Origin of the sequence: Enterococcus songbeiensis (genome assembly GCF_005405265.1) — a bacterium.
Taxonomy (GTDB): Bacteria; Bacillota; Bacilli; order Lactobacillales; family Enterococcaceae; genus Enterococcus_C; species Enterococcus_C songbeiensis.
Genome location: NZ_BJDS01000002.1, coordinates 1 through 230,686 on the forward strand (window position 1 = coordinate 1; position 230,686 = coordinate 230,686).

Below are 230,686 nucleotides of genomic sequence, written 5' to 3' on the forward strand. Positions count from 1 at the left end.
ATCTGTGATTGTTACTTGCTTATCTGGATCAATGACCTTATCTCCATCGGTTTTATCTGTTGCTGTCGTTCCGATTTTTGGATTAGGTACTTTCACCGTTTGACCTTCATCATTAATATCCGCATGAACCGCTACTTCTTTTTCACCTTGATAGGCTGTTTCAAATACTACGATCGTCTTGCCTTTCAATGCACTTGCATTGAAAGTAAAGTCTACATTCACTGTTCCGTCTGCTTTGCTTGGAGTGAACGTGGTGCTGCCGGTAACTTCTTTTCCTTCTACTTCTAAAGCTTTGCCGGTTGATTTATCCATCAATATACCTTTTACCGTGTATTCTTTGCCCGGTGTTAAACCAGTATAGTTTACTGCATCTGTGATTGTTACTTGCTTATCTGGATCAATGACCTTATCTCCATCGGTTTTATCTGTTGCTGTCGTTCCGATTTCTGGGATTTCCGGCACTTCAGTTTCCCATTGCATATCGTTTTTTGCAACCTCATTGTTGCTAATGTATTCATCTCCGATAACTAATGATTGTTGTTGACCATCAGCTGGACGGCCATACTTCATAAATGTAAAAGAAGTGGTTCCCCCTGTTGCTATCACAGTTATTGTATCAGTCGGTGTTGTATTTGGTACAGTAATCGTAAATGTTTCTCCAACATTTACAGTTTGTCCTTTTGTGGAACTTATATCGAATGTTCCTGAAGTTGTACTGATTTTTGCATCTTCAATATCCTTACTTAATGTTATTACAGCATTCCCGGCTAGTTCATATGGTGCAGTCAACGTATATTGTTGATTATATGTTCCTGCTTGTTCCGTTGTTTCGCCATTTTTTTCCAATTTAATTGATAAATCTTCCCTGATCCATGCGCGCAAGTTAGCTACGCCAGCAGCTAATTGAGGATTCGTAATCGTAAATTGGCTCATATCAACACCTTCTGTTGGGACAATTTCGTGAACCATCCATTGAGTAGTCACGAAGGCATCAATATTACTTAAAGTAGTGACTCCTTTTCCTTTATAGATTTCTCCATTGCGTTCTACATAACCCAGTTTCAGCAGATTATTTAATAAATATTTTTGTTCTGATGTTAATTCATCCACTTCACCCACAGGATTGGAAGAACCATTAGGAGTTGCCTGATCAAAATTTAAACAGTAGGCAAGAATATTATCCGTTATATTTTTAAATTTTTGCCCGTTCCATTGTGCACCACTTTTATCTGTTGCAAACCCGGTAATGATTCCATCACTATCTATTGCTAAATAAGATCCCCCTAATGGAACACCATCATTCCAAGAGCCATTATTACTACCCACAGGTGCGAATGTCTTTACACCACTTGGCGCAGCTGATGCAGCAAATCCCGAAATCGGGGCAATAAAAACTTGGACCAGTAAGATAAAAAGACCTATCATATTTCTTATTTTTTTCATTTTACATCTTCCTTTCAAATTATTTGTTCATGTGTACACTCACACACAACTCACTGCTTCAACTATTACTATATTTCTACCCATACACCCCTATCTATTAAATTAATTGTTGATCACTATTGATTTCGCTATAATTGTACCAGTTATTTTTTTCTCGAAAACGTCAATTTTTAACGCTTCCAGACGAATTTATGACTATTTTTTATTTTTCTTATCTTTTTTGACCAAAAAAACATCAATTGATGTTTCACTTGAAAAAAATTTATAAATTCAATCATTTAAAACTCATTTTTTTGGCAAAATTAATTAGTTTCAGCTTGTTTTTTCTGTACTTCAAGCAAAATTAGTTTTATGAAGAATCACTTTTTAGGATTTCGATAAAAAAACTCTCTAATGGTGTTCCCATTAGAGAGTTTCAGTTCTTGCTATTCAGTTTAATATCGCACCTGATACTGTTTTTTACTCATGAACTTTAATTTCTAAATGAACTGTCTATTATCAGAAATAGTCACTAGGTTCATTTTTACTTAGAATCAACAACTGATGAATAATGGTGTGCTTGCCATAATTGGTATTCATAATGTAATCTCGCCAATAAAATTTCTTTTCGTGTTCCATGTAATCACTAAAAGGTACCTTGATCCCGGACGCCAGTTCACGTACTAAAAAAGCCATCCGCGCATCTAAATACATGACTTCTTTAATATATTCCAACTTATTCTCTGCTTCCAAGTCTAACATTTTACGCATTCTTTCCTGTAAAAAACTGAAATATTCATAGTATTCTTTCGGAATTTCCTCCCGTTCATCTTCCGCTAAAAATTCCTCGCCTGACCATCGTTCTCCAGCATCAATGATTTTTTCATCCAATGTGCCTTCCCATAAATAATCCCATTTCATTACAGATTCCTCCAATAGTTGAATGTCGAATATAGATACCTTTTTAATAAAAGAGCCTCATTCATGCGTAAAAAATTTTCAAAACAATAAAAAATCAGGTGCTTTTCTTGTTTCTTTATTATTCCCACTCATTTACCTACGATTACTATTGGAATAACTTTTCTTACCAATTATATATTCAGTATAGGGTGGTTTTCTTTGATTATAGTAAACAACTGATTTTTATTCAAGTGATGGAAAATAAAAGAAATTTTTAGCTGACGGATAGCTGGTGGCATTGCTTGTACTCTAGGGCCTTTCGTTGCTATAATCTCACTACTTTTACTTCTAAAAACAAGGTCAATGATGTTCGTCATTGACCTTAAACTATTAGAGAAGATTTACACTTTGACGCTCCAAATACCACGTTCCTTGTTTCCTGGTTCTGCGGAAAAAGACAAGATGAGCAGCCACGATAAATAGTAGAACCGACAGTAGTTGTGAAACCCGCAGATTTCCGGTCAAATACAAACTGTCCATTCGCAAACCTTCGATAAAAAAGCGACCCATTGAGTACCACATGATATAGGTCAAAAAGATCTCTCCATTTTTAAACAAATTTTTCCGATGACGTAGTACTAAAATCAAAATAACGCCCGCAAGACTCCAAAGTGATTCATATAAAAACGTCGGTTGGTGATAAGCACCAGCAATAAACATATTTTTTATGATAAAGTCAGGTAAATGCAACGATTGCAGAAAAGACAACGTTGTTTTAGGCCCGTAAGCTTCCTGATTCATAAAATTTCCCCAACGGCCAATTGCTTGTGCCAGTAATACACCGGGAGCCAAAATATCTAAAAATGTCCAAGAGGAATACCAATGCAGACGATTATAAATCAAAAGTGTTAACCCACCCGCAATTAAACCACCATAAATCGCTAGACCACCATTCCAAATTTGAAGGATTTCTCCAAGATGGGCACTGTAATAGGACCATCGAAACAGAACATAGTACAGCCGTGCACCTAAAATACCGATTGGCAATAACCAAATGACAATCGATGAAAAATAGTCTGCTGGAATCCCTCGTCTTTTTCCTTCTCTCTCACTGAGAATATACGCCATAATCACGCCAAAACCAATAATAATCCCATACCAGTGAATATGAATTGGTCCTAGCTGCAACGCAATTGATTCGATTGCAAGTAGCAAAATTTCCACCCCATTTAAATTTTGTTGCTCGTTAAACAACTTAGCGTCAGTTTACACAAAAAAACTCTCAGAAAAATTGATAAGTATCAACTTTCTAAGAGTTTCGGAATTTTTTACCGTCTTTTATCTATACAACTGTCAGTCTAGTCGAATTGGTTGTAGTGCCGCTCGCAACGAAACGGTTGATATAGGTTTTTTTACCTCGATAATGACACTTTGAGAAGGTACATCCAAACTTACCTTTCCGACATCCTCCAGTGAGATCAATTTGAAAAAGACCTCTTTTGCTTTACAGGTACAAATCATCTGCTTGATTTTCACCGTTTGTTTCATATCCATCCTCCTTTCCTTTGTGAAATCATAACCTACTGCAAGCAATGGTGAATTGATTTGTATCAAGTAATTTTATAATGTGGAAATTCATTGAAAAACACTACTTTTAGATCCAATCGAACGAATCGTCGGTTTGAAAAACAGCTAACTTACAATTGAAATTTGTTGTCGGAAGAATTAAACGCCAAAATAACTAATCAGTTTCTTACGGATAACTTGCGGCTCAAGTTTAATAGCATTCAAACAGTCAATTTTTACCATCTTTTTTGCACCCAATAAATAAAATAGAGTTGATTTCTCGACCATATAAAATAACGAGTTCCCGTAAGATTATTCTCCGTTTCTAAAAATGTATACTATGAAAAATATGAACTTACATTAGCCAACCAAAAACAGCGTAAAGAAAGGATATTTAGGAAGCTTATAATAACAATCTTAGACTTGCATTAAGCCAAATTAATTTTAGAAAAAATGACTGATACTCACTTATACTAGTTGTAAACATAGATTTTCAAAGCTCATTTTCAAAGTAATCATTATCTATACGAAACTGCTTATAGACTTTGGCTACTTCTATTCCTACACCATATTGCATCATCAGTTCAGTTAACTTGATTCCATCAATTAACACAATTCCCTGATTTTTAGCAAATTCCTGTGCACCACCAGAAAAACCGGATGTAGTAATAAACACACCACGATCAGCATTCACACCTGCCAAAGCACCATAAAAAGACTGAATAGCAGGGCGACCAATTGTATTTCCTTCCATGTATCGTTTCGCCTGGATATAAACTGTACTTGTTCCCAACGGATCTTGGTTGATGATTCCATCAATTCCGCCATCATTTATCCGATTTGTTACTTTGGCATCCCCATTTTTGCCGCTGTATCCCATTGCTACAAGCAAATCAACAACCAGCTTTTCGAAGAAAGAAGGCTCTACCTGCCGTACTCTATCTAAAAGTTCAATAGCTATCTCATTATTCTGATTCGTAATCAAGCTTTCCACTTCTACTTTTACATCTTCCTGATTAGTTTCAGGAATAGGTGCTGTATTACCAGTACGTTCATTTCTAATGGCCAACTCCTGTTTATAATTCTTGAATGCCGGAAGCTCCTCCAGGACTTTCTTAGTAAGCGTGTCTCCGTATTTATTTAGTATCGATATACCATCATCGGTGATTTTGTATACACCACGTCTTGGACGTTCGACTAAGTCTGCAATGTATAAGCTACTGATTGCCCAACCAATTCTATCAATAAAGATACTCATACTATTATGTTGGTTAGGATAGTTTATCTCAAGTATATGCGGAGGGATTTGAAGATAGTTAGTTACACTTTCTTGGATTACATTCTTTGTCACTTCTTCTCCGTCCTGAATTACTTCAAGTATATACGGAATTAATGCATCATGAGTTGGAATACCATTTGCTGATTGTTTTAACTTTTGCCAATCTCGGTTCATTATGTGCCTCCTATTATTTTTACTCTTTTCATGTTTATACTAAAAAATAAATCTGATAAGACATGATCAAGTACCCTTTCATTTTAGTTTTCACATATTATTTTTCAGTAACAACTGATATATTCTCTTACTCTAAAATCTCTAATAATTTATAATTTTTTTCTCCCTACTTATGATACGGTTCCGCGTATCACAAGTGAATGATATTCAGAGAATACGATTATACCAAACATTTATCTAACTCTTATTGCAGATTTTTACCATTCGTTTACAATCCTTTATTATAAGAAAAGGAATTCATCAATTACCTGAATTCCCTTCTCATAGATTATAATTTTTCATAATACTCTTTTATTTTCAATGACATCATTAAAGCACGTTCTTTTAAGAACAATAAATAGTTATTGCTATTCCCATTTTTAACTAATTCTGGTACAGCATTATCCTCAAGATTCATCTTCAGTTCTTCCATCCCTTTCATTTCATTACCATAGACTCCAGTATATTTCATGATTTCAGTCATATAAACCTCCGGGGCATAATCATTCACTTTATTATTCACTTGATCATGAAGGTATACATAATTGGCTAACTTGTTATACATATTTTTGCTTGAAAAACCATTGTTGCGTAAATAAGATTTTGGATAAATATGGTGAACTTGAGCAGTTTTCATATCTCGAACTAAAGTGGTTGTTAGAAAACTTTGATTTCCTAAATACTTTTGTGACAATGTATAGAGAGTCCAAAACGAGCTATTAACATTAGCATTATCAAATCTACTTGGTGCTGTATCGTTCCAAAACACATAAGTAAGATTTTGTCTTTCTAATGTTGTTACAAATTCTTCCAAAGAATTGACATCTACCATTTTTTGAAAATCTGCTGTCCATTGACTTTCAAAACTACCACTATGTCTTGAAGTTAATAGACTAATAATTAATAAACGTCTAATTAAACTTTTTAATTTTGAATCTTCGACACCTAGATTTTTGTTACGCAAATACATAGCATACGCGTAGTTTATTGCATTTTGGGAAATAATTAGCCCTGATTCTTTAAATCCAAGATTCCATAAAATATCTTGGACAAAGTGTTCAAAATTAGTTTTTTTAGTATACTGTTCAATACCTTTTTCCAACTTATCAAATGAGTCATCAGCAATTTTCTGTTTGTAATCTTTTTCTTTAAAATCACGCCCTGAAAGCAATGAAACTAAATCTCCTAGCTTTCCTCGATTAAATTCAACAAGTGAAATCACACGTAATACATCATTATATGTGGGAATGTACACCTCATTTTCGTCTTTAACCACCCATTTTATTCTCTCCCAATATTTTGATTCTACAAAATTTGAATCATTGATTTCAACTTGAGAATAATTTTCAGGAGAAGCTGCTAACTCACAAAAATAATCAATATATTTACGTAAATACATTCCGTATTCATCACCACTATTTTTTTCATAAATAGCAATTTTACTCATAGTGAAATCTGCCTGAGAAAGCTTCACTCCTGCATCGTTAATTCGTATGAATATTTCTGTTACAATATCAATTGGAAGACTGGCATTCAAGGTGATATTTCCAACATCCGAATTTCTTATTTGTTTTAGCTTTTCAATTCGATCACTAATTCGATCACATTCATCATCATTATCAATAATTTCATTTAACTCTAAATAGGTATTAATATATTTTCTACCAGCATCCATTGCATCTGCAATATCAGTTATCCATTCTTTCCCTTTTTCTGTTCCCCTATCTCGAACCTTGAATTCTTCGGTCAGAGGATTAAATGAAATGACAATTCTTTCTTTTTTATACTTATCATTTACAACTTCAATTTTATTCAAGGCAGTAGACAGTGCTGTAATTCTTTGCTGCCCATCAATCAAAATTAAGCGTCCATTTGATGTTTGTCCATCTTTTATTTTGATGTCTGGGGATTTCCAAGTAATAATATAGCCAACCGGATAATTTTTATATAACGAATCAATCAAATCCCTCACTTTAGATCTCTTCCAAACAAAAGGTCTTTGGATTTCAGGAATTGCAATATTACCCACTTGAGCATCACTCAATAAATTTCCTACTTTAATATTAGTTACAGTATATTTATCCAACAACAGCAACTCACTTTCTAAAATGATATTCATTTTACCACACTATTGACATGATTAATTATTTAATACTAATTTGACAACTAAAATAGTATTAAACAATAAAAAGTTTAGGAACTTCCCAAAAATTTCTTATGGTTTTCTTTCAAAAATATATTCTTCAATCTTACCTAACATGCGGGGATCAATTACGTCCCCGTATCATAAGCAAAATATATTTTCAGGTAAAATGATATATGTACCTTATCATCTTTTCCAAAATTCCCAGAATATCTTAAGTAAATCCAGTCTTCTTATTACAACCAGTATAACTATCATGCCACAAAAAAAACGCCACAAAGATCGTCATCACTTAATGTTAAATATATCGTCAATCTTAGTACTAGCGACTATTCTAATTATGACACTAGTCCGCGTATCATAAGTGAATGCTATTTCTACAATTTCTAGTCCATATTAAGGAAGCAACTTTTTAATCAAAAAAAGTATATCTAGCGAACAAAATTTTTATAAAGCACTATATAGGAGGGTTTAAGAAGAAAGAGTACCAAGTGCAATCTTACTCTTTTTATTTTATCTCAAAAAAGCCAGTGAAATGAACCATTTCTGGTCACTTCACTGGCTTTTTTGTATACTTATATCCTAGCCACAGGTTCTTCAACACAGGACTTTTCGAATTTTGTGTGATTTAATGATTTTTGATAATTTTTTTGAATCTACATATTTTTAAATTCGGTTATTTCTCATCAGTTTGCCGTGTTCATTCCTGGTAATCTACATACCTAGATTTATTCGCGCTTGCTAAAAATTCTTTAAACCAGGTATAACTTTTTTTTTGATAGCGTTTCATATCTTTAAGATCGTGATTCTCACGATTTACATATATTAATCCATACCGTTTTTCCATATCGCCTTTAGAACTTAAAATGTCAATCATTCCCCATCCAAGGTAACCCAGAATCTCCACTCCATCATATTTAATAGCATCAAACATTGTTTTTAAGTGTCTTTTATGGTAATCAATTCTATAATCATCTTCAACTGAAAAATTATTATCTAATAATTCCCTGGCTCCAATTCCATTTTCTACGGGAAAAACTGGTATTTGATAGCGTTGATAAATTTTGTTTAAAACATCCCGAAATCCCTCAGGATCTATCTGCCATCCCCACTCATTGGCTGTTAGATAGGAATTATCCTTCTTTCCATATTCTAAATAGCGATTAGGAATTATATTTTCAGGAACTAAAGAAGAATCAATAGTAGTAGATGCATAGTAGCTAAAAGCAATGTAATCATTTCTTTGTTTTTTTATTTCTTCCATTTCTCCTGAACAAACACAAATATCTATTTTATTTGTCTTTAATAAATTTTTCATGAATACAGAGAAATCACCATGAGCATAGCAATCGAGCAAAGTATAATTCATTATCTCATCAATTTCTCTTGCGTATCGAATATCTATAGGATTAGAGGTTGCTGGATAGACTTCTTGATAGGCTAACATTCCTCCAATTTTTGCATCTGGAAAATGATTATGAAGGTAGTTGCAAAGTGTAGCATGACCAACCATTATATTATGAGCAATTTGATATAATTCTTGATCAGTTTGCCCTCCTTCTAGGTAGCCACTTATATTGAAAGTTTCTTCACTATGAAAATGGTTCTGTTCATTAAAGGTAAGCCAATACTTAACCTTATGAGCAAATCGATCAATAATTATTTTACCAAATCGAATGAATGCCGCTAGTACATCTTTGTGAATAAATCCATTATATTCTGCTGCAAGATGCCATGGCATATCAAAATGATAAAGACATATCATAGGTTCAATATTATGGGAAATTAGGTCATCGATAAATTTATCATAATAAGAAATTGCAGCCTCATTTATTTCCCCAGAGCCATCTTTGATACATCTGCTCCACGAAATTTGAAAACGATACATATTCATTCCCAAATCTTGCATAAGATTAAAATCTTCAACATAGTTATTGTAGTTATCATTGGCTACTTTCCAATCACTAAGATCTGGGTCAGCTTTGATTACATCATAGACTGATAAAGATTTTCCATCTTGGTTCCACCCTCCTTCAGTTTGCATACTTGAAACACTATTTCCCCAATAAAATTTTCCCATAAAATTATCCTCTCTTTTACCAGATCACTGAACTTTTGTATCAAGGAAACCTCCGGTTTGAACTATCCTATCTTGTAATTCACTAATATTAACACTGTGTACATCTCCTGTGTTCAATGCCAAATTGGCAGCTAGACCCGCAGCTTGCCCTAACGCAGTCATTGTTGGAGTAGTTCTAATTGCTCCTTGAGCATCAAATTCTGCTGAGACACAACGACCTGTGACTAGAAGATTTTTATACCCTGGTATAGTCATAACACGATACGGAATTTGATAGTAATGCTCGAAGTCCTCGCGACTAAAAGTTTTGTTAATTTCTGCTTCTTTTATTTTTGCGTCCTTAATTTTGCTTATATCAATGCCATCTGGTGTATGAACATCTATTGGATAACCAGAGTGAGCAATGGTATCTATAAATCGAGTATTGTTGATAATATCCTTTCTGGTCAGTGTATAGTCTCCTATTATCTGTCTTGTTTGTCTAACCCCAACTCTCGGTCCGGTATATTCTAAAAGTAAATTTTGGAAACCGGGCACACTTTTTCTGAAAAAATTTATTATTTCTTGACTTTGCTTTCTACCAATTACTTCAGCTTTTGATAAGTCAGCAGCATCCGTCCCATTAACATGTATAATTCGAGTAGAATTGATAATAAATTCTCCAGATGTATTTGTTTCAAAAAACAATAGATCTTTTCTAGGTGAAGTGACTTCACCCGTTTCTCGAGCAGCTTGCATCTCGTCGTAAAATCCGATTACAGCCATTGTTTTTGCAGTTTTAAACGACTTCAAATCTCTTGCTGCTCTGGGAAACCTGTCAAGGTTATTTAAAATGTAATCTTTTAATTCTGTTACATCAACATTGGAGACCTTGATGTTCATTGTCATAGGTTGGGTAACAGAATCATTACCTCTGCCTATAGAGTAGGGTACTTCACTTATTTTGGCTAGCTCCGCATCCCCAGTAGCATCTATGAATATTTTGCTGGTTATTTTTGTGAGTCCGTCCTTGTTATGAATAACGATAGAATTAAGTTTTTTGTCAATGTTTTCTACACCGATTAACTTTGTATTAAAAAGACAGTCACAGTTTGATTCGCTCACCATCTCATCAAGTATCAGTTTTAATCCTTCAGCATCAAATGGAGTATTGTAAGAAACATAATTTGTTGCATCTCGAACATGCCCTGGGGAAAAACCTTTACTGACCAACCGATCAATAATTTCCTGTCCAATTCCTTTTATTACTTGTTTTTCTCCAGCAAAGAATGTCATCATAGGTCCAACACCCATTGATGTTAATGCACCGCCCAAAAAAGAATTCTCATCTATTAACAATGTTTTTACACCAGATCTAGCCGCTGAAACAGCAGCAGAAGTTCCAGACATGCCTCCTCCAACGACAACTAGATCATAATGCAATTCCTTTTCCACTTTTAATGATATATTAACTGACTTGTCCATTTAATTCCTCGGTCCTTTTCATTATTTTTTCGTTTAATTTTAGAAACGGCAAATATAGTAGTACATTCAAAACTAAAATTAAGAAATGAATTACAGCAGCCCGCCAATCTCCCGCCGTTGCAAGATATGCACTTACGACCGGTGGCAAATTCCATGGAACCATCACTACAGTTTTAGCCATCCAACCAATACTGGTGAAAAAATAAGCAATAGTAAGGCTGATTAATGGATTCAAATAAAATGGAATTAGCATAGGTAAATTAAATACAATTGGATATCCAAAAATCATTGGTTCATTGATATTAAACAGTCCTGGTCCAAGAGACAGCCAGGCAATTTTTCTACTCGAAACAATTTTTGAAAACAAAAGAATCGCAATAATTAAACCAATTGTATTACCCACTCCCCCAAATTGACCAAAAGTATCACGGAACGTATTTGTCAAAATATGAGGTGGTTCTTGACCAGCCGCAAAAGCATCCATATTCTCACTCATATTAACTAACATTGGCGGGTTTAAAATTGTACTATTCACAAAAGGATGTATTCCTACCCAGAAAAACAGATTTCCTATACCATAGATTAATAAGACACCAAATAAATTCGTGTTTATTTTTTGCAAAGGTTCTTGTACAAGTTTAATAATTAAACTTGTGATATCGGTTTCAAAGAAAATCAAAAGCAATGCACCAATCAAAGCGATAGCACTGATTGAAATAGTAAATGGAATTAAAGAGTTAAATGATTTCGCAACAAAAGGTGGTACCGAATCTCCCATATGAATTTGTAACTTTTTTATGTTACTTAATTTGATAAAAATTTCAACGGAAATTAATCCAATAATTATAGCAGAAAACATTCCATTTGCACCCAGATTTTTGATTACAACAACTCCAGTAATATCTACAGGATCAGTTGCTCCAGTAGGAATTATTTGGTTGATAAGTGGCATTGAAATAATAAATCCAGCTAAACTTACTATAGACGCTGCTAAAGGGTCATTAAAATCCCGATTTCTTGCTAAAATAAATCCAATAGAAACTGCTACTGCAAGTCCTCCTATATTTAGGGTACCATTCGTAACTAATTGACCCCATATCTGAAGTTTAGCTAATGTATCTCCCGATGCAAAAAACGGAAATATAACCTGATTTATCATAATCGCAATCCCTGCCACTGTAAAAATCGGCATAATTAAGACAAATGAATCTCTTAATGTTCGCATGTAGAGCTGCTGACTAAATACCTGAGCAAAATAAACCAGTTTATCTACAAATTTATCTTTGTCAAAATTAGAATTATTACCAGCTACCTTACCATCTTTTTTCATGTTTTAATCTCCTTTAATTATTCATTCATTGGCCAATGAAAGCGATAATATTATCTTCGGGAAAATCATAACACACCATTATAATATGTCAATACTTTTAATTAATTAGCATATGCTAATTAATTAATGAATTGTCTTTTTGAAAATGAAGCTATGTGTTAATATCTTATTGAGGTGAAAAAAAATGGCGAAATATTTAGAAATTGCGGGTTTAATTAAAGAGGATATTGAAAGTGGAGTGTTTAAATACGGAGAAACCCTACCCGATCAAAATACGCTGGCAAAAAAATACGAGACAAGTCGGGTAACTATCCAAAAAGCTCTCAAAATTTTAGCAACAGAAGGATTAATATTTAGTAGGCAGGGTTCTGGAACGACTGTAAAAAAGAAAGTCAAGCCATTATCTAAATATGATTTAAGTATAAACGAATATTCTGGTACAACGGCACTATTACGTGGTAGCAAAGTTACAACTCGGATCATCTCCTTTGATATCCACTTACCAAATTCTGAAGACCAAGCTAACCTGGAAATTGAAAGTAATGAACCTATATATGATTTCGTTAGACTACGGATTGTAGATGACGAACCATGGCTGTTAGAACATACACAAATGCCAGTAAAAATCATTGCCAGTTTAGACGAGGAAATTCTCAAAGGTTCTGTGTATCAGTACATTCAAGACAAATTGAAATTAGAAATAGGTAACGCTTACAAAATTATTCGAGCAGATGAGCCAAATTTAACAGATATAGAATACTTAAATATCAATAACTCTACACCGATATTAGAAGTTGAACAAACTCTTCATCTGACAGATGGACGAGCCTTTGATCATTCCACTAGTAGACGCGCCTTCACTAAAGGAGGAGTTGTCGCATATCACGCTGGAAAGCCGCTTGTGTAAGTATAACTATCATACACATACTGTCAATGGGGTTTAAAAACGTTATTTTTCGGGGGAATAAAAATACCAATTATTCGAAATACCTTTGAATGCAGGATAAATTAATCTAGTATTACGCTGTTGCTGTGTCACTATTGAACAATCCCCCCAAAACAGAGATGCGATATTAGTTGTGATAATCGTTGAATGTTGTCGTACCTTAAATTCATCAACTTTTAAAATTAATTCGCGTACTCTGAGGTGGTAGTGGGGGCATGACCAGTTTATCGATAATCAGTAAGAAAATCCTTAAAAATAGACCAATCAGTAATTCTAGTGTTCTTTTTTTTTGCATATTCAGTTAATTCAATACGCAAAAAAAAAGGCCAATGGACTCAACCATCGAACCTTATCAGCTTAATACATATGATATTCGTTATTAATAATAATATTTCTAAGACATAATTAAACCAATATCACAATTATCAACATTGATATGTCAATGATTCTCATCAGTATTATACGTTTTTCATTTTATCTTTCATAAAATACAGTAAATTAAACAGCTAGCTTTAGTATTTCTTTGAATTATGAAACTGGCTTCCTTAGATTTTTTGTGCAACAAATCTCGTTCGAACATAATGTTCAGGCGAAAAATGAATTTCTGTATACTCAAAAATTTTTCCGTCATCCAAATAAGACCAGTTTTGTGTTAATCCTACACAATTCTCCTTTTTGAGCTGCAAATGAGTCTTATCAAAATCCGTAGCTAGGATGATTCTATCAACAAGTCTAGAGCCAATAATCTTTTGATTTGGGACAGACTGAATATAACGATATATCGATTGTTCAGCAATTTCTTTAGATAGGTTAGGAACTATATCAGACAGAAAAAAACTGTCATCTATCATTCCTGGACTACCATTTATAATCCTTAATCGAATAACATGGTAACAAATAGCTCCCGCAGGAAACATCGTTCGTGAAGCAAGAGAATCATTGACTTTGACCTTTTCTAAAGATAGAACTTTTGTTTCAATTAAATCTGTTTGAATAACGGATGACCGATCCATATTTCCAGAGTCAATTAGCAAATCTTTGACAGAGACACGTTGCAACACGATATTAGCACTTCCAAGTTTACTATAAACTAATCCTTCACTATTTAATTGCCTGATAGCTTTGCGAATCGTATTACGAGAAACTTTATATTTAGCTTCTAAACTTTTTTCTACGGGTAATATTTGATATTTATCAAATTCACCCATTAGAATCCTTCGTTTAAGATCTTCATAAATATTTTTTGCCTTGTTTACTTGAACCATATCTACATATCTCCAAAAATTGAATAATCTGTTAAACTATATCCTTCCTCTCTTATCATACAAGTAGTTTTGAAATCTGTAAATAGCTTTAACTCAGTAGGTCTGCTTTCGTTTAGTGAAGACATTTGTCTAAGCACCTGTGACATGTACCCTGGATGGCAAATAACTTCAACTAGACGGCATTGGGCAGCTTCTCTCAGCTCTTCTTGTAAATACCTCAGAGAATACTTCACTCCCAATGGGTTTACGATTCTTTTTTCAGGCATTTTTATCCCGTAATCTAATAGATAATCGTTGAGCCTTTCATTAGATAACCTACGTACTGGAATATTATAAAACATGGCTAATTTAGCAATTATCTCACACATACGTTGATCGATGATTATATTCTTATGGTAAGTCAAATGTGTTAATGCTATGTCTTGAGCTATTAGAAATTCACACTGGGAAAAAAACTCTTTTTCTACCCATGTATAGAATTCAGGAGTTCCTACCTCTAAATTTTTTTTCGATAAATCTCTACCATCATAGCATGAGTATCCGATTTCCAAATTTAAATGAATTCCCATATTATTTAACTGATTTTGTTTTGCAAGTAATGCTGCTTCTTGGCAGTAAGGCGATGTAGCTATAAAATTTGTTTCCGTAATACATCCTTTAGATATCCCATAAAGGATACCTTTAGTTACACTGGGAACCAAACCAAAGTCATCAGCACTAATTATCAAAGAACGTGAACTACTATTTTTCATTTACAATCTCTTTTTTATACAGTCCATCATCTGCAGCTTTGAAAAATGGATAATAAATCACTGTATCGATTAATAAAAAGAATATTTGTAGAACCCCTAATTTCCAACTTCCTTGCAATAAACCAACAAAAAATATTGGAATTGGCATACCTAAAATCGAAGCCCCAGAAGGAGCTGGTACTAAGCCGGACTGAATAACAAAATACCCAATTACAAGATTAATCAATGGTGCAAAAATATAAGGAAGTGCGTACATTGCATTGAAAACAATCGGAATTCCAAAAATCAGAGGTTCATTAATGCCAAAGATACCTGAAGGAAGAGAAAGTTTTCCAAGTGTTTTATATTGTTCACTCTTTGATCTAAAAGCCATCAGAATATTTAATCCTAACGTTGCCCCACCGCCACCAATTGAAGTACAAAGAATCCAAAAAGCTAAACCGACAATGTTAGGTAAGGGATCGCCATTGTTAAATGCCTCTAAATTTTGTAAGTCTAATGGCATGAAAACCGTCAATAAAATGGGCATTAATACTAACATACCATGAATACCAATCATCCATAAGAGACGAGAAAGCAGCGTAATTAATAGTAAAGCCCATAAGGAATTTCCAAGATTAGTAACTGGCGTTTGAATAATCGTGAAGACCACTTGATGAATACTTCCAAAAGATGTTAGTGAGAATAAGAAACGAATAACCATTGCTAAAAAAATGATTATAGCTGAGGGAAATAATCCTGCAAATGATTGGCTAACCATAGTCGGTACAGCCTCTGGCATTTTGAGAATCCAATTATTTTTGATCATTTTCGTATATATACTTCCTACAGCAAATGCAGTAAGGATAGCAACAAAAAAGCCTGCACTTCCTAACCATTCAAAACCGATATATGAAGCATCATCTACGATAACCAATGGTGTAATAATCAAAAATGCAATTACAGAAATAATACTTGGAATAATTGAATTCACTTCATATTTATGAACATAGGTATACGTTATACTGATAACAGCTATTAGCGAAATGATACTTGTCGAAAATTGCCCACCTAAAGCAAAAATTGTCTTAATACCATGATTAGAAATAAATTCTTGATAACTTTCAATTGGAAAATTTGCAAATAGCGATGAAAAAGCACCCACAATTATGACTGGTAAAATCATCGTTAAACCTGAAGTTAAGATTTTTAATGAAGTAAAACTATCCAGTTTTGCATTGATCCTCTCTAAATTTTTTATTAATATACCATCTGATTTAAACATATACATCTCTCCTTTTTAGGTTAACCCTTTTTGTTAACGGTTTAATATTAAGTTAACCCGATATCTTTGTCAACTATTTTTAAAAAAAATTATTGAAAAGCTATACGATTTTATCATTTGCCTTATCTATGTGATAAGCGGAAAGTAAAACGAGTACATGACAAATAGGCAATCGTCGGTCTACAATCGATGTAGTGGTGGTTGCCTATTTTATTTACAAGTGAGCTAAACTTGATCTGTGCAGGTAAATATTTCTCAAGGAATGATAGATACGACAAGTCGGGAAAGTATTCAAATAGAAATTCAAAATATTTCGTGGGATTAATTCCGTTTGCTTTAGCTATGTCGATCGAACTATACACAATGCCATTCGTAGTCGCACCGCACGTGCTTGCTGAAAAGTTCTAGTTCATTCTACCAACGGTTGTTGGGCGAATACTGAGTTCCGCAAGATTATTTGAAACTGCACAATGACCCTCAAGTAAGAAATTCATCAAACCGGTTCGGTTGTTGATAGCATAGCCGACGGCTTTTCCTAACTTAGAACCGCCAAGTACGTGAAAGGAGCTGATCTATTGCCAAAATCTATCTAAAATTGATTTTGATTTCACGTTTCTAACTTGGTACTTCTCTTCTGGTGAAAGCTGCTGAATTTCTCGTTCGATGCTGAAAAGAGCATCACAGAATTTCATACCTTGCTCTGCCTTAGAAAGTTTGAGATTTGTTCCTTTTACCTCAACGAACTTTCTTCGCAAGTGTGCCCAACAGTTAACTAATGTCACATTTTCTAACGTTCCATAAGCGCTGTAGGCATCACAACGAAGAAATCCCTTAAATCCATGCAGAAATGTCAGCAATCAATGAGACTTTTACACAAAAGAAACTAAAACAACTTGCCACTAAATTCGAAACATCTAAAGAATCTGTTAAATCGCTAATCATTCATCTTGAGGTATCCAACTCAACTTCGCGTTTAGATAATGCTTTTCTAAATAAAAAAATAGAATTCATATGATATGATTGCACACATCACTTTTACAGACGATATTCCTCCAAACTTTAAAAAACCGCATCACTTATGATACGGTTCTCCCCGATTTATCCGAAATGCGCGATAAATTTGTTCCACCAAAATCAAACGCATCAATTGATGGGGATAGGTCATCTTTCCAAAAGAGATTTGAGTATCACAGCGGGTCAACACACTGTCTGCCAGACCAAGGGAGCCGCCGATGACAAAAGTTAAATGGCTTTTCCCCTGAATCCCCAGCTGATCGATTTGTTTGGCAAAGGCTTCACTGGAGGGGTTCTTGCCATTAATAGCAAGGGCATAGACATATTCAGTGTCTTTAATTTTTGCCAAAATTCGTTCCCCTTCTTTTTCTTTGACCTGCTGCATCTCTGCCTCACTGAGATTTTCCGGAGCTTTTTCGTCGGCGACTTCTACCAATTCGATTTTGGCATAGGCGCCCAAGCGTTTGACGTACTCGGCAATTCCTTGTACCAAATATTTTTCCTTCAATTTTCCAACAGAAATAATTTTTATGTTCATAATCTACTCCTTATTTTTTATCGAGCCTTGTTATTCTTTGAGATACACACAAAGTTATGCACATTAGTCACAGGTTTATCCACAGAAACAACCATAAAAAAGCCTATTATTTAAGTATTTCTAAAGCAAACGTATGTTTCGGTTAGATTTATCCCCTTTATCCACAGACCTGTGGATAAAACTAGTGAACTTATCCTCTTACTTATTTTAGCCTTTTCCACATGATTTGTGGAAAATATCTCCTCATTTTTACACTTTTTTCATCGAACCTTTTTCATAATTTTTTCAAATTCTTTCATTAGACTAAAATCAGCAATAGATACTATACTATTAATAAGAATAATTTCTTAGGAGGAATACAGATGCAAAGAAAAGAAGTAAATCCTGAATCCAAAAAAACTTCCGGCGGTTTTCTAAAACGGTTTGCCGTTGGTGTGTTAGGTGGTGTCGTCGGGTCTTTGATTATCGTTGGTGCTTTTTACCTACTTAACGGTTCGGGAAGCAATCCCACCAATAGTTCTGGGACAACAAATAATGCCGGCGAAACAGTAGTCAGCAACGTGAAGGTCAATGTGGACAGCGACATTACTTCTGCCGTGGATAAAGTACAAGATGCGGTGGTTTCCGTAATTAATCTGCAAAAACAATCCCAAAGCTCTGAATTGAGTCCATGGGGCGGAATGTTCGGACAAGAAGAAGGAACCGAAGAATCTTCTGACTCCAACTCTTCTGGAGATTTGGAAGAAACCAGTGAAGGCAGTGGAGTAATTTATAAAAAAGATGGTAAAAATGCTTATGTCGTGACGAACAATCACGTAGTAGAGGGACAAGATGGATTGGAAGTCGTTTTAAAGGATGGCACAAAAGTAACAGCTGAATTAGTCGGTACCGACGCTTACACAGACTTGGCGGTTTTAAAAATCGCTTCTGACAAAGTTGATACAGTCGCAACATTTGGTGATTCCAGCGAACTGAAGGTCGGCGAACCTGCGATTGCAATTGGCTCACCATTAGGTTCCCAATACGCAAACTCTGTGACTTCCGGTATTGTTTCGTCAATGAATCGTCAAGTAACCAACACGACCGAATCTGGACAAACAGTCAATATCAATGCCATTCAAACAGATGCGGCAATCAACCCAGGAAATTCCGGTGGTCCTCTGGTAAATGTTGAAGGACAAGTTATCGGGATCAACTCCAGTAAAATCGCCAGCACTGCCAGCTCTTCTTCTGATGTCAGTGTGGAAGGAATGGGCTTTGCGATTCCAAGTAACGATGTAGTAACAATCATCAATCAATTAGAAAAAGACGGAAAAGTAACTCGTCCCGCTCTAGGAATCACGATGCGCGACCTTTCAACGATTTCTTCTGGACAACAAGAACAAATCTTGAAAGTTCCTAATTCATTGACTAATGGTGTCGTCGTTCTCTCTGTTGTAAATGCAACACCTGCTGAAAAAGCCGGCTTGAAACAATACGATGTAATCACAGAAATTGATGGTAAAGAAGTGACTTCAACAACAGAATTGCAATCTGCACTATACAAGAAAAAAGTGGGAGATTCTGTAAAAATTACCTTCTATCGAGAATCCAAAAAACAAACCGTAGATGTCGAACTTTCCATCGATCAAACAACGTTACAAAATTCTCAGAGTGAAGGAAACAATTAATACCAAATAAAAAAGTTGCGGTTAGCCCGCAACTTTTTTTATTTGGTTACTGGAAAAACTTCACCTACAACAGCATCTTCTGGTAATTCTAAGATGCCCTTTTTTTCTGGCGCATTAGGTAAGTGCAATTCCCGTGCGGAACAGATCATTCCGTAGCTTTCAACTCCCCGTAACGTACCGGGCCAAATCAACAACCCGTCTGGCATCATTGCACCTGGCTTAGCAACTACAACTTTCAACCCCGCTTTGATATTTGGCGCACCGCAAACAATTTGTAAGGTTTTTCCGCCATCAATTTGAGTTTCTGTAATTGACAAATGGTCACTGTCTGGGTGTTTTTCACAGGTTTTCACATAACCTACAACAAATTTTGGTTCTGAATCATAAATTAAGGTTTCAGCAAAACCTGCTTCATTAATCAATTCATTCAAGCGAGCCACTTGTTCTTCTGTCAATTCGACTTGTCCCTTGCCGTCGATCGTTAAATGATTGGAAATATGAAAGAAATTCCAGCCGATGATTGTCCCATCAGTGGTTTGGATGCGGGCAACATTCAGTTTACGAGTCACTGTTTGCTCCAAGCCATGATCGTTTTCAGTGATCACCAACAAAGTATCTCCCACATGTTCTTTATTGTATGCAAAAATCACGTGTTGTTCCTCCTAAAATTTTCTCTGCTTATCATAACAAACTTTTCACTACTCGTCATGAAAATTTCCAGCAGCTTCTTAGAAAGGCATGAGTAAATTCAAATTCTTATTCAATGAAGTCTTTTTTATTCTTTTTCGTTTGTTATCACCAGCACATCGCAGGGCGCTTCACGAATGACATGGCTTGCTACACTACCTGTCATAAATCGTTCAACTGCGTTCAGTCCAGATTGCCCCATCATGACTAAATCGATTTGATATTTTTCCGGCAGCTGCTTTGCCATTGCTTCTTTTGCAGACCCATAGGCAATAATACCTTCGATATTTTTGAAATGAACCGATGCACCGTATGCCTTGTATTCTTCGATCATTTCTTTTGCTGCTTCTGTTTCTTGATCGATAATATTTTGATTGAGAGAACTATAACCCATCATCGTATAAAGCTGTTGATCGATAACGTTTGCAACATATACCTTGCCCTCGTTTCGGCGAGCCACCTCGATCGCTTTCCGAAATGCCTCTTTTGCCTGTTCCGAGCCGTCGATCCCCACTAAAATATTCTTATACGCTTGTGTTTCCATTTCAATTCCCTCCTCATTCTGATAAACATTTTTCAAGAAATACCGGTTATGCTTGAAGACTGTTCAAAAAAGTTTCGATTTCTGCTTTTGTCTTACGATCTTTATTTACTAAACGACCAACTTCTTTGCCATCTTTAATCACGACAAAACTTGGAATGCCAAAGATATTCCATTCTGCCGCTACATCGATGAATTGATCCCGATCGATTTCAATAAATTGCCAATCCGGAAAGTCTTGTTCGATTTCCGGCATATAAGGTTTAATAAAATTACAATCTCCACACCATCCAGCGGTAAAGAAAAAGACGTTTTGCCCTTTTTCTACATATCCTGCTAGTTCTTCTAAATTTTTTGGAATAATCATTTATCTGCCTACTTTCTTTACTTTCTAGTTAAATTATACACCTTTCCTTTGGTCCGATAAACTCATTGCTCTTCTGCATTTTTTAGCAATTTTTGGTAGTACTGATAACTGTCACTTGCTTCATCAAATGTAGAAAGTGTTGCTGCCTGCTCTGTCGCCTTTTGCAGGTAAGCATGAGATTCTTGAAAATTTTCCTCTAACGCGTACATGTCCGCCAGCAAAACGTAGGCTTGAAAAATCACCCAGTCGTTCTCTTCAGCCAGATTGCTTCTTTCTAATCCTCGTGTCATCATCTTAATTGCTTCTTGCGGACTTTCGTGAGAATAAGCCAAGGTATTGCTTTCTCTGTATAGTTTTTCCAGTCGCGTCATTCCATCAGCTGTTTTTTTCTCATAACTCTGGGCAAAAATAAAATAATTGCCATTAGGATCTGTCAGAGTAAAACGACGATCCGAATTAAGGTCTCGTGGCAAACTCATTTTTGGAAGACCCGAGCGGCTTAACTTTTTCCCCGTATTTTCTTTGAAATTCGCCTGCAGCGCATCGTGCAAAGCATCCACATTTTCCACCATCACTAATAATATATTCGTTGGTGTAGGAACGGGTAATTTTTTATAGGCAAACAAATGAAAGACCAATTCATGGTACTGTAAGACTGCATACCCGCCAGATCGTTTTTCTTCATACTGATTCTTAAAGCCGAGATTTCTAAAAAATTGGACTGTAGCTTTAAAATCTTTTGCGGGAAAGACAGGGAGCGTTGCCGAAATTTGAAAAGTCATCCGTTTTCTCCTTTTGTGTTAAAATTTTTTTCAAACTGATTACGCATAAATTAGCAATGTTAAAAGTTTATTGTACCATATTGGCAAGAATTGAGCAGAAAGTCGCCACAAAAAAACGCGGCTTGCTTTGCAGCAAACAGCGTTTCTTTTCATAATTTTTTGCGATTAAAAACTAGAATAGACAGGCTTAAAAACATGCCGGCAAACAAAACACTAAGTATCATGCTACCACAAAAATCGTTAAGTGTGTCCCCCTTGAGCCACGCCATATTCTCACTGATCAAAGAAATTGGATTGTAGGCTTTGAAGCGGTCAAAAAGCTGTAAGAGATACAGCAAAGCGGTAACGATAATCGTAAACAACAAGCCTTCATAGCTGGATTTTGCAAGGGTCGAACCGAATAAAATCACCGCAACAAAAAAACAACCAAAAAGCAACAACGGGAAGAAACCTGCGAAAATATGCGGGCTTTGATTATCTGGAAAATAATAGTGGGTATATCCGGCTGTAACGCTAAAACATAACAAAAGGGCACCAATCCATTGCACAAGCATCACCAGATATTTGCTAAGAATGATTTGCCAGCGATCCAATCCCTTCGTCACCAAATTCACCAAACTACCACTGGCAACCTCTCGACTGACACTGCCGCTGAAAAGAACCGCCACCAAATAAATACCCATCTGTGTAATATTTTTATAAAATTGTGTCCATGAATCCAACGAGGTAGGCTCGGGGATCGTAACTAGCGTTGAGCCAAAGGCGGATTTCATGATTTCAGGTGTGAGCTTTGCCAGCAAAGGATTCATCAAGCCGAATATCAGAAAAATAATAACAAGCAACAGAACTCGTTTAGTACGCCAGCTTTCCAATAATTCTTTTTTCGTAAAGAAATAACACTTTTTCATTTGATGACCTCCAAAAAGATTTGTTCCAATGAAGGTTCAACCTTTCGCAACATTTCTGGAGTAATTTTCTTTTCCATAAATCCACGAAATAGATGAGGCAATAATTCCTCGTAAGAGCCTTCGTAACGGACAACAACTGCTTCCTCTTTTTGAGAAAAAGATTGAATCAGGTGCTGCTGCTGTAAAGTTTGCAAAAGCTCAATCAGTTTATCCTGCTGTTTTTCTACAAGAATTTCGATTTGCCGATGCGCATGAAGTTCCTTGAGTGTAGCTAAAGGGGAACTGACCGCTAATTTTCCTTGATGCAAAATGCCGACATAATCACAGATTCGTTCGACATCACTTAAAATATGGGTAGAGAAAAGGATCGTCACTTTGCCTCTTAAGGAAGCCAACAACGCAAGAAATTCTTGGCGCCCACTGGGATCTAGTGCCGAAGTCGGCTCATCGCAAATCAATAGCCGCGGCTCATTCAATAGGGCTTGCGCGATACCCAGCCGCTGCTTCATACCACGGGAATAGCTGCGAATAAACTTTTTTTCCGCAGCCAGTCCAACCAATTCCAGCATTTCTTCCATTTTAGTAGCAAGTTTTTGTTTTGGTATTCCTGTGATTTCACCACATAACTGCAAATATTCCCGTCCCCGCATATACCCATAAAATTCCGGAACATCCGGTAAATAACCAGTATAATGATTTGTTTTTGTATGCCCAAAAATCACCGGTTCCTTATTGATGGTGATTTCACCAGTTGTTACTTCTTCTAAGCCTAAAATCAATTTCATGGTCGTTGTTTTTCCCGCACCATTTTCTCCGACAAATCCGAAAATACTGCCTTCTGGAACGGACAAATTCAAACCATCTAACACCGTTTTACCGCCAAATTTTTTCCCGACATTTTTGATTTCCAGCAGATTCATTCATTTTCTCCTTTTCCAAAAACAAAATAGACGACTGGTCCAATGATTTGTAGAAAAACCACAATCAAAATCCACATGGTTTTGTTCCCAAAACGATAGGTTGGATGCTTCAACACATGAAGCAAAGCTGTAACCATCAACCCTACTTCTAAAAGGATGACAGGAATCAACAATGGTAAATTTTCTAAAAAAAGTTTACTTCCGTTCATTTTTTCTTTCCTCCTTCACTTCTTCGATTCGTTGAAAAATTTCACGCATTTTTTCTTCTTCCCTATAAGGCAGCAATAATGGATTCGTTAAAATAAAGGCAATCACCGACTCCACGACCGTATTGGCTTCCCGTGGCGTTTGTCCAGCCAATGCCTGTGTGTTTAGCCACTCTTGAATGCGATCAAAATAATCATCCGGCATAAATTGTAATACTGGATTTATTTCTAGCAGCTGACAGACTTTTTCCAAAATCGCAAACAACGCCGCTTTGTCCCCAATTTGCGCATACCCTACTGCCCCCGACAAATAAAAATTCAGCAACGCCGCCGGATTTATTTTTTCGGCTTGAAAAAGAGCAATCAGTCCTGCTCCTCGCTGGTAGGTTTCGGTGAAACGAATTGGCTCCTTTACTAATAAAGGCAGATAATTCGTCAAGCCACTCAACAAAACAAAAAAATTCTGAAAAATACCGCTTTGGGTTGTCGCCAACGCTTGATCTGTCGCTCCTTTTAATTGAAAAGCACCGGCAATCAAGCTGTCTGACGGCAAATACGGCGGAACATACTCTCCCAAAATCGCCAGCACATCGTCTGGACGATTCAAAATCAACAGACAATAGGCCTGCATTTTCATTGCTTCATCCATCACCGCAACCTCTTTACTATTACTGCGAACCCGAATAAATAAATCTAAGGCTTTCGGAATATAGCGCTGCTGTTTTTCTAATGGATTTTCTCCAGGAAGCAGATCATAGTGATTCAGCAATAAATTGCCCATCTGCAAAAGAAACGGGTAACAGGAATAATACCGATGAATGAAGCTTTCGATTGACTGCAATACTTCTTCTGCTGATTTGGTTTGAAAAGATTTCTGTAAAGAAAGATAAATCCGTTGAATCTCCTGTTGATTCAATTCCGGTTCATAATCCAATAAAGAATCGATGGACACATCAAAATACGCAGCCAACAGCGGTAGTAACGTGATGTCCGGATACGTTTGCCCAGTTTCCCATTTTGAAACGGCCGCCTTAGATACCCCGACAAAATCTGCCAATTCCTGTTGTGTTACCTTTTTTTCTTTTCGTTTTTCTGTAATCACCGCACCTAAACTAATCTTCATTTCCCTCACCTCACGTAAATTTTACGTTGTTTTCTACGGTAGTACAATGGAGCGGTTGTTAACTTTTGATATTTTTTATCAACTAATGGGATACAAGAAACTGTTTAGTCAAAAAAACGCATAGAAACTCTCTTGAAGGGTTTCCATGCGTGAGATGAATTTTTTAATTAGTGCAAAGAAAGCTTTTCCCCTTGGGCAATTCTTTCCAGACCAGTAACTTCAATAACCTGAATTTTACCTCTAGATAATGCTAAAACACCTATTTTCTGAAAATCCCGTAAAATACGAGTTACTACCTCCCGTGCAGAACCAAGTTCAAGAGCAATCCGCTCGTGAGTTGTCTGAACGAAATTCTTTTTGTTATTATGCAGCAAATACTTGGCGATTCGTTGCGGCATGGAATCAAAAACTACTTCACTCACAGTTGTCATGAGCTCAAAGATTTTTTTCGAAAAAATCTGACTTACATATTTTTGCCATGCTTCGTCTGCCAGTAATTTCTTAAATATTTCTCGAGGCAACGAAAAGATCAGACTTCCTTCTTCAATCTCGGAAAATACCGGAAAATCCTTTTGATACATACTGCAGGCCGCACTAAAAAAACAAAATTCCCCCGGTTCAATATGAAACAAAGTAAACTCTTTGCCATCATTAGAAATCTTATACTTCCGGATATTTCCTCGAATCAAAAACGGAACGACTTGACAGGAATCTTCTTGGTAAATAACTTTCCCGCCTTTAGGAACATTGATGCAAAGAGCATTTTCCCAAACAAGTGTCAAGAACGCTTCATTGATTTCTTTTAATACTGGCAGTTTCTCACTAACTTCCTTTTGACGCACTTTCATGTCCTCCATAATGCCTCCCCCGTCTTTATAATTTTTCAAAAAAAAAACTATTCTTGGTTTAAGAATAGCTAATTTTAAAAAAACTATCGGTGATAAAATCACATTTGTATTTTAATTGTTGCTAGACCATTTTTTACAAAAAAACACAGCCAAAACTAGCTTGACTGTGTACAATTTTTTCCCATTTCTACTATTTTGCAACGTACTTTTCATGGTCCGGACTAAATTTTCACCCTTATTCAGAAACAATCCTTGCACCAAATGGCATTAACGCCAAGCGAGCCATTTTTAATGACTGACTTGCAAAGGGAATCCCGATAATTGTGATTGCCAATAAAATTGCACTCGCCACATGAGCCAAAGCTAATGGAATGCCGGATACCAACAACCAAATGATATTTAAAATAAAGGAAACGCCATTTCCTTCATAAACAACTGTTTTACCAAAAGGCGCCAAGGACATCGAAGCCAATTTAAAACATTGCTTTCCTATGGGAATCCCAATAATCGTGATCGACCATAAACATCCAGCCAAAAACCAGCTGATTGCGCCTCCCAAGCCACCAAAAATCAACCAAATAATATTTCCCAAACAACTCATTTCGTGAACCTCTTTTCTTTTGATTATGCTAAAGATACCATATCTTTAAATGAAAGACATCCTTCTTTTGACCGAGTGAAAGGAAATCTCTAATACCATTTTTTACTTGATTTTTTCTAATGCTTTTTGAGGAACCTCTTTTTCTGGTATCTCTTCATAAGTCTCCACGTGAGCACCTTTATTGATCAATTTTAAATACCGGTCCTTCTTCAATACTTGGAGCCCATTAAATTCCAACGTTCTCGTTGTGCCATCAGAAGCCGCAGCTGTTTGTTTATAAGCCGCTGTTCCATATCCATTGACCGATTCAGGATCCTGCGTTTTAACATACACTTCGCTCTCTGGTACAAGCGGATTTAATTGATCTAAAAGAGCAGCCATCTCTCCTGATGAATTTTTGGTGTAGAACAAACTTCCTCCGCATAGAAGCAAAAGAAAAATCCCGACTGATACGATTACTTTTACGATTGTTTTCATCTCTCTCTCCTTTCGAATATATAACTATATTAACAAATATGCTTCTTAACTAATCAGGCTTAAGACCTAAACTGCGGTAACAATATTGAAAGGTTTTTGTAAGGAGAAAGTGAGTTTCTGCGGGGTTTTGAAGTTAAGTAAAAAAGCTGGAGATACCGTTTCACAGGTATTTCCAGCTTGGATATAATATTATGTTAGCCTACTGACCCTTACAATGACTCTTTTGGGAATCAGAGGAAAGGAATAGGCTTTGTAGAAATATTTGATTTAACAAATTACTATAGACTGACGGTATATATCGGTAGATACTATCATCGGGAACGTAGCCAATACCGTAGCCAAAATAGCAGGTAGAGAAGTTATTTGGGGAATCAAGTTATTCTGTTTCAATCATGAAGTTAAGTTCATTGACAATCGTTGAAGATAGTTGGTATTTCAACAATTTTTGAATAGAGCTAATCGCTTTATTGATTCCAATTCATCTTGATTGGTATTCTAATCGGCTTCAAAAACGTATTCAAGCTGCGTGGCGTGCTTTTAATGAGGAAAAAATATCACCTAGCAACCCATTTCAAGGGTATTTTTACGGAAACATAATCAAAAATTAGTCCTTGTTCAGTAATACTTTTATTTAATCGAACTTGTCAAATATTATTGTAAATATTTTAGAGTTAATCCAATACCTGTAAAAATTTATCGAGTTCTATATATATATATATAATTTCTTTTGCGTATTGCTCATTATTAGACGGATTATACGTATTGGCTATCTCTTTTACCCAACATTCTTCATATTCGTAGCTTTCTATTTCGATAAACATATTTTTAAGAATATCTATTCCTTTAGCAATGCTTTCTTTATCATCTAAAGAATATTTCGATTGTACTTGCATTATTCCCGTAGAATATCTTCCCGAAGAAAATTTTGATACTACAAACTCTACTAGCCTATAGAATTTAGGGCGACTAAAATTTTCATATATGATAAAAGAATAAACCAAGAGAATAAATTTTCTCGTTATTTCTTTATCTATTTTGAATTCCTCATCAATGTTGCTTAATATATAAGAATTGTACTTATCAAAAAAATAAGAATAACTATTTCTTATGTATTTTTCTCTTCGTGAAGTAACATCTCTATCTTTAAAAACTGTAACTAAACTATTTTTGAAAATGTCGTACAAAAAAAGAATTAGCAAAAGCACTATTTCATTTTTAAAATCATCAATAGGGATTATTATTGAAATACCAGACCGAATAAATTTATCAAAGACTATATAAGTTCCTAATAAAGTTAAGGTCACTAAGGTAAATTCATATCTAAAGTTCAAAAGTGATTTTCTTTGTAAAATAAAAAAAATCACAAAATATCTGATTAATAGATATCCGATTACAACAAAATACAAATTATTTACATAGGGTTTGGCAATATTCATTTCATTTAACAAAAGAATATATATATTGGAAATAAAAATATTATAGATAATATTTATTCCTGAAGTTGTTTTGTCCTCGCTAAAAGAAAAAGTATCATATTTTTGCTTTAACAGCGCTAAATTAGAAATAGGAACTCCGAGTATTTGCATAATAACAAAGAGCACCAGACTATTCATTATGATAAAAACCATTTTCATCCACCCTTAAAAGTACATAAATTTTGAATCGCATATTATATGGTATGTAACATGAAAGTATACCCTATCGTTACATATCCCATTCATTATTATACCAGTATTTCTTCATGACACATAAGGGTGTAACATAATAATTTTAAACGAAATGACTACAAGTAGTCATTGAAGCAAATCTTCATAAGACACCTGTAGAATATCTTTGATGGCTTTCAATTGATCTAACTTAATGTGTTGGCGGCCACCTTCAATCTTAACCAACGTTTCCCTAGTTATAGCAATTTTACGAAGCTGTAGGTCTTTAATCAGCTCGGTTTGACCAATTCCTTTTTCTAATCGGATTCGTCTAATATTGCTACCGATTACATTTTCTTTATCAATAATTTTTTCCTCTTCCAAGAATAGCACACCTTTTGGACTAAAATCAGTCCTTTTTCTTATTAATCTTAAAGATTTGGTGTGCTACAATGGGACTAGTATTAGTCCATATTCAATTTTTAAGGAGGAATTTTTTTGAAGAAATTTGCAATCATTCTAACCAGCGCTCTACTAATCGGAACTATAAGCGGGTGTACCACTTCTGACACAAGCTCCACAAGTACGGAAACTAGTACAACAACCTCAGAAAAGAATTACCCAATACATTTTTTTCCGGTTCCAGATGGATTTGAAGCTTATTATCATGATAAAAAACTAGATGTTCCTTTATCAGAAACTGAATCTACTGAAAAGATTTTGCCAATTGAAATTGAAAGAAATCAAGACGATATAAAACTAAAAGCTGATCTTCCCTTACTGAACAGCACACAAATTGATAGACATGAAAATATCAAAGTTAATATTGAAAAAGGAGCGTTAGCACAACTTTATACTGAAAAAGTTGAACAATTTTTTGAGTCTGGTGCCAATAAAGACTTTTCAAAAATAAGCGATTATTCGGATAACTTTTTTAATGAGACCCAAGATGAAATCACGAACTCAACTTTTATGGCTGAAGATATGTACAATATGACGTTAAAAAAAATAAAAGCTTACGACCATCCATTAAATCTGACACTAAATAATGGATTACTCTCTTTTGTATTAGCAGGTTACGTTGACTATGAATATTCACCAGATTATTTGGAGACACCTCTTCAACACGAGAACAATGATATTAATTTTAGATTTGTCTACGAGTCAAAAAGTAAAACATGGTTAGTTGATCAATTAAGCACTATAAACACAAGCTTCCATGAATTACCTAAACCTGAAAATGAAGCTGATATGGTCATTAAAATCTTCTAAAAAAGAAGCGTTGAAGGAGAAATATTCCTTTCAACGCTCTTTTTTATATGCTTAGAAACATAAATAAATTGTATACTTTCTTTTTAGCCCCTATTACTTTTCACGAAAAATATCTTTTTTCGACACTAGCGTTTCTCTACTTATAATATTGTACACAGTTTTTGTATTATTGAAAAATTACTCATTATTTAGCATTAATCCACATCGTTTTATCAATCGACCTTCATACTAAACTACTTTAAAGTCATCTTCCTTCTCATTTTTCATTAAATCAGATACATAAGCCCATGTACCCGTTCGTTGTAAATAAAGTTCTTCTTGTAGCAGCTCCCACTTTCTCTTAGAAATCATAATGACGCCATCGTTCAATCCATTTTTAGAATCCCTAGTAATTTCTATTTCAGAATTTGAATGAACTACTTCTTGCAACACTTTACCTATATTTTTTTTGAAGTTTGTTGGAGTAATAGTATCCAAATTGAACACCTCTCTTCTCTATACCTCTATTATGAAGCGCCCATCAAATAAAGCAAGCGTTGAGGAATAATTCTTTCAACGCTTGCTTTATTAAGCTTTCATTTTGTAGTTTGACTAATACCAATAATCTGATCTCTAAACAATCGAAAAACTTCTTGTGGTTGATAATAATCTGTATCTATTTCAAATGTTTCTGAGAATAATTCATTGAATTTTTCTACTGAAATGATGATTTTACCATTCTCCTCTCGACTGTTTTCTATTATTTCTGCTTCTAATTCAAATAAATCTAGTGACGAACTAAAATCATAAATCCTGTCATATTGAATAAAAAAATCAAGAAAAAGTTGCTCAAACTCTTCCATATTTATCACTAATGTTTCAAGCGGAACAACTTTATTTTCATCAGCCATTCTTCCAATTTCCTCACTTTCATTTTCAAAAATCACAAAATTGATATTAACTTAAAAGCCACTAACAAAATAAGACTTACAAAGTAAAGGGTAATCTAACAAAATAACCATTCGCTCTACGTACTACGATTTGGTATTCCTGCCTTTCAATCGGTAATTCATAATAGTAATTTATTGTTTCTGATTTGCCACTTTCAATATACTCTGGATTATCCAATATCATAGCATACTCATAAAGTTCTTCACCATTCTTATTTTCAATCGACCATTGTTGCGGACGTATAGGATTTTCTGTATCATTTTTCATTGTATAGGTCACTTGTAATACACGATCATGCTGTGCAAATTCATTTCTTTTTTCGGTCAATTCAACCTTTTTAAAAATTAACTCAACCCCATCTGCCTGATAAGTTTCACCTATTTTTAAATCTTTTGTTACAATTTTTATCGGCTTTTCTTCTGGAAAATATCTGGCTTTAATTGTTAGATAACTTCCAAAAAGAATCAATCCTAGTAGCACTAAAAGAATTCCTTTAACGAGCTACTGAAACGGGAAGTAAACTTTAAACATCTTTTTTCTCCTCCGTTTTGTATTTGTTTTTCAGAGAATACGATAACTTTTGATCAATGGCATCCAGCTTTTCAATTACTTCATTACTTATCATTGATTCTAGTTCTGAAATTTTTTGTTCAAATTTAATGCTTTCAGGATCATTAAATTTATTATTTGATGGACTAGCTAACACTGGTAAATTTGAAACCATAACACGAAACATATTTGCCTTGGAACCAAAAACTCCTTTGTTTTGGTTGTAAAAATTGTTGAATATTTCTTTAGTTTCTTCTGAAGCCGAGACTTTAAAATATGGATAGTTCATTTTTTCCCTCTCCCTATTTACTCAAAAATCCATATCATATTGATTTTGTCGTTTTTGATAATCAATTTTTCTTGCTGTTTCTTCATACTCTTTCCGAGCTTTTTCAATCGTACCATCATCAATTGCACGATTAAATAAATAAAGAACACGTTTTGTTTCTTGAATATAACGCTTCTTAAAATTACGTTCTAAATCGGGTTCAGTATCATGAATGTTAAATTGGTCATAATCAGTTGATAAACTCTCTGCGATATCATAAACAACTTTTTTATACACCAAATCTACACATTTCTTCTTATACTTTAAAGATTCCTCTTCCACTGCAAATCCAAAGAATTGGTCTTTATTCTCACCAAAAACATCTAATAAAATTTCTATTCTGTCCTCTATTTCAAATTTATATTTGTCATAAAATTCTTCATAATCTTTTGATGATCTAAGAAATGGTATATTCTCATTATCCAATTCAAAGTGTTGCGCTCGTTCTTGCCAATTAATTCTACTATCCGCTCTACCATTTAACGATTTACCAAGATGTCGAATAGCAATTTCAGTGAGTACCTCTTCAGATTGAATTTGCTCCGCTTTTTTATTTTCTGTGAACAAATCATCAAGATAATTCATATCATAGTTTTGCCCTAAACGCTTTCCGCCAATCTTTAAGATTAACTCACCTTCAGAATCTAAGAGTTTGTACCCAATACGCTGATTTTTGGCAAATCGATAGGTCTCAATAGAATGTTTTTTCTTCAATTCCGCATGAAAGTCATCATAATTTTTCGCATACTGAGCAACTTCAGAAACAGCTAGTTTTATTTTTTCTCGATTTGAAATCTTATTTTCAGTTCTAAATTCACGTTCTTTCCAATTTTCACGATCTGCAACTAAATGATTATACTTATACATATCAAGTGGGCTAATTCCATTATCAATAAGTATATTATCATTCCAAGCCTGCAAAACTCGAATATCATTCTTTCGAATATCCATTTTCTTTCCTGTTCGCTGATCGTTTGGCGAAATACCAAAGTGATTGTGAACATGCCCTTTGTCTGTGTGTGTGACGACCAAAATTGACTGGTTAGGAAACACTTTTTCTGCCCACTTAACACCCAACTCATGTGCTTTTTCAGCGGAAATATCTTCTAGTGGATCAAAGCTTTGTGTAAAATGCCAAAGCTTTATTTTCCCTTTATCACCAAAAATTTCATTGGTTCGTTTAAATTCCTCAATAGCATTTAAATCATTCGATACGCCAATTCCTGTCACGAGTTCAGAATCTTCTTGTTTATTTAACATATATGAAATTGTATTATGAATACTCCGACTTTTTGAAGCAATTTTTATAATCGAGCCCATAACTTATTCAACTCTTTTTCCAAGCGGTTTAATGGATCACTTATTGATTTTATTTGTATCATTAAATCATTTTTTTCAGCATATAACCGCTTTAATCGCTCTTGCTTAGTTGTAAAAGATAAGTAAACACTCTGATGTTCTTCTTTTTGTATCTCGGTATCTTTTTTATTTAACTGAACACGCAAATAATTTGCTGTTTTCACTAATTGATTCAAATTTCTTCCTATTGCTAGTAAATGAAAATTAATTTCTTTATATTGTCGATCGGTATATTTTAGACTTTTCCCTGCGTTGTCTACTGCGATTTTCTTCACGTACATTGGAACAGATAAACCAAAAATGTCTGCTGTTTTTTCTAGCTCTTGGTACTGATAATCGTCTACTCGAAACTTTATCGGCCTATTTTGTCGTCGACTATCTTCATTACGTTTATATCGCTTTCGCCTTTCTTCTAATGGTAGTTTACTGACATCAATTGCCATACGCACTTCTCCTTTCCAATATTATTTTTAAGTTCAAAAGAAGCAAGCGAGGGGAAAGGGAACCCTTCCCCGCTTGTCGAGGGAGTAAACTCCCTACGAGCACCCTCATGCTCCGCATTTTATCGAGATTAGATAGCCGATAAATCAGCTACCTAACACTTTCTTCTTGCGCCTCTTCTCGATAGAAAATTCGATACGCTGTCTCTCCTTTTCTTCTCAAAAATTGTTGGAACTTCGTTTCCAACAATTGATCGCTTGCAAGAAATTCATGCACTAGGGTAAATTCGCTATTAGCGAAATTTACCGCCTTTTGCCATTTTTCTCGAGTACCTTTTTGATTAATCTCAAAAGTTTCTTCAAACTCTTTTACTGATGAAATTCCTGTTTTTTCATAGGCAAACTTTCCCAGTTCGGGATAAAGCTTTCTCTCCAACTCGGCGAGTTCTTTTTTCAAATCTGCAATTGATTTTTGTTTTTTCCTTGCCATTTTTCATGCTCCTTTTTGTATGTGAATAAGTTCATTCATAAGCTCATTTTTCATCTCTAATTCTTCTTGAATCATCAGTTCAATATAATTAGTGACCGTGATTTTTTCATTTGTTGCATTCTTTACTGATTCACATAATTCGTCAAGTTCTAAGAAATCATGCGTACTAATCTTTAGAATTAATTGCATGACAATCCCCCCTTTTATTTTTTTAATAGATTATCGAAAAGCGGATTAGGATCATTAAGTGTATCTCTGAATAACTCGTTGTCTTCATAAGTGAATCTTCGTCTTGGTTTTGATCCCTTATCATTTCCACGAATTTCACTATCAATAATCACTGTTTCATGATTTGAATCAAATTTTTTCGCTGACTTTCTGTCTTCAACAATATTGATTTTTTGTGTTTTTTCTTTCATTTCTCCACTATCTTTTTGAACGTTCTCCCGAACATCTACTGTTTTGAATCCTTGACTACTTGTAGAACTTTGTACATTTTCTCGGACATCTACTGTTTTTGGTTGACCTGCACTGCTGCCTTGAACATTCTCTCGGACATCCACTGATTTAAACCCTTGACTACTTGTAGAATTTTGTACATTTTCTCGAACATCTACTGTTTTTGGTTGACTTGTACTGCTACTTTGCAGATTTTCTCGAACATCAATTGTCTTAGTACCTTGACCATTTGAAGAACTTTGTAAATTCTCTCTTACATCAACATTCCGTCCGACATGACCATTCAATGAACCTTGAATATTTTCTCGGACATCTACTCCACCTTGACTACTTGTAGAATTTTGTAGATTTTCTTTGACCAATTTTTCTAATCCGGTATTTGAATTTTTAGCTTCTTGGATTCTTTCTTTGGTCAACGCTTCTTTTTCGTCCATATTATCGCCAGTACGCCCTTCTACACGTTTCCTCAACATTTCCTCACGATTCATTATTTCAGGCGTGTATTTTGCTTCCTGTCGCTTCTGATTAATTAATTCTTCAGCAGACTTAGATTGACCATGCATAGCATTTTTACGTTCTTCAATATCTTGTTGAACTTTTTGCTGAATTGCACTTGCAGGATTATTATTCGATTCAGCATTATTTTTCATTGCTTCACGCATACGTTCAGAACTAGACATAATTCTATCGGCATTCTCAATCTTAGCCCCATCTTTTCTATCCGAAAGACGTGTTGGCATGCTATCAGCATATTTTCCAGTTTCATCTTCTTTGTTTTTAGCTACTATAGGTTTGCTATTTTTATTAATAGCGGACACTGTACCATCATCTAAACCTTCTTTGAACTTATTCTTGGTATCATTAGCTATATCACGCATACTTTTAAATGGTTTTGTTGCTCTTTCACTAGCTATTGTAGCTCCATCTGAAGCTAAGCCTGATAATCCACGTTCACGAGCATACCCAAGCGTTTTCCCCGTTTTATTAGCTTTTTGAGAAAGTGATTGACCAAAGTTGCGTTCAGGTTTTCGTTCTTCCCCTTCCGCTTGATCGTTTCCACCACTATTTTTCCCACCTTTAGATCGGTTCATACCACCTGTTCCTTTACGAAACAGCATTGCACCCATTCCAAAAGCAGAAGCAAGTTGCCCATAGCCTTCTTTGAGTCCAATATCCACACCAAAGTAACGCATGACTGTTCCACTGCCTTTGATTAAAACAAACACAGCACAGATATAAGCAATTGTTTTTATAAAAATATTTGTTGAGATACCTTCGCCAGTATTTAAGTAATTTATGAACATTGCAAACATAGATAATCCAAACCCTTGAAATCCGACTGTCAAATAGCACTGTAAAATATCTGACAAAACTTGTTTTGATCGTTGTCCTGTTTCTAAGTCAGTAGCAAATACTAAAACTCCGAGTACACGTTTGAATGCTAGCTCGAGTATTGCTGTAATTATAATGAAAGCACTAAAAACATACGCTACCGCTAAAGCAATCAATCCAAATGAAATTCCCCACAGGTTCGCTTGATAGCGATAATATCCTGATTTGATACCATCAACAAAGGTTGACAAAAAATTATCTGAAAATTTAGTAGCAACAAATTCATTATCAGAATTTTCAACTAATTCATAACGCAGGTTATCAGCTGTTGAGTTCTCTTTTTCCATTTTATCAATTACATTATCTGTCAATACTTGCGTAAGATCCGTTTTCCAAAAATTTTCTTTTGTTAGATTATTCCGGTCATTCGTTTTGTTAATCATTGAATACTGATCTGTTTTATTGATATAAGCTAAATCAGTGACCCCTTGTTCAATCAGCGACCACGCCACGCCTTCGTCCGAATTTGTAATCGTAGTCGTATCATTATAAAATGTTTTAGAAAACTCTATTCCACTGTGAATCAAAGTCGGCATTAAAAGAATCAATGCAATCGACATAACTACGTTCATTCCAACCGATTTTAAGTCTAAAGTCCCTTTTCCAGTCACCATTTTATATCCAATAATCATTAGTGAGAGTACCATCAATCCAATAACAATTGTATTTAAAACTGACTGATAGACTTTGTTCAATCCGGTACTTTCTACAAAGCTAAACAAATCTAAAACCTCGGGAATCATATTTTGAATGCCATCGACAACAGCGAACATTGATTTTATAACAGACCAGCCTATCCACATACCGAACTGGCTGTAAAAATTTCCGTTATATTTTTTAAGATAATTCTGATAAAGTGGATTAGTTAAAAACTCAGTTTGACTCTCAGTATCATCAAACCAGTTGAAAATACTGCCTTCTGCAACGTTACTCGTAAAAATAATCATAGCTGTTAGAATAAGAAAACTAATCGACAACCAATTAATTTTACTCTTAATTACCTTCATTGTTACCTCCCTCAGCCCATTTTTTTAGGCTCTCAGAAAGCTTCTGAGCTGTTTTTCTGTCAATTATGATGTGAGTTACACATTTGTCATTTTCAGATCTTAAATCGAGAACTACAGTATTGAAGCAGATACTCTCGATTAGTTCGAGAGTATCTGTGTTTTGATCAAGACACAAAATCTGATCTATTAGACGATTTTTAATCATGTTTTTTCTCCTTCTAACCAATTATGCATAGGGATTTTAGGTAACTCTTTAATTCCGAAGGCTTTATTGAATTGATCTGTAGTTTCTATATTTTCTAGAAGCTGATTTTTATATCTAATTTGAAGTCCCTTTAGAAAAAACTTTGTGTAATCGAATAGTCCTTGATCTGTTTTTGCTTGAAAAACGCATGCTTTATGTTGTGTTATAATGCATTGAGCGTTAAGATACTGAGTATTTTCATATAAAAATTCAATGATTTTTCTGATATCTTTTATGTCTACATTAGCGTTTTTCAAATAGTGATACACTTGAAATAATTTTCGACCATCTTCGTTATTTGCTTCATAAAGAACACTAATCTTACTGTAAATCCTCTTTATATTAATATCCTCTTCTTCCATAACGGGAGTAGTTTTTGATGTGTTCTGTGAAGTAGTCTTTGTATACGTATATACGAATTTGTACATACCTCTACCTTTTTTTAAAGAGACATATCTCTTTTTTTCGATAACCCTCTGACGGATTTTCGACACATACTCCTTTTTTTCACGATCTAAAGCAGGAAAAGTAATTTCTATCAATTTATGTACATTTAAAACAATGTACATAACATTTGATAATGTAACTGCTCTTTGCTCATAATAAATATTTCTAAAAACTCTTTTGATAATTCCCTTTTTCTCTAAGTACACAATTGCATCTTTTATAGCTCTTTCTGATAGTCCTGTTTTTTTGCTTAATTGCTTATATGATTTTTGCAAAATATCTTCAATAAATTTCTTTTTATATCCAATTAACTGGCCCTCATCGTTAAAAATTTTTTGGGGTCTGTACCAGTAAGTAATTTCTGCTAAGATAACTATTGCATTCAAATAGGGCTTCTCAACGCCTTTTTTCGTTTTTTTTCTTAATTGACCGTACCACGAATGTGGAATTACATTTCCGTCAAAATTTATTTCTCTAAGTTTGTCAACTACAACATTTCCAGAAGAAAACACCTTTTCACCTTCTTTTTGATATAATAGCTATAAATAAAGTTTTCTCAGAACTTTATTGTCGAGTGCTTCCTGTGGTCGCCAAACTATCGGGAGCACTCTTTTATATATTTTTTTCAATTCTTTTCAATACTAAATTTGCTATTTCATCTTCTCTCAAAACTTTCACCTCTCTTCATTCGAGCAAACATAAACTCATTTACTGCTTTTTTTGAATAAAACTTTCTTGCACCTAATTCAACAACAGGTAATCCCTCATTTCTCACCGCATTTTTTAAAAAGTTTTCGCTCACATTTAAGTATTCTGCCATTTCTTTTTGATTGAGGTATTCCCTTGTCATACCCGCATTTTCTTGAGCCTTTTCAATTGCCTTTGTAGCAATTTGATAAAACTGTTTTAGAAACATTTCCTCCTGTTCTTCTGAAATCATTAATTTTATTGCTTCCACAAAAACCTCTCCTTTTTAATTAATTATTCTATAACTCCTCTACCTAAATAAGTACAAACAAGTACAAATTGTGTAAAAATGTATTTATTTGTATTTACGAGAATAATATATCACGCTCCCAACAAAAAGTAAATACTTTTAAATACTTTTGTTTTATAAATATGATATACTATCTATAAAAATAAAAAGGAGAAAAAAGATGAAGCCGAATCCTTCAGAAGCAGGAAAACGAATTAAACAATTACGCCTTTCATGTGGTTTTACTATGGAAGAACTTGGAAGGAAAATAGATAATTCACCACGTGCGACCATATCCAACTGGGAACGTGGGACCAATTTGCCAAATCCACAAAAGCTGAAATTATTGTCAACTATCACTAATTCAACAATTGACTGGATTAAATGGGGAACATTAGAAGAGTATATAACTTCATACCTTATCGATATAGGGTATGAGCTATATATTAAGGACTTTCCAGAGATACCTCACAAAGTCTTTAAAGACATCCAAGAAAGATATAGTGATACGTTTTCGCTAGATAAAGACTATGAGTTATTGAATCCTATAATAAAAAATATATTTTCAAAATATTACTCAAAAGATTTTGAAATTTATCTAAATGAGATACTTGCTAATGATATCAATCCTCTTATCGAAGAGTTTGCTAGTCAAAAACACTCTATCTCTAAGGAGCTATTTTTCAAAAGAGCCAACAGTAGACTTCAAGATAAGATAAGAAATGGGGATTTCAAATACGGTGAAAAAGAAATACTGATTGATTCTTCAAAACAGCTATTAAACGAAATGGACTTAGCCTATCAAGATATTTCACAGTATTCATCTGTCGAGGATTTCTTTTATAAAATTACTAAAAACCAATTTGAAACAGAAAAATTTATTTCTGATCTTAGCAAAAAATACAATTTCCCATATGAGAAAAATAGTATAATCGCAAAATTTCTAACTAATAATCACGATAAATTTAAAAGCAATTGATTCTTCAAATAACTTCTCTACCTGCAATCATGAAGTAAGGAGAGAATCAAATGGCAACATTTTTTTGTTATAAATTACAAAATGGCGAAAAATATTGGGGATTTGAAACTTATTTAGGAAAAGATCCCAAGACTGGAAAAGATATACGTACAAAGCGTAGAAGATTCAAGTCAAAAGCTGAGGCGCAAACAGCACTTAATAGACTACTTGTAGACTTTAAAGAAAAACAAGAGTTTAAAATAAATGTTACAACTTTTCAAGAGTTGTATGAATTATGGATTGATAACTACAGAACAAGAGTAAAACCGTCTTCTGTTGCCGTTGCTCAACGTTTTTGCAAGAACCATATATTACCTGCTTTTGGGGAATTACGATTGGATAAAATAAGTGTTAGTTATTGTCAAAAACAGGTGAATGAGTGGCACAAAACATTAAAACAATATGGTTTCTTGAGAAAAACAACTGCTCAAATATTTAAATTTGGAGTAGCAATGGAAGTCTGTAAGGATAATCCTATGTCTAAAACATTGCTTCCAAGAAAAATTGAAGAAGAACAACCCTTGAAGTTTTACACGAAAGATCAATTACAACTGTTTTTACAGAATACTAAAGAAAATAATTCAGTTAAACTGTACACTTTTTTCCGTTTATTAGCTTATACAGGAATGCGTAAAAGCGAAGCATTGGCGCTTCAATGGGAAGATATAGACTATTTCAATAAAACAATAACAATTGGTAAAACTATCGCTCAAGACGAGTTTAATCAAGTAGTTCTACAAGTACCTAAAACTAAAAAATCATCAAGAACGATTCAGCTTGATGATTTTACACTTAAACAACTGCGTATTTGGCAACAAGAACAAATGAAAATAATGATCTTATATGGCTATAACACGAATTCACCAAAACAGTTTCTTTTCACTACAAACACAAACAAGTTGTACTACCCCCAAGTAGTAAACGATTGGTTAGACTGGATTTACAAAAAGACACCGATGGAGCCTCAAATTACTCCACATGGATTTAGGCATACCCACTGTAGCTTATTGTTTGAAAGTGGTGCGTCGATAAAAGAAGTACAGGAACGATTAGGTCATAAAGATATTAAAACCACCATGAATATCTATGCTCATGTCACACCACAATCTGTTAAGAAAACTGGTGACCGATTTGCAAAATTTATGGGCGAATAATTCCAAACGTAGCCAAAAACGTAGCCAACCATTAAAATACAAATAAAAAAACGCTCGAAACGCTTTAATATCAACGTTTCGAGCAATGAAATAGTTATTAACCCACAGACCCTTCCATCTCATAACTAATCAATCGATTCAGTTCCACCGCATATTCCATCGGTAGTTCTTTGGTGAAGGGTTCGACAAAGCCCATGACGATCATTTCAGTGGCTTCTGATTCGGAAAGTCCACGGCTCATTAGATAAAAGAGCTGCTCTTCGGAAATTTTTGAGACTTTGGCTTCGTGTTCCAATGAAACTTGACTGTTGTGGATTTCATTGAAGGGAATCGTATCAGATTTTGACAGTTCGTCCATAATAATCGTGTCACATTCAATGTGGGACATCGAGCCGCTGCTCTTTTTGCCAAAGGTAACTTGTCCGCGATAATTAACCTCGCCGCCATCTTTAGAGATTGATTTAGAAACGATTGAGCTGGAGGTATTCGGTGCGTTGTGGATCATTTTTGCGCCGGTATCTTGGATTTGGTTGGCGCCGGCAAATGCGATTGACAGCATAGTACCCCGTGCGCCTTTGCCATCCAGATAAACGCTTGGGTATTTCATTGTCGTTTTTGCTCCCAAGTTCCCATCAATCCATTCAACGGTTGCTCCTTCATAGGCTTTCGCCCGTTTGGTTACTAGGTTGTACACGTTTGAGGACCAGTTTTGGATCGTAGTGTATCGGCAGTAAGCATCTTTGCGGGTGAAAATTTCAACAATTGCCGCATGCAAACTATTGCTGGAATATGTCGGTGCAGTACACCCCTCCACGTAATGGACGCTGGCGCCTTCATCTACAATGATTAATGTTCGTTCAAACTGCCCGGTATTTTCTCCATTGATTCGGAAATAGGTCTGCATTGGCACATCCACTTTGACACCTTTTGGCACATAAATAAAGGTTCCACCAGACCAAACCGCTGAGTTCAATGCCGCCAATTTATTATCCGTAGGCGGTACAAGTTTTGCAAAATATTCTTTAAACAATTCAGGATATTCTTTAAGTGCCGAATCGGTATCAGTAAAGACAATTCCTAATTTGGTAAATTCTTCCTTCATATTGTGGTAAACCACTTCTGATTCATACTGTGCTGAAGCGCCAGCCAAATAGGCCCGTTCTGCTTCTGGAATACCAATTCTTTCAAAAGTTTCTTTGATTTTTTCTGGTACATCTTCCCAGTCACGTGCTGGTTTCTCACTGGATTTTTGATAATATTTCAGCGCATCAAAATCAATATCGGATAAATCCGGACCCCATTTTTGCATAGGCATTTTATGAAAAGCTTCCAGTGATTTCAGCCGAAATTCCAGCATCCACTCCGGTTCTTCTTTGACTCGTGAAATCTCACGAACGACTTCCTCTGTCAAACCTGTACCTGTGCTGAAAATTGGTTCTACATCATCATGAAAGCCAAATTTATATTCTTCTAATTCAGGAACTCCCATGTTCTCACTCCTCGCTCTTTTTGGTTGAAAGTATGTTCAACCGATTTCCACTGCTAATTTGCTGCTTTTTTTCTCACGCGTGATCGCTGTCTTCTGGTTGATGGAGATGACCTGTTTCTGCCACACCATTTGATTCTACTGCTTGACCCAATGCCTTCCAAGCAAGTGTTGCACATTTGATTCGAGCTGGAAATTTTGCCACTCCGCTAAGGACGGCCGCTTCTCCCAACTCCTCTTCCTTTGGTGTTTCATTGCCTTGCACTAATTCTGAAAAAGCAGTAATCAGTTCTTCGGCTTCTGTTACACTTTTTCCAAGAACTGCATCCGTCATCATGGAAGCACTGGCGGTACTGATGGAACAGCCACTACCGTCAAAAGCGATACCCGTAATGATGCCATCTTCCACTGCAAGTTCCAAGTGAATCACATCTCCGCACGTTGGATTATTCATCTCCACCGCTTGATCTGCTTTTGCCAAAGAACCATGATGATGAGGATGGCTGGAATGATCCAAAATAACTTGTCGGTATAAATTATCTAATTTAGAGAGTGCCATGTTGGAAAAACTCCTTTGTCGCGTAGATTGCTTCAACTAATCGGTCGGCATCTTCTTTCGTATTGTAAAAATAAAAACTTGCTCGAGCTGTTGCCGGAACCTTCAAATATTGCAGTAAAGGTTGTGCACAATGATGTCCAGCCCGTACAGCAACGCCTTCCATGTCTAAGGCAGTTGCCACATCATGGGGGTGTAAGCCCTCTAGGTTAAAGGCAATGACTCCGGTATGTTTAGCAGCCTCTTGCGGTCCAAAAACAGTCAGACCTTCGATTGCCTGCAGCTTTGGCAATACATAAGCCACAAGCTCTGCTTCATACGCATGGATCTGATCCAAACCGAGGACCGAAAGATAATCAATGGCTGCTCCTAAAGCGATGCCCCCGGCGATATTTGGAGTCCCGGCTTCAAATTTCCACGGCAATTCTTTCCATGTACTGTCTTGTAGTCGGACAAAATCAATCATTTCTCCACCAAATTCTACCGGTTCCATGACTTCCAACCATTTTTTCTTTCCAAATAATACACCGATGCCGGTTGGTCCGCACATTTTATGTCCACTAAACGCATAAAAATCCGCATCCAATGCCTGCACATCTACCGGCATGTGGGGAACTGCCTGCGCACCATCCACCACCATGACCGCTCCTTTTTGATGAGCAAGTTGTGCCAACTCAGCCACCGGATTGATCACACCTAATACATTCGAAACATGGGCGATTGAAACAATCTTCGTTTTGTCAGTGATTTTTCGTTTTGCATCTTCCATATCAAGAAAGCCTGCTGGTGTAATATCGATATACACAAGCTTTGCATTCTTTCTTTTGGCAAGTTGTTGCCATGGAATAATATTGGAGTGATGTTCCATATAGGAAATGACGATTTCATCGCCTTCTTGAATGAAAAAATCACCAAAGCTTTTGGCTACCCAATTTAAGCCCGTTGTCGTTCCCCGCGTAAACAGGACTTCCGCAGTTTCTTTGGCATGGATAAATTGGCGGACTTTTTCGCGAGCCCCTTCATAGGCATGTGTTGCCCGCTCCGCTAAGGTATGGACACCTCGATGAACATTGGCATTGTCCTGATGGTAATAATCGGTTAGCGTTTGTAAAACAGCTTCCGGTTTTTGCGTTGTTGCGGCATTATCCAAATAGACCAATGGTTCGTCATTGACCTTTTGATTTAAAATAGGAAACTCTTTTCGAAGTTTTTGGGCATCGATCATGCGTTCAACTTCCCTTCGATAACGTCAATTAATTCTTCTTGGACTTTTTTGACAGGAATCGCAGTGATTACAGAACCTAAGAACCCGCGAATCACCAATCGTTCGGCATCTTCTTTTCGCAAGCCGCGGCTCATCAAGTAATACATTTCCTCTGGATCGACCCGACCGACACTGGCTGCATGCCCGGCAACAACTTCATTTTCGTCAATCAATAAAATAGGATTGGCATCCCCGCGAGCATGATCAGACAGCATCAAAACCCGACTTTCTTGTTGGGCATCAGCACCTTTTGCCCCTTTGATGATATGACCGATACCGTTAAAGGTCAGCGTGCCGTGATCCAAAATAACGCCATGTTGGAGAATATGTCCCACGGAATGAGGGGCTTTATTGGTGACCCGTGTATCAATACCTTGAGTTTGACGACCAGAAGAAATCGCAACAGCTTTAAATTCTGCATGGGAGCCGTTACCCACCAGGTCAGAATCAAAATCTGCGATTACATCCCCATCATTCATCACTCCAATGGCCCAGTCAATCGACGCATCCTGCATCAAATAGCCACGACGATTCATGTAAGTAGTGATGTTTTTTCCTAATTGATCAATTGCCGCAAATTTTACTTTTGCTCCCGGCTTTGCAATAACTTCCACAACGATATTGCCAGAAATTTTTTCTGTTTCTTCTCCCATAGTAGAAAAACGTTCCAAATAGCTGAATTCACTATGGTCTTCTGCTACGATCAAAATATGTTTGAAGAAATGCGCTGCATCACTGCCGGCATGGTAAAAGATTGCTTCAATCGGTTCTTCAATCACGACATTTTTTGGTACATATAAAAACACACCGCTGTTCATAAATGCTGCATGTGCTGCTGTTAGTTTATCTTCATCAAAAGGAACAGCCTTGGTCATATAATATTTTTGCACCAAATCAGGATATTCCTGCATTGCTGTAAATAGATCAGTAAAAATCACGCCTTTATCTGCAAGCTCTTGAGAAAGTTGTTCAAAGACTGGAACATCGTCGATCTGAATGTGCATTGGATGGTTATCTAGTTCATCAAAACTAGGAATTGCTCCCAGCGATTGGGCACTTTTTTCTCCTTGTAACGCTGCTTGACTGATAGTAAACAACGGCCAGCGGGTAAACTTCACACGTTCAATATGGGGAAAAGCCAGTTCATCGACTTGTGCCAAGGCAGCTTGTCGCAAAGCGAGCATCCAGTCTGGTTCTTCTTTCAATGCAGAAAAAACCTTGACGTCATCAAGATAGTTCTTGAATTCTTTCATTCTCTCGCCCCCTCTATGCTTCTTCTTCGCTGTATTCGATACCTAATTCGTTGCTGATTCCGGCGTAGCCTTCTGCTTCCAACCGTTTGGCAAGATCGGCATTTCCTGTTAATACCACACGACCATCCATCATGATATGAACAACATCCGGTGTGATGTAATTTAATAAACGTTGGTAATGGGTGATAATCAGAGAACCAAAATTATCTCCCCGCATTTCATTGACACCTTTTGCAACAACCTTCAAAGCATCAATATCCAAACCGGAATCGATTTCGTCTAAAATCGCAAATTTTGGTTCCAGCATCAATAATTGCAAAATTTCGTTGCGTTTTTTCTCCCCACCGGAAAATCCTTCGTTTAAATAGCGTTCTGCCATTTCTTCCGGCATATTCAACAAGTCCATTTTTTTATCTAATTTTTTTAAAAATTCCATAACCGACATTTTATGGTCATCATCCCGTTTGGCATTAATCGCTGCCCGCATAAATTCTGCGTTGGTGATTCCCGGAATTTCACTTGGGTATTGCATCGCCAGAAAAAGACCTAGGCGTGCCCGTTCGTCAACATCCATTTCCAAAATATTTTCACCGTCGAGAAGCACTTCTCCTTGGGTAACTTCGTAGTTGGGGTTGCCCATGATGGCAGCAGACAAGGTGGATTTTCCTGTGCCGTTTGGTCCCATGATGGCATGAATTTCACCAGTTTTCAGCGTTAGATTGACGCCTTTTAAGATTTCTTTATTTTCAATCGATACATGTAAATCTTTCACTTCTAAGACTGACATAATGTATTCCTCCAATAATCATTCATTCTCACTCATTTTAGACTAATTGAGAATGAAGTTCAATGATCCACTGCTAAGATCTGGCATTTTCGCGCTATTTCGTGATAAACTTTTCTTTTTTATAAGAATATTTCTAAAATAAAAAACGAAATCTCTCCGTCAGAAAGATTTCGTTCGTTTGTTAAGAATTATTTTGCGTCAGCATCAACGATTTTGACAGACCCTTGCCATTTTTCATCAACAAAATCTTTCACTTCGTCACTGTGCAATGCTTCGATTAATTTTTTGATGGAATCTTTGTTTTCATCGCCACTACGAACAGCAATCACGTTAACGTATGGAGAATTGTCGCTTTCAACTAACAAGGCATCTTTTTTCGGATTCAAACCGATGCCGTAAGCAAAGTTTGCGTTGATGGCTACCAAATCAACATCTTCGTTTTGGTAGGTTGTTGCTAGCAATTCTGGGTTGATATCGTGCTTGAATTCGATGTTTTTTGGATTTTCATCGATATCTTCAAAAGTAGCAGTTTCTGGATCAACGCCTTCTTTCAAGGTCAACAGGTCAGCATCTTGGAAAATCGTCAAGATACGGCCCCAGTCAGATTCAGAGTTGGATGTGATAACGGTCGCACCGTCTTTCAAATCTTTGATGTCTTTCAATGTTTTTGAATACAAGCCCATTGGTTCGATGTGAACGGCTCCGGCATTGACAAAGTCATAGCCGTTGTCTTTGATCTCTTTGTTCAAGTAAGGAATGTGTTGGAAATAGTTGGCATCAATGTCTTTGTTTTCCAACGCTTTATTTGGCAAGATATAGTCATCAAATTTTTTGACTTCTAATTTAATGCCTTCTTTTTCCAATAATGGTGCCGCTGCTTCTAAAATTTCCGCATGAGGAGTTGGTGAAGCGCCTACTGTTAAGGTTGTTGTCTTTTCTTCTGCTGCTGAGGAGCCGTCAGTACTGCTGCCGCCGTTTCCACATGCTGCTAATCCCGCTGTTACTAATAATACTGTTGCTAATCCAAAAATCTTTTTCATATCCTATTTCCTCCCTTTTTTTAACGCTTATCGGTTTTTTTCGTCAAGAAATCACCAATTCCTTGAACAATAAACACAATAATCAAAATAATAATCGTGGCTACCATTGTTACTGTGTAGTTTCCACGTTGAAACCCTTCCTGCCATGCCAGTGCACCAAGACCACCGGCACCGATTGCTCCGGCCATTGCCGTGTAACCGATCATCGAGATTGTTGTCACTGTGATTCCTGAGATCAGTGCCGGAACACTTTCTGGAATCAATACTTTTCGGATCACCTGCCAATAATTGGCACCCATCGCTTCGGCAGCTTCTAATACACCGGGGCTGACTTCACGAAAGGCAATCTCTACTAACCGAGCATAAAATGGTGCTGCGGATAAAACCAATGCGGGAATTGCTGCTTTAGCTCCCAACATTGTTCCAACTAAAATCATCGTAAACGGAATAATCAAGACCATCAAAATCATGAATGGCGTGGAACGGAAAATGTTGCTGATGATGGAGATCAAATTATAAAAAATTCTGGCAGAGGTTTGTTGCTTTCTTCCCAGAGAATACAGAGCCAAACCAAGCAGCAATCCGATAATCACTACTAAAATCGTTGAGATTACTGTCATGAACAAAGTGTCATAAAAGGCTTGTTTCATTGTATTCCAGTCAATCATTTCCAGATTGAAATAGGTTTCCATAAATCCTTTATCCATGATGAATCACCTCCACGCCAACTTGTTGTTCAGCAAAAAAGGTAATTGCTTGATCGACTGCCTGATCTTCTCCTGAAAGCAGGACGGTCAAGGAACCGAATGAGCCTTCTTTTGCCTGACGGATTTTCCCGTACACCACATTGATATCAATATCAAATTGTCGAATCGCTTGTGAAATTACCGGTTCATTGGCATTGTCTTCATTAAAGGTCAAGGTCACTAAACGTCCAGTTGGATTTTCAGCGATAAATTCCTCCAACAATTCTTCCGGATCTTCCCGTGGTTTGAAGTCCTGTTGCACAAATCGTTTCGTCACTTCTTGTTTCGGATGACGAAAGACATCTACGACCAATCCTTCTTCCACGACTTTTCCCAGCTCCATGACGGCTACTTTATTACAGATTTTACGAACCACATTCATTTCATGTGTAATCAATACAATCGTCAATCCTAATTTTTGGTTGATGTCTTGCAGTAGTTCCAAGACTTCTTCGGTTGTTTGGGGATCTAAGGCACTTGTTGCTTCATCACACAATAGAATCTGCGGATCGTTTGCCAACGCTCGGGCGATTCCGACCCGTTGCTTTTGCCCACCGGATAATTGCGATGGATAGGCATTGCCTCTTCCCTGCAAACCCACCAATTGCAATAAGTCTTCTGCTTTTTGTTTTCGCTCAGCTTTCCCAAGTCCTGCAAGTTCCAATGGCAATTCGATATTTTCGATGACCGTTCGTGACCACAGCAGGTTAAAGTGCTGGAAAATCATTCCGATATTTTTTCGAAATGCCCGCAATTCTTTGTTCTTCAGTGCAAGGATGTTCTGCTTATTGACGATTACTTCGCCGGCAGTTGGTAGTTCTAGTCCATTGAGCAATCGCACCAATGTACTTTTTCCTGCACCGGAATATCCTACAATGCCGTAGATATCTCCTGGTTCAACCGTTAAAGAAACATCATTGACCGCGTCGATTCGGCCATTTTTGCCTTCAAATGTTTTTTTGACATGCGTCAATTGAATCAATGACATGCTCTTCCCATCTTTCCTTTAGCGTATTTTCTAAACAAAAAAACTTCCGTCCTTGTGCATATTTCTATACAAAGGACGAAAGTTATCATCTTTCGTGTTACCACCTTGATTCGTTATTGTTTTACAACAATAACCTTATCCGGTACTTGACTGTTTCTCGCATACCGTTGTGCGTTAACGGGCACCCCCGTATCAAGCTAGTCCTTAGACTCACTTCATCCGCTCAAAGACCATCTTCCATCTCATTTTCGTTACCCGTTTGCAGCAATTCCGGGCTCTCTGTGAACGTTAGTGACATGTACTCTTCTTTTCAAAGCTTTCAATTATTGATGAAATTATAACAACGTACCTTACATGTGTCAATTATTTTCTGAAAATAATTTTAAAGTTTATCAAATTCGGCTGGATCAACGTCTTTAAAAGCGACAATCCAGGCATTCATTTCGTCTTCATCATTTAAGATATCCACGGATGCATCAACTTTTTCATTCACGGAAGAAACGACACCTGACAAAGGACTTGGAAATTCGTTGACAGCTTTTTCTGCTTCAACTTCCAGCAATGCTTCCCCTTGTTTCACTAATTTTCCTACTTTAGGTAAAGAGGCAAAGGTGATTTTTCCAAGTTCATCCTGCGCTTCCTTCGTCAATCCGACACAATATTCGCTGCCGTTAAACAGCACCCACAAATTATCTTTTTTCTTTAGACATTTCTTTTCCATGATTCTTTCGCTGCTCCTTCAAAATCAATTTCTTTAAATCCAATGGCTTGGATTTTGCCATTTTTTTCCAGAATGGGACGCTTGATCAGCATACCATCTGTTGCCAACAATTCGCAAGCTTCTCGCATGTTGAGGGTCGGCACGATAGTTTTTAATCCTAGCTGACGATAGTTTACACCACTTGTGTTAAAAAAGCGACGAATTGGCAAGCCGCTTTCCTTCATCCAGCCTTCCAGCTTCTCGGCAGTCGGCGGTTGTTGAATCATATCAATCAGTTGATACTCTATTTCATGGGCATCCAGCCAGGCTCTTGCCTTTTTGCAGGTACTGCATTTGGGGTACCAATAAAGATTCATTCTTTCACTTCCTTCGAAGTTTCTGCTTGAAACCGCATCGATAAAATCAACCCGATTCCGATCATGTTTCCTAAAATCGAAGATCCCCCTTGGCTGATAAAGGGTAAAGGTATTCCCGTCAGCGGCATCAGCCCGATGTTTGCGCCGATGTTTTCAAATACGTGAAAGAGAATCATCATAATGATCCCGCTGGCAATGTAGGCATAAAATTCGTTGTTGGTATCAAAACACACCCGAATCATGCGGTAAATCAAAATAAAATAAAGTAAAATTACAAAAGAGCCGCCGATAAAACCAAAATTTTCTCCAATAACCGTGAAAATCATATCGGATTCTCTTACCGGAACGTAGACATCACTGACGTTGAATCCTTTTCCAAACATTCCACCAGACCCAATCGCCAACAAGCCTTGTGCCGGTTGATAACTTAGTCCAGATGTGTCATGGAAAGGATTGAGCCAGGAATCGATTCGGGCAAATTGATAAGATTTAAAGCCGATATTGTACAATAATTCCCGACCGGTTTCTGTTGTTACCAGATAGATGGTCCCACCACCAATGACCACAAAGAGAGCCACAACAGGAATAATGATTCGCCAGGAAATTCCTGACATTAAAAACACACCGCCTAGAATAGCCAAAAAGACTAACATCGTTCCGAAATCTTTTTGCAACATTACTAATCCCAAGACCGGCAATGACACCAACGCCATCTTGCCAATCAAAAAACCATCCGTCGATAAATTACGATTTCGATATTTGACATTGTGGGAGGTAACCACTAACGCCAACATTAAAATAAAGGCGATTTTCATTAATTCTGCCGGCTGAAAAGTAAAGGAGCCGAACTTAAACCAGTTTTTTGAACCGGTCACATTGGCTAAATCTTTATCATAAAATCGCAACAGCGCCAACATAACGGCTAAACCCAGTCCATAGATAAACGGGGTTAATTTCCAGATCCATTTTGATTTCAAGTGCATGATAACAATAATTGCAATGGTTCCTATAACGTACCACAAACTTTGGATCGCCATTTTTTGCAGTACATTTTGCCCGGTAGGGTCTTGGCTCAAAGCCACGTATAACGAAGCAAGGCCGACTAAACATAATAGAAAGACCGGCAAAATCACGCCATAATCAATACGGCTGTCGGTCGAAGTTGATCGTTTTTTTTCCATGATTCCTCTCTTTTCCTTCAAAGATACACCTTATCATTATAGAGGTGTTGTTACAGAAAAGAAAGACATCCCGTCCTTCATTCAGAAAAAATTTAGAAATACCGTTTGCGGACTGATTGAAGTCAGACCGTATAATTTCACTAAAAAAATATCACCGAAAAAAATCGGTGATCAAGTTTAAATCTTTTTCATATGTTTATAATTGATGATTAACACACCATTGCTTTGCGTAAGTAACTGTTGATTGTCAGGAGTTTCATCCAATTCGATTACTGCAGAATTTTTCAGCTGCTTTGTAACGGTCCCTGTCTGCGGTTTGCCATAGATTGAAAATTTCACATGAGTGTCTACTAAAAACCCTTCTCCAGCTTCAGAAGGAATTACTGTTGCATCAAATTTACCAAACGTTGCCATTCACAAAACCTCCCTTTATATATATTCATTATAGCACACTTTGTGAAAATTTGCAGAAATTTTGCTAATAAACTCTTTTTTTACTACATTTCTCTTTACAAACCTCCTTTTTTTTTCTATAATTCTTGTTGTGTCACGCCGGCTTAGCTCAGTTGGTAGAGCATCGCACTCGTAACGCGGGGGTCGTAGGTTCGAATCCTATAGCCGGCATAACAAAAGAAAGTCAGCAATCTTAGCTTCTAAGATTGCTGACTCTTTTTTTATTATCGCTTATCCAAAAAAATCCTGCCGAATTCTTCGACAGGATTTTTTTCATCACTCGTTACAAAACCTATTTTGTTCCAAATAAACGGTCACCGGCATCGCCAAGTCCAGGAACGATATAGCCGTGTTCATTCAAATGATCATCCAAAGCTGCCGTGTAGATATCAATATCTGGATGAGCTTCTTGCAAGGCTTTGACGCCTTCTGGTGCAGCTACGAGACAAACAAATTTAATGTTTGAACCGCCGCGTTTTTTCAGGGCATCGATTGCCATGATTGCAGAACCACCAGTTGCCAACATCGGGTCAACAACAAATAGCTGACGGGAATCGATATCTTCTGGTAATTTTACAAAATATTCATGAGGTTCCAAAGTTTCTTCGTCCCGGTACAAGCCAATGTGTCCAACTTTAGCAGCTGGAATCAATTCCAAAATACCGTCTACCATTCCAATTCCGGCACGTAGGATCGGAACGATGGCAACTTTTTTCCCTGTTAACGTTTTTTGTGTAGTTTTGACGATTGGTGTTTCGATTACCGTATCTTCCAATGGCATATCACGAGAAACTTCATAAGCCATTAACATGGCGATTTCATTGACAACTTCACGGAAAACTTTTGTTCCGCAATTTTTTTCCCGAATAATAGTTAGTTTGTGTTGAATGAGTGGATGGTCGATTACTTGAAATTTGCCCATGATGATTCTCCTTTAGTTTTCTTCTATTTTAAAGCAAATAATGAAGAGAAACAACATTTCTTCCAAATTTGCTAAAAATTCCGCAAAAGAAGGCGGGGACCATTCATTGAATGGTGCCTCACCTTTTGTCTGCCGATTATTGATAAATCGGGTGTTTATCTGTTAAAGCCTTCACTTCTTCTTTTACTTGTGCCAGAACTTCTTGGTCTTCTTTGGCACGTAATGCCTTTACAATCAATTTTGCTACTTCAACTGCATCTTCTTCACTAAATCCACGACTAGTAATTGCCGGTGTTCCCACACGAATTCCGCTGGTTTTGAAAGGACTCAATGATTCGAATGGAATTGAGTTTTTATTAACGGTAATATTTACACTGTCCAAAATGGCTTCGGCTTCTTTTCCGTTCATTTCAAAATCACGCACATCGATCAATAGCAAATGATTGTCCGTTGCGCCAGAAACCAACCGAGCTTCTGGGGCTTGATTGAAAACTTTAGCCATTGCTTGAGCATTCGTAATGACTTGTTGCGCATACTCTTTGAATTCCGGTGCCAGTGCTTCTTTGAAGGAAACTGCTTTTCCGGCGATCACATGCTCTAGTGGACCCCCTTGAATACCAGGGAAAACAGCGCTATTGATTTTTTTCGCTAATGCTTCGTCATTAGTCAAAACCATTCCGCCCCGTGGACCGCGTAAAGTTTTATGGGTAGTGGTGGTCGTGATGTCTGCATAAGGAACGGGTGATGGGTGCAAGCCTGCTGCAACTAATCCGGCGATATGTGCCATATCTACCATTAGTTTTGCACCGATTTCATCAGCGATTTCACGGAATTTTGCAAAATCGATGGTGCGGGAATAGGCACTGGCACCTGCAACAATCAATTTAGGCTGATGTTTCCGAGCTAAAATCCGCACGACATTGTAGTCAATCACTTCCGTTGTTGGATCAACACCGTAGCTGACAAAATGATACGTTTTACCACTGAAATTAACTGGTGAACCATGAGTTAAATGTCCCCCTGCGGATAAATCCATCCCCATGATGGTGTCGCCGGGTTCCACTAAGGCTAAATAGGCTGCCGTGTTAGCTTGTGAGCCGGAATGCGGCTGCACGTTGACAAATTTGGCACCAAATAATTCTTTTGCTCGATCAATTGCTAAATTTTCAACGACATCGATGTATTCACAACCGCCATAATACCGACGACCGGGATAACCTTCAGCATATTTATTGGTCAATACACTGCCTTGTGCCGCTAATACCCCTTTTGAAACAATATTTTCCGAGGCAATCAGCTCCAAATTGTTTTGTTGTCGTGTAAATTCATTTTCGACTGCTTGCCATAATTCTGGATCAAATTCTTTATAGTCCATTGAGAACAACACCCCTCTTACCTTGTTAGTTCGAATTGTACCATAGTTTTCTCTACTGTGAAGACCTTAGGCTCTGGATAGACAAAAAAATCTGTATGCACCTCTTGATGCATACAGATTTTTTTAATCAAAGGAAGGAATCAATGTATCCTGATGTTCTTTTTCCAAAAATTCGTGAACTTCAGGGCTGGTCATGGCTTTTTTCAACGCTTTGATTTTTGCGGAATCTTGATTGTCTTCCCGTGCGACTAAAGAAATCGCAAAGCGGCTGTCGATTTTCTTTTCCAATAAAATAGCATCACTTGGTTTCAACCCAATTTTTGCGATATATGTTGGGTAATCATAGACCATTGCTACATCTTTTTCATTGTAAGCTTCCGCAAGATTTAAAAGATCCACCGACAACCACTTGAAATTGTGGGGATTTTCCACGACATCTTTAAGAGTTCCATTGAAGCCGGCATCTGCTTTCAATTCGATTAAGCCCGCATCCGCTAAAATTGCCAATGCCCGACCTTCATTGGAGATATCGTTTGGCAACGCAATCGTTGCTCCATCCGGCAAATCAGCGATATCTTGATAATTTTTTGAATAGAAACCAACTTTTGCGTCATAAATTTTTTGAATCATGACTAGATTGGCATCTTTTTCTTCATTGAATTTTTCCATGAAGGGTTCATGTTGTGCAAAGTTAGCATCTACTTCTTTATTTTTCAATAGTTCATTGTATTGTATGTTGTCATTGACTTGGACTAATTGAATGTCCCAACCCTCTTTTTTAGCGACTTCTGCGGCTTTTTTTACCACATCTGTCATTGGTGTCGTTTGACTTGCTACTTTGATTACTTTCTCTTCACTGCTTTTATTACTGTTGTTGCCGCAAGCACCTAATAAAAGTGCTGCTCCCAAAACTGCGATCCCTACTGCGATTTTTTTCATCTATTTTTTACCCCTTTAATTTTTTTAGTAAATCCTCTATCCCTGTTTCAAATTAGCAGACAAACAGAGGAGGAGTTATTTTCGCTTATCGATTCTTCTGGCGATTGTGGTGCCCAAAAGTTGAATCCCAAAAACAAAGAGAATCATGATGACAATCGTTGTGTACATGATGTCGTATTCATAATTCTGATAGCCGTAACGAATCGCAAAATCACCGATTCCTCCACCACCCACGATTCCCATGACTGTGGAATACGAAACCAGACTAATGGAGGCAGAAGTAAAGCTCAAAACCAATCCACTGCGGGCTTCCACAAATAAAAATTCCAACAACAACTGGCGGCGGGTAGCCCCTAAAGAAGCCGCTAATTCCAAAATCTCTGCTGGTACATCCAACAGGACCTGTTCCACCAAACGAGCATAAATCGCTGCTCCGACAAAACTTAGAGGAAAAGCAGCGGCATAGGTGCCAAAAGCTGTTCCCATGACAAGTCTGGTCAACGGAATCAAAGCGACGACAAATAATAAAAACGGAAAGGAGCGGACGATATCCACATAAAGATTCAGCACCCAGTACACCCCTTTATTAGGTGCCACGCCTTTTTTTCGTGAAAGAAAAATATAGGTGCCAATCGGCAGACCGACAAGCAGTGACGCTGCCATCGCAATGCCCATCATAATCAATGTATCCCCGATAGCTTGGAACATTTCCGGTCGAAATTCATTGAGTCTTTCCCAATAATTCATCCCTGCAACCTCGCAATCACTCGCTCTTCATAGCTGTCTGTACTTTGCAGTGAAAGATTTTTAACTGGAGTAATTGCCTTTAACTTTCCTGCTTCCAAAATTGCTGCTCGCTGGCACAAGGCCTTGACTGCAGCTAATTCATGACTGACAAAAACGATAGTTGGTTGAAATTCTTGATGCACTTTTTTTAGAAGCTCCAAAATATCCGCCGTGCTTTTTTCGTCCAAAGCCGAAGTAGGTTCATCACACAAAATCATCTTAGGATTATTTACCAACGCTCGAGCGATTGCCACCCGTTGTTTTTGTCCCCCGCTCAACTGCCGCGGATAAGCTGTCTCTTTTTCCTGCAATCCGACAAAATGCAACAACTCTTTGACTTTTTGCGGTTCTTCCCGTCCCAATAATTTTAGCGGCAAAGAAATATTTTCAAACACCGTACGGTTATAGAGTAAATGGTATTGCTGAAAGACCATGCCAATCGATTGTTTCAATTGACGAATTGCTCTTTGGTCCAGTTTCGCTACTTCTTTACCCTCTAAAAAAAGCGATCCCTCAGAAGGCGTTTCCAACAGGCTCATTATTTTTAACAGCGTGGATTTTCCCGCACCACTTTCACCAACGATTCCAAAAATTTCATTGGGAGCAATCGTCAAATCCAGCGGAGCTAACACCAACTGCTGATTGTATTCCTTTGCGATACCTTTCAGTTCGATCATAATGGTCTCCTTGATAGTTTTAGTCCGTCTTTCAACTTTTTCCTATTCAATCAATAAATCCAACAACGTTTCGTTAGTCAAATGGCTGAAATACTGATCCGCTTGAATCTGTTCAATGACCTGTGCCAAAGCTGGTCTTCGGTAGTCTTTCCCAATAAATAATGCAGCCAACTCACTGGATTCCTTTTGACCAAAATAATCACCGTAAAAAATCAAATCCGTGATTTTTCCTTTAGCCACTGTCAAACGGGCATCGATGATTCCCACTGCCGGATACCGACGACGCCGTTGCAATGTGTAGGTAGGTGCTTCTCCATAAATCCACGCTTCATTGCCATAAAGACTTGTCACCAACTGATCAATCGCCTGCTCGTCTTCTATCGATAATTGAATCTGCTTGTCCGCAATTTGAGTGACATCTTCCACCGAAAATAATTGTTTCAACAATTCGTTGCGAAATTCTTCGATACTTAATTCCTGATAGTTTTCAGACAAATAAGGACGCAAATTGGTTACGTGGCTACGAACTGATTTGGTGCCTTTTGATTCGATTTTATCCTTGGCAACCTGCAATGCTTGAGGCAAAACATCCAAATCAACATCCAGCATCAAAGTACCGTGAGAAAATAATTTTCCCCGCTTCTTATACATGGCATTGCCTGAAAATTTTTTGCCATCAATCATTAGATCGTTGCGTCCGCTGACTGTGGCTCCGGTTGCGCCTAATTTATGGATAGCTCTTAAAATCGGTTCGGTAAATTCTTTAAAGTTTCCAAAATTCCCATCAGCTTTGGTCACAAAGCTAAAGCTAACATTTCCCAAATCGTCATAAACTGCCCCGCCACCAGACAAACGACGTGTCACCGTGATCCCCTTTTCTCGAACGAAGCGTTGATTGATTTCCTCCAACGCATTTTGATTCCGCCCGATAATGATACAGGGTTCTTGAATATAAAATAATACCAATGGTTCATCAAATTCTTGTTCCAACAAATATTGTTCTGTCGCTAAATTCCGGCGAATATCGTGAGAAGGCATCACATAATAATACATCTCAAAGAATTCCTTTCTTGTCAGATTGACACTACTTTTACTACTGTACTATTTTTCAAAAATATGTCAACTATACAGCACAGATTTTTCTTGTTTAAACATCTATATTTATCGAAAAGCAACTGTTTTTAATCTGTATCATTTTTTATTGTATAAAGCAATTCCACACTTTCTGTAGCTAAAGACAAAAAAATGCTACAATTAAAAAAATGATTTTTTTGGAGGGAATTTATGCCGTATCATTTAGCACTCAATTCTGCCATCCAACCTTTTGAAGTTCCCGCCTTACGTGAAAGTATCGGGTGGGGCGGTCGACCGCAGGATTATCCCCAACTTTTTGAACGTTGCAATTTTTATGCTGACATCCGAGAAACTACGACAAAGCAATTAGTAGCATTCGGCTATGTTTGTGGTATGGGATTGGAACACGGATATCTGGAAGACATCATGGTTCATCCTGCTCATCAGGGAAAAGGTCTTGGAAAACAATTGATTCATGCATTAATCACCGAAAGCAAACAACGAGGATTGGGCATTCTGACCTTGTCAACGGATGAAGAGACCGCCGCTTTTTATCAAAAGTGTGGCTTCGATTTGGAAATTTCCGGGGTGATGTATCTGGATTAAAGGCGCTAAACGCAAAAAAATCCGCAAACTTTTTGTTTGACGGATTTTTTTAGTGCGGTTTTTCGTTTTTTTGATAATACTGAGGTTCTTTCTCAGAAAATGGGTTTGTGGACAACCATTGCTGAAGCTGCTCTCCCAATTGTGCAGCCATCTCAAAAGATACTGCAATTTGTGCTTGGGTGATTTGATCCACATGAACACCAGACAACAGAACACAGTTTCCCGGCAACAGCGCTTGGATCATAGGTACAATGACCTGTGCTAAACGATCGTCTTTGTGAAATCGTCCGTCATGGCTGGGAAAACGAAACGTTTCGGGTAAAATATCTTTTGAAAATGTCGTCACAGTACCAATATGAGGATAATCCCCCCCAGTCAACTGAAGTAGCAAATCTTTGTTTCTCACCGTTGCGCTGATTTTCATTGTATACTTTTCGGCAGAAACTTGAAATTCTTTACTCATCGCCACCCCATCTTCCTTGACTGTCATTGGCGATGCCTAATGCATCCAACAATTTCATGGTGTGATGATCCACCAAATCTTGGATTGTTTTTGGCTGATTATAAAAAGCTGGGATCGGCGGAATGATTTGCACGCCTAATCGTGAAAGCTTCGTTAAATTTTCTAAGTGGATTGCGTTTAACGGTGTTTCTCGTGGAACTAAAATCAGTTTTCGTTGTTCTTTTAAGGCAACGTCTGCGGCACGAGTAATTAAATTGTCTGCTAATCCGATGGAAAGGCTAGCTACTGTTTTCATGCTCGCTGGAACGATCACCATGCCATCGGTCAGAAAGGAACCGCTGGCAATCGCCGCTCCTAAATCTTTGTTGGAATAGTGATAGTCCAACAAACCTTCTACCTCTTTCAATGACATTTCCGTTTCAAGCTTGAGGTTTTCTTTCGCCCATGAGCTGATTATTCCATGCGTTTCAACATCAGGAATCGCCTTTAATTTTTTGATTAGGTCAAGTGCATAGATTGTTCCTGATGCTCCGGTGATTCCAATTACGATTTTCTTCATTTGTTTTACTCCCTTCTAAAAAATGCCGCAGCAAAAAGTTACGGCATTTTCCATCTGTAGTCTTAGTCCAGATATTTTTTCCAGTCAGCAACTTCTTTGAATTGCGCACGGATAAAATGATCTTTCATATCAAAAGGAACGGTTCCATCAAGAATGGTTTTGGAACTCATCCCCCGTACCCGAATCGACTTTGGATCGTATTCCGGCAACTCAGAAGGATCAAGAGGGTGATTCCGCATCCCAGGCAAAACAAGAATGTCCTGATCTCCTTGGAAACGGGTATTTAAAGTCCACATCACATCGTTCATATCAAAAATATCCACGTCTTCATCTACCAAAATGACGGTTTTCAATTCTTTAAAGGCCGAGAGAGCCAAAATTGCGGCTTGTCGTTGAATTCCTTCATCGGCAGGATTTTCTTTGCGAATTTGCAAAATACTCATTAATTTCCCGCCACCTGCAGGAGGGTTGTACACATTGACAACTTTTCCGGGAATTGCTTTATCCACCAATTCTAAAATGCTCGCCTCCGTTGGGATACCAGCCATTGACACATGTTCTTCGCTTGGACCGATGGTTGTTTGCATGATTGGTTGATCCTTGCGGTGGGTCACTGCTTTAACCTTGACGACATTAACAGCAGGATTGGCATCTCCGTTGTAACCAGGAAATTCCGGCATCGCTTTACCAGTATGGGTGTTGATATCTTCTTGCATTCGTTGATTTGGCATGATTTCGGCTTCAATAATAAATTCTGCCCGCGCGATGCCCACTTCATCTACCGCAACCCCATCAACCAATTGCACAGGTTCCTGCCGCAGGGCACCGGCAACCCATAATTCATTGTAGCCTAAAGGCGTGGTAGGCGGTTCAAAGGTTGCACCAATTGTGATGGCAGGATCAAGTCCGATATTGATCGTGATCGGCATTGATTTATTTAATTTTTCAAATTGCTCTTGAAAATGTCCGATATGTCGACCACCAGGCATGATATACATACCAATTGTATCTTTGTCTTCCAAAACCATTCGATGAATTGTTACATCACTCATGGTTTTTTCCGGATCAGAGCCAAAAACGACACCCATCGTAATGTATGGTCCGGCATCATATTCCGTATTGGTTGGTGCTGGTAAAATTTTGCGAATATCAAATGCCGGATCAGAAGCTAGATGAACGACTTCTTGTGCGGGTGCGTCTGCTTTGGCGACCTTAACTGGCTTCACAGGATTTTCTACTGAATCTTTCAATAAACGTCCTAAGGTTTTATAATCGTGATGAAAAATTTCCCCTACACGTTTGCGGCTGGCCATGATACCGATCAGCACCCGTTTGTCAGGAAATCCCTTTATCTTATTGAACATCATCGTTGGTCCTTCTTGTGTTGGACGTTTGACGGTTCCTCCCGCACCGATATAGCGGTAAACACCGGATAATTCTGCCTCCGGATCAATTTCGATTGCTGTCTCATGGTATTGTCCCGGCAGTTCTTTTAGTTCAGCGAGAACTTTTCTTAAATCATAAGGTTCTTGTGTCATGATGATTTCCCCTTTCCTTAACTCATCATCATTGTAAAAGTTCCCGCTGTCGCAAACAATTCAACTTCCGGAAGAATACATTCCAAAACGGAATATTAATTTACTGTTCTTGTAAATAGGACCAAAACAGATTGGAGGCTTTGGAGTGTTCTCCTTTTTTTCGTACAAAGCAAAGCGAACTGATTTGGTTCGGGGTCACCGGAATTGCCACTAATTCTTCGTTAAGAAGATTGAGAACCGTTTTTTCCATCGCTAAGGTAATACCTAGTTCACTGGCAACCATTGTTAAAATCAAGTCGATTCGGGTACCTTCATATGTGATAGTGGGATTGATTTCCGCTTGCCGACACATTTCCATTACCGGAAGATACAGATTGGTTTCTTTTCCCAAAAGCAAAAAATTTTCCTGTGCCAACGCAACGAGAGGTAGTTCCTTTTCCTTTGCCAGAGGGTGTCGTTTTGGTAAAACAGCGACAAATCGATCCTGTTCTGTAATCAACCACTCCCACATGTCTGCTTTTTCTCCAAAGATTCGGGCAAAAACAATGTTGTTCTTTCCTTCCAACGGTGCAGGAAAAAGCTCAAAACTCTCCGCTTCGGTCAATTGGATTTTTCGATGCTCTCGTTGAAATAATTCTACGCCTAATTCTTTTTCTAAATTCAAAATTTGTTTAGAAATATTGCCTTGGGTAGTAAAAAGATGTTCTGCCGTCTCGGTGTAGCTCAAGGTTTTCGTCAAATCAATGAAGGCTTGCAGTTTATTGATGTCCATTATTTCGCTTCCGTTCTATTCCATTTGAGAATACTTTAGCACGAATTTTGAATTGGCGAAACCATCTTTGATTGGTAAAATGAACCCGCAAGTAAGCAGTTATTCATTTATAAGGGAGGAAGCAATTACATGCCAACTGGTGTTATTATCAACGCCCTGTCTGTTGTCTTTGGCGGATTAGCGGGCGGATTTTTAGGAAACAAATTGTCGGAGAAATTTAAAACGGAGATCACGATGATTTTCAGTGTTTGTTCGATGGGAATGGGAATTTTTGCCATTGCACCGATGAAATATATGCCGGCGGTTATCTTTGCTTTAGTCATTGGTACTGGAATCGGGTTAGCGATTCATCTGGGGGAATACATCAACAAAGGGGCCATGCTGATGCAAAAACCTATTAGTAAACTCTTTCCAAATGAAAATTTAACGATGTCGCACGAAGAATTCATCAATACGCTTGTGACCGTAATCGTTCTTTTTTGTGCTAGCGGAACCGGTATTTATGGGAGTTTGGACGCAGGAATGACTGGCGACAGTACGATTTTGATTTCCAAATCGATTTTAGATTTCTTCACTGCTGCGATTTTTGCCTGTAATTTGGGCTATGTAGTTTCAGTCATTGCGGTTCCACAATTTTTAATTTTCTACGTTCTTTTTTTAGCGGCAAAATTCGTCTTCCCACTGACAACGCCGGATATGATTTTCGACTTCAAAGCTTGTGGCGGATTCTTGATGTTGGCAACTGGTTTTCGAATGGTCAAACTAAAAATGTTCCCCATTGCCGATATGATTCCAGCCATGATTTTGATCATGCCTTTAAGCTGGATTTGGGTCAATTGGCTGATGCCTTTACTCTAGGATAAAGAAAGACCGATACTGAAATCAGTATCGGTTTTTTTCTATTTCAACATAATTTTTCCGTAGAAATTTGGCGGTCCAAACAAGTGATGGATCATTCCTGTGATATTGTCCCGTAATAAAGCTGTGTTAGCAGATTGATAGATTGGAATTACTGCTGCATCCTCCAACAAGGTATGCTCTGCTTTGATCAACGTTTGCCAACGGGTTTCCAATTGATTGGATTCTGTCTGGGCTTGCGCCAATAATTTATCATAGGTTTCATTGCTATAAACAGAAGGATTATTGAAGGCTTCTGTTTGATAGGTATTCAGATACGTGGTAGGATCTTGAAAATCCGGACCTTGGCGTGTCAGCATCAAATCAAAATCATGGGATTGTTTTTTATCCAACAGATTTTTTTCCGGAACCAAAGAAATTTCGACAGTTAAGTCCGGCAGGTTTTCCTGTAGGGTGTACTGCAAGTATTCCGTGATTGCTTTGTTCTCATCCTGATCTGAAGCAGACAGTTGAAGGGTAGCTGTTTTTTCTCCCAACTCTTTTAAACCCTTTTGCCACAAGGTTTTGGCTTTTTCAACATCAAAACTTTGAATATCGCCGCTTTCTTTACGGAAATCTTCGTTACTTTCTGGATTTTTCACGAATTCACTTGGAATTAAGCCATAAATAGCTCGGGAATCATTATCCAGCAGTGTATTGGCAATGTGTTCCCGATCAATGGCAAGGCCAATAGCTTGGCGAATCGATTTGTTGGCAAAGATCGTTGCTTTATCCTCTTTCTTTTGATTCAATTCCAGTGTATGGACCCAAGAATCAAGCTGAGTCGTGTAGTTTTTATCCTTTTTGTATTGTTTGGCATACTCACCGGAAAGGACTGCCCGATCCAGTTGTCCATCTTTGAACAGATTGACAGCTAAATTCGTATCTTTAACAACTTGGATATTGACTGCCTTGACATTGCTTTGTTCTTTGTTCCAATAGTGATCATTTTTTTCATAAACCCATTTTTGATTGCCGTGTTTCCATTCAGCTAAACGATAAGGTCCATTATAAATTAGATGGTCGCTATCCAAAGCATAGTTTTCTCCTTGTTTTTCCACATATTTTTGGTTTTGTGGAAACAAGGTTGGAAAAGTCATCACTGAGGTAAAATAAGCCACCGGATGTTCCAAGGTAACCAACAAGGTATAATCATCTTTTGCTTCAACACCAAGGGTTTCCGGTTCAGCTTTTCCTTCTAAAATTTTGGAGGTGTTTTTAATATCTGCCAATAAAAATGAACTTGGTGAGCCAAAAGACGGCGTGACTACCCGGCGCCAAGCATAGACAAAGTCGTGAGCTGTTACCGGATCACCGTTTGACCAAGTAGCATTTTTTCGAAGGGAAACGGTATACGTTAAGCCATCTTCACTAATTTCCGGCAATTTTTCCGCAACACCGGGAATAATATTGTCTTCGTCATCTAAATTATAGAGTCCTTCGATAACCTGTGTGATAGCAATAAAACTGCCCCCATCCAGCGCATTGCCAGAATCCATGGAAGAAATCTCATTGATCTCCATCATATTGATGATTTTTTCTTGATTGTCGCTATCTGCTTGGACGTTCTCTTTTTTCGTATCCGCTCCCGCGGCACAAGCAGTCAAACCAATCAACAGTCCTAAAATTACCCCAATTCCCGCAAACTTTTTCCAATTCATTTTTTACAGCTCTTCAATTCTTCGTTGGGCATCTGCCAAATATTCGGCTAATTCTTCCCGCGTTTTATAAGGAACTCGACCATAAAATACGTGATCGATCACTTCGGTTCCATTGCTGTTGAACATCCATTCTGAAGTGACCGTCTTCATTGCACGATCGATTGGTGAATCGCTGCCGTCTTCATTTTGTGGTTGACCTGTTGGGGTAAAGAACAATGCCCGTTTTCCAGCAAAGCGTTTTTTCGGTTCGTCTGATTCAAAACTATAGGCAAATCCGTGTTGGAAAACCCGATCTACATAGCCCTTCATGATTGCCGGCATGCCATTCCACCAGCTTGGGAAAACGTAAATTAACAAATCGCTCTCTTCAATAAATTTTTGTTCCACTTGAACATCTTCAGGAAACGTCTCATTGTCTCTGACAAATTTTCCATTCTCGATATGAATCGCGTCTGGTCCAGATAAAACCGGATTAAAATTCATTTGGTACAGGTCTCGAACGTTGACTTCATATCCTTTCTTCTTCAATGCTTCTTCAAGGGTTGCTACCAAAGCATGTGAAAAACTTTCTTTTTTTGGATGTGCAAATACGATTAGTGCTTTCATTTTCATCCTCCTATAAATAATTATTTCCTAGCACATTATACCTCATTTTGTTTCTATTTTCACAAAGATTTTCATGCTCACGAAAAAAGCGGCGAAAAAAATCCGCCGCTTTTTGTTACTTCATTTCTTTTAACAGTTGATCAATGGTTGCTAATTCATCTGGAGTAAACGCCAAATGATCCAACGCTTTGACATTGTCTTGTAACTGACTCAACCGGGAAGCACCCACCAGTACACTGGTTACTGTTTTTTGCTGCAAATTCCACGCAAGAGCCATTTCCGCTAAGGTTTGTCCCCGATTTTCAGCTACTGCATTTAACTTGCGAACGACGGAAAGGGTTCCTTCGACTTTATCTTCTGTCAAAAATGGACTGTCAGAACGATGGGCACGGGAATCTTCAGGAATTCCATGCAGATAACGATCCGTCAATAGACCTTGTGCTAACGGACTGAAGACGATAGCACCTAGCTGTTCTTCTTCTAAAACGGTAGTCAATCCATCTTCAATCCATCGATCAAACATATTGTAGCGGGGTTGATGAATGATAAACGGTGTGCCCAATCCCTTTAACAAGCCTGCCATTTTTTTCGTTTGTTCCGCCGAATAATTTGAAACACCGACGTACAATGCTTTACCTTGACGAACCAATAGATCCAATGCATGGGCCGTTTCCTCCATTGGTGTGTCAGGATCTGGACGGTGATGGTAAAAAATATCCACATAATCCAATCCCAACCGTTGCAAACTTTGGTCACAGCTAGCGGTCAAATATTTTTTTGATCCCCATTCACCATAAGGTCCTTCCCACATGTAATATCCCGCTTTTGAAGAAATAATCATTTCGTCCCGATAACTTTTTAACTCCTGCCGGAATATCTTACCAAAATTTTCCTCGGCTGAGCCGGCTGGCGGACCGTAATTATTGGCAAGATCGAAGTGGGTGATTCCCATATCAAACGCCCCTAATATCGTTTCCCGCTGTTTTGCCAACGGATCAGTATCACCAAAATTGTGCCATAAACCTAAAGAAATCGCTGGCAATTTCAAACCAGAATTGCCTACACGATTGTAAACCATTTTTTTATACCGTTGTGGATTTGCTAAATACATTTCTTATGCAACCCCTTTCTTACTGTTAACGATACGATTTATTGTCTCGTCTGTCAATCGTTGGAGGGTTGTTTTTCTTCATCCAGCAAACGGCTCTGACCTTCTAATTTTTGGATTTCTGTCACGTCTTGGGTCACTTCTAAACAACCCAAATATTCTTTGGCTTCATTATACAAAGCAAAATAACGAATATAGATTTTTTTACCCCGCATGTCGATCCAAAAATCTGCATGATCTCGAGCGCCTGAACGAAAATCATCTAAGATTCGTTGAACGATGTGCATGCTTTTTGGAGGATGACAATTGACGACTTCTCGACCAATAACCGACGTAGTTCGAGGAAAGACCCGACTTTTTCCTTCTGAATAAAAACGAACCCGATCTTCTTGATCGACAAATGTTAAATCCACTGGCAAAACTTGAAACATTGCAATCATTTGTTCTAACTGCAAGACACCCGTTGGTAAAACGACTGTATCTGCCGAGGTCTGGTCTTCCCAGTCATAATGGGTTTCCAACGGTTCTGCTTGCCCGTCGGCAGCTAAACCGGCAGCAATTCCGTCTGTGGTTTCTTTTGCCTGCTTGATAGCTAATTGCCGTGCCGGTTCTCTTTCTGCTTCTTTTTCCAGTGCTTCTTGACTGGCTTTCCAAGGCAATGGTTCTGGAATAAAGGCAAATCCGATATCAAAACTATCAGCGGCAATTTTTTCCCAATCCTTCATACTAAATACATCTAAAGTCATCGGGATCATAATTTCTTCTTCTTTAAAAATCATTTCTTCAATTTCATTTTTTACGGCAGCCCATTTTTCTGACAAAGGATTGAAGGCGGTTTTTTCCGATTGCAACATTTGGATCAAGTTTTTAATCATGTCTCGGATATCATCGTCCACACCCCACATTACTTTTGGCGGTGCGCTGATGCCGTATTTTTCCATGTAAGAAAAGATCAAGGTTTCTTTGCGTGCATAATGCTTGTCGATTTGTAAGAGATCCGTCAATGCCAAAAGCAGACGATCTTTTTGTGACCAATCTCCTTTTTTGATTTTTGCTAACACGCCATCGACTTCATCTGTCAGCAAGGACTGTAAGACTTGATTTTCTAATTTTAGCGTATGGACGGGATGCCCGGGTTGTTCATGGTCATAGTTGGAGCGATGAATCTCATTGATCGATCCTTTAAAAACGGCTGCATGGATGTTGCACAAGCGTTGGATTTCGCTGGGATTCAAGCCCCCTTGGATCAAGGCTTTTTCTGCGGCAGTGATTTCTGTCACATCCACGCCGTCAAATTCCTCGTTAAATAATCGTTTGGCTTCTTCAAAAGAGCCACCTTCATGCAAAAGGGAAAGAATTTCTACGATCCGCTCCTGCCGTTTTTTTGCTGTTGGTTCCATCATTTTGCTCCCTCCACAGTAAATCCCTGTGCTTCAAAAGCTGCCACGACAGTTTCAAGAGGAATTTTTTTCATTTGTGCACCTTTAGGAATCGTCACATAACGTCCAGCCGTCTGTAACATTCCCGGTTTGGTGATGGCTTCGAAGCCGATGCTATACATAATATCTTTGATTTCAGGAAATTCTGAAACTAAGTCAAATAATGAACGGGAAAAATCGATTGTTTTCATGTACATCTTCCTTTCAAGAAAAGTGAGAAGATTTCTCAACTAGGGGTATTATAGTACGAAATGAGCAAGATTTCACTAAGTTTTCGCCACAAAAAAGACAGCTTCGCCAAACTCAGCGAAAACTGTCTCATTAGTCATTTATTGTAAACCAATCGCAATAGCAATCATGATGAAGATGGTTCCTAAAACAAAGAAGAATCCTTGCATTTTGATTTGGAATTTCGCCCATTTCACCCATTCAATCCGTGCCACACCTAGCACACCAATCAAACTTGCAGAAACTGGCGTGAAGGCATCCACAAAACCGGCACCTAATTGATACGCCAAAACGGCAATTTGTCGTGGTACCTTAATCAAGTCTGCTAAAGGTGCCATAATCGGCATGGTCAAAGCAGCTTGTCCTGAATTTGAGGTAACGACTAAATTGAATAAACTTTGGAAAATGTACATTACCCAAGCACCGATCATCGCCGGTACACCGGTTAATAAGCCGCCGATGCTATGCAAAATCGTATTCAATGCCGAAGCAACATTGGCATCGGAACCGCCTAAAACTAACAGAATTCCTTTTGCCATCCCTACGACAATTGCCGTACCCGCCAAATCAGCAGCACCATTTTGGAAACTTTTGGCAATGTCATTCCAGCCCATATCTAGTTTGAATAAAACCGCAGTGATTCCGGAAATTAAGCCCATAACAAAGAATTGAGAGGCAATTTCTGGAATGTAGTAGCCTTTTTGCGTTACGCCCCAAATAATCCAGACAAGAACGGCTAACATTTCCAATAAAATCAGCTTATGTCCCCATAAGAATGGTTTGTTTTCATTCGCTGTTTTTTCAATGTGGCTACGGAAATATTCATCTGATTCGTAAACTTCTGAACGCAGTGGATTTTTCCGAATTCGTTCAGCATAAATCATCAGATAGCCCGCTGACAACGCAGTAACTACCACCCACATAATCAAACGGAAGGTTGCTCCAGATAGCACTGGAATACCTGCGATTCCTTGTGCTACTGCAACACTGAAGGGGCTCATCCAAGAAGTCGCGTTCCCTACCTGAGAAGCGACATACGTTACGGTAACCGCAACGATGGAATCATAGCCCAACGCTATGACGAAAGGCACCATCACCATCGAGAAAGGAATAACTTCTTCTGCCATCCCAAAAGTTGCTCCCCCTAGTGAAAAGGCAAAAAACAACAGCGGAATTGCAAATTTTTCCATTCCGCGGGTCTTTGAGATAAAAGCGTAAATTCCTGCATCGATGGCTCCTGTTCGCATAATAATCCCAAAAGCACCGCCGACTACTAAAATCAGTGCGGCAATACCGACAGCCGAGCCGTACTTGTCACCGGAAACTAATCCTTCAAATACAAAGTTCAAAAAGCCAAAGCCGCCAAAATCATCGGTCCCCCACAATTTTGCGGTTTTGTGAAGTTTTTCCGATTTATCATAAATTTTATCCCCATACAAATCATACAAGGCATCATCGGTCAGAGCGATACCATCCAATTTTTCTTGACTTAAACTTTTTTCTCCTTCGTCAAGAACCGTCTGTACATCTGCTTCGGATATTTCCAATTTTTCTAATTCTTGTGGATCTTGTGCCAAGTCTTCTAATTTGTCAAAAACAAATTCTTTGTCTAAAGGATAGTCATACCGAAACGTTGACTGCTGCAAAACTGTTCGAGAAGCTGTTTCGCCATTCGCATCTTTGTATTGAACTTCAGTAGTACTAAATTTCCCAGCAGGAACAACAAATGTCAACAACCACGCCGCAACAACAACGATAAAAATAATGACATAGGTGTGAGGTGTTTTCATTTTAGTTAAATCACGTTTTTTCTGTTTCACTTCCATCATATTAGTCCTTTCTTTTAACAATGCTTATATTATAATCGACTGATAAAAAAACAACATGATAAATTCATTAGTTTTTATCCGCTTTTATCATGATTTCTTGCATATTTCTCGCAACAAATCGGGAAGAAATCGCTTTCCAGTCATCTTTTCAAAAAAAGACAGCAGTCGCTGGATCGACTGCTGTCTTTGGTTTCAATTGGATGGTTTCCTCAAAAGATTGCCTTTTGATTGTATGGGTCAATCTTCTCCTTATTCATTCACCAAAACAATTTTTCCTTTTGCATGGTGTGTCTCACTTAATTGGTGGGCTTGTTTCACACCCGTTGCTGTTAACGGGAATGTCTGTCCGACAATGCTGCGGATTTTTCCTTGTTCCAATAGATCAGCAAGAAGTTGCAGTTGTACGCCGTCTGGTTTTAACCAAATACTTTTGGCAGTGATTTGCTTTTCATCTTCTTGCGGTGGAATACCAACGATCGAAATCAAACGGCCATGAGGTTTCAAAACATGAAAACTTTTGGCTTGAATCTCGCCGCCCATCGTATCGATCACAAGGTCGATTCCTTGAAGAACTTCAGAAAAATCTCCCTGACGATAGTCGATCACTTGATCTGCACCTAGTTCTTTTAAAAAAGTACGATTCTGCTCACTGGCTGTTGTAATAACCCGTGCCCCAGCTTGTTTTGCCAATTGGATGGCAAAGAGACCAACACCACCAGCCCCGGCATGGATCAACACTGTTTCTCCTGCTTGCAGCTGACCATGGGTAAATAAAGCTTGATACGCTGTCAATCCTGCTAAGGGTACTGCCGCCGCTTCGGCAAAAGAAGTGTTTTCTGGTTTTTTCGCCAATAGCTCAGCATCAACGATTGTATAGTCTGCATAGGTACCAAAACGTGTCGTGTCAGGACGAGCAAAAACTGCCTCGCCGACTTCCCACTTAGTTACCTTATCCCCAATTGCCACAATTTCGCCGGCAACATCCCAACCTAAAATAATAGGGAATTGCCAAGGAAACATTTTTGCTAGATATCCTTCCCGTAATTTCCAATCGATAGGATTCACTCCCGAGGCTTTAACTTTTAGTAGAACTTGATTCTCTTTGATTTCCGGCAAAGAAACGTGTTCCTCTACCAGTTTTTCTTCGTTTCCATAATGATTGATTACAATTGCTCGTGTCTTCATCTTCATTCCTCCATTTACTGATTTCACAAGTATACCTGCAAAACAAAAATTTTTACATTATTTTGGATTACTTTTCGACTACAAAAAAAGCCTGAAGCACTTTGCTCCAGACTTTCAGGTTGGCTGTGAAAAATCAGCTTTTTGAACGTCCCAAAATAAAGGAAACGACAGCAACTACGATCACCGCGCCAATAATTGACGGAACAATCGCCATTCCTGCAACTTGCGGACCCCAAGTTCCTAACAATGCCTGTCCGACAGCCGATCCAACTAGACCTGCGACAATATTTGCAATCCAGCCCATTGATCCGCCTTTATTTGTAATAGCACCAGCGATTAATCCAATAATAGCGCCGACAATCAATACCCATAACCAATGCATAATCTTTTCCTCCTTTATTGTTTCTTTCTTACATCTATTATGTTACCTTTGTTCTCTAATTACCGCAAAAATTATGCTTATATCTTCAATTATTTTCATTATAAAGAATAAAAAGTATCCATTTTTCTTATTTATTTTCGAATCAAAATCCGGTGTAATACAAGGTAATTTCCTTTAAATTTTAAAAAACTGAAACTCCTCAACAAAATCATGAGAAATCACAGTTTTTATTTTAACCTTGAATAATCGTATCGATTGTGGATTTATCCAAGCCTTTCAATGTTTGGATCAGCATTTCCCGCGCGGCGTCAAAATCAGCGATACTAAACATCGTTTGATGGGTATGGATGTAACGTCCCACTACACCAATAACCGTACTTGGAATCCCTTCATTTGAAAGATGAGCAGCCCCAGCATCTGTACCGCCTTTTGAAACAAAATATTGATATGGGATATGGTTGCTTTCAGCTGTATCTAATAAATATTCTCTCAAACGTGGCAGCATAATCAAGCCTGGATCATAAATACGCATCAACGTGCCGTCTCCCAGATGCCCGAATGTGCCGTTTTTCGTAACCGTGTCATCTGCCGCAGAACAATCAACGGCAAAAAATAAATCCGGTTTGAATTTTGTAGTTGCCACTTTTGACCCTCGCAAACCGACTTCTTCTTGCACATTTGCCCCAGCAATCAGGGTGTGCCCAAGTTTTTCCTTTTGCAACGCTTCTAGTGCTTCCAACACCACCGTACAGCCATAGCGATTATCCCAAGCTTTTGAAATAATATTTTTGCCATTCGCTGTTTTGATCGTTTCAACTTGAGGGACGATCGTATCTCCCGGTTTAACACCGAAACTTTCGGCTTCTTCTTTTGATTCAAATCCGGCATCAAATAAAACATCCGTTACTTCCAATGCTTTTTGTCCGGCTGTTCCCCGCAATAAATGTGGTGGAATTGATGCGGAGATACAAGGATAATTTTTCCCGCCAGCTGTCTTTAACGTAAATCGTTGCGCAGAAACAACATACGGATTCCAACCACCTAGAGGAACGACTTTAAACAACCCACGTTCGGTGATTTGTGTCAGCATAAACCCGACTTCGTCCATGTGTGCCGCTACCATCACCCGTCTTGCATCGGCTTCTTCGTGATGACGAATCCCAAAGATCCCTCCCAAGCCGTCTTGTTGTACCTCATCTACTAATGGAGTGATTTTTTCTCGCATATAGGTGCGGACCTCTTGTTCAAATCCACTGGTTCCTTGGAGTTCAGTCAATTCTTTGATCCGTTGAAATGTTTTTTCTTCCATCAAATGCTCACCTGAAATTCAGGTAATTCCTCCCTTGCTTCTTTTTCTTCATCCTTCTGAAAAACACCTTTCATTATAGCGCAAAATCAGAAAAACAAGTGCCTCTCCTCTAAACATTTTTTATTTTTATGGTAAAATACTAGTGAACCCTTCAAATAACAAAACAAACTATCGCAGTTTTCGACATAAGGAGGAACACCTATGGACAATGACAATCAATTTAATTATTTTAAAGGCGGCCTAGCATTAGGGATGAGTATGGGTCTAGTAGGTGGCGTCGCCTCTGCCTTATGGTTCAAAAACAAGCAGCTTCTTTCACCGGATGACGTCTTGACCACCGTGAAACGAGCATTTTTAAAAGAAGGACCCATTGAAGGCTCATGGATTAATTTTGAAAAACAACCTTTGCGCAAATTTGCCGTTCACTCTCAAGGCTACACGGGAGGAATCACCCGCTTAGAAGACGGGCAATTGATTACCTACGAATTTTTAGCTGATGCCCAAACTGGAACGGTATTGGATGTCCAACGCTTAAAAAATTAACCTGACTATTGATAAAACCGCTGTGGACAAAAACTCCCGGTGGTTTTTTTCTGTCAGGCAAAGTATTTCACAAAAAACCAGTCACCAACTATACTCAAATCATGGCTGCCCCTTTCACTACCGACAGTCGAAAAAGGAGGAATCTTTCTTGAAATTAACCATTACTCCAACCGCACAAGCTTTTTTGGAAACAAAACAGGAAGAAAAAAAGAGTATTTTACTCACTTTAAACGATGGCTCCAATCAATTTTCATCAGCTGCCGGCTGTTGTATGATTGGTGATCGTTTTCAACTTGTATTGGTTGATGCACCAGTGTCCCCATTTACCCAACAACTAGATAACGACCGCTTTTCAGTCTTCACTTCTGACTATGAAACAGTCTTTCTTGGAGAAAATCCCATCCTTGATTTTAATCAAACACTTCATACCTTGATTTTAAAAAATGATGGTGGTCTTCTAGACAGCAATGTATTCTTAACGGCAAGCTGAAAATTTTTTATTAACTAGATAGAGATAAAAAAAACTTTCCCAAATTAATTGGGAAAGTTTTTTTCAATTATTTTGCTAATCTGTAAATAGCATCTGCATAAATCACGGTTGCCCGCAATAAATCATCTAGTTCCATAAATTCGTTGGCTTGGTGCATTGTATCGGTATATCCAGGGAACATGGCACCATAAGCAACGCCTCGTTCTAATAAACGGCCATAGGTTCCACCACCAATAATTTGTTCAAAGCCTTTTTCACCGGTATGTTCTTCATAAACAGCCAGCAAAGTTGCTACCAATGGATCATCTTGTGGTACATAGTGAGGGGGCATGTTGCGATCTCCTTGAGAAACAACCGCTCCTTTAGCCGTAGCTGTCACACCTGCAACTAATTTTTCTGCCGTCACACCTTTTGGATAACGGAAATTCAAGGTCGTCACGTTATCGTCATTTCCTTCAACAAAGCTGATTAAACCAGCGTTCATCGTTAGTTTACCCATTTTTTCATCTTCGTAAGCAACGCCTAATTTTTCTCCATAAAAGTCTTCATGAGCAACTGTTCCTAAAACATGTACAAAGTCTTTGGCTTGTCCACCAAAAGCAAAGCCATCTAAAAAGGCTGCCAAGAAGGTTCCCGCATTGATTCCAATTTCAGGATGCGCACCGTGTGCCCCTTTGCCGACTAACTCAATGGATACTTCTGCGTCTTCCGTCGTAATCGTTCCAGAAACTGGATTTTCTTTCAAATAAGCTAGATAAGCAGTTTCCATTTCTAATGCTGCTTCCGTTGAAGCAGCTGTAAGTTTTGCTGTTGCTGTTCCAGGAACCATATTTTCTCGTAGTCCGGAAGTAAAAGAATGCAGTGTAAATTCTCCCGCATTTTCTCCTTTGAAATGCAGTTTAAGGGTTACGTTTCCTTTTTCCCCGTTGATGATTGGAAATTCTGCATCAGGTGAAAAACCAAAATCGGGTTTTTCTTCATGTTGGAAGTAATAGTTCATATCTCCCCAACCGGATTCTTCATCACTCCCCACAACAAAACGAACTTTTTTAGATAAAGGCAGATTCAATTCTTTGATGATTTTTAACGCATAATAAGCTGCCATGCTTGGTCCTTTGTCGTCAGAAGAACCGCGTGCAAAGATTTTGCCATCTTTTAACACTGGTTCATAAGGATCTGTTTCCCAACCGTCTCCAGCGGGAACGACATCCATGTGTCCGAAGATTCCCAACGTTTCAGCACCTTCGCCAAATTCAATATGTCCCGCGTAATTGTCCACATTTTTTACCGTAAAGCCGTCACGTTCCCCATAAGACAGCATGTGCAGCAACGCATCCCGTGGTCCAGGACCAAAAGGCGCATCCACTGTTTTTTTCGCGTCATCACGTTCACTATTGATGCGCAATAAATCGAAAAGATCCTTTAATAAGTCGTCTTTTCTTGCATCGACTTCTTTTTGCCAATCGATTGTCATATCCATTCCTCCTTGTTCATCTACCTCTTCAAAAAGCGAAGACGGTACTGGCATTCAAAAAATGCCTTCGTGTTCCATGATACCATTTCTATTTAAGAATTGAAAAAGAATCGTGCCAATTTTCGAAATATTTCCCGTTTGTTGGATCTTCGGTATAATGAAGGAAACGAAGGGAGCACGTGAAAATGATCGAATTAACAGAAGAACAAGTGACGAAAGTGATTCGTCCCCGCCAATCGGAAAGTCACAAAGGTGATTATGGGCGTGTTGTCCTGATTGGAGGAAACTCGCAATACGGTGGTGCAATCATCATGTCCGCAGAAGCCTGTGTCCATGCTGGTGCCGGACTAACAACCGTCGTGACAGCTACCAAAAACCATTCCTCGCTGCACAGCCGTTTGCCGGAAGTAATGGTGGTCGATTGGCAGGAAGAAGTCACTGAATTGCTTGAAACAGCTGATGTTGTCGTCATTGGTCCCGGATTAGGTCTGTCTGATTTCAGTAAAAGACTCTTGCAGGTCGTCCTTGAAAAACAGAATGAACAATGGCTGATTATCGACGGTTCAGGAATTACCTTGTTTGCGGCCGATCCACTGCCCTTAAATAATCCTGCCCGAGTCGTTTTTACACCCCATCAAATGGAATGGCAACGTCTCAGCGGTTTAGAGATTGCCCAACAAACCTCAGAAAAAAATCAGGCAGCCCAACAAAAACTAGGTGCCACCATCGTGTTGAAAAGTCACCGCACAGAAATTTATACAGCGGACCAGATTTATACAAATCCTCTCGGTAATCCGGCGATGGCTACCGGCGGTATGGGGGATACTTTAGCGGGAATGATTGCCGGTTTCTTAGCACAATTTCCGTCAGATGAACAAACGATTGGCGCTGCGGTATATCTTCACAGCTTGATTGGCGACAGCTTGGCAGAGAAAAATTATGTAGTACTCCCTACTGAAATCAGTCGCCAGTTGCCTCTTTGGATGCGAAAATTTGCCGATAAAAAATGAGCCCTTCCATGAACCGCCCTGCAACGTTAAGTGAGGGCGGTTCAAAAAGGACTCCTTTTTTTATTTTAAAATTGTTTGCGAAACCAGTTTGCAGTATTCAATCATACCGTCCGCATCGGGATGGACCCGGTCATTATAGAACCAGTCTTCCTGCTCATTGCTCAGTCCATACCAGTCCAATAGTGTAATATTTTTGTATTTCTTCGCCATTTTTTCCAGCATCGTATTGACTTCATTTTGCCAACGTTGTGTCGGAACTCGAACATTGATCCAATAGACATTGCGGTCACCAATTTCTTTCATGAAGGCATCAAATTGTGCTTCAGTGAAAGAACCGTTCGTGCCTAAACCAATCAAGACATTTTCCTTTAGCAAATCGTCTTCTCGCAACTGCTTCACTAAATCGGCACTCTCGTAAAGCTGTCGTCCGACATCCGCATCAACAATAATCTTTGGAAAAATCTCTTTTAGATCGGTAGTAGCATCCAACATAACCGAATCACCAAAAGCCGTTAAATCCATCGATTGTGCTTTTTTAACTTGTGCTTGTGTCAATCCATACTTTTGCGTCAGTGCTTTTTGTTCTTCTGTCAGATTTTGATTTTCTTCCGAAGAAGCAGTCGTGCTGGTCTGTTTGGATTTTTCAGCCGCCTCTTTATTTGCTGCGATTTTTTCTTGCAGTTGTTTTTGATCTGCGTCCACATAATTTGTTGGCGCAATCACTAACCCCACAATGGCAACCACTAAAACGGCAATTCCCGGCACTAACCAAGGTTTTTGCCAACTGATGAATGGTTTTTTGAACCAGCCTTTGACAACTTGCCAACTCTTGCGATAGTCAAAGCGGCGCAATGGATTTTCAATAAAGCGGTAGCTTAACTCACTGATTCCAAAAATCAAAGCTAATTCAATCAAGGTGTGCAACCAAACATTTTCGGCAATACTGTTGATTTTTGCTTCATAAAAAATCATCACTGGAAACTGATACAGATAGATGCCGTAGCTGCGTTTGCCAATATAGCTGAAAACCGGATTGGTCAACCATTTGTTCAAACTGGCACCAGGATGTGCGACCACTGCCACTAAAAGCACACACAACAAACTAATCAAAAACATCCCGCCATAATACACAAAAGTATAGTGGGCATCTAAAAAGAAGAAGGCTGCCACTAAAAGGAGAAATGAAACAATCCCCACCGAATTGAGCAGGCGTTTGGCCTGTCGGGGAATTTCTTCCTTCAAATGTGTGCTGGGCCAGATAAATGCTAGCGCAGAACCCAACCAGATGGAAAACATTCGCGTATCCGTACCGTAATAAACCCGTGTAGGATCCGCTCCCGGTACAAATTTAACGGCCATCCAAATTGCGGAAACGCAAGATAACGCAAACACCGTATAAAAAATGTAGCGTCGTTTTTTTACCAGCAGCATCAGTAGGACAAAGAGCAAAGGCCAAACAAGATAGTTTTGTCCCTCCACTGCCAGTGACCAGATATGGGTAAAGGGTGACTCATTAGCAAAGCGGTCAAAATAGGACATCCCGTGCTGAATTTGCCACCAATTATTGAAGTACAGCAAACTGCTGGAAAAAATTCCTTTTAAATTATTCAATAAATTCCGTTGAAACAGTGTAATATATGCCGTTGCTGTGACCATCAAAAAGACCAGCCCCGGGTAGAGCCGCTTCATTCGACGAACATAAAACTGCCACAAAGCAATTTTACCGTTTTGATCCCATTCTTGCCTGAGCAAGTCTGTAATCAAATAACCTGATACCGCAAAAAATACGGGTACTCCTAAATAACCTCCCCGCATTCTTGTTGGTAATAAATGATAAAAAATGACGCCGATCACAGCAAGGGTACGGATTCCATCAAATCCTGTGATGTAGCGGCTTTTTTTTAGTCGTTTTTTTTGCTGCATCCTACATTCCAACTTTTCCTTTTTTTAGTCTTGATACCTCTGTTTACGGCTAAAATCAGCTATTTTTGATTCCCCGTTTTCCCCAATAGGTATGCTTTTTCATCATGCCATATTCCCATGAAAAATAGCACATTTCTTTAAAGAATTTCAAACACTTTCGTAAAAACTTAAACATTTGTTCGATTTTGGCGAAGGGTGAGGTTGTGTGACCTACAGAAAAAAATTTTCCTATAATTCTTCTTCGTAAAAACGACCCAAAATCTGTACATTTTCAGCGATACTGACGAAAGCCTTTGGATCAGCTTCCTTCATGGCATTACGCAGCATTGGCAGTTCAAAACGGGTAACGACCGTCAGCAACACCGTTTGTTTGTCGTGATGATAGGCGCCTTCTGCTTCATTGATAATCGTGATTCCCCGCCGCATCCGATGCTGAATTGTATGAATCACGCGATCCGGATAACGGGTAATGATCGTTACTTGCATTTTTTTCTGTTTGGTAAAAACAGCGTCTGTTACCTTGCCACTGACAAAAATAGCCAACGCGCTGTATAAGGCATACTGCCAACCAAATAAAATTCCGGCAGCCAACATGATAAACAAATTAAAAAAAATCGAGATGGAGCCAACTGTGCCGCCCGTTTTTTTGCGGATGGCGATACTGATAAAGTCCAGACCTCCTGAAGACAGACCACTCTTTAAGGCATAACCGATGCCCGCTCCCATGATTGCCCCACCAAAAATTGCGCAAATAATCGGATCATCCGACAATACCTCTTCCGGCATAATCTGCATGAAAATCGATGTCAAAACAACCGTGATGCCAGTAAAAATCGTAAATTTATGACCAATTTTAAACCAGCCCAAGAAAAACAACGGGATATTCAAAAACAACAAAGTGACAGATACGGGAATATAAATCCCAATCAAATCCTTCGACAATGTCGTCAAAATCTGCGCTACTCCAGTGATTCCACTGGAATAAATATTTCCCGGCTGATAAAAAAAATTCACTGAGATCGACGCCAAAATAGCATACACGATCGAATAGGAAAATTTTGTTGCATAATCGGGATGGGGTAAAAATTTAAATAGCTTATTCATGGAAAACGGGCCCTCGTTTCAAACATTCTCCTTATATTATACGAAAATTTTCTGCAAAAAGAAGAGGACAACTAATAAAAGTCGTCCTTTTCATAAAAACTTATTCTTCTTCGATTGACGTAACATCGATATTTAGCTCAAATAATTGTAAAGGTGCTACAGTACTTGGTGCAGAAGACATTGGATCAACTGCTTTTCCGTTTTTAGGAAAGGCAATCACTTCTCGAATATTTTCTTCACCGGCTAACAGCATCACAAAACGGTCAAGTCCCAAAGCGATTCCGCCATGAGGAGGGAAGCCGTAATCCAACGCTTCCAATAAGAAACCAAATTGTTCTTCCATCGCTTCTTTGGTAAAGCCCAGTGTTTCAAACATTTTTTCTTGAATAGCTCGGGTGTGGATCCGCAATGAGCCGCCGCCAAGTTCATATCCGTTTAACACGATATCGTAAGCTTCTGCATACACTTTAGCCGGATCGGTACTCAATAACGGAATGTCGCTTTCTTTTGGCATCGTAAATGGATGGTGAGCAGAAACGTAGCGTTTTGCTTCGTCGTCGTATTCAAATTGAGGCCAATCAGTTACCCATAAGAAATTGAATTTTGTCGTGTCAATCAAGCCTAATTCTTTCCCCATTCGGGTACGGATTGCGCCTAATGTTGCAGAAACGATACCAAAACTATCCGCACCAAACATCAGCAAGTCGCCGACTTCGGCATCGGTTGCTTGGATGATGGCTTCTTGTTTTTCCGTTAAGAATTTTGCAATTGGGCCTTTCAAGCCGTCTTCTTCAACCTTCAACCAAGCCAATCCTTTAGCACCAAATTGGCTGGCATATTGTCCTAATTGATCCATATCTTTACGAGAATAACGGGAAGCTGCACCTTTTGCATTCAACGCTTTAACAACGCCGCCATGTTCCAAGGCCATTTGGAAAACTTTGAAATCAACCTCTTTCACTACGTCGCTTAAATCAATTAATTCCATCCCAAAACGGGTGTCCGGTTTGTCACTGCCGTAACGTCCCATTGCTTCATCATAAGTCATCCGAGGGAAAGGCAAGGTAACGGAGATTCCTTTTACGTCCTTCATCACTTTGGCAATCAGGCCTTCCGTATACTCTTGAATTTCTTCTGTTGTTAAAAAGGTCGTTTCAATATCCACTTGGGTAAATTCCGGTTGTCGGTCTCCCCGCAAATCTTCATCACGGAAGCAGCGAACGATTTGATAATAACGATCAAAGCCGGCATTCATCAATAATTGTTTGAAAATCTGTGGCGATTGTGGCAACGCATAAAAATGTCCGGCATGGACACGAGAAGGAACCAAATAGTCCCGTGCGCCTTCTGGTGTTGATTTTGCCAAATAAGGCGTTTCAATATCCAAAAAGTCGTTTTCATCTAAATAGTGACGGATGGCTTGCGTTGTTTTATTCCGCAAAATCAAATTTTGCGTCATTTTTGGTCGGCGTAAATCCAAATAACGATATTTCATCCGAATTTCATCATTGACCTTTTGATCGTCTTCAATCATGAATGGCGGTGTTTTTGCCTTGTTCAAAATTGTGATTTGAGAAACCATTACTTCAAAACGACCTGTTACCATCTTAGGATTGATTGCTTCTGGTGACCGATGCATGACTTCACCGGTCACTTCAATCACGTATTCACTCCGACATTTATCTGCAATTTCCCATGAATCTTTTGATTTTTCCGGATTGAAAACAACTTGAACGATGCCTTCACGGTCTCGCAGATCAATAAAAATCACGCCACCTAAATCCCGTCTTTTTTGAACCCAACCTTTTAATGTAACTGTCTGACCTACTTGTTCTTCTGAGACCAGACCGCAATATACTGTACGTTTTGCCATTTCATTTGCTCCTTTTTGGTGGTAAATTTCCGATAGTGTCAGTGACTCTGACGACTATTTTTCTTCAAGTAAACTCATTTCATCATAAACATCATCAAAATTTTGATAAATATCAACTAACGGGAAGGTTTCTTCTTTTCGGCTAGCCATTGATTTGACATTGATAACGCCCTTTGCCAATTCATCTTCACCCAAAGTCAAGACCAATTTGGCACCGGCTTTGTCGGCTGTTTTAAATTGTGCCTTGGCTTTACGCTGCATCACGTCCCGATCAGCAGAAAAACCAAAATTACGGATGGCTTGGACAACCTTCAACGCTTCCACATTTGTTGCTTCGCCAATGCTGACAACATAGGCATCCAACTCATTCAATGCCGGCACAACGACTTCTTCTGCCGCCAAGGTCAACAAGACCCGTTCGATTCCGATGGCAAAACCAAAGCCTGGTGTCGCAGGTCCCCCTAATTCTTCTACCAATTGATCGTAACGTCCGCCGGCACAAATCGTTGCCTGTGCCCCCATTCCCGGTGCGTCACTCATGATTTCAAAAATCGTATGGGTGTAATAATCCAATCCCCGAACCATGTTGCTGTCAATTTCGTAAGGAATATTTAACGCATCCAGCATCAGTACTACTTGGTCAAAATGCTTGCGGGCATCTTCGCTCAAATAATCCAAAATCGATGGTGCGTCCGCAACAAATTGTTTGTCCCGTCGGTCTTTGCTGTCTAAGACCCGCAATGGATTTTCCTCTAACCGACGCTGTGAATCTTCACTAAGCTCTGCTTTATGAGGCATCAAGTAATCAATCAAAGCTTGTCGATAGGCTGCCCGAGTTTCTTTGTCCCCTAATGAATTGATGACTAAACGAATTTGCTGAATACCTAGTTGTTTGAAGAAATCTAAAGCCATCGCCATACTTTCTACATCCGTCGCCGGATTTTCACTACCGAATGCTTCGACACCGATTTGGTGAAATTGACGTAAACGCCCTTTTTGCGGACGTTCATAGCGAAACATCGGGCCGATGTAAAAAGTTTTAAACGGCTTTGCAAATTCTGGACCATATAATTTATTTTCCACGAAAGAACGGACGATGGGCGCTGTACCTTCTGGGCGCAGGGTCACATGACGTTCTCCTTTATCAAAAAAGTCATACATTTCCTTTGATACGATATCGGTCGTGTCGCCAACACTGCGGGCGATCACTTCATAATGTTCAAAAATCGGTGTCCGAATTTCATTATACTGGTAATCATGAAACAACAAACGGGCTGTTTCTTCTACAAATTGCCATTTTTCTGATTCTCCCGGCAAGATATCATTGGTTCCTTTTGGACGTTGATAACTCATTTTTCTTCCTCCTATTAATTGTCTTATGCCAAAGACGCACCTGCGAACAGTGTCTTCGTAAAAAACGTGTCGGCAAATTTTTTCAATAAAAAAATCGCCCCTGTTCATTGAACAAGGGCGAATGACTGTCATACGCGGTACCACCTAAATTTGAAAACAGCAAGCTGTCTTCCTCTAAGCAAATAACGTTTGCACACGGAACGGCTTTTCTCCCGTTCATCTCCAGAGCGTCCTTCTGTTGCAACCCTTAAACTAGTTTCAGCCACGCTAGTTCTCTCTTGAAAGCTGCCTGCAACGTACTTTCTCTTTCAGCGATTTTCATATTACCATTAACCTACTAAATTATACTAGAAATGTCAAGATGTTTCATGGAAATTTTCAAAACAAGGTTTTTCTTTTTGCCAACTTGCTTTAAACTAAATGAAAGACAATTAAAAACTGCAGCTGAGCTTTGCTTGTCCTGCTTAAGGAGAAATCACCTATGAATCTATATCCCGGTTATGTCCGTACCCCTCATTATTACGAAACTGATCAGATGGGGATCATTCACCATTCCAATTACATTCGCTGGTTTGAAGAAGCCCGCGTAGCATTGTTGGACTATTTACACCTGCCCTATCAACAATTGGAAGCCGCCGGAATCATCGTTCCCGTTTTAGCGGTCAGTTGTCAGTACAAGCAGATGATTCGCTACGGTGATTCAATTCGCATTGCAATTTTTGTCGAAAACTATACCGGTACTCGATTGGATTTTCGTTACGAGATTTACAATACTAAAGAACAACTTCTGACCACCGGTACCAGTGAACACTGTTTTTTGAATCGAGGAACTGGTCGTCTAATTCAATTAAAGAAAACCCAGCCGGAAATGCACCAAATTTTTGCGACATACGCAAAATTGCACTGATTTTTTTCTGAAAGTTTCAAAAAACCTTAAAAAAAGCGCATATCATAGAAATAACAGGCAGACATCTTGCATATTTTCAACCGCTTTCCTATAATATGAAGTAATCTAAAGAAAAGGGGGAACCTGGATGTATGCAGTCAAAGTCTTTCACGGCTATATCGCAAAAGACGGTCATCGTACGCGGGACAAGTCGCCAGAAAAGCTGATGATTTTTTCTGACAAAAGACAATCAGAGCTGTTTGCACAACGCATCGGCGGTCGTGTCAAACAAATCGAACTCAGGGAAAAGCAATGCTAACGGGCTGGTGGTTGTTCTCAGAAACGATTCGTAACAATTAAAGGCGAAAACACTCTCTAAGAAAAATCGAGAATGTTTTCGCCTTTTTGTTTTACCCTTCGTCCGGTGCAATACCCTTTAAAATCATTTCTGTCCATTCCTGCGTATAAGGCATGATTTTTGCATAAATCCGTGGATTGGAAATTCCCTCCACCAAAGCTTCAAAATACAGCAACAGAAATTCATCTGAATATTTCAAGGCAACTTTGCCTTCTTTTCGTCCCCGATGAAAAAGATCCAACATAATCGTAAAACTTTCCTTACTATATTCTTCCATCAAGGTGGAGAGATCATCATCTTTTTTTTGAGTGACATGGTCCATCAAATCGATATAAAATCGTTTATTCACCTTCTCAAAAAAATGAATCTTATTTTTACTCATAGCAATAATCGTTTCTTCAAAAGGTCGGTTTTCCTTCATGATCTGCCGGGCAGTATCTCCCATCCGATTCAAAAAATCCTTGAATACTTCGCTGATCAAGTTTTCCTTATTACCAAAATACTTAAAAATCGTCGCCTTGCTGACTCCAGATTGTTTGACGATTTCTTCAACCGTCACATTTTCGATTCCTGTGTTTGAATTCATCAGCTCAAAGGTCGCATGTAACACTTGTTGCTTCTTTTCTTCCGTTCGTTTTTCAAAGCCATTCATTTGAATGCCAACTTTCTATTTAATGGATATAAAATAAAGGTTTTAAACATTAATTTCGTCCATAAGTTTTCTATTCCTATTATATATAGTAAGTTATAAACTATCAAGTGAAAAATAGTTTTATTTTTATAGTATTTCCGTTGACTATCCGATGAAAAAGGAATATTATCTACCTTGTAAATGAACTTTAGTTTAAAACAACGGAAAATAAGCAAGAAAATAAACTATCTATCGCAATAATTTTTCTTTTTGTTTATCTTTCTCTTGGGACAAACCGGAAAGCACGTTATAAATTTGGAAATAAAAAGGAGTTATAGGGTTATGGCAGAAATTGTGAAAGTACAAGGTTTGCAAAAGAAATTTGGAAAGTTCCAAGCACTATATAATGTTTCTTTTACAGTCGGTGCGGGTGAAGTGGTTGGGTTTATCGGACCAAATGGTGCAGGAAAATCAACAACTATCCGGACGTTACTGGGCATTATCAATCGTGACGGCGGAGCGGCAGAAATCTTTGGCAAAGATGTTTGGAAGGATAGTTTGGATATTCATAAACGAATCTCTTATGTTCCCGGAGATGTCGCTCTTTGGGGAAATCTGACTGGTGGCGAAATCATTGATTTGTTCATTAAACTTCATGGCGGCGGGGACAAAGCCAAACGGGATCACCTGATCAAACGTTTTGAATTAGATCCTAAGAAAAAAGCCAAAGGATATTCAAAAGGAAATCGTCAAAAAGTCGGCTTGATTGCCGCATTGTCCGTTGATTCTGATTTGTATATCTTTGATGAACCAACTTCCGGACTTGATCCTCTAATGGAAGCAGTCTTCCAAGATGAAGTGGAAAAAATTAAAAACGCCGGCAAAGCGATTCTGCTTTCCTCTCATATTTTAAGTGAAGTAGAACGTCTGGCTGACAAAGTCGTAATTATCCGCCAAGGAAAAGTGGTGGAAACAGGTACACTGGACGAATTGCGCCACTTGACCCGTTCTACTGTTACTTTAACAGCAGACGGCGATGTGTCTTCTTTAGCTTCTCTGCAAGGTGTCCACGATTTTGTACAAAAAGAGCACCAGGCTAAATTCTCAGCAGATAATCAATATATCAATGACATTTTGCTGGCTGCTGCTAAATTAGGCGTGAAAAAATTTGAATCAGTGCCGCCAACGCTTGAAGATTTATTCATGCGTCATTATGAAGGCTAAGTGGTGGAACGGAGGAAAAAAAGATGAATGAAAAATTTGCACGTTGGGGCGTACTTTTTGTACAGTACCTAAAACGTGACTGGAAAAAAATTATTTTTTGGGTTTTGGGAATTGGGTTGTTTTCCGGAGCATATGTTCCTGCTTTTGAAGAAATCGCCAAAGGGCAAGGTGCTGCCGGTATGTTTGAAACCATGCAAAATCCGGCAATGATCTCGATGGTAGGTCCAACACCGATCACAAACGGGGCAGATTACACGATTGGTGCCATGTACGCTCATGAAATGCTGCTGTTTTGTGGATTATTTGCAATGATTATTTCCGCCTTGCATGTTGTGGGTCACACCCGCAAAGAAGAAGATTTAGGTCTTACTGAATTGGTGCGCTCCTTCCGTGTAGGACGTCAGGCAAATTCGTTAGCGGTTTTAGCAGAAACAATTTTGATCAATCTTTTGATGGCAGTTGTCATCAGCGGCGCAATGATCAGCTTCGGTGTGGATTCCATCACAACTACCGGCGCGATACTTTTCGGTTTGTCCATCGCCTTCTCCGGTGTCCTTGGGGCGGTCATCGCCTTAGTCATGGCGCAAATCATGCCGACTTCTTCCGGTGCAACGGGTGCTTCTCTTGGTATCGTCGGCTTGTTGTACATTGTGCGGGCGGGGACCGATGTTTCCAATCTAGATTTGTCCGCTTTTAACCCAATGAGCTGGACCTATCTCACCTATCCTTTTACTGAAAATAATTGGTTGCCATTGCTTTGGGGATTGCTTTTTATTCTGGTGATGGTCCTTCTCGCCTTTGCTCTTGAAGGAGGTCGTGACATGAATGCTGGTTATCTTCCTGAACGAGAAGGTCGGGCAACCGCGAAAAAATCACTGCTTTCTGTTCACGGCTTATTTATCAAGCTGAACAAAGGTGTAACGATTAGCTGGTTGATTGCTTTTGTTATCATGGGGGCTGCTTATGGCTCAATCTATGGTGATATGCAAACCTTCCTTGAAAGCAACGACTTGATGAAACAAATGTTTGCTGCAACCGGAGCTTCGATTGAAGAATCCTTTACCGGTACAATCATGATTGTGCTGACTGGTTTAGCAACGATTTTACCAGTTGCAATCATCAACAAGCTATTTGCAGAAGAAGTTCGTCTGCATCTAAGCCAACTGTATTCAACAAAGATCACCCGTGGACAATTATACTGGACCACAATTGCCTTGGCACTTATCGCCAGCGTGATTGGTGTCTTGTTGAGTGCCGGTAGTTTAGGCGGTACCGCACTTGCGGCTATGGGAGATGGTGCTTCCATGGACATGGGGGACTTTTTAGCTGCTGGATTTAATTTTTATCCTGCTGTTTTATTCTGCGCAGGTCTTGCTGCTCTTGCGCTAGGCTGGGCACCTAAAGTTGGAAAATTGATTTATGCCTACCTTGCTTATTCCTTCATGCTGAATTATTTTGGCGGCATCTTGGATTTGCCTGATTGGTTTATGAAAACGGCTATCCAAAGTTGGATACCTCAAATGCCATTGGAAAAATTTGATGCGCCTACCTTCCTCACGATTACTGCGATCAGTTTGGTTCTGATCCTTTTAGGTTACGTTGGATATAAAAAACGTGATATGGTGGAAGGCGCCTAACAAAAAAACGGGAAGCTCAACTTCGAGCTTTCCCGTTTTTTTAATCTTTTAATCCAGCGACCAGAGCTTTGATTGTGTCTCTGGTTTCGCGAAAAGCTTCCATAATCGTTTCTTCTGAGCCGGTCACTCGTGCCGGGTCTTGCAGATCCCAATGCAGATGGGTAGCGGATTGGGGGATTACTGGACACTTATCCTTGGCATCACCACACAAGGTCACGATCAAATCCGCATTGGCAAAATAATTCGGATCAATCAAATCAGAAGTCTGCTGCCGAATATCCACACCATCTTCCAGCATGACGGCGACTGCTCGTGGATTCAATCCATGAGTTTCGATACCGGCACTGCGGATTTCTACTTCCTCGGCAGGCAGTAACAGATGCCCGTATCCTTCTGCCATTTGACTTCGACAAGAATTTCCAGTACACAAAAAATAAATTTTTTTCTTCATTCACTAATTCCCCTTGAAAAAATTCTTTAACAAATTGTTTGATTATATTTAGCATACTTGATTTTACATAGGAAGGCGAGGAAAAATTAATTCTTCTTTTGAATAAACCAACCTTCTGGTAAAACCCAAAACAATGCGACGATTCCACGTCCAATCAATGCAACAGGAGGAAAAAAAGGTACAATCGTCAGCAAAAGGAGATTGATCGCAATTGACAAACGATTGCGCCAATCTCGCTTGCGGGCTATTTTCACTCTTGAATTTGCCTTTCCAGCCGCATAACCGATTAGAGCAAAAGAAAATGTCCACATGGCAAAAATTACTGCATACACAAATTCCGGCCAAAAGGCAGAAAAATCACGACTGACCCAACTTGTCGCAAAAGGACATAGAGACAGCCAAAAAATCCAGAAAAAATTCGCCCAAATAATCCTTCGATTGATTTTTGTTACGCGACTGAATAAATAATGGTGGGCATTCCAAATAATTACGATATAAATAAAACTGATGGTATAGGTCATGAACACTTCTTTTAAGTCCAAAAGCCCTTTCAAATTGGTCGTCATCGGTGCCCGTAATTCCAAAACCATTAATGTTAAGATAATTGCTGTCACGCCATCAGTAATGGCTTCCAAACGAGTCTTCGTCATGAAATTATCCCCCTACTTTTATCTACTGGCATTATGCGCCAAAAAAGCAAAGACAGCAATTTGTTTTTCTTGCAGAAAAAATCCCCCTCAATGGCGCAGGAAAACGCCCAAAACAGCTACTAATTATACAAAAAACGAGTACTCACTATTTTTGTACCATTGTTTCTGGCCATTTCTGATGCCAAGCTTCGGCTTTTTTTTGGTAGATTGCTTCTGAAATCAAGGTCTTATTTGGACGAATCGTTCCCGAAAACAAATCATTTAATCCAAATGGTGCAAAGATGACAAATTGCCCCTTCTCCAATCGTATTCCTACAGATGTGGCGGTCGTCGGCCATGTACTGATTGCCTGTTCGACACTTTCGTAAGGTGCAATCGGATACCCGAATGCCTTTTCGTACCATAAATGAACCCTTGCCTCATTTGCAATATCGATTTTTACCGGGAAGTCACCAATTGTTTTTCGAAGCATCGCCATAATAGCTTTTTCTTTTTCTTCCCTTAAATCCTCGTCAAAATAAACGATATCGATATCCTTAATACCATAATGAAGCGGTTTGTTATAGAGATGATTCCAAACCGTTTGAACGATGCTGCCGCCACCGACATAATAATTGGGAAGTTCAAGTTGGGCAAGCTTTTGGAGGAGCGGAAACAACAAGGTATTTTCTTTTACAATTTTTTCTAACAAGGCTATTTGCTGAGCCAGTGGCAGATTTGCGCCATTCACTTTCTCTACGCTTCCTTTCTACACGAGATGCAATCAATACTTCTATCAATGATAAAATACTTCATCCAAAAACAAGCCTTGTGCCGGCACAGTTTCTCCCGCATTTTTTCGAATCTTCGTTTCAAAAACTTCGTCGATTGCTTCTATATCCATATTTCCCGCACCGATTTCTATAAGAGTTCCAGCAAGAATTCGGACCATTTTGTGTAAAAAGCCATCTCCTTCAAAAGTGAAGTGTAGCAGACCGCCTTCTTGCTGAATTGAAATTTGGCGAATCGTCCGGATCGTTGATTTTTTAGTTTTCTTAAGTGCTGAAAAGCCGATAAAATCATGAGTACCTACTAATTTTTCGCAGGCTTCCTTCATTTTATTGATCGCCAATTTTTGTGGAACATGAAAGCTGTAATTTCGCTCAAAGGCAGAAGGAATCGGACTATTCCATACATAATAGCTGTACTGTTTTCCAGAAGCATTGTAGCGGGCATGAAATCGTTCGGATGCTTCTTCGACTTTCTTTACCACGATATCTCTAGGCAAATACCGATTTAAAAAATCGAGCATCTCTGCCTCGGTCATGGTAGTTGCTGATTTGAAATTTGCTACTTGTCCGCGAGCATGGGTCCCGGCATCTGTCCGTCCTGAACCAATGATCTCAATTTTTTCTCCGGTCATTTGGGTCAAAACATTCTCGATCTTGCCTTGGATCGTTTTCTCCGAATCTCCCAGTCTTTGCCATCCCAAATAGCGTTTCCCATCATATTCCATCGTTAATTTTATGTTTCGCATAGTATCCGTCCTTCTCTTATTTCCTAATTTTTTCCGGTGTTTTTATTTGTAAACTTTTTAATAGCTGATTTACACCATACTTAAAACTTTCTTCGATATCTTGTTCCATTCCAAATGAGCCATCTAGTTCTAAGAGAATAAACCCATGCAGATAGCTGCGAAAAGTGCGAATATAGTGAATTTGTTCCGTTTCAAAAGGAAGATAGTTTTGCACGATTTTCTCAAAAAGCCGAACCAATTTCTCAGATAATTCTATTGTCTTTGTACTTTTCCACAAGGACACACGCTGAATAGCTTCGTATTGTCCCGGATGTGTCCTAGCATAGTTTCGATAAGTAAATGCAATTTTTTCCAGAGCCTCCACTCCAGCCAATCCAATCATATCGGTCACTAACAAGTCATAAAGTTCCGTCATGCTTTTTAATGCGATTGAATCAATCAGTGCCTCTAGATTCGCAAAATGATTGTACAAAGAGGGGGGCTTTATTCCTAAAGTTGCGGCAACCTCTTTTAAAGTCAGTTGATCTACCCCTCTTTGATTGATTAAATCAATAGCGGTTATTAGTATTTTATCCGTTGTTATCTTTTTTCCCATACAGTTTTCTTTCCTCTCGCATAATCGCTTCTCGCATTTTTTCCATAGGCTCAACCAGCGTATTTCCATGACCAACTGCTACTAATTTTGGCTTTAACTCTGCTAATTTTTTGGCAGAAGACCATGCTCTTTTTTTATCCCAAGTCGCCAGTGCAGGAAAAGGAAAACGCCATCGAAAGTCACCACTTACTGCCAGCCCGCCTCTTTCCTGAAACGCATCGCCAGCAATCAGCATTCTTCTGTTTGAATCATAAAAAGAAACTGAACCAGGCGTATGCCCTGGGCTGGAAATAACTACAAGTGAACCAAAACTATCCTGTTCAACAAATGTGAAATCAATCGGAATTTTCTCTTTAGGAAAGCCCCCTTTTATTTTTTCCTTACCTTCTTTTTCCGTTAAAGTAAAATCTTTATTCAGCAACCGAGCATCTCTCTTCGATATACCAATTGTCGCATTCGGAAATGCTTGTCTAAACGCGGGAACACCATTGACATGATCGCCGTGAGCATGAGTCAATAAAAGCATATGAATTGGTTTTCCAACTAACTGGCTTATTTTTCTAAATGCAGGAATAAAATTCTTTACCCCCACATCCACAGCAATAAAATACTCTTCTTCTTCAACTAAAAAAGCATTAATTGGAAAAAGCATTGGCAAAAAGGTAATTTGATACAAATTTCCATACTTAGTAACCTTCAACTTTATCACTCCCAATAAACTAATTTAATTAGATTATAAACTAATTAAATTAGTTTTGTAAAGTATTTCCTATTTTGCAAAAAAAAATCCCCACTCCTCGGAGTAGGGATAACCATTCTGGTTTAATTATTTAGCTAATGCATCTTTCGCTTGGTCAGCCAATGCAGTAAATGCTGCTGCATCGTTGACAGCTAAGTCAGCCAACATTTTACGGTTGATGTCGATTTCAGCTAATTTCAAGCCGTGCATCAATTTTGAGTAGCTTAAGCCATTCATACGAGCTGCTGCGTTGATACGAGCAATCCACAATTTACGGAAGTCGCGTTTCTTTTGACGACGATCGCGGTATGCGTAGCTATATGATTTCATTACTTGTTCTTTTGATGTTTTAAATAGGGTATGTTTAGAACCGTAGTAACCCTTTGCTAATTTAAGCACTTTTTTACGACGTTTACGAGTTACTGTTCCACCTTTAACACGTGCCATGTTTAATTCCTCCTAATAAATCTTTCTGATTTGAATTTTTCATTTTGCAAAGCAATGGGTACGCAATTATTTCATGCGGGATAATTGTTGACGGATACGTTTGTAATCGCCAGAAGATACCATACTTGCTTTACGCAATTGACGGCGTTGTTTTTTTGTTTTCCCATGAAAACGGTGGCTTGTGAAGGCACGGAATCTCTTTAATCCGCCGTTACCAGTACGTTTGACGCGCTTTGCTAATCCGCGGTGTGTTTTTTGTTTTGGCATAACTAATTTCCTCCTACATTTCATTTCGCATATAGTTCAACTAAAAGACAACAGCTAAACCTACATCCTCAAAATTTTCCATATCTAACGTTTGACTGACTCGCGGTTCTTATTTTTCACCTTTAGGGGCTAAAACTAAGAACATGCTGCGTCCGTCCATTTTCGCTTTTTGCTCAACTGTCGCTACATCGGCAGTTTCCTCAGCTAAACGATCAAGGACTTTCTGACCAATATCTTTATGGGTAATGGCACGACCTTTGAAACGGATCGAAGCTTTCACTTTGTCCCCTTTTTCTAGGAATTTGCGTGCATTACGAAGTTTTGTATTGAAATCATTGATGTCGATTGTTGGACTTAAGCGAACTTCTTTAATGTTGATCACTTTTTGTTTCTTACGAGCTTCACGGTCTTTTTTCTGTTGTTCAAAACGGTACTTCCCGTAATCCATAATCCGAGCAACTGGTGGTTTCGCACCGGGAGCAACCAGCACAACATCCAAATTTGCTTGTTCTGCAATTTGCAATGCTTCTGCCTTTGTTTTTACTCCTAATTGTTCGCCATTTTGATCGATCAAACGCAACTCACGCGCACGAATGCCGTCGTTTACCATCATATCCTTTGCTATGGTCATTCACCTCCAAGTTTTATGCGAGAAAGAAAAGCTTGCAGGATTTCACAAGGAAATTTTGCAATAAAAAAACGAGTTCTTTTCAGAACCCGCACGCAGCTCATCTTCAATAGATGAATTACTATTCTGCCCAGTAATTTCCTCACTAAGGCGAGAAGCGGGTGCTTCTGCTTTCATTTCTCAACTTTAACATCATACTATTTTTCTTGTTTCTTGTCAACTCATTTTCATGAAAACAACAAAAATCTTCCTATCCTTCCAAATAAAAATAAATATCCGACTTGCCTTCTTGTTGTGTATGTTGGTAGCTTTTCGTGTTCAAACCACCGATCACAAACCCTTGTTTGAGATAGAAAAGACAAGCCGCCAAATTATTATCCTGTCCGATGGTAAATAAACCGTGATAGCCGTTTTCTTTGGCAAGTTCAAGCCCCTTTGCAATCAATTCTCCTGCGACACCTTGTTTTCGATACGCCTTGTTAACTTTTAAATCCTGCAAGTAGGCATACCCTGCCCAGTGATGTTCAAAAATCGCCAAACCAATGCAGTTTTTCCCATCATAGGCACCGACGGCAAAGCCTTTTTCATTCACTTCTTTATACGTGTAGTTCTCATCCGGAAAAACCATCGTTTCAACGGTATCAAAAAAAACTGTTCGGTATTGCCATTCTTCCTCTATTCGACTAACGATCATGCGACCGAACAGTTCAAAGGTATCATTAGGCAGGCGTAAATCTGCTGCGTGTGTTTCAGTCATCCGTTGGTAATCCATTTGCCACTCTCCTTTTTTTCATTATCTGCTAAGAAGAAAAAAAATACCAGTTTGAAAAATGTAGCCATTTTCCAAACTGGTAGGTTGCTTATTTTGCGGACAAAGCTGCCATCGTAATATAATTATACGGTTGGTTGAAGTGAGGCAGGAAGAAAATATCCAATAGTTTCAGTTTATCGATAGTCACTTGTTCTGAAATGGCTAAGGAGAACATGTGGATCACCATAGAAATATCTTCTGTCGAAGACAACTGCGCACCTACTACTCGGCGGGTTTCTGCCTCATAAACGATTCTGATTTTTACATTTGCATTGTGTTTCATAAATCCAGGGCGTTGCAAATCTTCAAAGTCTGTATATTTGACTGTCAGTCCATTTTTTTCAGCAGCTTCTACGGATAAGCCAGTCGAAACCATGTTAAAGCCGAAAATCGAGATGCCGTTTGAGCCTTGCACGCCTTCAGAAGCAACCTGTGCTCCACCGATATTGTAACCGGCAACTAATCCGGAACGAACGGCATTGGTTGCCAAGGCAATATACGTGGTCTTTTGCAATGCGTTGGAATAGATTGTTGCACAGTCTCCCACTGCGTAGACATCTGGGTCACTTGTTTGTTGGTGACGATCCACAAGATATGCACCATTTGCAAACAATTCCAAATGGTTTTTGCCTAATTCATTATTTGGTAAAAAACCGATGGCGTTAATGACTAAATCAACAGGATATTCTCCCTTATCTGTCACAACGGCTTCCACTTTTTCAGTTCCTTTGTATTCTTTGGCAACTTCACCTAAATGAAGTTCGATACCATGCTCAGCCAAATTTTTGTCCATGTCATCGGTGAACCATTTGTCATAATAGCTAGGCAGAGAACGTTCCGCCATATCAAACAGCAGCACATTTTTGCCACGGCGTTTTGCAGCTTCGGCGATTTCAACTCCGATATAGCCGGCTCCGATAACGGCAACATTTTTTACTTCTTCCGCACCCAATTCCTTATCCACAACTTGACCATCTTGGAATCGCTTCAAGAAATGGATATTTTGTAATTCCCGTCCAGGAACTTTTGGTGAAATAGGAACTGAACCGGTTGCTAACACCAATTTGTCATAGGTTTCTGTAAAGGTTTCACCGTCTTTTGTTTGGCAATGGACTTCTTTCTTGTCAAAATCAATCTCATTGACCACCGTTTCCATATACATTTTAGCGCCTTTTGCTTCAAAATCTTCTCGTTTTGTATAGAAAAGTCCTTCATAAGAATCAATTTGGCGACCAACCCATAAGGCAGTCCCACAGCCAAGATAGCTTAGATTCGTATTGCGGTCGATCATTACGACCTCTTGCTCTTCAAAGTTGTCCAATAAAGTATTCGCTGCGGCGATCCCAGCGTGATTTGCGCCGACAATAACTGTCTTTGTCATAAAAAAAATTCCTCCTCTAGTTGATTGCGGTTTCATTTTATTGCACAATCCGTCACAAAGCCATCTTTTTGCTTGTGAATCCTTCTTGCTCTAAAAATAAAAAACGTTATCTTTCAAACGATTGATATATCAAGCAATAAATTTCTTAAGAATTTCTCTAGAAAATTTTTTCACATGTCAGTTTTTAAGACTTTTCTTTAAAAAAGTGACATTTTTTGCAAGATTTGCTATTATTTACACCAATAAACCTTCCAGGAGGAAAAAATATTGAAAAAGAAAACACCAATCAAGCCCCAACTCACCGAACCGGTTACATCCGACTTTTATTTAGAGGATGAAATGATGTTTGAAGGCTTGTCCGCCAGCAATCTGGACTACAGCTATCTAACTTGTAATAACTTGATTTTGCGGGACACAAAACTCGAACGGATCACTATGCAAAAGACCCGTTTGGAACGTTTTGAATGTAGTAATGTTCTTTTTAAAAATTGTGATTTTTCTAATTTGGAATGGCTTGCCGGCAGTTTCCATCAAGTATGGTTCGACCAATGCAAACTAATCGGCACGAATTTTGCCGAAAGTTTTCTGCGGGACTGTACCTTCAGCAATTGCGTAGCCACCTTCGCTTCTTTCAGCAATACCAATTTAAAAACGGTTGATTTTAGCGACTGTCAATTGGTAGACAGTGAATTTTATGAAATCAACTGGAAACAACTGACTCTGACGAAAAATAAATTGACCGGCAGCAATTGGTTTCGCACGCCCCTTAACGGTCTGGACTTTACTACTAATACTTTCGACAAGATTGCCTTATCTCAGGAACACATGACAGGTCTAATCGTCAATCAAGAACAAGCCCTTACGATTGCTGCCGGTCTCGGATTGGTGATTGTCTAATCAGCGAATCCGCCGCCAAAAACCGATAAACATCCAAATAGCTAGAAACAAGCTGATTAAAACGACGATTCCCCAGCCAAATGCTGATTTTGAAAACGGCAGCGGCATATTCATACCGAAAAAGCCGGTAACAATTGTCGGCACCGTCAGCATCAGTGACCACAAAGTCAAAAATTTCATCGTGTCATTCAGATTATTGTTCAATAGATTATTGTATGCCCCGGAAAGCTGCTCCAATACCTGAGAAGCTAATTGTGTCATCTCTACAGCTTGTTGTGCTTCGATTAATGCATCATCTAACTGTTCTTGTTCTGTGGCGTTTAATTGTCGGAAAAAGCTCAAGGCTTTGATTTGTTGCAGTAAGACAGCATTTTGTTTGGTCGCCGTCACTAAATAAACCAAACCGACCTCTAAATCTGAAAGCTCCAATAAATTTTTATTGGTCGTCTTTTCTCGTAATCGTTTATTCAGCCGGACACGTTGCCCATTGACTTCTTCGATCAGCGGAAAGAAGGCATCGGCAATCAAAAACAATGTATGGAACAGAAAGCTAAACTGGCTTTGTTCCGGCATTTTTTGCAAAATTGAAGCCATTAGCGGTTGAATGTAGTCCGTCTGCTCAGAAGCGAAGGAAAAAACGCAATTTTCTTTGATGATGAAGGTCATGGGACTGGCTTCATAGTGATTGTCCTCCTTTTCCTGATGAGGAACATTGAACACCAAAAGAAATGCCGACTCCTCGGAATCATATTCCACTCGGGCCCGTTCATTTTTATCCAAAGAATACCGCAGCATTTCATCGCTGATTTGGTATTGACTTTGTAACTTACGGATCTCTGCTGTGTCTTGTTGGTTGACATGGATCCAGATTGATTTTTCCTGATTAAATCTGCGTGTTTGTTCCACTTTTCTCGCTCCCTTTCTTAAACAGAATAACAAAAAAACCTCCAAAAACGACCAAAATGGCTACTTTGAACCATTTGGCGGTATTTGGAGGAATCCGTTACTTAGTTATCCTGCTGCTTGTAATTGGCGTGTTTCAGCAATCTTTTCATCGATCATTTTCAAAACCATCTCAGCGGCTTGCGGATCTTCAACAAAATTATATTTGTCGCCGTCAATTTGAATTTTCGGACTTTCGTTATAGTCTTCAAACCATTGATCGTAGCGGCGATTTAATTCTTTGTAGTAATCGTATAAGGTTGGGTCGAATTCTAATTGTTCATATTCCCGCCCACGTTTTTGGATACGTGCCAACATCGTTTCGAAGGATACCCGAATGTGCACCAGCAGATCCGGATGTTTTTTATGAGCGGCATAAGGCAATTCTTCCAACATATTTGCCAGCAATTCATCATAGACCCGTACTTCCGTGTCTGTTGCCCGTCCCAAATCAGCATTCAGATGAAACAGCAACGAATCTTCATAAATCGAACGATCCAATACATTGTTTTCATTCGTCAATGCCCGTTTGATCAATTCAAACCGTTTGTTTAAAAAATAAATTTGCAGCAAAAATGCATATTTATTTGGATCTGCATAAAACAAAGGCAAGACTTCATTATCATCTACTGATTCATAAAAAGCTTCACTATTCAAATAATCTGACAACATAGCTGTCAGGCTGGATTTACCTGCTCCGATGGTACCCGCTAAAACTATCACGCTCATAGACCTCCAACTCACTTCATCACTAAATATTGTATTTTTCACTTACTTCAATAAGTACATCACCCAATATATAGTATCAGTATCAAAAAAACAAGTAAAAAATAGGCTAGTTTTTCAAAAAAATTATTAAGAAATACCGTAAAAAATCGTGATTTTTTTATAATCTATTAACGGATGCAAATTTATTTAGTAGAATAGACAGGCAAGAGTCATTTTTTAGTTCAATATTATCTATCAATAATTATTTTTTTAAGAAAAGGGGTCAAGAAATGAAGACACGCGGTACGGGGATCGCCAATGGAAAAATCATTTTAATGGGTGAACATTCCGTTATTTACGGTGAACCGGCAATCGCCTTCCCTTTTAAAGCAGCCTGTATCCAAGCTACGATCACAGAAGACAGGGAAGATACCTTATTTTCTGTCTATTATAATGGGCAGCTGAAAAATGCTCCTTCTGCCTTAAAAAATATCAAACATCTGCTGCAAACATTAAAGCAGAAATATTCTGCACCAAATCTGACATTAACTTTAGAAAGCACGATCCCTGCTGAACGGGGAATGGGTTCCAGCGCTGCAACAGCAGTGGCGATCACTCGTGCTTTTTTCGATTGGCTAAATCTGCCGCTGGATAAATCGACGCTGCTTTATTATGTCAATCAATCAGAAAAAATCGCCCACGGCAACCCCAGCGGTATTGACGGAGCGGCGACCAGCGGCGAAATGCCGATTTATTTTCAAAAGGGCGCACCTTTTCAGGAATTTCTATTAAATATTGATGCGTGCCTTGTTGTTGCCGATACGGGAAAAAAAGGACGTACCCGTGATACCGTTCGTGCAGTTGCTCAAGCCTTTGAACAAAATCGACAGGAAACTGCCCACACCATTCAACAACTGGGAAGTTTAGCAGAAAGAGCCAAAGAGGCCATCAGTAAAAACCAGCCGTTAGTTCTAGGAGAGGTGATGAACTTGGCGCAAACCGCATTACAGGCTTTGCAGGTCAGCGATGGAACATTAGATCACTTGATTGAAACTGCCCGAACCGCCGGCGCATTAGGAGCTAAATTGACCGGTGGCGGTCGTGGAGGGTGCTTGATTGCATTAGCAGCCGATCAAACGCAGGCGCAAAACATTGCGAAAAAATTAAGCGACCAAGGGGCAACTGCGACCTGGGTCCAAGAATTAGGAGTTTATCAACATGTATAAGGGAAGTGCCCGGGCGTATACCAATATTGCGCTGATAAAATATTGGGGCAAAAAAAATGAAGAACTGATTTTACCAATGAACAATAGTCTGTCCTTGACACTGGACGCTTTTTATACTGAAACAACGGTTTGTTTTTCCGAAGAATATTCTGCTGATACTTTTTATTTGGATGGCCTCGAACAAAGTGCCAAAGGAACAAAAAAAGTCAGCGATTTTTTAACATTGGTTAGAAAACAAGCCGGCTCTCCCTTTTTTGCAAAGGTAGAAAGTCATAATTTTGTTCCCACCGCCGCTGGATTGGCTTCTTCTGCCAGCGGATTGGCTGCCCTAGCCGGCGCCTGCAACGAAGCCCTACAGATGAAACTAAACGATAAAGATTTGTCGCGCTTAGCTCGTCGCGGTTCTGGATCGGCATGTCGGAGTATTTTCGGTGGTTTTGTCGAATGGGAAAAAGGAAACTCCGATGAAACTTCCTTCGCTCAACCAATCGAGGCGGCGGGTTGGGAAAAAGAATTAGCCATGGTTTTTGTTTTGATCAATGACCAGCAAAAAGATGTTTCCAGTCGTGACGGTATGAAACGAACGGTCGCTACTTCCAGCTTTTATCCCGGTTGGTTGGCAACTGTTGATGACGATTTGCACCAATTAAAACAAGCGATTCATCAAAAAAATTTCCAACAGCTTGGTGAAGTCATGGAAGCCAATGGATTAAAAATGCACGGGACGACTTTAGCCGCTCAACCACCATTCACCTATTGGTCGCCTCAAAGTTTGACGGCAATGAATGCAGTCAGAGACTTGCGTAAAAAAGGGATTCCCTGCTACTTCACTATGGATGCCGGCCCGAACGTCAAAGTTCTTTGTCAACGCCAACATGTGGCAAAAATTACCGCCGCATTACAAGAAATTTTCAGTGAGCAGCAAGTCATCACTGCTTACGCTGGAACAGGAATCCAAACGATTGAAGGAGCATTCAAATGATCGAAGTCACAGCCCCCGGCAAATTATACATCGCTGGTGAATATGCCGTCGTTGAACCAGGTCATCCCGCCATCATCGCGGCCGTTGATCAATTTATCACGGTGACTATTGAGCCAGCCAAAAAAAACGGTAGTATCCAATCGGCACAATACAGTGAATTGCCGATTCGCTGGACCCGTCGTAATGGTGAATTAACCTTAGATATTCGGGAAAATCCCTTTCATTACATCTTAGCGGCGATTCGTTTAACAGAAAAATATGCCCAAGAAAATGCAGTTGCACTTTCTTTTTATGATTTAAAAGTAACCAGTGAGCTGGACAGCTCCAACGGTCGTAAATACGGACTTGGTTCCAGCGGCGCCGTAACTGTAGCCACCGTCAAAGCGCTAAATAGTTTCTATGAGTTGCATCTCAGTCAAATGGAAATCTTCAAAATCGCCGCCCTTGCCCATTTAGATGTGCAAGGCAATGGCTCCTGCGGAGATATCGCCGCCAGCTGTTACGGTGGTTGGATTGCCTTTTCCACTTTTGACCATTTATGGGTACGGCAACAAAAAAAACAACTGTCCTTAGCAGAATTGCTGCACACCGATTGGCCTTATCTGTCAATCCAATCCTTGCCCGTACCGAAAAAAATGCGCTTATTGATTGGTTGGACCGGCAGCCCGGCTTCTACTTCGGATTTAGTCGACCAAGTTCATGAATCAAAAGAAGAAAAGCAAAAAGCCTATGCCCAATTTTTAGCTGAAAGTAAAGCCTGTGTCACTGCGATGATCCAAGGCTTTAAAACTCAAAATGTAGCCTGCATCAAACAAATGATTCATCAAAACCGACAGTTGCTAAATCAGCTTTCATCAATTACCGGGGTTATCATTGAAACACCTGCGCTGAAAAAGCTTTGTGACTTGGCGGAAACTTACGGCGGTACCGCTAAATCTTCAGGTGCTGGCGGTGGAGACTGCGGCATCGTAATCACCGATCAAAAATCAGGGATTTTACCATTGATGAGTGCTTGGGAAAAGGCTGCGATTACGCCGCTTCCCCTTCACGTTTATCACTACCAAGAAAGGACTTCCGATGAATCGAAAAGATGAACACGTTTCATTAGCCAAGGCGTTTCATAAACCAAGAGAAAATGATTTTGATTCTGTCCGGCTTCTTCATAACGCCCTGCCGGAAAGTTCCCTTGAGGCCGTTGATTTACGAACCAATTTACTGGGCTATGAACTTTCCTCTCCTTTTTATATCAATGCCATGACCGGCGGCAGTGAAAAGACCAAGGAAATCAATCGGAAACTGGCGATTGTCGCTAGAGAGACCGATTTACTGATTGCCACTGGTTCTATCAGTGCGGCCTTAAAAGATTCCGACCTATTGTCCAGCTATACCGTTATGCGGGAAGAATATCCGCAAGGAAAAATTTTAATCAACCTTGGTGCAGGAGTTGCATTGGAAAAAGCCCAGCAAGCCTTGGACCTCTTTCCCGCAGATGGGTTGCAGCTGCATCTTAACGCTCCGCAGGAATTAGTGATGCCTGAAGGAGATCGTGCGTTTTTTTGGCTGAAAAATATTGAAAAGCTGGCGAATCATCTTTCGATTCCTCTATTGGTCAAAGAAGTCGGCTTTGGCATGACCCGAGAAACCATTCAAAAGTTGGTTTCTGTCGGCGTCCAAACCGTTGATGTCAGCGGCACCGGTGGAACAAGTTTCACCCAAATTGAAAATGCCCGGCGGAAAAAACGGGAATTGGCGTATCTGGACGATTGGGGACAATCCACTGTGATCTCCTTGTTGGAAGCCAACGAGATCAACCAACACTTTACCACGGTTGCTTCCGGTGGCATCCGTAATGCGTACGACATCTTCAAAGCCTTGTGTCTGGGCGCCTCTGCGGTAGGTATTTCCGGCGAAATTTTGAACGATTTATTGACCCACGGGGAAGAGCATACGATTGCTTTGATCAAACAGTGGCAGGAAGAAGTACGCCTCTTATGCGCGATGACTGGAAAAACAACGGTTGACCAGCTAAAAACAGTCCCGTTGATTTTTCACGGGGAAGTCAGAGACTGGTGTGAAAGCCGAATGATCGACCAAACCAGCTATGCCTTTCGATAAACAAAAAGAAGTCAAAACTCCTCGCGGAATTTTGACTTCTTTTTCCTTTTATTAAGGTTGTTTTCCAATATAAGCTAAGATTCCGCCGTCTACATATAAAATATGTCCATTGACAAAATCAGAAGCAGGAGAAGCTAAGAAAACTGCTGGACCAGCTAAATCAGTTGGTGTACCCCAACGTGCTGCCGGTGTCCGTCCAACGATGAATTGATCGAATGGATGACGTTCGCCATTTTCTTGTGTTTCCCGTAGTGGCGCTGTTTGCGGTGTCGCAATATAGCCAGGGCCAATGCCGTTACATTGGATATTGTATTGACCATATTCAGACGCAATATTTTTCGTTAACATTTTCAGTCCGCCTTTAGCTGCTGCATAGGCACTGACTGTTTCACGTCCTAATTCACTCATCATAGAACAAATATTGATGATTTTACCGCTGCCTTTTTCGATCATATCAGGAATAACTGCTTTGGCTACGATGAAGGGTGCATTCAAGTCCACGTCGATCACTTGACGGAAATCAGCGGCAGCCATTTCGATCATTGGTGTCCGTTTGATGATTCCGGCATTGTTCACCAAAATATCTACAGAGCCCACATCTTCTTTGATTTGTTTAACCATTGCTTGCACTGCTTCTTCATTGGTTACGTCACAGACATATCCTTTTGCTTCAATGTTCACTTCTTTGTAGTGGGCCAATCCTTCATCCACTGATTTTTGATCCAAGTTGTTAAAAACGATCGTTGCTCCTGCTGCTGCTAATGATTTGGCAATTTCAAAACCAATACCGTAAACCGCACCGGTAACCAGTGCAACTTTTCCGTCTAAACGGAACATATCCATTGTAAAATCCATTCTTTTTCCCTCTTTTCGTTTCATTTGATTGTTTATTTCAATTGATCCATTGCGACCATATCCATATCGGTATACGTGATATTTTCGCCACACATTGCCCAGATAAAGGAATAGTTGCTTGTACCGACACCGGAGTGAATCGACCAGCTTGGTGAAATAACCGCTTGTTCGTTATCCACAACTAAATGTTTGGTTTCATCTGGTTTGCCCATCATGTGGAAAACACGGGTATCGTCACTTGGGAAATCAAAGTAAACATAGGCTTCCATCCGACGTTCATGAGTGTGACAAGGCATTGTATTCCATGAGCTACCTGGTTCTAGAATGGTGTACCCCATTTGTAATTGACAGCTTTCACAGATATTTGGATGAATGTATTGATAAATTTTCCGTTCGTTCAAGGTCAAGCCTTCACCGGTTTCCATTGGTTTAATATCATCAATACTGATTTTCACGTTTGGATATTTGTGATGAGCTGGAACTGAACTGATATAGAATTTTGCCGGATTTGCGGCATCTTCTGAGGAGAAAACCACGTGCTGTGTTTCTTTCCCAATATAGTAGCCATCTTGTTTCTTCATGGCTTCTTTGGTGCCGTCGATTTCAATGAAACCAGGTCCGCCAATATTAATGACACCTAATTCACGACGTTCCAAGAAGTAGTCAACACCTAATTCTTTGTCTAATTTGATTTCCAGTGCTTTGTCTGTTGGGGTTACGCCACCAAAGATCATGCGGTCATTGTGGGTATAGGTCAAGCTGATAGCTCCGGGAACAAAAACCTTTTCTACTAAAAATTCTTGACGCAGTTCTTCGGTTGAATAGTGACGAATGTCTACTGGACTGTGGGTATATCTTGTTTCCATATTTTGCATGTTCATTCTCCTATCGAATAATTTTTCCAGAGCCGGCAGCTAAAAAGCTTTCGACTTCCGTTTGACTAAATTGATTGCAGTCGCCATGAATTGTATGTTTCAATGCCGAAGCGGCTGTCGCAAAATTGATGATGCTTTGTGGAGCATCTTTATTCAGCAACCCGTGTAACACGCCGCCAGAAAAGGCATCGCCCCCCCCAACACGGTCAACGATCGGATCGATCCTATGTGCTTGGGATTCATAGTACTGATTTTCCATCCATAATGTGCCGATCAGTTGATTGGCACTGGCAGAATAAACTTCCCGTTTCGTCGAATAAAATACTTGGATGTTCGGGAACATTTCCTGCATTTTTTGGTAATAATAAATCGCTTCGTTCGGTTGCTCTTTTGGCATTTCAGGAATTCCCAGCAAATAGAGCGCATCCATTTTACCTGCAGAACAATAATCCACCAACGACAATAAGTCCTGCAAGGTTTCGCCGGCTTCTTTTTGTGTCCAAAGTTTTCCCCGATAATTAATATCAAAGCTGATCTTGCAGCCGGCTTTTTTTGCTGCCTGCATCAAGGTCAAGGTCAGCTTGCGCCAATTTGCTGAAAGAGCGGGTGTGATACCGGAGATATGAAAAATATCCACGTGATCAAAAAGTTTTGCCATATCCCATTCAACTTCCTGCATTCCAGCAAAACTTGAACCGGCACGATCATAAATTACTGATGCGGCTCGTTCGCCAATTCCAGATTCCATATAATAGGTACCCAGTCGAGGCCCGCCTTGCAGCAGAAAATTTGTGGCTACACCGTACCGTTGCAAATGTCTTTTGACGGCTTCTCCCAATGAGTTTTCTGGTACTTTACTGGCAAAGGCAACCTCATGCCCGTAGTTTGCCAAGGAAATCGCGACATTGGCTTCGCCTCCGCCATAATGGGCTTCGAAACCTTCGCTTTGTGCTAGCCGTAGACCCTGCTGTGTAGATAAACGCAACATAATTTCGCCTAAGGTTACAACTTTTCCCATCTACTTGCTCCTAATCTCAGCCAATTTTGCTGCATATTGTGCCGCAACTTCCGTCACTTTGTCAAAATCACCTGTTGCTGCTGGAGCCAACAAGTTTCCACCAACACCAACTGTGATGACACCTGCTTTAAACCATTCTTCCATATTGTCTAAACCAACTCCGCCAGTAGGCATGATGTTTAATTGAGGCAATGGGGCTTTAAATGCTGAAATGATTTTAGGCCCATACGCACTGCCTGGGAACAATTTCACGATATCTGCTCCACTCTTCAAGGCTTCTTTCATTTCAGTAATCGTCATACAGCCAGGTAAATAAGGGATTTGGTATAAATTACAAATTTCTGCTGTTTCTTTGTCAAATGTTGGGCTGACGATATATTCTGCACCGGCCATAATAGCTAAACGAGCAGTTACTGCATCCAAAACGGTTCCAGCACCAACGACAACATCGGGACGGTCTTGATAGTAAGTAACTAATTCTTTAATTACTTCGTCGGCTTGAGGAACAGTAAACGTTAATTCCAAGCCCTTTAATCCACCAGCAACGATAGCATGACTTGCTTTCAATGCTTCTTCTTTGGTTGCCCCACGAACGACGGCAACAACACCTGTTTGTTCTAGACGGGATAAAATTGAGACACGTTTCATCTTTCACACTCATTTCTTATTTAGAAATTTATTTTTACAAATTGGAAATCTATACCTTCATTATACGTAAACCTTCTAAAAATGCAAACGGTTTTTACAAATTAATTGGCGACTTTTGCGATTTCTTTTTCAATGGCAGTTTTTGTTTCTTTGATTTTCGTAATGATTTTTTCTTCTGTATCTGAATTCAAGCGATATTTCGGCATACTGACGCTGAAAGCACCGATAATTTTTTCTTGATTCATGATGGCAGCCCCGATACAAAAAATATCTTTTTCCATTTCTTCGTCATCGTAGGCGACCTTTGATTCTTTGGTTTTATTCAGTTCACTTGCCAGTTTCAACGAGTTCGTGATGGTGTGTTCCGTGTAAGCCACTAATTCGTGCTGGTTAAGATAGTCTTGATAATCACTCTCAGAAAACTCCGACAGCACAGCTTTTCCCATCGCAGAGCTGTAAAGCGGCCGGGTGATTCCGATTTTTGACGACATACGAATCGTTTGATTTTTTGGCTCCAGTTTGTTTACGTACAAAATCTCGGCATTGTTCAAAATTCCCAAGTGGATTGTTTCATCAATCGATTTTTGTAATTGCTCTAAGTAAGGTAGGGACAATTCAACCAGATCCAGTTGATCGATGTTCTTATTGGCATAGCGGATTAATTTCGATCCCAGACGATAGGTTTTATCCTGATTTTTATTGACATATCCGATCAAAACGAGTGTATCTAAAATTTTCAGCGTGGTGGAAGCGGTCATTTCCGTTCCTCGGGAGAGCTGCTGCAGGGATAAATCCGGATGATCTGCTAAATAATCTAAGATATGAGCCGCTCGGATCAAGACTGTTCCGTAAGGTTTAGAATTTTCCATATAAAACACTCCTATTTCTTTATAAGAAAATTATAACAAGCTTTCGTCAAAAAAAATAGTCTTTTTCAAAAAAATAGAAGCCGATTTTCCGGCTTCTATCGTTGGATTGTTTATTTTTTAAATAATTTTTTAAAAAAACTTTCTTTTCTTGGTGCTGCTTGTTGTTCAGCCGTTGGGTATTCCTGTTGAAAGGCGTGATTGTCCTTCAATAAATAGCCGTTCATCTCAAGTATTCCATCTATGCTGGCTACGATTCGTCTCAAGCCCCCATTTGTTTGTTGAAACCACAGAGGCGGCTGTGGTGTCGTCTGCAGATATTCTGCCAATAACCCTTTTAGTGTCATCAATAATTCTCGTTGCCGGGACACCACCGTGCCGATTTCTGAAACGGTGATTGGTTCTGCCGTACCCTCTTCGGGAATCAGATCTGTCATCAAGGTTAAACTTTGCGTATAATCGGTCAAATCAAAAATAAACGTTCGTGTTGCTTCGTTTTTTCTATCCATGCTCTGTAATAGCTGGTGCATTTGTCGTTGCGTGTGAGCCAACTGTTGGAGCTGTTTCGTTGCTTCTTCCAATGTTGCCATATATGACACCGCCCTTTTGCTAATCTATTTCTCTTTTGTGTCTTCACTATACCAATTTTTTATCAAAGTACAAGTCGCTTTTTGTACAAAAAAGGCTGTGACAAGATCTCCTTGTAGTGCGAGACTTGTCACAGTTCCTTTACTATTTATTTTGCGTAAGCATCAATGATGATTTGTTTTAGTTCTGAAATCAATGGTTCTTTTGGATTTGCTGTTGTACATTGATCTTCGTAAGCCAATTCAGCCATCCGGTCAACCGTTGCATCCAGCGTTTTCTTCGTTACGCCTTGTGCTTCCAAGTTCATTTCAATACCGATTGATGTTCCCAACTCATAAACAGCATTTGCTAAAGCAGCAACTAATTCAGCAGTGGTATCGCCTTTTAGCCCTAAGAAGCGAGCAATATCTGCATAATCTGTGTCAGCGCGGAAATAGTCATATTTAGGGAACATAGCATGTTTTTGCGGATCTTTCGCATTGTAACGGATAATGTGTGGTAAAAGAATCGCATTGGTCCGTCCATGAGGAATTCCGTATTCTCCGCCGATTTTGTGGGCGATTGAGTGACTGATTCCTAAGAAAGCATTCGCAAAGGCCATTCCAGCCATGGTCGAAGCATTGTGCATTTTTTCCCGAGATTCCATATCAGGAGTCTTCACAGATTTTTCTAAATAATCAAAGACGATCTTGATTGCTTGTAAACTCAACCCTCGTGTGTAATCAGATGCCATAACCGAAACATAAGATTCGATGGCATGCGTCAATACGTCCATCCCGGTATCTGCGGTAACAGAGGCAGGAACTGACATAACAAATTGCGGGTCAACGATGGCAACATCTGGTGTCAACGCGTAGTCAGCCAATGGGTATTTTACATGCGTTTCGCTATCGGTGATTACGGCAAATGGGGTTACTTCTGAACCTGTACCAGAAGTTGTTGGGATACAAACGAATTGTGTTTTTACTGCTTTGTCAATTTTGTATGTCCGTTTCCGGATATCCAAGAATTTTTGTTTTGCGCCAAAGAATGAAGTATCTGGGTGTTCATAGAACATCCACATGCCTTTTGCTGCGTCCATTGCGGACCCGCCGCCAAGAGCAATGATCGTATCTGGTTGGAAATCTACCATTGTTTTTGTTCCGGCATATACGGTATTTGTTGATGGGTTTGGTTCAACATCAGAGAATACTTCAATTTTCACGTCATTTTTACGACGAGCAAGTACTTCGCGAACGATATCGCAATAGCCGAATTGAACCATTCCAGGATCGCAGACAATCATTACTCGTTCCACGTTTTCCATTTTTTCCAAGTACAATAAGGAATTTTTTTCAAAATAAATTTTTGACGGTAGTTTGAACCATTGCATATTATTTCTCCGTTTCGCAACTGTTTTTACATTAATTAAGTTCACAGCAGATACGTTTCGAGAAACTGAATTCTTTCCGTAAGAGCCGCAACCTAATGTCAGTGATGGAATCATTTCATTGTAGATGTTTCCGATTCCGCCTTCTGCTGATGGGGTGTTTACTAAGATCCGGCAAGCTTTCATTCGTAAACCGAATTTTAGTTGCAGGTCTTCATCTTCTGAATGGATCACCGCTGTATGTCCCAATCCGCCAAGATTCAACATTGCTTCGCATAGGTCTAACGCATGTGCCGTTGTATCAGCTTTCATCATCGCCAATACTGGAGAAAGTTTTTCACGAGATAATGGGTAATCTGCGCCCACACCTTCAAGTTCAGCAATCAATAATTTTGTCCCTTCCGGAACTTTGATTCCTGCTAATTTTGCGATATCGATAGCAGAATGACCAACGATTGCTGGATTTACTGCGTATTTTCCTTCGTTCATTACAGCATCTTCAAGTTTGCCTAATTCACTTGGTTTAACAAAGTAAACTTGATGCGCTTGAAATTCAGCTTTTACTGCTGCATAGATTTCTTTATCCACGATCACTGCTTGTTCAGAAGCACAAATCATGCCGTTATCAAACGTTTTTGAAACAATCAAATCGTTGACTGCTCGTTTGATTTTCGCTGTTTTTTCAATATAAGCTGGTACATTTCCTGGTCCAACGCCTAACGCTGGCTTTCCAGTTGAATAAGCTGATTTCACCATGCCGGCGCCCCCAGTTGCAAGAACGATGGCTACTCCCGGATGATTCATTAAAGATTGGGTTGCTTCAATCGATGGGTGTTCGATCCATTGGACACAATTTTCTGGTGCACCAGCGGCAATCGCTGCATCACGAACGATCCGTGCTGCTTCAGCAGAACATTTTTGTGCGCTTGGATGGAAAGCAAAGATAATTGGATTCCGTGTTTTCAAAGCGATCATTGTTTTAAAAATCGTTGTTGATGTTGGATTGGTTGTTGGTGTCACACCACAGACAACGCCGACTGGTTCTGCGATTTCGATCAGACCTTTTTGTTTATCTTCATTAATTACGCCAACCGTTTTGTCATGTTTGATAGAATTCCAGATATATTCTGAAGCATACATATTTTTGATTGCTTTGTCTTCGTAAATACCGCGACCGGTTTCTTCTACTGCCATTTTTGCAAGAGGCATATGTTTGTCTAAAGCTGCCATTGCCATTTCATGCACAATATGGTCTACTTTTTCTTGGTCAAATTCTTCCATTTCCTTCAATGCAATGTTTCCTTTTGCAGCAAGTTCGTCAATCATCGCTTGTACGTCAATTGTTTTAATTTCTTTATCTAATGTTTTAGCCATGGTCTTCCTCCCGATTTCTGGTTAAAATTCTTTGTTAACTATTTCACATACATGATATTACACTATTCCTTTTTGTTTGTAAAGAATTTTTGTGATTTTTTTCACAACTTTTTTATTTCTTAGTTTTTTTCTACTTTTACCAGAAAGAAAACGGCTCAAAAAAAGGCATTGATTCTCAAACCGCTGAGGATCAATGCCTTTGTTCTATCAAAATAAATCTGAAAAATCATCCAATGAGGATTGCTGCCGTGTTTGGGCTTGAATTTGCTGATAATCAAAAAAATCATTGGGCGTCGTTGCAAGCAACAACTGCTTTTTCTGAGGGAAGGTAACCGCCTGCTTCTTTTTCCAAAGATAGTTTTGGCAAAAAAGCAGCAATTCTTCTTTTGTTACCGACGAATACCCAGCCGCAGCAAATTCCCGCAATTTCTGTTTGCAGGCTGGATAAAAATAGATTTTTTCTAGTTGGTTCATTTTTTTCTCCAAAAAAAGAAAAATCCCGCAATGGGGATTATTCTTTAGGTTCTTCAGTTGATTCAGCATCTGTTGGGCCAACTTGCGGTGCATCCGCAGGTTTTTCTGTTTCTGTCGTTTCTGCTGTATCTACAGTTGGTTGACCAGGAGTAATCGTACGGATTGCTTGACGATCAAATTCTAGATAAATTCCTTCACAGTCAAGAGTTACTGTTTTTTCTGCTTCATTGATTTCTGAAATCACACCGTGTAAACCGCCGATCGTTACTGCGCGATCACCAGGTTTCATAGCATTCAGCGTATTTTGACGTTCTTGTTGTTGTTTTTTAGATGATCGAGACATCATCCACCACGCACCCAAAAGGACAACAAACATGATAATTGTAAAAAATGGAGAACTCATTCTTTTCACCTCGTTTTAAATTCATTCACAAGAAATACTTTATCAGAATCCTATTGATTTAACTAGCACTTTCCCAAAAATATTAGAAATTTTTGGCATTTTCTTTGTTAAATCCGTATGCTTCAAAGAAATCTTGGCGAAATTCCAATAAATTGTCATCCATGATTGCTTGGCGAACTTTTTTCATCACATCCAATAAGAAGTATAGATTATGATAAGAGGTTAGGCGCATACCGAATGTTTCATCGCATTTAATCAGATGGCGGACATAAGCCCGAGAATAATTGCGGCAAGTGTAACAATCGCAATTTTCATCAATTGGTCGGAAGTCCCGCGCATATTGGGCATTTTTCACGACTAATCGACCACGAGAAGTCATACAGGTTCCGTTGCGGGCGATTCGTGTCGGCAATACACAGTCAAACATGTCTACTCCGCGAATAACGCCGTCAATCAAGGAATCTGCTGCTCCCACTCCCATCAAATAACGAGGCTTATTTTCTGGAATCAATGGCGTGGTAAATTCCAGCACCCGATTCATCTCTGCTTTTGGTTCTCCTACTGACAGACCTCCGATGGAATACCCAGGAAAATCAAGACCTACCAATTCTTTGGCACTTTGTCGCCGCAAATCTTCAAAGCCGGCACCTTGAATAATGCCAAATAATCCTTGACGATCAGGATTGGCGTGGGCTTTTAACCCCCGTTCTGCCCAACGAGAAGTCCGTTCAACGGATTGCTTGACATAGTCATAGCTTTCATCAAATGGCGGACATTCATCAAAACTCATCATGATATCAGAACCCAATTTATTTTGGATGCCAATTGCTTTTTCTGGGGAAAGAAACATGGGTGAACCGTTCAAATGATTTCTAAAATGAACGCCTTCTTCCACAATATTTCGCATATCGGCCAAAGAGAACACTTGAAAACCGCCGGAATCAGTCAAAATCGGTTGATCCCAATTCATAAATTTATGTAAACCGCCTGCTTCTTCAACAATATCTTCGCCGGGACGCAGCCATAAATGATACGTATTACTTAAAATGACGCCGGCACCCATTTCTTTTAATTCTTCCGGGGACATGGTCTTAACAGTGGCAAGGGTTCCTACGGGCATAAACATCGGTGTTGGAAACGTTCCATGAGGGGTAATCAATTCACCTAAACGGGCACCGGTATGCTTTTCTTTTTTAATTAAACGATAACGAATGGCATCTGACATTCATTTCCCTACTTTCTTCACTAAATTAACGAGCTTTATACATAATAAAGGCTAGTCGCCTTTTTTGCAATCGGTAATCCGAGAGTTTAAACTTGAAAGCGTTTCATTTCCGTGCTATACTTTGTTTGTAAGGAAGGAAGCTTATTTGTTGGAAAGGTACTCTCGAAAAAGTTTTAAGAAGAATAAACAAGTAAAAGATGTTAGACGTACAAAATTCACCTAGATTTATATGTGTGAAGTAAGACGAATAGTGAATGCGTATCAACTGGTTGAGAAACAATCAACAAGAGAAGTAATGAGTATACGTAACGAACAAGGAAATACGACTTAAAAGACTCACATGTTTTAGCGTAGAAATGTAGCGAAGACAAAGTTTTTTGTTTATAAGAGAATTGCTTTACATGTATAAACAGCAAACCCTTTTCAGCAAATCCCTTCCATAAGATAGAAAGACGAGGCCCTCGAGAGCCTCGTCTTATTTTTATTTCACAAACATGGCATCGCCAAAGCTAAAGAAACGGTAGCGTTCCTCGATTGCATGCTGATAGGCAGCCAAAGTTCTTTCTCGACCGGCAAAGGCACTTACCAACATAACCAGCGTTGATTTTGGTAAGTGAAAATTCGTTGAAAAAGCTTGAACAACTTTAAATTCATAGCCGGGAGTAATGAATATATCCGTCCAACCGCTGTCAGCTTTAATTTCTCCATCAAATTTTGTTCCAATAGTTTCTAATGTTCGAATCGAGGTGGTTCCCACCGCAACAATCCGTCCGCCCTTTTGACGAACCTTGTTCAAAGCAGCAGCAGCTTCTTCTGTCAAGCGATAAAATTCGCTGTGCATGTGGTGTTCTTCGATATTATCCACGCTTACTGGACGAAATGTGCCCAAACCAACATGCAGCGTCAAATACACCAGTTCAATTCCTTTTGCCTGAATTTCTGCCAATAATTCTTTCGTAAAATGCAAGCCAGCTGTTGGTGCAGCAGCAGAACCATTTTCCTTGGCGTACACGGTTTGGTAACGATCCGGGTCTTCCAAACGTTCTTTGATATAAGGTGGCAGAGGCATTTCTCCCAACGATTCTAAAATTTCCAAGAAAATTCCTTCGTAGTTAAAGGTAATAATCCGTCCGCCATGTTCCAGTTCTTCTTCGACAACAGCTTTCAAACGACCATCACCAAAAACGATCTCTGTACCGACTTTTGCTCGTTTTGCTGGTTTAATCAACGTTTCCCACGTATCTCCATGGGTGTTCGTCAGCAGCAAGACTTCCAAATGTCCGCCGGTATCTGGTTTTTCCCCATACAAACGTGCAGGCAAGACCCGTGTGTCGTTCATCACTAAGGCATCGCCGGGATGCAGTTCATTGATAATGTCATGAAAATGGTTGTCCTGCATTTCTCCTGTCTTAGAATCTAAAACCAACAGACGAGAACTGGCACGATCTTTTAACGGTGTTTGGGCGATTAGTTCTTCTGGTAAATCAAAATCAAAATCTTCCGTAGTTAACATTCTTTTCACTCTTTTCAGGTTTTGTCTTTGCCATTCTACCATTTTTTGAAAAGATTTTCGACCCGCAGACAAGTTGCTTGCTTCCTTTAGGCATTCTTATTATACTTACAATAAGTAAGCTATTAATTAGGAGGGATCCCTTATGCCACCACTTCATCATATTTCATTATTAACTAAAAATAGCAAAGACAACGTTGCCTTTTACACGAAACTACTTGGCATGCGTTTTGTAAAAAACACGGTTAATCAAGACAACCATCGAATGCTCCACTACTACTATGGCGATTACCAAGGCGCACCGGGATCAGTCGTTACTTTTTTTGTCGTTCCCCATTTAGGCAATCGTTACGACAAGGATCATTTTATTGCAACCATCGGTTTAAAAATCCCCCGCGGAAGTATCAGCTACTGGGAACAACGGCTACAAGCCCAAGAGATTGCCTTCACCCGCAAAGGAAAAGAATTATTTTTTGCTGATAACGACGGAGTGGACTTAATTTTGGAGGAAGTAGATCAAGCACCCTTAGCCAAGGAACATGTCGTCCAAAACGAAATTCCTGAAAACTATCAAATTTTAGGGTTGCGCTCCACTGAGATTCATGTAAGCGATCCGGCAAAAACCAGTGAATTTTTCGAAAAATTATTAGGCTGGCAAACAAAAAAACAACAAATTTCCTTTAATGAAACAGATTTTATCCGCATTTTACCAAATGAAACAACAGACATGAGTCATATGGGTCGCGGCAGTGTCGATCATATCGCCTTTGCAGTAGAAAATGACGAGGCTTTGGATGCCTTACACGAACGGGCAAAGGAACAGGGGTGGACTATCGAAAAAATCGTTTCCCGCGGCTATTTTAAGAGTCTTTATATTCGCGAACCCGGCGGCAATCGAATGGAATTTGCCACATTAGCTCCCGGATTTACGATTGATGAACCTTTAGAAACATTGGGAGAAAGTTTCGCTTTACCACCGTTTCTTGCTGAACAACGAGCAGAAATCGAAGCCAACATTTATCCGGAAGACTAGCATTCTTCCAGCCCTAAGTAAAAATAAAAATCCGAATGATCCCGCTCGTCACACTGTACGAAAAACGATCATTCGGATTTTTTTGCTAGTTAGACTTCATCAATTTTATGCGTGTGCTGCGATATAGCGGACAAGTTCTTCTGTTTTTTTCCATCCCAAGCAAGGATCGGTAATGGATTGACCAAAAACTGTGCCATCTGGTTCTTGACGTCCATCTTCCAAATAACTTTCAATCATGAAGCCGCGAACCATTTTTTTGATATCTTCATTGTAGGTACGATTCGTCAATGTTTCTTTTACGATCCGAATTTGTTCTTCATACTGTTTGCCGGAGTTATCATGGTTGGTATCCACTACGACAAATGGATTTTGGTAGCTTCCTGCGTTATATGCTTGAACGGTTTTCAACAGATCTTCGTAATGATAGTTTGGGATGTTTTCTCCGTGTTCATTAAGTCCTCCACGTAAAACCACGTGCGCTAAAGGATTAGAACTTGATTCCACTTCTGCCCCATTGTAGATGAACTCTTGCTTTTGTTGTGCTGCATGCAAGGAATTGAAAAGCACCTTCAAATTGCCGCTGGTAGGATTTTTCATTCCGGTGGGTTGATCGATTCCGCTGGCAACAAAACGGTGTTGTTGGTCCTCCACCGAACGGGCTCCAACAGCAATGTAACTAATTAAATCTTCCACAAACTCCAAATTTTCCGGATAAAGCATTTCATCGGCAGTAGTCAAACCTGTTTCTGTAATGACCCGTTTATGCAATTTTCGAACAGCGATGATTCCGCTGACGAGATTGACTTCCCCGGTTGGGCTTGGTTGGTGCAACAGTCCTTTATACCCATCGCCGTTGGTCCGAGGTTTATTGGTGTACACTCGTGGTACCATGAAAATTTTGTCTTTTACTTCTTCCTGTAATTTTGCCAAACGTCGCACATATTCCATCACTGCTTCTTCATCATGGGCAGAACAAGGACCGATAATTAATAAAATTCGTTGATCTTTTCCTTCGATGATTCCTTTTAGTTCTTCATCCCGTGCTGCTTTTTTCGCCGCTACTTCATCGGATAATTTTCCAATTGATTTGACACTTTCCATATTGATTCGTTTGCTTAATGCGTTGAAACTCATTTTTCTCCACTCCTCTTTTTTAAGTGTTTCATTTTTTGATCGTCTCTTTTCTTTCACCAAAAGATTTAAACCAATGAAACTATCCCTTCAAAAACATTTTTTTCAGTCAGATAATAAGTATTCGTTTTGTCAGAAACTTATGAATCACCGTCAGGAATTGCGAAAAGCAATAAAAAAAGCCCCGTCTTTTCCAAATCAAATTGGAAAGGACGGAGCCTGAAAGACTCGTGTTACCACCTTTTTTTGTCGATTGCTCACACAATCCACCTTAACAGGTACATTCATAATACCCTGGCATTATAACGAACGCTCACCATCCGTCGCAGCCTACTCCATTCGGTGCGAAGTTCAAAGAGGAATTCGATTATTAGATGAATGCGCCTCTCATCAACCGGCAGCTTTCTGAATTCATGGGATAATCTACTACTTCTTATCATTACTTTTATCACTATTGTTTTGAATATTCTAATTACTTTTTCTGAAAATGTCAAGAGTCTTTTTCTACTTTTTCCAAAACCTTCTGATTTCACTCAATTCGGTTTCATACTTCGTACCGGCAATTTTTGTGATCATTACCTTCGAGCCGGGCGTTTGAGAATGAATCATTGCTCCATTTCCCAAATACATACCTACGTGATGGACAAAGCCTTTCCCTTCTTCATAGGCAAAAAATAGTAAATCACCGGCTTGAGCATCCGCAAACTCGATTTTTTCCCCGGCAATAGCTTGCAAATGGGCATCACGAGGCAGTTGCATCCCGTTGACCCGATGCAGACTATACACAAAACCGGAACAATCAAAACCCGTACCGCCAATTCCCGCCCAAACATAAGGCAAATCTAAAAAATACTGCGCGAGCTGAATCATATTTTGTGCTTTTTGTACGCCGCTGTAATGATCCAAGCGCTGCCCCTCTTTTTTTGCCAAATGCGCTGTACCGTGAGGGGTCTCCACAACAAAATCCGTTTCTTCCGAAAGCAATGGCAGAACGGTGCCAAAAACTACTTGGATTTTTTTCTTATCATTTTTCTCGTCAAAAGAAAGTGTGGCACTGGGTGAGACAACGGCGACTTTAGGGAAGTCTTTTTTTGGTGCAGGGACTTCCAGCAAATCCTTACTGGGAATCCACCCTTTGTAGCCAGCACCCTTTTCTACCGGCTGTGTAGGCACGAGAACCTGTGTCCACTCACCCGTTTTAGCAAGCACCTCAACTTCTTCACCATACAACAACTGGGAATCCACCAGCTTTTCCCGATACAAGGTCATGGCGGAATCCGCTGTTAAAAAATACGGTTTTTCTGCGGCTTTATTTTTGATTTCTGCAAGGACAGCATTATTTTCTGGCTGTTTCCATAAAAACGTTTGGGGAACTTGGATTTTTTTCACTTTTTCACCTTCTACCTATTTGATTCCTAGACCAATGCCATCTGTTACCGCTAAATTTCCGGGACGAATGTGCAGGCCACTTTTTTCTGCCAAATCGGCAGTTTGCTGCCACATGAACGGTACATCCAAATCACAATAAGCCATGTCTTTCATACCGACTGCGAAATGGGCGGCGGCAGCCATTCCGCCATAGCCTTCGATCATGGAACCCACCATGCAGGGAATCCGATAGTGTTGTGCCAATTGAAAAATTTGGATGGCTTCTTTGATGCCGCTGCTTTTCATCAGCTTGATATTCAATAGATCACAGCACTGTTCTTCTAGCAGTTTTTTTGCATCGGTAAAGCCAAATAAACTTTCATCTGCCATGATGGGAATCGTGGAACGTTCTGTCACATATTTCAGTGCAGCAAAATCATGTGCTCTCACCGGCTGTTCTACAAAATCGATTGGAATATCCTGCCATTCAGCTAAAATTTGGACCGCCTCTTCCTTTGTCCACCCTTGATTGGCATCAATACGAAAAGGAATTTTCCCTTCTAAAGCTTCATTCATACAACGGATCTTGGCAACTTCTTCTGCCACATCATCCAAACCCAGTTTGATTTTCAACGACGTGAACCCGTCATTGACCTTGGCAACCCCATCAGCCACCATTTTTTTCCGGCTGGCAATGCTGATGGTAAAATCAGTTGTCAGTTGTGGCGTATTTCCACCAAGGTAGCGATATAGCGGTTGTTTCGCCGCTTTTGCCAATCCGTCAAACAAAGCAATATCCATCGCTGCTTTGGGACTGGTTTGACCGGAGACCAATTGCTTCATTTCGTCTAAAATTGTCAGCTCTCCATCAACTTCTTTTCCAATTAGAAATGGGCTAAAACTTTCGTTAATGGTTTTTAAAATCGATGCTTCGGTGTCTCCGGTAATTGCTTTTGTCGGCGCGGCTTCCCCGATACCAACCACCCCGTTGTCAAAATAAATCTTTACTCGAATCACATCCACTGCATTGACTTCCCGCAAGGCGGTTTTAAAAGGTGCATTAAGTTGAATCGGGATGAGTTGCGTTTTTATTTCTTTGATTTTCACTTGCCATGATCTCCTTCTTGTTACTCGACGTAGGCCCATTTATAGTCATACTGAGCACCTGCCGCATGGGTTACGATTCCCTTGATTTTTTCTGAACGCAAATGGGCTTCTGTTGATTGATAAATCGGAACGATACCCATATCTTCATTTAAAATCTGATCGGCTGTCAGTAAATCCTGCCAGCGGGCAGCTTCGTCGGTAGCATCCGCTAACGAAGCTGATTCAACAGCTTTATCATAGGCTTTGCTGGAATAATCTCCTCGGTTATAAGGACTACCAGTCACAAATAAATCAAGGAAAGAACTTGGATCGGCATAATCGGCCACCCAGTTGTTCATCACCACTTCAAAATTCCCGCTGTTTGCCCGTTCAAGCCGCACACTGATGGGAACAGGATTTAAATCGATAGTTATTCCCGGTAATTTTTCTTCCAACTGTCCTTTGATATACTCCGTAATTTTTTTGGTTGAATCCACATCAGAAGAAAGAAGTTTGAAGGACAATTTCTCAATGCCCAGTTCACTTTTAGCTTTTTCCCAATAAGTTTGGGCTTGTTTTTCATCGTAGCTCAAGGTTGCCTTTGTGTCTTCAGTAAAATCAGCTTTGGTTTCTGGATTCAAGGACATTCCACTGGGAACAAAACCGGTAGAGGCAATCGAGCCGTTGCCTAAAATATTCGTGACGATACTTTTACGGTCGAGAGCATAAGAAATTGCTTTTCGAACATTACTGTTTTTAAAGGGAGAATCCGGCGTTGCTTGATTGAATTCCAAATAAGTGGTCGAAGCGATGGGCAAAGAAACATATTCCGGATCATTGGCTTTTTGTCGGGCCAATTCCCCATTTAACGTCACGTCTTCTGCCTGTCCGTCATTGAAAAGATTCAAGGCGGTGGAGGCCTCTTTGACCACTGTATAATTGATTTCAGTCAATTGGACCGTGTCGGCATCCCAATATTCCTTATTTTTTTTCAGTGTCCAATCTGTATCTACCCCCGGTCCGTCAAAATCCGTCAAAACAAAGGGACCATTTGAAACCAATTTTTCGCTAGTAGCGGCATATTGATCGCCATATTCTTCAATAACGCCTTTATTTTGTGGAAAGAAGGAGGGAAAAGCCAACAAATATGGAAAATACGGTGTTGCCTGCTCCAATTGAATTTCTAAGGTGGTATCATCCAAGGCTTTGATACCTAATGTATCCAATTCCGCTTTTCCTTGGTTGATGGCATCGGCATTTTTAACCGAGCTAAACATGAAGGCATACTGTGACGCCATTTTTGGATCGACGGTTCGCTGCCAGCCATACACATAATCTCCAGCCTTGACTGGATCACCATTAGACCAATTGGTATCCCGCAAATGAATCGTATAGGTTTTTCCATCGGCAGAAACCTCCGCCATTTCTTTGGCACCTGCCGGTTGCGGATTATTGTCTTTATCTAAACGGTAAATGCCTTCATTGGTATTATTCAAAATTCCAAAACTGATTGTATCGGTAACGACAGAAAGATCGGCAGACGTCAATTCAGTAGGTACCGTTTGACTGAAAATCTGTTCACTTTTTTTATCCTTGCTGGCTTCTTTTTTTTGTCCACAACCAGCCAAAAACAACGTACCTATGACACCAGAAACGATTACCTTAGCCCAAATCCCTTTTCTACTCATCTCATCTTCTCCCGTCGATTTTTGAATTTTCTAAAAATTTGTTAGTTGAAGTTTAGCCGACCCATTTCTGCTTGTCAAACAAAAGCTCACTCCCGCATGTTACTAGAGCCCTTGTCTGACGTGTTGTTTCATGTTTCGGCTTGTTCATTTTTTCACTTTTATAAAACGGTTGCATTTCGCTAAAAAATAAAAAAATACACGTTTATTTTTGGCGAAAAATAACGAGAAAAATCATTAGATTTGTGAGAAACGCTTTTTTCGTGCATACTAGTAAGGAAAGCATTAATTGGAAATAGTAAAAATAGAGGTGAGAGACGTTGATTGAATTTCAACATGTAACAAAAATTTACAAGGGCGGAAAAGTAGCCGTCGAAGATATTAACCTTTCCTTTGAAAAGGGTGAGTTCATCTGTTTTATCGGAACCAGCGGCAGCGGAAAAACTACCTGCATGCGGATGATTAATCGAATGAACGAACCGACCAAAGGAAAAATTTTAATCAATGACAAGGATATCCAAGAGATCAATCCTGTTGAATTGCGCCGGAAAATCGGTTATGTCATCCAAAATATCGGATTGATGCCCCATATGACGATTCGGGAAAACATTACACTGGTACAAAAATTATTGAAGGTCAGTGATGATGAGCGGAATAAAACCGCAGAAAAAATGATCGACTTAGTGGAACTACCGCGGGAAATGCTGGATCGGTACCCAAATGAACTCTCTGGTGGTCAGCAGCAGCGGATTGGTGTTGTTCGGGCATTGGCAGCCAATCAAGATATCATGCTGATGGATGAACCTTTCGGCGCGCTTGATCCCATCACTCGGGACTCCCTGCAAGATTTAGTCAAAGATTTACAGGAACGTTTAGGGAAAACGATTGTCTTCGTTACCCACGATATGGATGAAGCATTGAAATTAGCAAACCGGATTGTCATCATGAGTGAAGGCAAAGTAATCCAGTTTGATACACCGGAAAATATCTTACGCAATCCAGCAAATGAGTTTGTTGAAGAACTAATCGGTGAAGACCGACTCCTTCAAACCAAGCCGGACGTCACCACAGTCGGCGAAGTGATGCTGAACACAGCCATTACCATCACCCCTGAAAAATCCCTGCAAGAAGCCATCCGTTTGATGCGCGAAAAACGTGTCGATACCTTGCTGGTCACCGATAACTCGAATATTCTTAAAGGCTTCATCGATGTAGAAACTCTTGATCGTAAACGCAGCAAAGTTTCCAGTGTTGGCGATATTTTAAATAAAGATGTTTTCTATGTGAAAAAATCAGCATTGCTGCGTGATACCTTGCAACGGATTTTAAAACGCGGGTTGAAATACGTGCCGGTAGTGGACGATCAAAATCGCGTGGTGGGTATTTTGACCCGTGCTTCCCTTGTTGATATTGTTTATGATGTTATTTGGGGTGAGGAGAATACCCTTAGCCAAGCGGCAGAATCAACGAAAGAGGAGGCCTGATTTTCATGGCAGATTTCTTTTCTACTTACGGTCCCCAGATTCTAGCCCGAGGTTCCGAACATCTGTATATTTCTGCTTTTTCATTGGGGCTGGGTATTTTGTTGGCCGTTCCATTAGGCGTGCTTCTTACACGACTGCCAAGAGTTGCCAGCGTAGTAATCAGTGTCACCAGTGCATTGCAGACTGTTCCATCTTTAGCATTGCTTGCTTTGATGATTCCCTTTTTTGGGGTTGGTAAAACACCTGCGATCATCGCCCTCTTCATTTATTCGTTATTACCGATTTTGCGGAATACCTATATCGGGATGAAAAATGTCGACAGCAATTATCGAGATGTCGCCAAAGGCATGGGAATGACCAATATCCAATCCATTTTAAGTGTGGAGTTGCCCATCGCTACACCGACCATCATGGCGGGAATTCGGTTAGCCGCAGTTTACGTTATCGCTTGGGCAACCTTGGCTTCTTACATCGGAGCTGGCGGCTTGGGTGATATGATCTTTAGCGGATTGAACAACTATCAACCGGATTTGATTTTTGCCGGAACGATTCCGGTAACGATTTTAGCCTTATTGGCAGATTTTTTACTCGGACTTTTAGAAACACGCTTGACTCCTAAAGCGTTAAGGGAGGCAGACGAATGAAACGAAAATTAAAACAATTCCTTTTGGCTTTCAGCACAGTGCTGTTACTGGCTGGCTGTTCCTTGCCGGGGCTTTCATCAAATGCGGATGAAAACACAATCGCAATTACTGGTGGAATCACGTCGGAGTCACAAATTCTGGCAAGTTTAGTTGCCGGAATGGTGGAACATTATACCGATAAAAAAACCACAATCATCAACAACTTGGCTACTACCACCATCAATAACCAAGCAATGATGAACGGGGATGCACAAATTTCGGCTGCCCGCTATACCGGGACCGATTTAACCTCCACTTTGGGAATGGACCCGGTAAAAGATCCCAAAGAAGCTTTCAATATAGTGAAAACGGAATTTGAAAAACGCTACAATCAAACTTGGTTTCCTTCCTATGGCTTTGATAATACCTATGTCTTCTTAGTTCGTAAGGATACTGCAGAAAAATACAATTTAAAAACCGTCAGCGATTTACAGGACGTAGCGGATGAATTGGTGGCAGGTGTGGATACTTCCTGGATCACTCGAAAAGGGGACGGCTACGAAGGCTTTAAAGAAGAATATGGCTTTGCCTTTGATTCGATTTTGCCGATGCAAATCGGTTTGGTCTACGATGCGGTAGCTGCCGGAAAAATGGATATCGTTCTGGGCTACTCCACCGATGGACGGATCGGCAGTTATGATTTGGTGATGTTGGAAGATGACAAGCGTTTCTTCCCCCCTTATGATGCTGCGCCGATTGTTGACGATCAATTGTTAAAGGACACACCAGAATTAAACGCGGCAATTGAAAAACTTGCCGGAAAAATCGATACGAAACAAATGCAAGAGTTGAATTACGAGGCTGACAACAATTTGGTCGAACCAAGTATTGTTGCCCAAGAATTTTTAGAAAAAAATAATTATTTCGAAGAGGAGTGATGAGATGAATTTACAAGATATGAACTTGCTGGAACAATTTGTTTATTATTTTAGAGAAAATGGCGCCTATGTATTCAGTCAATTTATCCGTCACTTCTTGTTATCGATCTACGGAGTGATTTTTGCGGCCATCGTTGCCATTCCCATCGGCATTCTGATTTCCAGAAGACGCCGCTTGGCAAACTGGGTGATTCGTTTTGCGAATATCATCCAAACGGTTCCTTCCTTAGCCATGATTTCCATTTTGATGATTGGCTTAGGACTGGGGGTAAATGTCGTAATCGTTACGGTCTTTCTTTATTCTTTGCTGCCGATCATCAAGAATACCTACACCGGCATGACTCAGGTGGATCGTAATGCATTGGATATCGGTAAAGGCATGGGTATGACGGCGTTTCAACGTCTTTATATGATCGAACTGCCTTTGTCTGTTTCCGTCATCATGGCGGGAATTCGTAATGCATTGGTGGTAGCAATCGGAATCACCGCCATCGGAGCCTTTGTTGGTGCCGGCGGTTTAGGAGATATCATCATTCGCGGAACCAACGCCACAGATGGTGCTTCGATTATCTTAGCCGGTGCACTGCCAACTGCTTTGATGGCAATTATCACTGATTGGGGCTTGGGGATCATCGAGCGTAAACTTGATCCTGCCAGCAAACGTTCTTAAGATTGAAGAAACAAAAAAATTCGCAGGGAATCCCGCGAATTTTTTTTGTTTTTATTTTTTCAAATGATAGCTGTATGTTCCCACTACGATTTTTTCCCGCCAAGAAAGTCGTAGGCGTAGACGCAAACTGGTTTGGTTATGCAAAATATTTTGCCAGCCTCGCCGTGGAACAAACTGCGGCACGATGACCGTTGTGGTGTAGTTGTGTTTTGCAGCATTCTTACTTACTAAATCTACATAGCGGATGATTGGATTTTCAATCGAACGATAGGAGGAATGAACGACTGAAAAACGAACCTCTGGAAAACGTTCCTTGAATTCTTTTTCGATCTCCCGCTCTTTTTCGATATCTTCGTCCATAGAAACGTGCATCGCCACCACATAATCGCCAATCGATTGGGCATAATTCAACGCACCGACATTTACCCGAGTAACATTCCCCACTAAAACAATAACAGTATTGCCATCGTAGGTGTGCAACGCAACATCATCTTCCAAACGTAATTGCTCCGCAACTTTTTTGTAATGGTCATGAATTTTATAAAAGATCAGCAATAAAATTGGCATGATGATGAAGAAAGGCCAAATGTCTCCTAAACGATAAGCAAATAAAATAATAATGATCGCGTAAGAAATAAATGCCCCGACAATATTGGCAATCGATTTTGAAAGCCAGCCTTTTCCTTCCTTGTGCCACTTGATGACCATTCCGGTTTGTGATAAAGCAAAGGGAATAAACACCCCGATGGAGTAAAGCGGGATCAATCGTTCCGTAGATCCTTGGAAAATAAACAACAACACGATTGAGCCGGCTGCCAATGTCATGATCCCATTGGAATAACCTAAACGATCCCCGCGATCTTGGTACATATGCGGCATGAATTTATCCTTTGCCAAATTATAGGCCAAAACCGGAAAAGCGGAGAACCCAGTGTTGGCAGCGACCGCTAAAATCAGTGCTGTCGTAAATTGTAAGGCGTAGAACATGAAGCCATGACCAAACACGGCTTGTCCAATTTGTGACAACACGGTTACTTCTGTTTTTGGAACGATTCCGTACCAGTAGTTGATAAACGTAATTCCTACAAAGAAGAAACCTAAGATTGATGACATCAATGCCAACGTTCCCGCAGCATTTTTTGCCCGGGGTTTTTTAAAGAAAGGTACCGCATTACTGATGGCCTCCACCCCGGTTAAGGAAGAAGAACCAGAAGAAAATGCCCGTAAAATCAAAGCAATCGAAATCCCGGGAATTGTTGCACCAGGCAAAGCTGTTGCCTGTAAAGGTTGTGCACCGGTCACAATATTAAATAAGCCCACCAGAATCAAAATCGTAATCACAGCAATAAAGGTATACACCGGCAGCATTAAGAAGCTGGCGGATTCCCGCAATCCCCGCAAGTTCATCATCATAATCAATAAAACGATGATTACCGAGATTGCTACTTGATGATGATACAGCGCCGGTATCGCCGACGTGATGGCTTCAGCACCGGCAGAAACCGAAACTGCCACCGTCAGCATATAATCGATCAATAATGAGCCACCAGCAATCAGACCAGCGTTTTTTCCCAGATTCTCGCTGCTTACAACATATGCTCCTCCGCCATGAGGATAAGCATGTATGATTTGTCTATAAGATAAGGTCAATGAAATCAATAAAATAATAACAAAGGCGGCAATTGGCAATGAATACCAGATAGCTGCTGCCGAAAGAGCCACCAACACGACAACAATTTGTTCTGTACCATAAGCGATAGACGACAAGGCATCAGAAGATAACAACGCTAAAGCGGCAAAGCGACTTAATTTGTGCTCATCATTTTCAGCCGATTTCAGCGGACGTCCTACCAGCAAACGTTTTAAATATTCCACTTTTCTCCCTCCAATATTCTTTACACAAAAGACTGTTTTTTCCCACAGCCAAGACTGTATGCTACGCTTCCCTCTTGAAAATGTCAATGAAAATCCGCAGAAAAAACCTTTCATTTTTGAAAAAAAGAATTCTGCCGATACAAGCAAAAATAAAAATCGTTAACCGAAAAAAACAAGCTGAAAATCATCCGTTTCTCACGTTGATTTTCAGCTTGTTTTTATTAATGGAAGAAATGGCTTTCTTTGGAAACCTTCGCCAATTTTCGCGTCATTTCAGAAAGATAAGGATAAACGAATGTTCCCAACAATCCAAATACTACGAACAATGCGACCATAATCAAAATATTGGCTGTTGCATTTGGCCAGTAGATACCTCCTGCCGGCTCCCGCAAAAGATTGACTGCGTGAGTGAAAGGCAACAAAGGATTGATAAATTGGAAGAATTTACCGGATACTTGAATCGGATAATTTCCGCCACCACCAGAAATCGACAGCACCAGTAAAATAATCGCAATTCCTTTACCAATATTGCCGAAAAGGGCTGATAGAACATACACAATCATCATAAAGGCCAGCCCGACAATCAAAGCAAAGAGTACCGCATAGAAGGGATTATGAACATCTACTCCCAACAAGAAATAATTTCCCAATGTAACAATCAAGGCTTGGAAAAGAGCCATCGTCAAAAAGGTCAACATCCGCGCTGTAAAGGTTTCACGTTTGGTGTATTTCTTTTTGTCCGAGCCTTCCAAATGAAACTCCGTAGTTGCTACACTAGACAGCAGCAATGCACCTACCCATAAACACAGTGCCGTATAAAAAGGTGTACTTGCCGAACCGTTGTTGGCAATAGGATAGATTTGATTGGTTTGCAATTCCACCGGTTTGGTAAAGAAATCACTCTCTTTTTGAGCATCCAGTTTCAATAGCTTAATGATTTCCCCAAGATCGACTTCCTCTTCTCCTGCACGAATAGCAGTCGCAGCCTTATGAAGTCCGGTCTTCAAGGTAGGCCAGTCATTATTGATTAATTCTACGGCGGCATTTAATGCTGATTCAACTTCCGGTAGTTTTTCATCCACCATGTTCATTGTTGAAGTGATTTCTTTTTTCACTGTTGGCCAGTCGTTTTCAAGAAAATCAGCAGCAAGACCTAATTTTTGTTCCAAAACAGGCAATTCATTCTTATATAAATCGGCACCTTTATTGATGCCCTCCACGATTTCTGTCATATGCCCATTCAACATCGTATTGGCATCATGGACTTCCTGGCGAATCGCAGGCATATCTTTTTGGTATTTTTCTAATAAGCCGATGGCATTTGCAACCGTTTTTTCAGTAGCATTCAGCAGAGAATCGAAATCAATTTTTTGTGCTTTTTCCAATGCATCTTGTGCTGTTGACAAAGCGGCTACTAATTTTGTCAAAATATCACTCACGGTTTTTCCAACCGTGTCAACATCAATGCTGTCAACAAACGTTGCCACTGCAGTTGCGGCAGATTCAATTTCTCCCAGATAATTTTGAATAGCGGTACTATTTCCATTTTTTATCAAATCATCCAATGTTGTTAAACGTTTAGAAAAGTCTCCCAGCAAATCATTGGCGTGATTCAATTTTTCGATGATTCCTTGCAAGGACTGATTTCCAGCCGCTTCTTGCAGTTGGGTCAGAAAGGTCACTAAATCGGTAATTGCCGTTTGTTGACGGGCAATATTGTCTTTAAAATCTTGAATAACCTGACTGATATGTTGTTTTTCGACGTCTGTCAGTTGATTATCCGTTAACGCTTGATTGATACTGCTTACGATGGAGGAGGTTGTCGTAGCCACTTGGCTAATAGCATTTAAGGTTACCGAAACGCTGGAAGTAATACTTGGGATTGCTTCTTGCAGCTTCGTTGCTCCCTCTTCCGTTGTCGCAGCTAACTGATCTGCTTGGTTTCCTAATTTTTTTATATCAGGAAGGATTGTTTGGACTTGTTGAATAATCTCCAACCCAGATTTGGCTTCGCTGATTCCTTCAGTCATGGTTTGTTCAATGTCATCAAAGTCGGCATCGACTGCTGCCAATTGTTTGCCGGCATTTTGGATTTCAGGAATTTTTTCCTGCAAAGTCAAAATAATGCTTGCCTGTTTTTTTAATTCCGGCATTTTTTCATTCAATGCCAACAGCTTGTCACCCATTTCATCAACTTTTGGCACATAATCGACAAATTCTTCGGCTTTTGCGATTTTTTCTTTAATCTCAGGCATTTTTTCTTGCAGTTCAACAACTTGTTTCGTGTAGCCGTCGATGGTATCGATGTTCTCATCTGTTTCCAAAATCAGATTTTTCACTTTGTTGATGCTGACCAGATTTGAATCAATGTCATACCCGATTTCATTGAATACCTTTAACAGGGTGGAACTGGCTGTCTTGATAAAGTTTTCTGAAATCTGGTCCTGTAAGCTAGAAGCCCCTTTATCTGTAATTTTAGGAGCGATGGCATTGATTTTTTCATTGATATAATACTCGATTTTTGGTTTATTGATCTCTCCCGAAACAAAGCTCAACAAATCCTCCGAAAAATCCTTCGGCAGATAAATTCCGGCATAGTATTTTCCGGATTTTACCCCTTCAGTCAACGCTTTTTTGGAATCAACAAACTGCCAACCAAGCTGTTTATTGTCGTGGAGTTCATCAAGAACTTCTTTCCCAATGGCGATTTCTTTTCCTTGAAAAGTCGTCGACTGATCGGCACTATAAACCGCAATCGGCAGTTCTCCTGTATTTGAATACGGGTCCCACAAGGCTTTAATGTTGAACCATGCATAAAGAGAAGGTAAAATGGCCAACGCAATGATTAAAAAGGTTGCCATAGGATTTTTAAAGATTCGTTTCCAATCTAATTTGTATAAGTGCAATGTGTTTTTTATATGATTCATCTATCTCATCCTTTATTTTTTCCAGCTGTCATACTGTATCACGAAATTTAGATCATTCCAACTTTTCCCAATCACCGGTCAAAATTTTTTTGACAATTTAGGAAATCTGTCAAAGATGAAATCCTTTTCAAGTTGTTTCTTTTACTGATTTCTTAAGACTTTTTTTACTTTTTCTGCTGTTTTTTTGACAGTCGTTTTTAGGCACCCGCCTCCTGCCAACTACTCATTTTTTGAAGGCAATAAATCGGTCGTTCTGAAAAATCAATTCTCCCCGCTCCGGTCCTTGATGTTGTAAAAATAGTTGGTAGGGAATCTCTAAGCGAATCTCCTGCTCGGCTACTTGGAAAATTCCATAATAACGAGAAAAATTATCTGTTTCCGGCTGTTCCTCCGTTGCTGAAAACAGACAATAGATATGCTGCTCTGGTCCTTTTTTTAGCTGTCTAATCTTTTGCCAACTAAAAGCCAGCAGCAAGACTCCTGTTAAAACGACAACGGCTATCCCCATCATTTTCTTCCTTTCTTTTTTATATCTAAGAAAAAAGCTGAACACAAGTGTCCAGCTCTATTATGTATGTCTATCGACAAGAGCGTATTCCTCGATCCCCACGCTGATTCGCAAGGCGCGATCGACCTCTTCCATGATTTGAACATCAAGATGACAGACCTTATCTTTTAATCGACTTTTATCTATTGTGCGGATTTGCTCCATCAAGATCACTGAATCCTTGCCAATTCCTTTTTCCATCGCTTTGATCCCGATATGGGTGGGAAGCTTGGGTTTGGCCATTTTCGCCGTAATAGCCGCAATAATAACCGTTGGGCTAAAATGGTTGCCGCGATCATTTTGGATCACAAGAACCGGGCGAATCCCCCCCTGCTCTGATCCAATCACCGGAGAAAGATCCGCGAAATAAACATCTCCACGTTTCACCATCTCATTATCATCCTTATTTTGTATAGTTTCGAGGAACACGTTGGGAAATCGTGCAGGCAACTTCGTAATGGATCGTGCCTAAATGATCCGCAACATCCTGCATTGTAATTGTTTCCTGTTGGTTGCTGCCAATCAGGGTCACCAGCGTTCCTTCTTCAAATTCCTGCGGCAGACGAATCATAAACTGATCCATGCAAACCCGTCCCACGATCTCACAGCGCTGTCCTGCTACTAAAACGTAGAATCCCTGCATTTTTCTCAGCCAACCGTCTGCATAGCCGACAGGGACCGTACCGATCCATTCTGTTTCAGGAGTGACATAAGTTTCCCCATAACCAATGCCTTCTCCTTTTTTCAGGTGCTTTACTTGGATCAATTCCGAAGTCAGCTCCATTGCCGGTACTAAAGGATAGGTTTCTGTCAAGGCATGTCCGGAAGGATTTAAGCCATACATCGCGATTCCAAACCGAACCATATTGCCAATCGCTTCCTCATGCCACAGAGCCGTTGCACTGTTGCTGACATGCACGTAACGCGGCAGATGAGCCAATGGTTTCAATGCCTCTTGGAACCGTTGATTTTGCATTTGCCAATAGCTGTCGTCTGCTTGATCTGCTGTAGAAAAATGGGTGAAAATTCCTTCCCACAACATTTGGGGCTGTGCTTCGACAAAAGTCGCGGCTTCGTCAACTTCAGCCGGTGTCAAAAATCCGATTCGCCCCATGCCGGTGTCCACCTTGATATGAATCTTCAACGGATTTTTTACAGGAGCTTCCATTAATTTTTTTGCCGCAGCTTCAAGCCAATCCATCGTTCCAACAGGGAAGGAAAGATCGTATTCACTAACCACCGACAAATACATCACTTCAACGATGCCCAAAATCAGAATTGGTTCTGTAAAGCCCGCTTCTCGTAATTCAATGCCCTCATCAATAGTAGCTACGCAAAAACCGCTTGCTCCACCTTTTTTTGCAGCTTTCGCTGTTTCAATTGCGCCATGTCCATAGCCATTTGCTTTTACAACAGCAAACAAATCCTGTTCCTTGGGCATTCGTTTGCGTTCATTTGCCACATTTTCAGTGATTGCTGTTGTATGAATAATCGCTTGCGTGGGTCGATGGTATGAAACGCTCATCGAAAAACCTTCCTTCTACTCTTCTAATATAATCTGCGCCATCGCCGTTGTTTCAGTATGGGTAATACTGACAAAGACCTTGCCGCTAAAGGGGGACCGTGTCACGACCGGTGCGCCTGTTTGATTCGCTAAAATTTCTAAATCGTGAAAAGCTAATTTTCCGATACCGGTACCCCAAGCTTTTGAAAAAGCTTCTTTGCAGGCATACCGTCCCCCCAGATATTCGATCTGTCGTTTTATGGGCAACTGTGAAAAAGCGGCTTGTTCCGCTTCCGTCAGCACCCGTCGGATAAATTGAGGCTTTTCTTCAATAATTTTTTTCATGCGATGTAGTTCCACCGCATCAATGCCGATTCCTTTGATCATTCGGTTCGACTCCTTTTAAAACTACTCCCATTCTACCAAAATTCTTTTCAAAAACCATTAAAATACCTCTTGAAAACAAAAAAAGTAAGCAAATGATTAAATTTGCTTACTTTCAACGATTAGTCTTGGTTGTTGCGAATAACAAATCCGCGCTTTTTATCGTTGCTGCGGCGGCTATTTTTACGCGCGCCTTCTTTATTGCTGTTGTAGTTGCTCTTGTTTGGTTTACGGCCGCTTCCGCCACCGTTTCCATCATTGCGTCCACGATTGCTGCTGTTGCTGCGACGACCATTGCCGCCTTTATTGAATCCGCCTTTTTTGTTTTGAGGCAATGGACGTTCTGGCGTAATTTTAACCGGTACGGCATCAGAAGGATCTTTTGCGACTGTTTTTAACAATAAAGCAGCCAAATCTTGTGCTGAATAACGTTCCACTAAATCATCCGCAGCTTGCAAATATTTATCCAAGCCGTTTTCATCCATTTTTTCTTCAATTTGTTCCATAGCAGCCCCAAGTTGTCCTTTGAAGGCTTCTTTTTCGGTTGGTGGACGTAAAGGTGTCATCCGTTTTTTCGTTAGATTTTCAATGACATGCAAATAGCTCATTTCATTTGGAGTAACAAAGGTTACGGAGATTCCGCCTTTACCGGCGCGTCCTGTCCGACCGATCCGGTGAACATAACTTTCAGGATCTTGAGGAATATCATAGTTGTACACGTGAGTGACACCAGAGATATCCAATCCACGAGCAGCTACGTCTGTCGCTACCAAAATATCTAAATGACCACTCTTGAAGGAACGCAAAACGCTCATCCGTTTTTGTTGAGAAAGGTCACCGTGGATTCCTTCTGCTTTGTAGCCCCGCGCTTCTAAACCGCGAGCCAATTCATCTACCCGACGTTTGGTCCGACCAAAGACGATTGTCAATTCAGGGGTTTGAACATCGAATAAACGAGTCATAACATCGAATTTTTCAAATTCTTTTGCCCGTACATAGTATTGATCGATCAAGTCAGCAGTCATTTCTTTTGCTTTAATCTTGACATGTTCAGGATTATTCATGAACTTGACACCGATACTCTTGATTGCTGGTGGCATCGTTGCAGAAAAGAGCAACGTTTGACGTTTTTCAGGGACTTGGGCAATAATTTTTTCAATATCTTCTAAAAAGCCCATATTCAGCATTTCGTCCGCTTCATCTAGGACTAATGTTTCAACTGTTGCTAATTTCAATGTGTGGCGGTTGATATGGTCCAACATCCGGCCAGGAGTTCCCACAACGATATGTGGATGATCCTTCAAGCCACGGATTTGACGGCCGATATCTGCGCCACCATAAACTGCTTGTACGCGAATTTTTTTGTCTTTGCCTAAACGGAAAAGTTCTTCTTGTGTTTGGATAGCTAGTTCCCGCGTTGGTGCGATAACTAATCCTTGCAGGTCACGGTTTGTAGTATCAATTTTTTCAAGCATTGGTAAACCAAACGCCGCTGTTTTCCCAGTACCGGTTTGAGCTTGTCCAATAACATCTCTTCCGTCTAATGCAAGGGGAATCGTTGTTTCCTGGATAGGTGTTGCTTCTTCAAAGCCGGCACGCTCCACAGATTTCAACAATTCTGGTGATAAATCTAGTTCTTTAAATTTCAAATGTATCCTCCTAGGTAAGGTCGCACGTCACTCGCTTGCAGCAAAAAATAATTACCAGAGTATCTACTCCATGTCTGCGGAATTTCTTAAAAAAATTCTCATCGACAGGCACTTTCATTTTTTGCAGGCGCTCGTACGCCATTTTTGTGAGCTTTCCGGATTTTCCGTTCGCTCTTTTTTTTGAAGCGTTCATCTTTTTCCATGTTCCCCGGAGATGGTCCCTACACATCCAGCAAACACTTCAACACCGAAAAATCCGCTTCTCGAAGGCATTAGAAAAGCCAAACGATTCCCGTTCGGCCTTTTATTATCATAAAAGCATTCTTACTTAATTGTATTCCAATTTTTACTTCATCTTTCGGCATTAGACAATTCTAACACATTATGAAATTTTCAGCAAGTTTTCAAATTATTTCTACGCTTTTTGCAATTCTTCCACAACTTCGTTCAGACCCATTCCATTACTGCCCTTTAAAACAATCATATCCGTTGGTAGTAATTCTTTTTGGATTGCTTGAATCAACTGAGGTTTTTCTTCCTTAGAAAAATACTGTACCTCAACTTCCGGCAAATTGCTTTTCACTTCCTGCGCCAGAGCATGCATCTTTGTGCCGTAGAGAAAAACAACAGAAAAGGCAGAAGAAAGATGTCGGTACATTGCGGCATGCATTGCCGAAGAATCCGGTCCTAATTCCAACATATCCGCTAAAACAGCTAATTTCCGTCCTTCTGTCGCTAAATTTCCGACGGTATCTAAAACCAAGCCCATTGCGGTAGGATTGGCATTATAGACATCGCTTAAAATTTTTGCGCCATTACCGGCATGTAGCCATTGGGTACGGTTTTTCGTCAATTGAAATTCTGCCAACCCTTTTTTGATTTGTTGAATAGTCAAACCAAAGTATTTCCCAATTCCATAAGCAATCAAGGCATTGTTGACATTGTAGCTGCCTAAAACCGGAATCGTAAATTCTTCACCGGCAATCTCAAAGGTTGTTTCCGTTGGTGTTTCTTCGATGATTTTTCCAGAGATTTCTCCTTTTTCACCAAACGTTTTCAGGGTTTGAGAAATTCCTGCCACCAATGGTTTTAAAAGGGGTTCATTTTCAGGAATCAGCAGTAATCCATCTTTTTTCAAGCCTTCAAGGATTTCTATTTTAGCTTTAGCGATTCCTTCTCGTGAACCGAGATTTTCAATATGGGCTTCACCGATCAATGTGATCGCCGCCACTTCCGGATGGGCCAAATTCGTCAGTTCACTGATTTCACCAAAACGATCCATCCCCATTTCTAAAATCAGGATTTCGCAATCTTCCGGTGTATGAAAAACCGTGTAAGGCAACCCGATATCATTGTTGTAATTGCCTTGGGTTTTATACGTTTTAAATTTTTGTGCTAAAACAGATTCTGTCATATCTTTGGTTGTAGTTTTGCCATTGCTGCCGGTAATGCCGACAACCCGGGGACCAATTTTTTTCAAATAATACTCAGCAAGTTTTTGAAAAGCCGCCAACGTATTCTCTACGGCAAAAACTGTCATTCCGTTGATTTCTGCCGGTTCCTTTTTACTCCAAAGCGTAGCAATTGCTCCATTGTCTTTTGCTGCTTGAACAAAATCATGACCATCTCGCTCCCCGGCTAAGGGAATAAACAGTGCCCCCTCCGTGATTTTGCGACTGTCAAATTCGACGGTCGTCAATTCACGTTCGTCGCTGCTTTCCGGTAATCCTAATACCTGTGCAATTTCTTTGATTGTTAATTTCATCGTTCTCTCCTTTGACTAAAAAAAGGCACAACGAATTTTGTTGTTGTGCCTCATTGCTACGATTAGTAGAGGATTATTCCTCACGCCTGTTCATTCACATCTGTCAAAAATTGGTGCCGTTGTTTGAAACGATTCAACGCTAATTGGATCAGCTCTTCGATCAAATCGCCATATTGCAGTCCCATTTTTTCCCATAAAGACGGATACATACTAAACTGGGTAAAGCCTGGCATTGTATTCAACTCATTCAAAAACAATTCATTTTTGTTCGTCAGGAAAAAGTCGCACCGACTCAAACCGCTGCCGCCTAACATGATATAGGCATTTTTTGCAAAGTCCTGTGCTTTTTTCTGCACTTCTTCCGGTATCTCTGCCGGAATCTGCATCACAATATTGTTGTCGATATATTTAGAATTATAGTCGTAGAAAGCGACATCTTTAACGATTTCTCCCGGTACAGTCGTTCGAACATCTTCATTGCCTAAAATCGCCACTTCGATTTCCCGTGCTTCGATCCCTTGTTCCACGATTGCCCGTGTATCATAGCGATACGCTTCTTGCAACGCATTTTGCAATTCTTCCCGATTTGAAGCTTTTGAGATACCGACACTTGAGCCCATGTTTGCCGGTTTGATAAACATTGGATACAACAAGGTGCCCTCACACTGTTCAAAAATTTGTTTTGGATTTTCTTTCCATTGGTTTTTCAAGACCGGTACAAACGGCACTTGGGGAATTCCTGCTGCTTGTAAAATGTATTTGGTCATGATTTTATCCATTCCGCAAGCGCTTGTTAACACTCCCGCTCCCACATAAGGAACATCCAACGTTTCTAAAAAGCCTTGGATCGTACCATCTTCACCATTTGGTCCGTGAAGCAAAGGAAAAACAATCGTGCCTTCTTCCTTTTCGATTCCCGGTTGGATCACAGTTCCAGTAAATTCTCCCGAATCCCCATTTTCAGACCATGTTACATGCAACACGTCTTCTGATGTTGGTTTTTCCTCTAACAGAGGACCTTTGATCCATTTTCCATCTTTTGCAATAAAGATTAATTGTACTTGATAATATTCATAGTAGATTGCTTGTAAAACGGAATAAGCAGATAAGATGGATACCTCATGTTCCGCACTGCGACCGCCATATAATAAAACGATTTTCAAACGTCTTTCCTCCTGTAACTCAGAGTTATTTCTCATTTGATTCTTTCACATTTTAGCACAAAATAACGAATGGGAACAACCAAATTGAAAAAAGCGCTTTATTTCCACCTTGTTCAAATGGTGATGAGTTGTAAAATTATCACTTTCTACTTATGATTGAGAAAAGAGACAAAAACTACGCCTACCAGCAAGGAGGTTATCCACATGACCACTACTCCCCAATCAAAAAGCAAACGCCTGAAAGAAATTTTGCGGGTCTTTATGAAGTATCGGGTAGTGCAAAATTTAAGCCAGCAACAAAATCCCCAAGAGGTTCGCCGTGCCTTTGAAGAATTAGGTCCAACATTTATTAAAATCGGGCAAATGCTTTCCGTACGAACTGATTTGTTGAATCCCGCTTACCTGCAAACCTTTAAATCCCTGCAAGACAATGTTCCCAGTGATGATTTCTCCGAGGTTAAACAATTGTTGGAAAAGGAATGGTCTTTGCCGTTAGAGGATATTTTCACTTCTTTTGATTCGGTTCCCTTCGCCTCTGCCTCAATTGGACAAGCTCACAAAGCAGTATTAAAAAGCGGACAAGTCGTGGTGGTAAAAGTACAGCATCCCGGGATTATCGAAGCAATTGCTGTGGATCTGGCACTTTTTGAAAAAGCACTGCCGCTGATTAAATTTATCCCAGAAAGCAATGTCGTCGATATCAAAAGCGTATTAAAAGAGGTGCGGCATTCCTTGGATAGCGAAACCGATTTTTTGAAGGAAAGTCAAAATGCCGAAGAATTTTACAAAAAAAATCATCATTGGCAACAAGTTGAAGTTCCCAAAGTCTACCCGGAATATTGCACGAAAAAAGTGATTCTGCTGGAATGGATGCCCGGAAAAAGCATCCGCTATCTTTTAGAGGCGGAAGCAAATGAATTTGCTTATTCCAACATCACTAACCGACAAATGAAAAAAGAGTTGGGTTTATTGCTAGTGGAAAGTTTTATGAAACAAATTTTTGAAGACGGCTTTTTCCATGCTGATCCTCATCCCGGCAATTTATTTCTCCATCTGCTCACCCCAGACGAAGCAGCCCATTCCTTTGTCAATAAAAAGCGGGTTGGTGTGTTAGGCGGAGTGGATTATTCCTTAAAATGGCAAGATACCAGCGAACTGCCTCCGTATCGACTGATTTATCTGGATTTTGGGATGATGGGACGACTAAACGACAACCTCCGCTCACGGTTGGCAGATACCCTGATCGCTATCTATACCCAAGATTCCCAAGAAGTCGGTAAAGCTGTTTTGCGTCTTTGTAAAAAAGAAGGTTCCTTCAGCGAAGAAAAATTTTATCAGGAACTCGAAGAATTTTTGGAAAATTATTATGATTTAGCCATCAAAGAAATTGATTTGCAGGAAGTACTGGGAGAAGTCATCGCTATTTGTCACACCAACAATCTGCAACTGAACCAAGAAGTGACCCTCCTGATTAAAGCCTTCAGTACCTTAGAAGGTCTGGTGGAGGAATTAGATCCCTCTCTTTCTTTGATGGAAGTTACTCAGCCCTTTGCCCAAAAATATTTTCTGCAACGGATTGACTTGCAGGAATCAACGAAACGTTCTGCGCTGGATCTTTTAAAAGCCGGCAAAGCCTTACCCAAGCTACCGGATCGTACCCTTTCTGCGTTGGAAACGTTAATCCATGGAAAAGGACAAATCCGTTTGGCATTCAAAGAGCAGGAACAAATTTTGCGACGAGCAGAAAGAATGCTACTGCAACTAGTGATAGGAATCTTTCTTTCCGCACTTTTAATTGGTTCTTCCCTGTTACTGACCAATACCGCCCAACAGCCTGAATGGATCACCCGCTTGGGCATCGGCGGCTATATTTTCGTTTTTGCGCTCCTCTTTCTGGCTCTTTTACGCCTGCTGTATCACTATTTTCGAAAATAAAAATCCTTCTCGATCAATTAAAACAGATCGAGAAGGATTTTTTTATCTTTTTAACTGCAAAAATTGACTCAGCTGCTGTTTAAAGTGCTGGCGGTCTTCTAAGGTGAAGGGTTTTGGTCCCTTCGTTCGCTTGCCAGCTTTTCGAATCTGAGCACCTAGATACCGCTGCATCAGCAACTCATCAATGGTTTCTATTTGATATTCTTTGCCGCTATGGTGAAACACATGGGCTTTCTTTCCTAAAACAAGCGAAGCCAGACCGTAATCTTGCGTAACCACGACATCTCCTGGCTGGATTTCCTTCACGATGCGATAATCTGCACGATCTGCTCCTTTATCCACATAAATAAATTGAACAAAATCCGGGTATTCTTTGCGCGTATAATGATCCACACTAGTAACGATCAAAACCGGCAAATCATATTCTCTACCTAATTGGATTACTTCTTCTTTTACTGGTGACCCATCTCCGTCAATGACTAAACGCATTTTTTTCACACTCCTGTTTTAAGTATGACGGAAAAAAGCGATTTTTTCAATTATTTCTCAGGAGTGATATAGGGAAGAATATCCGTTGTTACGCCAACCGATGATCCTTTGATAAAACTGGCATCCACTAATCCGGAAAAATTCTTTGTTTGCCCAGTGACCACGACTCCTTTGATCGGCATCTCAGCAAATGATTTTCCTTTGGCTTTTTTCAAGAAGGTTTGAATACTGGCAATTTTTTTTCCTTTGTCGTATTCGGTCAAATTTTTAATAAACGTTGAAAACTGATCTTCCGTTGGTATTTCCTCTTCTAACTGAAAGCCGAATGGTTGCTTCGAGCCGCTTTCTTCAAATAAATAAAGCCAAACGACAGTAAGTGTATCTGGAATTTTTTCTTGAATGTCCGCATAGGTATAGTTTTTATCGAAGGTCAATGCCACTTCTGCCACCTGATCTTCTAATTTCGCTAAATCTGCAAGTTCCTCGGGATAAATTTTCTTGTCTCCTTCATCTAATGAGAAAACAGCTTGCTTTTGCTTTGTTTGCTTATCATACGCATAGGTTTCCCCTTTTCTTCCCGGTACTAGATCATTGTAATCTAACTCCCAGTTGAACAAAGAATACGAACTCGTCAATGTACTCCACGGAACCAGATACCCATTTATATTTTTTGAACGATGGGTCACGATGGTTCCTCCCGTACTGCTGGATTGCCCCAGCACCCGAGAATCCACATTGACATTTGGTTCTGCTACCATATTGTGCAAAACCAGTTCCTGATCCAATTCCTGAGAATTCCTACCGGCAAAAAAATTTAACCCCCGATATCCGCCGATTAATACCAGTAAAGCTACCCCCAATGAAATAGCAATGATTTTAAGGGTCTGCTTCCGCTTAGCTTTTTTCAGTACCTTTGTTAAATCCATTTTTCTCCCTACTTTCTTTGATTTTTTTACGAAGCCTGAATAATTGTGTTTTCACACTTTCTGGTTTGATATGAAGAAATTCGCCGATTTCGTTTAAAGAAAACCCATAATAATATTTCAAAAGCAGCAATTCTTGATTTTCCTTGGATAACGGCTCTAAGAGATGTTGCAAGGTTTCTTTGTCAGCGATTGTTTTCTCCATCGCTGGATCTTCTTGAGGAATATCAATCGTCAACGACTGAAATCGATTTTGCTTTCGATACAGATCGATTGCATCATTCAGTGCAACTCGAAAAAACCATGGTCGCAGCGTGTCTTCTTGGATAGAAGGCAACAGTGTATAGATTTTATAAAATGTTGTCTGAACAGCATCTTCTGCGTCTTCTTTCGTAAAGCCTTTCTTTTTAAGTATTCCCAGTACTTCTTCCCCCAACTCCAACAGATATGCATCCAATGCATCGGTTTGCTTCACCTCTTCGCCTCCTTCACCCATACAACGTATTATCTGCTCCAAAGTATACCGTTTTTTCCAAAAAAAAACCGTCCCTCATAAAAAAGGAACGGTTTGTTGCTTAAACGAGCACCAACTCGCTGAATTCTTTGTCTTTCAATTCGTACACCACATCGCAAGCTTTCGCAACTTCTTGTTCGTGTGTCACCAAGACGATGCATTTCTTTTGTTCATGGGCAATTTCTTGGAACAGTTTCACGATATCTTGCGAAGTTGTCTCATCCAAATTTCCGGTGGGTTCATCCGCAACGATCAACTCGTGCTCACAGCATAAAGCACGGACAATCGCCACTCGTTGCTGTTGTCCTCCCGAAAGAAGAGGTACTTTTTTTGTTGCCAATTCCTCCGAGATGCCGACCTTTTCCAAATTTGCCAGTGCGTAAGCTTTTTTATCTGCTTGTTGAGAACCAGCAATCGCCATTGCCGTCACAACATTATCCAATGCAGATAAATAGGGCAGTAAATTATATGCTTGGAAAACGATTGATACATCTTTTCTACGATATTCCCGCAATCCGATTTGCTTCAATGATTGGTCATTGAATGAAATCGTACCGGCTTTTGGGGTATCTAACCCAGCAATCAATGAGAGAAAAGTCGTTTTTCCTGAACCGCTGGAACCCAAGATTGCATACATTTTTCCCGGTTCAAAAGTCAGTGAAACATTTTCAAAAAGCGGGCCTTCCGGTTCATACCAGTAGCTTAAATTTTCAGTTTTTAAGGTCATGATGTTCCTCCTTGTTCGTTTTATTGTATTAAATTTTCCTACAGAAAATTTCGTTTTATTCTCACGCCGTATATCATTCCACTAGACATCCTGAATTTAGTGGAACTGACATCCTTGTTCGTTTTATTGTATTAAATTTTCCTGCAGAAAATTTCGTTTGTTTCTCACACCGTATATCATTCCACTAGACTTCTTGAAATTAGTGGAACTGACATCCTTGTTCGCTTTAATGTATTAAATTTTCCTGCAGAAAATTTCGTTTTATTCTCACGCCGTATATCATTCCACTAGACATCCTGAATTTAGTGGAACTGACATCCTTGTTCGTTTTAATCTCTCGCCCTATCCCAGTAAGAAACATGGAGTGAGCGGAACAGACAGTCTACGAAATCAATATTTTTTTGGGATTCAAGCGCAAGATTCCTGCTGAGGATAGTAGGATTGAGAACATACTGATGCCTAAACCAATTCCCGACAAGCTTAAAATTTCCATTGGTTTTACGGCGATGTTCAACTCTTCCACTTCTTGACTGGACATCAAGCTTGAGACGCCCTTCATTTCACCTCGACCACCACTTGGCGCTTGTCCGCCAGGACCGCCTTCTTGTCCTTGTCCTGGGGTCTGTGCGGCAGTTGTGGTTTCACTTTGTTGTGCCAACAATTGATTGCCTACTGCATTACCGACAAGATTGCCGCTGACACTGGCGATTCCTAAAGCCACCACCATACAAACTACAATCTCGACAAAAAATTGCCAAATAACTTTTGCCCGTGATTCCCCTAAAGAAAGCAACACACCAATTTCATATTTTCGTTCTCGGATTGACATCATCACGATCAGTGTCAAAATAATTACACCGGCTACAGCAACCAGTAAAACAATATTTTTAGCAAAGCTGGAAACATTCGTTAATGGTTGCAGCATTTGTTGGTACATTTGATCGTTGGTTTGCAGACTAAAGGTGTCCGTATCGATTAATTTTTCTGCTTCTTTAACAAAAGCAGCCATTTCTTGAGGATCTTCTAGGTTGTATACTGCTGAATCGATTGTATCTGAACTATCTTCGCCGTTTAAGTCATTGGCAAAAGTATAGGAGGCGATCAACGTATTTGCCGGATTCATGAAGTTGAATTTCATTCCCATACTATCGCCGGTCTCGCTGGTCTCGTAAATGCCTTTGACAGTAACTTCGACATCTTCGTCCTCGCTGTTTTTAATTTTAAATGTATCTCCTACCGCCAATTCATTGGCATCCGCCAACGCTTTTTCAATCAAAACATTGTTGGTACCTTCATCTTCGTTAGTAATGGCTTCTCCATCCACTAATTCTGCGGTACCGGAAGAAAAATCACTGTAAGAAGCACTGGTAGAAACGCCAGTGATTTGAAAATCTCCCTGACTTGTTTCCCCGCCGGGTGCCTGCATTCCGCCAGGTCCCCCCATTTGATTCTCGGTATCTGTGCTTTCCGTTTCTGTACTTTCGGTTTCTTCGCTGGAAATGGGTTCAATGCCCGTACTTTTATCCGCAGATGCACTGGATTCAAAGGAATAGGATTTCACACCAGCTAACGCTGCGATTTTTTCGGCATCCGCCAAATTGACCGGTGTCATGGAAAAACTACCCGGATCAGGTCGTTCACTCTCCGTGTCGCCGCTAGAAGAAGTTTCCTTTTGCTTAAACATCGATTCACGATTTACCGACAGAGTTACCGTTGCTCCCACACTTTTTTTGGCATTATTTACCGCTGTTTCTGCTGCACTGCGGATCGTCAATCCTGCCAATACAAAAATCAAGATCGCAGAAAAAACAGCGATCAGCAACAGGCTGCGTCCTTTTTTTGCCCAGATGCTTTGTAGCCCGCGTTTCATAAAATTCATTTCTGTTCCTCCCTAGCTAGTAGTTATAAGCCTCTTACGAATGCTTACGTTTTTAATTTGCAGTCAACACCGGTCTCAGCGAAAAAAATTTCCGCAACATTCGGCATTCTTGCTTTTCTTGTAGCAAGCGTATGTTTTTTTGCTTAACTGAAGCTTAAGAAACGAAAAAAAATGACTTTGATCGTTTCTTAAGTTATCTTTATGGTAAAAATGGTAGAATAATCGAGAGGTGAAAGCGATGATCAAATTTTTAGTTATTGAAGATGAACAAGTTCTTTCCGAGAACATTAAAGAAATTATCTCCACCCTTGGAGAAGTCACGCAGGTCTACGATGGAGAAGAGGGCTTGTTTGAAGCAGAAAGCGGTGTTTACGACTTAATCTTACTGGATTTGATGCTGCCGGAAAAAAATGGCTATCAGGTCTTAGCAGAATTGCGCCAGAAAAAAATCATGACACCTGTGCTGATTTTAACGGCAAAGGATGGGTTGGAGGACAAAATCGAGGGCTTTGAAAAAGGTGCCGATGATTATTTGACCAAACCTTTTTATCGTGAGGAATTGATTCTACGAGTCAAAGCTTTGTTAAAACGTGCCTTGGGATTATACGACGAGAATATTCTCACTTTCGGTACTCTGACGTGCAACCTTGCCAACAATCAAGTACTTTACCAAGAAGAAGTTTTGCCGATCCAAGGAAAAGAATTTGAATTGCTGCTGTATTTTATTCAAAATAAAGGCGTCATTTTAACTAAGGAACAAATTTTTGACCGCATCTGGGGCTTTGACTCTGAAACAACCATCACTGTGGTGGAGGTCTACATGAGTCATCTACGGAAACATCTAAAGATCAGTGGAATGGATCAGGCGTTCAAAACTTTGCGCAATGTCGGCTATATGCTACAAGAGCAGGAGTAGGCCTATGAATCGAGAATTATCGAAAAAACAACGTTGGCATTTCTTTGGTGTTAACGTCAGTGCCTTTGCGATCATTTTTCTGTTGTTGGGCTTTATTATCTTGCAACTGCTGAATCGTTCTGCCTATCGACAAACTGATGTATCCTTAGAGGAAATGGCGCAGGATGAACGACTGCTGCAAATGGAAATCGATCGTTTCCAAAAAGATGATCCCTTTTTAAATCAGACAATTGAAGAAGAGACCCGCAAGGAAAAACCTGCCGGTAATCGTTTCAACACTCAAGTTATCCTCTGGTCAAAAGATGGCGAGATTTTGAATAAAGAAGTTTTAGGCGGACGCTTCAATGAATTGCAGGCATTATCGCTGGACACCAGCAAATTAGATAAGATTCTGCCAATCACCGTGGCGGATTCGCAAACCACGACCAGCTTTCATTCGATTACACTGGCTGCCACAACCGACAGCGAAGTGGCCTATATTCAGCTTCTGGCAAATACCGATCAGATCAGTTCTTCCATGAGTACCTTCCGTTCGATTCTGATTATCTGCATGGTGATTTTCTGGCTCTTGTCGATTGCTTTAAGTTATTACATTTCCAAAATGAATATGAAACCGATTTGGGCAGCCTGGAAAAAACAACAGGAATTTGTAGAAAATGCCTCCCATGAATTACGGACACCGCTGACAATTATTCAAAACAGTTTGCAACGTTTGTTCACGAAACCAAACCACACGATTCTTGATGAATCTGAAACAATCGCACAGGCGCTGAATGAAACCCGACGGCTCACCGGCTTGACCAGCGATCTGTTGACAATTGCCCGCAGTGATTCCAATCAACTGGTTTTAAATAAAACTGTCGTCGATCCGACTGAATTTATCACGCAACTAGTGAAACCTTTTCAAGAAATTGCGGAGATGGAAGAAAAGCAATTCATTTTAGAAAATTATGCAACACAGCCGGTCCTCATTGATGAGAAAAAAATCCATCAGGTCTTAGTGATTCTATTAGACAATGCGTTAAAATATACCGAAAAAGGCAATAAAATCCTGCTGCAATCGGAATTTTCAAATGATATGTGGTTATTGGAAGTGAAAAATACCGGCCCTTCCATCAGCGATACCGACAAAAAGCAAATTTTTGAACGTTTCTATCGGGAAGACCGCTCCCGTTCAAAAGAAACCGGCGGCTATGGATTAGGGCTTGCGATTGCCAAACAAATCGTGACGGAGCACAAAGGTAAAATCAGCGTACGGGATTGGCAGCCTCAGGGAGTCGTCTTTCAAATCAAATTGCCAAAAGGAAAGTAAAAAACAAAAAATGCTTGTAAGCTCTCTGCTTTCTTAAAGGCAGAATTCTTACAAGCATTTTTTTATCGAACCAAATCTGTTTCAGGTTCTGTCAGTAGACGTTCCACTTGTTCTCGAGTGGTTAGTGGAACATCTCCTTGGATTGTATGGGCTAGAACTGAATTAGCAATTGCAAAGGCAACGGTTTGTTCCAGTGACCATTTTTCGGCATAGCCTAATAAAATACCCGCTGCATACGCATCTCCTGCGCCGATCCGATCTAAGACGGTCAAAGGAAATACCGCTGATCGAACCGCTGTTTTTTCAGTAACTACATAGCCGTCGATTGCTTTTTGTTGATTGCTGATTTTTCGAGAAGTACCGGCAAACCAATCGATGCCGTACTCTTTGAGAAAAGCCTGAATAGCTAGAATTTCGTCTTCCGGACTTTGAAGCGCAGAACGTTCTACTCGTCGCAACAAATCGGTTAAATCACGAATTGCGCCAAAGACGATTGTGCAGTACGGCAAAATGGCTTCATAGCGTGCTTTCATGATTTCTTTTTTTCCCGACTCTTGGTTCAAGCTGGGACGGAAATTAAAATCAAAACAAACTTTCTTTCCTTTTTCGTGAGCCGTTTTTGCTAATTGGATTGCTGCTTCGGCGGTTTCTTCTGTTAAACTTAAAGAAATACCACAGATATGCACCAAATCTACGACTTCCACAAAGGATGAAAAATCATAATCTGCGGCTTTGGATACCCCAAACGAACTGCTGATGCGATTTTGGTAAGTAACCTGCGTTGGTCGCGGACCATACCCCATTTCTGCAAAATAGGTTCCCATGTGCTGATGTTGGCTCACGATAAATCGTGTGTCGATTCCCAGCGCCTTTAAATTAGCTTTCGCCGCTTCGCCTAGCCGATTGTCCGGCAATGCTGTCAGCAAATAACTAGGCAGACCGAAATGAGCGAGGTTTCCCACCAAATTCACTCCCGTCCCGGTAAAAGCCATTCGCAAGCTATGGGTTTGTTCCAATAATAAGTGTTCCGGCGGTGTCAGCCGCAGCATGACTTCGCCAAATGCTCCGATTTTCATAGCCGCTCCTTTTATTTCAACGTATTTTTCATCATTTGTAGTAGTTTTTTCACGTCTTCAATTTTGGTATCGCCGGTTTCTTTGTCGATAATCGAGCTGTAAACATGAGGAATGATTTTCTTCACGCCAGCATCCACCGCAATTTGCAAAATTTCTTCAAAGTTTTCCAAATCAATGCCGCCGGTAGGTTCCAAATAAAAATCATATTTTGCACAGGCCTCAGCAACTGCTTGGTATTCTTCTTTATGTGCCAAGCCCTTCATTGGGAAATATTTAATCGAGCTGCCGCCCATGTCTTGCAATAATTTGATGGCTGTTTCGATAGGGACGATAGCTTCGGGTGCTTGCGAGCTTAGTGGTCCCGTAGCGATGTTGACGTAACCGACTTTGCCAGTAGGAGAAACCAATCCATTGATGATGGTGTCATCTTGCCCTAATAACGCCCGAGAAGTTCCTACGCCGGTAAACACTTGATTGACGTGTTGTGGTTGCAAAACACCAGAAAGGCGGGAAACCATTTGGCTTTGATTAGGATCACCGGCACCTAAACCAACAGACAAAGCGTTATTGGTTTCTGCTTGGTATTTTTTCATATCCTCAATCGCTGCTTCATCGCTGGTATAATTTTTTGATAAAACGCCCAAAATCACATGCCCTTCTGCGGCTTCATAGCAAGCTTTGGCATTTTCTACGGAATTTGCTAAAACATTTAAACAAATGCGATTTTCTAAATAGTTCGGTGTTAGTGACATTTTTTTTGCTCCTCTACATGATTTCTTGTAATCGTTGAACGATTTTTTGTAATTCTTTTTCATTGACCGAACGTACATCGAATTCAATGATGCCGTTGTTGGCTTGGTATTCCCGTGTATACACGGCAGGATCCTGCGCTTTTAGTTCTTTGATTACTTCTTTTGCGGTTTTTTTACCAGTGATTTTAACGCTCCCTCGGTAAATATCCCGACCCGCTGCATCTTGAACAATTTTTGCTTCAGCTCCGGAAATTTCATTAATCGCTGCCACAAATGGCTGCAAGCGTTCCTTCATCGCCGTGCCCGCCTCGCTGCCATTTTTTAGATAATCTTCAACTGCTTGTGTAAATCCAAGAATATTGTCTTTACCGATTTTCATCGCTCGTCCGATACCTTTGCTTTGTAGACGAACCCATTCAACATATTCTTTTTTACCAATCACTAAGCCGGCACTAGGCCCTTCGATTGCTTTTGCCCCAGAATAAATTACCAAATCTGCGCCAGCTTGGATATATTTGAAAAGATCTTCCTCCGCCGCCGCATCCACGATTAATGGTAAATCATGTTTTTGGGCTACTTTTGCAGCTTCTGCCACCGTTAACATACTTTTTTGAACTGTATGATGGCTTTTGATATATAAAATCGCTACTGTATTTTCTGTAATCATCATTTCGATGTGCTCTGGGGAACACATATTGGCATAGCCTGCTTCTACAACATGTCCGCCCCCTTGATTAACCATCACCTCAACCGGTGTGCCGTAATCCACATTGTGTCCTTTAGGCAAAATAATTTCCCGTTTTTGAATTTTTGTTGTATAAGGATGATACAAATGGTAGCTGTCCCCTTTTCCAATCAATGCAGCCACTGATTGAGCGATTCCAGCAGATGCAGAAGAAACGATTTGAGCGTCCTCTACCTTTAATAATTCCGCCAAATACGCCCCCGTTTTAATCGCCAACTCACTCATTTCAAAAAAATGCTCTCCACCAAAACGCTGTGCAGCCAACACCTTTTCAGAAACCTTGGAAACGCCTAAAATCGTCATTCTTCCTGAAGCATTGATGACTTCTTTTAATCCAAATTTTTCGTAACTAGTTGTCATAAACAACTCCCCCAATAATCGTTTTAATCGGCTTGATTTGTTGTTTGGTTGTTCGTTTAAACCCATTGGAATCGATCAATTCTTTGTCTTCTTCGACCAATTCAAAGACAGTGATATCTGCATCAAATCCAGCTTCGATACGCCCTTTTGTCGTTAAATGGAAATTTTCTGCTGGTGCAGTCGTCACTTTTTCAAGAATTTCTTCCCAAGAATAGCCAACGACATGGAGTTTTTCCATGGTTGTCGCCATGTCAAAGACCGGTCCATTGGTGCGATTTCGTATATAAATATCCGTACTGATGGATTTAGCTTTCAACCCTTCTTGCAATGCTGTTTCGGCAACCTGAAAATTAAAGCTGTCTGTGCCATGACCGATATCGAACACGACACCTTTACGGTAAGCATCCCACGCAAAGTCCTTGATTTTGTTTGTTGTTTTATCTAAAATACCGTTTGATTTTCCATTAAAACAGTGGGTCAACACGTCGCCTTTTTCCATTTTTGCCAAAACTTCTGATAATTCTGGTGGAGCGGAACCGATATGCACCATCAAGGGCAAATGTTCATTGTCTGCTTGAATTTTTTTGGCTAATTCTAGCGGCGTAATCCCATTGTTTCCAACAACAGATTTACTCATTCGTGCTTTGATGCCCACGATAAAATCCGGATAATCAATCAATGCTTGCTGAACTAGTTTTTCTTGTACTTTCGTCAAATCAGCCAATTCGTCCTGCTCCACAATCCCCCATTTGGAAATATTCACTAAAGCAAAGACATTGGTTTTTTTCTCACGGGTAATTTCATAAAAGTCCCCGATATTTTCTGCACCAGTGGTTCCCGCGTCAATCACGGTAGTTACCCCCTTTGACACCCCGATTTCATCAGGATAATCATAGTACAGATTCATTTTTTCATAGCAGTGGACGTGGTCATCGATCCAGCCGGCAGAAAGGTACTGGTTTTCGCCAAGAACGATTTCCCGCTTGGCTTCTTCCAAAATTTTTTCTGCAACTTGACTGATTTTACCGTCTTGTATACCGATTTCAACTGGTGCTTGATTCAATTCTTTGGCGTTGCGTATAATTAAGTCTAACATTTTCATTCCTACTTCTCTGTAAATTTGAATTTTGACCATGGATGAATAAAAGGTAAGAGCAGTTGTTCTTGCTCAGGAATGTGTCCCACTTTGTTTTTCCGTTCATCACGATGAGGCGTTAATACAACCTGCAACTCATTTTTGTATTTGCCAAAGCCGTCATTACCGATAACGATGTCCCCAATTTGAAATTCCTCTTGGTTGCCGTGAGGAGCATTGGCTTGGTTTTTATATTTTTTTCGTACTTCAGTGGAACGAATCACTTGATCGGTAATATCTCCCCGACGAAAATGTTGTTCCTTAAGCACGATTTCTTTCTCCACTTCATTGACTCCAGCAACAAATTCAACGGTAAATGCGGTTTGATAGCGATCAATTGCGCCTAATGCTTTTAATTCTTCTTCTGAAGCATATGCATTGCCGATAATTACATCATCGATCAAATTAGTGGCAAACAAATGTTTCGCTGCCACTTCCACCGGTACGTGTCGGTGCATTTCCAATGTAGGCAAGCCATCATTAATATCCCAGGGTCCGATTTTTCCTGATTGAGAGGTGATAAATGCTGCTGTTCGAATACCTTGATTTTTAAAACGTTGGCTACATTTTTCGAAAAAGTCGTAAGGCAAAGCTGTTCCTTCTTGAGGATAGAAATTGTGGCAACCGTAAAGAAAAGGCGTATTGGCTTGGTAGGTCAAAATATTATCCAAATAAGCCACATCATTACTCATATTCAACTCAACTGCAAGACCGTAAGGATTATACGTCAGCATTGCTTCTTTGTTGCCATCAAATCCCATATCCAAACGAATGCCATCCGCACCCAATTCATGGAAGAAGGTCAAATCATCATAGGAAATTCCCAACTCAGAGAAAATATTGGGTGCCACATCCAAAATTGTTTCATAGCCTAATTCCTTTGCGTAGAAAATCAATTCTTTGAATTTTTTCTGTACCGCTTCTTTTCCTTCCGTCACTTCCAACATACTCATGAAAATTCGGCTGAAGCCATATTTTTGTGCTTGTTTCAAATAGGCTTTGTCTACTTCCATTTCGCTGTGATCTGGATACACCGAAACACCTAATTTACGTTTCATACATTTTCTCCTCGTTCCATCTTTTCAAATTTTGAGCGATACTTGTACGCAATGAGTGAGCTTGCCATAACGGTCGCGGTCATCACACAAAACGTTGCTATATTTAATAATACTCCGAGGATCATTGATAAACCAATGATACCAATCGAACCTAATAAAATATAACGTAATTTGCTTTTTTCTAAAAATTGCGGTAATCCACTCTTTTCCAAGTAAATGTGACAGCCTAGGAAAAGCAGCAATAAATAAATCATTGTCATATCATCACCAAAGAGGATAAGTAAACTACCTATCCTCTCCCTTTAATTAATTTTGAGTAATCCCACTCAATTTTTCTTGATTCGCAGCAGCTTCTGCTTCTAATTCTGCAGTTTCACGCGCTAATTGTTGTTTTTCAAACACTTTGAAGAATGGGTAATAAATTCCCAGGGCGATCAGGAAGTTAACCACCACAAGCACACCTGCGGCTACACTCCAGTTGGTACTCATCCAAGCAGCAATCGGTGCTGGCATGGCAAAGCCAAGTCTGGCAGCCATCATCGGTACCACTCCGGAGATTGTTAAGAAGTAGGAAAGTGTCGTCGTAATCAATGGTGCAACGATAAAAGGAATTGCCAAGACAGGATTCATTACAATTGGTGCCCCAAAAATCACGGGCTCATTGATATTGAATAAACCTGGCAAGAAGGACAAGCGACCTAAACTCTTCAAATATTTTGATTTTGAGAACATGAGTAGAACAACCAGTGCTAATGTCGTTCCGGCACCACCGATCCAAACAAACCATTGTAAGAATTGTTCTGTAAAAATATTTGGCAAATTATGCGCATTGGCGCCACCTTGGAAAGCTTCGATATTTTCTGCAATAGAAATATCCCAGAAAGGACGAATGACTGGACCCATGATTGCAGGTCCGTGAATTCCCAATACCCAGAAGAAACAAATCAAGAAGACCGTCAGTAATCCGCCAAACAAACTGTTGCCGGCTAAAACATCTTTCAACGGCATCAATAAATTACTCAAAAAACCATTGATATCAAATCCTAATAAATGACGTACTGCCCAGAAAAAGACCAAAATCACAGCACCGGGAATCAGGGCTAAAAAGGAATTGGTTACTTCTGGTGGTACACCGTCAGGCATTTTAATCGTCAGATTTCTTTCAATAAAGAAACGATAAATTTCAACAGAAACAATAGCAGTAACGATGGAACCAAATAATGATCCCGAACCTAAATTTGCAATGTTCATATACCGTCCAGCGTCGATGACGTTATCCACATTTTCTAACACGCGCAAAGGAGGTGCTGCAGTAATTAAAAATGACATAAGTGCTAAAATTCCCGCGGTTAGTGAATCCAGTTTATAACTTTTTGCTAATGAAGAAGCGATACCAAATGTTGCGTATAATGCCAAAATCCCGATTGTATAGCGAAAAGGAATATCTAAAACTTCCCGATACGGTTCAATCAATGGTGCCAATGCTTCGATATTCAGAATAATCGTAAAGAATGACCCCACGATCGTCAACGGCATCGTTGCAATAATCCCTTTTCTGATTGCTGTCATGTGCCGTTGTGTGCCGATTTTATTTGCAACCGGCATAATCTTTTGTTCAATAATGCCTACAAATTTATCCATGTTTCTTCCTCCGTTTATAATATTATAATGTTTCCACCTAGATAGTAACATAATAACATTATAATGTAAACGCTGTTTCAGAAAAATCTGACTCGACTCATCCTTGAAAAGTCAGTTGGATGAGTCAAGCTTCATATTCAATGTGATACGGATGCTGCGCCGTATTGTAGACAGCTTCGGAATACTCCACGACTTTCCCGATTCGATCAACAGATTTTCGAATCCGCTTGATGGCAATCGTCTCTGTTGTATTTAAGATTTCTTGCTGCTCAGCAGATAAATGCACGGCAGCAAAATCATCTGAGAAAGTTTGAATCTCGTAGCCTTTTCGATGAACCAAACGATACAATGATTCTTTTTCAAATTCTTCCTTGCTTATATCGGAAAAATCAATCGGCAAGTAATGGTCGAACAGAATATAAGGCTTTGTTTCTAATAAATACAACCGTTGAAAGTGAATACATTTTTCGCCAAAAAAACGGGCAAGGGGTGAATTTTTTTCCAACTGGATTTTATTGAGACCCAAGACTTTTTTTTCAACGAAAAGATGGGATTTTTCCAAAATTTGTGTAAAGCTGGCTGCTTTGGATAACTTGTTGTAGGGGCGATCACTGAGGACGGTGGTCCCTCTGCCGCTTTTCTTCTCCACGTATTCATCTGCTGCCAACAATTCGATTGCCTTACGCACAGTAATTTTGCTGACATCAAAGAGTGCTTCTAATTCTGATTCAGTAGGCAGCATCGAGCCCACGGGATATTTTCTTGAAAAAATATCTGCCTTGATTTTCTCAGCTACTTCTAGATATAACACACGGTTTCTTTTCATGCTGTCACCTTTTTCATCCTTCTTTATGGACAGAATACCATTTGCAAAATGAGTTTGCAAAAAAATACAAAAAAAAGACAACGGAATATTACTTCCGTTGTCTCCAGTACCATTGCTGGCAGAGTGTTCCTTCTCCACAAAAGTCCACTCCAGCACCCTACAAATCCGGTAGGCGAGATAAACTCCTGTGCTGCTGTTTGAAAGAGCTAGTAAACTAGCTGCTTCGGCTCATCGCATGTCACTTACTGTAACACAGATTTATTTTTGATACTACCCTTTTTTGCAGATTACTGGAAAGCTGTCCATTCTTTGTACAAATTTTCCATGGTCGCCACCGTGTGTACTGTCAATTCTTCCGTCATCCATGGACTTGTCAGCAGCTTTTTGTTCAAACACTCATTGACGTGATCGACTTCAAAAACAAATTCACTCTCTTGTGGGAATGAAAAGTTTTCATGATGAGTCGATAGTTCAATCGTTGCTTCCGCAGATTTCCAGAAATTTGGAATCCGAATAACGCCTTGATCCCCATAAATCACCAACTCGTTTGGCAATAAAAAATCAACGGTAATAAAAAGATTGCCTAAAATTTCGTTGCCAAAGCGAACACTTACATCACATTGAGAATCCGTTTCTTGTGTAAAGGAAGCCGTTCCTGTTGCCTCGCTAGTGAGTGTACCTAATAAGAATTGCATCACCTGTAATGGATAGCTGCCGGAGCCGCGAAAAGCACCACCGCCTGCTGCCAACCGCCAAAACCATGAGATTTCCTCCGCATTAGGAGAAGAAATCGTTGCCCGCAGTAAACGAATTTTTCCTATTTCACCATTTTCGATTCGTTTTTTCACTTCTTGAATGACCGGCAAGAACACCGCTTTTTGTGCTTCCATCAAAAAAACATGTTGCTCTTTTGCTAAGTGAAATAATTCTTTTGCTTCCTGGGCTTTCAAGGTAAAAGGCTTTTCCAGTAAAACGTGCTTTCCATGCAGCAACGCCTGCTTGCAGATTTCATAATGGGTTTTATTATAGGTGGCAATATAGACGATATCAATGGTTGAATCCTGAAACAATTCTTCATAGCTACCGTAGGCTGTCGGAATTTCAAGTTCCTTTGCCATTTTTTCGGCCCGTTCTAATTCACGAGCAGCAATCGCCGCCACTTCCCCCTCACGGCTTTCCTTAACTCCGGCAACAAACCGAGGGACGATCCTTGCTGTACTGACGATACCGTATCGAATACTCATCTTTTCTCCTTATACTCTTTTTGGTTCGGCGCAATTCACCTAAACAATCGATAATTTTTCATCAATTTTGATGGCTGCTTTGACGGATTGGATTACCGTACAGCTTTTGATTGTTTGATTCAAAACCCGTCCCAAAACCTCGATATCGGTAGATGGATTCTTGATTTTAAAATGAACATTGACTTCGCGAACAATATTCGGTTTTTCATCCTCCATCAACCAATCCACATCCACCCGCAGATCGTCATAGGTAATTTTGCGATTTTCTAAAATAATTCGCATCACCCCAAAACTACAACTGGAAATTGATGTCGCCAGCAGTTCAACCGGACTGATGTCTTGTTCTCCGTGTCCGATTCGTACCTGATTTCCTTTATGATTTGTGCCAATCATCCCTTGCTCATCAGCAGTTAAATCTAAATGTCGTTTGATCATATAGCTTCTCCTTTTTGCTAGAAATTTTCTTTAGTATAACAAGCCATCGTATTTTAGCAAAAGTTTTGCTTTTCCTCAGAGCAGACCTTCAATTTGTTGGAACAAATACAACATCAAAAGTCCATAGATAGCAATAGACCATGGTTTAAAAAAGAGAATGATTTTCAAAAAATCTTTAAATGAAATCGTTGTTAAACCGGCGACTAAGCAAACAATATCATCCGGAGCAAAAGGAATCAGCAAGGTAATAACCAAAAAACGTTTGATGGTTTTTTGATTATTATCCAATATTTTTTGAAATTGATTGAATTTTTTGGCAGTCAAAAAAAGTTTTGCCACCTCGATGCCGTACTTGCGTATCAATAAAAAGCCTATAATTTCCCCAATCACCAGACCAATGTAACTATAGATAACACCAAAAAGCGGTCCGAACATAACCATTCCAGCTACCGTTGAGATACCGCCGGGAAGAATCGGAATCACTACTTGAATCAATTGTAACAGAATAAAAACCAGCACAGCATAATTGCCAAAGCGCCCAATAAAGGCCTGTAGCGATTGTGCCGAATCAAAAATTCCCACGTGCCGCCCATAAAGCGCCAGACCAAAGAAAAAGAGCAGCCCAATAATCGGCAGCCATTGAAATAGCCGGTTTCGTTTTGAATTTTCCTCCATCATACACCAACCTTAAAAAGATATACCTAGTATACCTTGTGTTGCCCAAAATAAAAACCCGTTCATTTTTAAGATGAACGGGTGATGAGAGAGTCCTTAACTTGAACGTAACGCCTCTTTAAACTGAGAAAGATCCTCATAAGTTAATGAACAGATAAAATTGGTCAATAAACGGATTGTCTGCCGGTAATCCTCCAGATGAACAATCAAACGAGAAGAATGCATGTATCTTGTTGGAATAGATAGTGTCATTGTTACGACACCATCCATCGCTTTATGAATATTACAAGCATCTGTCCCACCTACTGTCATAAAATCAAAACGAATATTCAGCTGTTCTTGCTTGGCAATTTTCTCCATTTTTTCAAATAATCCACGGTTAGCAATGGTCAACGAATCTAAAAAAGATAGAACACAGCCTCCCCCAAGGGTTAATCCCCCCTGATCAAAAGGAGTATCTTCTGCCGTTGTCACATCTAATGCAATCGCAACATCCGGTTTGATAACGTGTGTCGCAGTTCTGGCACCACGAATGCCAACTTCTTCTTGAACACTTGCTGCAAAAAAGACATTTGCTTCAGATGACAGAAACGCTAGATTTTTTAAAACCTCTAATCCAACACCAACACAAACTCGATCATCCCAAGCTTTTCCCATGATATAATCGGGATTATTCATTTGGCGAAATTGCGTATGGGGTGTTACCATATCACCGATATCGATTCCTAACTTCTTAACAGCTTCACTATTTTCAACACCTAAATCCAGATAGAAATTTTTTGCTGAAATCACTCGATCTTTTTCTTCTGTAGACATCCCGTGTGGCGCACGACTTCCAACAACTCCAACAAATTTTTCACCTGTGATAGTCGTGACACGCATTTCTTGTGCAGGCATTACATGTCCCCACCAACCACCGATTGGCAATAGTTCTACAAATCCTTCACTTGTGATGTTCTTAACCATAAAACCAACTTCGTCCATATGTGAGGACAACATAACTTTAGGTCCATTTCCTTTTCTATTTAAAATGACAGAGCCTAAATTATCATACATGATCGTATCAGAAAAGGGTTTTCCATAGCTACTTACGATGCGCGAAACTTCTTTTTCACATCCGCCGATTCCGTCTGCTTCACTTAAATTTTTCAATAATTCAATATCAATATCCTTGATTTTCATTCTTCAAGCCCCTTTTCTATCTATTTTCTTCCTTAAAAGCTTGAATTTTCTCAACAGTTAATTCTTGAATGAAAAACATAAGACCTCTTACTAGGCTTTGATAATCTTTAAATGAAACAATCTGACTTGGTGTATTCATATTTCTTACAGATAATCCTAGCAGCAGCGTGGGACAGCCTGTCCGCAATTTATTTATCCAACCTGCATCAGAATCTTCCAACGAATAATGAAGCTGATAAGAAACTTCATGTGCTTCACACGTTTCTTTCATTGATCGCAATAAATACCGATTAGGTAATACAGTTGTATCGTAATAGGTTAATAAAAGACCTCTCCCGATAGTTCCTGATTTTTCTTTGATTTCTTGGTAATCCATTTCCTTTTGTGTATCGAGAATAATTGCCAAATCTGGTTGCACAAGATTTGTTGCAGTCTGTGCTCCTCGAAGCCCAACTTGTTCTTGAACCGTACAGCCCACATAAAGATCAAATGGCAGAGAACCCTTCAGTTGATTAACTTGCTTTAGGATGTCTACAGTTTGGCTGACATTGATACGTCCATTCCAATTATGACTAAAAAGATGTCCTGTAGCATTTTTATAAAATCCATTACTAAAAGTAATCATATCCCCAATCTCAACATCCGCATCCTCAAGCTCTTTATTTGAGGTATATCCGAAGTCTAAAAGAACTTCATTTTTTTTGTTTAATACTTCGCCGCCTTTTTGACATAAAATCGTTCCCAAAAGACTTTCACCATTTCGAGTAGATAAACGGCATTTTTGTCCTAATAAAGCGTTCTTTTCGACTTTTCCCAATGCCAATCCACGAATTAAACCATTTTTTTGTATTTCTTTTACGACAAATCCAAGTTCATCCATGTGTGCTGTAATCATTACTCGCAGATTTTTTCCTTCATGTTTACTTCGAACCACTGCATAGATGGAGCCGAGATTATCGTAAATAATCTCGTCACAGTAAGGGGTATATAGATTTTTTAAAAGATTGGAAATATACTTTTCATTCCCGGATATCCCCGGTGTATCAACAATTGTATTTATTTGTTGCAACAACTCATTTGACAATATAGTCACCTTCAATAACAATATTTTTGAACAAATTCACCTGTATCAGCTTTCTGGTACTTCAATTGACAAAGCTTTAAGATATTTTCCAGCGAATCGGTCAATCCGGTTCCACCTTTTTTTGGCATCTTTATGATGTCTATTTTATCTTTGTAGGATTGAATCACATCTGAACATTCTTGTGACATTGCAGCAACAACAGGAATCGGTTTAGTCAGTTTAGTTTGGATAGTTTCAGCTGTTATTGCTGCCATTTTCGCATAATCTGCATAATTGAAGCATGGTCCGCAAATAATCGCATCAGGAGCTAACTGCTTGACCATTGCTGCCATTTTCAATGAATTATTTGTTGCATCTTGCAAAAAAAACTCATCCCCACTATATAAGGTCGCAATAATCTCTCCATCAACATCTGAAAGATGTTTTTCAAACATTTTTGCTGAGCCAATAGCAATTCTTTGCCCGCCCAGTGGTTGACCGCCCTGCTCTTTGCCCCCAAGTCCTGCTTGGATTTGATCTAAAATAAATAATAACTTCATCTTATCACCCTATTTTCTTTTATAGATCCTCTGTAGAAATCCCATCAAAGGACAGTTCTTTCTCTTCTTTTTGTTTTTGTGCTTCTGCTTCTTCCTTCAAATATTGTTTATCCAATGCTTTGATAAACGGATAATAAATGACACATCCTAAAGCCAACAATCCTAGTTGCCAAATTGCTGCAAACCAACTGCCAGTGCTTAGATAACCGGAAAATCCGATTGGTGTGGTCCAAGGTAGTGAGACACCAGTCGTATAGGGAATCAAACCAATTTTTGTAGCAATCGTGGATAGAATCAGATTAATCGTTGGAGTCAGGATAAATGGGATAATAATAATCGGATTCAAAACAATTGGCAGTCCAAAAATAATCGGTTCATTGATTCCAAATATTCCGGGAACGAGTGACAGTTTTCCTAACTCTTTGATTCGTTTTGATTTACAAAACAGCATCATCACAATAATTAATGAGAGTGTTGATCCGCCACCACCAAAGTTTGTAAAGAAATTAGAGAATGGATCCGTAAAAATATTAGGAAGAACTTGTCCACTTTGAAAGGCATCTAAGTTTTCCATCGTCAAAATTTTTGTGACAGGAGCAAAAACCGAATTTGCCACAGCCGGTCCATTGATCCCAAAGAACCAAAAAACTGTACAAGCCAAACTATAAATAATTTGAGCAGTAAGCGTATTCCCCGCTCCTTTTAATGGCGTTTGTAAAAGCTGGAAAACAAAGTTATGTGCTGTCTCAAAAGAAGTTAATCCAAATAGAATATTGATAATAAAGAATAAAAGCATGACGATTGCACTGGGGATTAATGCTGCAAAAGATTTTGTTACTGCAGGTGGTACACCGTCAGGCATTTTTATTGTCCAGCCTTTTTTCGTTGTGTAAGTATAGATTTCTACTGAAAGTAGCGCAACAACTAAACCAACAAATATACCGTTTGTACCTAGATGTTCAAAGGACAGTCCGCTTACAGGATCCTCCACACCTTCAATAAAAATTTTATTAGGGGTTAAAATCAAAAAAGAAATAACAGCAACTACCGCCGATTGGATTGCATCGCCTTTCTTTTCTCTTGCATAAGCATACGCCGTACCTAAACAAGAAAAGAAGCCAACAGTATTAAACGCTGAACCAGAAACGCGTGTAACCCAGCTTTCCCAACCAACGCCAAAAAATTGAGCCCAAAATTCCGACCAACCAGTAATTGGAAAATTTGCAATCAATAGAAAAATTGATCCCACAATAATTAATGGAGTTGAAATCAAAAATCCGTCACGAATCGCAATCAGAATTTTATTTTGACCTAGTTTTACTGCTAACGGCATTAAAACATCTTCTAATTTACCAAACATATTTTTCCCTTCTTTCTAAAAAATAGCAAAATAATTACAACCATTTCTAAACCGGTGCTTTGATTCGTTTTTCATACGCATCCAGCCATTCCTGTGTGATTGGTTCAATCACCGTTGTCTGATTTTCACCGGGATGTGCGATGAAAATTGCGGCTGCCGTTTTTTCGGTTGCGACGCTGAATGTAAATTCAACATTTGTGGCAACGCCCCATTGTCCCTCCTTATTCAATGCGATTAAAGAAAAGGCACCAGCTTTTCCATATCGTTTTTTTAAGCGCTCACTAAATCCATATACGGCTTGGTCACATGCTTCTTGCGGTGTGCAGCCTTCGCTCATCAAACGAACAATTTCATAGGACAGACACCCTTTCATCAAATCCTCTCCTAACCCAGTTGCAGCAGCTCCGCCGATTTCACTGTCTACATAAAATCCAGAACCTGAAAGAGGAGAATCGCCGACTCGTCCGCTTTTTTTCATAAATAAACCAGAGCTTGAAGTTCCGGCAGCCATTCCTGCTAATTGATCCAACGCAACGACTCCTACCGTATCATGTCCATCATAAGGATTTAGATGATTTTTGGTGACCTCCTCTACTCGTTTTTCCCAAATCGTTTTTGCCCGTTCAGTCAGCATCGCTTTTTCTTCAAAGCCTTCTTCTTTGGCATAGTTCGATGCACCTGCACCGATTCGGAAGCTGTTGAATTTTTCTTTGCTTAGTTTTCTTGCGACTGCGATAGGATTTTTAATGTCTACAATACCGGCTACGGCACCGATTTCAAATGTATTGCCATCCATAAAAGCGGCATCCATTTCCAGAATTCCTTTTTCATTCGGCAACCCGCCGTACCCCACTGATTTATAGTAGGGATAGTCCTCTACTTTTTTGATCGCCGTTTCAATGGCATCCCCTGCCGTTTGTTTTTCCAGCAATAATTTTTTGGCAGCCAAAACACCATCGTGCGCCATCCGCCATGTTGCAATAATTCCCCACATAATATGAGCTCCTTTTTCGTTTTAATGGACTGCACTTTCTGTCAATATACTCAGCTAGGATTCCAGTCCTATCAGCTTTCTTACTAAATATAGAACAATAGATCTTTTGTATGCAGCGCTTACATTAGCATTATATATAGTATATACCATAATGTCTATACTAAAATGGCGTCCATCGAAAAAATTTTCCATGAACGCCATTTATCATTGAATCAACGCAAGAATACTACGCATATAAATTTCCATATTGGTTTTTAAATCCGCAACTGTCATCCATTCATTTTTATTATGAGCGATTCCTTTTTGTCCAGGAAAAGAAGGGCCAAAAGCGACAATATTCGGTAATTTCCGCGCATAGGTGCCACCGGTCGTTGTCACAGGCGTTCCATCGTTTCCGGTGATTTCTTGATAAATATTTCCCAGTAAACGAATTTCTGAACGATCTTTATTTAAGTTGATGCCGGGAACACTTCGAACCACTTCAACTGTCGAATGCGCAGGAATAACTGTGGTGATTCCCGAAACTATCTCTTCTTCCTGAAAAGAAACCGGATAGCGAAAAGCAATTTCCAATTGTAGCTGATTTTCTTTTTTGGAAAGAATAACCGGTGTCAACATCAATTTACCAGAATCTTCATCTTCCAACGCTAAATCAATCCCTTCTCCGGTATGCTGTTCGTGGAAATGTGTAAATAACCAGTCAAAATACGCCCGCGTTTTCACAGAAAGCTGTTGGTTAGTTTTTAAGCGACGAGCCAATAATGTGATTGCATTCTTTCCCATTTCAGGTGCATTGCTAGGAGCCCGTACTCCTTCTACCGAAATTTTTGTTTCGTCAACCAACACCGACAGTTTATCCGGGACGTGATCCCGCGCTTGATCGCCAATAATTTCTCCCAGATTTGCTAATTCCCCCTTCTCAAAATCAGTGGTAATCCGCACATTCACAATCCCCCGCTCCCCATAGACCACCGGGTACTTGCAATCGGGGGTGAAGCCAAATGTTGGTGGCTGTTCTGCCTTTAAATAATGAGGAACGTCAGACATACCGCTTTCTTCGTCCGTTCCAAATATAATACGCACCGGTTTTTTGGGTTGAATACCGCTATCCTTTAACAATTTCAATCCATAAAAACAACTCATGATTGGACCTTTATTATCTAAGATTCCCCGACCATAAAGCACCCCATCATCTTCCGTCAAATCAAATGGAGGATAATCCCAGCCTTCACCGGCAGAAACCACATCCAAATGTCCTAAGATACCGATATATTCTGACCCTTCCCCCCATTGAAGATAGCCGATTGCATCATCGATAGTCGTTGTCGTAAACCCATCATTTTCTGCCATTTCCAATACCAAAGACAATACTTTTCTAGGATAAATTCCGTAAGGTGCCTGTTCTTTCGGTTCACCTTTTACGCTGGGCACCTGCATAACCTGCTGGAGATCTTGCAAAAAACCTTCCCAGTTTTGTTCCACCATCGTTTTGATTTCGTCCATTTTTTTCACCTTTTTCTTCTAGTGTTTTCGTTGTAGGGTATTTTTGAAGGTATATTTATCTGCTCGATAGAAAGATGTATCATACAAAATCGGTTTTGCAGAAGGAGAATATGTCAGAGAATGAACCAACAGCAGCGGCTGTCCCTTCTCTACCTCCAACAATTTGTTCATGTCTTCTGTCACTAGGATTGCTTCAACTTCTTGATGAGAGTAGCCGATTTCAATATTTTTTTCGATTTCTGAAAACAAAGAACCTTCCTCTAGCTGTTCAATGGAAGAATCCTTTAAATATCGCTGCAAAACGTAAATGTTTTCGATTGTCATTGGTTCCTCCTCCAAAAAACGGCGACGAACCAAATGAATCACTTTTTCATTCGCATATTTTCCAAAAGCTTGTTTCACTTTTTCCGGCAGTTTTTCTGTGATTTCACAGGTCAGAATTTCCGTTTTTGACTGTTTTCCTTGTCGTTTTGCCGCTTCTGTAAAACCATACAACCCACCACTGCCGCTTTGGATTTTTGGCTGTTTCATCACATAGGTTCCCTTACCTTTTTCCTTAACCAAGATATTCTGACCGATTAAGCTGTCAATCGCTTTACGAACAGTCAACCGGCTAACTCCAAATTCTGCGGCAAGATCATACTCAGAGGGCAGTTTTTGGCTAGTCACGTAAGTTCCGTCATTGATTCGTTTTTGTAATTCGTTGGCAATCGTCAAAAAAATTGTTTTATTTCTCATTTTGTTCTCTCCTACCACTCAAAAAAAGTTCGGTTCGTACTAACACCCGGTGCAATGCTAATAAAAGCTTTTTCATCGACTTGATGAATCAGTTGTTTGACCATTTTCAATTCTCGTTGGGATATCACCAGCAATAATAATTTCTTTTCATGATGATCAAAGGCACCTTCTACATCATTGATGACCGTGATTCCTCGTTGAATCGAAGTCTGCAAACTTGCAGTCAATGCAGTGGGTGATTCTGTTACAATCATCAACTGCACCCGTTTTTGCTTTGCGTTCACATAATCTACCATCTGACCGCTAATAAAAAAGGACAATGCACTGTAAAAAGCATATTGCCACCCATAGATCCATCCAGCAAAAAATTGTAAACAAATATTAAAGACAATAAAAAAGGAACCGATACTTCTTTTCGTCGCTTTTTTTACTAGTATACCAATAATATCCAGTCCACCAGTAGAAAAATCGCTATTTAATGTCAACCCTACTGATAATCCATGCAGTGCCCCACCAAAAATCCCGCAAATAACCGGGTCAGTCGTCAAAGGATACACAGGAATGATTTTCATCATAAAGGAAGTGAGTAGAACAGCAAAAATCGTGTAGATTGTAAAGGAACGGTCGATCCTCCGCCAAGCTACTACTAGCAATGGTAGATTAAAAAGTAAGACAAGTGTTGGAATTGATAATGTGATTTGCAGTCGATCAGCTAGCAGTTCCGACAACAATTGCGAAAGTCCCGTGATTCCGCTGGCATAGATTTTTCCTGGCAGCCAAAAAAAGTTTAACGCGACAGAGGATAAAAAAGCATACGCAGCAGCAATCCCAAGTTTATGAATAATTTGTTGATTCATGACGACCTCCTAAAGAATACGCTTACAGTATATACTATTGAGTATATACTGTCATCTTTTTTTCAAAATAAAAAACCAAAAAATTTCTCCTAAGAAAAATTCTTTGATTTCCGTTTTTTATTTCAGATAAGTAGCAACTTTTGTCGTAATCAAATCGATGGCCACGTGGTTTTCGCCACCTTCTGGAACGATAACATCTGCATAGCGTTTTGTCGGTTCGATAAATTGATGGTACATGGGTTTCACCACGGAAAGGTATTGTTCAATGACAGAGTCCAGCGTCCGTCCCCGTTCCTCCATGTCCCGCTTAATTCGGCGAATGATACGGATATCATCGTCAGTATCGACATACAATTTAATGTCCATCAAATTCCGCAAACGTTCATCTTCTAAAATCAAAATGCCTTCCAAAATAATCACTTCTTTTGGTTCTTGAATCACTGTTGCTGTACTGCGGGTATGGGCAACGTAATCGTAGACGGGTTTTTCAATTGCTTCATATTTTAATAATTTTTCTAAGTGTTCAATTAACAAATCCGTATCAAAAGCAAAGGGATGATCGTAATTCGTGTTCAATCGTTCTTCAAACGCTAGATGGCTTTGATCCTTATAATAAGAATCTTGTTCAAGCATCATAATGGAATGATTAGGAAAATTATTAAAGATTGCTCGGCTAACACTGGTTTTACCACTGCCAGAGCCACCAGTCACTCCTATTATAATCGGCTTGTTTTTCGTCATTAAAGAAAACCTCTTTCATTTTATACTAGCTATTATTATAGCGAAAATCCAAGAAAATACTATGCTTTCTCGTGAATCTATTCCGCTAAAATCGTATAAATCTCATCCAGCTTGCTGATTTGATACGTCGGTGCAATGGAAGCCGCCGCTTTTGCAGGATTCAACCAAATCGTATCGATCCCGGCTTGAATCCCCCCTTCAATATCCGAAGTCAAAGAATCACCGATAATGACAGTTTCTTTTTTCTCAAATTGCGGGATTCGCTCAAAAACAAAATCAAAATATTCCTTCATGGGTTTTTGGAAGCCGGTATCTTCAGAAACAAATACATTTTTGAAATAAGGCAAAAGTTTTGCATCCGTCAGCCGTTGATATTGCGTAGCAGAAACCCCGTTCGTCACGATATATAATTCTGCTTTATCTGCTAAATCAGCGATGATTTCCCGACTGTTTCCCAGCAGTTGATGTCCTTGATTGAGAAATTGACGGTAATGGCTTTCCATTTTTGTCCCATCCACTCGCTTGCCAAATTGTTGAAACAACAGGCTGAAGCGTTGATTGACGACTTCATCTCGCTGACGTTTGCCTTGTTCAAATTCTTGCCATAGCTGATGGTTCAATGCTTGGTAGCTTGTCTTGATCGCCGGTGTCAGTTGCAAGCCTTCTTCTTGGAACAACGCCTTTAGCGCCTCATTTTCTGCCGCTTGAAAATCCAATAATGTGTCATCTACATCAAACAATAAATTTTTATATTTCATTTTTTTCTCCTTTTAACGAAAATAGGGGGTCAATTGTTGCAATTCTGCCACGGTCAACCGACGATACTTTCCCAGTGCGAGAGTTTCAGGCAACCGTAGCGGTCCAATCGCCGTCCGTTTTAAAAAGACCACTTTTTTTCCACGAACCAAAAACATTTTTTTCACTTGATGAAATTTTCCCTCTTGGATAGCCAAGCGAATGGTACTTTTTTCATCAGAAGCAAAAAGAATCGTTAATTCTGCGGGTTGGCAAATGGTCCCGTCATGAAACACGATGCCTTGTTGAAATGCCTGCTGATCTTCCTGTGTCACCCGTCCATTGACTGTTGCTTCATAAAATTTTGTCACTTTTTTCACCGGATGAAGTAATTCGTAAGCCAATTGTCCGTTTGTCGTCAAAAAAACCAGACCTTCCGTATCACGATCCAAACGTCCTACTGCAGCTAATTTTTCTCGGCGATCAGCTTCAGCAAGTAAATCCAAAACTGTCTGGTGCTGTGCATCCTGGTTAGCTGTTACGATGCCCTGTGGTTTATTTACCAAATAATAGGCCTCATCCGTCGCCAATGACTTGCCATCCACTAAAATCTGATGGAGATCACTGTCCACATTGCGGGCTTCCCGTCGTTGAATCTGACCATCAACGCTTACTTTACCCAGTAAAAAAAGCCGCTTCATCTCTTTACGGCTGGTTTTCAGCTCTTTTTCAATCAATTTGTCTAAACGCATCGCTTTTTTCCTTTCTGACACATTATAGCGCGAATTTATTCTCAGCAAAACACAAAATCTGCGAAATCCTTGACTTAATTCATTATTCGTCCTATGGTTAGAGAGTAAAGTAAATAAAGTTCTTCTACACAGCGTTATGACCTGGTGGAGAAAAGTTGAACCAAAACTTTCTTGGGTAGCTGTATTTCGGCTACCCTTTTGCGTGTTCTCACGTACCACTCAATGTGCAGACTAGCGAGATTTGCTTTTAAAATGAATGTCGTCAGACAGAAAAATTTTAGGAGGAATTAAGTTATGGCAGTATCATTAGAAGTAAGTAAGAGAGAAGTTCGTCCCCGTTCGTTGCGTAATCAATTGCGTCACGAAGGAAAAGTCCCTGCAGTAGTAAACGGTTATCAAGTGGAAAGCACACCGATTTCTGTTGTTGCGCGTGACTTAGACAAGATTTTGCGGGAACATGGCGCAAATGCAGTAATCAAAATGGAGTTAGATGGAAAAACAGTCAATACTCTAGTAAAACAAACACAAGCAGACACTTTTAACAGACATTTGACCCATATCGAATTCTTGTCAGTAAACATGTCTGAAGTAACTGAAGTAGAAGCAGAAATCTTGCTTGTCGGCGAAGCAGCCGGTGTGAAAGCAGGCGGCGTCTTGAACCAAACATTATACACTGTTGTGGTTTCTGCAACCCCTGATAAATTACCAGAACGTATCGAAGTAGACGTGACACCACTTGAAATCGGCAGTACCTTGACTGTTGCAGAATTGCCAAGTCATGAAGATTACACAATCGTCACAGATGCAGATGAACAAGTTCTTTCTATCACGGAAGCACAAGAAGTTTCTGAAGACGATACTGCTGAAGCAGCTGAACCAGAAGTCATCGGTTCAACAGAAGCAGAATAACAAACGAAAGCTAGTTTAACTCTTTTTACCTGAAATTGGGTCGTTGATTAAAATTTAATTAACGACCCAATTTCTTTTGGCTCCTTAGTTGCATTTTTGGCGGCTCAATCGTAAAATAAGTGTTCAAATGAGCAACATTTTTTCATTTCTTCTATAATAGAAGTATGATAATGTTACAAGGAGGTCAGGACAATGTATGAAGTCTTTGATAGTAATCGCAGTCGTTACGCTTCCGTAGGCGTTGTTTCCAGTATGCCCGGCGAGCTGATCGATAGTATTTGGTTCATTATTGATTTAGATTTAAAAGGAGTGATTCCTTTAAATAACTTGATTGCCTTTGATTTAATCAATAAAAATGGCAAAGTCACGATGCATTTTTCACAAGAAGATAGTGAGGTAGAAATGGATATCGATTTGCCGTTTCCTTATTCATCCGACCTGCCAAAAGAAATTTTTGCTTATGATGATGGCACTAGACAAACAATTTTATTGCCTAGTGAAACAAATTAAAAAAATTCCAGTCATGTTATTGGCTGGAATTTTTTTGTTCTGCATTATCGTGATTCATTTTTCAAGGTGTTGTTGAAAAACCGTCTCATAGGCGAGCTCTAATTCTGGATGATTCACCAATAATTGTGCGTGATAGGGTAGAAGTTCGTTGAGGGCTGTCAGTAATTGCTGATTTTTTTGTGATGTTTTTAAGGGGGCGAGCTGGTGGATACACGGTCCTTTGAATAAGTAGCACAACAAATGCAGGCGAAAAATATCTTGCAGGATTTTTTGTCGAATTCTCCGGGACGAATAACGCTGATCGAGAGGATAGATTTTTTGCTCACCTAGTAATTCATCACTGATTCCCATTGGCCAAATCTCTTCTACTCCCAACAACTGCCGCCATAAAAAACAAAAACCTCGTTCATTTATTTCAAAATCAGGAATCCCGTTTATTTGGCTGATAAACTTCCGATCAAACCAGTTTGGATCGATGGCATATCCTTGTTGCCGCCGTTTCCGACTGATTTCTTCAAGTATTTGAAAATAGGCGGCTGGTGTGATTGGCATTTTTGGCGGTTCTAACAGCAACCGGATATGAAATCGAAAGAAACGTTGCTGTGCCTCTGCGCCACAAATAACCGGCTGTTTTTTAAAACTGGCCGTCAATCCGTACCATTTAAACAGCTTGCCTAATTCATGAAAATGCCGGCGAATGATTTTTGGACTCAGATAGAGCGTCTTCTCAAGATCCCTCACACCCCAAGATGGATGTTCCAATAATTTTTCTAAGAGCTGTATTTTGATACTCCGCTTGAGTAAGAAGGCAAAAAAATACCGGTCATCAAAGCCCGTCGCCTTTTGCAGCACTAAATGTTCTTTTTTGATTATCACATCGATTCCGATTTGCAGATGACTTCCACTATCCCTCCAGTCATTAACAGTTTCTCGTATGTAGCGGACCGGATGCTGGCACTCACTGGCGGCATCTTCCAGAGAATACTTTTTCTCCACTGCCAACTTTTGATAAACTTTCACTAACACCCGATCTCTTTCTTCTAATAAACAGTCAAACATTTTTTTCACCTCTCATAAAAAAAAATACCATAATAACAGTCGTGGTTTTTTCCAAAATCTTGGATGCTGATGACTATTTTTTGGAATTTTTCTTTCACAGATTTGGTGATTGAGTGCGTAGGAGGAAATTACTAATTTATTTGAAGAGAGTAATTCTTCCCAGAATCACCTCATTGCTTGCTCCAGTTGCGCTTGGTACATTTGAAGGTAGATGTGCTAAAGTATGCTGTCCCAAAATTGCCATAGCAATTGCTTCTTTTGCCTCGGAGGATATTCCTATATCTTCTTGGACAAAAATTTTTATAAAGTTGGGGAGTAGGTTTTTCAGCATAGATACTAACGTTTTGTTATATGCTCCACCACCGCCTATGATCAACTCTGTTTCATCATTTACAAGCTGCATAACATGAAAGGCGATACTTTTTGCCGTAAAAAAAGTTGCACTGGCAATTAAATCATCGGGTTTTATTTCGCTATTTTTTAAAATATCTTTCAAGAATGCGTTTCCAAAAAGTTCTCTGCCAGTTGTTTTTGGATAAGGCAATTTAAAATAGGGTAAATCCATCCATTCTTTAACTAATTGATCATTTATTCTCCCTTTAGCCGCACGAGCACCATCCCTGTCAAACTTTTTATGATAAAAATGCTTCATTAAGCCATCAATAATCATATTTCCTGGTCCAGTATCAAAAGCAATTAATTCTTTTAATTCCGCATTTGCAGGAATCAGTGTTAAATTACCAATTCCTCCTATATTTTGCAAAATTCGGTTTTTACTAGTTGACCGATAAAGTAAAAATTCAGAATAAGGTACAATTGGCGCTCCTTGTCCTTTAACCGCCATATCTGCTTCCCGAAAATTAGAAACAATCGTTGTCTTCAAGCGATTTGCCATGATACTTGGATCCCCCAGCTGCAATGTTGAAGGCTGAAATGTTTCACTTGGAAACGGCTGATGGAAAACTGTTTGCCCATGACTGGCGACAAAAGACAATTTTCCAGAGTCCAACATATTTTTTTGACAAATCATTTGTACAACCTCACTGTACTTTTCACCTAGAGAAAAATTCAATGCAGAAACTTTTTGAATGGTCAGTTCTCTTTCTTCGATGACATCTTTAATTTGTCTCAGTTGATTTGATGAATAAGGAACTGTGATAAAATCATGCAGTTCTACACGCAAATTTTGCTGTGTTCCTTTTATATCGACTAATGCAGCATCTACACCATCTAGAGAAGTGCCGCTCATTAGTCCAACAGCTAAGCTCATTGTTGTTCCCTCCAAAAATACCAAGCACCTTTAGTGATTCTTTCATCTGCTATCCTTAGCTGCTTGATTTGTGGTTTAAGTAATGATTCTACTCGTTGCGCAATTCTCTGATTTTTTTCAAGAACGGAGCCAGAGAAAGCCAAAGATAATTCTCTAGGCTCTGCCTGGATTTTTTCTACTAAAATTCTTACCAAATCAGCCAATAGAGTACCCGCCTCATCCAAGATAGAGAATGCTTGTTTATCTTGTTGTGTAGCGACAAACTGTGCAGCTTTTGCTATTTCAGACTTATTTTGTTGGTAGAAAGAACGGATCGTTTGATTTGGTGTTTCTTGTTTAGACCATTCGACAAATTTTTTTGAAAACAGACTCAAGTGAGTTTCGTGATCCAGTTCATAAGCAATCTGCTGGTATGCTTTTTTAGCAATCCAATAGGCACTCCCTTCATCGCCCAGTAAATGTCCCCATCCGCCTGTTCGATAAAATTGATTATGGTATTTTGCAAATGCAACAGAACCCGTTCCTGCAATCAATAAGATACCATCTTTTGCATGATGTTTTGCATACAAAGAAAGTTTTGCGTCATTGATCAAATAAACGGGAACATTAAACCCGGATAATTTTTGGCTAAGCATTTCTACCAATCCCGATGTATCTAGTCCAGCGATGCCCAAAACAATTCCCTTGCAAGTACCTTCTGTCTCAGTAATCGCTTTTTTTACTCCTTGAAAAATAGTTGTCAGACTTAATTCTGTATGTACCAACAGGTTAGCAGCACCCAGAGTGAATTCTGATAAAAATTCCCCATCTGTACGATAGACGGCAAAAACAGATTTAGTTCCGCCGCAATCTCCTCCGATAATATAATCTGTCATGATTTTTTAGCCTCCCGTCTACGTCGATTTTGCTCAAAAAATATAGTTCCAAAATACAAACATAAACTATAGGATGACCATCGTATCACTACATTTAGATTTGGAAACAATACTGCTGGAATCAACACGATAAGTAGTGAAGCAAATCCCCAAAACCAGTGATGTTTATTTCTTCCATTTTTTTCCAACCATTGAACAGAAATTATTCCACTGATTAAAATAAAAATAATGATTAGTATAAAAAATAACTGTACGAACATTTTCATTCCCTCAATCAAGTTAAATTTAAAAAATATGGTTTACGGTTGATCAAAGTACCTATCATATTCAAATAGTACCATAAAAAGAGCAGGTTAAAAGAATTCACCTGCTCTTCTAAATATGACTATTAATTATTCCGTAACTGGTTCTCCTTTTTCTTTTTCTAATTGATCTTTATCATAAATAACCACGAATGGATAATAGATTACGATAGATAAAAGAATCAAAAGAACATTTAGTACGGCAGCACGCCAATCCCCACCTGTTGCAAGGAAGGCACCGATAGGACCAGGTAATGTCCATGGTGCAGTAACGGTAACTTTATTTACTAATCCTAAACTCGTAGCTCCCCATGCAATTGTAGCGCTAACCACCGGTGCCACAATGAAAGGAATGATCAGAACAGGATTCAAAACAATTGGCGTTCCAAATATAATTGGCTCATTAATATTGAAAACTGAAGGAAGAAAGGCTGTCTTCCCTAATTTTGATGCATACTCAGACTTACAATAAAACGCAAGTAAAATAGCTAACCCAATCGTACAACCTGAACCACCAATCCAAATAAACCATTGGTAAAACGGTTCTGCAGCAATATTGGGTAAATCTTTTCCATCAGCTAATGCGGTTGTATTACCTTCTAATAACTGAAGCCATAATGGGCGTGCAATTGAACCAATAATCGATACCCCATGAATACCAAATGACCAGAAAAACGTGATCAAGAATACCAACAACAACACGCTTGGCAATGAATCTGCCGCTGTCACGACCGGTCCAATCAATTTTGCCATAAATGTATGCCAATCAAATCCCAAGAAATAGGTGATTACGGACATTCCTAAAATAATGATCAGAGTTGGTGACAATGCCTCGAAAGAACGTGCAACAGATGGTGGTACTTGTTCCGGCATTTTAATTTTGAATTTTGATTTGTCTGTCAACCGATAAATTTCTACGGCAAGAATAGATGTCACGATACAGACAAACATTCCTCCGCCCCCAAGATAAGTCATTGGTAAAACAAATCCCGAAACACCTGCAACTTCTGCAGCTTCTGGTGCAATATTAATTGGTGTAAAGGTTAGCAAAAAAGCAATTGCAGCTAGTATTCCACCAGATAACTCGTCCAGTTTATACGAGTGTGCCAGGCTATGACCGATTCCAAACGCCGCATACAGTGACATAATGAACATTGTCATCCGGTATGGCAATAAAATAGTTGCAGCATTTGATGACAAGAATTGATAAAGTCCCCAATCTTGTGGGATTGGTGGGAATGCAACGATCATAAAAAATGAGCTAACGATAATCAATGGTAAAGTTGCTACAATACCATCACGAATTGCTCGTAAATGACGTTGACTGCCCAGCTTTTCCATCGGCCCGGCTAAGTGCTGTTCCACAAACTGTGTAATCTTTGTTAACATTTTTTTCTCCTCCTATCTAATTTTGAAGAAATCTGAATAATATAATAAGTTCTAGATAGATTTCTTCCTTTTAAAATGATAACGATGGTTTCGCTTTCATTTCATTTATAGTATAATTTAAATGAAATGAAAATTCAATACATATTTACACCTAATTGAATTTTCATTTCTTATATTTTGCAAATTTTTTATATAAAGGAGCTAAACAACATGAATAAGATACTTTGGGGCGGGGCTACCTCCGCAAGCCAATATGAAGGAGATCTGCGAAAAGGCTTAGATACCCAAGATTGTCGTGCCTATCTTCCTAGAACAAGTACGAATACGATTACAACTCGTTTACTAAAACAAGCAGATCTTGAAGAAGCAAAAAAGAAAGATCCGATTAATTTCTATCCTTTCCGGAAAGGGTCATTAGGTATTACCCACGTTGACGAAGATTTGGATTTATTAGAAGAATTAGGTGTCGATATCTATCGACTATCCATTAGCTGGAGTCGTTTATTCCCAAATGGTGATGAATTGATTCCAAACAAAGAAGGCATTGCGTATTATGACCATATTTTTAAACACCTTAAAAAATCTAAAATAAAAATTTTTTTAACAATCAATCACTATGCTTTGCCACTCCATTTGGTAGAAACGTATGGTGGATGGGCAAATAAAAAACTGATCGATTTCTATCTGCGATTAGTCGAAACTATATTTAGTCATTGGGGAAACATGATTGATTATTATCTTCCCTTTAACGAAATAAATGCTGGATATTTCAGCCCATTTAACGGTGTAGGAGTACTGAGAAAATCTGATGATAGTTACGATTATACTGAGGTATTTCAAGCACTGCATCACCAATTTGTGGCCAGCGCTAAAACAATAAGATTAGGTAGAGAAATGAATGTATCTGGAAAATTTGGTTGTATGATTGCCTGTTTTTGCTATTATCCATTGACTCCAAGACCTGAAGATAACCTAAAGCTTGTTTTAGATGAACAAGTGAATCAATGGTTTTGTATGGATGTTTTAGCAAGGGGAAGTTATCCCTATTACATGGAAAAATTTTTTAGGGAGCATCACGTTCACTTAACGATTACTGATGAAGATCGTCAATTATTGAAAAACTTTACAGCTGATTTTGTTTCGTTTTCTTACTATTCATCAAGTATTTGTACCATCGATGAAACAAGTGAACAACAAGCAGGAAATTTGGTTGCCACTCACAAAAATCCCTACTTACAAGCTAGCGAATGGGGGTGGCAAATTGATCCGCTCGGTATTCGCACTACTTTGCATAAAGTCTATGATCGTTATGAGAAACCGGTGATTATTTCTGAAAATGGCTTTGGAGCAAGAGATGTCTTAGAAGATCTAGCAATTCATGATACGTATCGAATTGATTATTTTGAAAAACATTTTAAAGAAATAATCAAAGCAAAAGAAGAAGGCGTTGGAATAGAAGCTTATATGGCATGGGGAATTATTGATATCGTTTCTGCCGGAAGTTGTGAGATGGCGAAACGTTATGGCGTGATCTATGTCGATGCTGATAATCACGGAAATGGTAGCTACAAACGCTATAAAAAAGACAGCTTTTACTGGTATAAACAGTTTATCGCGACTCAAAAAGTACAATTAAAAAGAGAAGAGCCGTAACTTGCTCTTCTCTTTCCTATTTTACTTCTCGTCTTTATTTTCTTCCTTCAACAATGCTTTGCGGGAAAGGTTTACCCGTCCTTGCTTGTCAATTTCTGTTACCTTCACAAGGATTTCGTCGCCTTCTTTCACGACGTCTTCGACTTTGTTGACCCGTTCATTTGCCAATTGGGAAATATGAACCAATCCATCTTTTCCTTTGATCAAGTTGACAAAAGCGCCAAATTTTTCAATGCGGACAACTTTACCTAAGTAAACTTCACCGACTTTGATTTCTTTGGTTAAATCTTCAATGATCTTGATGGCTTTTTTGATCATTTCAGCATCTGCTGAAGCGATCGAAACATTTCCTTCTTGATCGATATCGATTTTAACGCCTGTTTCTTCAATGATTCCGTTGATCGTGTCGCCGCCTTTACCAATAACATCTTTGATTTTGGCAGGTTCGATTTGGATCATTTCAATTTTTGGTGCGTATTGGCTCAATTCTTTCCGTGGTTCAGCAAGAGTTGATGTTAATTGTGCCAAAATTTCCATCCGAGCTTTTTTCGCTTGTGCCAAAGCTTCTTTTAAGATTTGTTCTGTAATTCCTTGGATTTTGATATCCATTTGCAACGCAGTGATACCGTCTTTTGTTCCGGCAACCTTAAAGTCCATGTCGCCTAAATGGTCCTCTAGTCCTTGGATATCCGTTAAAATCGTATAATTTTCACCATCGGAAACAAGTCCCATTGCAATACCAGCTACAGGTGCTTTGATTGGGACCCCTGCATCCATTAATGCCAAAGTTCCCGCACAGATACTTGCTTGTGAAGAGGAACCATTTGATTCCAATACTTCTGCAACTAAACGGATTGTGTAAGGGAAATCTTCTTCTGATGGAATCACTTGTGCCAATGCTCGTTCACCTAATGCACCATGACCAATTTCACGACGACCTGGAGAACCGGCACGACCGGTTGACCCAACAGAAAATTGTGGGAAATTGTAATGATGGATAAACCGTTTGAAATCTTGAACGCCTAAGCCATCAATAATTTGATGTTCCCCAAGGGGTGCTAAGGTACAAGAAGACAGGGCTTGCGTTTGTCCACGAGTGAAGAGACCTGATCCGTGAACCCGAGGCAATAAACCGACTTCAGAATCCAATGCTCGAATTTCATCCAATTTACGGCCATCAGGACGAATTTTATCAATCGTAATCAATTCACGAACGACATCTTTTTCAAGATCTTCCGCAATTTGTTTGATTTCTTTTGTTAATTGACCTTCATTTTCATCACCGGCAAATTTTTCGGCATAAACTTCCTTGACGGTTTCTTTTACCTTTTCAATTTCATCTTCCCGTGCTAATTTTTCTTCTGTCAGTACGGCAGTTTTCATGATTGGGTAATATACTTCATAAACATCTTTTTTCAATTGTTCATCGACTTGTAGTAAAGTTACTGTCATTTTTTCTTTGCCGACTGCTGCTTTGATTTCTTCTTGGAAAGCCACCAATTCTTTGATAGCGTCAAAGCCAAAGAGCAATGCTCCCAGCATTTCTTCTTCTGAAGCTTCTTGTGCACCGGATTCTACCATGTTGATGGCTTGTTTCGTTCCGGCAACTGTCAAATTGATATCTGACACGCCATCTTGTTCAACGGTGGGGTTCAAAATATATTCACCGTTCACACGACCAACTTCAACGCCGGCGATTGGTCCGTCAAAAGGAATATCTGAAATTGATAATGCCAATGATGACCCTAACATCGCTGCCATCGCTGGAGAACAATCTTGTTCCACGCTCATCACGATATTAGTTACTTGTACTTCATTACGAAATCCTTCGGCAAACATTGGTCGAATCGGACGATCGATCAAACGAGCAGTCAATGTTGCTTCTGTGCTTGGGCGGCCTTCCCGTTTGATAAATCCTCCAGGAATTTTACCGACAGCATACATTTTTTCTTCATAGTTGATTGTCAGTGGGAAAAAGTCTGTGTCTTTTGCTTCTTTTGAGGAAACAGCGGCACTTAATACGACGGTATCGCCATAACGAACTAATACGGCACCATTTGCCTGCTTGGCTAATTGACCAACTTCTACTTCCAAGGGACGTCCGCCCCAAGTTGTTTTAAATACTTGCTTTGTCATAAATGCTCCTTCCCTGTGAACAGCGGGCTGCTACTAAACAAATGAAAACAGTGACACTTTCACTTCTTTCATTTGGTTAGTAGTAAGCCGTACCACGATTCACAGAATGCTTTTTTTGTAGTTATTTTTCATTCCGTCCTTCACCACAGACTAGAATCGAAAAAACAAATTCGTAGCAAAAAAAGTGAGATTCGTGTGAATCTCACTTTTAGCGTTTTGATTAACGACGTAATCCTAAAGCTTGGATCAGTTCGCGGTAACGTTGAACGTCAGTTTTACGTAAGTAAGCTAACAAGTTACGACGGTGACCAACTTTTTTCATAAGTCCACGATAAGAATGGTGGTCTTTTTTATGGACGCGTGCGTGTTCATTCAAGTGGTTGATATCTTCAGTCAATACAGCGATTTGTACTTCTGGAGAACCAGTATCTCCTTCATGACGGGCGTATTGTTTGATGATTTCATTTTTACGTTCTTTTGAAATTGCCATGTTTTTCACCTCTTCCTAAAAAATTCTCCCTATAACTGAGTATCGCGTTGGTGATTCGCCAAACCAAGTGACAGGTGGTGCATAATGCACAAGCTTACTTTACTTGATTCGTTGAAAAAAAGCAAGTTTTTCTTGCTGAGACAACAAAAGTAAGCGTATTTTCAATCCGGAAAATTTCCTTTGTATGCTATAATAGTTGATAAATGAACATAAAGGTCGGTGAGCATATGAGCGTTATTTCTCGAATTGAAAGTATTCAAAATGAACTTTCTGCTTCGGAAAAAAAATTGTTCCATTATATAAAACAAAATCCAGAAAAGGTGCCTGCAATGACAGCTGAACAATTGGCTGTTGCGACCAAAATTAGTGCACCTACTGTGGTTCGCTTTGCAAAAAAAATTGGTTATCAAAGTTTAACAGATTTTAAAATTCAGCTTTCTACAGAAATCCATCAGCCCATCAATTCAACCGGTTATTCGGATGTTGATCCTAGTGAATCCATTGAGATTCTCAAAACTAAAATGAGTCATAATGCCCAAATCACGATTCAGGAAACTTCTGACATTCTTAGTGAGGAGATCCTGTTAGCCGCACTCACTCTTTTGGAAGCAAAGGAAAAAATTTTCTTAGCCGGCGTAGGTGCCTCTGAATTGGTTGCTGAAGATATTTTGCAAAAGTGGGGACGAATCGGAAAATCAATTCGCATCGAAAACAACTATAATAATCTTCTACCTCAGCTGGTTAACAATCAAGAAACTTCTGTCCTTTGGCTGATTTCAAACTCCGGACAAACACCTGAAATCATTAGCTATGCTGAGTATGCTAAAAAATTGAAGATTCCGGTTATTTCCTTGACACGTTTTGGCAATAACCCTTTGTCCAAGCTGGCAGATGTAGCCATTCAAGTCTCACGTCCCAAAGAATCAGACCGTAGAAGTGCAGCAACAAATTCGATCATTGCACACTTTTTAGCGGTAGATATTTTGTTCTATCTATTCATCAGCAGAAACAATGAAAATGCAGAAAAAATCAACCGTTCTCGCGAAATCATCGATGTTTTTCGCGAAAAATTTTTATAACAAAAAATATCGATCCCAAATCTGAGGTCGATATTTTTTCACATCATCTTTTATAATGTTTTTTTCACAAAACCGTTGGCATACTTCAGTTTGGCAGCTGCTTCGGTTTTACTGCTGTTGGTTAAAATCATCACAATTGCCAATTTAACGTCTTGTTCTGCCGCTTCAAAATATTTTGCTGCCGTGTCATAATCAGCTTCTGTCGCCTGCATAATGATTCGTTTGGAGCGTTCAACCAATTTTTCATTTGTCGGCTTCACATCAACCATCAGATTATTATAAACTTTTCCGATACCGATCATAGAGATTGTCGAAATCATATTCAAGATCAGTTTTTGGGCTGTACCTGATTTCAATCGTGTTGAGCCAGTTAGAAATTCCGGTCCACAATCTACTTCAATAGGAAATTGGGCATGTTTAGAAATTTCTGCATTTTTGTTACAGGAAATCGTAGCTGTTGTTGCACCGATAGTCGTTGCATAATCCAATCCACCGATCACATACGGTGTGCGGCCGCTAGCGGCAATCCCGATTACCAAATCATTTTTCGTAAGTGCCAGATTTTTTAAATCTTCACCACCTAATTCTTTGGAATCTTCTGCCCCTTCGACTGCTAAGGTCATTGCTTTTTCTCCACCGGCAATCAATCCGACCACCATACTTGGATCAACCCCAAAGGTCGGCACACATTCGGCTGCATCTAAAACTCCCAGCCGCCCACTCGTTCCGGCACCCATATAAATCAGTCGCCCCCCATTATTGAAGGAAAAAATAACCTTTTCAATTACTTGTTTAATATTGCTTAATTCTTTTTCAACAGCGAAAGCAACGGTTTGATCTTCTTGATTCATAAGCTCGCATGCTTGTGAAATTGACATTTCGTCTAGCCTTAACGATTTAGGGTTTCGCTGTTCAGTAGTCAGCTTCTCTAGATCTATCGTATTCATTTTCATCCACTCTTCTCTGTCTGATTAACCTCTATCTTCTATTTAAACAATAAAACGTTTTAAATCATCTTCATCGGTTAAAAGTATACTTCACCCCATCAAAAAAAGCAATGATTTTTCTATTATTTATACAAATGTATGAAATATCATTTCACTAGCGTTTAAAATCCGTAAAGATTTTCATAACGTTTTGCCTTGCATAAAAATTTTGTGTTAAACTATTCAATAATCAAGAAAACAATCCTAGAGGTGGAAGATACATGATAACAATGGATGATATTATTCGGGAAGGTAATCCAACTTTACGAGAAGTTGCAAAAGAAGTCCCTTTACCTCCTACTGATGAAGAAATTCAATTAGGACATGATATGCTGGAGTTTTTGAAAAATAGTCAAGACCCAGTAAAAGCAGAAGAATTGGCGTTACGGGGCGGGGTCGGTTTAGCCGCACCACAACTGGATATTTCAAAACGGATCATTGCGGTGCACGTGCCATCAGAAGATCCAGAAAGTTCCGAGCCTGTTTTAAGTGCCGTCATGTACAACCCTAAAATTTTGAGCCATTCGGTCCAAAGTGCTTGTTTGGGAGATGGCGAAGGCTGTCTGTCCGTGGATCGCGAGGTGCCCGGCTACGTTGTTCGTCATGCCCGTGTAACCGTGAGCTATTCCAACGAAAAAGGGGAAAAACAAAAAATCCGGTTGAAAAATTACGAAGCAATCGTTGTTCAACATGAAATCGATCATTTAAACGGTGTAATGTTTTACGATCATATCAACGAAAAAAATCCTTTCGCTATTGAAAAAGGTGTATTGGTCATCGAATAAGCTACAGAACAAAAAAGCTGCCGAATATTCGGCAGCTTTTTTACGTATATTGGCTTTCACTTAATTTTCCTGATATAAAATTCCTTTGTCTGCCAACGCCTGTTTGATTTTGACCAAATCTTCCTCTTTTTGATAGCAAATGGTATGCAGATGGATACCATTTGTCAGTTCAGACAGCAGGCTGGCATTGGTTTTTTGATAATTCTTGAGAAAATCAGCGATGTCTTTTTCATTTTTAATGTAAAGACCACCGACTAATTCGCCGTAAAGCTCATGTTCCACGATGACATCGATGATTTCACCACCAAATGCCAAAATCGTTTCAAATTCTTCACGAATCTGAGAAGCATCGTGCTGCACGGCAATTTTAGTCGTTTTTCCGATTCCCTCTTTTTGAAATTTGTATCCTCTGGCAGTAGCAATAATCGCCGCCCCTGCTGCCCGCATCAGCGCGACATCTCCTACGATGATTTGACGACTGACACCGAACTGTTGAGCAAATTTACTTGCGCTGATTGGTTTTTCAGCTACCTGTAATTGTTTCAAAATTTCTTCTCGCCGCAAAGTTCCCTCCAAATCATTCAGCTCCTTTGATTTGTGCCTGATATGCACGGGAATGTTTCATGATATCTTCAAAAGAATGTTGGATAGTTTCCCGATAAGCTGGGTTGTTGACTGCTTGACGCACATTGTCCAGCACTTTTTCTTCTCGCTTGCTGTCTAACACGTTGGTATTTGTTTGTTTTTTGATTGCGCCGATTTCTGCCACCGCATCCATTCGTTCTTCTAATAATTGGGCGATTTTGCGGTCCAAGGTATCAATTTTTTTTCGTTGAATGGTCAAAGGTTCTTCCGTTTTTTCTGTTTCAATCCGTTTGATAACTTTAGCGGGATTCCCTCCCAGCACCACGTTGTCTCCAAATGATTTTGTCACGACACTGCCGGCTGCGACAACAACATTGTCACCTAACGTCACCCCGGGAATAATCACCACGCCGCCGCCAAGCCACACATTATTTCCCAACGTGATGGGCTTGCCGCTTTCCAGTCCGCTGTTGCGTTTCACCGGTTCTAGTGGATGGGTAGCCGTCAGTAATTGTACATTAGGACCAATCATGCAGGCATCCCCAATCGTAATTGGGCAAATATCCAACAAAGTGCAATTAAAATTTGCGTAGAAATTTTTTCCTACTGAGATATTGTAGCCATAATCAAAGGCAACAGTTGGTTCCATGTAGATTTTCCCTGCAACATGGCCAAACGTTTCCTTCAATAATTGACTGCGGATATCGCCATCTAATTCATGATTAATCAGATGCATTTGCTCCCGAGAATGTTTTCGTTCAGTAACCAATACCGGATCTTCGGCAAAATACAATTCGCCGGCAATCATTTTTTCTTTTTCTGTTTTCATTTCGTTTCCTCCATTAAATAAGCTGGAATACCGCTTCACCGGTACTTTTCACCATGGTAAAGGGGGCATCCATTCTTAAATTTGTTTGATTGATTGCCAAAATCTCGGCATTTTTTTGACGATAATGAATCAAGTCGCAAAAAGGATGTACTTGAAAAGTCGTCCCTACAACCACCAGCAACTCCCCGTTAGCAACAGCGTCAATTGCTTGCTGCAAGGTCTCATCTGAAAAACCTTCTCCATACAAAACAATATCTGGGCGAAGCTGTCCGCCACAAGTTGCATGACGATCTGATTTTAAATACTCCTGCCAAGGCACCGTTTGACCGCATTTTCGGCAAAAACAGTGATACAGGCTTCCATGAAAATCGACTAATTTTTGGCTGCCGGATTTGCGATGCAACCCGTCAATATTTTGCGAAACTGTCCATACCTCTTTTGTTTGTTCTAGTTCCGTGATTTTTTGATGGATGACATTTGGCTGTGCCTCCGGATGATAGAGATGTAAAACAAAGTGATAAAATTTTTCTGGTTCCCGCAGCATGCATTCATGGCTCAACAGATATTCCGGACGTTCCATTCCGTGGTAAACCCCTTGCAGTGAACGGTAATCGGGAATCCCTGATGCCGTGGAGACACCGGCACCTGTTAAAAACGTGATTTTTTTCGCTTGACGGATCTTTTCTGCCGCCTGTTCTAACTGACTCTCCATCTTGAATCACCTCTTCTTTTAGTATACCGTTTCTTAAAAAAAGATACAGATAAAAAAAGAAAAATCGACAAAAATTCTGCCGACTTTTTGGTTCTCCATTTAGTTGGTTCTTTGTTACTCAGTAGCTAGTCTCGTCAAAGGAACCTGCACAAGGCGATCATCATTTTCATTCGGGGTTCCTCTACCGTCAGAATTATTTGTAACAAAATACAATTGGTCCTCCATAATATAGATGTCGCGAATGCGCCCGTACTCGGTCAAACGTTCCGTCACCTTCTTGCCCGGTGAATTCACTTCCAACACGGCCGTTCCCCGCAACGCTGCTACATAAAGATTGTCTTCGTGATAAGCCATTCCTGAAGGGGCCCATGTTTGGTCACTGCCGGAAGTAAACAACGGCTTTCTCATTCCGGTTTGTGTCTGATTTCCTTGGATCACCGGCCAACCATAATTTTTTCCAGCCTCAATCTCATTGATTTCGTCATTGGCAGAATCACCATGCTCACTGGCGTATATTTGCCCATCTTCCCCCCACGCCAGACCTTGCGGGTTACGATGACCATAGCTGTAAACATAGGAATCAGCAAACGGATTGTCTTCAGGAATCGATCCGTCCAAGTTCATCCGCAAAATTTTACCCGTCAATGAAGTTTCCTCTTGTGCACGTTCTTCATCCAACGCATCACCGACTGTGGCGTATAATTTTTTATCCGGACCGATTTTTAAACGTCCACCATGATGAAAACTCCCTGCTGGAATTTGATCCAAAAGAACATTTGTTTCTTTCCACTGATTCTCTTCCAGTTTCAATTGAATCACACGACTAAAGGTTGCACTATTTTCATAGGTATAATATCCGTAAGCCGTTTGTGATTCGTCGAAATCTTCACTCAAAACAAATCCCATAAAGCCAGCTTCGGCTGCATCAGACAGGGGTTCGGCTAAATCCACTTTTTGCCGTTCTACTTTCCCATCGGTGATTTTTGCAATAGTGCCGCCACGTTCGGAGACATAAAATGTTTCGCCGTTTTTTTCAATTGCCCAGGGAATCGTCAAATTTTCTGCTAAAACGGTGATTTCTTCGGTTTCTTCACTCTCAGTGGTGGAAGGTGCGGTTGACAAGGATTCACTGGTCATTTCCGTAGAACTTGACTCTTGGATCGGTTGATTGCTACAGCCGCTTAGAAATACTATGCCTAAAATACCCACTAGCAGGATTGTTTTCATTCGTCTTCCTCCCGTTTTTTGGCTTCGCAACGTCTCTCTTCTACCCTACCATCGCCGTTTTTTCCTGTAAATGAATCTGCCTAAATAAGCCGTCCCCCATTGGATACGGCTTATTTCAGAAGAACTATTTCTTTTTATCAGGCGTCATAAAATCCTAAAATCATGATACCAATCATAATTGCGGCAATCACAAGATAATGCTTAGCAGTTAATTTTTCTTTTAAAAAGATTCGACCTAAAAGGATAGAAACTACGGCATAGGCTGAGATCACAGGTGCTACAGTAACCGCCTCTTTGGTGGAAATCGCTCCCACATAAAAAAATTGGCCCAACGTTTCAAGCAAAGCCGCAATCCCCTTATCCCGCTCCCGAAAAACAAGAACACTTTCTTTTTTCACGATTTCCAAATACGCCCATAAAAGGAGCGCCACAATAAAGAAAGTCAATTCGTAACTCATCAAACCCTGATCTTCCGGCATGATTTTTTTGTATTCCAAATAATAGCTGTCTAAAAATGTACCCAGTCCATCAATCACCATGTATAAAATGGGAAACAAAATCGCAATCGCACCGATCCGATATTTTTTCTCAACACGGACCCCTTCTGCCACCAATTCGGCATCATCTTGCTGCTTCTCAAAAATCGACAGTAACAAAATCCCCACCAATATCAACAGAATTGCTGCCAACTGAATACCATTGATGCGATTGCCCATAATCAAAAAGCCCAATCCGGCAGTCACTGCACCAGAAGAATTACTGATAGGAGAAGAAATGGATACTTCAATGTAACGCAACCCGAAATAACCGATTGCCATTGATAAAATATACATGCCAGAAACCGGCAAATACAGCAACAGATTTTTCCAATCATAGCTGATTCCTTGATAGACCACATAATAAAACAGCACGTGCAGACCCATGACCAGCCCCACCATGATCGTGGTTTTCATCGCACTGTGGCGATCTGCTTCCTGATTGCCTTTTTTGTAGAAAAGATCTGCTGCCCCCCACGCTAAAATCGTAATGATCGCCGAAGCAAACCACATACCAAACACTCCCTTTTTTCAATTTATCTCTTAAAAACTATCCTAAAGCATCGAAATCGTCAATCAATTTTTTAACTTCTTGCAGGTTTCACCGATCCCCTCATGACACCCTTTGGAAAACGTGGTAAAATGACCATGGAATAAAAGTGAGGTGAATCTATATGGTACCATTTATTATTTACTGGGCAATCATTCTTGTTTGTATCGCTTGGTTAGCATTGAGCGTCTTCTTTTCAATTTTTTATCTAGCTCGCAAAGAAAATGGCAATCTTTGGGCATTTGGTTTGTTCAACGTAATCGCAGCTATCGTGTTGGCGATCTCATTAGCCGTTTATCGTACATGGGGTTGGGGCATCACACAATATTCAAGCCTGATTTATTTGATTCTAGGATTATTGATCGGTTTGACTGTTGTTCAAGCAATTTTAGGTCGTGAACCTAAAGCTAAAGCAGCTTAGACTTTTGAACAAGCGGAAGATTTGTTTCGCTTGTTTTTTTATATGCAATTTTTATGCATAATTATCAACACTACCAATGTAAAACTATTCTGACAAAGGATTAGCATCCATCACTATAATATTTCTTGCGTTTTTATACGCAAATCGATTGACAAGCCCTTTTTATTCGGGTAGTCTTTTAGGTGTACGAAACAACTGAATACGAGATGCCTCATTCACTGAGGTAGAGGTCGCGAGGTTCATTACCCCTGTGGAGCAAAGCAAATGCGCAGAAACAGGACTAGGGAACATCGCCGAAATGAATAAATCTTTGCTTGGTTTATTTGTTGGGACGCAAGTCAATAGCTTGCGGACTGTCTTAGCAACTTGCTAAGATGCGCTATGTTTTTGTGAGAGGCTTGTCGACTAATCACCAGTCAGTCCACAGCCGTTCCTTTTCATAGGGTACGGCTGTCTTTTTTTTCGACGATGCCAGCAATTGATACCCTTTATCTCGTTCAAAAAAATGGAAAAAAGGAGAAAGTTATGAAAAAAAAGGTTTCGGTAACAGTATTATTTGCGTTCATTTTGTCAATCATTGGATTAGGGGGAACCTTAACCGCTTTGGCAGATGAAAAAACACCTGAAAATGAATTTCGAGTAGGTTTAGAAGCAGGGTATGCTCCCTTCAACTGGTCCCAGCAAACGGATGCCAATGGTGCAGTGAAAATCAGTGGGCAACAAGCCTATGCAGGCGGTTATGATGTCCAAATTGCCAAAAAAGTTGCTGAAGGATTAGGAAAAGAATTAGTCATTCAACAAATCAAATGGGATGGCTTAGCACCTGCCCTACAATCAGGAAAAATCGATGCAATCATCGCCGGAATGTCTCCAACAGCGGAACGAAAAAAAGAAATTGATTTTACGGACCCCTATTACGAGTCTCAATTGGTTATTGTTACGCAAGCTGACAGCAAATATGCAGACGCAAAAAGTATCGAGGATTTTGCCGGTGCAGCACTGACCGCCCAATTAAATACTTTCCATTACAATGTGATCGATCAAATTCCTGATGTTAAAAAAGAACAGGCGATGGATAATTTCTCTGCCATGCGAACTGCCTTATCCTCCGGTGTGATCGATGGCTATGTCAGCGAACGTCCAGAAGGTATCACCGCTGAGAGTGTTGATAAAAAAATGAAAATGATCGAGTTTGAAGATGGACAAGGATTTGAAACCAATCCAGAAGACGTTCAAATCGCTGTCGGAATGCGTAAAGGCGATCCGGATGTAGCAAAGGTCAACGGGATTTTAGCTGGAATTTCTTCAGCCACTCGAATTGAAACAATGGATCAAGCCATCAAAGATCAACCTGCCGCTACAGATAAAGGCGAAGAAGATGCGGGACTTTTAGGGGATTTCAAAAAAATCCTCAGCCAATACGGCATGTTGTTCTTACGAGGCTCCCTATTAACCTTGGGCGTAGCGCTGTTTGGTACGATTGCTGGAACAACGATTGGTTTGCTGATTGGCGTTTTCCGGACCGTACCGAAATCGGAAAATAAACTGACTTTTATTTTCCAAAAAATCGTTAACTGGCTATTGTCTCTTTACATTGAAATTTTCCGAGGAACCCCCATGATGGTACAAGCAATGGTTATCTTCTACGGTTTGGCATTGGCCTTTGGCTTGAATTTAAACAAAACCGTTGCTGCTTTGCTGATCGTTTCCGTCAATACTGGTGCTTATATGTCCGAAATCGTTCGGGGAGGAATTTTCGCAGTCGATGAAGGACAGTTTGAAGCGGCGCAAGCCATCGGAATGACCCATAATCAAACCATGAGCAAAGTTGTTTTGCCGCAAGTTTTACGAAACATTTTACCGGCAACCGGAAATGAATTTGTAATCAATATTAAAGATACTTCCGTTTTAAGTGTTATTGGTGTTGCTGACCTGTTCTTCCAAGGAAATTCCGCCTCAGGTGCGAACTTCCAATTCTTCCAAGTCTTTACGATCATCGGTATCATTTATCTTGTGATGACCTTTACGATCACTCGGATTTTGCGTCTGGTGGAAAAACGGATCGATGGTCCAGCTTCTTATGTTCAATTAGATGAAGAAGAAGTTCTTCCCCAAGAAAAATAAAGCGAGACAAGATTACCGGCAGAAATCGGTTGAACTTTTCTGCCTAAGAATGAGGAGGCAGCACATGTCGAATACAATTATCGAAATCAATCACCTGCAAAAAAGCTTTGGTGAAAATGAAGTGTTAAAAGATATCAATCTGAAAGTCAACAAAGGAGAAGTGGTAACGATCATCGGTTCTTCTGGTTCCGGGAAATCTACCCTTTTACGTTGCATCAATTTACTGGAAAAACCTACTGGCGGCGACATTCTTTATAAAGGAGAAAATGTCTTAGGCAAAGATTACAGCTTGTCAAAATACCGCACAAATTTGGGGATGGTTTTCCAATCCTTTAATTTATTCAATAATATGAACGTTCTGGAAAACTGTATGTCCGGACAAACTACTGTATTGAAAAGAAACAAATCTGCGGCGCGACAAGTAGCGTTAGAAAACTTGGAAAAAGTCGGGATGGAACGGTTTGTCGATGCTCGTCCGTCACAGCTTTCCGGTGGACAAAAACAACGGGTGGCAATCGCCCGCGCGCTGTCAATGGAACCGGATGTTATGCTTTTTGATGAACCGACTTCTGCTCTTGATCCGGAAATGGTGGGAGAAGTTCTTAAAACCATGGATGATTTGGCACACACCGGATTGACCATGCTGATTGTGACCCATGAAATGAGCTTTGCCAAAGAAGTTTCTGATCGAGTGATCTTTATGGATAAAGGGGTCATTGCCGAAGAAGGAACGCCAGAAGACATTTTTGTTCATCCGAAAGAAGAACGAACCAAAGAATTTTTACATCGGGTATTAAAAGAAAGATAACCATTTTATCGGCTGATTATCTATCAGCCGATTTTTTTGTAGATTTTAACGAATTCACGATTCTGATTGAAATTTTCAGAAAATTTCGCTAAAATGGCAGGTATGACAAAATGTTAGGATGAAAAAACTATGGAAAAGAAACAAGAATTAGAACGCGGGCTGAAAAATCGTCACGTCCAATTGATTTCGATTGGCGGAGCGATCGGTACCGGGTTGTTTTTAGGATCAGGTAAATCGATTCAATTGGCAGGTCCCTCCATCTTATTTGCCTATATGATTACCGGCGGAATTTGTTTTTTGATTATGCGGGCTTTAGGAGAGTTGCTGCTTTCAAATGTAGAGAATCACTCGTTTTTAGATTTTGTTGCTGAATATTTAGGAAAAAAATGGGCCTTTATCACCGGCTGGACCTATTGGTTTTGCTGGATTTCGATTGCAATGGCGGATTTGACTGCAATGGGCCTTTATGTGCAGTATTGGTTCCCTACAATTCCACAATGGCTACCGGAAATCATCGCCCTTGCTCTGCTCCTTTCCTTAAATCTGATTGCCGTTTCGTTATTCGGTGAATTGGAATTTTGGTTTGCCCTGATCAAAGTCGTGGCAATCATCGCCTTGATTGCCATCGGCGGTTACATGATCGTGACTCGCTTTCAAACTTCTGCCGGTCCGGTTCAAGTCTCAAATCTTTGGAGCCACGGCGGTTGGTTTCCAAAAGGCGGAAAAGGCTTCATCCTTTCGTTTCAAATGGTGACCTTTGCCTTCGTGGGCATCGAACTCGTGGGGTTAGTTGCCGGAGAAACGGAAAATCCTAAAAAAGTTTTGCCGGAAGCCATCAATAATATTCCGATTCGGATTATTCTCTTTTACCTTGGTTCGTTGTTTGCAATTATGGCCATCTATCCATGGAATAGTTTGGCAACCAACGAAAGTCCTTTTGTGGAAGTTTTTTCTGAGATTGGAATCACTGTCGCTGCAACGGTGATCAACGTCGTCGTTTTGAGCGCCGCCGCTTCTGCCTGTAACAGCGCAATTTACAGTACCGGTCGGATGCTGTTGTCTTTAGCACAAGAAGGCAGTGCCCCTAAGAATTTCACCAAGTTGACCACCCACAAAGTTCCCGGAAAAGCTTTATTCTTCTCGGCATTGGTAATTTTTGTTGCCGTAGTATTAAACTTTTTTATGCCGGATCAAGTATTTACGGTCGTAACAAGTATTGCCACGACATGTTTCTTGTTCGTTTGGGGCGTGTTGGTCTTTACTCACATGAAGTATCGCCGCAGCATGATTGGCAAAAAGAATCATTCCTTCAAAATGCCGTTTTATCCATTAAGCAATATTTTGATATTTGCCTTCTTGCTTTTTGTTTTCGTTGTCTTGCTGCTTTCACCGGAGACCCGTTTAGCCGCACTGGTCACGCCAGTCTGGTTCCTTATTTTACTAGGTATCTACTACCTCAAATTCGAAAAGAAATAGCTCTTTGCGTCTGAAATCTGTTAAAATGATTTCAGGCGTTCTTTTTAGTTTGGGTTCAATTAACGCTTATTTGTATAGAAAATTTAGAAAATTCTTGCGAAAATTGAAGAATTTTGCTATTTTTGGAGAAATACATTTCTTTTAGGGGGTAGAAAATGGAGAAAAAATTAACGTTTAAAGATTATTTATTCATCGGTTCCATGCTGTTTGGTTTGTTTTTTGGTGCAGGAAATCTGATTTTTCCCGTTCACATGGGACAAGAAGCCGGCGGGAATATTTTCTTTGCCAATTTGGGCTTTTTGATCACTGGGATTGGACTGCCTTTTCTTGGTGTCGTGGCGATCGGTATGTCACAAAGCAGTGGCTTGTATGACTTAGCCACCCGGATTAATAAAAAGTATGCAATGGTCTTTACCATCTTGCTTTATCTTGTAATCGGTCCTTTTTTTGCTTTGCCTCGATTGGCTACCACCTCGTTTGAAATCGGAGTCGCTCCGTTTGTCCCACAGGAATCTCATACTCTTTTTTTAGCGGTATTCAGTCTACTCTTTTTTGCACTGGCTTGGTGGGTTTCCCGCAAACCAACAAAATTGCTGGATTACGTAGGAAAATTTTTAAATCCCCTATTCTTACTATTGCTGGGCATTCTATTGTTGTTCGCCTTTTTAAACCCGATGGGTACGGTCTCTTCTGCTGACGTCGCAGTTTCTTACGACACTCATCCTTTTTTCACCGGCTTTACGCAAGGCTACAACACCCTTGATGCCTTAGCTTCCTTGGCATTCGGGATTATTATTGTTACCACTATTAAAGGGATGGGGGTTACAAAACCGGCAACGATTGCTATTGATACGGTAAAATCCGGTTCCATCAGTATTTTATTGATGGGAATCATCTATACCTTGCTAGCGTACATGGGAACCATGAGTTTAGGAAAATTTCCTATTAGTGAAAATGGCGGTGTGGCATTGGCACAAATCGCCAATCACTATCTGGGACGAACGGGAAGTTTTCTCTTGGCTTTGATTGTAATCACTGCTTGTCTAAAAACAGCAATTGGATTGATTACCGCCTTTGCTGAAACCTTTGTCGAATTGTTTCCCCGTAGAAGCTATCAACTTTTTATCGCAGTTGCCAGTATTTTACCGGGCATTTTTGCCAATGTTGGCTTAACAAAGATCATTGAATTTTCCACACCGGTCTTGATGTTTATTTATCCGCTGGCGATGACCTTGATTTTACTCGCCTTGTTGAGTCCGTTGTTTGGGCACCATCAAATCGTTTATCAAATGACAACAGCTTTCACGCTGATTGCTTCGATTTTGGATGGGCTGAATGCTTCTCCTGCATTAATCAAAGAAACTTCCTTCGTACAATTTTTACTTTCTGCCGCTGAAAACTACCTGCCTTTTTTCGCTATCGGAATGGGCTGGATCTTACCAGCAGGACTGGGCTTTCTCCTTGGAATTCTTTTGAGTTTGACAAAACGGTCAGAAAAAGAAAATTAATTGCAGTATTTGATCATTTCGCGAGGTTTTCAACTGACAGCAAATAAAAAAAACGGTACAATATTTGTAGGGAGTAAGGTTTATAGGAGGGTGTTTTATGTTGTACGAAGAATTAATAATGGATTCAACCACATTATTAAAATATCAATTATATAAAAAACTGATGTCGGTGGGGCAGACAAGCTATCCCGTATCGCAAATTGCCACGGAGATGAACTTGAATTACCAACAAACAGTGATCGACTTGACAGAAATCGATGCAGAATTGAGTGAGCTGGATCCTCACTATCAGTCGATTTTTGTGGGTGCCGGAAAAGTGAATTGTTTGAATCTATCCTTCACCATCGATAAGTACCGCTATCATTTATTAAAAAGCTCGATTCCGTTTCAATTTGTTCTCTATTTTTTAAACGAAGAAAATCCATCTATCGATGATTTTTGTGTCCGTTACCACTCCAGTCGGTCAACGGTTTCTCGTAAAATTGACAAATTGAAACGTCATTTAAAAAAATTCAACATCCGCTTCACCTACACCGAAGCAAGTATGGTAGGCGATGAACGGCTGGTTCGGCTGGCTTTGTTTAATATCGTCTGGCTGGGGGCACGGGGATTAGACTGGCCTTTTGCCATTTCTGAAAAAAAAGCCGATGCCTTGGTCAAAGATTTCGGCAATTATTTTCCTTTGTCACGTACGTACATGGGACAATTGGAACTGCGCTATTTTGCCGCAATCGTCCTTTCTCGAATCGAAAAAAAACATTTTGTTAAGTATGACAAAGCCTATAATTTTTTGATGTTGAACAATCCTTATTATGATTTCAAAAAATTCAAAGAGCATTTTGGGGATTCCTTGGCACCGCGTCAAGTCAAAGCAGAGACCAGCTATATCTATTTTCTCGCTCACTTTATGCCATTTTATACCCGCGAAGATGATCCGACTTTGCAGCAGACAATCCAGGATTTTTCCACAAGAGAAAACCCGATTTATCCGTTAGTCACTGCTTTCATTGCTTTTGCAAAAGAGAATTTTTTCAACGAACGGCCACAGATTTTAGATCAGCCGATTATTTTGGGCAACTTGATAAACATTACGTTTGCTTTTTACATTTTTAAACAACCCTTCCCAATCATCCAACGTCTAGTGGTTGCCCCACGGAAAAAAGATGGCACGATTCGGGAGATTGAACAAAAAATCTCTGCCTTTTTTACGGACTACAAAGCGACAAATGAAAACGCAGAAACCGGCTATATCACCGAACAAACACAAGAACTGATGACCAAAGCTTTCAAAGATGTCTTGCTTCCTTTCTATGATCGGGCAAAACACACGAAAAAAGTCAAAGTAGGTATTGCGCTAGAACACAACTACTTGCTGGTCAAAGGATTGTATCAATTTTTGGAGGACCTGCATTTTGTTGACGTCGAACGCTATGATCGGCAGCAAAAATCCGCCTATGATCTTGTTATCAGCTCTTCCTTGCTATTAAAAGACAGTTATCCAGACATCAACATTTTCTTATGGGATTATTCAGGAGAAGACGAACAATTTATTATTTTGTATAAAACACTTCGTAATCTAAGCTCTGCAATCAATCATTAAAAGGATGTGATGACATGCGTTGGAAAGGCGATCGCCGCAGCTCAAACGTTGAAGACCGCCGCAGTTCCTCGCCAGTTTCAGGAAAGCTTCTTGGCGGTGGAGGTATTGGAATGTTGCTTCTAGTCATCTTCTCGCTGCTTTTTTCCGGCGGCAACGTTGACCTCGGTTCTATTCTCGAAGGTGAAGGTGCCGGTGGAAATTACGACACGACGATTGTTCAGCAAGCCAATCCTGCCGCTGATTCGGAAACCTCTGAATTTACTTCCGTTGTTTTTGCTCACTTGGAAGATTACTGGACCGCTGCTTTTTCAGAAAGTGGGCGTTCCTATACGAACCCAACCCTTGTCTTATATTCCGGCAGTGTTCGCTCAGCTTGTGGACAAGCCAGCTCAGCCATCGGTCCCTTTTATTGTCCCGGCGATCAAAAAGTTTATTTGGATTTAAGTTTTGCAGATGAATTAGCCAATCAATTCGGAGCCTCCGGTGATTTCGCCATGGCTTATGTCATTGCCCATGAAGTCGGACACCATGTCCAGTATGAGTTAGGAATCACACAGCAAATCGAAAAATTGCGCCAGCAACTTTCTGAAACGGAATTCAATAAATACAGTGTCCGTCAAGAATTGCAAGCCGATTATTTTGCCGGTTCTTTTGCTAAATATCTTGCTGGAGAAACCTATAACGGGCAACCGATTTTAGAAGTAGGGGATATCGAAGAAGCGATGTATGCTGCCAACCAAATTGGAGATGATACCTTGCAAAAACAAGCACAGGGCTATGTTGTGCCGGATAGTTTTACCCACGGAACATCTGCTCAACGGGTTGCTTGGTTTGAACGGGGTTATCAGTACGGTGATTTTGAACACGGCGACACCTTCTCTGCCGCCAATCTGAATCTTTAGATTTCTAAACTAATCTTAACAACTTTCCAAGACTTTCGTCACAATTTATTCACATTTATTCCTTACTATATAAGCATACCAACAAACAACCCTAACTAACACTTTTTCATTTTTAACTCCTTCCCGCCAGCTACCCACTGGCGGGTATTTTTTTTGATTAAAAACAAATTTTTATTTTTTGAAACATTTTCGTCACGATTTGTTCACATCTTTTGGTTAATCTATACTCATCCCAATAAACAACCCTAACAAAACACTTTTTCATTTTTTACTCCCTTTCCCGTCAGCTACCCACTGACGGGTATTTTTTTGTGGGTTGCTTCATCGGTAGTTATCATTTGCAAGTGAGCATCCCGTAACTCTACTACATAATCAAATGACTGAATAAATTGTTCATTTTCTGAATGCGTGACGACAATGACGATTTTATTCTTTATTCCACTAATAATTTTGGAGATTAAATTTTCATTCTCCAAATCCAATCCAGATGTGGGTTCGTCAAAAATAAACACATCTGCATCGGTATAAATCCCTCTAGCAATATCTAGCCTGCGTTCCTCCCCACCACTCAGTTTATTTTCCATATCGAGCTTATAGGTCTCTTTGTCTTCGCTATACTTTTGAAGATTTGTTTTTTTCATTGCTTCTTTAAATTGTCCATCATCCAAATTTTGAAAGAGCGCAACATTCTCTTGGATACTTCCTTCAAAAATTGCTGTTTTTTGTGGAATATACGCTATCTGTCCAAAAACTGTTGCTTGCTTGATTGAAGCAATGTTTCTATTATTGACGAAAACACTGCCGCTTTTTGGTTTTCTTATGCCCATGATTATTTCCAGTAATGTGCTTTTCCCTGTTCCACTGCGTCCTTTTATTGCATAGGTCTTTCCTTTTTCAAAGGTAAAACTTATATCCTTAATGATAGGCACCTTATTGTAATCAAACGTTATGTTATCAAGTAAAATCGTTTCTATTCCTGTAACTTCATAGTCCCTATCCTGCTGCTGTTGCTCCTCTTTCAATAAACTCAGTATTCTATCTGCAATCGGTTTACTGGAAGTAATTTCCGTGTAACAATTGGAAAAAGCCTGAATCGGTCCGGCGATTGTTCCCATTAGCGTAGTCATCGCAATCAGTTCTGGTAAAGTTGCTCGATTATTTAATACAAAAAAACCACCGACGATCCAAGTTCCTGAATAGACGATATTTCCAAGACCATAGATGATGGTGAAGGTCTTTCCCTGAGATGCTTCAAAATCAACAGCGGCATCTTTGACTTTCCCACTGGTAATTTGTAGTTTATGTTTAAAACGAAAGGCAGCATTACTTATTTTCAGATAAGCTAAATTTTTTGAGAATTCCTCATACCTTGCTAAATACGTATTCTTATTGTCTTGCCAAAAAGAACGTTTCCCTTTTAAAACATGTTTGCTTAGTAGTGGACTGAAAAATGGTACAAAGGCTAAAAGAATCATGACGCTTGCTAAAGGACCGTTTACAATAAAAGAAGAAATAAATGCAATGATGAACACGCCAATTACCTGTACTGAAAACACTATCTGTCTAAGATAATTTGTCTCCAAAATCTGTAAATCATTTGTCATATGAGCGATTCTTGAAGAAGAAGGTTCTTTCATGCTCTTCAGAATGTCTTCATCTAAATAACGGGTAGTCAGATCATTTCTTAAAGCATCCATAATTGTTTGGACTAATTTAGTGGATGTTAGTCGGGGCAAATAATCTGAAATAACTTCTACTATAAAATAAACAATAGCCAGCAAAGAGATTTTTATAAAATGATTGAGGTCCCCTTTCGTTGCTGCTTCAGATAAAAACTGATAGACAAAAGCAATACATACTGTCATAAAAGCAGCAAATATGGCAGAACAAAAATATGTGACCGACAATAATTTATATTGCTTAAAATATTTTTCCAATAAAATTCCTCCTTTCCAAAAAATACCTTCAAACAACTTAGATACTTATTTTTCCGTATAATTATTCAAATGAACATGGTCTCATTATATGTTCATTTGCATTCGGTTTCAATCTTTTTAACCATCATTTTTTCTTATGATTTCTAGCTTAAAATCCACGGATTTTTACTAATTATTGATTAAAAATCAGTTTCCTATTCCTTTTACCGTTTGTTCCATATGCTAAAATAAGAGAGAGAGGAGTTGCAGGATTTGATTATTCGAAATTATCTGACTAGTGATGAAAAAGAATGGATAAAATGTCGTTTGCTAGCATTTTTTGATACTAGTTATGCCACAGATATCCGATGGGAAAAAGAACAGTATAAGGAAGCTGTTGAACTGGTGGCTGAAGAAGATGGGCAGCTTGTAGGCTTTTTGGATATCGAATTGCACTCTGCCTTACAAACAAATAAAAACCAAGCGGGTGGCGTTATTTGGCATATGGGCGTTCTTCCAGAATTCCGCCAAAGAAAAATTGCGCAACAATTGTGGTATACCGCTCGACAACTTATGCTGGAACAGGATATTCATTACTGTGAATTATGGACTCAGGAAGATCTTGCCGCGAATGCGTTTTATCGCAAGCAAAAATTTCAACTATTACCAGAATCTACCTATCTGCGATGCAGCTTAAAACCAAATACTTATTCCCTTCCATTAACTGAAACGTTTAATCCAACCTACTATGTGGAGAATTATCTTTTTCAAGCACCGTTGACCGATAAACAAGCATTGCTTCCAATTTGTGAATCCATACAGGAAGTTTATTACCCATAGTAGAATAAAAAAACCTTGTTATATACTCCGCAATAAGCTTTGGTGAAATATTCTTTTGTCTTTGAGTTTGTATGTATTTCTTTGTAATCAATTTCATTTGCCAAAGGAGTTTCAACAAAATTCAGCAATCCGTAGAACTGACAAATATCAACCTATATCTTCAGTTAGCAAGAGTCTTTACCTATGATAAAATATGGTGGAGCAACAAAAGGATTCAGATGATTACTCCGCATACTTCAACAGATTTTCTTCTATGTAAAATACTTTTGACAGACAAAAAGAGTACTCTCAGCTATCCTTGCTATCAAAGGTGGTGATAATAATATGAATATCAGTCAACGAATTAAAAACTGTCGGATTGAGCGACAATTGACCCAAGAAGAAGTAGCCGAAAAGCTTTTTGTCTCTAGGCAGACGATTTCTAATTGGGAAACAGGAAAAACCAGTCCAGACATCGAAAGTTTAATTTCCTTAAGCAATTTATATGAGATTTCGTTAGATCAGTTAATCAAAGAAGACCCCAAATTTCAAAAGCGAATAAAAATAAAATCCCACTATGACTCATTCATAATGGGATTTGGAGCAATACTTGTTTTCATTGGCTTTTTTGGTCCTGATAGCTTGTCACTGCTTAATTTCATTTTAGGCTTCTTTTTTATCTTATCTAGTGAATATAGCGCAAAATATCTTGAAAAATTCTTCTCCTCTAAATAATGCTGCTATATTTTTATCGGCTAATTTCTTCCAACCCCCTCCAACGACAGCTGCAGGATTTTCTCGCATAGCTCTTGATAAGAAATTCCAGCAGCTTGAGCCTCTTGGGGAAGCAAACTGTGTGGAGTCATGCCCGGCAATGAATTGGCTTCGATCACATACACTTCATTTTCACGACTCAACATGAAATCCACCCGTGAATAAACAGAAAGTCCCAGCAGCTGATGTACTTGCCATGCACAAGCCTGCATTTTTTCTGTCAACTCCGGTGATAAAACGGCTGGTGTAATTTCTTCAGTCATGCCTTGTTGGTATTTATTTTTATAGTCATAAAATCCTTCTTTGGGAATCAACTCGATAATCGGTAAAACTTGTTCCCCTAAAATGCCTACGGAAAATTCTCTGCCTTCAATTTTTTCTTCCACTAAAACCGTTTCTGAATACTGAAAAGCCGCCGCCAAAGAATCCGCCAGATCCGTCTGATTCTCTACGATTTCAACACCGATACTTGAACCATTATCATTGGGTTTGACAACCACCGGTCCATCGATTGTAACCGGACTGTCTTTCGTAAGTATTTGCCAAGGAGCAGTTTTGATGCCATGATACGTTAGCAATTCTTTTGAAATCTTTTTATCCATTGCCAGTAGGCTGCTTTTGTAACCGGAGCCAGTATACGCAATCGAATACATATCGAATAACGCTTGAAGCTGTCCATTTTCTCCAATTCCTCCATGCAGTGCCAGGAAAACAAGATCACTGGTTTTACAAATAGAAATCACATTAGGTCCTACCAAATCAGCTTGTATTTTTTTCATTTCAGCTACATCTGGCGCTTTTTCATCGATTGTATGCGTATATTTTTCCATACGATGTTGCGCAAAGGCTTCGGCAAAGGTTTTACAATCTGCTGCTCCCTCGTACACATCCAGCAAAACTACTTGATGACCGTTTGCCATCAATGCATTCGCAATCTGACTTCCAGAAGAAAGAGAAACTTCCCGTTCATCACTTAATCCGCCAGCCAATACAACTATATTCATTTTATTTCCTCATTTCTGTTTTTCTTTCACCTATTTTACCACTCTCTTACTGAGAAAATTACCAACAAAAAAATCATCCACGAAATAATTCAGGATGATTTCTACTATTTTTTTAACGGGAGATGTTTTCTCGGTGACCATTTGGAGCAAGAATGCTGATTTTTCGAACGGATTCTAAGGGAACCATCCGAATCTGCTGCTTGTCTTTTTGTAATTTGATCAACAAATGTCGCCGATCTTTATTTTTAGCCACCAACCAGCCGGAGATTGTTTCAAATTTTCGTTCAGCATCGGGATTATCCACTTGAAGAACCACCAGACTGTGCTGACGTGCTGCTTTTTTTATAGCATCCCGCATTTCTACGGAGATTTTTTCTTGTTGCCGATTCTCGGCAGTATCACTTAAAAATGTATCGAGTAAAGTATTAGAAGTAAGCGCAACGAATTGACGAATTTTTTTGATTTTCGATTTTTTTTCCATTGCAAACCCCTTTCTGCTTCAAGCAAATCAGCTTTTGTAAAGCCTATTCTAAATAATTTTCTGCTAAAACTCAAGCCTTACTGTTTCGCTCAGCTTGCAAAACGGCAAGCCAACTATCCAGACCTTCTTTTAGCAGTTGGTAGGTTTCTTGAAAATCTCCGGTATACCACGGATCAGGAACGGCCATTGCTTTTTTGTCGGGAACGACACTCAGATATAAATGGATTTTCTTTTCTGTACCTGCGGGAGCAATTTTCTGTAGATCTCGAAGATTGTTTTGATCCATTCCAATGATAAAATCAAACGTATGAAAATCTGTCTCCGTGATTTGTCGGGCATGCATTTTCGAAAAATCGATACCGGCTTGCCGCAAAATATTTTGTGTTCCTTCATGGGGCGGATTTCCCGCTTCCCAACTGCTGGTTGCTGCTGAATCAACAAACAGCTCGATTCCTTTTTCCTGTGCCCGTTGCCGCATCAGTCCTTCTGCCATAGGCGAGCGACAAATATTTCCTAAACAGACAAATAAAACCTTCACTCTATCTCCTCCTTTTGATACATCCGAAAAGAGAAAAACTCAACATCTTTTGCCAGTTGAAAAAGTTGAGTAGCGATTTCTAAAGGTGATTCCTGGTACCCGCCGGAAATCCAAGCAAGCAGGACGCCACTACAGCCGTAGGAAAAAAAACGACCATAAAAATCTTTGTCCTTTTCAGTCAATACACCTTCTGTATCTACCTGTTCAAACAATTTGCGGAATAATTTCGTTACGATCAATGAAAATTCTTTGATCAAAACATCTCGATTTTTCTCAGTCGTCACTTGATAGAACACGTTTTTTTCCTTCATTGTTTTCAGCATCTTTAATGCCTGTTCTTCCCAATTATCGATGGACAATTCTGCTGAGGTCAAATATTTTAAGGAATCGTTCAGATAAATCCAACGCAGTAATTCTGCTTTGTCGGAAAAATGATAGTAAAACGTCTGGCGATTGATTTCTGCTTTTTTAGCGATATCTTGCACGCTGATTTTTTCATAGGGCTTGGTTTGTGTCAAAGCGACTAAGGCTCGTCCAATTGCCCGTTTTGTCTGATTTCCTTCTGTCATAAGCCTCTTCCTCAATCTGAAATTTGATATGAATAGCCAAAATGTTCATAGGCAAGATGAGTGGCAATTCGTCCACGGGGAGTACGCTTTAAAAATCCCTTTTGAATCAGATAGGGTTCGTACATGTCCTCGACCGTTTCCGTTTCTTCCCCAATATTGACAGACAGGGTGCTTAATCCCACTGGTCCGCCGCCATAAATTTCGATCATCGTTTTGATCAATTTTTGATCAACATAATCCAAGCCGGCTTTATCCACCTGCAGTAAGCTCAACGCCCGATCGGCAATCAAGCGGTCAATCACTCCATCGGCCTGTACTTGAGCAAAATCCCGAACCCGCTTCAACAAACGGTTGGCGATTCGCGGGGTTCCCCTTGATCGTCGTGCGATTTCGATTGCACCTTCCGTAACAATTTCTGTTTGAAAAATATCCGCCGAACGCAACACGATTTCCCGCAGATCCTGCTCTTGATAATATTCCATGTGACTAATAATCCCAAAGCGATCCCGTAATGGCGCTGAAAGCATCCCGGCACGGGTCGTCGCCCCCACAAGTGTAAAGGGTGGCAAAGGAAAATGAACCGGGTGAGCCGTGGTTCCCTGTCCAACCATGATATCCACATAAAAATCCTCCATCGCCGAATACAGCATTTCTTCTGCAACTCGCGGCAAACGATGGATTTCATCAATGAACAATAAATCCCCCGGTTCCAATTCATTTAAAATCGCCACCAAATCTCCCGGTTTTTCAACAGCCGGTCCGCTGGTGGTACGGATATTAACACCCATTTCGTTAGCAATCACCATGGCCATCGTGGTTTTTCCTAATCCCGGTGGTCCATAAAGTAGCACATGGTCGAGGGATTCTTCACGATTTTTCGCCGCTTCAATATAAATACGCAGCTCTTCTTTAACCTTATCCTGACCGATATACTGTGAAAGGTATTGTGGTCGCAACGATTTTTCGAGGATTTCTTCCGTCTCTGTCGTTTCCGGCGAAACGATCCGTTCGTCTGTCATTGACCGTTCCTCCTATTTTTTCATCATTAATTTTAGCGCTTCCCGCAAATATTCATCGGTTGTTTTTTGCGGATCAACAGGCAATAATTTTTCTACCCGCTTGGTTTCTTTCTCACTGTAACCCAAAGCAGACAAAGCTGCCATAGCTTCTTCCAAGGCTTGATTCTCGGATAAAATCGGCATTGCCGGCAATTCTCCTGCCAATTCGCCCAATTTCCCCTTCAAATCCAAAATCATTTGTTGCGCTGTTTTTTTACCAACACCGGGAAACTTCGTCAAATACGTGGCATCACCAGATTCAATGGCTGCGATCATGCCATCGTGCTCTTCATTTGCCATGATGGCCAAAGCACTTTTCGGTCCGATTCCAGAAACGCTGATTAGGCGCAAAAATAATTGTTTTTCTTCTAATTTGCCAAAACCATAAAGTAGATGTGCATCTTCCCGAATCACTTGATGGACATAAATTTTTACTTCTTGATTCATTTTGCTGCTGTAACGATAGGGATTTCCCAATGCGATTTGATAGCCGATGCCCTGCGTTTCCAATACAAGATAAGCTGGATTGATCGCCGTTACAAGTCCAATGATATATTCGTACATGTCCTAACCCTTTCTGTACATATGTTCCCCTTATTGTATCACAGTTTCCATCGACAAAAAAGGCAGAGAAATGATTGGCTCTTTCTCTGCCTAGTTTAGCTAAATCAGCGGAAAATTTTTTAAGCTGAGCCGACAAAAAGTTCGGAGAATCAGCAAAATTCTCCGAACTTTTTGACTTGTGCTTACTAACTTTTTGAAACAAAGGAATTGGTTGCCCCATTTTACCAAGGTTGATCGGTAGGTCCAACGGTGAACTCATTAACGTTTGTGTCTTCTGGTTGGTCAATTGCAAAAGCAACAATATTTGCAACGCTTTCTGGTCCAATTTGATAGGTTTCATAAAGAGAGGACATGCCTTTTTCTGTTTCCTTATCGGTGATCGTCGTTAACAATTCCGTTTTTATTGCGGCTGGATAAATCGTTGCCGTACGGATATAGCTGCCTTCTTGTGCTGATTCCATGCGCAAAACTTCCATCAAATCTCGAACAGCCCATTTTGTGGCACCGTAAACTGCGCCACCAGGATAGGCTTTTAACCCGGCAACCGAAGAAGTGGTGATTACATGCCCAGATTTTTGCCCTTTGAAGGTTGGTAAAACAGCGGCGATCCCGTTCAAAACACCTTTGATATTCACGTCCACCATTTGATCCCATTCGTCCGTCTTCAATTCAGATAACGGTGAGTTTGGCATCAAGCCGGCATTCAAAAAGATAACATCAATTTTTCCAAAGGCTTCTTTTGCAAGATTGACTAATGCTTCATTATCTGCTGGTTTGGTTACGTCGGTGACCCGAAAGACAGCTTCGCCACCTGCTTGTTTGATTTCCTCAACGATTTTTTGCAATTTTTCCTCACGACGAGCGCCCAGAACAATTTTTGCTCCTTTGCTTGCCAATAATTTTGCCGTTGCTTCTCCGATTCCTGATGATGCGCCTGTGATTACTACTACTTTGTCTTGAATTGCCATAATAAACATTCCTTTCTCGAACCTATGATTATTTTGCCTAGTACCAAAAACGTGTCACACTTTTGTTGTCACATTACTGGGAAGGCTGTTGTTCTTTATAATTAGAGTTGATACCTTTGATAAATCTGGCTGGAACGCCACCCACAATCGTATTTGCTGGTACATCGTTCGTCACTACTGCCCCGGCTGCGACGATTGCATTCTCTCCGATCGTCACCCCTGGAGTCACTGTGACATTTGCCCCCAACCATGCATTCTCATGGATATACACTGATTGCAATTCCAAATGCCGCCGTTCTGCCGGTTCTATTCGATGATTGACAGAGGCGATCGTAACATTCGGTCCAATCAACACATGATCGCCAATAAAAATACCGCCTAAATCGGTGAACATTGAATGGCTATTAATGAAAACATGCTTCCCAATGTGTAAATTGCGACCAAAATCCGACCAAAATGGCAAACGAATTTCAGTTGTTCCATCAATCGTCTCATTGGTAATTTTGCTGATTCGCTCACGAATCTCTGCTTGGTCGTGGGTACCGGTATTTAATTGTTGAAGTAACGGTTGATTAATTTCGTTGATTTCTTCAACCTGATCATACGCCGCAGTCCCCAAGTCCATCTTTGACTTCATTGACTTCCCTCATCTCTTATTTATTGATTGACTACAGTATACTGGGAAATTATACTAATGTTAAATACTTATAATGTATTAATCACTATAATAATTAGTTATGGAAAAAAGGAGTGGTTCCATGGATATTCGTGTTCTTCGCTATTTTGTCGCCATTGCACAAGAACAAAATTTTTCCCACGCAGCACAGTCCCTGCATGTGTCACAGCCAGCTTTATCCCGCCAAATTATCGATTTGGAAACTGAATTAAATGTTAAGCTGTTTGAACGGAGCCATCGCCAAGTAAACTTGACTCAAGAAGGTTATTATCTACTAGAACGTGCACAAGAAATTATTCGTTTGTTTGACAAGACAACATATAATTTACAAAAGCAAGACATCATTAGCGGAACGTTGGATATCGGTTCTGGTGAAAGTCATGCCATGACCTACATCATGCAGACAATTCAGCAGATCATTCACAAATATCCCCAAATTCATATCAATCTAAGAAGTGGAGATGCCAGCCTGATAGAACCGCAATTAGATAGTGGTATTTTAGAATTTGGAGTCATCATGGGACGGCGACAGTTGGATAACTATAACTTTCTCACTCTACCTGAGGAAAATCGTTGGGGTCTCTTAATGCGGGCTGATGAACCGCTTGCCCGTCATTCAACCATTTCTCCCGCTGATCTTATTGGTCGCCCCTTAATTGTTTCTGCGCAGGCAAAGCAGCGGGGGATTTTTAAAGAATGGAGCAACGAACTATTTGATCAGTTTAATTTTATCGGTACCTACAATCTGATTTTCAACGCTAGTTTGTTGATTAAAACCGGTGCCTGCATGGCATTGACCTATGAAAATTTAGTCGAAGCCTCCCAACAGAGCGGACTCGTCTTTCGTCCTTTGGAACCTCAATTAACTGATCCCAATATTCTGATTTGGAGTAAAAGCCGAAGCTTGCCCAACGTCAGCAAACTATTTCTAGAAACGATTCAAAAAAATATTCAACACACTGACGTATAATTAGCGGAGAACTTTTATTTCTCCATCACGGTCAAACTTTTTAGAAATGAAAGATTGGCTTGATTACTGCTCAACAATCGTCAGCAAAAAAAATAAAGCCCCTTTTCAAAAGCGGGCTTTATTTCCTATTATTCCACATATTCTTTGTATTCACTATAGCCTTGTTGATCCATTTCCTCTAACGGAACAAAGCGCAAAGCGGCGGAGTTGATGCAGTAGCGCAAGCCGCCTTTTTCTTCCGGTCCATCTGAAAAAACATGTCCTAAATGCGCATCCGCTTCATCACTACGAACCTCAACTCGGTGCATTCCATGAGAAAAGCCGGCTTTCTCTTTGATTTCTTTTCGAAGAATCGGCTTGCTGAAAGAAGGCCAGCCACAGCCGGCATCAAATTTTTCGGTAGAAGAAAACAACGGTTTGCCGCTGATAATATCCACGTAAATGCCTTTTTCATAAAAATTATCGTATTTTCCCGTGAATGGCTGTTCCGTTGCGCTTTCTTGCGTAACTGCATAAGCCATTGGTGAAAGTTGCTTTTTCAATTCTTCTTTTGAATATTCTGCCATTGGAAATCCTCCTTTAGTGGAAGCAAACCTACTTAATTTCCTTCATCATCTGATAAATTGCGCCTACAGGAAAGCCCACAATACTATAGTAATCGCCATCCACCTTTTTTACAAACATCCCGGCTTTTCCTTGGATTCCATATGCACCAGCTTTATCCACGTAATCTCCTTCATCGAGATACTGATTAATCTCTGCATCCGTCAAGTCAAAAAAGAGAACTTTGGCAGGAACCAATTTGGTGAGCATTTGCCGACCTTTACGCAAAACCACCGCCGTATATACATGATGCATTTGACCGCTCATCAGACTGAGCATCTCAAATGCTTCTTCCCGAGATTTGGGTTTTCCTAAAATTTTCCCACCGGCCACTACGATGGTGTCACATGCAATCACTAAATCATTCTCATGCTGTTTTGCAACGGTTTTTGCTTTGGTTTTTGCCATTCGCATGACGTATTCTTCCGGCTGATCCTTTTCGTGAACTGTTTCGTCAATGTCGGCAGGTTCAACCGTAAAATTATCGACAATATGGGCAAGCAATTGTTTTCGCCGTGGTGATTGCGACGCTAAAATAATCGCCATTTTTTACATCGTCTCCTTCGTTTTATGAGGATCTTGGATTCGTTTAAACATTTTTTCCATGTCGCTGTTAGTGAAGTGAATCAGTACCGGGCGTCCATGGGGACAGTTAAAGGGATTTTCACAGGTCGCTAAATCCTGCAGCAACACGCGGGCTTGAGCCTCGTTCAAATGATGATTGGCCTTGATGGATCGCTTACAGCTCATCATGATTGCAGTTGCTTCTCGGAATTTTTTGACACTGACACTGCCGGTTACCAGCAACATATCGATCATTTCACGAATAATCGCTTCTTCTTGTCCTTTCGGATACCATACAGGATGAGCTCGAACAATGAAGCTGTTGGCGCCGAATTCTTCTAAATAAATCCCCACATTTTCCAACAGTTCAGCTTTTTCCTTCAGCTTTAGCGCATCACTGTTGGGGTAATCTAAAACAAAAGGCACCAGCAATTCCTGCAAATCATTGGTGACATCCCCAATTTTTTCCCGATAATATTCGTATTTGATCCGTTCTTGCGCCGCATGCTGGTCGATGATGTACAATCCCTGCTCACTTTGGGCAAACAAATAGGTTCCATGCATCTGACCAAAATAATCCAATTGTGGAAAACGTTCTGTGGGACGATCATCTGAAGCCAATACTTTATCTAACAAAGTTTCACATTCTTTATTGGCCAAATCAAATTCCGGATGCAGCCGAATCTCTTCCTCGGAGAAGTCCGATACGACATTGGCAGCATTTGGTTTTTCTGTGACCTCGTCTGACTCCAACGGCACAAATTCATCCTTTTTAGATTCCTGTGAAAAAACTGGTGTTGGTTTTCCACCAATATCCACAAGATTATCCACAGGGTTTTCCACAGTCTGTTGATAACTTTCCTCCACAAAAAATTTTCCACTGGCGGCATCGTAAGACAAACCTTTAGTGTTTCTTGGTTCAGCAAAATCCATCGCCAACTGTTCCGTTTTTTCTTGAGGAGTCTGTTTCTTTTTAAAACTTAAATTGTCAGCTGCATTGGGGATTAGATTTTCTTCCCGCAAGGCATTATTGATGGCTTTGCTCAATAATTCTGTCAATTCTTTTTCCTTTGATAAACGGACCTCCTGCTTGGTTGGGTGCACATTGACATCTACCAATAGCGGGTCCATCGTGATCTCGATCACTGCTAAAGGAAAACGACCAATCATTAATTTTGAGCCATAACCTGCGACGATGGCTTTGTTCAGTGCAAAATTTTTGATATACCGGCCATTGATAATTGTTGACAAATAATTCCGACTGGACCGGGTAACTTCCGGTAATGAAACATAGCCTTCGATTTTAAAATCTAAATCTTCTGCTTGGATTTTCAACATTTTTTTAGCCGTAGTAATGCCGTAAATTCCCGCCAAGGTCTGTTTCAGATCGCCATTGCCGGCAGTCGCCAACATTTTATTACCATCGTGAACCAAACGAAATGCAACAGAGGGGTGGCTCAGTGCCAACCGATTGACGATATCCCCAATATTCGCCAATTCCGTTTGAACCGTTTTAACATATTTCAAACGCGCTGGCGTATTAAAAAATAAGTTTTCCACAGTAATCTTGGTTCCTTGCCGCAAAGCAGAAGGAGTATGGGATTCAACAGCACCGCCTTTTAATTTCAGCAAGGTTCCTTGTTCCGTTCCTTGCACCGCTGTTTCGACGGTCACTTCGGATACGGAAGCAATACTTGGCAAGGCTTCGCCACGAAAACCCAGTGTTCGTATCCGGAATAAATCATCCCGATTGTGGATTTTGCTGGTGGCATGTCGTTTAAATGCATTCACCACATCATCATCAGCGATTCCTTCACCGTTATCTGTCACCTGAATTTTACGCAGACCTGCTTCTTCAATTAGAATATCAATTTGGGTACTGCCGGCATCTAGCGCATTTTCCACTAATTCTTTAACCACCGATGCGGGGCGCTCCACCACTTCCCCTGCAGCAATCTGATTGGCAAGACGTTCAGATAATTCTTGGATTTTTCCCATAGATACGCCTTCTTTCTAAATCCGTTTCTGCAACTCGTACAATGTATTCAATGCTTCCATTGGGGTCATTTCTAATAAATTCAATTTTTTCACCGTATCAATCACACCTAATTCACTGGTAGAAACTTCGCTGAATAAGGACATCTGCTCGATTTCTTCAGTGACAGCAGGAGGAGCTTGCAGGACAGCTGGTGTATCTGCTTCTAATCCCTTTAAGATTGTTGCAGCTCGTTCCAGCAAGTTTGTCGGCAATCCGGCAATTTTTGCCACGTGGATACCATAACTTTTATCCGCAGGTCCTTCCATCATTTTATGAAGGAAAACCACATCGCCATCTTTTTCAACTGCTCCCACATGGATGTTGCGCAGTTGAGGCAAGGCTTCATCCAGAACCGTCAATTCATGATAATGAGTAGAGAATAAGGTCTTGGCTTTCACTTCTTTATGGATATATTCAATAATGGCTTGCGCCAACGCCATACCATCATAGGTTGCTGTTCCCCGTCCCAATTCATCAAATAAAATTAAACTGTTGGGTGTTGCATGACGCAAAGCTTGATTGGCCTCCATCATCTCCACCATAAAAGTACTTTGTCCAGCGATTAAATCATCACTGGCGCCAATGCGGGTAAAAATCCGGTCAAAAATCGGTAACTTTGCCGTTTCTGCGGGGACGAAACACCCCATTTGCGCCATGATGACAGTCAATGCCAATTGCCGCATATAGGTGCTTTTCCCTGACATATTTGGACCGGTAATCAGTAAAATCAGGGTTTCTTGATCCATCGTGATGGAATTTGGGATGTATTCTTGATGCCCCAAAACTTTTTCCACAACGGGATGGCGACCTTCTAAAATTTTCAGCTCTTTGCCAAAAGTCGGTTGTACATATTGGTAGCGTTCGGCGATCATCGCAAAACTTTGTAGAACATCCACCGCACTGAGGGATTTTGCCAAGGTTTGCAGTCGTTCGATAGCCTGCTTGATTTGTTCCCGCACCTCTAAGAATAATTGATACTCCAAATCAACTGATTTTTCTTCGGCCTCTAAAATTTGCGTTTCCAATTTTTTCAGTTCCGGTGTGATAAAACGTTCGGCATTTGCCAAAGTTTGCTTTCGTTCATAGCGGCCTTCTGCTAAATTGCCTAAATTGGCCTTCGTGATCTCGATATAATACCCAAACACCCGATTGAAGCCGACCTTCAAATTACGGATGCCGGTTTCTGCTCGTTCTTTGGCTTCTAATTCCGCCAACCATTGTTTGCCGTTTTTCATCGCTAAACGGTATTGGTCAAGCGTTTCATTGAACCCGTCCTTGATAACATTGCCTTCTGTAATCTGCAACGGTGCCTCTTCATTGATGGCATCTTCAATCAATTGGACCAGATCTTCCATCGGTTCCAAATCTACCAGCAGGTCATTCCATTCCCCTTGATTGATTCCAGTCAGCAATTCGCGAATCAGCGGAACTTGCAGCAAAGAGGTTTTTAATTGGATCAAATCCCGCCCGTTGACGTTTCCAAAGGCCACACGTCCAGCTAAACGCTCCAAATCATAAACCTTGGTCAAATTTTCCTGCAGGTCAGCCCGTTCAAAATAACTATTCAGCAGAGAAGCGACCATTGCTTGTCGGGCAAGGATTGCTTGTTTTTGAATCAAGGGTCGATCCAACCATTGTTTCAGCAAACGTCCCCCCATTGCCGTCTTGGTTTCATCCAACAGCCACAATAAAGTGCCGTGTTTTTTTCCGGTACGAATTGATTGGCTCAGTTCTAAATTAAATTTCGAATAATAATCCATCTTCAAAAAATGATCTGGTTGATAGTCCACAGCTTTTTGCAAATGTGCCAAACTACGCTTTTGAGTGATGGATAAATAGCACAGCAGTTTTCCCGCCACTTCTTTTTCCACTGAATTAGTCAGTTCACTGGTCAAAAATTGAAATTCTGCATTTTCCTCAATGGTTTCCTGCGTGGAGAAAACCACGTTCAATCGATCCTTCAATTGTTTTTTCAGCTCATCTGAAATTTCACTGCCAAAAACGATTTCTTTGGTTTGCAGCGCAGAAGCTTCATTAATGATGGCTTCTTCATCTTTTAAAACGGTGGCTTTTAGTTCCCCGGTACTCAAATCCACATAAGCAAATCCGTAGTCTTTACCGGTAAAGGTCAGCGCCGTCAAAAAATTATTGTCCTTAGCCGAAAGCCCCTTGCTTTCCATAACGGTTCCGGGGGTCACCAATTGAATGACTTCTCGCTTAACCATCCCTTTAGCCGTTTTGGGATCTTCGACTTGTTCACAGATTGCGACTTTATAGCCTTGTTCGATCAACGTATCCACGTATCCTTGGGCAGCATGGTAAGGAACTCCGCACATGGGAATAGGGTCGTCGGCATTACGGTTGCGGCTGGTCAAAGTCAATTCCAAAATTTGTGCGGCTTTGATAGCATCCTCGTAAAACATTTCATAAAAATCCCCTAAGCGGTAAAAAAGGAATGCATCCTGGTACTGTGCCTTGATTGCCAAATATTGTTCCATCATAGGCGTATTTTTAGTCTTTTGAGGCATTCGGTTTTTCCTCCTCAATTGTTTCATTTACTTGTCTTTGCAACGAATCCGTCACAAAATGCAGCAAATCGTTGGCTTCCAACAATTTTTCCCGATAAGCAATCACTAGCGGCTGTTCCTCAAACTCTGCTGTGTAGCGATTTGCCGCAGCAATAGCAGCTTTTTCTGCTTCTGGTTTTCCATAATGAGCAAAATTGACGGCCTCTTTTTGTGCGGTTTTAATTTTTTCTTCCAACTCTTGCAAATGCTGATTTTTTTCGATTTTTTCTTTGATCCGCTTGAAAGATCGGATTGTTTCGTGAGCAGCTAGTAATTCTGTTAACTGTTCAAGGGCTGCTTTTACTTCTGGTTCCCGTTCTAATGCATCCATGGCTTTCATCCTATTCGCTTATTCGTCAAATGGTCGATCGTCACTGATTTGAATCGTATGGATTGCAGTTGCTTTGCCTGTTCTTTCATCAATATCAATCAGGCAACCGGATAAAATGGTTCGACCGCTTTCCACTACTTCAAACCGCTGAGGCAACGTCGTCAAAAATCGTTCAATCACGGGTTCTCGTTTCATGCCTAAGATACCATCATAAGGACCTGTCATGCCTGCATCTGTCAAATAGGCGGTTCCTTGCGGTAAAATTCGAGCATCATTGGTTTGCACATGGGTATGGGTTCCGACGACGGCTGAAACACGTCCATCAAGATACCAACTCATCGCTTGTTTTTCACTTGTTGTTTCCCCGTGGAAATCAACAAAAATCAAGGATGTTCGTTCCCGTGCCATTGCCAACAGCTCATCGATTTTTCTAAAGGGATCATCCAACGCCACCATAAAGGTTCGTGCCTGCAGGTTGATCACCGCAAGCTCTACTTGATTGACCTTGACAAAAACCATCCCCATTCCCGGTACTTCTTCAGGAAAATTGGCTGGCCGAATCATTTTTTTCGCTTCTCCGATAAATTCAAAAATATCCCGATTGTCCCACGTATGGTTTCCCATCGTGACGACATCGATTCCATCTTGTAAAAATTTTTTATAGATTTTTCCGGTGATTCCCCGACCAGAAGCTGCATTTTCTCCATTGCAGATCGTGACTTGTGGACGGTATTTCTTTTTTAATTTTGGTACATATTCTGTAATGGTTTTGCGGCCAAGAGCACCGACAACATCCCCAATAAACAATACCCGCACAATTTTTCCTCTTCTCTTTTTGACATCTTTCCTTATTATAGTTGTTTTTGGGTGGAAAAAAAAGCCCGCCTCCTTTTTCAAAGGAAAAGACACTTTGCTATCTAGTTTATTGAATTTTGGTTAGAATAAAATTAACAAACGAAAAGGAGGAGGCTTATGGCGCGATTTTTGAAAAGAATCGGATTGCTTGCATTATTTGTTGTCGCTATTCTATTGATCCGTCACTATATCATTACTCCAATTATCGTCCAAGGAAAATCTATGCTGCCGACACTAGTCAATAATGAACGCTTGTTGATGTCCAAAAATACTGACAATATCCAACGATTCGACATTGTGGTTTTCGATGCACCAAATGAGGATCGGAATTATATCAAGCGAGTAATCGGTCTGCCGGGAGAAACGGTGGAAATTCAAAAAGATCAGCTGGTAATTGACGGGAAAAAATACACCGAAGAATACCTTGATCCAAAATTAAGTGAAGAAGTTTTAACCACTCGTGAAACATTTACCGAGGACTTTGTTTTTGAAGTTCCCGCGGACAGTTATTTCGTTTTAGGCGACAATCGAACCAATTCTACTGATAGCCGTTACATTGGCGCAATTTCTAAGGAGGAGATTGAAGGTGTCGCTCGAATCGTTTTGTGGCCGTTGGATCGTTTTGGCGGGATAGAATAACACGGAATTATTCACAATCGTGTATTTCATCACAAACAAAGAGGTTTTCTTCGTTATAAAAGCATGATAGAATAACATTGTAAGCATTATCAGAACTAACTGGAGGGATTCTTCATGAAAAAAAGTAACGAGGAAGTTTTGGCACGTCGCATCAACGAATACAAAAAGAAACGCGAAAAAATCGTGAAGGCCGCAGTGCAGGAGCACAAAGAAAACATGCCGGAGCGAAAAACGCTGCATTTTAAATTTGTCAAAGAGTCGACTGTCAAAAAATAAAAATGGCAGGCAGAAAGGAATCTTCCTTTTCTGCCTGCTTTTTATTTCCCTCCGCTCGCCAGACGAACGATTTCAACAATCGTATCTCGGGCTTTTTCCATAGCTTCCAAGGTAATGAACTCATATTGCCCATGGAAATTTTCGCCCCCAGTAAATAAGTTCGGTGTTGGGATTCCTTTATAGGAAATTTTCGAGCCGTCTGTCCCCCCGCGAAAAGGAGTGATCTTGATGGGAATTTTTAAATTTTCCATCGCTTGTTTGGCATAGGTGACACTGCGGGGATCTTGATCAATAATTTCCCGCATGTTGTAGTATTGGTCAAACAAACGGTAGCTGATCCGTTCCTGCTGCAATTCTTTATTAAGTTCGGTAATGATTTGCAAAATTCTTTGCTTGCGGGCTTCAAATTTTTCCCGATCATGGTCCCGAATAATATAGTGGAGCTCTGCATGACTGATATCCCCGATAAATTTATTCAGCAAATAAAAGCCCTGATATTCCCGTGTTTTTTCCGGAACTTCTGCTTGAGGCAGTTGTTGATCGATTTGCTCCCCAATTTTGATGGCATTGACCATTTGCTGGTAGGCTGTTCCGGGATGAACACTCGTGCCATCAATAAAAATTTCGATTTTTGCCGCATTGAAGGTTTCATATTCAAAATGCCCTACGCGTCCACTGTCTAAAGTATAGGCAAACGCCACCGGAAAATCGTCAGGATCAAACAAATCTGCTCCTCGACCGATTTCTTCATCTGGACCGAATGCCACCCAGACATCACCTCTTTCAGCAGCTGGAACCTGTTTTAACAATCGAATTCCGTCAATGATTTCGGCGATCCCGGCTTTATCATCTGCTCCTAAAAGAGTCGTGCCGTCAGTTGTGATCAACGTTTCTCCTACATAATCCAACAAATTAGGAAATTCCGTGACCGATAACACAATCTGCTTGCCCTCATTCAGGACAACATCCTGCCCATCATAATTTTCATGGACTTGCGGTTGACTATTTTCCGCAGAAAAATCTGCGGTGTCCACATGGGCAATAAAACCTACCGCTGTTTTTTTCGGATCACCTCTCAAAACCCCGATGGTAAAACTATTCTTCGGGTGATAGGCAACCTGTTCCAACCCCAAGTCGAGTAATTGATCCTTCAACAGCAATGCTAGATCAACTTGACCAGGCGTCGTAGGAATCGTAGTTGAGGTTTCATCGGAACGAGTATTGATTTTGGCATAACGTAAAAAATCGGTTAATAATTCTGACATATTTTCACCCTATTCTAAAAATGCGTTTCTAAAATTAAAATAATCACCATATGCGTGGAAGACGACTCCTTTTTCAAAAAGAAATCGGCTTTTCTTCCAGCTCGTGTACAATGTCGCGAAAATCAGCAAAACCAGCATCTAGTCCCCGTAATAAAATTTCTGCGGTGCCAATATTCGTAGCCAAGGGAATTTCATACACATCCGACAGGCGGATCAGTGCCGTCACATCTGGTTCGTGGGGTTGTGCCGCTAATGGGTCCCGCAAAAAAATCACCATGTCCAGTGCATCTTCTGAAATCATCGCGCCAATCTGCTGATCTCCTCCCAATGGACCAGATTTGAAGCGATGAACCGGCAAGCCGGTTGCCTCTTCAATTCGTTTTCCGGTCGTTCCCGTGGCAAACAATTCATGCTTCACTAAAATTTCCCGATATGCTGTCGTCAGCTTGACCATCATGTCCTTTTTGCGGTCATGGGCAATCAATGCAATCTTCATCTCGTTTCCTCCGCTCTTTCTTTTTCTTAACGGTATCACACACAACAAAAAAAGCCTAGCCAGATTATTATCCGACTACGCTTTTACAACTTCCTTTTCGCAAGTTTGCTTTCGTCACATCCGTAACAGTGCAAGCAAATAGCGAATCAGGCGATAGACTAAAAACAATAAGAAAATATTCCCAAAAATAAAACGAAACAAATCGGTGATTGATCCTTTGATATTTGCCAAAGAAAAACGCCGCAAGAAACGGGGAAACCGACTGTAGCCGTTTCGTTTTAAACGAAAACTTTCTTCGTAGGTTAATTCCAACATGTCATAATAAACCATTTGTAGTGGTTGGGAGGAGAAAAATGCTTTTTCAAAGCCCACCATCAGCGTGAACTGTTTGTTTCTGGAAGGAAAATTGCGAACTTTAGCTTTCTTGATGTGCACTTCCCCTTGTCCGGTTTCTTTTGCGGTGTAGCTGTATTCATCCTCCACCAACTGATAAATTTGAGCCGGTTGATTTTTTCTTAAAAAAGCGTCGTAGATTTCATCGAATTTACGGCTTTGAAGTACCAGATAAACGAATAAAGCGATGAGTATCAGCAACAAAAAACCATTTATCAACAAGCTATCTCTTGTGATTGCTGAATAGACAGCCAACAACAGTCCGCAAACTGCCAGCAAACTCAAACGCAACCGATAATATCCTTGGTACATCAGTTGAATGGAACGACGATAATAGTCAAAGTCCTCTTTTACAAAATCCATGAAACAGCTCCTCTCAAAACTTAACGGGGTAGTTTATAGCAAATGTAATTCTTTCAGTGCTTTCCAAATACCGTCTTGTTCATTTGATGCCGTGACAAAATCCGCTTCTGCCTGCACTTCTGCAGTGGCATTGCCCATCGCAATCCCTAAGCCGGATTCCCGCAACATTTCCCGGTCGTTTAATCCATCACCGAATGCGACAACATCTTCTCTATCAATCCCTAGACGATTAGCAACATTTAAAATCGTTGCCGCTTTTGAACCGTTTTTCGGCACAACATCAACACAATTTTCATGCCAACGAATGAAGCGTAATTTTTGATATTTTTGATCAAAATAACCTTCATATTGTCGGCTATAAAAAGCCAGTGCTTGATAAACCTCTTGATCTTCTACGAATAATTGATCCAATTCCGGTAATGTCGCCCCAAAGGATTTCATCGCTTCGTCCATGACCTCTACATTAATTGATGTAGAACGTTTCGCAACATCCATACTGATAAAGGCTGTATCGATTGCCAATTGATTGGCTTCTTCTACGAATTGATCCAATTCAGAACGGTCTAAAAGATTCTTATAAATTTGTTGATGATCCAAAAAAGCGGCGGCACCGTTACATAAAACATAATTGGTAAATCCAAGATCGCGAATCACATCTTTAGCGTGAAACCGACTTCTACCAGTGGCTATTGTCACCAAATGCCCGGCTTTTCGCAGTTCTTCCAGTGCTTCCATCGTGCTGTCCAGCGGTTGCTTCTCATTGTCAAGAAGGGTCCCATCAATATCAAAAGCAAAAAGTTTTCGTTTCATAAGGGTTGTGTCGTCTCACTTTCTTATTCTATAGATACTTACTAGCTTCTCGAGTCGCCAACTTGCTGAAGTGCTGGTTCAAAAGCACCTGTCGGACCCATTCAGGATTCGTTTTGCTGTACTCTCTTAATGCCCATCCAATGGCTTTTTGAATAAAGAACTCTTCTGTATTCATATCATACTCAATGGCTTTTTTCAACAGCTCTCGGTCAGTTTTTTCCTTGAATTGCAACTGCAATGTGATAGCGATTCGCCGCAGCCAAAAGTCTGGTTGCTGATCAAACAGTAAGAAAACCGCTTCCAGTTTTTCCGGATGCTGCAAGATCCAGGTACCAAAAAATTTTCGCCAGGAATCGATACTGTCCCACCATTCCTTTTGCGCAGTCAAAACAAGCAGTTTTTCCAATTCCTCAAAGGAAAATCGACGGACATTTTTTTGTGCCAAATCGATTGCCAAATACTGGTATTCCCGTTTCTCTTTTTGATAATAGGTCGTGATCTCCACCAAAACGTCCTCTACCGACCAATTTTTGCTGGCAGTTAGAAGCGATTTTTGCAGGAATGCCCGTTGCGGTTTTGGTACACCGGCAAAAGAAAATCGGTTTTTCATATATTGTGCCATTGCTATAGCATTTTCTTCATTTTTCGGAAAGATTACTTGCTCCATGCTCATTCCTCCATTGCTTATTTTCCAGCGTTTTTCCGCTGCCTTCCTTGACATAAGCTGTCTAAATAAAGTATACTACCATTTGTGTAAAATAATGCAGCAGAAAGATAATAACTCGTCACCAGTTCGTTGCCAGAATGGTTCAATTGTGTAACCGCGGCTGCAAAGGTGAAGATTGAAGAACGGACTGCACGAATATGAATTTTTCATCGGATTATTTTACTCCAAAACTATTTTATTGGAGGAATCTTTAATGTCTCGTTATACTGGACCATCATGGAAAATATCCCGTCGTCTAGGTATCTCTTTGTCAGGAACTGGTAAAGAACTAGCACGTCGCCCTTACGCACCAGGTCAACACGGACCAAACAGCCGTGGCAAAAAATCTGAATACGGCTTGCAATTAGCTGAAAAACAAAAACTTCGTCATATGTACGGAATGAACGAACGCCAATTCAACAACTTGTTCGTTAAAGCAAGCAAGGTCAAAGAAGGAAAACACGGTGTTAACTTCATGATCTACCTAGAACAACGTTTAGACAATATTGTTTACCGTCTAGGTCTTGCAACAACTCGTCGTCAAGCACGTCAATTAGTCAACCATGGTCATATCTTAGTTGACGGCAAACGTGTGGATATCCCTTCATACCACGTTGAAGTGGGTCAAGTGATCTCCGTTCGTGAAAAATCAAAAAATATCTCAACAATCAAAGATGCTGTTGAAGCAATCGTTGGACGTCCAGCGTTTATCAGCTTTGATGATGAAAAATTAGAAGGTTCATTGACTCGTTTACCAGAACGCGACGAAATGTACCCAGACATCGATGAAGCCCTTGTCGTTGAATTCTACAACAGATAAGCGTCTTTTCAAAAAAGAGCAACCTCTCGAGGCTGCTCTTTTTTTGTCTTGAAATAAAGAACAGAAAATTTTCATCGCATTTTTTCAAAAAAAACTTACGAGAAACGCTAAAATATGTTAGGCTAACCTTCGCAACAAAAATTGAAGGAGGAATTTACTTGCCAACAAACAAAAAAGAAGGAATTATTTTTACCACGATGATGTGCTTTCTCATGGTTTTAGGAATGAGTATCTATAATCTTTGGCTGCATGATTCATTGACACTAACGGAGCTACTTATCGGCTTGATTCCCGGTTTTATCGTCGCTTTTATTTTGGATGTTTTCGTTGTCGGTGGACTGGCGAAAAAAATCGCTTTTTCTTTACCGATTAATCCTGAAAAAAAGCTGATTTTAATCCTGACGATTTCTACCTTGATGATTTTAGGCATGGTCACTTGTATGTCTTTATTCGGAATTTTAATGGAAAACGGACTCAACGAACAGCTTTTCAGCCAATACTTGACCGCCTGGAAAATGAATGTCATTGTTGCACTGCCGCTACAATTACTTATCGTCGGACCAATTTCCCGTAAAGTCTTGCAACAAATACAAACGGCTTAATTTTTTTAGTGTTTGGTCTCTTTGACCAGACACTGCCAAAACGGCATCTTTACATAGATTTCTCAACGGTTACAACAGAAAATTTTTTTTAAAATCATTTTTGCATAGAACCGCAAAAACCAGCACCTCAGCGATAAAAAATACTGTCTGGACCAACGAAGATTGCCAAAATTCCGGATAATGCCACCAGTGAAAAATAATCTCCGTCGTCCAAAAGGAAAGCACCACATAGGCGATCCCCCAAAGGACCCGGGAGGAAAGTGCTTTTTTCATGATTGTACCTGCCACAAACAAGCAGAGCATCACCACCAGCAACAAGATTTGAATCTGATACGCTCTTTCACTAAAGGTTGACGGTTGCGCCATTTTTATTGAGGAATCAAATAAGAAAAAACCGCTGATCCCCGTATTGACAAACAAAAGCAAACGATACAGCAAAAGCAACTTCCCCACCCCTCTCTGCTCCATCTCTTACTAAAAGTATAGCAAGAAAGCCGTCAGACCAAAAATGATAGGGTCTTTCTGGTGCTGATTACTCTCCCGTAAAATAGTTTCCAAATGACTTCCCACCCCTTGATACCCCTTGTGGATTATCACTTCATCAGAAAAATACTGTTTGATTTCCGGCGCTAAAAATGGATAGTGGGTACAGCCGAGAACAACGCTTTTGGTTTTTCTTGGGTACATCTTCAAAAATTTCTTAACCAAAGCATCCAAAAAAAAAAGCCTTTTACCGATTTTTACAAAAAACACGAAAAAAACTTTACATTTCGTAAACCAAATAATATAATTTCGTTAACGAACGTCAACTAACTAAAAAATAAAAGTTAACGAAAGAAGGATTACTTATGCAATTCACTTTACGGGAACAACTCACTGCCGCAATTTTTGCGGGCATTATCGCAGCATTATCGCCAATAACGATTCCATTCGGTCTGATTCCCATGACCCTGCAAACATTTGCTGTGGGGTTGACCGTGACAATTTTAGGCGCAAAAAACGGAACCTGGGCAGTGTTGATTTATTTACTATTGGGACTTTTGGGCTTGCCGGTTTTTGCGGGAGGAACTGCCGGAATCGGTGTGCTGTTTGGACCCACGGGAGGGTTTTTGATTGGCTTTATTTTTAACGGTTTGCTGACAGGATGGCTCGTGGAAAAAATGCACTATTCCTACCTTGGGGGCTTCTTGGGAAATATTCTTGGGGCTTTCGTCACTCTGCTTTTTGGTACCCTCTGGTTAAAGCTCAGTACAGAAATGAATTGGCTGGGAGCATTTAATGCCGGAATGGTGCCTTTCTTACTGCCGGGAGTGATCAAAGCTGTAGCAGCCGGGGGAATCGGCATCATGATCCACAACCGTTTAAGCAGCTATTTGCTTCGTTTGAATAAATAAAAAAACCTGAAACTAAAGACGTTTTTGCGTCCGCTAGGTTTCAGGTTCTTGTTTTTAGTTCACTGATTCTTTTAATTGTTTGCCTGGTTTGAAAGCTGGATTTTTTGAAGCTGGAATGGTGATTTCTTCCCCAGTTTGTGGATTACGGCCTTTTCTTGCGGCACGGTCACGTACTTCAAACGTTCCAAATCCCATGATTTGAACACTTTCACCGTTTTTTAAAGAAGTTTCAACTGTTTCAAGAACAGCTCCTACAGCGGCGGTCGCGTCTTTTTTCGTTAATCCGGATTTTTCTGCTACTGCTGCGATTAAATCTGCTTTATTCATGTAACTTTCCTCCTGATTGAAAATAACTTTTTGAAGTGCATTAGCAACTCCTGCTTCTTATTCTATCAAAATCCTATAAACACTACAATCAAAACCTTTTCACACCTGCATTAACAAATTGTACAGAGGGACTAAAGCAAGATAACTCTCTAGCATATAAGCCTTGGCTTCTTCCGGATGTTGCCACAGTTCACTGTCTTTTAGAAGCACACGCCCCACTTGAAATTCCCCTTTTTTCACATCCCGCAAGCGCCGTAAGGTTTTTTCCAAGGTTGTACTTTCCAGCGGCAGCACAGCATTTTCCATATGGTTTGGGCTAAGGATGCTATCTTTTGGCAGTTCTTCAAACAGCTCGTGATGTGTCAACATTTTTTCCGCCATTTCACTTTTTTGAGGTGGCTGATCAATCAAGGACAGCCACATGAAAACATACTCTTCACAAATGCCTAATTGGAAATGGGGCTCCATTTTATAGCCCCGCTTTTTTTGACTCAACGCTGACAAGGTACTTTCCGGTGGGTACACGCTTCGGCGGCGATGCTGGGCAATATGAAGAAACAGCTCTTTTTGAATCCGTTCCTCGATTATCGGCTGAAATTCAGCCTGTAATGAATGAAAAACCGGTTGGATTTCTGCACGAATAGCAGCCATTCTTGGCTCCAACCCGTAAACAGTAAAAACTGCAAAACTTTTTTCCGTGAACAACAAACATCCCTCTTTTACTTTTTCCATCATTGTAGTCGTCTTTTCTTTTTCAGACAACAAAAAACAGCTCATCCTTCAATCGAAATGAGCTGTGACATTTTATTTCGTTAAGTCGATTCGTTTGCCGATAAAATGAATGATGACCCCGCCAATCGTCATGGAGACCAATTCCCCTAAACCGATGATCAGCCAATTATAGAAAAATGGTGCTTGGTATAAAATAGTCAACTGACCGGCAACGGTAAACATAGAGACAGCAAAAACCAGCGCTGTGACCACCATTTTATTTTTCATTGATTTCATCCGCTTTGTCAGCCATTGATTAAACAACAGCACAAAAAGCGTGCAGACACTCCCTACCACGACATCGATCAATCCATTGGGTGAAGCGATGTTGGCGATTGCCACGCCAACGGTTACTGCCCAAATGTACCGCTTATTATACAACGCCAGATAATTAAACATTTCTGATAAGCGAATTTGTACAGCACCGAAACTGATGACTGCCAGAAAAACCGTGACTACCACATATAAACTGGCAACCAGCGCCATCTTAGCAGTTTCTTTCGTGGTCCAGCGAGAAGCTGAACGTACTTCATGATTATTCATTTTTCGACACTCCTTTACAAGTCAATGACTTGGTAATAACTGCGACCAAAGGATTGAAGTGCCGCAGTGCGGAAATTTTCCGCTATCTTTTATCTTAATCAAAAAACCGCATCTGGCAAGAGGGGATTGCCCAAAAATGTTGTCATTCGTTACTACCTTCTTTATTTCAACAGCCAGCCGCCATCGATCGGCAGGATATTTCCCTGAAGGTAGCTAGCCTGTTCACTAGCCAAAAATAAGGTTAGATTGGCAACCTCTTCCGGCTGTGCCCAGCGTTTGACTGGTGTTTCGTCGGCGACCCATTTGGCCATCTTTCCTTCACCGGCAAAATCCGCTGCATTCATCGGTGTTTGAATTGCACCAGGAGCGATTGCAGCGACGTGAATACCGCTGGCTGCGTAATCCAGCGCTAATTGCTTGGTAAATCCGGCAATCGCATGTTTAGAGGTTGTGTAGGCAATTCCGCCACCACCAGCCACAAGACTGGCAATAGAAGCCATGTTAATGATCGTCCCATTTTTTCGGGCAAGCATCGTCGGCAAAACGGCTTTTGTTAAATGGAACATGCTATCCAGGTTTGTTCCTAAAATATGACGCCATAGTGTTTCGTCGGTTTCCATCAGCGGACGATAATCGTCCAAAACGCCGGCGGTATTCAGCAAGATATCAATCCGACCAAATTTTTCCAGACATTGTGCAACAGCTTGTCGGCAAAATTCGGCTTCTTCAAGATCACCCATTAGAAAAAACGAGGTGGCGGGGAATTCTTCCTTTAATTCGGCTCCCTGTGGTTTTTTATCCACACCAAAAATGATTCCTCCGGCAGTTAGAAAAGCTTTTGCCTGTGCCAAACCAATGCCTGAAGCTGCTCCCGTTACGAAAACGACTTTTCCGGTAAATTCGTTTGGCTTCATGGGGTCACGATCTTCCAATCCTCTGCTAAAATGTCACAAACTGTCGGTGCAAAACTTGAAAAACCTTCGTCTGAGGTTTTAATCAATAGATACGGTGTTACTGGATGTCCTTCAAATTCATCCCCGGCAACGAATGTCACGTATAATTCAAAACCACCCCAGCCTTCCCGGATGATTTTTGCTCCCTTTTTTAGTTGGGGTAAAATCTCTTCAAATGTCATTTTTTTTCCTCCTTTTTTCTTTGTTCCCACTATACCTTTTCCCTTCACAAAAAACAATTTGCAATTTTAATGTATTTCTACTTGAAAATTTTCAGAAATTTTGGTTACATAGTAATGTTTGGTGTTTTCCGAGCGATCATTTGATTTTTTCTATTTGCACTGATTGCATTGCTCTGCATCACTGACAAAAAATATTAGGAGGAAGTATATTTTGGATTATTCATTAATGACTCGTCTGGCAGCGGAATTTGTCGGAACTGCTCTGTTAATTATGTTAGGAAATGGTGCAGTAGCAAACGTAGACTTGAAAGGCACAAAAGGATATGGCAGTGACTGGATGCTGATTGCTGTAGGGTATGGCTGTGGGGTTATGATTCCAGCTATGATGTTTGGTTCGATCAGTGGAAACCACATCAATCCCGCTTTTTCGATTGGTTTAGCCGTAGCCGGTATGTTCCCTTGGGCAGAAGTTGTTCCTTATATCATCGCACAATTACTTGGTGCCATTGTTGGTCAATTAATTATTGTTGCCTGCTACAAACCGTATTACGATCAAACAGAAAATCCTCAACACATTTTGGGAACTTTCTCGACAATCAATAGTGTTGGTTCAAAACTCAACGGATTCGTTAATGAATTTGTTGGTTCATTTATTTTGTTTCTTGGTGCCATCGGAATCACGAAAGCACCTTTCTTCCAAGACAATTTGGGAACAGCCCACTTTGCTTTAGGTTTCTTGGTTTGGACACTGGTTGCATCCTTAGGTGGACCAACTGGCCCCGGCTTGAACCCAGCTCGTGACTTCGGTCCTCGTTTGGTTCACGCTTTACTGCCTTTGAAAAATAAAGGCGATTCTCAATGGAGCTATTCATGGGTACCCGTTGTTGCGCCGATTTTAGCCAGCATCGTTGCAATTCTATTTTATAAAGCACTCTTCTTATAAAATTTAGCCAGAAAAAGGCGTGAAAATCTACGGATTTTCACGCCTTTTTTAGTAGGGGACAAAGGTGATTGCCTGCTGAATTTCTTCTACCAGATGTTGTTCTTTGTATGCATCAAAAAGCGGCTGGTTTTGTCGAATAATCCCGCGAAATTTCAAGGGATTTATCTGATCAATCAACTGGTATTCCGACATAAACTGTCGGGTCAGCTGCCATTCATAGAAATAGCCGAAGGGGCGACAACTGTATTCAATCCCATTAATCATTTTGTCGGCAAAACGCCGATGAGTATGCCCAAAAATCACTTGTTTTACATTCGGATAGTGATCCAAAACTTCCCCGATAGCTTCTGAACCCAGAAAAGCATTCAGGGCATTCCACCGTGAAAAACTAGGATCAGTTTGATAAACAATAAATTCCCGTCGCGGCACAAAATGAGTCGCCAAAATAATTTGTTTCTTTTGTTGAGACAACTGATCCAAGGATTGTCGCAATTGCGTGATGATTTGTTGCGTAATCTCAGGATCGCTGGCTTTTCGCTGAATCATACGGTCATACCAATACAATCGCTTCATTCGCAAAATCTTTTGTGGATCCAAATTTGTTGCATACTGGTAATCGTACCAGCCATTCATCCCTAAAAGAACAGTATTTTCAGAAAGAGGCAGTGTTCGAAAATTCAAAAAGCGTGCATCGTCAAATTCTTCAATCCCGCTTTCTGATAAATCTGCCATTTCATGATTGCCCCAATTAAAGGTCGTCTGCCAGTGTTGTTGAAAAAAATCAAACACGGCCAATGCCGCATGAATGTGATTGGCGGTATCGCCGGCAAAATGTACCCGAGTGGTTTGAGCAGCCTGCAGGACCCCAGCAATTTTTTCCAAATCTTCAGTGGTCAGGCGATTGATATCTACATGCAGGTCACTGATTACGGCTAGTTTTCCCATTTTTCAGCCTGCAAACTTCTGATCGACGGAAATAATCGGAACATTATCTGCCAATACACCGCTTTTTCCTTTAAGCTGAATCGTTCCATAGGCAGAATTAAAAACAGCTTCAACTTCTGGTTCCAAATATTTTTCTGCGGAATGCTTAAAATAAATTTCCCCAATCTCAGTCGTCAATCGTTCGTCATAGATGGCCGTATCACTGCTGTGTCCTTGCGCCACCAGTAAAAAACGAAAGCTGACATCCAAACGACAAGTGATAGCCGTTGCGGCAAACGGTCCTTCTCCATCTTCAAAATCAAGAAAGAGCCGATCACCGGCTTGTTTTTTATCAGTCAGTTTTTTCTGAACTTCTTTGCTTAAATGTAAAATCATACGCTTCCTCCTTTGCTTTTTCACAAATAAAAATTTAGAAAACTTCTGTTAAACGATGGCTTGTTGCATCCAACGCTCGTGGGTGATGGCGTGAATCGCCACATCCAGAATTTCCCCTTTACGGATTCCGGCAGAGGCAAGGACTCCTTCTTGCTTCATCCCAATTTTTTCCATCACCCGCTTGGACGCCTGATTCCGAACATCCCGCAAAGCAAAAATCCGTGCCAGATTCATTTCTTCAAAGCCCAATTTCAACAAGACTTGCGCTGCTTCCGGCACGTAGCCTTTTCCCCAATAGGTTTTGTTCAGTACATAGCCAAGTTCGGCGGCACTTTTTTTGACCCGCAGATCAATCGTCCCAATCAATTTTCCCGAACCAGGTTCTTCAATGCCATATTTGCCAAAAGGAGCCGCCATAAAATACGTAGCAATGGCTTTTCTCGTGTCTACAAGCGTTTGGTGGGCCAAAAAAACAAAACGAGTGGTTTCTTCGTCACCGGCATAGGCAAACATGTCTTGGGCATCTGCCAATGTTACTGGACGCAGGCGCAGACGTGGTGTCACTATTTCCTGATGCTCTGCAAAAACCAATGCCCTATTTTCTTCTTGTTCCATAAATTTTCACACCTGCTTTCCTTGTAAATACAATGCCTCGACTGTCAGAGCCGGCCATTTTTCCGCCGTTTCTTCAAAAATATCTTCGGATAAGACAATGAAATCCGCCGATTGTCCGACTGTCAGTTTTCCAGTGGCCGTTGTCGGAACAATTGCTGCCGCAGCCGTTGTATAAAGTCCCAGAGCTTCTCGTAAAGAGAGACGCTCCTCCTGATTTAAGTCTTCACCCTTTGCTCCTTTGCGGGTCACTGCCGCAGTTAAACTCGTCAATACATCATCCGGCGCCAGCCATGCAGTTGCCGGAGCATCGGAAGAAAGTGCGGTTGGAATGCCGCTTTTTTTCATACTCTTTAACCGATACGTTTCCCGCAACCGTTTGGTGTCTAAGTTTTGAGAATAAGACGCATATTCTGCATACAAAAAAATAATTTGTGTGACAAAGGCAAAATTCATTTTTGCGTTGGCAAATGCTGCCAATAGTTCATCGGATAATAGCGTGGCATGTTCAATTCGAACGGAAGGAATCGCAAGCCAAGGTTCTTTTTTTCCTAACGTATCTAAAATCAACTGAAGAGAAGCATCTCCCATCGCATGAATCGCAATTTGGCAATGATTGGCTTTGGCAAAATCATAGGCATTAAGTAAATCTTCCTTCGTGTTGATGGTAAAACCAGTCGTTTCTGAATTTTTAAAGGGTTCCTTCATATGGGCAGTTTGGTTGGAAATCGTGCCGTCCATAAAAAGTTTGATTCCTGCCACATGAACCTGAGGATGGGTAGCTTGCGGCAGGTTTCCGTTTTTCACCTCATCCCAGGAATAATACAAATAAACTGTTTGTGGCAGGCCTTGACGACACGCCTCACTATAAATCTCACCGTAATCAAACGGCTGGCGTAAACTGATCATATCGGAAATCACACCAATTCCTCGCTGCCGGTAATGGCTGCCCAACTGTAAGGTACGAGCAACTGCCGCCTCAAACGTCTCCTGATTTTTGACTTTTTTGATCAATTGACTAGCACCATTTTCAATCATGACCCCATTGGGCGTGCCGTCTGCAAACCGCCCAATCTTGCCTCCAATCGGCTCCGGTGTTTCCTGTGTGATTCCCGCCAACTGCAATGCTGCAGAATTGACGACACAAGAATGGCAGTCAGAACGCATCACATAGACCGGCTGTGTCAAGGAGACTTGATCCAAATCGTGGCAAGTTGGCGTACGTCCTTCGGCTAATTTTGATTCGTCATATCCCCAGCCTTCAATCCAGCCACTTTGATTGGGGGAAGCCTCTTTTAAGGCAGCGATCATTGCCTTGATACTAGTCACATTCGGCGGTGTGCATGCTACCTCGTTTAAGGTTTCACTGAGCCAAAGGGGGTGCGTGTGGATATCCCAAAAACTCGGTAAAACCGTTTTTCCTTGCAGATCAATTACTTCATCTGCCGCAGCTTTCGGCTGATTTCCCAGCCAGATCACTTTCCCGTTTCCCACCATCATCGCTGAAACAAAACCTTCTTCTTGATAAATTTTGCCGTTGATAAATAGCTGCATAAAAGAAAATCTCCTTCTTGGCTTTTTCTTTCATTATACTGAAAGCAGAAAAAAACTCACGTCTCATCCCTTATTTCTGTCATTAAACTCCGATGGAAATCATGGTATAATAAAGTATCTGAATGAGAGGGGGAAGAAAATGGCTGAAGATCAGTTGCAACAGCATTTAGATAAGGGACGGTATGGCGCACCTTTAGTCAAACCCGAAGAACAGCACAAATACATGGGAACTTTTCGTGAACGCTGCTACCTTAGCATGACCATCGCCGAAATGAAAAAGAAAACAAACCAAGAGAAATTGGTGCTTGAATTGGACAAACACCAAGATGTCACGATTCTTTTAAATGGACAGCTCCCGGCTACTCTACAAGGAGAATACATCCAATTAGCAACCAAACATCAAGCCAAGTTTACGATCGTCAATGACGTGGACAACAAGCCCGACTCTTTCGGTTTGCTGCTCACCGCCAAAGAAGCGGTCAATGAACCAGAGATCGATGTGGAGAAAAAATATCCAGAAGAACCCGTGAAGGAAACGGAGCCGGAAGACCCCGACAAAGAAAGTTTTTGGAAAAAATTGTTTCACTAATGTCAGGAGGAATTTGTATGCCCAGCTATACGGTTTTAAAAGAAGAATTGTTGAAAGCGCTTGACACTCACATTGATATTTTGAAAGACGTTTCTACTATCGATTCAGAGCATTTGGACGGAATTACTTTCATGATGCGCAGCTTCGGTTTCATGCTTGACCGCGCACCAAAAGTTTTGCAAGAAGAAGACCCGGAAGAAATGAATTACCTGATGTTTCAATATTACAGCTTGTTGACGGAGCTGAAATACAACCTTGCTTTGAATTTTTCTTACGCCCAGCTGAATCATAAAAGTCTATTGGCGATCGTCAATGATTTTCCAACTACTTATGAAAAAGAAATGAAGCAATGGTGGGAATCCTTGACTGGTCTGGAAGTGGAAGAAACCAAGCAAACCATTGAAATCAAAAGTTTTGAATTTTAAAAAAATCCTTTGTCAGTCGCCGGTTGGAAATGGCGCCTAACAAAGTATTTTTTTTTAATTTATTTCTGGAAAGAGAAAATTCAGAACCTTCAGCGTTAATCGTTGTCCTTTACCAGCATAAGGATACACGTGCATATGCATCGCCGGATTAAAGTTGGCTTCGATAATTCCGTAAGCCTGCTTTTCATTTGCCGGACGGGTTTTATCTGGGATCACTAGGTCGATACCGCTGATTTTCGCCCCCAGTGCGTTGACGGCGGCTACAGCGATTTGTTTGTAATCGTTAGAAAATTCGTCGGTGACATCGATGGAATCTCCACCCGTAGAAACATTGGAGTTTTCCCGCAGATAGACCACGACCTCTTTTTCCGGTATGCTCTCTGGGGTGTAGCCTTGCGCTTTTAACATCAGCTTCTCGACTTCTCCTAATTTGATTAATTCCAGCGGTGCCCGGTGATTCGTCCCCCGCAATGGATCCCGATTTTTTTCTGCCACCAATTCCGCGATGGTTTGCTTACCGTCCCCCACAATATTGGCGGGTACCCGCAGCATAATTCCCTGAACTTTGCCATCTAAAACAAAGAAACGATACTCTGTTCCCGGCAAAAATTCCTCCACTAAAATTGCGCGGTCTTCCGCAAAAGCAATCGCAACCGCCGTTTCATAATCTTCTTCACTGACTCCGTCTTTGAAAATCGAAATTCCCAAACCATAATTCGTCGATTTTGGCTTCACTACGATTCCTTGCTTGGCAAAACGGGGATAGGCCCGCAAAGCTTCTTGCTTCTCCGTGAACTCTTCTCCCTCCGGCACTCGAAAACCGGCTTGTGCCAACACTTTTTTCGTCACCGTTTTATTAGCCATCATCAATGGAACGACATAGCGGTCCTTGCTAGTCATATTGGCATTTTTGACATATTCCACATGCTCGGCAAACTGCAACTTCAAAAATTGATCCTGTTCGTCTAAAACTTCAACGAGAACTCCCTTTTGAATCCCATCAAACATAAAAATTTGTGTAGACAATTCCATTTGTCGAAATCCTGCCAGCTGATAAGGTTTTTTCCAGGCATTTTCATGGTTTTGCTTTGCTAAAGCGGTGGCTACTGCCGTTTGTGATGTTTCTTGGCTGGCATGGTACAAAGCTGCCGCCAGTGTTTGACTAGGGTCTTGCAGGGCTTCCTCCATAAATTGGAAAAAATCAGCCTTCAACGGTAAATGCAGTGCCGCTGCCATTTGTTTCATCTCAGAAAGAATCTGTTGCCCTTCTGCCAAATATTCAGTCGCCGAAGCGGGATGTTCCAATGCGACGCGATTATTTCTTTCATTGCCTTCTGCAACCCATTCATCGGCAGTTTTTTCTTCTTCCTTCCACAACATGAAAAGCATAAAAATGTGTAGAAAATCTACCTGCTCCTGATCGATTCCATAAGGGGCAAAGGGATTTAGGTCGATGTTTCGCAATTCAATATAGCGAATACCGGTCTCTTTCAAATCGGCAACTTTTTTTCCCCCACGCAAACGAACCGGTGCATAAAATTCTTTTTCCTCCGAAAGTTTGCCTTCTTCCACCATTTGCGCAATATTTTCTAAATAGGTCGGCAAACTACTGTAAGAAACTTGTACATTCTCATGATTGGTATATCCATACTCACTGCTGCGAATACTGCGAACAGGTTCTTTGGGACCATCCTTTAAGAAATAACGGGCTTCGCTTACCGGCGATGCGCCGTATAAATAAGTAATCAGCCAACGATAACGCAAATAATTACGGGTTACCCGTAAATACAACTCCGTCTTAAACGCTTCACATTCGCTGATTTCTGTCTGCTGGTCAAAAAGCGCCATGATCAGCTTTTCGGCAAATTCAAAATTGAAGTGGATGCCGCTGACCATTTGCTTGCGCCGACCATATTCTTTTGCCAGATATCGACGATACAGCACGTCTTCAAAAGCATCCAGTTTTGCCAAAATAATTGCTTCTTCTTTTTCCGGCAATGCTGGCGGCATACTCAAAGGCCAAAGCATCTCAGACATAGAACGATAGGCGACATCATGGATTGCTGCCAACCAGCGCATCAATTCGCTGGAAGACGTAGCGACCGGAGTAATCAGCTCCATTTGTGTTTCAGCAAAATCAGTTTGGATATACGGGTGATACGAACGATTACCCAAGATTTGCGGATGGTCGGTCGTTGCCAAATTTCCCTCTAGATCGATTCGCTGACTTTCCTTTTCTACACCAAACCGTGCTTGCAGCAGGTAGGGTTGGACGAATTCATTTTTTAATAGTTGTTGATAATTCATATATTTGCATCCTTCGCTGACTTCTTTTGCTCACCGCTGCTCATTTTTTCTGTGCAAAGGGAACATTCCCTCACAGTATAGAGGAAAAAAACGAGAAACAAAACGGAATTGCTCAAGATTTTTTTATCTAAGTTGTTCCCATTCTACCATAAAATAAAAAGGAGCAACCCAGTGTTTTGATAGAAAAAGCAATGGTATGAAAAAACACCTCCTTCTCCAAACAACGAAAAATCGTCTTGGAAAAGAAAGTGTCCTGCTTATTCGTCTTGCAACAATCCTTTAAACAGCCCAACGACAAATTCATTGGGATCAAAAGGTTCTAAATCGTCGATTCCTTCTCCCAGACCAACTAATTTGACCGGCAGATGCAATTCGTTACGAATCGCCAACACGATGCCGCCTTTTGCGGTTCCGTCCAATTTAGTCAAAACCAGTCCAGTAACATCGGTGGTTTCTTTAAACTGCTTTGCTTGAACCATCGCATTTTGTCCCGTGGTGGCGTCTAACACCAGCAAAACTTCATGGGGGGCTTCCGGAATTTCCCGTTGGATCACCCGTTTGATTTTTTCTAGTTCATTCATCAGATTGATTTTGTTTTGCAAACGTCCCGCTGTATCTACCAGCAAAACATCCGCCTGCTGTGCCTGAGCTTTTTTGATTGCGTCAAAAACAACGGCTGCCGGATCACCGCCGGCTTTTCCACGGACAACTTCTACATTGGCCCGTTCTCCCCAGACTACCAGCTGATCGATCGCACCGGCACGAAATGTATCGGCTGCTGCCAGCAACACTTTTTTGCCTTCCTGCTTGTATTGATGGGCCAATTTCCCGATGCTGGTCGTTTTCCCTACGCCATTGACACCAACAAACAGCATGACTGTCAATCCTTCTGGCTGCAGATTCAGGTCGTTTACTTCATTCACACCTTCTGCTTCATACAAATCAACCAGTTTTTCAATGATTGCATTTTGGATTTCTCCCGGCTTCTTCGCATTCCGCAGCTTGACTTCCTGCCGCAATGATTCGCTGATTTTGATGGCTGTCTCAAAACCGACATCCGCACCAATCAACGTCTCTTCTAATTCTTCAAAAAAATCCTCATCGACTGTCCGAAAATTGGCAAACAGTTCATTCATTCGTTCGCCAAAGGTTTTTCGGCTTTTTTCCAGTCCTTTGTCGTATTTTTCCTGAACCGCATCTTGCTCTTCCACCGATTCTGTCGTTTCGCCGGTAAAAGCTTTTTTGATCTTGTCAAAAAATCCCATGAGACCCCTCCTATTTTAGGATAAAATTTCTTCTGCTTTATTCAGTACATAATTTTCAATAGCTAAAGCAACTCCGTCGGCTTCGTTGGAAGCTGTGACGATTGTTGCTGCTTCTTTCACGATTGGCACCGCATTATCCATCGCCACTCCGATGCCGGCATACTGGATCATCGGCAAGTCATTTTCTTCATCCCCAATCGCCATTACTTCGGCTTGTTGAATGCCCAAATCTTTTGCCAACAAAGCAATTCCATAGGCTTTGGTGATTCCCTTTGGCATGAATTCCAACAAATTGTTCCGGGTTTTGATGATTTCATAGGCTTCCCGAAAAGCTGCCGGAATTTTTTTGATCTGTTCATCTAAAAATTCTTGGTGATAGGCAATGACTGCTTTGTTGTACAGTCGATTTTCCGTTAAATCGGCGATTTCACACGGACGACAATCCAACAACGGATTCAGTGAACCGTAAATCGATGGATGGTTGGTGGATGTCGGCAAATTCAAGACGATTTCATCCGACAACACATCCAAAGACAGATCCAATTTTTCTGCTAAAGTGATTAAATGCTGCACATCTGCTAGTTGCAGTGCCGCTTTTTCCATTACTTCACCAGTATCATTTTTTTGGACAAGCCCGCCGTTAAAGGTGATGCTGTAATCTCCGGCATCCTTTAAATTCAATTCTTCCAAATAAGGACGAATCGCCCGCAATGGCCGTCCGGTACAAATCACGACTTTGATTCCCCGCGCTTTAGCTTGGGCCAAGATTCGCCGATTTTTTTCCGATATTTTTTTCTCATTATTCAATAAAGTGCCATCTAAATCGATAGCGATCAATTTAATCAATTAACTTACTCCCTTTTGCTGGATTTTTCCGCCTTCATTGACTTCTTCCAACCGAACCGAAACGATCCGGGAAACCCCAGACTCTTGCATCGTCACTCCGTACAACACATTTGCAGCTTCCATCGTTCCTTTACGGTGAGTTACCACGATAAACTGCGTGTCATTTTGAAACTCACTGAGGTAGCGACCAAACCGATTGACATTGGCCTCATCCAGTGCCGCTTCCACTTCATCCAAGACACAAAACGGAACTGGACGTACCTGAATAATTGAAAACAGCAAAGCAATTGCCGTCAACGCTCGTTCGCCACCGGAAAGCAGACTTAAATTCTGCAATTTTTTCCCTGGAGGCTGAGCTTCAATCTCAATACCGGTATTCAACAAATCAGTCGGATCAGTCAACAACAGCTCTGCCCGACCGCCGCCAAACATATTGGGAAAAACTTCCTTGAACTTTTGACGAATACCAGCAAAAACCTCTGCAAAGCGGATTTTAACTTCCTCATCCATTTCCGACATCGTATCAAACAATTGATCCTTTGCCGCTACGAGATCGTCCCGCTGACTGGTCAAAAATTCATGACGTTCGGCAACCTGCTGATACTGCTCAATGGCGTTGAGATTGACTGGTCCCAACCCTTCGATTTCCTGTTTTAATTGTTTAATTTCCTGTTTGATGCTTGCTTTTTCCGCTAAAGAATAGCTTGGATAGGCAGCAGCTGCAGCTTCAAAGGTCAAACTGTATTCCTCTTGTAAATAATGCAGCAGATTGTCCAATAAAACATCGGAACGGCTTTTCTTCACTTCCGCCTGCGTTTTTTGTGACAAAAGTTGCTTTTGCAGTTGATGTTGTTGACTAATTTTTTCGTCTGTCTCGCTGATTTTCACTTGGATCAATCGCCGGTCTTGTTGCCGTTGCGTCAGTTCTGTTTGAATTTCGTCCCTTTTTTCTCGAAGGGATTGGACTTGTTTGTCCAGCGATTCTTCCGTCACTTCATGACTGGAAACATCCATCGTCAAGGCTTGCAGTTGACTTTTTAAGACTTTCTCCCGCTGTTCGGTTTCCCCAAGACGTTCCTCGTTGCTTTCCAACTGTTGGCGAAGATGAGCAATCTGTTCTTTAGCAACTGCCATTTCAGCACGTAGTTTGGCTAATTTTTGACTGGTTTCCAATCGTTTTTCTTCAATCAGATCTTCTTGCGCACTAAGCTGCTGGATTTCTTGATTGATGGCTTCGCGCTGTGCTTCTACTTTTTTTTGCCGTTGCAGATAATCAGTCTTTTGTTCCCCATATTCGGCTAAAAAGAGCTGGATTTCACGATTTTCAAACGCAAATGCCGCTTGTTCTTTTTCCAGTCGTGCCAATTCGTGGGTCACGTTTTGCACTTGATTTTCCAGTTCTTGTTCCTTCAGACGGGCCGTTTCACCTGTCGTCCGCAAAACTTCCACCTGAGTTTGGTTTTCCTTGGCTTTTTTTTCAAAACGCTGCACTTGTTTTTCTGTCGTTTGCAGTCGTTGTTCAAAACTAGCGACCTGCTCGATCAAAAGCTGCAATTCGTTGGTTTGGGTAAATAAACTGCTCTGCCCTTTTTTATTGGTTCCCCCGGTCATCGACCCGCCGGCATTCATGACGTCTCCTTCCAAAGACACCACCCGATAGCGATAATGAACAGCTCTTGCCAAAGCATTTGCACTGGCTAAATCTTCGGCAATCAGTACACTCCCCAACAAATTTTCGCAGATTTTTTGCAATTCATCCGACACCTGCACCAAGTCACTGGCAACCCCCAGATAACCGGCGACACTGGCAGCTTGATTTTCCACTGCCGCAGAAACTTTACGAGATTGAATCGTCGTCATCGGTAAAAAGGTCGCTCGACCACCTCGTTGCTGTTTTAAAAACGTGATTCCGTTACGGGCATCCGCTTCTTTTTCAACAACGATATGCTGTGCCGCACCACCCAGTGCCGTTTCGATGGCTGTGGTATACGCAGTGGGTACCTCAATCAATTCCGCCACCGCCCCCACGATTCCAGTAAGTTGTTCTTTATGTTTCAGGACGTAGCGAACGCCTTGATAAAAGCCTGCATAACTTTCCTGAATCTCCTGCAGGCTCTTTTGTTTCCCCCGTGCCTGTTGTAACTGGCTCATCAGCTGATACATCTTTTTTTGTTCCTCAGCAAATTGCTGTTGAGACTGTTTAGCAGCCTCCTGTAGTTGAAGGTATCGACTGCGCTGCTCCTTCAGGGTTTGTTTCGCCGACTGCAATGCGGTCTGTGTTTGTTGCTGTTGTTGACGGAATTCTTTGATTGTTGCCGTCAGTTGTTCTTGTTTTTTTACCGCCTGCTGATTTTTCGCAGTTTCTTGCAAATATTGTCGTTCTAAATGCTTCAATTCATTACCGACATTCGCATGTTCCTGCATTTTTTCTACATACTGCCCGCGTAATTCTTCGATGACTTCCTTCGTCGATTTCTGATACTTCTCAAATTCCGTTTGCATCTGCAACGTTTGTTCTTCTAGTAACTGAAATTCCCGATTTTTTTCCGACATCTGATGGATTAAGGTCGTCTTGCTTTCAGACAGTTGGTCAAAACGCTCTTGATTTTCCGCCAAAGCGGTTTGGTATTCCTGTGAACTCTTTTGTGTATGCTTTGACCGTTCAAGGAGAACTTCCCGCTGTCCCTCTGCTTGTTTTAATGCTTCGGTTAAATGCAGTAACTGCTGATTGGCTTCCTCTAACCATTCGTCCAATTGTGTCCGTTTCCATCGCTGTACTTGAACCTGTTCTTCCCCCGTTTTCAAAACAGCGGCAAGATGGTCAAGCTCTTGATCCACTGTTGCCAGCGCCTCAGTTGCCTGCTCCCAGTCTGCCTTGCTTTCCTTGATTTCTGTTACCGTAAAGGCAACATCTACCTTCGTCAGTGCTGCTTTTAAACGCAGAAATTCCTTGGCTGAGCGGCTTTGTTCTGCCAACGGTGCCAGTTGTTCTTCCAGCTCATAGATGATGTCTTGCACCCGACTAAGATTGTCTTCGGTTT

General features: G+C 40.0%; 236 protein-coding genes, 1 tRNA gene, 1 pseudogene, 1 riboswitch and 4 other annotated features (1 of these 243 cut by a window edge). Of the genes and pseudogenes, 51 read left to right on the plus strand and 187 right to left on the minus strand.

What is annotated here, in order from left to right:
- The 9 genes from FFM66_RS00615 to FFM66_RS00660 all read right to left on the minus strand — a co-directional run.
- On the minus strand, positions 1 to 1,443 hold a 1,443-nt coding region (locus tag FFM66_RS00615), incomplete at its 3' end, for a VaFE repeat-containing surface-anchored protein (RefSeq protein WP_171000768.1).
- A gap of 498 nt (positions 1,444 to 1,941) precedes the next feature.
- The gene (locus FFM66_RS00620) at positions 1,942 to 2,343 is read right to left on the minus strand and encodes a hypothetical protein (protein ID WP_137604729.1); all 402 of its coding nucleotides are present in this window, start codon (positions 2,341 to 2,343) and stop codon (positions 1,942 to 1,944) included.
- Positions 2,344 to 2,712: 369 nt separating this feature from the next.
- On the minus strand, positions 2,713 to 3,537 hold the full coding sequence (lgt, locus tag FFM66_RS00630; RefSeq protein ID WP_137604863.1) for a prolipoprotein diacylglyceryl transferase: 825 nt from the start codon (positions 3,535 to 3,537) through the stop codon (positions 2,713 to 2,715).
- A 138-nt stretch (positions 3,538 to 3,675) separates the two neighbouring features.
- On the minus strand, positions 3,676 to 3,870 hold the full coding sequence (locus tag FFM66_RS00635; RefSeq protein ID WP_082147264.1) for a hypothetical protein: 195 nt from the start codon (positions 3,868 to 3,870) through the stop codon (positions 3,676 to 3,678).
- A gap of 511 nt (positions 3,871 to 4,381) precedes the next feature.
- Positions 4,382 to 5,341 (minus strand): restriction endonuclease, encoded by a 960-nt coding sequence (locus FFM66_RS00640; protein WP_137604731.1) that lies wholly within the window; start codon positions 5,339 to 5,341, stop codon positions 4,382 to 4,384.
- 328 nt (positions 5,342 to 5,669) lie between these two features.
- Positions 5,670 to 7,499 (minus strand): GmrSD restriction endonuclease domain-containing protein, encoded by a 1,830-nt coding sequence (locus tag FFM66_RS00645; RefSeq protein WP_246038405.1) that lies wholly within the window; start codon positions 7,497 to 7,499, stop codon positions 5,670 to 5,672.
- Positions 7,500 to 8,223: 724 nt separating this feature from the next.
- Complete coding sequence (locus tag FFM66_RS00650) at positions 8,224 to 9,603, minus strand: glycoside hydrolase family 1 protein (RefSeq protein WP_137604732.1); 1,380 nt, start codon at positions 9,601 to 9,603, stop codon at positions 8,224 to 8,226.
- Between the two features lie 24 nt (positions 9,604 to 9,627).
- Positions 9,628 to 11,067, minus strand: coding sequence for an FAD-dependent oxidoreductase (locus FFM66_RS00655; protein WP_137604733.1), 1,440 nt, complete (start codon positions 11,065 to 11,067; stop codon positions 9,628 to 9,630).
- On the minus strand, positions 11,051 to 12,397 hold the full coding sequence (locus FFM66_RS00660) for a PTS sugar transporter subunit IIC (RefSeq protein WP_137604734.1): 1,347 nt from the start codon (positions 12,395 to 12,397) through the stop codon (positions 11,051 to 11,053). Before FFM66_RS00660 ends, FFM66_RS00655 begins: the two co-directional genes overlap by 17 nt.
- A 184-nt stretch (positions 12,398 to 12,581) precedes the next feature.
- Here FFM66_RS00660 and FFM66_RS00665 point away from each other — a divergent pair, with 184 nt between their 5' ends.
- A complete protein-coding gene (locus tag FFM66_RS00665; RefSeq protein WP_137604735.1) occupies positions 12,582 to 13,304 on the plus strand; it encodes a GntR family transcriptional regulator in 723 nt (240 codons plus the stop codon).
- Positions 13,305 to 13,888: 584 nt separating this feature from the next.
- On the opposite strand, the gene FFM66_RS00670 is transcribed toward FFM66_RS00665, so the two are convergent.
- From FFM66_RS00670 to rlmH, 5 genes and pseudogenes are all read right to left on the minus strand, one after another.
- Entirely contained in the window at positions 13,889 to 14,608 is a 720-nt protein-coding gene (locus FFM66_RS00670; RefSeq protein WP_137604736.1) for a GntR family transcriptional regulator, read from the minus strand.
- Between the two features lie 2 nt (positions 14,609 to 14,610).
- A complete protein-coding gene (locus tag FFM66_RS00675) occupies positions 14,611 to 15,360 on the minus strand; it encodes a ChbG/HpnK family deacetylase (protein WP_137604737.1) in 750 nt (249 codons plus the stop codon).
- Positions 15,350 to 16,624 (minus strand): PTS sugar transporter subunit IIC, encoded by a 1,275-nt coding sequence (locus tag FFM66_RS00680; RefSeq protein ID WP_171000769.1) that lies wholly within the window; start codon positions 16,622 to 16,624, stop codon positions 15,350 to 15,352. The genes FFM66_RS00675 and FFM66_RS00680 overlap by 11 nt, the downstream gene beginning before the upstream one ends.
- Before the next feature lie 404 nt (positions 16,625 to 17,028).
- Positions 17,029 to 17,481: pseudogene (locus FFM66_RS11515) on the minus strand (IS66 family transposase).
- Positions 17,482 to 17,696: 215 nt separating this feature from the next.
- Positions 17,697 to 18,176: a 23S rRNA (pseudouridine(1915)-N(3))-methyltransferase RlmH gene (gene rlmH / locus FFM66_RS00695; protein WP_048604323.1), complete on the minus strand. Its 480-nt coding sequence runs from the start codon at positions 18,174 to 18,176 to the stop codon at positions 17,697 to 17,699.
- 362 nt (positions 18,177 to 18,538) lie between these two features.
- Here rlmH and FFM66_RS00700 point away from each other — a divergent pair, with 362 nt between their 5' ends.
- Entirely contained in the window at positions 18,539 to 19,846 is a 1,308-nt protein-coding gene (locus tag FFM66_RS00700; protein ID WP_048604324.1) for a S1C family serine protease, read from the plus strand.
- A 38-nt stretch (positions 19,847 to 19,884) separates the two neighbouring features.
- On the opposite strand, the gene ytpR is transcribed toward FFM66_RS00700, so the two are convergent.
- From ytpR to FFM66_RS00765, 13 genes are all read right to left on the minus strand, one after another.
- On the minus strand, positions 19,885 to 20,496 hold the full coding sequence (gene ytpR / locus FFM66_RS00705; protein ID WP_137604740.1) for a YtpR family tRNA-binding protein: 612 nt from the start codon (positions 20,494 to 20,496) through the stop codon (positions 19,885 to 19,887).
- A 125-nt stretch (positions 20,497 to 20,621) separates the two neighbouring features.
- Entirely contained in the window at positions 20,622 to 21,077 is a 456-nt protein-coding gene (locus tag FFM66_RS00710) for a universal stress protein (RefSeq protein WP_137604741.1), read from the minus strand.
- A gap of 46 nt (positions 21,078 to 21,123) precedes the next feature.
- A complete protein-coding gene (locus FFM66_RS00715) occupies positions 21,124 to 21,441 on the minus strand; it encodes a thioredoxin family protein (protein ID WP_137604742.1) in 318 nt (105 codons plus the stop codon).
- A 62-nt stretch (positions 21,442 to 21,503) separates the two neighbouring features.
- A complete protein-coding gene (locus tag FFM66_RS00720; RefSeq protein ID WP_212741312.1) occupies positions 21,504 to 22,223 on the minus strand; it encodes a DUF8817 family protein in 720 nt (239 codons plus the stop codon).
- 149 nt (positions 22,224 to 22,372) lie between these two features.
- Complete coding sequence (locus tag FFM66_RS00725; RefSeq protein WP_137604743.1) at positions 22,373 to 23,131, minus strand: ABC transporter permease; 759 nt, start codon at positions 23,129 to 23,131, stop codon at positions 22,373 to 22,375.
- Positions 23,128 to 24,051: an ABC transporter ATP-binding protein gene (locus FFM66_RS00730; protein ID WP_137604744.1), complete on the minus strand. Its 924-nt coding sequence runs from the start codon at positions 24,049 to 24,051 to the stop codon at positions 23,128 to 23,130. The genes FFM66_RS00725 and FFM66_RS00730 overlap by 4 nt, the downstream gene beginning before the upstream one ends.
- A complete protein-coding gene (locus tag FFM66_RS00735) occupies positions 24,048 to 24,260 on the minus strand; it encodes a PLD nuclease N-terminal domain-containing protein (RefSeq protein WP_048604331.1) in 213 nt (70 codons plus the stop codon). Before FFM66_RS00735 ends, FFM66_RS00730 begins: the two co-directional genes overlap by 4 nt.
- Positions 24,247 to 25,380 (minus strand): helix-turn-helix domain-containing protein, encoded by a 1,134-nt coding sequence (locus FFM66_RS00740; RefSeq protein ID WP_137604745.1) that lies wholly within the window; start codon positions 25,378 to 25,380, stop codon positions 24,247 to 24,249. Before FFM66_RS00740 ends, FFM66_RS00735 begins: the two co-directional genes overlap by 14 nt.
- Before the next feature lie 167 nt (positions 25,381 to 25,547).
- Positions 25,548 to 26,237, minus strand: a complete 690-nt coding sequence (locus FFM66_RS00745) for a Crp/Fnr family transcriptional regulator (RefSeq protein ID WP_048604333.1) — start codon at positions 26,235 to 26,237, stop codon at positions 25,548 to 25,550.
- A gap of 226 nt (positions 26,238 to 26,463) precedes the next feature.
- Positions 26,464 to 26,829, minus strand: a complete 366-nt coding sequence (locus tag FFM66_RS00750; protein ID WP_048604334.1) for a YccF domain-containing protein — start codon at positions 26,827 to 26,829, stop codon at positions 26,464 to 26,466.
- Positions 26,830 to 26,931: 102 nt separating this feature from the next.
- A complete protein-coding gene (locus FFM66_RS00755; protein ID WP_048604335.1) occupies positions 26,932 to 27,306 on the minus strand; it encodes a YxeA family protein in 375 nt (124 codons plus the stop codon).
- 671 nt (positions 27,307 to 27,977) lie between these two features.
- Positions 27,978 to 28,934 carry a hypothetical protein gene (locus FFM66_RS00760; protein ID WP_137604746.1) on the minus strand — a complete coding sequence of 319 codons (957 nt, stop codon included), beginning with the start codon at positions 28,932 to 28,934 and terminating at the stop codon, positions 27,978 to 27,980.
- Positions 28,935 to 29,099: 165 nt separating this feature from the next.
- Positions 29,100 to 29,345, minus strand: a complete 246-nt coding sequence (locus tag FFM66_RS00765) for a helix-turn-helix domain-containing protein (protein ID WP_137604747.1) — start codon at positions 29,343 to 29,345, stop codon at positions 29,100 to 29,102.
- 105 nt (positions 29,346 to 29,450) lie between these two features.
- On the opposite strand from FFM66_RS00765, the gene FFM66_RS00770 reads away from it, so the two are divergent.
- Positions 29,451 to 30,224, plus strand: coding sequence for a YvbJ-related protein (locus FFM66_RS00770; RefSeq protein WP_137604748.1), 774 nt, complete (start codon positions 29,451 to 29,453; stop codon positions 30,222 to 30,224).
- A gap of 228 nt (positions 30,225 to 30,452) precedes the next feature.
- On the opposite strand, the gene FFM66_RS00775 is transcribed toward FFM66_RS00770, so the two are convergent.
- The 12 genes from FFM66_RS00775 to FFM66_RS00830 all read right to left on the minus strand — a co-directional run bounded on the left by FFM66_RS00775 (position 30,453) and on the right by FFM66_RS00830 (position 38,827).
- Complete coding sequence (locus FFM66_RS00775) at positions 30,453 to 30,701, minus strand: type II toxin-antitoxin system Phd/YefM family antitoxin (RefSeq protein WP_002322861.1); 249 nt, start codon at positions 30,699 to 30,701, stop codon at positions 30,453 to 30,455.
- Between the two features lie 98 nt (positions 30,702 to 30,799).
- Complete coding sequence (locus FFM66_RS00780; RefSeq protein WP_246038406.1) at positions 30,800 to 31,114, minus strand: hypothetical protein; 315 nt, start codon at positions 31,112 to 31,114, stop codon at positions 30,800 to 30,802.
- 76 nt (positions 31,115 to 31,190) lie between these two features.
- Positions 31,191 to 31,634 (minus strand): hypothetical protein, encoded by a 444-nt coding sequence (locus tag FFM66_RS11425; RefSeq protein ID WP_246038407.1) that lies wholly within the window; start codon positions 31,632 to 31,634, stop codon positions 31,191 to 31,193.
- A 43-nt stretch (positions 31,635 to 31,677) separates the two neighbouring features.
- Positions 31,678 to 31,992: a hypothetical protein gene (locus tag FFM66_RS00790; RefSeq protein WP_137604750.1), complete on the minus strand. Its 315-nt coding sequence runs from the start codon at positions 31,990 to 31,992 to the stop codon at positions 31,678 to 31,680.
- Between the two features lie 21 nt (positions 31,993 to 32,013).
- A complete protein-coding gene (locus tag FFM66_RS00795; protein ID WP_137604751.1) occupies positions 32,014 to 33,351 on the minus strand; it encodes a relaxase/mobilization nuclease domain-containing protein in 1,338 nt (445 codons plus the stop codon).
- Complete coding sequence (locus FFM66_RS00800; protein WP_047632222.1) at positions 33,336 to 33,833, minus strand: plasmid mobilization protein; 498 nt, start codon at positions 33,831 to 33,833, stop codon at positions 33,336 to 33,338. Before FFM66_RS00800 ends, FFM66_RS00795 begins: the two co-directional genes overlap by 16 nt.
- A gap of 148 nt (positions 33,834 to 33,981) precedes the next feature.
- The gene (locus FFM66_RS00805) at positions 33,982 to 34,320 is read right to left on the minus strand and encodes a hypothetical protein (RefSeq protein ID WP_099098420.1); all 339 of its coding nucleotides are present in this window, start codon (positions 34,318 to 34,320) and stop codon (positions 33,982 to 33,984) included.
- A gap of 3 nt (positions 34,321 to 34,323) precedes the next feature.
- A complete protein-coding gene (locus tag FFM66_RS00810) occupies positions 34,324 to 34,509 on the minus strand; it encodes a hypothetical protein (protein ID WP_137604752.1) in 186 nt (61 codons plus the stop codon).
- 14 nt (positions 34,510 to 34,523) lie between these two features.
- The gene (locus FFM66_RS00815) at positions 34,524 to 37,178 is read right to left on the minus strand and encodes a pLS20_p028 family conjugation system transmembrane protein (protein WP_137604753.1); all 2,655 of its coding nucleotides are present in this window, start codon (positions 37,176 to 37,178) and stop codon (positions 34,524 to 34,526) included.
- Positions 37,165 to 37,383, minus strand: coding sequence for a BRCT domain-containing protein (locus FFM66_RS11430; RefSeq protein WP_137072722.1), 219 nt, complete (start codon positions 37,381 to 37,383; stop codon positions 37,165 to 37,167). The genes FFM66_RS00815 and FFM66_RS11430 overlap by 14 nt, the downstream gene beginning before the upstream one ends.
- On the minus strand, positions 37,380 to 38,255 hold the full coding sequence (locus tag FFM66_RS00825; protein ID WP_025480856.1) for a hypothetical protein: 876 nt from the start codon (positions 38,253 to 38,255) through the stop codon (positions 37,380 to 37,382). Before FFM66_RS00825 ends, FFM66_RS11430 begins: the two co-directional genes overlap by 4 nt.
- Positions 38,256 to 38,524: 269 nt before the next feature.
- Positions 38,525 to 38,827, minus strand: coding sequence for a helix-turn-helix domain-containing protein (locus tag FFM66_RS00830; RefSeq protein WP_002313373.1), 303 nt, complete (start codon positions 38,825 to 38,827; stop codon positions 38,525 to 38,527).
- A gap of 199 nt (positions 38,828 to 39,026) precedes the next feature.
- On the opposite strand from FFM66_RS00830, the gene FFM66_RS00835 reads away from it, so the two are divergent.
- Together FFM66_RS00835 and FFM66_RS00840 are read left to right on the plus strand one after the other, a co-directional pair.
- Entirely contained in the window at positions 39,027 to 39,824 is a 798-nt protein-coding gene (locus tag FFM66_RS00835; RefSeq protein ID WP_137604754.1) for a helix-turn-helix domain-containing protein, read from the plus strand.
- Between the two features lie 50 nt (positions 39,825 to 39,874).
- Entirely contained in the window at positions 39,875 to 41,017 is a 1,143-nt protein-coding gene (locus FFM66_RS00840; protein ID WP_137604755.1) for a site-specific integrase, read from the plus strand.
- A 97-nt stretch (positions 41,018 to 41,114) separates the two neighbouring features.
- Here the strand turns inward: FFM66_RS00840 and sufB are convergent, their stop codons facing one another.
- The 12 genes from sufB to FFM66_RS00900 all read right to left on the minus strand — a co-directional run bounded on the left by sufB (position 41,115) and on the right by FFM66_RS00900 (position 51,809).
- Positions 41,115 to 42,506 (minus strand): Fe-S cluster assembly protein SufB, encoded by a 1,392-nt coding sequence (gene sufB / locus FFM66_RS00845; RefSeq protein WP_048604344.1) that lies wholly within the window; start codon positions 42,504 to 42,506, stop codon positions 41,115 to 41,117.
- Between the two features lie 73 nt (positions 42,507 to 42,579).
- Complete coding sequence (gene sufU / locus FFM66_RS00850) at positions 42,580 to 43,062, minus strand: Fe-S cluster assembly sulfur transfer protein SufU (protein ID WP_048604345.1); 483 nt, start codon at positions 43,060 to 43,062, stop codon at positions 42,580 to 42,582.
- Complete coding sequence (locus FFM66_RS00855) at positions 43,049 to 44,284, minus strand: cysteine desulfurase (RefSeq protein WP_137604756.1); 1,236 nt, start codon at positions 44,282 to 44,284, stop codon at positions 43,049 to 43,051. Before FFM66_RS00855 ends, sufU begins: the two co-directional genes overlap by 14 nt.
- A complete protein-coding gene (gene sufD, locus FFM66_RS00860; protein WP_137604757.1) occupies positions 44,281 to 45,576 on the minus strand; it encodes a Fe-S cluster assembly protein SufD in 1,296 nt (431 codons plus the stop codon). Before sufD ends, FFM66_RS00855 begins: the two co-directional genes overlap by 4 nt.
- A 13-nt stretch (positions 45,577 to 45,589) precedes the next feature.
- Positions 45,590 to 46,363: a Fe-S cluster assembly ATPase SufC gene (gene sufC, locus FFM66_RS00865; RefSeq protein WP_048604348.1), complete on the minus strand. Its 774-nt coding sequence runs from the start codon at positions 46,361 to 46,363 to the stop codon at positions 45,590 to 45,592.
- A 188-nt stretch (positions 46,364 to 46,551) separates the two neighbouring features.
- Positions 46,552 to 47,403, minus strand: a complete 852-nt coding sequence (locus FFM66_RS00870; protein ID WP_048604349.1) for a MetQ/NlpA family ABC transporter substrate-binding protein — start codon at positions 47,401 to 47,403, stop codon at positions 46,552 to 46,554.
- Positions 47,404 to 47,423: 20 nt separating this feature from the next.
- On the minus strand, positions 47,424 to 48,110 hold the full coding sequence (locus tag FFM66_RS00875) for a methionine ABC transporter permease (RefSeq protein ID WP_048604350.1): 687 nt from the start codon (positions 48,108 to 48,110) through the stop codon (positions 47,424 to 47,426).
- Positions 48,103 to 49,137, minus strand: a complete 1,035-nt coding sequence (locus FFM66_RS00880; RefSeq protein WP_137604758.1) for a methionine ABC transporter ATP-binding protein — start codon at positions 49,135 to 49,137, stop codon at positions 48,103 to 48,105. Before FFM66_RS00880 ends, FFM66_RS00875 begins: the two co-directional genes overlap by 8 nt.
- 68 nt (positions 49,138 to 49,205) lie before the next feature.
- Positions 49,206 to 49,460 (minus strand) — a binding site (T-box leader).
- 59 nt (positions 49,461 to 49,519) lie between these two features.
- Positions 49,520 to 49,858 (minus strand): glycine cleavage system H family protein, encoded by a 339-nt coding sequence (locus FFM66_RS00885; RefSeq protein WP_048604352.1) that lies wholly within the window; start codon positions 49,856 to 49,858, stop codon positions 49,520 to 49,522.
- Positions 49,840 to 50,214 (minus strand): arsenate reductase family protein, encoded by a 375-nt coding sequence (locus tag FFM66_RS00890; protein WP_048604353.1) that lies wholly within the window; start codon positions 50,212 to 50,214, stop codon positions 49,840 to 49,842. Before FFM66_RS00890 ends, FFM66_RS00885 begins: the two co-directional genes overlap by 19 nt.
- Positions 50,211 to 51,395, minus strand: coding sequence for an FtsW/RodA/SpoVE family cell cycle protein (locus FFM66_RS00895; protein ID WP_048604354.1), 1,185 nt, complete (start codon positions 51,393 to 51,395; stop codon positions 50,211 to 50,213). Before FFM66_RS00895 ends, FFM66_RS00890 begins: the two co-directional genes overlap by 4 nt.
- A 177-nt stretch (positions 51,396 to 51,572) precedes the next feature.
- Complete coding sequence (locus tag FFM66_RS00900) at positions 51,573 to 51,809, minus strand: hypothetical protein (protein ID WP_048604355.1); 237 nt, start codon at positions 51,807 to 51,809, stop codon at positions 51,573 to 51,575.
- A 137-nt stretch (positions 51,810 to 51,946) separates the two neighbouring features.
- Between FFM66_RS00900 and FFM66_RS00905 the strand changes: the two genes are divergently transcribed.
- A tRNA-Thr gene (locus tag FFM66_RS00905) sits at positions 51,947 to 52,019 on the plus strand.
- A gap of 121 nt (positions 52,020 to 52,140) precedes the next feature.
- On the opposite strand, the gene upp is transcribed toward FFM66_RS00905, so the two are convergent.
- From upp to lplA, 6 genes are all read right to left on the minus strand, one after another.
- On the minus strand, positions 52,141 to 52,770 hold the full coding sequence (gene upp, locus FFM66_RS00910) for a uracil phosphoribosyltransferase (protein WP_137604759.1): 630 nt from the start codon (positions 52,768 to 52,770) through the stop codon (positions 52,141 to 52,143).
- A 136-nt stretch (positions 52,771 to 52,906) separates the two neighbouring features.
- Positions 52,907 to 54,145 (minus strand): serine hydroxymethyltransferase, encoded by a 1,239-nt coding sequence (gene glyA / locus FFM66_RS00915; protein WP_137604760.1) that lies wholly within the window; start codon positions 54,143 to 54,145, stop codon positions 52,907 to 52,909.
- Between the two features lie 123 nt (positions 54,146 to 54,268).
- Complete coding sequence (locus tag FFM66_RS00920; protein WP_137604761.1) at positions 54,269 to 55,084, minus strand: MetQ/NlpA family ABC transporter substrate-binding protein; 816 nt, start codon at positions 55,082 to 55,084, stop codon at positions 54,269 to 54,271.
- A 75-nt stretch (positions 55,085 to 55,159) separates the two neighbouring features.
- Positions 55,160 to 55,831 carry a methionine ABC transporter permease gene (locus tag FFM66_RS00925; protein ID WP_048604359.1) on the minus strand — a complete coding sequence of 224 codons (672 nt, stop codon included), beginning with the start codon at positions 55,829 to 55,831 and terminating at the stop codon, positions 55,160 to 55,162.
- Entirely contained in the window at positions 55,828 to 56,547 is a 720-nt protein-coding gene (locus FFM66_RS00930; RefSeq protein WP_137604762.1) for a methionine ABC transporter ATP-binding protein, read from the minus strand. The genes FFM66_RS00925 and FFM66_RS00930 overlap by 4 nt, the downstream gene beginning before the upstream one ends.
- Before the next feature lie 42 nt (positions 56,548 to 56,589).
- Positions 56,590 to 57,600, minus strand: a complete 1,011-nt coding sequence (gene lplA, locus FFM66_RS00935) for a lipoate--protein ligase (protein WP_137604763.1) — start codon at positions 57,598 to 57,600, stop codon at positions 56,590 to 56,592.
- Positions 57,601 to 57,831: 231 nt separating this feature from the next.
- Here lplA and FFM66_RS00940 point away from each other — a divergent pair, with 231 nt between their 5' ends.
- Complete coding sequence (locus FFM66_RS00940) at positions 57,832 to 58,227, plus strand: GNAT family N-acetyltransferase (RefSeq protein ID WP_137604764.1); 396 nt, start codon at positions 57,832 to 57,834, stop codon at positions 58,225 to 58,227.
- A 49-nt stretch (positions 58,228 to 58,276) separates the two neighbouring features.
- Here FFM66_RS00940 and lpdD read toward each other — a convergent pair whose 3' ends face one another.
- The 4 genes from lpdD to FFM66_RS00960 form a co-directional block, all read right to left on the minus strand.
- Positions 58,277 to 58,690, minus strand: coding sequence for a prenylated flavin chaperone LpdD (gene lpdD / locus FFM66_RS00945; protein WP_246038408.1), 414 nt, complete (start codon positions 58,688 to 58,690; stop codon positions 58,277 to 58,279).
- On the minus strand, positions 58,683 to 59,249 hold the full coding sequence (locus FFM66_RS00950) for a UbiX family flavin prenyltransferase (RefSeq protein ID WP_048604364.1): 567 nt from the start codon (positions 59,247 to 59,249) through the stop codon (positions 58,683 to 58,685). Before FFM66_RS00950 ends, lpdD begins: the two co-directional genes overlap by 8 nt.
- 62 nt (positions 59,250 to 59,311) lie before the next feature.
- Positions 59,312 to 60,787 (minus strand): UbiD family decarboxylase, encoded by a 1,476-nt coding sequence (locus FFM66_RS00955; protein ID WP_137604766.1) that lies wholly within the window; start codon positions 60,785 to 60,787, stop codon positions 59,312 to 59,314.
- A 100-nt stretch (positions 60,788 to 60,887) separates the two neighbouring features.
- Positions 60,888 to 61,559, minus strand: a complete 672-nt coding sequence (locus FFM66_RS00960) for a LysR family transcriptional regulator (protein WP_137604767.1) — start codon at positions 61,557 to 61,559, stop codon at positions 60,888 to 60,890.
- Positions 61,560 to 61,688: 129 nt separating this feature from the next.
- Here FFM66_RS00960 and FFM66_RS00965 point away from each other — a divergent pair, with 129 nt between their 5' ends.
- Entirely contained in the window at positions 61,689 to 62,417 is a 729-nt protein-coding gene (locus tag FFM66_RS00965) for a DUF554 domain-containing protein (protein ID WP_137604768.1), read from the plus strand.
- Positions 62,418 to 62,458: 41 nt separating this feature from the next.
- Here the strand turns inward: FFM66_RS00965 and FFM66_RS00970 are convergent, their stop codons facing one another.
- The 9 genes from FFM66_RS00970 to pepA all read right to left on the minus strand — a co-directional run bounded on the left by FFM66_RS00970 (position 62,459) and on the right by pepA (position 72,203).
- Entirely contained in the window at positions 62,459 to 64,117 is a 1,659-nt protein-coding gene (locus FFM66_RS00970; protein WP_137604769.1) for a peptide ABC transporter substrate-binding protein, read from the minus strand.
- A gap of 3 nt (positions 64,118 to 64,120) precedes the next feature.
- Positions 64,121 to 64,723 (minus strand): NAD(P)H-dependent oxidoreductase, encoded by a 603-nt coding sequence (locus tag FFM66_RS00975; protein WP_048604369.1) that lies wholly within the window; start codon positions 64,721 to 64,723, stop codon positions 64,121 to 64,123.
- A gap of 115 nt (positions 64,724 to 64,838) precedes the next feature.
- On the minus strand, positions 64,839 to 65,834 hold the full coding sequence (locus tag FFM66_RS00980; protein ID WP_048604370.1) for an aldo/keto reductase: 996 nt from the start codon (positions 65,832 to 65,834) through the stop codon (positions 64,839 to 64,841).
- 53 nt (positions 65,835 to 65,887) lie between these two features.
- Positions 65,888 to 67,231, minus strand: a complete 1,344-nt coding sequence (locus FFM66_RS00985; protein WP_048605303.1) for a DUF438 domain-containing protein — start codon at positions 67,229 to 67,231, stop codon at positions 65,888 to 65,890.
- A complete protein-coding gene (locus FFM66_RS00990) occupies positions 67,231 to 67,461 on the minus strand; it encodes a DUF1858 domain-containing protein (RefSeq protein WP_048604371.1) in 231 nt (76 codons plus the stop codon). Before FFM66_RS00990 ends, FFM66_RS00985 begins: the two co-directional genes overlap by 1 nt.
- A 138-nt stretch (positions 67,462 to 67,599) precedes the next feature.
- Complete coding sequence (gene yfcC / locus FFM66_RS00995) at positions 67,600 to 69,324, minus strand: putative basic amino acid antiporter YfcC (RefSeq protein ID WP_371851505.1); 1,725 nt, start codon at positions 69,322 to 69,324, stop codon at positions 67,600 to 67,602.
- Positions 69,325 to 69,576: 252 nt separating this feature from the next.
- Positions 69,577 to 70,512 (minus strand): NADP-dependent oxidoreductase, encoded by a 936-nt coding sequence (locus FFM66_RS01000; protein ID WP_137604771.1) that lies wholly within the window; start codon positions 70,510 to 70,512, stop codon positions 69,577 to 69,579.
- A gap of 133 nt (positions 70,513 to 70,645) precedes the next feature.
- On the minus strand, positions 70,646 to 70,894 hold the full coding sequence (locus FFM66_RS01005; protein WP_048604373.1) for a GlsB/YeaQ/YmgE family stress response membrane protein: 249 nt from the start codon (positions 70,892 to 70,894) through the stop codon (positions 70,646 to 70,648).
- Positions 70,895 to 71,126: 232 nt separating this feature from the next.
- Positions 71,127 to 72,203 (minus strand): glutamyl aminopeptidase, encoded by a 1,077-nt coding sequence (gene pepA, locus FFM66_RS01010; RefSeq protein WP_137604772.1) that lies wholly within the window; start codon positions 72,201 to 72,203, stop codon positions 71,127 to 71,129.
- 201 nt (positions 72,204 to 72,404) lie between these two features.
- Here pepA and FFM66_RS01015 point away from each other — a divergent pair, with 201 nt between their 5' ends.
- Both FFM66_RS01015 and FFM66_RS01020 read left to right on the plus strand, forming a co-directional pair.
- A complete protein-coding gene (locus FFM66_RS01015; RefSeq protein ID WP_137604773.1) occupies positions 72,405 to 72,746 on the plus strand; it encodes a hypothetical protein in 342 nt (113 codons plus the stop codon).
- A gap of 148 nt (positions 72,747 to 72,894) precedes the next feature.
- Entirely contained in the window at positions 72,895 to 73,236 is a 342-nt protein-coding gene (locus tag FFM66_RS01020; protein WP_231586078.1) for an iron-sulfur cluster biosynthesis family protein, read from the plus strand.
- Positions 73,237 to 73,303: 67 nt separating this feature from the next.
- Here FFM66_RS01020 and pepV read toward each other — a convergent pair whose 3' ends face one another.
- Positions 73,304 to 74,710 (minus strand): dipeptidase PepV, encoded by a 1,407-nt coding sequence (gene pepV / locus FFM66_RS01025; protein WP_137604774.1) that lies wholly within the window; start codon positions 74,708 to 74,710, stop codon positions 73,304 to 73,306.
- 185 nt (positions 74,711 to 74,895) lie between these two features.
- On the opposite strand from pepV, the gene FFM66_RS01030 reads away from it, so the two are divergent.
- The gene (locus FFM66_RS01030; RefSeq protein WP_137604775.1) at positions 74,896 to 75,720 is read left to right on the plus strand and encodes an NAD(P)H-hydrate dehydratase; all 825 of its coding nucleotides are present in this window, start codon (positions 74,896 to 74,898) and stop codon (positions 75,718 to 75,720) included.
- Positions 75,721 to 75,780: 60 nt separating this feature from the next.
- Here the strand turns inward: FFM66_RS01030 and FFM66_RS01035 are convergent, their stop codons facing one another.
- The 4 genes from FFM66_RS01035 to hisS form a co-directional block, all read right to left on the minus strand.
- Positions 75,781 to 77,643, minus strand: a complete 1,863-nt coding sequence (locus tag FFM66_RS01035; RefSeq protein WP_137604776.1) for an acyltransferase family protein — start codon at positions 77,641 to 77,643, stop codon at positions 75,781 to 75,783.
- Positions 77,644 to 77,871: 228 nt separating this feature from the next.
- On the minus strand, positions 77,872 to 78,747 hold the full coding sequence (locus FFM66_RS01040) for a YitT family protein (protein WP_048604379.1): 876 nt from the start codon (positions 78,745 to 78,747) through the stop codon (positions 77,872 to 77,874).
- Between the two features lie 100 nt (positions 78,748 to 78,847).
- Entirely contained in the window at positions 78,848 to 80,620 is a 1,773-nt protein-coding gene (gene aspS / locus FFM66_RS01045; RefSeq protein WP_048604380.1) for an aspartate--tRNA ligase, read from the minus strand.
- Between the two features lie 54 nt (positions 80,621 to 80,674).
- Entirely contained in the window at positions 80,675 to 81,973 is a 1,299-nt protein-coding gene (gene hisS / locus FFM66_RS01050) for a histidine--tRNA ligase (protein ID WP_137604777.1), read from the minus strand.
- A 110-nt stretch (positions 81,974 to 82,083) separates the two neighbouring features.
- Positions 82,084 to 82,294, minus strand: a binding site (T-box leader).
- Positions 82,295 to 82,454: 160 nt separating this feature from the next.
- Here hisS and FFM66_RS01055 point away from each other — a divergent pair.
- Complete coding sequence (locus tag FFM66_RS01055) at positions 82,455 to 82,880, plus strand: acyl-CoA thioesterase (RefSeq protein WP_137604778.1); 426 nt, start codon at positions 82,455 to 82,457, stop codon at positions 82,878 to 82,880.
- 127 nt (positions 82,881 to 83,007) lie between these two features.
- Positions 83,008 to 83,178 (plus strand): hypothetical protein, encoded by a 171-nt coding sequence (locus FFM66_RS11300; RefSeq protein ID WP_171000770.1) that lies wholly within the window; start codon positions 83,008 to 83,010, stop codon positions 83,176 to 83,178.
- Between the two features lie 91 nt (positions 83,179 to 83,269).
- Here the strand turns inward: FFM66_RS11300 and FFM66_RS01060 are convergent, their stop codons facing one another.
- Positions 83,270 to 83,869, minus strand: a complete 600-nt coding sequence (locus FFM66_RS01060) for a TetR/AcrR family transcriptional regulator (protein ID WP_048604383.1) — start codon at positions 83,867 to 83,869, stop codon at positions 83,270 to 83,272.
- A gap of 321 nt (positions 83,870 to 84,190) precedes the next feature.
- Between FFM66_RS01060 and FFM66_RS01065 the strand changes: the two genes are divergently transcribed.
- Both FFM66_RS01065 and FFM66_RS01070 read left to right on the plus strand, forming a co-directional pair.
- Positions 84,191 to 85,072 carry an ABC transporter ATP-binding protein gene (locus tag FFM66_RS01065; RefSeq protein WP_137604779.1) on the plus strand — a complete coding sequence of 294 codons (882 nt, stop codon included), beginning with the start codon at positions 84,191 to 84,193 and terminating at the stop codon, positions 85,070 to 85,072.
- A 23-nt stretch (positions 85,073 to 85,095) separates the two neighbouring features.
- Positions 85,096 to 86,709, plus strand: coding sequence for an ABC transporter permease (locus FFM66_RS01070; protein ID WP_137604780.1), 1,614 nt, complete (start codon positions 85,096 to 85,098; stop codon positions 86,707 to 86,709).
- A gap of 40 nt (positions 86,710 to 86,749) precedes the next feature.
- Here the strand turns inward: FFM66_RS01070 and arsC are convergent, their stop codons facing one another.
- The 11 genes from arsC to nox all read right to left on the minus strand — a co-directional run bounded on the left by arsC (position 86,750) and on the right by nox (position 94,194).
- The gene (gene arsC, locus FFM66_RS01075) at positions 86,750 to 87,160 is read right to left on the minus strand and encodes an arsenate reductase (thioredoxin) (protein WP_048604386.1); all 411 of its coding nucleotides are present in this window, start codon (positions 87,158 to 87,160) and stop codon (positions 86,750 to 86,752) included.
- Between the two features lie 86 nt (positions 87,161 to 87,246).
- Positions 87,247 to 87,810 carry a TMEM175 family protein gene (locus tag FFM66_RS01080; protein ID WP_137604781.1) on the minus strand — a complete coding sequence of 188 codons (564 nt, stop codon included), beginning with the start codon at positions 87,808 to 87,810 and terminating at the stop codon, positions 87,247 to 87,249.
- Positions 87,811 to 87,955: 145 nt separating this feature from the next.
- Positions 87,956 to 88,540, minus strand: coding sequence for a nucleotidyltransferase family protein (locus FFM66_RS01085; RefSeq protein WP_246038409.1), 585 nt, complete (start codon positions 88,538 to 88,540; stop codon positions 87,956 to 87,958).
- Positions 88,541 to 88,585: 45 nt separating this feature from the next.
- Positions 88,586 to 89,326 carry a tRNA pseudouridine(38-40) synthase TruA gene (truA, locus tag FFM66_RS01090; RefSeq protein ID WP_048604388.1) on the minus strand — a complete coding sequence of 247 codons (741 nt, stop codon included), beginning with the start codon at positions 89,324 to 89,326 and terminating at the stop codon, positions 88,586 to 88,588.
- A 16-nt stretch (positions 89,327 to 89,342) separates the two neighbouring features.
- The gene (locus tag FFM66_RS01095) at positions 89,343 to 89,921 is read right to left on the minus strand and encodes a TetR/AcrR family transcriptional regulator (RefSeq protein ID WP_171000771.1); all 579 of its coding nucleotides are present in this window, start codon (positions 89,919 to 89,921) and stop codon (positions 89,343 to 89,345) included.
- A complete protein-coding gene (locus tag FFM66_RS01100) occupies positions 89,896 to 90,621 on the minus strand; it encodes an MBL fold metallo-hydrolase (protein ID WP_048604390.1) in 726 nt (241 codons plus the stop codon). The genes FFM66_RS01095 and FFM66_RS01100 overlap by 26 nt, the downstream gene beginning before the upstream one ends.
- 126 nt (positions 90,622 to 90,747) lie before the next feature.
- Complete coding sequence (gene rplT / locus FFM66_RS01105; RefSeq protein ID WP_137604783.1) at positions 90,748 to 91,107, minus strand: 50S ribosomal protein L20; 360 nt, start codon at positions 91,105 to 91,107, stop codon at positions 90,748 to 90,750.
- A 66-nt stretch (positions 91,108 to 91,173) separates the two neighbouring features.
- Positions 91,174 to 91,374, minus strand: a complete 201-nt coding sequence (rpmI, locus tag FFM66_RS01110) for a 50S ribosomal protein L35 (RefSeq protein ID WP_048604400.1) — start codon at positions 91,372 to 91,374, stop codon at positions 91,174 to 91,176.
- A 109-nt stretch (positions 91,375 to 91,483) separates the two neighbouring features.
- Complete coding sequence (infC, locus tag FFM66_RS01115; protein WP_048604401.1) at positions 91,484 to 92,005, minus strand: translation initiation factor IF-3; 522 nt, start codon at positions 92,003 to 92,005, stop codon at positions 91,484 to 91,486.
- A 54-nt stretch (positions 92,006 to 92,059) separates the two neighbouring features.
- Positions 92,060 to 92,181, minus strand: a sequence feature (ribosomal protein L20 leader region).
- A 71-nt stretch (positions 92,182 to 92,252) separates the two neighbouring features.
- Positions 92,253 to 92,774, minus strand: a complete 522-nt coding sequence (locus tag FFM66_RS01120) for a GNAT family N-acetyltransferase (protein WP_137604784.1) — start codon at positions 92,772 to 92,774, stop codon at positions 92,253 to 92,255.
- 88 nt (positions 92,775 to 92,862) lie between these two features.
- On the minus strand, positions 92,863 to 94,194 hold the full coding sequence (gene nox, locus FFM66_RS01125; RefSeq protein ID WP_048604403.1) for a H2O-forming NADH oxidase: 1,332 nt from the start codon (positions 94,192 to 94,194) through the stop codon (positions 92,863 to 92,865).
- A 267-nt stretch (positions 94,195 to 94,461) separates the two neighbouring features.
- On the opposite strand from nox, the gene FFM66_RS01130 reads away from it, so the two are divergent.
- Positions 94,462 to 95,091: a pentapeptide repeat-containing protein gene (locus FFM66_RS01130; protein ID WP_237579243.1), complete on the plus strand. Its 630-nt coding sequence runs from the start codon at positions 94,462 to 94,464 to the stop codon at positions 95,089 to 95,091.
- On the opposite strand, the gene FFM66_RS01135 is transcribed toward FFM66_RS01130, so the two are convergent.
- A complete protein-coding gene (locus FFM66_RS01135) occupies positions 95,092 to 95,997 on the minus strand; it encodes a magnesium transporter CorA family protein (RefSeq protein ID WP_048604405.1) in 906 nt (301 codons plus the stop codon).
- Positions 95,998 to 96,102: 105 nt separating this feature from the next.
- Positions 96,103 to 96,762 (minus strand): deoxynucleoside kinase, encoded by a 660-nt coding sequence (locus FFM66_RS01140; protein WP_048604406.1) that lies wholly within the window; start codon positions 96,760 to 96,762, stop codon positions 96,103 to 96,105.
- A gap of 269 nt (positions 96,763 to 97,031) precedes the next feature.
- Here FFM66_RS01140 and mvk point away from each other — a divergent pair, with 269 nt between their 5' ends.
- Genes mvk through fni form a run of 4 tightly spaced genes read left to right on the plus strand, consistent with a single transcriptional unit; the run spans position 97,032 to position 101,064 of the window.
- Entirely contained in the window at positions 97,032 to 97,967 is a 936-nt protein-coding gene (gene mvk / locus FFM66_RS01145; RefSeq protein ID WP_048604407.1) for a mevalonate kinase, read from the plus strand.
- Positions 97,960 to 98,949, plus strand: a complete 990-nt coding sequence (mvaD, locus tag FFM66_RS01150) for a diphosphomevalonate decarboxylase (RefSeq protein WP_137604785.1) — start codon at positions 97,960 to 97,962, stop codon at positions 98,947 to 98,949. The genes mvk and mvaD overlap by 8 nt, the downstream gene beginning before the upstream one ends.
- Positions 98,946 to 100,043: a phosphomevalonate kinase gene (locus FFM66_RS01155; protein ID WP_137604786.1), complete on the plus strand. Its 1,098-nt coding sequence runs from the start codon at positions 98,946 to 98,948 to the stop codon at positions 100,041 to 100,043. The genes mvaD and FFM66_RS01155 overlap by 4 nt, the downstream gene beginning before the upstream one ends.
- Positions 100,027 to 101,064 carry a type 2 isopentenyl-diphosphate Delta-isomerase gene (fni, locus tag FFM66_RS01160; RefSeq protein ID WP_137604787.1) on the plus strand — a complete coding sequence of 346 codons (1,038 nt, stop codon included), beginning with the start codon at positions 100,027 to 100,029 and terminating at the stop codon, positions 101,062 to 101,064. The genes FFM66_RS01155 and fni overlap by 17 nt, the downstream gene beginning before the upstream one ends.
- 51 nt (positions 101,065 to 101,115) lie before the next feature.
- On the opposite strand, the gene FFM66_RS01165 is transcribed toward fni, so the two are convergent.
- From FFM66_RS01165 to queA, 11 genes are all read right to left on the minus strand, one after another.
- Positions 101,116 to 101,919, minus strand: coding sequence for a gluconate 5-dehydrogenase (locus tag FFM66_RS01165; protein WP_048604411.1), 804 nt, complete (start codon positions 101,917 to 101,919; stop codon positions 101,116 to 101,118).
- A 32-nt stretch (positions 101,920 to 101,951) separates the two neighbouring features.
- On the minus strand, positions 101,952 to 102,794 hold the full coding sequence (kduI, locus tag FFM66_RS01170; RefSeq protein ID WP_048604412.1) for a 5-dehydro-4-deoxy-D-glucuronate isomerase: 843 nt from the start codon (positions 102,792 to 102,794) through the stop codon (positions 101,952 to 101,954).
- 10 nt (positions 102,795 to 102,804) lie between these two features.
- Complete coding sequence (locus tag FFM66_RS01175; RefSeq protein WP_137604788.1) at positions 102,805 to 103,812, minus strand: sugar kinase; 1,008 nt, start codon at positions 103,810 to 103,812, stop codon at positions 102,805 to 102,807.
- The gene (locus tag FFM66_RS01180; protein ID WP_137604789.1) at positions 103,813 to 104,460 is read right to left on the minus strand and encodes a bifunctional 4-hydroxy-2-oxoglutarate aldolase/2-dehydro-3-deoxy-phosphogluconate aldolase; all 648 of its coding nucleotides are present in this window, start codon (positions 104,458 to 104,460) and stop codon (positions 103,813 to 103,815) included.
- Positions 104,461 to 104,561: 101 nt separating this feature from the next.
- Positions 104,562 to 105,329: an IclR family transcriptional regulator gene (locus tag FFM66_RS01185; protein ID WP_137604790.1), complete on the minus strand. Its 768-nt coding sequence runs from the start codon at positions 105,327 to 105,329 to the stop codon at positions 104,562 to 104,564.
- A 110-nt stretch (positions 105,330 to 105,439) separates the two neighbouring features.
- Entirely contained in the window at positions 105,440 to 105,916 is a 477-nt protein-coding gene (locus FFM66_RS01190) for a hypothetical protein (protein WP_137604791.1), read from the minus strand.
- Positions 105,917 to 106,062: 146 nt separating this feature from the next.
- On the minus strand, positions 106,063 to 108,657 hold the full coding sequence (gene adhE / locus FFM66_RS01195; RefSeq protein WP_137604792.1) for a bifunctional acetaldehyde-CoA/alcohol dehydrogenase: 2,595 nt from the start codon (positions 108,655 to 108,657) through the stop codon (positions 106,063 to 106,065).
- A gap of 207 nt (positions 108,658 to 108,864) precedes the next feature.
- Positions 108,865 to 109,131 (minus strand): post-transcriptional regulator, encoded by a 267-nt coding sequence (locus tag FFM66_RS01200; RefSeq protein ID WP_048604418.1) that lies wholly within the window; start codon positions 109,129 to 109,131, stop codon positions 108,865 to 108,867.
- A gap of 37 nt (positions 109,132 to 109,168) precedes the next feature.
- On the minus strand, positions 109,169 to 109,534 hold the full coding sequence (gene yajC / locus FFM66_RS01205; RefSeq protein WP_048604419.1) for a preprotein translocase subunit YajC: 366 nt from the start codon (positions 109,532 to 109,534) through the stop codon (positions 109,169 to 109,171).
- Between the two features lie 82 nt (positions 109,535 to 109,616).
- Positions 109,617 to 110,759 carry a tRNA guanosine(34) transglycosylase Tgt gene (gene tgt / locus FFM66_RS01210; RefSeq protein WP_048604420.1) on the minus strand — a complete coding sequence of 381 codons (1,143 nt, stop codon included), beginning with the start codon at positions 110,757 to 110,759 and terminating at the stop codon, positions 109,617 to 109,619.
- A gap of 481 nt (positions 110,760 to 111,240) precedes the next feature.
- Positions 111,241 to 112,272, minus strand: a complete 1,032-nt coding sequence (gene queA / locus FFM66_RS01215; protein WP_137604793.1) for a tRNA preQ1(34) S-adenosylmethionine ribosyltransferase-isomerase QueA — start codon at positions 112,270 to 112,272, stop codon at positions 111,241 to 111,243.
- 142 nt (positions 112,273 to 112,414) lie between these two features.
- Between queA and FFM66_RS01220 the strand changes: the two genes are divergently transcribed.
- Positions 112,415 to 113,302, plus strand: a complete 888-nt coding sequence (locus FFM66_RS01220) for a VOC family protein (protein WP_137604794.1) — start codon at positions 112,415 to 112,417, stop codon at positions 113,300 to 113,302.
- Between the two features lie 105 nt (positions 113,303 to 113,407).
- Here the strand turns inward: FFM66_RS01220 and FFM66_RS01225 are convergent, their stop codons facing one another.
- From FFM66_RS01225 to FFM66_RS01240, 4 genes are all read right to left on the minus strand, one after another.
- Positions 113,408 to 114,493, minus strand: coding sequence for a 3-deoxy-7-phosphoheptulonate synthase (locus tag FFM66_RS01225; protein ID WP_281276014.1), 1,086 nt, complete (start codon positions 114,491 to 114,493; stop codon positions 113,408 to 113,410).
- Between the two features lie 145 nt (positions 114,494 to 114,638).
- Positions 114,639 to 114,882 (minus strand) — a binding site (T-box leader).
- A gap of 55 nt (positions 114,883 to 114,937) precedes the next feature.
- Positions 114,938 to 115,822 (minus strand): C40 family peptidase, encoded by an 885-nt coding sequence (locus FFM66_RS01230; RefSeq protein WP_137604796.1) that lies wholly within the window; start codon positions 115,820 to 115,822, stop codon positions 114,938 to 114,940.
- A 15-nt stretch (positions 115,823 to 115,837) separates the two neighbouring features.
- Positions 115,838 to 116,908 carry a dipeptide epimerase gene (locus FFM66_RS01235; RefSeq protein WP_137604797.1) on the minus strand — a complete coding sequence of 357 codons (1,071 nt, stop codon included), beginning with the start codon at positions 116,906 to 116,908 and terminating at the stop codon, positions 115,838 to 115,840.
- Positions 116,909 to 116,928: 20 nt separating this feature from the next.
- Positions 116,929 to 118,575 (minus strand): peptide ABC transporter substrate-binding protein, encoded by a 1,647-nt coding sequence (locus FFM66_RS01240; RefSeq protein WP_137604798.1) that lies wholly within the window; start codon positions 118,573 to 118,575, stop codon positions 116,929 to 116,931.
- A gap of 317 nt (positions 118,576 to 118,892) precedes the next feature.
- Between FFM66_RS01240 and FFM66_RS01245 the strand changes: the two genes are divergently transcribed.
- Genes FFM66_RS01245 through FFM66_RS01260 form a run of 4 tightly spaced genes read left to right on the plus strand, consistent with a single transcriptional unit; the run spans position 118,893 to position 122,287 of the window.
- Complete coding sequence (locus FFM66_RS01245) at positions 118,893 to 120,056, plus strand: betaine/proline/choline family ABC transporter ATP-binding protein (protein ID WP_048604426.1); 1,164 nt, start codon at positions 118,893 to 118,895, stop codon at positions 120,054 to 120,056.
- A 5-nt stretch (positions 120,057 to 120,061) separates the two neighbouring features.
- Positions 120,062 to 120,700 (plus strand): ABC transporter permease, encoded by a 639-nt coding sequence (locus FFM66_RS01250; RefSeq protein ID WP_048604427.1) that lies wholly within the window; start codon positions 120,062 to 120,064, stop codon positions 120,698 to 120,700.
- A complete protein-coding gene (locus FFM66_RS01255) occupies positions 120,697 to 121,617 on the plus strand; it encodes an osmoprotectant ABC transporter substrate-binding protein (RefSeq protein WP_048604428.1) in 921 nt (306 codons plus the stop codon). The genes FFM66_RS01250 and FFM66_RS01255 overlap by 4 nt, the downstream gene beginning before the upstream one ends.
- Before the next feature lie 4 nt (positions 121,618 to 121,621).
- Positions 121,622 to 122,287 carry an ABC transporter permease gene (locus FFM66_RS01260; RefSeq protein ID WP_048604429.1) on the plus strand — a complete coding sequence of 222 codons (666 nt, stop codon included), beginning with the start codon at positions 121,622 to 121,624 and terminating at the stop codon, positions 122,285 to 122,287.
- A 51-nt stretch (positions 122,288 to 122,338) separates the two neighbouring features.
- Here the strand turns inward: FFM66_RS01260 and kimA are convergent, their stop codons facing one another.
- From kimA to FFM66_RS01305, 9 genes are all read right to left on the minus strand, one after another.
- Positions 122,339 to 124,162 carry a potassium transporter KimA gene (gene kimA / locus FFM66_RS01265; protein ID WP_048604430.1) on the minus strand — a complete coding sequence of 608 codons (1,824 nt, stop codon included), beginning with the start codon at positions 124,160 to 124,162 and terminating at the stop codon, positions 122,339 to 122,341.
- Between the two features lie 221 nt (positions 124,163 to 124,383).
- Entirely contained in the window at positions 124,384 to 127,089 is a 2,706-nt protein-coding gene (locus tag FFM66_RS01270) for a YhgE/Pip domain-containing protein (RefSeq protein ID WP_137604799.1), read from the minus strand.
- A gap of 223 nt (positions 127,090 to 127,312) precedes the next feature.
- Positions 127,313 to 127,597, minus strand: coding sequence for a hypothetical protein (locus FFM66_RS01275; protein WP_161527126.1), 285 nt, complete (start codon positions 127,595 to 127,597; stop codon positions 127,313 to 127,315).
- A 60-nt stretch (positions 127,598 to 127,657) separates the two neighbouring features.
- Positions 127,658 to 128,026, minus strand: coding sequence for a type II toxin-antitoxin system PemK/MazF family toxin (locus FFM66_RS01280; protein WP_048604433.1), 369 nt, complete (start codon positions 128,024 to 128,026; stop codon positions 127,658 to 127,660).
- Between the two features lie 13 nt (positions 128,027 to 128,039).
- Positions 128,040 to 129,161, minus strand: a complete 1,122-nt coding sequence (gene alr, locus FFM66_RS01285) for an alanine racemase (protein ID WP_137604801.1) — start codon at positions 129,159 to 129,161, stop codon at positions 128,040 to 128,042.
- 15 nt (positions 129,162 to 129,176) lie between these two features.
- Complete coding sequence (acpS, locus tag FFM66_RS01290; RefSeq protein WP_137604802.1) at positions 129,177 to 129,527, minus strand: holo-ACP synthase; 351 nt, start codon at positions 129,525 to 129,527, stop codon at positions 129,177 to 129,179.
- Between the two features lie 119 nt (positions 129,528 to 129,646).
- On the minus strand, positions 129,647 to 131,173 hold the full coding sequence (cshA, locus tag FFM66_RS01295; protein ID WP_048604436.1) for a degradosome RNA helicase CshA: 1,527 nt from the start codon (positions 131,171 to 131,173) through the stop codon (positions 129,647 to 129,649).
- Positions 131,174 to 131,588: 415 nt separating this feature from the next.
- Positions 131,589 to 132,938: a UDP-N-acetylmuramoyl-tripeptide--D-alanyl-D-alanine ligase gene (locus FFM66_RS01300; protein ID WP_137604803.1), complete on the minus strand. Its 1,350-nt coding sequence runs from the start codon at positions 132,936 to 132,938 to the stop codon at positions 131,589 to 131,591.
- An 80-nt stretch (positions 132,939 to 133,018) separates the two neighbouring features.
- Positions 133,019 to 134,101 (minus strand): D-alanine--D-alanine ligase, encoded by a 1,083-nt coding sequence (locus tag FFM66_RS01305; RefSeq protein ID WP_048604438.1) that lies wholly within the window; start codon positions 134,099 to 134,101, stop codon positions 133,019 to 133,021.
- Between the two features lie 204 nt (positions 134,102 to 134,305).
- Between FFM66_RS01305 and FFM66_RS01310 the strand changes: the two genes are divergently transcribed.
- Entirely contained in the window at positions 134,306 to 136,036 is a 1,731-nt protein-coding gene (locus tag FFM66_RS01310) for an ABC1 kinase family protein (RefSeq protein ID WP_137604804.1), read from the plus strand.
- A gap of 42 nt (positions 136,037 to 136,078) precedes the next feature.
- Here the strand turns inward: FFM66_RS01310 and FFM66_RS01315 are convergent, their stop codons facing one another.
- The 5 genes from FFM66_RS01315 to FFM66_RS01335 all read right to left on the minus strand — a co-directional run bounded on the left by FFM66_RS01315 (position 136,079) and on the right by FFM66_RS01335 (position 140,568).
- Complete coding sequence (locus FFM66_RS01315) at positions 136,079 to 136,525, minus strand: YaiI/YqxD family protein (protein ID WP_048604441.1); 447 nt, start codon at positions 136,523 to 136,525, stop codon at positions 136,079 to 136,081.
- Positions 136,526 to 136,575: 50 nt separating this feature from the next.
- Positions 136,576 to 137,451, minus strand: coding sequence for a sigma factor regulator N-terminal domain-containing protein (locus tag FFM66_RS01320; protein WP_137604805.1), 876 nt, complete (start codon positions 137,449 to 137,451; stop codon positions 136,576 to 136,578).
- A complete protein-coding gene (locus FFM66_RS01325) occupies positions 137,420 to 137,923 on the minus strand; it encodes an RNA polymerase sigma factor (RefSeq protein WP_048604443.1) in 504 nt (167 codons plus the stop codon). Before FFM66_RS01325 ends, FFM66_RS01320 begins: the two co-directional genes overlap by 32 nt.
- Positions 137,924 to 138,023: 100 nt before the next feature.
- Complete coding sequence (locus FFM66_RS01330; RefSeq protein ID WP_137604806.1) at positions 138,024 to 138,689, minus strand: ABC transporter ATP-binding protein; 666 nt, start codon at positions 138,687 to 138,689, stop codon at positions 138,024 to 138,026.
- 382 nt (positions 138,690 to 139,071) lie between these two features.
- Positions 139,072 to 140,568 (minus strand): ABC transporter permease, encoded by a 1,497-nt coding sequence (locus tag FFM66_RS01335; protein WP_137604807.1) that lies wholly within the window; start codon positions 140,566 to 140,568, stop codon positions 139,072 to 139,074.
- 238 nt (positions 140,569 to 140,806) lie between these two features.
- On the opposite strand from FFM66_RS01335, the gene FFM66_RS01340 reads away from it, so the two are divergent.
- Both FFM66_RS01340 and FFM66_RS01345 read left to right on the plus strand, forming a co-directional pair.
- On the plus strand, positions 140,807 to 141,484 hold the full coding sequence (locus FFM66_RS01340; RefSeq protein WP_048604446.1) for a response regulator transcription factor: 678 nt from the start codon (positions 140,807 to 140,809) through the stop codon (positions 141,482 to 141,484).
- Between the two features lie 4 nt (positions 141,485 to 141,488).
- Entirely contained in the window at positions 141,489 to 142,796 is a 1,308-nt protein-coding gene (locus tag FFM66_RS01345; RefSeq protein WP_137604808.1) for a sensor histidine kinase, read from the plus strand.
- A gap of 62 nt (positions 142,797 to 142,858) precedes the next feature.
- On the opposite strand, the gene FFM66_RS01350 is transcribed toward FFM66_RS01345, so the two are convergent.
- The 22 genes from FFM66_RS01350 to FFM66_RS01455 form a co-directional block, all read right to left on the minus strand.
- Complete coding sequence (locus FFM66_RS01350; protein ID WP_137604809.1) at positions 142,859 to 143,872, minus strand: sugar kinase; 1,014 nt, start codon at positions 143,870 to 143,872, stop codon at positions 142,859 to 142,861.
- An 11-nt stretch (positions 143,873 to 143,883) separates the two neighbouring features.
- Entirely contained in the window at positions 143,884 to 144,624 is a 741-nt protein-coding gene (gene dagF / locus FFM66_RS01355; protein ID WP_048604449.1) for a 2-dehydro-3-deoxy-phosphogluconate aldolase, read from the minus strand.
- 13 nt (positions 144,625 to 144,637) lie between these two features.
- Positions 144,638 to 145,729 carry a DgaE family pyridoxal phosphate-dependent ammonia lyase gene (locus tag FFM66_RS01360; protein ID WP_137604810.1) on the minus strand — a complete coding sequence of 364 codons (1,092 nt, stop codon included), beginning with the start codon at positions 145,727 to 145,729 and terminating at the stop codon, positions 144,638 to 144,640.
- Positions 145,719 to 146,825 (minus strand): amidohydrolase/deacetylase family metallohydrolase, encoded by a 1,107-nt coding sequence (locus FFM66_RS01365; RefSeq protein ID WP_137604811.1) that lies wholly within the window; start codon positions 146,823 to 146,825, stop codon positions 145,719 to 145,721. The genes FFM66_RS01360 and FFM66_RS01365 overlap by 11 nt, the downstream gene beginning before the upstream one ends.
- A gap of 8 nt (positions 146,826 to 146,833) precedes the next feature.
- On the minus strand, positions 146,834 to 147,922 hold the full coding sequence (locus FFM66_RS01370; protein ID WP_137604812.1) for a DUF871 domain-containing protein: 1,089 nt from the start codon (positions 147,920 to 147,922) through the stop codon (positions 146,834 to 146,836).
- On the minus strand, positions 147,919 to 148,176 hold the full coding sequence (locus FFM66_RS01375) for a hypothetical protein (protein WP_246038410.1): 258 nt from the start codon (positions 148,174 to 148,176) through the stop codon (positions 147,919 to 147,921). Before FFM66_RS01375 ends, FFM66_RS01370 begins: the two co-directional genes overlap by 4 nt.
- Positions 148,177 to 148,228: 52 nt before the next feature.
- Entirely contained in the window at positions 148,229 to 149,563 is a 1,335-nt protein-coding gene (locus FFM66_RS01380) for a PTS sugar transporter subunit IIC (RefSeq protein ID WP_048604453.1), read from the minus strand.
- Between the two features lie 124 nt (positions 149,564 to 149,687).
- Complete coding sequence (locus FFM66_RS01385) at positions 149,688 to 150,389, minus strand: GntR family transcriptional regulator (protein WP_137604869.1); 702 nt, start codon at positions 150,387 to 150,389, stop codon at positions 149,688 to 149,690.
- A gap of 287 nt (positions 150,390 to 150,676) precedes the next feature.
- A complete protein-coding gene (locus FFM66_RS01390; protein ID WP_048604459.1) occupies positions 150,677 to 151,633 on the minus strand; it encodes a Gfo/Idh/MocA family protein in 957 nt (318 codons plus the stop codon).
- Between the two features lie 39 nt (positions 151,634 to 151,672).
- A complete protein-coding gene (locus tag FFM66_RS01395) occupies positions 151,673 to 152,068 on the minus strand; it encodes an OsmC family protein (RefSeq protein WP_048604460.1) in 396 nt (131 codons plus the stop codon).
- A gap of 75 nt (positions 152,069 to 152,143) precedes the next feature.
- A complete protein-coding gene (locus FFM66_RS01400; RefSeq protein ID WP_048604461.1) occupies positions 152,144 to 152,746 on the minus strand; it encodes a TVP38/TMEM64 family protein in 603 nt (200 codons plus the stop codon).
- Positions 152,747 to 152,839: 93 nt separating this feature from the next.
- Positions 152,840 to 153,925 (minus strand): M42 family metallopeptidase, encoded by a 1,086-nt coding sequence (locus FFM66_RS01405; protein ID WP_137604814.1) that lies wholly within the window; start codon positions 153,923 to 153,925, stop codon positions 152,840 to 152,842.
- Positions 153,926 to 153,941: 16 nt separating this feature from the next.
- Entirely contained in the window at positions 153,942 to 155,009 is a 1,068-nt protein-coding gene (locus FFM66_RS01410; protein WP_137604870.1) for a M42 family metallopeptidase, read from the minus strand.
- An 11-nt stretch (positions 155,010 to 155,020) separates the two neighbouring features.
- Positions 155,021 to 155,548 carry a GrdB-related putative oxidoreductase gene (locus tag FFM66_RS01415; protein WP_137604815.1) on the minus strand — a complete coding sequence of 176 codons (528 nt, stop codon included), beginning with the start codon at positions 155,546 to 155,548 and terminating at the stop codon, positions 155,021 to 155,023.
- A gap of 19 nt (positions 155,549 to 155,567) precedes the next feature.
- Positions 155,568 to 156,908 (minus strand): PTS sugar transporter subunit IIC, encoded by a 1,341-nt coding sequence (locus tag FFM66_RS01420; RefSeq protein ID WP_137604816.1) that lies wholly within the window; start codon positions 156,906 to 156,908, stop codon positions 155,568 to 155,570.
- Between the two features lie 46 nt (positions 156,909 to 156,954).
- On the minus strand, positions 156,955 to 157,902 hold the full coding sequence (locus FFM66_RS01425; RefSeq protein WP_137604817.1) for a glycosylasparaginase: 948 nt from the start codon (positions 157,900 to 157,902) through the stop codon (positions 156,955 to 156,957).
- A gap of 204 nt (positions 157,903 to 158,106) precedes the next feature.
- Positions 158,107 to 159,405 carry a Sapep family Mn(2+)-dependent dipeptidase gene (locus FFM66_RS01430; protein WP_137604818.1) on the minus strand — a complete coding sequence of 433 codons (1,299 nt, stop codon included), beginning with the start codon at positions 159,403 to 159,405 and terminating at the stop codon, positions 158,107 to 158,109.
- A gap of 18 nt (positions 159,406 to 159,423) precedes the next feature.
- Positions 159,424 to 160,143 carry a GntR family transcriptional regulator, LSA1692 subfamily gene (locus FFM66_RS01435; RefSeq protein WP_137604819.1) on the minus strand — a complete coding sequence of 240 codons (720 nt, stop codon included), beginning with the start codon at positions 160,141 to 160,143 and terminating at the stop codon, positions 159,424 to 159,426.
- Positions 160,144 to 160,154: 11 nt separating this feature from the next.
- A complete protein-coding gene (locus tag FFM66_RS01440) occupies positions 160,155 to 161,000 on the minus strand; it encodes a YitT family protein (protein WP_137604820.1) in 846 nt (281 codons plus the stop codon).
- Between the two features lie 117 nt (positions 161,001 to 161,117).
- A complete protein-coding gene (gene udk / locus FFM66_RS01445; protein ID WP_048604470.1) occupies positions 161,118 to 161,741 on the minus strand; it encodes a uridine kinase in 624 nt (207 codons plus the stop codon).
- Between the two features lie 77 nt (positions 161,742 to 161,818).
- Positions 161,819 to 162,499 (minus strand): YjjG family noncanonical pyrimidine nucleotidase, encoded by a 681-nt coding sequence (locus tag FFM66_RS01450; protein WP_048604471.1) that lies wholly within the window; start codon positions 162,497 to 162,499, stop codon positions 161,819 to 161,821.
- 12 nt (positions 162,500 to 162,511) lie between these two features.
- Positions 162,512 to 163,228 (minus strand): 16S rRNA pseudouridine(516) synthase, encoded by a 717-nt coding sequence (locus FFM66_RS01455; RefSeq protein ID WP_137604821.1) that lies wholly within the window; start codon positions 163,226 to 163,228, stop codon positions 162,512 to 162,514.
- A gap of 294 nt (positions 163,229 to 163,522) precedes the next feature.
- On the opposite strand from FFM66_RS01455, the gene FFM66_RS01460 reads away from it, so the two are divergent.
- On the plus strand, positions 163,523 to 164,137 hold the full coding sequence (locus FFM66_RS01460; protein WP_048604473.1) for a 50S ribosomal protein L25/general stress protein Ctc: 615 nt from the start codon (positions 163,523 to 163,525) through the stop codon (positions 164,135 to 164,137).
- Positions 164,138 to 164,329: 192 nt separating this feature from the next.
- The gene (locus FFM66_RS01465; protein WP_048604474.1) at positions 164,330 to 164,647 is read left to right on the plus strand and encodes a DUF960 domain-containing protein; all 318 of its coding nucleotides are present in this window, start codon (positions 164,330 to 164,332) and stop codon (positions 164,645 to 164,647) included.
- A gap of 54 nt (positions 164,648 to 164,701) precedes the next feature.
- Here the strand turns inward: FFM66_RS01465 and FFM66_RS01470 are convergent, their stop codons facing one another.
- The 4 genes from FFM66_RS01470 to FFM66_RS01485 form a co-directional block, all read right to left on the minus strand.
- Entirely contained in the window at positions 164,702 to 165,706 is a 1,005-nt protein-coding gene (locus tag FFM66_RS01470; RefSeq protein ID WP_137604822.1) for a helix-turn-helix domain-containing protein, read from the minus strand.
- 136 nt (positions 165,707 to 165,842) lie between these two features.
- Positions 165,843 to 166,976 carry an anhydro-N-acetylmuramic acid kinase AnmK gene (anmK, locus tag FFM66_RS01475; RefSeq protein ID WP_137604823.1) on the minus strand — a complete coding sequence of 378 codons (1,134 nt, stop codon included), beginning with the start codon at positions 166,974 to 166,976 and terminating at the stop codon, positions 165,843 to 165,845.
- Positions 166,973 to 167,851 (minus strand): BadF/BadG/BcrA/BcrD ATPase family protein, encoded by an 879-nt coding sequence (locus tag FFM66_RS01480; protein WP_137604824.1) that lies wholly within the window; start codon positions 167,849 to 167,851, stop codon positions 166,973 to 166,975. The genes anmK and FFM66_RS01480 overlap by 4 nt, the downstream gene beginning before the upstream one ends.
- Before the next feature lie 392 nt (positions 167,852 to 168,243).
- The gene (locus FFM66_RS01485) at positions 168,244 to 169,542 is read right to left on the minus strand and encodes a PTS sugar transporter subunit IIC (protein ID WP_137604825.1); all 1,299 of its coding nucleotides are present in this window, start codon (positions 169,540 to 169,542) and stop codon (positions 168,244 to 168,246) included.
- A gap of 210 nt (positions 169,543 to 169,752) precedes the next feature.
- On the opposite strand from FFM66_RS01485, the gene FFM66_RS01490 reads away from it, so the two are divergent.
- Positions 169,753 to 171,195, plus strand: coding sequence for a family 1 glycosylhydrolase (locus FFM66_RS01490; protein WP_137604826.1), 1,443 nt, complete (start codon positions 169,753 to 169,755; stop codon positions 171,193 to 171,195).
- Between the two features lie 21 nt (positions 171,196 to 171,216).
- On the opposite strand, the gene pnp is transcribed toward FFM66_RS01490, so the two are convergent.
- Both pnp and rpsO read right to left on the minus strand, forming a co-directional pair.
- Positions 171,217 to 173,331 carry a polyribonucleotide nucleotidyltransferase gene (gene pnp / locus FFM66_RS01495; RefSeq protein ID WP_048604476.1) on the minus strand — a complete coding sequence of 705 codons (2,115 nt, stop codon included), beginning with the start codon at positions 173,329 to 173,331 and terminating at the stop codon, positions 171,217 to 171,219.
- Between the two features lie 220 nt (positions 173,332 to 173,551).
- Positions 173,552 to 173,821, minus strand: a complete 270-nt coding sequence (gene rpsO, locus FFM66_RS01500) for a 30S ribosomal protein S15 (protein WP_048604477.1) — start codon at positions 173,819 to 173,821, stop codon at positions 173,552 to 173,554.
- A 227-nt stretch (positions 173,822 to 174,048) separates the two neighbouring features.
- Between rpsO and FFM66_RS01505 the strand changes: the two genes are divergently transcribed.
- Positions 174,049 to 174,900: a MurR/RpiR family transcriptional regulator gene (locus FFM66_RS01505; RefSeq protein ID WP_137604871.1), complete on the plus strand. Its 852-nt coding sequence runs from the start codon at positions 174,049 to 174,051 to the stop codon at positions 174,898 to 174,900.
- A gap of 50 nt (positions 174,901 to 174,950) precedes the next feature.
- Here FFM66_RS01505 and murQ read toward each other — a convergent pair whose 3' ends face one another.
- Positions 174,951 to 175,847: an N-acetylmuramic acid 6-phosphate etherase gene (gene murQ, locus FFM66_RS01510; RefSeq protein ID WP_137604827.1), complete on the minus strand. Its 897-nt coding sequence runs from the start codon at positions 175,845 to 175,847 to the stop codon at positions 174,951 to 174,953.
- Between the two features lie 260 nt (positions 175,848 to 176,107).
- On the opposite strand from murQ, the gene def reads away from it, so the two are divergent.
- The gene (def, locus tag FFM66_RS01515; RefSeq protein WP_048604482.1) at positions 176,108 to 176,671 is read left to right on the plus strand and encodes a peptide deformylase; all 564 of its coding nucleotides are present in this window, start codon (positions 176,108 to 176,110) and stop codon (positions 176,669 to 176,671) included.
- 60 nt (positions 176,672 to 176,731) lie between these two features.
- Here the strand turns inward: def and FFM66_RS01520 are convergent, their stop codons facing one another.
- The 5 genes from FFM66_RS01520 to FFM66_RS01540 all read right to left on the minus strand — a co-directional run bounded on the left by FFM66_RS01520 (position 176,732) and on the right by FFM66_RS01540 (position 181,073).
- Positions 176,732 to 177,247 (minus strand): transcription repressor NadR, encoded by a 516-nt coding sequence (locus tag FFM66_RS01520; protein WP_048604483.1) that lies wholly within the window; start codon positions 177,245 to 177,247, stop codon positions 176,732 to 176,734.
- 1 nt (position 177,248) lies between these two features.
- Positions 177,249 to 178,085 carry a chorismate mutase gene (locus FFM66_RS01525; protein WP_048604484.1) on the minus strand — a complete coding sequence of 279 codons (837 nt, stop codon included), beginning with the start codon at positions 178,083 to 178,085 and terminating at the stop codon, positions 177,249 to 177,251.
- Positions 178,086 to 178,098: 13 nt separating this feature from the next.
- Positions 178,099 to 178,797 carry an NAD-dependent protein deacylase gene (locus FFM66_RS01530; RefSeq protein WP_048604485.1) on the minus strand — a complete coding sequence of 233 codons (699 nt, stop codon included), beginning with the start codon at positions 178,795 to 178,797 and terminating at the stop codon, positions 178,099 to 178,101.
- Positions 178,798 to 178,911: 114 nt separating this feature from the next.
- A complete protein-coding gene (locus FFM66_RS01535; protein WP_137604828.1) occupies positions 178,912 to 180,024 on the minus strand; it encodes a PQQ-dependent sugar dehydrogenase in 1,113 nt (370 codons plus the stop codon).
- Between the two features lie 137 nt (positions 180,025 to 180,161).
- A complete protein-coding gene (locus tag FFM66_RS01540) occupies positions 180,162 to 181,073 on the minus strand; it encodes an EamA family transporter (protein WP_137604829.1) in 912 nt (303 codons plus the stop codon).
- Between the two features lie 161 nt (positions 181,074 to 181,234).
- On the opposite strand from FFM66_RS01540, the gene FFM66_RS01545 reads away from it, so the two are divergent.
- The 7 genes from FFM66_RS01545 (at position 181,235) to ypfJ (ending at position 189,949) form a co-directional block, all read left to right on the plus strand.
- A complete protein-coding gene (locus FFM66_RS01545; RefSeq protein WP_048604488.1) occupies positions 181,235 to 181,531 on the plus strand; it encodes a hypothetical protein in 297 nt (98 codons plus the stop codon).
- Positions 181,532 to 181,747: 216 nt separating this feature from the next.
- Positions 181,748 to 181,921: riboswitch (Lysine riboswitch) on the plus strand.
- 135 nt (positions 181,922 to 182,056) lie between these two features.
- Positions 182,057 to 183,655 (plus strand): ABC transporter permease subunit, encoded by a 1,599-nt coding sequence (locus FFM66_RS01550; protein WP_137604830.1) that lies wholly within the window; start codon positions 182,057 to 182,059, stop codon positions 183,653 to 183,655.
- A gap of 64 nt (positions 183,656 to 183,719) precedes the next feature.
- Positions 183,720 to 184,463 (plus strand): amino acid ABC transporter ATP-binding protein, encoded by a 744-nt coding sequence (locus FFM66_RS01555; RefSeq protein WP_048604490.1) that lies wholly within the window; start codon positions 183,720 to 183,722, stop codon positions 184,461 to 184,463.
- A gap of 129 nt (positions 184,464 to 184,592) precedes the next feature.
- Positions 184,593 to 185,939 carry an amino acid permease gene (locus FFM66_RS01560; protein WP_137604831.1) on the plus strand — a complete coding sequence of 449 codons (1,347 nt, stop codon included), beginning with the start codon at positions 184,593 to 184,595 and terminating at the stop codon, positions 185,937 to 185,939.
- A 155-nt stretch (positions 185,940 to 186,094) separates the two neighbouring features.
- On the plus strand, positions 186,095 to 187,447 hold the full coding sequence (gene brnQ / locus FFM66_RS01565) for a branched-chain amino acid transport system II carrier protein (RefSeq protein ID WP_048604492.1): 1,353 nt from the start codon (positions 186,095 to 186,097) through the stop codon (positions 187,445 to 187,447).
- Positions 187,448 to 187,544: 97 nt separating this feature from the next.
- The gene (locus FFM66_RS01570) at positions 187,545 to 189,047 is read left to right on the plus strand and encodes a helix-turn-helix domain-containing protein (RefSeq protein ID WP_048604493.1); all 1,503 of its coding nucleotides are present in this window, start codon (positions 187,545 to 187,547) and stop codon (positions 189,045 to 189,047) included.
- A gap of 14 nt (positions 189,048 to 189,061) precedes the next feature.
- A complete protein-coding gene (gene ypfJ / locus FFM66_RS01575) occupies positions 189,062 to 189,949 on the plus strand; it encodes a KPN_02809 family neutral zinc metallopeptidase (protein WP_137604832.1) in 888 nt (295 codons plus the stop codon).
- A gap of 287 nt (positions 189,950 to 190,236) precedes the next feature.
- Here ypfJ and FFM66_RS01580 read toward each other — a convergent pair whose 3' ends face one another.
- Positions 190,237 to 191,886, minus strand: coding sequence for an ATP-binding cassette domain-containing protein (locus FFM66_RS01580; RefSeq protein WP_137604833.1), 1,650 nt, complete (start codon positions 191,884 to 191,886; stop codon positions 190,237 to 190,239).
- 252 nt (positions 191,887 to 192,138) lie between these two features.
- On the opposite strand from FFM66_RS01580, the gene FFM66_RS01585 reads away from it, so the two are divergent.
- Together FFM66_RS01585 and FFM66_RS01590 are read left to right on the plus strand one after the other, a co-directional pair.
- Positions 192,139 to 192,705: a GNAT family N-acetyltransferase gene (locus FFM66_RS01585; RefSeq protein ID WP_161527100.1), complete on the plus strand. Its 567-nt coding sequence runs from the start codon at positions 192,139 to 192,141 to the stop codon at positions 192,703 to 192,705.
- A gap of 324 nt (positions 192,706 to 193,029) precedes the next feature.
- Positions 193,030 to 193,419 carry a helix-turn-helix domain-containing protein gene (locus tag FFM66_RS01590; protein ID WP_137604835.1) on the plus strand — a complete coding sequence of 130 codons (390 nt, stop codon included), beginning with the start codon at positions 193,030 to 193,032 and terminating at the stop codon, positions 193,417 to 193,419.
- Between the two features lie 20 nt (positions 193,420 to 193,439).
- On the opposite strand, the gene FFM66_RS01595 is transcribed toward FFM66_RS01590, so the two are convergent.
- From FFM66_RS01595 to FFM66_RS01630, 8 genes are all read right to left on the minus strand, one after another.
- Entirely contained in the window at positions 193,440 to 194,462 is a 1,023-nt protein-coding gene (locus FFM66_RS01595) for a D-alanine--D-alanine ligase family protein (RefSeq protein ID WP_137604836.1), read from the minus strand.
- Positions 194,463 to 194,574: 112 nt separating this feature from the next.
- Entirely contained in the window at positions 194,575 to 194,943 is a 369-nt protein-coding gene (locus tag FFM66_RS01600; protein ID WP_048604497.1) for a hypothetical protein, read from the minus strand.
- Between the two features lie 70 nt (positions 194,944 to 195,013).
- Complete coding sequence (locus FFM66_RS01605) at positions 195,014 to 195,481, minus strand: low molecular weight protein-tyrosine-phosphatase (RefSeq protein WP_261795778.1); 468 nt, start codon at positions 195,479 to 195,481, stop codon at positions 195,014 to 195,016.
- Positions 195,478 to 196,050 (minus strand): TetR/AcrR family transcriptional regulator, encoded by a 573-nt coding sequence (locus FFM66_RS01610; protein WP_048604498.1) that lies wholly within the window; start codon positions 196,048 to 196,050, stop codon positions 195,478 to 195,480. Before FFM66_RS01610 ends, FFM66_RS01605 begins: the two co-directional genes overlap by 4 nt.
- 11 nt (positions 196,051 to 196,061) lie before the next feature.
- Positions 196,062 to 197,069 carry a Holliday junction branch migration DNA helicase RuvB gene (gene ruvB, locus FFM66_RS01615; protein ID WP_048604499.1) on the minus strand — a complete coding sequence of 336 codons (1,008 nt, stop codon included), beginning with the start codon at positions 197,067 to 197,069 and terminating at the stop codon, positions 196,062 to 196,064.
- 12 nt (positions 197,070 to 197,081) lie between these two features.
- Positions 197,082 to 197,672: a Holliday junction branch migration protein RuvA gene (gene ruvA / locus FFM66_RS01620; RefSeq protein WP_048604500.1), complete on the minus strand. Its 591-nt coding sequence runs from the start codon at positions 197,670 to 197,672 to the stop codon at positions 197,082 to 197,084.
- A gap of 221 nt (positions 197,673 to 197,893) precedes the next feature.
- A complete protein-coding gene (locus FFM66_RS01625; protein WP_137604837.1) occupies positions 197,894 to 198,640 on the minus strand; it encodes an SDR family oxidoreductase in 747 nt (248 codons plus the stop codon).
- A 73-nt stretch (positions 198,641 to 198,713) separates the two neighbouring features.
- Positions 198,714 to 199,277, minus strand: coding sequence for a DapH/DapD/GlmU-related protein (locus FFM66_RS01630; protein WP_048604502.1), 564 nt, complete (start codon positions 199,275 to 199,277; stop codon positions 198,714 to 198,716).
- Between the two features lie 121 nt (positions 199,278 to 199,398).
- On the opposite strand from FFM66_RS01630, the gene FFM66_RS01635 reads away from it, so the two are divergent.
- Positions 199,399 to 200,286, plus strand: a complete 888-nt coding sequence (locus FFM66_RS01635) for a LysR family transcriptional regulator (RefSeq protein WP_137604838.1) — start codon at positions 199,399 to 199,401, stop codon at positions 200,284 to 200,286.
- A gap of 128 nt (positions 200,287 to 200,414) precedes the next feature.
- Here the strand turns inward: FFM66_RS01635 and msrB are convergent, their stop codons facing one another.
- Genes msrB through FFM66_RS01665 form a run of 6 tightly spaced genes read right to left on the minus strand, consistent with a single transcriptional unit; the run spans position 200,415 to position 207,205 of the window.
- Positions 200,415 to 200,852, minus strand: a complete 438-nt coding sequence (gene msrB, locus FFM66_RS01640; protein ID WP_137604839.1) for a peptide-methionine (R)-S-oxide reductase MsrB — start codon at positions 200,850 to 200,852, stop codon at positions 200,415 to 200,417.
- 28 nt (positions 200,853 to 200,880) lie between these two features.
- Positions 200,881 to 201,435, minus strand: coding sequence for a Maf family protein (locus FFM66_RS01645; protein ID WP_048604505.1), 555 nt, complete (start codon positions 201,433 to 201,435; stop codon positions 200,881 to 200,883).
- A 3-nt stretch (positions 201,436 to 201,438) separates the two neighbouring features.
- Positions 201,439 to 203,451 carry a DNA mismatch repair endonuclease MutL gene (gene mutL, locus FFM66_RS01650; RefSeq protein ID WP_137604840.1) on the minus strand — a complete coding sequence of 671 codons (2,013 nt, stop codon included), beginning with the start codon at positions 203,449 to 203,451 and terminating at the stop codon, positions 201,439 to 201,441.
- Between the two features lie 15 nt (positions 203,452 to 203,466).
- A complete protein-coding gene (gene mutS / locus FFM66_RS01655; RefSeq protein ID WP_137604841.1) occupies positions 203,467 to 206,019 on the minus strand; it encodes a DNA mismatch repair protein MutS in 2,553 nt (850 codons plus the stop codon).
- Positions 206,003 to 206,389: a YlbF family regulator gene (locus tag FFM66_RS01660; RefSeq protein ID WP_137604842.1), complete on the minus strand. Its 387-nt coding sequence runs from the start codon at positions 206,387 to 206,389 to the stop codon at positions 206,003 to 206,005. The genes mutS and FFM66_RS01660 overlap by 17 nt, the downstream gene beginning before the upstream one ends.
- An 18-nt stretch (positions 206,390 to 206,407) precedes the next feature.
- Entirely contained in the window at positions 206,408 to 207,205 is a 798-nt protein-coding gene (locus tag FFM66_RS01665; RefSeq protein WP_137604843.1) for a TIGR00282 family metallophosphoesterase, read from the minus strand.
- A gap of 156 nt (positions 207,206 to 207,361) precedes the next feature.
- On the opposite strand from FFM66_RS01665, the gene lepB reads away from it, so the two are divergent.
- A complete protein-coding gene (gene lepB, locus FFM66_RS01670; protein WP_137604844.1) occupies positions 207,362 to 207,883 on the plus strand; it encodes a signal peptidase I in 522 nt (173 codons plus the stop codon).
- Between the two features lie 114 nt (positions 207,884 to 207,997).
- Positions 207,998 to 208,159, plus strand: a complete 162-nt coding sequence (locus FFM66_RS11305; RefSeq protein WP_171000772.1) for a hypothetical protein — start codon at positions 207,998 to 208,000, stop codon at positions 208,157 to 208,159.
- A gap of 41 nt (positions 208,160 to 208,200) precedes the next feature.
- On the opposite strand, the gene pepT is transcribed toward FFM66_RS11305, so the two are convergent.
- From pepT to FFM66_RS01695, 5 genes are all read right to left on the minus strand, one after another.
- Positions 208,201 to 209,424 (minus strand): peptidase T, encoded by a 1,224-nt coding sequence (gene pepT / locus FFM66_RS01675; protein ID WP_137604845.1) that lies wholly within the window; start codon positions 209,422 to 209,424, stop codon positions 208,201 to 208,203.
- 73 nt (positions 209,425 to 209,497) lie between these two features.
- Positions 209,498 to 209,920 (minus strand): methylglyoxal synthase, encoded by a 423-nt coding sequence (gene mgsA, locus FFM66_RS01680; RefSeq protein ID WP_048604512.1) that lies wholly within the window; start codon positions 209,918 to 209,920, stop codon positions 209,498 to 209,500.
- A 114-nt stretch (positions 209,921 to 210,034) separates the two neighbouring features.
- Positions 210,035 to 210,676, minus strand: a complete 642-nt coding sequence (locus FFM66_RS01685; protein ID WP_137604846.1) for a hypothetical protein — start codon at positions 210,674 to 210,676, stop codon at positions 210,035 to 210,037.
- A 33-nt stretch (positions 210,677 to 210,709) separates the two neighbouring features.
- Positions 210,710 to 211,486, minus strand: a complete 777-nt coding sequence (locus tag FFM66_RS01690; RefSeq protein WP_137604847.1) for a Cof-type HAD-IIB family hydrolase — start codon at positions 211,484 to 211,486, stop codon at positions 210,710 to 210,712.
- Positions 211,487 to 211,514: 28 nt separating this feature from the next.
- Entirely contained in the window at positions 211,515 to 212,153 is a 639-nt protein-coding gene (locus FFM66_RS01695) for a DNA alkylation repair protein (protein WP_137604848.1), read from the minus strand.
- Between the two features lie 253 nt (positions 212,154 to 212,406).
- Here FFM66_RS01695 and rpsD point away from each other — a divergent pair, with 253 nt between their 5' ends.
- Positions 212,407 to 213,012, plus strand: coding sequence for a 30S ribosomal protein S4 (gene rpsD / locus FFM66_RS01700; RefSeq protein WP_048604516.1), 606 nt, complete (start codon positions 212,407 to 212,409; stop codon positions 213,010 to 213,012).
- Positions 213,013 to 213,170: 158 nt separating this feature from the next.
- Positions 213,171 to 213,614, plus strand: coding sequence for a DUF2798 domain-containing protein (locus FFM66_RS01705; RefSeq protein WP_048604517.1), 444 nt, complete (start codon positions 213,171 to 213,173; stop codon positions 213,612 to 213,614).
- A 69-nt stretch (positions 213,615 to 213,683) separates the two neighbouring features.
- Here FFM66_RS01705 and FFM66_RS01710 read toward each other — a convergent pair whose 3' ends face one another.
- Together FFM66_RS01710 and FFM66_RS01715 are read right to left on the minus strand one after the other, a co-directional pair.
- The gene (locus FFM66_RS01710) at positions 213,684 to 214,067 is read right to left on the minus strand and encodes a hypothetical protein (RefSeq protein WP_137604849.1); all 384 of its coding nucleotides are present in this window, start codon (positions 214,065 to 214,067) and stop codon (positions 213,684 to 213,686) included.
- 21 nt (positions 214,068 to 214,088) lie between these two features.
- The gene (locus FFM66_RS01715) at positions 214,089 to 214,301 is read right to left on the minus strand and encodes a hypothetical protein (RefSeq protein ID WP_137604850.1); all 213 of its coding nucleotides are present in this window, start codon (positions 214,299 to 214,301) and stop codon (positions 214,089 to 214,091) included.
- 161 nt (positions 214,302 to 214,462) lie between these two features.
- Here FFM66_RS01715 and FFM66_RS01720 point away from each other — a divergent pair, with 161 nt between their 5' ends.
- Complete coding sequence (locus FFM66_RS01720; protein WP_048604520.1) at positions 214,463 to 215,008, plus strand: biotin transporter BioY; 546 nt, start codon at positions 214,463 to 214,465, stop codon at positions 215,006 to 215,008.
- A 54-nt stretch (positions 215,009 to 215,062) separates the two neighbouring features.
- Here the strand turns inward: FFM66_RS01720 and hbs are convergent, their stop codons facing one another.
- The 5 genes from hbs to FFM66_RS01745 all read right to left on the minus strand — a co-directional run bounded on the left by hbs (position 215,063) and on the right by FFM66_RS01745 (position 217,784).
- On the minus strand, positions 215,063 to 215,335 hold the full coding sequence (hbs, locus tag FFM66_RS01725) for a non-specific DNA-binding protein Hbs (protein WP_048604521.1): 273 nt from the start codon (positions 215,333 to 215,335) through the stop codon (positions 215,063 to 215,065).
- Between the two features lie 99 nt (positions 215,336 to 215,434).
- Positions 215,435 to 216,040, minus strand: coding sequence for a DUF1054 family protein (locus tag FFM66_RS01730; protein WP_137604872.1), 606 nt, complete (start codon positions 216,038 to 216,040; stop codon positions 215,435 to 215,437).
- Positions 216,041 to 216,139: 99 nt separating this feature from the next.
- Positions 216,140 to 216,649 carry a QueT transporter family protein gene (locus FFM66_RS01735; RefSeq protein ID WP_048604522.1) on the minus strand — a complete coding sequence of 170 codons (510 nt, stop codon included), beginning with the start codon at positions 216,647 to 216,649 and terminating at the stop codon, positions 216,140 to 216,142.
- Between the two features lie 161 nt (positions 216,650 to 216,810).
- Positions 216,811 to 217,581 (minus strand): 3-oxoacyl-ACP reductase, encoded by a 771-nt coding sequence (locus FFM66_RS01740; RefSeq protein WP_371851504.1) that lies wholly within the window; start codon positions 217,579 to 217,581, stop codon positions 216,811 to 216,813.
- The gene (locus FFM66_RS01745) at positions 217,560 to 217,784 is read right to left on the minus strand and encodes a DUF2829 domain-containing protein (RefSeq protein ID WP_048604524.1); all 225 of its coding nucleotides are present in this window, start codon (positions 217,782 to 217,784) and stop codon (positions 217,560 to 217,562) included. Before FFM66_RS01745 ends, FFM66_RS01740 begins: the two co-directional genes overlap by 22 nt.
- Positions 217,785 to 217,995: 211 nt before the next feature.
- On the opposite strand from FFM66_RS01745, the gene FFM66_RS01750 reads away from it, so the two are divergent.
- Positions 217,996 to 218,727 carry an MIP/aquaporin family protein gene (locus FFM66_RS01750; protein ID WP_048604525.1) on the plus strand — a complete coding sequence of 244 codons (732 nt, stop codon included), beginning with the start codon at positions 217,996 to 217,998 and terminating at the stop codon, positions 218,725 to 218,727.
- A gap of 48 nt (positions 218,728 to 218,775) precedes the next feature.
- Here FFM66_RS01750 and FFM66_RS01755 read toward each other — a convergent pair whose 3' ends face one another.
- The 4 genes from FFM66_RS01755 to FFM66_RS01770 are packed head-to-tail and all read right to left on the minus strand — an operon-like array spanning position 218,776 to position 222,213.
- Positions 218,776 to 219,672 (minus strand): metallophosphoesterase, encoded by an 897-nt coding sequence (locus FFM66_RS01755; protein WP_137604852.1) that lies wholly within the window; start codon positions 219,670 to 219,672, stop codon positions 218,776 to 218,778.
- A 3-nt stretch (positions 219,673 to 219,675) separates the two neighbouring features.
- The gene (locus tag FFM66_RS01760) at positions 219,676 to 220,047 is read right to left on the minus strand and encodes an iron-sulfur cluster biosynthesis family protein (RefSeq protein WP_048604527.1); all 372 of its coding nucleotides are present in this window, start codon (positions 220,045 to 220,047) and stop codon (positions 219,676 to 219,678) included.
- Between the two features lie 48 nt (positions 220,048 to 220,095).
- A complete protein-coding gene (locus tag FFM66_RS01765) occupies positions 220,096 to 220,662 on the minus strand; it encodes a GNAT family N-acetyltransferase (protein WP_137604853.1) in 567 nt (188 codons plus the stop codon).
- 6 nt (positions 220,663 to 220,668) lie between these two features.
- Positions 220,669 to 222,213, minus strand: a complete 1,545-nt coding sequence (locus FFM66_RS01770; protein WP_137604854.1) for an amidohydrolase — start codon at positions 222,211 to 222,213, stop codon at positions 220,669 to 220,671.
- Between the two features lie 139 nt (positions 222,214 to 222,352).
- Between FFM66_RS01770 and FFM66_RS01775 the strand changes: the two genes are divergently transcribed.
- Positions 222,353 to 222,802, plus strand: coding sequence for a YueI family protein (locus FFM66_RS01775; RefSeq protein ID WP_048604530.1), 450 nt, complete (start codon positions 222,353 to 222,355; stop codon positions 222,800 to 222,802).
- A 17-nt stretch (positions 222,803 to 222,819) separates the two neighbouring features.
- A complete protein-coding gene (locus FFM66_RS01780) occupies positions 222,820 to 223,227 on the plus strand; it encodes a hypothetical protein (protein ID WP_048604531.1) in 408 nt (135 codons plus the stop codon).
- Positions 223,228 to 223,281: 54 nt separating this feature from the next.
- Here the strand turns inward: FFM66_RS01780 and gshAB are convergent, their stop codons facing one another.
- From gshAB to smc, 4 genes are all read right to left on the minus strand, one after another.
- Positions 223,282 to 225,534: a bifunctional glutamate--cysteine ligase GshA/glutathione synthetase GshB gene (gene gshAB / locus FFM66_RS01785; RefSeq protein ID WP_137604855.1), complete on the minus strand. Its 2,253-nt coding sequence runs from the start codon at positions 225,532 to 225,534 to the stop codon at positions 223,282 to 223,284.
- Positions 225,535 to 225,791: 257 nt separating this feature from the next.
- Positions 225,792 to 226,799 (minus strand): signal recognition particle-docking protein FtsY, encoded by a 1,008-nt coding sequence (ftsY, locus tag FFM66_RS01790; protein ID WP_137604856.1) that lies wholly within the window; start codon positions 226,797 to 226,799, stop codon positions 225,792 to 225,794.
- A 15-nt stretch (positions 226,800 to 226,814) separates the two neighbouring features.
- Positions 226,815 to 227,645: a Cof-type HAD-IIB family hydrolase gene (locus FFM66_RS01795; protein ID WP_048604534.1), complete on the minus strand. Its 831-nt coding sequence runs from the start codon at positions 227,643 to 227,645 to the stop codon at positions 226,815 to 226,817.
- Positions 227,646 to 230,686: the 3' portion of a chromosome segregation protein SMC gene (gene smc, locus FFM66_RS01800; protein ID WP_137604857.1), read on the minus strand. It continues 547 nt past the right edge of the window; 3,041 of the gene's 3,588 nt are visible here — the last part of the coding sequence; the start codon falls outside the window, past its right edge; the stop codon is at positions 227,646 to 227,648.

Coding starts and splice junctions, on each gene's coding strand:
- FFM66_RS00620 (WP_137604729.1), bottom strand. CDS start 2,343: ATGAAATGGGATTATTTATGGGAAGGCACATTGGATGAAAAAATCATT.
- FFM66_RS00635 (WP_082147264.1), bottom strand. CDS start 3,870: ATGAAACAAACGGTGAAAATCAAGCAGATGATTTGTACCTGTAAAGCA.
- FFM66_RS00640 (WP_137604731.1), bottom strand. CDS start 5,341: ATGAACCGAGATTGGCAAAAGTTAAAACAATCAGCAAATGGTATTCCA.
- FFM66_RS00645 (WP_246038405.1), bottom strand. CDS start 7,499: ATGAATATCATTTTAGAAAGTGAGTTGCTGTTGTTGGATAAATATACT.
- FFM66_RS00650 (WP_137604732.1), bottom strand. CDS start 9,603: ATGGGAAAATTTTATTGGGGAAATAGTGTTTCAAGTATGCAAACTGAA.
- FFM66_RS00655 (WP_137604733.1), bottom strand. CDS start 11,067: ATGGACAAGTCAGTTAATATATCATTAAAAGTGGAAAAGGAATTGCAT.
- FFM66_RS00660 (WP_137604734.1), bottom strand. CDS start 12,397: ATGAAAAAAGATGGTAAGGTAGCTGGTAATAATTCTAATTTTGACAAA.
- FFM66_RS00665 (WP_137604735.1), top strand. CDS start 12,582: ATGGCGAAATATTTAGAAATTGCGGGTTTAATTAAAGAGGATATTGAA.
- FFM66_RS00670 (WP_137604736.1), bottom strand. CDS start 14,608: ATGGTTCAAGTAAACAAGGCAAAAAATATTTATGAAGATCTTAAACGA.
- FFM66_RS00675 (WP_137604737.1), bottom strand. CDS start 15,360: ATGAAAAATAGTAGTTCACGTTCTTTGATAATTAGTGCTGATGACTTT.
- FFM66_RS00680 (WP_171000769.1), bottom strand. CDS start 16,624: ATGTTTAAATCAGATGGTATATTAATAAAAAATTTAGAGAGGATCAAT.
- rlmH (WP_048604323.1), bottom strand. CDS start 18,176: ATGAACATAAAAATTATTTCTGTTGGAAAATTGAAGGAAAAATATTTG.
- FFM66_RS00700 (WP_048604324.1), top strand. CDS start 18,539: ATGCAAAGAAAAGAAGTAAATCCTGAATCCAAAAAAACTTCCGGCGGT.
- FFM66_RS00710 (WP_137604741.1), bottom strand. CDS start 21,077: ATGGAAACACAAGCGTATAAGAATATTTTAGTGGGGATCGACGGCTCG.
- FFM66_RS00715 (WP_137604742.1), bottom strand. CDS start 21,441: ATGATTATTCCAAAAAATTTAGAAGAACTAGCAGGATATGTAGAAAAA.
- FFM66_RS00720 (WP_212741312.1), bottom strand. CDS start 22,223: ATGACTTTTCAAATTTCGGCAACGCTCCCTGTCTTTCCCGCAAAAGAT.
- FFM66_RS00725 (WP_137604743.1), bottom strand. CDS start 23,131: ATGAAAAAGTGTTATTTCTTTACGAAAAAAGAATTATTGGAAAGCTGG.
- FFM66_RS00730 (WP_137604744.1), bottom strand. CDS start 24,051: ATGAATCTGCTGGAAATCAAAAATGTCGGGAAAAAATTTGGCGGTAAA.
- FFM66_RS00735 (WP_048604331.1), bottom strand. CDS start 24,260: ATGAACGGAAGTAAACTTTTTTTAGAAAATTTACCATTGTTGATTCCT.
- FFM66_RS00740 (WP_137604745.1), bottom strand. CDS start 25,380: ATGAAGATTAGTTTAGGTGCGGTGATTACAGAAAAACGAAAAGAAAAA.
- FFM66_RS00745 (WP_048604333.1), bottom strand. CDS start 26,237: ATGGAGGACATGAAAGTGCGTCAAAAGGAAGTTAGTGAGAAACTGCCA.
- FFM66_RS00750 (WP_048604334.1), bottom strand. CDS start 26,829: ATGAGTTGTTTGGGAAATATTATTTGGTTGATTTTTGGTGGCTTGGGA.
- FFM66_RS00755 (WP_048604335.1), bottom strand. CDS start 27,306: ATGAAAACAATCGTAAAAGTAATCGTATCAGTCGGGATTTTTCTTTTG.
- FFM66_RS00760 (WP_137604746.1), bottom strand. CDS start 28,934: ATGGTTTTTATCATAATGAATAGTCTGGTGCTCTTTGTTATTATGCAA.
- FFM66_RS00780 (WP_246038406.1), bottom strand. CDS start 31,114: ATGGCTGATGAAAATAAAGTTGTTCCGCTTGAAACATTAGTGATAAAT.
- FFM66_RS00790 (WP_137604750.1), bottom strand. CDS start 31,992: ATGAACTATCCATATTTTAAAGTCTCGGCTTCAGAAGAAACTAAAGAA.
- FFM66_RS00795 (WP_137604751.1), bottom strand. CDS start 33,351: ATGGGCTCGATTATAAAAATTGCTTCAAAAAGTCGGAGTATTCATAAT.
- FFM66_RS00800 (WP_047632222.1), bottom strand. CDS start 33,833: ATGGCAATTGATGTCAGTAAACTACCATTAGAAGAAAGGCGAAAGCGA.
- FFM66_RS00805 (WP_099098420.1), bottom strand. CDS start 34,320: ATGGCAAGGAAAAAACAAAAATCAATTGCAGATTTGAAAAAAGAACTC.
- FFM66_RS00810 (WP_137604752.1), bottom strand. CDS start 34,509: ATGCAATTAATTCTAAAGATTAGTACGCATGATTTCTTAGAACTTGAC.
- FFM66_RS00815 (WP_137604753.1), bottom strand. CDS start 37,178: ATGAAGGTAATTAAGAGTAAAATTAATTGGTTGTCGATTAGTTTTCTT.
- FFM66_RS11430 (WP_137072722.1), bottom strand. CDS start 37,383: ATGATTAAAAATCGTCTAATAGATCAGATTTTGTGTCTTGATCAAAAC.
- FFM66_RS00835 (WP_137604754.1), top strand. CDS start 39,027: ATGAAGCCGAATCCTTCAGAAGCAGGAAAACGAATTAAACAATTACGC.
- FFM66_RS00840 (WP_137604755.1), top strand. CDS start 39,875: ATGGCAACATTTTTTTGTTATAAATTACAAAATGGCGAAAAATATTGG.
- sufB (WP_048604344.1), bottom strand. CDS start 42,506: ATGGGAGTTCCTGAATTAGAAGAATATAAATTTGGCTTTCATGATGAT.
- sufU (WP_048604345.1), bottom strand. CDS start 43,062: ATGGCACTCTCTAAATTAGATAATTTATACCGACAAGTTATTTTGGAT.
- FFM66_RS00855 (WP_137604756.1), bottom strand. CDS start 44,284: ATGATCGATGCCCAAAAACTTCGAAAAGAGTTTCCTATTTTAAATCAA.
- sufD (WP_137604757.1), bottom strand. CDS start 45,576: ATGAAAGAATTCAAGAACTATCTTGATGACGTCAAGGTTTTTTCTGCA.
- sufC (WP_048604348.1), bottom strand. CDS start 46,363: ATGTCAGTCTTAGAAGTGAAAGATTTACATGTATCGATTGAAAATAAA.
- FFM66_RS00870 (WP_048604349.1), bottom strand. CDS start 47,403: ATGAAAAAGATTTTTGGATTAGCAACAGTATTATTAGTAACAGCGGGA.
- FFM66_RS00875 (WP_048604350.1), bottom strand. CDS start 48,110: ATGGATAAAGGATTTATGGAAACCTATTTCAATCTGGAAATGATTGAC.
- FFM66_RS00880 (WP_137604758.1), bottom strand. CDS start 49,137: ATGTCATTGATTCAATTGACGCATGTCAAAAAAACATTTGAAGGCAAA.
- FFM66_RS00885 (WP_048604352.1), bottom strand. CDS start 49,858: ATGGAAAAGAAATGTCTAAAGAAAAAAGATAATTTGTGGGTGCTGTTT.
- FFM66_RS00890 (WP_048604353.1), bottom strand. CDS start 50,214: ATGAATCTTTATTGGTACCCCAAATGCAGTACCTGCAAAAAGGCAAGA.
- FFM66_RS00895 (WP_048604354.1), bottom strand. CDS start 51,395: ATGGAAAAAAAACGATCAACTTCGACCGACAGCCGTATTGATTATGGC.
- FFM66_RS00900 (WP_048604355.1), bottom strand. CDS start 51,809: ATGGCAACGTTTGGTAAATTTGATGCAACAGTAATTCCTTCTGAAGCT.
- upp (WP_137604759.1), bottom strand. CDS start 52,770: ATGGGCAAATTTCAAGTAATCGACCATCCACTCATTCAACACAAACTA.
- glyA (WP_137604760.1), bottom strand. CDS start 54,145: ATGGACTATAAAGAATTTGATCCAGAATTATGGCAAGCAGTCGAAAAT.
- FFM66_RS00920 (WP_137604761.1), bottom strand. CDS start 55,084: ATGAAAAAAATCGCAGTAGGGATCGCAGTTTTGGGAGCAGCACTTTTA.
- FFM66_RS00925 (WP_048604359.1), bottom strand. CDS start 55,831: ATGAATTATTGGGAAAGACTCAATGAATTTCGACCGGAAATGTTCCAA.
- FFM66_RS00930 (WP_137604762.1), bottom strand. CDS start 56,547: ATGATCGAACTGAAAGGTATCGCAAAGGAATACAATCAGCAGTTGGTG.
- lplA (WP_137604763.1), bottom strand. CDS start 57,600: ATGTATTATTATGTGATGCCTTCTCACGATATTCGCCGGAATTTAGCG.
- FFM66_RS00940 (WP_137604764.1), top strand. CDS start 57,832: ATGCCGTATCATTTAGCACTCAATTCTGCCATCCAACCTTTTGAAGTT.
- lpdD (WP_246038408.1), bottom strand. CDS start 58,690: ATGAGTAAAGAATTTCAAGTTTCTGCCGAAAAGTATACAATGAAAATC.
- FFM66_RS00950 (WP_048604364.1), bottom strand. CDS start 59,249: ATGAAGAAAATCGTAATTGGAATCACCGGAGCATCAGGAACAATCTAT.
- FFM66_RS00955 (WP_137604766.1), bottom strand. CDS start 60,787: ATGACACAAGAACCTTATGATTTAAGAAAAGTTCTCGCTGAACTAAAA.
- FFM66_RS00960 (WP_137604767.1), bottom strand. CDS start 61,559: ATGGACATCAATAAACTGCAAGCCTTCATTGATTTGACGAAAACCTTG.
- FFM66_RS00965 (WP_137604768.1), top strand. CDS start 61,689: ATGCCAACTGGTGTTATTATCAACGCCCTGTCTGTTGTCTTTGGCGGA.
- FFM66_RS00970 (WP_137604769.1), bottom strand. CDS start 64,117: ATGAATTGGAAAAAGTTTGCGGGAATTGGGGTAATTTTAGGACTGTTG.
- FFM66_RS00975 (WP_048604369.1), bottom strand. CDS start 64,723: ATGAAAGCACTAATCGTATTTGCACATCCAAAAAAAGAAAGTTTTTCA.
- FFM66_RS00980 (WP_048604370.1), bottom strand. CDS start 65,834: ATGTATTTAGCAAATCCACAACGGTATAAAAAAATGGTTTACAATCGT.
- FFM66_RS00985 (WP_048605303.1), bottom strand. CDS start 67,231: ATGGAACCAACAGCAAAAAAACGGCAGGAGCGGATCGTAGAAATTCTT.
- FFM66_RS00990 (WP_048604371.1), bottom strand. CDS start 67,461: ATGAAAACAATCGATTTTTCCCGTTCATTATTTGACTTAGTTTCAGAA.
- yfcC (WP_371851505.1), bottom strand. CDS start 69,324: ATGGAAGTGAAACAGAAAAAACGTGATTTAACTAAAATGAAAACACCT.
- FFM66_RS01000 (WP_137604771.1), bottom strand. CDS start 70,512: ATGAAGACACGAGCAATTGTAATCAATCATTATGGAAACGAAGAAAAA.
- FFM66_RS01005 (WP_048604373.1), bottom strand. CDS start 70,894: ATGCATTGGTTATGGGTATTGATTGTCGGCGCTATTATTGGATTAATC.
- pepA (WP_137604772.1), bottom strand. CDS start 72,203: ATGGAAGAAAAAACATTTCAACGGATCAAAGAATTGACTGAACTCCAA.
- FFM66_RS01015 (WP_137604773.1), top strand. CDS start 72,405: ATGGACAATGACAATCAATTTAATTATTTTAAAGGCGGCCTAGCATTA.
- pepV (WP_137604774.1), bottom strand. CDS start 74,710: ATGACAATCGATTGGCAAAAAGAAGTCGATGCAAGAAAAGACGACTTA.
- FFM66_RS01030 (WP_137604775.1), top strand. CDS start 74,896: ATGATCGAATTAACAGAAGAACAAGTGACGAAAGTGATTCGTCCCCGC.
- FFM66_RS01035 (WP_137604776.1), bottom strand. CDS start 77,643: ATGCAGCAAAAAAAACGACTAAAAAAAAGCCGCTACATCACAGGATTT.
- FFM66_RS01040 (WP_048604379.1), bottom strand. CDS start 78,747: ATGAATAAGCTATTTAAATTTTTACCCCATCCCGATTATGCAACAAAA.
- aspS (WP_048604380.1), bottom strand. CDS start 80,620: ATGGCAAAACGTACAGTATATTGCGGTCTGGTCTCAGAAGAACAAGTA.
- hisS (WP_137604777.1), bottom strand. CDS start 81,973: ATGAGTTATCAACGTCCAAAAGGAACCAATGATATCTTGCCGGGAGAA.
- FFM66_RS01055 (WP_137604778.1), top strand. CDS start 82,455: ATGAATCTATATCCCGGTTATGTCCGTACCCCTCATTATTACGAAACT.
- FFM66_RS11300 (WP_171000770.1), top strand. CDS start 83,008: ATGTATGCAGTCAAAGTCTTTCACGGCTATATCGCAAAAGACGGTCAT.
- FFM66_RS01060 (WP_048604383.1), bottom strand. CDS start 83,869: ATGAATGGCTTTGAAAAACGAACGGAAGAAAAGAAGCAACAAGTGTTA.
- FFM66_RS01065 (WP_137604779.1), top strand. CDS start 84,191: ATGGCAGAAATTGTGAAAGTACAAGGTTTGCAAAAGAAATTTGGAAAG.
- FFM66_RS01070 (WP_137604780.1), top strand. CDS start 85,096: ATGAATGAAAAATTTGCACGTTGGGGCGTACTTTTTGTACAGTACCTA.
- arsC (WP_048604386.1), bottom strand. CDS start 87,160: ATGAAGAAAAAAATTTATTTTTTGTGTACTGGAAATTCTTGTCGAAGT.
- FFM66_RS01080 (WP_137604781.1), bottom strand. CDS start 87,810: ATGACGAAGACTCGTTTGGAAGCCATTACTGATGGCGTGACAGCAATT.
- truA (WP_048604388.1), bottom strand. CDS start 89,326: ATGCGAAACATAAAATTAACGATGGAATATGATGGGAAACGCTATTTG.
- FFM66_RS01095 (WP_171000771.1), bottom strand. CDS start 89,921: ATGGGAAAAAAGATAACAACGGATAAAATACTAATAACCGCTATTGAT.
- rplT (WP_137604783.1), bottom strand. CDS start 91,107: ATGGCACGTGTTAAAGGTGGAACAGTAACTCGTAAACGTCGTAAAAAA.
- rpmI (WP_048604400.1), bottom strand. CDS start 91,374: ATGCCAAAACAAAAAACACACCGCGGATTAGCAAAGCGCGTCAAACGT.
- infC (WP_048604401.1), bottom strand. CDS start 92,005: ATGACCATAGCAAAGGATATGATGGTAAACGACGGCATTCGTGCGCGT.
- FFM66_RS01120 (WP_137604784.1), bottom strand. CDS start 92,774: ATGGATTACCAACGGATGACTGAAACACACGCAGCAGATTTACGCCTG.
- nox (WP_048604403.1), bottom strand. CDS start 94,194: ATGACAAAGACAGTTATTGTCGGCGCAAATCACGCTGGGATCGCCGCA.
- FFM66_RS01140 (WP_048604406.1), bottom strand. CDS start 96,762: ATGAGCGTGATAGTTTTAGCGGGTACCATCGGAGCAGGTAAATCCAGC.
- mvk (WP_048604407.1), top strand. CDS start 97,032: ATGAAGACACGCGGTACGGGGATCGCCAATGGAAAAATCATTTTAATG.
- mvaD (WP_137604785.1), top strand. CDS start 97,960: ATGTATAAGGGAAGTGCCCGGGCGTATACCAATATTGCGCTGATAAAA.
- FFM66_RS01155 (WP_137604786.1), top strand. CDS start 98,946: ATGATCGAAGTCACAGCCCCCGGCAAATTATACATCGCTGGTGAATAT.
- fni (WP_137604787.1), top strand. CDS start 100,027: ATGAATCGAAAAGATGAACACGTTTCATTAGCCAAGGCGTTTCATAAA.
- FFM66_RS01165 (WP_048604411.1), bottom strand. CDS start 101,919: ATGGATTTTACAATGGATATGTTCCGTTTAGACGGAAAAGTTGCACTG.
- kduI (WP_048604412.1), bottom strand. CDS start 102,794: ATGCAAAATATGGAAACAAGATATACCCACAGTCCAGTAGACATTCGT.
- FFM66_RS01175 (WP_137604788.1), bottom strand. CDS start 103,812: ATGGGAAAAGTTGTAACCTTAGGCGAAATTATGTTGCGTTTATCTACA.
- FFM66_RS01180 (WP_137604789.1), bottom strand. CDS start 104,460: ATGAAACGTGTCTCAATTTTATCCCGTCTAGAACAAACAGGTGTTGTT.
- FFM66_RS01185 (WP_137604790.1), bottom strand. CDS start 105,329: ATGGAAAATTCTAAACCTTACGGAACAGTCTTGATCCGAGCGGCTCAT.
- FFM66_RS01190 (WP_137604791.1), bottom strand. CDS start 105,916: ATGGCAACATTGGAAGAAGCAACGAAACAGCTCCAACAGTTGGCTCAC.
- adhE (WP_137604792.1), bottom strand. CDS start 108,657: ATGGCTAAAACATTAGATAAAGAAATTAAAACAATTGACGTACAAGCG.
- FFM66_RS01200 (WP_048604418.1), bottom strand. CDS start 109,131: ATGAACCAACTAGAAAAAATCTATTTTTATCCAGCCTGCAAACAGAAA.
- yajC (WP_048604419.1), bottom strand. CDS start 109,534: ATGAGTTCTCCATTTTTTACAATTATCATGTTTGTTGTCCTTTTGGGT.
- tgt (WP_048604420.1), bottom strand. CDS start 110,759: ATGTCAGATGCCATTCGTTATCGTTTAATTAAAAAAGAAAAGCATACC.
- queA (WP_137604793.1), bottom strand. CDS start 112,272: ATGTTAACTACGGAAGATTTTGATTTTGATTTACCAGAAGAACTAATC.
- FFM66_RS01220 (WP_137604794.1), top strand. CDS start 112,415: ATGCCACCACTTCATCATATTTCATTATTAACTAAAAATAGCAAAGAC.
- FFM66_RS01240 (WP_137604798.1), bottom strand. CDS start 118,575: ATGAGTAGAAAAGGGATTTGGGCTAAGGTAATCGTTTCTGGTGTCATA.
- FFM66_RS01250 (WP_048604427.1), top strand. CDS start 120,062: ATGGCAGATTTCTTTTCTACTTACGGTCCCCAGATTCTAGCCCGAGGT.
- FFM66_RS01255 (WP_048604428.1), top strand. CDS start 120,697: ATGAAACGAAAATTAAAACAATTCCTTTTGGCTTTCAGCACAGTGCTG.
- FFM66_RS01260 (WP_048604429.1), top strand. CDS start 121,622: ATGAATTTACAAGATATGAACTTGCTGGAACAATTTGTTTATTATTTT.
- FFM66_RS01270 (WP_137604799.1), bottom strand. CDS start 127,089: ATGAATCATATAAAAAACACATTGCACTTATACAAATTAGATTGGAAA.
- FFM66_RS01275 (WP_161527126.1), bottom strand. CDS start 127,597: ATGGGGATAGCCGTTGTCGTTTTAACAGGAGTCTTGCTGCTGGCTTTT.
- FFM66_RS01280 (WP_048604433.1), bottom strand. CDS start 128,026: ATGGTGAAACGTGGAGATGTTTATTTCGCGGATCTTTCTCCGGTGATT.
- alr (WP_137604801.1), bottom strand. CDS start 129,161: ATGAGCGTTTCATACCATCGACCCACGCAAGCGATTATTCATACAACA.
- acpS (WP_137604802.1), bottom strand. CDS start 129,527: ATGATCAAAGGAATCGGCATTGATGCGGTGGAACTACATCGCATGAAA.
- FFM66_RS01300 (WP_137604803.1), bottom strand. CDS start 132,938: ATGAAATTAACAATCAAAGAAATTGCACAGGTATTAGGATTACCGGAA.
- FFM66_RS01310 (WP_137604804.1), top strand. CDS start 134,306: ATGACCACTACTCCCCAATCAAAAAGCAAACGCCTGAAAGAAATTTTG.
- FFM66_RS01315 (WP_048604441.1), bottom strand. CDS start 136,525: ATGCGTTTAGTCATTGACGGAGATGGGTCACCAGTAAAAGAAGAAGTA.
- FFM66_RS01320 (WP_137604805.1), bottom strand. CDS start 137,451: ATGGATTTAACAAAGGTACTGAAAAAAGCTAAGCGGAAGCAGACCCTT.
- FFM66_RS01330 (WP_137604806.1), bottom strand. CDS start 138,689: ATGACCTTAAAAACTGAAAATTTAAGCTACTGGTATGAACCGGAAGGC.
- FFM66_RS01335 (WP_137604807.1), bottom strand. CDS start 140,568: ATGAATTTTATGAAACGCGGGCTACAAAGCATCTGGGCAAAAAAAGGA.
- FFM66_RS01340 (WP_048604446.1), top strand. CDS start 140,807: ATGATCAAATTTTTAGTTATTGAAGATGAACAAGTTCTTTCCGAGAAC.
- FFM66_RS01345 (WP_137604808.1), top strand. CDS start 141,489: ATGAATCGAGAATTATCGAAAAAACAACGTTGGCATTTCTTTGGTGTT.
- FFM66_RS01350 (WP_137604809.1), bottom strand. CDS start 143,872: ATGAAAATCGGAGCATTTGGCGAAGTCATGCTGCGGCTGACACCGCCG.
- dagF (WP_048604449.1), bottom strand. CDS start 144,624: ATGTCACTAACACCGAACTATTTAGAAAATCGCATTTGTTTAAATGTT.
- FFM66_RS01360 (WP_137604810.1), bottom strand. CDS start 145,729: ATGACAACTAGTTACGAAAAATTTGGATTAAAAGAAGTCATCAATGCT.
- FFM66_RS01365 (WP_137604811.1), bottom strand. CDS start 146,825: ATGTTAGACTTAATTATACGCAACGCCAAAGAATTGAATCAAGCACCA.
- FFM66_RS01370 (WP_137604812.1), bottom strand. CDS start 147,922: ATGAAACGTAAATTAGGTGTTTCGGTGTATCCAGATCACAGCGAAATG.
- FFM66_RS01375 (WP_246038410.1), bottom strand. CDS start 148,176: ATGATTTATTTATTGCTGCTTTTCCTAGGCTGTCACATTTACTTGGAA.
- FFM66_RS01380 (WP_048604453.1), bottom strand. CDS start 149,563: ATGGATAAATTTGTAGGCATTATTGAACAAAAGATTATGCCGGTTGCA.
- FFM66_RS01385 (WP_137604869.1), bottom strand. CDS start 150,389: ATGAAAAGAAACCGTGTGTTATATCTAGAAGTAGCTGAGAAAATCAAG.
- FFM66_RS01390 (WP_048604459.1), bottom strand. CDS start 151,633: ATGAGTATTCGATACGGTATCGTCAGTACAGCAAGGATCGTCCCTCGG.
- FFM66_RS01395 (WP_048604460.1), bottom strand. CDS start 152,068: ATGATCAAACGACATTTAGATTTAACTGCTGATGAGCAAGGGATGATT.
- FFM66_RS01400 (WP_048604461.1), bottom strand. CDS start 152,746: ATGATGGAGGAAAATTCAAAACGAAACCGGCTATTTCAATGGCTGCCG.
- FFM66_RS01405 (WP_137604814.1), bottom strand. CDS start 153,925: ATGAAAATCAAGGATATTGATATTGAATTATTGAAAAATTTAAGTGAA.
- FFM66_RS01415 (WP_137604815.1), bottom strand. CDS start 155,548: ATGAAGTTATTATTTATTTTAGATCAAATCCAAGCAGGACTTGGGGGC.
- FFM66_RS01420 (WP_137604816.1), bottom strand. CDS start 156,908: ATGTTTGGTAAATTAGAAGATGTTTTAATGCCGTTAGCAGTAAAACTA.
- FFM66_RS01425 (WP_137604817.1), bottom strand. CDS start 157,902: ATGTGGGGAATTATTGCAACATGGCGGATGGCGCACGATGGTGTTTTG.
- FFM66_RS01430 (WP_137604818.1), bottom strand. CDS start 159,405: ATGGACGAAATCAAAACGATGGTGGAACAAAACTGGGAAGGTTTTTTG.
- FFM66_RS01435 (WP_137604819.1), bottom strand. CDS start 160,143: ATGAGAAATAAAACAATTTTTTTGACGATTGCCAACGAATTACAAAAA.
- FFM66_RS01440 (WP_137604820.1), bottom strand. CDS start 161,000: ATGAATCAACAAATTATTCATAAACTTGGGATTGCTGCTGCGTATGCT.
- udk (WP_048604470.1), bottom strand. CDS start 161,741: ATGACGAAAAACAAGCCGATTATAATAGGAGTGACTGGTGGCTCTGGC.
- FFM66_RS01450 (WP_048604471.1), bottom strand. CDS start 162,499: ATGAAATATAAAAATTTATTGTTTGATGTAGATGACACATTATTGGAT.
- FFM66_RS01455 (WP_137604821.1), bottom strand. CDS start 163,228: ATGCGTTTAGACAAATTGATTGAAAAAGAGCTGAAAACCAGCCGTAAA.
- FFM66_RS01460 (WP_048604473.1), top strand. CDS start 163,523: ATGGCAGTATCATTAGAAGTAAGTAAGAGAGAAGTTCGTCCCCGTTCG.
- FFM66_RS01465 (WP_048604474.1), top strand. CDS start 164,330: ATGTATGAAGTCTTTGATAGTAATCGCAGTCGTTACGCTTCCGTAGGC.
- FFM66_RS01470 (WP_137604822.1), bottom strand. CDS start 165,706: ATGTTTGACTGTTTATTAGAAGAAAGAGATCGGGTGTTAGTGAAAGTT.
- anmK (WP_137604823.1), bottom strand. CDS start 166,976: ATGAGCTTAGCTGTTGGACTAATGAGCGGCACTTCTCTAGATGGTGTA.
- FFM66_RS01480 (WP_137604824.1), bottom strand. CDS start 167,851: ATGACAGATTATATTATCGGAGGAGATTGCGGCGGAACTAAATCTGTT.
- FFM66_RS01485 (WP_137604825.1), bottom strand. CDS start 169,542: ATGTTAACAAAGATTACACAGTTTGTGGAACAGCACTTAGCCGGGCCG.
- FFM66_RS01490 (WP_137604826.1), top strand. CDS start 169,753: ATGAATAAGATACTTTGGGGCGGGGCTACCTCCGCAAGCCAATATGAA.
- pnp (WP_048604476.1), bottom strand. CDS start 173,331: ATGACAAAGCAAGTATTTAAAACAACTTGGGGCGGACGTCCCTTGGAA.
- rpsO (WP_048604477.1), bottom strand. CDS start 173,821: ATGGCAATTTCAAAAGAACGTAAAAATGAAATCATCAAACAATACGCC.
- FFM66_RS01505 (WP_137604871.1), top strand. CDS start 174,049: ATGAGCGTTATTTCTCGAATTGAAAGTATTCAAAATGAACTTTCTGCT.
- murQ (WP_137604827.1), bottom strand. CDS start 175,847: ATGAATACGATAGATCTAGAGAAGCTGACTACTGAACAGCGAAACCCT.
- def (WP_048604482.1), top strand. CDS start 176,108: ATGATAACAATGGATGATATTATTCGGGAAGGTAATCCAACTTTACGA.
- FFM66_RS01525 (WP_048604484.1), bottom strand. CDS start 178,085: ATGAAAACAGAAAAAGAAAAAATGATTGCCGGCGAATTGTATTTTGCC.
- FFM66_RS01530 (WP_048604485.1), bottom strand. CDS start 178,797: ATGGAGAGTCAGTTAGAACAGGCGGCAGAAAAGATCCGTCAAGCGAAA.
- FFM66_RS01535 (WP_137604828.1), bottom strand. CDS start 180,024: ATGAAAACAATCCTGCTAGTGGGTATTTTAGGCATAGTATTTCTAAGC.
- FFM66_RS01540 (WP_137604829.1), bottom strand. CDS start 181,073: ATGTGGTTTGCTTCGGCGATCATTACGATTTTAGCGTGGGGGGCAGCA.
- FFM66_RS01545 (WP_048604488.1), top strand. CDS start 181,235: ATGGTACCATTTATTATTTACTGGGCAATCATTCTTGTTTGTATCGCT.
- FFM66_RS01550 (WP_137604830.1), top strand. CDS start 182,057: ATGAAAAAAAAGGTTTCGGTAACAGTATTATTTGCGTTCATTTTGTCA.
- FFM66_RS01555 (WP_048604490.1), top strand. CDS start 183,720: ATGTCGAATACAATTATCGAAATCAATCACCTGCAAAAAAGCTTTGGT.
- FFM66_RS01560 (WP_137604831.1), top strand. CDS start 184,593: ATGGAAAAGAAACAAGAATTAGAACGCGGGCTGAAAAATCGTCACGTC.
- brnQ (WP_048604492.1), top strand. CDS start 186,095: ATGGAGAAAAAATTAACGTTTAAAGATTATTTATTCATCGGTTCCATG.
- FFM66_RS01570 (WP_048604493.1), top strand. CDS start 187,545: ATGTTGTACGAAGAATTAATAATGGATTCAACCACATTATTAAAATAT.
- ypfJ (WP_137604832.1), top strand. CDS start 189,062: ATGCGTTGGAAAGGCGATCGCCGCAGCTCAAACGTTGAAGACCGCCGC.
- FFM66_RS01590 (WP_137604835.1), top strand. CDS start 193,030: ATGAATATCAGTCAACGAATTAAAAACTGTCGGATTGAGCGACAATTG.
- FFM66_RS01595 (WP_137604836.1), bottom strand. CDS start 194,462: ATGAATATAGTTGTATTGGCTGGCGGATTAAGTGATGAACGGGAAGTT.
- FFM66_RS01600 (WP_048604497.1), bottom strand. CDS start 194,943: ATGGAAAAAAAATCGAAAATCAAAAAAATTCGTCAATTCGTTGCGCTT.
- FFM66_RS01610 (WP_048604498.1), bottom strand. CDS start 196,050: ATGACAGAAGGAAATCAGACAAAACGGGCAATTGGACGAGCCTTAGTC.
- ruvB (WP_048604499.1), bottom strand. CDS start 197,069: ATGACAGACGAACGGATCGTTTCGCCGGAAACGACAGAGACGGAAGAA.
- ruvA (WP_048604500.1), bottom strand. CDS start 197,672: ATGTACGAATATATCATTGGACTTGTAACGGCGATCAATCCAGCTTAT.
- FFM66_RS01625 (WP_137604837.1), bottom strand. CDS start 198,640: ATGGCAATTCAAGACAAAGTAGTAGTAATCACAGGCGCATCATCAGGA.
- FFM66_RS01630 (WP_048604502.1), bottom strand. CDS start 199,277: ATGAAGTCAAAGATGGACTTGGGGACTGCGGCGTATGATCAGGTTGAA.
- FFM66_RS01635 (WP_137604838.1), top strand. CDS start 199,399: ATGGATATTCGTGTTCTTCGCTATTTTGTCGCCATTGCACAAGAACAA.
- msrB (WP_137604839.1), bottom strand. CDS start 200,852: ATGGCAGAATATTCAAAAGAAGAATTGAAAAAGCAACTTTCACCAATG.
- FFM66_RS01645 (WP_048604505.1), bottom strand. CDS start 201,435: ATGGCGATTATTTTAGCGTCGCAATCACCACGGCGAAAACAATTGCTT.
- mutL (WP_137604840.1), bottom strand. CDS start 203,451: ATGGGAAAAATCCAAGAATTATCTGAACGTCTTGCCAATCAGATTGCT.
- mutS (WP_137604841.1), bottom strand. CDS start 206,019: ATGCCTCAAAAGACTAAAAATACGCCTATGATGGAACAATATTTGGCA.
- FFM66_RS01660 (WP_137604842.1), bottom strand. CDS start 206,389: ATGGATGCATTAGAACGGGAACCAGAAGTAAAAGCAGCCCTTGAACAG.
- lepB (WP_137604844.1), top strand. CDS start 207,362: ATGGCGCGATTTTTGAAAAGAATCGGATTGCTTGCATTATTTGTTGTC.
- FFM66_RS11305 (WP_171000772.1), top strand. CDS start 207,998: ATGAAAAAAAGTAACGAGGAAGTTTTGGCACGTCGCATCAACGAATAC.
- pepT (WP_137604845.1), bottom strand. CDS start 209,424: ATGTCAGAATTATTAACCGATTTTTTACGTTATGCCAAAATCAATACT.
- mgsA (WP_048604512.1), bottom strand. CDS start 209,920: ATGAAGATTGCATTGATTGCCCATGACCGCAAAAAGGACATGATGGTC.
- FFM66_RS01685 (WP_137604846.1), bottom strand. CDS start 210,676: ATGGATTTTGTAAAAGAGGACTTTGACTATTATCGTCGTTCCATTCAA.
- FFM66_RS01690 (WP_137604847.1), bottom strand. CDS start 211,486: ATGAAACGAAAACTTTTTGCTTTTGATATTGATGGGACCCTTCTTGAC.
- FFM66_RS01695 (WP_137604848.1), bottom strand. CDS start 212,153: ATGGAGCAAGTAATCTTTCCGAAAAATGAAGAAAATGCTATAGCAATG.
- rpsD (WP_048604516.1), top strand. CDS start 212,407: ATGTCTCGTTATACTGGACCATCATGGAAAATATCCCGTCGTCTAGGT.
- FFM66_RS01715 (WP_137604850.1), bottom strand. CDS start 214,301: ATGTACCCAAGAAAAACCAAAAGCGTTGTTCTCGGCTGTACCCACTAT.
- FFM66_RS01720 (WP_048604520.1), top strand. CDS start 214,463: ATGCAATTCACTTTACGGGAACAACTCACTGCCGCAATTTTTGCGGGC.
- hbs (WP_048604521.1), bottom strand. CDS start 215,335: ATGAATAAAGCAGATTTAATCGCAGCAGTAGCAGAAAAATCCGGATTA.
- FFM66_RS01735 (WP_048604522.1), bottom strand. CDS start 216,649: ATGAATAATCATGAAGTACGTTCAGCTTCTCGCTGGACCACGAAAGAA.
- FFM66_RS01745 (WP_048604524.1), bottom strand. CDS start 217,784: ATGACATTTGAAGAGATTTTACCCCAACTAAAAAAGGGAGCAAAAATC.
- FFM66_RS01755 (WP_137604852.1), bottom strand. CDS start 219,672: ATGGGAAAACTAGCCGTAATCAGTGACCTGCATGTAGATATCAATCGC.
- FFM66_RS01760 (WP_048604527.1), bottom strand. CDS start 220,047: ATGATTTTACATTTAAGCAAAGAAGTTCAGAAAAAACTGACTGATAAA.
- FFM66_RS01765 (WP_137604853.1), bottom strand. CDS start 220,662: ATGGAACAAGAAGAAAATAGGGCATTGGTTTTTGCAGAGCATCAGGAA.
- FFM66_RS01770 (WP_137604854.1), bottom strand. CDS start 222,213: ATGCAGCTATTTATCAACGGCAAAATTTATCAAGAAGAAGGTTTTGTT.
- FFM66_RS01775 (WP_048604530.1), top strand. CDS start 222,353: ATGGCTGAAGATCAGTTGCAACAGCATTTAGATAAGGGACGGTATGGC.
- FFM66_RS01780 (WP_048604531.1), top strand. CDS start 222,820: ATGCCCAGCTATACGGTTTTAAAAGAAGAATTGTTGAAAGCGCTTGAC.
- gshAB (WP_137604855.1), bottom strand. CDS start 225,534: ATGAATTATCAACAACTATTAAAAAATGAATTCGTCCAACCCTACCTG.
- ftsY (WP_137604856.1), bottom strand. CDS start 226,799: ATGGGATTTTTTGACAAGATCAAAAAAGCTTTTACCGGCGAAACGACA.